The 230,686-nt window shown below is 71.5% G+C and carries 198 protein-coding genes, 3 pseudogenes and 1 riboswitch (1 of these 202 cut by a window edge); of the genes and pseudogenes, 96 read left to right on the top strand and 105 right to left on the bottom strand.

Translation table 11 applies throughout. The features are described 5' to 3' along the window. Positions 1-480: the 5' portion of an enoyl-CoA hydratase family protein gene (locus FH610_RS00995; protein WP_139572736.1), read on the bottom strand. Its footprint begins 270 nt before the window's first position; 480 of the gene's 750 nt are visible here — the first part of the coding sequence; the start codon lies at positions 478-480; the stop codon falls past the left edge of the window. Between the two features lie 89 nt (positions 481-569). On the opposite strand from FH610_RS00995, the gene FH610_RS00990 reads away from it, so the two are divergent. Beyond that, the gene (locus tag FH610_RS00990; RefSeq protein WP_139572229.1) at positions 570-1,526 is read left to right on the top strand and encodes an SDR family oxidoreductase; all 957 of its coding nucleotides are present in this window, start codon (positions 570-572) and stop codon (positions 1,524-1,526) included. Here FH610_RS00990 and FH610_RS00985 read toward each other — a convergent pair. Then, the gene (locus FH610_RS00985; protein WP_139572228.1) at positions 1,472-2,449 is read right to left on the bottom strand and encodes an ArsR/SmtB family transcription factor; all 978 of its coding nucleotides are present in this window, start codon (positions 2,447-2,449) and stop codon (positions 1,472-1,474) included. The two genes, FH610_RS00990 and FH610_RS00985, sit on opposite strands and share 55 nt — an antisense overlap. A gap of 63 nt (positions 2,450-2,512) precedes the next feature. On the opposite strand from FH610_RS00985, the gene FH610_RS00980 reads away from it, so the two are divergent. Both FH610_RS00980 and FH610_RS00975 read left to right on the top strand, forming a co-directional pair. Beyond that, positions 2,513-3,487, top strand: a complete 975-nt coding sequence (locus FH610_RS00980) for an aldo/keto reductase (protein WP_139572227.1) — start codon at positions 2,513-2,515, stop codon at positions 3,485-3,487. Between the two features lie 295 nt (positions 3,488-3,782). Further along, the gene (locus FH610_RS00975) at positions 3,783-6,191 is read left to right on the top strand and encodes an HNH endonuclease signature motif containing protein (RefSeq protein ID WP_139572226.1); all 2,409 of its coding nucleotides are present in this window, start codon (positions 3,783-3,785) and stop codon (positions 6,189-6,191) included. A 415-nt stretch (positions 6,192-6,606) separates the two neighbouring features. On the opposite strand, the gene FH610_RS00970 is transcribed toward FH610_RS00975, so the two are convergent. Together FH610_RS00970 and FH610_RS00965 are read right to left on the bottom strand one after the other, a co-directional pair. Beyond that, complete coding sequence (locus tag FH610_RS00970) at positions 6,607-7,908, bottom strand: condensation domain-containing protein (RefSeq protein WP_139572225.1); 1,302 nt, start codon at positions 7,906-7,908, stop codon at positions 6,607-6,609. Between the two features lie 234 nt (positions 7,909-8,142). Beyond that, complete coding sequence (locus tag FH610_RS00965) at positions 8,143-9,717, bottom strand: FadD3 family acyl-CoA ligase (RefSeq protein ID WP_205825442.1); 1,575 nt, start codon at positions 9,715-9,717, stop codon at positions 8,143-8,145. Positions 9,718-9,842: 125 nt separating this feature from the next. Here FH610_RS00965 and FH610_RS00960 point away from each other — a divergent pair, with 125 nt between their 5' ends. Next, positions 9,843-10,610 carry an SDR family oxidoreductase gene (locus FH610_RS00960; protein WP_139572223.1) on the top strand — a complete coding sequence of 256 codons (768 nt, stop codon included), beginning with the start codon at positions 9,843-9,845 and terminating at the stop codon, positions 10,608-10,610. Here the strand turns inward: FH610_RS00960 and FH610_RS00955 are convergent. The 12 genes from FH610_RS00955 to FH610_RS00905 all read right to left on the bottom strand — a co-directional run bounded on the left by FH610_RS00955 (position 10,589) and on the right by FH610_RS00905 (position 22,516). Then, positions 10,589-11,422: a MaoC/PaaZ C-terminal domain-containing protein gene (locus FH610_RS00955; protein ID WP_240808675.1), complete on the bottom strand. Its 834-nt coding sequence runs from the start codon at positions 11,420-11,422 to the stop codon at positions 10,589-10,591. The two genes, FH610_RS00960 and FH610_RS00955, sit on opposite strands and share 22 nt — an antisense overlap. After that, positions 11,419-12,606 (bottom strand): lipid-transfer protein, encoded by a 1,188-nt coding sequence (locus FH610_RS00950; protein WP_139572222.1) that lies wholly within the window; start codon positions 12,604-12,606, stop codon positions 11,419-11,421. The genes FH610_RS00955 and FH610_RS00950 overlap by 4 nt, the downstream gene beginning before the upstream one ends. Continuing rightward, complete coding sequence (locus FH610_RS00945; RefSeq protein WP_139572221.1) at positions 12,603-13,028, bottom strand: MaoC family dehydratase; 426 nt, start codon at positions 13,026-13,028, stop codon at positions 12,603-12,605. The genes FH610_RS00950 and FH610_RS00945 overlap by 4 nt, the downstream gene beginning before the upstream one ends. Continuing rightward, the gene (locus FH610_RS00940) at positions 13,025-14,134 is read right to left on the bottom strand and encodes an acyl-CoA dehydrogenase family protein (protein ID WP_139572220.1); all 1,110 of its coding nucleotides are present in this window, start codon (positions 14,132-14,134) and stop codon (positions 13,025-13,027) included. The genes FH610_RS00945 and FH610_RS00940 overlap by 4 nt, the downstream gene beginning before the upstream one ends. Further along, positions 14,134-15,066, bottom strand: coding sequence for a bifunctional MaoC family dehydratase N-terminal/OB-fold nucleic acid binding domain-containing protein (locus tag FH610_RS00935; protein WP_139572219.1), 933 nt, complete (start codon positions 15,064-15,066; stop codon positions 14,134-14,136). Before FH610_RS00935 ends, FH610_RS00940 begins: the two co-directional genes overlap by 1 nt. Continuing rightward, on the bottom strand, positions 15,066-16,226 hold the full coding sequence (locus FH610_RS00930) for an acyl-CoA dehydrogenase family protein (protein ID WP_139572218.1): 1,161 nt from the start codon (positions 16,224-16,226) through the stop codon (positions 15,066-15,068). Before FH610_RS00930 ends, FH610_RS00935 begins: the two co-directional genes overlap by 1 nt. A 12-nt stretch (positions 16,227-16,238) precedes the next feature. Continuing rightward, on the bottom strand, positions 16,239-17,915 hold the full coding sequence (gene casI / locus FH610_RS00925; protein WP_139572217.1) for a steroid-22-oyl-CoA synthetase: 1,677 nt from the start codon (positions 17,913-17,915) through the stop codon (positions 16,239-16,241). A 2-nt stretch (positions 17,916-17,917) separates the two neighbouring features. Continuing rightward, positions 17,918-19,129: an NADH:flavin oxidoreductase gene (locus FH610_RS00920; protein ID WP_139572216.1), complete on the bottom strand. Its 1,212-nt coding sequence runs from the start codon at positions 19,127-19,129 to the stop codon at positions 17,918-17,920. A gap of 99 nt (positions 19,130-19,228) precedes the next feature. Next, positions 19,229-19,360: a hypothetical protein gene (locus FH610_RS45030; protein ID WP_276607610.1), complete on the bottom strand. Its 132-nt coding sequence runs from the start codon at positions 19,358-19,360 to the stop codon at positions 19,229-19,231. Positions 19,361-19,494: 134 nt separating this feature from the next. After that, positions 19,495-20,256 (bottom strand): SDR family NAD(P)-dependent oxidoreductase, encoded by a 762-nt coding sequence (locus FH610_RS00915; protein WP_139572215.1) that lies wholly within the window; start codon positions 20,254-20,256, stop codon positions 19,495-19,497. Positions 20,257-20,448: 192 nt separating this feature from the next. Next, positions 20,449-21,279, bottom strand: a complete 831-nt coding sequence (locus FH610_RS00910) for a phosphoenolpyruvate hydrolase family protein (protein ID WP_139572214.1) — start codon at positions 21,277-21,279, stop codon at positions 20,449-20,451. A gap of 1 nt (position 21,280) precedes the next feature. Further along, entirely contained in the window at positions 21,281-22,516 is a 1,236-nt protein-coding gene (locus FH610_RS00905) for a Tm-1-like ATP-binding domain-containing protein (RefSeq protein WP_139572213.1), read from the bottom strand. Positions 22,517-22,607: 91 nt separating this feature from the next. Here FH610_RS00905 and FH610_RS00900 point away from each other — a divergent pair, with 91 nt between their 5' ends. Then, positions 22,608-23,999 (top strand): aminotransferase-like domain-containing protein, encoded by a 1,392-nt coding sequence (locus FH610_RS00900; RefSeq protein ID WP_139572212.1) that lies wholly within the window; start codon positions 22,608-22,610, stop codon positions 23,997-23,999. A gap of 24 nt (positions 24,000-24,023) precedes the next feature. On the opposite strand, the gene FH610_RS00895 is transcribed toward FH610_RS00900, so the two are convergent. Further along, on the bottom strand, positions 24,024-25,031 hold the full coding sequence (locus FH610_RS00895; protein WP_139572211.1) for a helix-turn-helix transcriptional regulator: 1,008 nt from the start codon (positions 25,029-25,031) through the stop codon (positions 24,024-24,026). Positions 25,032-25,124: 93 nt separating this feature from the next. On the opposite strand from FH610_RS00895, the gene FH610_RS00890 reads away from it, so the two are divergent. From FH610_RS00890 to FH610_RS00870, 5 genes are all read left to right on the top strand, one after another. Continuing rightward, on the top strand, positions 25,125-25,547 hold the full coding sequence (locus FH610_RS00890) for a VOC family protein (RefSeq protein ID WP_139572210.1): 423 nt from the start codon (positions 25,125-25,127) through the stop codon (positions 25,545-25,547). Positions 25,548-25,582: 35 nt separating this feature from the next. Next, positions 25,583-26,614, top strand: coding sequence for an aldo/keto reductase (locus FH610_RS00885; protein ID WP_139572209.1), 1,032 nt, complete (start codon positions 25,583-25,585; stop codon positions 26,612-26,614). Between the two features lie 4 nt (positions 26,615-26,618). After that, positions 26,619-27,713, top strand: coding sequence for a winged helix DNA-binding domain-containing protein (locus FH610_RS00880; protein ID WP_139572208.1), 1,095 nt, complete (start codon positions 26,619-26,621; stop codon positions 27,711-27,713). A gap of 101 nt (positions 27,714-27,814) precedes the next feature. Continuing rightward, on the top strand, positions 27,815-29,470 hold the full coding sequence (gene casG, locus FH610_RS00875) for a steroid-24-oyl-CoA synthetase (protein WP_205825439.1): 1,656 nt from the start codon (positions 27,815-27,817) through the stop codon (positions 29,468-29,470). Positions 29,471-29,558: 88 nt separating this feature from the next. Beyond that, complete coding sequence (locus FH610_RS00870; protein ID WP_205825438.1) at positions 29,559-30,488, top strand: DMT family transporter; 930 nt, start codon at positions 29,559-29,561, stop codon at positions 30,486-30,488. A gap of 52 nt (positions 30,489-30,540) precedes the next feature. Here the strand turns inward: FH610_RS00870 and FH610_RS00865 are convergent, their stop codons facing one another. The 5 genes from FH610_RS00865 to FH610_RS00845 all read right to left on the bottom strand — a co-directional run bounded on the left by FH610_RS00865 (position 30,541) and on the right by FH610_RS00845 (position 37,676). Next, positions 30,541-32,568: a beta-1,3-glucanase family protein gene (locus tag FH610_RS00865; protein WP_139572207.1), complete on the bottom strand. Its 2,028-nt coding sequence runs from the start codon at positions 32,566-32,568 to the stop codon at positions 30,541-30,543. Between the two features lie 160 nt (positions 32,569-32,728). Then, positions 32,729-33,358 carry a PaaI family thioesterase gene (locus FH610_RS00860; protein ID WP_139572206.1) on the bottom strand — a complete coding sequence of 210 codons (630 nt, stop codon included), beginning with the start codon at positions 33,356-33,358 and terminating at the stop codon, positions 32,729-32,731. After that, complete coding sequence (locus tag FH610_RS00855; RefSeq protein WP_139572205.1) at positions 33,355-34,224, bottom strand: MaoC/PaaZ C-terminal domain-containing protein; 870 nt, start codon at positions 34,222-34,224, stop codon at positions 33,355-33,357. The genes FH610_RS00860 and FH610_RS00855 overlap by 4 nt, the downstream gene beginning before the upstream one ends. 38 nt (positions 34,225-34,262) lie before the next feature. Next, positions 34,263-36,497: an acyl-CoA dehydrogenase family protein gene (locus FH610_RS00850; protein WP_139572204.1), complete on the bottom strand. Its 2,235-nt coding sequence runs from the start codon at positions 36,495-36,497 to the stop codon at positions 34,263-34,265. 6 nt (positions 36,498-36,503) lie between these two features. Beyond that, on the bottom strand, positions 36,504-37,676 hold the full coding sequence (locus tag FH610_RS00845; RefSeq protein ID WP_139572203.1) for a steroid 3-ketoacyl-CoA thiolase: 1,173 nt from the start codon (positions 37,674-37,676) through the stop codon (positions 36,504-36,506). Between the two features lie 71 nt (positions 37,677-37,747). Here FH610_RS00845 and FH610_RS42630 point away from each other — a divergent pair, with 71 nt between their 5' ends. Then, positions 37,748-38,128: a hypothetical protein gene (locus FH610_RS42630; protein WP_161627874.1), complete on the top strand. Its 381-nt coding sequence runs from the start codon at positions 37,748-37,750 to the stop codon at positions 38,126-38,128. A 49-nt stretch (positions 38,129-38,177) separates the two neighbouring features. Further along, positions 38,178-39,110 carry a 3-oxoacyl-ACP reductase gene (locus tag FH610_RS00835; protein WP_139572201.1) on the top strand — a complete coding sequence of 311 codons (933 nt, stop codon included), beginning with the start codon at positions 38,178-38,180 and terminating at the stop codon, positions 39,108-39,110. Positions 39,111-39,162: 52 nt separating this feature from the next. Here FH610_RS00835 and FH610_RS00830 read toward each other — a convergent pair whose 3' ends face one another. The 3 genes from FH610_RS00830 to FH610_RS00820 are packed head-to-tail and all read right to left on the bottom strand — an operon-like array spanning position 39,163 to position 41,127. Further along, positions 39,163-39,939, bottom strand: a complete 777-nt coding sequence (locus FH610_RS00830; protein WP_139572200.1) for an SDR family oxidoreductase — start codon at positions 39,937-39,939, stop codon at positions 39,163-39,165. Next, a complete protein-coding gene (locus tag FH610_RS00825) occupies positions 39,936-40,460 on the bottom strand; it encodes an SDR family oxidoreductase (RefSeq protein WP_139572199.1) in 525 nt (174 codons plus the stop codon). Before FH610_RS00825 ends, FH610_RS00830 begins: the two co-directional genes overlap by 4 nt. A 49-nt stretch (positions 40,461-40,509) precedes the next feature. Beyond that, positions 40,510-41,127: a TetR/AcrR family transcriptional regulator gene (locus FH610_RS00820; RefSeq protein WP_139572198.1), complete on the bottom strand. Its 618-nt coding sequence runs from the start codon at positions 41,125-41,127 to the stop codon at positions 40,510-40,512. 266 nt (positions 41,128-41,393) lie between these two features. Here FH610_RS00820 and FH610_RS00815 point away from each other — a divergent pair, with 266 nt between their 5' ends. Beyond that, the gene (locus tag FH610_RS00815; RefSeq protein WP_139572197.1) at positions 41,394-42,938 is read left to right on the top strand and encodes an FAD-binding protein; all 1,545 of its coding nucleotides are present in this window, start codon (positions 41,394-41,396) and stop codon (positions 42,936-42,938) included. 109 nt (positions 42,939-43,047) lie between these two features. Here FH610_RS00815 and hsaA read toward each other — a convergent pair whose 3' ends face one another. Then, entirely contained in the window at positions 43,048-44,214 is a 1,167-nt protein-coding gene (gene hsaA, locus FH610_RS00810; protein WP_139572196.1) for a 3-hydroxy-9,10-secoandrosta-1,3,5(10)-triene-9,17-dione monooxygenase oxygenase subunit, read from the bottom strand. A 172-nt stretch (positions 44,215-44,386) separates the two neighbouring features. Here hsaA and FH610_RS00805 point away from each other — a divergent pair, with 172 nt between their 5' ends. From FH610_RS00805 to FH610_RS00795, 3 genes are read left to right on the top strand one after another with little or no spacing between them, the layout of a single operon-like run. Beyond that, entirely contained in the window at positions 44,387-45,556 is a 1,170-nt protein-coding gene (locus FH610_RS00805; RefSeq protein WP_139572195.1) for a 3-ketosteroid-9-alpha-monooxygenase, oxygenase component, read from the top strand. Next, entirely contained in the window at positions 45,553-45,807 is a 255-nt protein-coding gene (locus FH610_RS00800) for a ferredoxin (RefSeq protein ID WP_139572194.1), read from the top strand. The genes FH610_RS00805 and FH610_RS00800 overlap by 4 nt, the downstream gene beginning before the upstream one ends. Beyond that, positions 45,804-46,601, top strand: a complete 798-nt coding sequence (locus tag FH610_RS00795) for an SDR family NAD(P)-dependent oxidoreductase (protein WP_139572193.1) — start codon at positions 45,804-45,806, stop codon at positions 46,599-46,601. Before FH610_RS00800 ends, FH610_RS00795 begins: the two co-directional genes overlap by 4 nt. A gap of 51 nt (positions 46,602-46,652) precedes the next feature. Here the strand turns inward: FH610_RS00795 and FH610_RS00790 are convergent, their stop codons facing one another. After that, a complete protein-coding gene (locus FH610_RS00790) occupies positions 46,653-47,393 on the bottom strand; it encodes a TetR/AcrR family transcriptional regulator (RefSeq protein WP_139572192.1) in 741 nt (246 codons plus the stop codon). A 112-nt stretch (positions 47,394-47,505) separates the two neighbouring features. Between FH610_RS00790 and FH610_RS00785 the strand changes: the two genes are divergently transcribed. From FH610_RS00785 to FH610_RS00775, 3 genes are read left to right on the top strand one after another with little or no spacing between them, the layout of a single operon-like run. Next, on the top strand, positions 47,506-48,096 hold the full coding sequence (locus FH610_RS00785) for an NADPH-dependent FMN reductase (RefSeq protein ID WP_139572191.1): 591 nt from the start codon (positions 47,506-47,508) through the stop codon (positions 48,094-48,096). 1 nt (position 48,097) lies between these two features. Further along, positions 48,098-49,840, top strand: a complete 1,743-nt coding sequence (locus tag FH610_RS00780) for an ABC transporter ATP-binding protein (protein WP_139572190.1) — start codon at positions 48,098-48,100, stop codon at positions 49,838-49,840. Continuing rightward, positions 49,837-51,630, top strand: coding sequence for an ABC transporter ATP-binding protein (locus tag FH610_RS00775; protein WP_139572189.1), 1,794 nt, complete (start codon positions 49,837-49,839; stop codon positions 51,628-51,630). Before FH610_RS00780 ends, FH610_RS00775 begins: the two co-directional genes overlap by 4 nt. A 26-nt stretch (positions 51,631-51,656) precedes the next feature. Here the strand turns inward: FH610_RS00775 and FH610_RS00770 are convergent, their stop codons facing one another. The 7 genes from FH610_RS00770 to FH610_RS00740 all read right to left on the bottom strand — a co-directional run bounded on the left by FH610_RS00770 (position 51,657) and on the right by FH610_RS00740 (position 57,359). After that, on the bottom strand, positions 51,657-52,418 hold the full coding sequence (locus FH610_RS00770; protein WP_139572188.1) for an SDR family NAD(P)-dependent oxidoreductase: 762 nt from the start codon (positions 52,416-52,418) through the stop codon (positions 51,657-51,659). Beyond that, entirely contained in the window at positions 52,418-53,899 is a 1,482-nt protein-coding gene (locus FH610_RS00765) for an FAD-dependent oxidoreductase (RefSeq protein ID WP_139572187.1), read from the bottom strand. The genes FH610_RS00770 and FH610_RS00765 overlap by 1 nt, the downstream gene beginning before the upstream one ends. 11 nt (positions 53,900-53,910) lie before the next feature. Beyond that, a complete protein-coding gene (locus FH610_RS00760; RefSeq protein ID WP_139572186.1) occupies positions 53,911-54,825 on the bottom strand; it encodes a VOC family protein in 915 nt (304 codons plus the stop codon). Positions 54,826-55,106: 281 nt separating this feature from the next. After that, positions 55,107-55,445 carry a TraR/DksA family transcriptional regulator gene (locus FH610_RS00755; RefSeq protein ID WP_139572185.1) on the bottom strand — a complete coding sequence of 113 codons (339 nt, stop codon included), beginning with the start codon at positions 55,443-55,445 and terminating at the stop codon, positions 55,107-55,109. Next, positions 55,432-56,262, bottom strand: coding sequence for a rod shape-determining protein (locus FH610_RS00750; protein WP_161627873.1), 831 nt, complete (start codon positions 56,260-56,262; stop codon positions 55,432-55,434). Before FH610_RS00750 ends, FH610_RS00755 begins: the two co-directional genes overlap by 14 nt. Beyond that, positions 56,259-56,636, bottom strand: a complete 378-nt coding sequence (locus tag FH610_RS00745; protein WP_139572183.1) for a TraR/DksA family transcriptional regulator — start codon at positions 56,634-56,636, stop codon at positions 56,259-56,261. The genes FH610_RS00750 and FH610_RS00745 overlap by 4 nt, the downstream gene beginning before the upstream one ends. A gap of 351 nt (positions 56,637-56,987) precedes the next feature. Next, a complete protein-coding gene (locus FH610_RS00740; RefSeq protein WP_139572182.1) occupies positions 56,988-57,359 on the bottom strand; it encodes a hypothetical protein in 372 nt (123 codons plus the stop codon). Between the two features lie 238 nt (positions 57,360-57,597). Here FH610_RS00740 and FH610_RS00735 point away from each other — a divergent pair, with 238 nt between their 5' ends. Continuing rightward, positions 57,598-58,071: a hypothetical protein gene (locus FH610_RS00735; protein WP_139572181.1), complete on the top strand. Its 474-nt coding sequence runs from the start codon at positions 57,598-57,600 to the stop codon at positions 58,069-58,071. Positions 58,072-58,104: 33 nt separating this feature from the next. Beyond that, positions 58,105-60,351 carry a protein translocase subunit SecD gene (gene secD, locus FH610_RS00730; RefSeq protein ID WP_139572180.1) on the top strand — a complete coding sequence of 749 codons (2,247 nt, stop codon included), beginning with the start codon at positions 58,105-58,107 and terminating at the stop codon, positions 60,349-60,351. Between the two features lie 60 nt (positions 60,352-60,411). On the opposite strand, the gene FH610_RS00725 is transcribed toward secD, so the two are convergent. Continuing rightward, positions 60,412-61,134, bottom strand: coding sequence for a glycoside hydrolase family 25 protein (locus tag FH610_RS00725; protein ID WP_139572179.1), 723 nt, complete (start codon positions 61,132-61,134; stop codon positions 60,412-60,414). Between the two features lie 12 nt (positions 61,135-61,146). After that, a riboswitch (cyclic di-AMP (ydaO/yuaA leader) is annotated at positions 61,147-61,294 on the bottom strand. A 356-nt stretch (positions 61,295-61,650) separates the two neighbouring features. On the opposite strand from FH610_RS00725, the gene uppS reads away from it, so the two are divergent. Together uppS and FH610_RS00715 are read left to right on the top strand one after the other, a co-directional pair. Beyond that, positions 61,651-62,376, top strand: coding sequence for a polyprenyl diphosphate synthase (gene uppS, locus FH610_RS00720; protein WP_276607609.1), 726 nt, complete (start codon positions 61,651-61,653; stop codon positions 62,374-62,376). After that, positions 62,373-63,833 (top strand): oxygenase MpaB family protein, encoded by a 1,461-nt coding sequence (locus FH610_RS00715; protein WP_139572177.1) that lies wholly within the window; start codon positions 62,373-62,375, stop codon positions 63,831-63,833. Before uppS ends, FH610_RS00715 begins: the two co-directional genes overlap by 4 nt. A gap of 45 nt (positions 63,834-63,878) precedes the next feature. Here FH610_RS00715 and FH610_RS00710 read toward each other — a convergent pair whose 3' ends face one another. From FH610_RS00710 to FH610_RS00680, 7 genes are all read right to left on the bottom strand, one after another. After that, a complete protein-coding gene (locus FH610_RS00710) occupies positions 63,879-65,063 on the bottom strand; it encodes an acyl-CoA dehydrogenase family protein (RefSeq protein ID WP_139572176.1) in 1,185 nt (394 codons plus the stop codon). Between the two features lie 8 nt (positions 65,064-65,071). Further along, on the bottom strand, positions 65,072-66,094 hold the full coding sequence (gene dmpG / locus FH610_RS00705) for a 4-hydroxy-2-oxovalerate aldolase (protein ID WP_139572175.1): 1,023 nt from the start codon (positions 66,092-66,094) through the stop codon (positions 65,072-65,074). A gap of 11 nt (positions 66,095-66,105) precedes the next feature. Further along, positions 66,106-66,999: an acetaldehyde dehydrogenase (acetylating) gene (locus FH610_RS00700; RefSeq protein ID WP_139572174.1), complete on the bottom strand. Its 894-nt coding sequence runs from the start codon at positions 66,997-66,999 to the stop codon at positions 66,106-66,108. Between the two features lie 30 nt (positions 67,000-67,029). Then, positions 67,030-67,833 carry a 2-keto-4-pentenoate hydratase gene (locus FH610_RS00695; protein WP_139572173.1) on the bottom strand — a complete coding sequence of 268 codons (804 nt, stop codon included), beginning with the start codon at positions 67,831-67,833 and terminating at the stop codon, positions 67,030-67,032. A gap of 105 nt (positions 67,834-67,938) precedes the next feature. Then, positions 67,939-69,006 carry a ferredoxin--NADP reductase gene (locus tag FH610_RS00690; protein ID WP_276607608.1) on the bottom strand — a complete coding sequence of 356 codons (1,068 nt, stop codon included), beginning with the start codon at positions 69,004-69,006 and terminating at the stop codon, positions 67,939-67,941. Beyond that, positions 69,003-70,676, bottom strand: a complete 1,674-nt coding sequence (locus tag FH610_RS00685; RefSeq protein ID WP_240808674.1) for an FAD-binding protein — start codon at positions 70,674-70,676, stop codon at positions 69,003-69,005. Before FH610_RS00685 ends, FH610_RS00690 begins: the two co-directional genes overlap by 4 nt. After that, positions 70,673-71,539, bottom strand: coding sequence for an alpha/beta fold hydrolase (locus tag FH610_RS00680; RefSeq protein WP_139572171.1), 867 nt, complete (start codon positions 71,537-71,539; stop codon positions 70,673-70,675). The genes FH610_RS00685 and FH610_RS00680 overlap by 4 nt, the downstream gene beginning before the upstream one ends. A 232-nt stretch (positions 71,540-71,771) precedes the next feature. Here FH610_RS00680 and FH610_RS00675 point away from each other — a divergent pair, with 232 nt between their 5' ends. The 3 genes from FH610_RS00675 to FH610_RS00665 all read left to right on the top strand — a co-directional run bounded on the left by FH610_RS00675 (position 71,772) and on the right by FH610_RS00665 (position 74,758). Next, a complete protein-coding gene (locus FH610_RS00675; RefSeq protein WP_139572170.1) occupies positions 71,772-72,344 on the top strand; it encodes a flavin reductase family protein in 573 nt (190 codons plus the stop codon). A gap of 86 nt (positions 72,345-72,430) precedes the next feature. Continuing rightward, on the top strand, positions 72,431-72,811 hold the full coding sequence (locus FH610_RS00670) for a VOC family protein (RefSeq protein ID WP_139572169.1): 381 nt from the start codon (positions 72,431-72,433) through the stop codon (positions 72,809-72,811). Positions 72,812-72,919: 108 nt separating this feature from the next. Continuing rightward, complete coding sequence (locus FH610_RS00665) at positions 72,920-74,758, top strand: HNH endonuclease signature motif containing protein (RefSeq protein ID WP_161627872.1); 1,839 nt, start codon at positions 72,920-72,922, stop codon at positions 74,756-74,758. 71 nt (positions 74,759-74,829) lie between these two features. On the opposite strand, the gene FH610_RS00660 is transcribed toward FH610_RS00665, so the two are convergent. Further along, complete coding sequence (locus tag FH610_RS00660; RefSeq protein ID WP_205825436.1) at positions 74,830-75,720, bottom strand: IclR family transcriptional regulator; 891 nt, start codon at positions 75,718-75,720, stop codon at positions 74,830-74,832. A gap of 192 nt (positions 75,721-75,912) precedes the next feature. On the opposite strand from FH610_RS00660, the gene FH610_RS00655 reads away from it, so the two are divergent. The 5 genes from FH610_RS00655 to FH610_RS00635 all read left to right on the top strand — a co-directional run bounded on the left by FH610_RS00655 (position 75,913) and on the right by FH610_RS00635 (position 80,507). Then, positions 75,913-76,794, top strand: a complete 882-nt coding sequence (locus FH610_RS00655) for an LLM class F420-dependent oxidoreductase (protein ID WP_139572167.1) — start codon at positions 75,913-75,915, stop codon at positions 76,792-76,794. Continuing rightward, a complete protein-coding gene (locus tag FH610_RS00650) occupies positions 76,787-77,311 on the top strand; it encodes a nuclear transport factor 2 family protein (RefSeq protein ID WP_139572166.1) in 525 nt (174 codons plus the stop codon). Before FH610_RS00655 ends, FH610_RS00650 begins: the two co-directional genes overlap by 8 nt. Beyond that, positions 77,308-77,481, top strand: a complete 174-nt coding sequence (locus tag FH610_RS00645; protein WP_139572165.1) for a nuclear transport factor 2 family protein — start codon at positions 77,308-77,310, stop codon at positions 77,479-77,481. Before FH610_RS00650 ends, FH610_RS00645 begins: the two co-directional genes overlap by 4 nt. Before the next feature lie 147 nt (positions 77,482-77,628). Then, positions 77,629-78,555 (top strand): aminoglycoside phosphotransferase family protein, encoded by a 927-nt coding sequence (locus FH610_RS00640; protein WP_139572164.1) that lies wholly within the window; start codon positions 77,629-77,631, stop codon positions 78,553-78,555. Between the two features lie 266 nt (positions 78,556-78,821). Next, positions 78,822-80,507: an alpha/beta hydrolase gene (locus FH610_RS00635; protein WP_139572163.1), complete on the top strand. Its 1,686-nt coding sequence runs from the start codon at positions 78,822-78,824 to the stop codon at positions 80,505-80,507. Here FH610_RS00635 and FH610_RS00630 read toward each other — a convergent pair. The 3 genes from FH610_RS00630 to FH610_RS00620 all read right to left on the bottom strand — a co-directional run bounded on the left by FH610_RS00630 (position 80,493) and on the right by FH610_RS00620 (position 83,646). After that, the gene (locus FH610_RS00630) at positions 80,493-81,083 is read right to left on the bottom strand and encodes a TetR/AcrR family transcriptional regulator (protein ID WP_139572162.1); all 591 of its coding nucleotides are present in this window, start codon (positions 81,081-81,083) and stop codon (positions 80,493-80,495) included. The two genes, FH610_RS00635 and FH610_RS00630, sit on opposite strands and share 15 nt — an antisense overlap. Before the next feature lie 59 nt (positions 81,084-81,142). Next, the gene (locus tag FH610_RS00625) at positions 81,143-82,402 is read right to left on the bottom strand and encodes a C39 family peptidase (protein WP_139572161.1); all 1,260 of its coding nucleotides are present in this window, start codon (positions 82,400-82,402) and stop codon (positions 81,143-81,145) included. An 80-nt stretch (positions 82,403-82,482) separates the two neighbouring features. Then, positions 82,483-83,646, bottom strand: a complete 1,164-nt coding sequence (locus FH610_RS00620) for an acyl-CoA dehydrogenase family protein (protein WP_139572160.1) — start codon at positions 83,644-83,646, stop codon at positions 82,483-82,485. A 38-nt stretch (positions 83,647-83,684) separates the two neighbouring features. Here FH610_RS00620 and FH610_RS00615 point away from each other — a divergent pair, with 38 nt between their 5' ends. Then, the gene (locus FH610_RS00615) at positions 83,685-84,758 is read left to right on the top strand and encodes an acyl-CoA dehydrogenase family protein (RefSeq protein ID WP_139572159.1); all 1,074 of its coding nucleotides are present in this window, start codon (positions 83,685-83,687) and stop codon (positions 84,756-84,758) included. A 119-nt stretch (positions 84,759-84,877) separates the two neighbouring features. Here FH610_RS00615 and FH610_RS00610 read toward each other — a convergent pair whose 3' ends face one another. Further along, on the bottom strand, positions 84,878-86,032 hold the full coding sequence (locus tag FH610_RS00610) for a steroid 3-ketoacyl-CoA thiolase (RefSeq protein WP_139572158.1): 1,155 nt from the start codon (positions 86,030-86,032) through the stop codon (positions 84,878-84,880). Between the two features lie 279 nt (positions 86,033-86,311). On the opposite strand from FH610_RS00610, the gene FH610_RS00605 reads away from it, so the two are divergent. Together FH610_RS00605 and FH610_RS45025 are read left to right on the top strand one after the other, a co-directional pair. Continuing rightward, positions 86,312-87,160, top strand: coding sequence for a D-alanyl-D-alanine carboxypeptidase family protein (locus FH610_RS00605; RefSeq protein ID WP_205825435.1), 849 nt, complete (start codon positions 86,312-86,314; stop codon positions 87,158-87,160). A gap of 182 nt (positions 87,161-87,342) precedes the next feature. Continuing rightward, a complete protein-coding gene (locus tag FH610_RS45025; RefSeq protein WP_139572156.1) occupies positions 87,343-88,917 on the top strand; it encodes a M28 family metallopeptidase in 1,575 nt (524 codons plus the stop codon). Positions 88,918-88,998: 81 nt separating this feature from the next. Here FH610_RS45025 and FH610_RS00595 read toward each other — a convergent pair whose 3' ends face one another. Next, on the bottom strand, positions 88,999-89,670 hold the full coding sequence (locus tag FH610_RS00595; protein ID WP_205825434.1) for a lytic polysaccharide monooxygenase auxiliary activity family 9 protein: 672 nt from the start codon (positions 89,668-89,670) through the stop codon (positions 88,999-89,001). A gap of 180 nt (positions 89,671-89,850) precedes the next feature. Then, a complete protein-coding gene (locus tag FH610_RS00590; protein WP_205825433.1) occupies positions 89,851-90,732 on the bottom strand; it encodes a DMT family transporter in 882 nt (293 codons plus the stop codon). Positions 90,733-90,929: 197 nt separating this feature from the next. Between FH610_RS00590 and FH610_RS00585 the strand changes: the two genes are divergently transcribed. Genes FH610_RS00585 through FH610_RS00570 form a run of 4 tightly spaced genes read left to right on the top strand, consistent with a single transcriptional unit; the run spans position 90,930 to position 94,082 of the window. Next, positions 90,930-91,535 (top strand): TetR/AcrR family transcriptional regulator, encoded by a 606-nt coding sequence (locus FH610_RS00585; RefSeq protein WP_139572155.1) that lies wholly within the window; start codon positions 90,930-90,932, stop codon positions 91,533-91,535. Further along, positions 91,532-92,683: an FAD-dependent oxidoreductase gene (locus FH610_RS00580; RefSeq protein ID WP_139572154.1), complete on the top strand. Its 1,152-nt coding sequence runs from the start codon at positions 91,532-91,534 to the stop codon at positions 92,681-92,683. The genes FH610_RS00585 and FH610_RS00580 overlap by 4 nt, the downstream gene beginning before the upstream one ends. A gap of 47 nt (positions 92,684-92,730) precedes the next feature. After that, a complete protein-coding gene (locus tag FH610_RS00575; protein ID WP_139572153.1) occupies positions 92,731-93,357 on the top strand; it encodes an HAD family hydrolase in 627 nt (208 codons plus the stop codon). Then, the gene (locus FH610_RS00570) at positions 93,357-94,082 is read left to right on the top strand and encodes a VOC family protein (RefSeq protein WP_139572152.1); all 726 of its coding nucleotides are present in this window, start codon (positions 93,357-93,359) and stop codon (positions 94,080-94,082) included. The genes FH610_RS00575 and FH610_RS00570 overlap by 1 nt, the downstream gene beginning before the upstream one ends. A gap of 18 nt (positions 94,083-94,100) precedes the next feature. Here the strand turns inward: FH610_RS00570 and FH610_RS00565 are convergent, their stop codons facing one another. The 4 genes from FH610_RS00565 to FH610_RS00550 form a co-directional block, all read right to left on the bottom strand. Next, positions 94,101-94,676, bottom strand: coding sequence for an NADPH-dependent FMN reductase (locus FH610_RS00565; RefSeq protein WP_240808673.1), 576 nt, complete (start codon positions 94,674-94,676; stop codon positions 94,101-94,103). Between the two features lie 120 nt (positions 94,677-94,796). Then, the gene (locus FH610_RS00560) at positions 94,797-96,080 is read right to left on the bottom strand and encodes an MFS transporter (RefSeq protein ID WP_139572150.1); all 1,284 of its coding nucleotides are present in this window, start codon (positions 96,078-96,080) and stop codon (positions 94,797-94,799) included. Positions 96,081-96,264: 184 nt separating this feature from the next. After that, positions 96,265-97,404 (bottom strand): acyl-CoA dehydrogenase family protein, encoded by a 1,140-nt coding sequence (locus FH610_RS00555; protein ID WP_139572149.1) that lies wholly within the window; start codon positions 97,402-97,404, stop codon positions 96,265-96,267. Next, on the bottom strand, positions 97,401-100,886 hold the full coding sequence (locus tag FH610_RS00550; protein ID WP_205825432.1) for an indolepyruvate ferredoxin oxidoreductase family protein: 3,486 nt from the start codon (positions 100,884-100,886) through the stop codon (positions 97,401-97,403). The genes FH610_RS00555 and FH610_RS00550 overlap by 4 nt, the downstream gene beginning before the upstream one ends. Positions 100,887-101,063: 177 nt before the next feature. Here FH610_RS00550 and FH610_RS00545 point away from each other — a divergent pair, with 177 nt between their 5' ends. Continuing rightward, a complete protein-coding gene (locus tag FH610_RS00545; RefSeq protein WP_139572147.1) occupies positions 101,064-101,543 on the top strand; it encodes an Lrp/AsnC family transcriptional regulator in 480 nt (159 codons plus the stop codon). Here the strand turns inward: FH610_RS00545 and FH610_RS00540 are convergent. The 6 genes from FH610_RS00540 to FH610_RS00515 all read right to left on the bottom strand — a co-directional run bounded on the left by FH610_RS00540 (position 101,518) and on the right by FH610_RS00515 (position 109,024). After that, on the bottom strand, positions 101,518-103,059 hold the full coding sequence (locus FH610_RS00540) for a serine/threonine-protein kinase (RefSeq protein WP_139572146.1): 1,542 nt from the start codon (positions 103,057-103,059) through the stop codon (positions 101,518-101,520). The genes FH610_RS00545 and FH610_RS00540 overlap by 26 nt on opposite strands. Before the next feature lie 102 nt (positions 103,060-103,161). Next, positions 103,162-104,169 carry a LacI family DNA-binding transcriptional regulator gene (locus FH610_RS00535; protein WP_139572145.1) on the bottom strand — a complete coding sequence of 336 codons (1,008 nt, stop codon included), beginning with the start codon at positions 104,167-104,169 and terminating at the stop codon, positions 103,162-103,164. Positions 104,170-104,223: 54 nt separating this feature from the next. Beyond that, a complete protein-coding gene (locus FH610_RS00530; RefSeq protein ID WP_139572144.1) occupies positions 104,224-105,945 on the bottom strand; it encodes an amylo-alpha-1,6-glucosidase in 1,722 nt (573 codons plus the stop codon). A 27-nt stretch (positions 105,946-105,972) separates the two neighbouring features. Next, a complete protein-coding gene (locus tag FH610_RS00525; protein ID WP_139572143.1) occupies positions 105,973-106,779 on the bottom strand; it encodes a carbohydrate ABC transporter permease in 807 nt (268 codons plus the stop codon). Next, positions 106,776-107,729 carry a carbohydrate ABC transporter permease gene (locus FH610_RS00520; protein ID WP_240808672.1) on the bottom strand — a complete coding sequence of 318 codons (954 nt, stop codon included), beginning with the start codon at positions 107,727-107,729 and terminating at the stop codon, positions 106,776-106,778. Before FH610_RS00520 ends, FH610_RS00525 begins: the two co-directional genes overlap by 4 nt. A 14-nt stretch (positions 107,730-107,743) precedes the next feature. Beyond that, positions 107,744-109,024, bottom strand: a complete 1,281-nt coding sequence (locus FH610_RS00515; protein ID WP_139572141.1) for a sugar ABC transporter substrate-binding protein — start codon at positions 109,022-109,024, stop codon at positions 107,744-107,746. A gap of 365 nt (positions 109,025-109,389) precedes the next feature. On the opposite strand from FH610_RS00515, the gene FH610_RS00510 reads away from it, so the two are divergent. Further along, positions 109,390-113,076, top strand: a complete 3,687-nt coding sequence (locus tag FH610_RS00510; protein WP_139572140.1) for a LamG-like jellyroll fold domain-containing protein — start codon at positions 109,390-109,392, stop codon at positions 113,074-113,076. 77 nt (positions 113,077-113,153) lie between these two features. On the opposite strand, the gene FH610_RS00505 is transcribed toward FH610_RS00510, so the two are convergent. After that, a complete protein-coding gene (locus FH610_RS00505) occupies positions 113,154-113,732 on the bottom strand; it encodes a TetR/AcrR family transcriptional regulator (RefSeq protein WP_139572139.1) in 579 nt (192 codons plus the stop codon). A gap of 201 nt (positions 113,733-113,933) precedes the next feature. Between FH610_RS00505 and FH610_RS00500 the strand changes: the two genes are divergently transcribed. Together FH610_RS00500 and FH610_RS00495 are read left to right on the top strand one after the other, a co-directional pair. Then, positions 113,934-115,367 carry an MFS transporter gene (locus FH610_RS00500; RefSeq protein WP_139572138.1) on the top strand — a complete coding sequence of 478 codons (1,434 nt, stop codon included), beginning with the start codon at positions 113,934-113,936 and terminating at the stop codon, positions 115,365-115,367. Between the two features lie 26 nt (positions 115,368-115,393). Continuing rightward, entirely contained in the window at positions 115,394-116,281 is an 888-nt protein-coding gene (locus tag FH610_RS00495) for an oxidoreductase (protein ID WP_139572137.1), read from the top strand. A 76-nt stretch (positions 116,282-116,357) separates the two neighbouring features. Here FH610_RS00495 and FH610_RS00490 read toward each other — a convergent pair whose 3' ends face one another. Both FH610_RS00490 and FH610_RS44140 read right to left on the bottom strand, forming a co-directional pair. Continuing rightward, positions 116,358-118,052 (bottom strand): AMP-binding protein, encoded by a 1,695-nt coding sequence (locus FH610_RS00490; RefSeq protein WP_240808718.1) that lies wholly within the window; start codon positions 118,050-118,052, stop codon positions 116,358-116,360. A gap of 231 nt (positions 118,053-118,283) precedes the next feature. Beyond that, positions 118,284-118,541 (bottom strand): annotated as a pseudogene (locus FH610_RS44140) (TIGR02679 domain-containing protein); the annotation flags it as partial. A 345-nt stretch (positions 118,542-118,886) separates the two neighbouring features. Here FH610_RS44140 and FH610_RS44135 point away from each other — a divergent pair. After that, on the top strand, positions 118,887-119,081 hold the full coding sequence (locus tag FH610_RS44135) for a hypothetical protein (RefSeq protein ID WP_240808671.1): 195 nt from the start codon (positions 118,887-118,889) through the stop codon (positions 119,079-119,081). Here FH610_RS44135 and FH610_RS00480 read toward each other — a convergent pair. After that, positions 119,076-124,727, bottom strand: coding sequence for a fibronectin type III domain-containing protein (locus tag FH610_RS00480; RefSeq protein ID WP_139572135.1), 5,652 nt, complete (start codon positions 124,725-124,727; stop codon positions 119,076-119,078). The two genes, FH610_RS44135 and FH610_RS00480, sit on opposite strands and share 6 nt — an antisense overlap. A gap of 283 nt (positions 124,728-125,010) precedes the next feature. On the opposite strand from FH610_RS00480, the gene FH610_RS00475 reads away from it, so the two are divergent. After that, positions 125,011-127,929, top strand: a complete 2,919-nt coding sequence (locus tag FH610_RS00475; protein ID WP_139572134.1) for an ATP-binding protein — start codon at positions 125,011-125,013, stop codon at positions 127,927-127,929. Positions 127,930-128,326: 397 nt separating this feature from the next. Here the strand turns inward: FH610_RS00475 and FH610_RS00470 are convergent, their stop codons facing one another. The 7 genes from FH610_RS00470 to FH610_RS00435 form a co-directional block, all read right to left on the bottom strand. Next, on the bottom strand, positions 128,327-132,679 hold the full coding sequence (locus tag FH610_RS00470; RefSeq protein ID WP_139572133.1) for an SbcC/MukB-like Walker B domain-containing protein: 4,353 nt from the start codon (positions 132,677-132,679) through the stop codon (positions 128,327-128,329). Then, a complete protein-coding gene (locus tag FH610_RS00465) occupies positions 132,676-134,115 on the bottom strand; it encodes a DUF2398 family protein (RefSeq protein WP_139572132.1) in 1,440 nt (479 codons plus the stop codon). Before FH610_RS00465 ends, FH610_RS00470 begins: the two co-directional genes overlap by 4 nt. Continuing rightward, the gene (locus FH610_RS00460; RefSeq protein ID WP_240808670.1) at positions 134,112-135,722 is read right to left on the bottom strand and encodes a TIGR02677 family protein; all 1,611 of its coding nucleotides are present in this window, start codon (positions 135,720-135,722) and stop codon (positions 134,112-134,114) included. Before FH610_RS00460 ends, FH610_RS00465 begins: the two co-directional genes overlap by 4 nt. Positions 135,723-135,922: 200 nt before the next feature. Next, on the bottom strand, positions 135,923-136,783 hold the full coding sequence (locus FH610_RS00455; RefSeq protein ID WP_139572131.1) for a haloalkane dehalogenase: 861 nt from the start codon (positions 136,781-136,783) through the stop codon (positions 135,923-135,925). A gap of 11 nt (positions 136,784-136,794) precedes the next feature. Further along, positions 136,795-137,172 (bottom strand): pyridoxamine 5'-phosphate oxidase family protein, encoded by a 378-nt coding sequence (locus FH610_RS00450; RefSeq protein WP_139572130.1) that lies wholly within the window; start codon positions 137,170-137,172, stop codon positions 136,795-136,797. Beyond that, a complete protein-coding gene (locus FH610_RS00445; RefSeq protein ID WP_139572129.1) occupies positions 137,169-137,984 on the bottom strand; it encodes an NAD(P)H-binding protein in 816 nt (271 codons plus the stop codon). The genes FH610_RS00450 and FH610_RS00445 overlap by 4 nt, the downstream gene beginning before the upstream one ends. A gap of 624 nt (positions 137,985-138,608) precedes the next feature. Then, positions 138,609-139,529 (bottom strand): LysR family transcriptional regulator, encoded by a 921-nt coding sequence (locus tag FH610_RS00435; protein ID WP_139572128.1) that lies wholly within the window; start codon positions 139,527-139,529, stop codon positions 138,609-138,611. A 70-nt stretch (positions 139,530-139,599) separates the two neighbouring features. On the opposite strand from FH610_RS00435, the gene FH610_RS00430 reads away from it, so the two are divergent. From FH610_RS00430 to FH610_RS00415, 3 genes are all read left to right on the top strand, one after another. Continuing rightward, positions 139,600-139,917 (top strand): hypothetical protein, encoded by a 318-nt coding sequence (locus FH610_RS00430; RefSeq protein WP_139572127.1) that lies wholly within the window; start codon positions 139,600-139,602, stop codon positions 139,915-139,917. A gap of 476 nt (positions 139,918-140,393) precedes the next feature. Next, positions 140,394-141,824 carry a family 43 glycosylhydrolase gene (locus FH610_RS44125; RefSeq protein ID WP_139572126.1) on the top strand — a complete coding sequence of 477 codons (1,431 nt, stop codon included), beginning with the start codon at positions 140,394-140,396 and terminating at the stop codon, positions 141,822-141,824. A 316-nt stretch (positions 141,825-142,140) separates the two neighbouring features. Continuing rightward, a complete protein-coding gene (locus FH610_RS00415) occupies positions 142,141-142,554 on the top strand; it encodes an SgcJ/EcaC family oxidoreductase (RefSeq protein ID WP_139572125.1) in 414 nt (137 codons plus the stop codon). Here the strand turns inward: FH610_RS00415 and FH610_RS00410 are convergent. The 3 genes from FH610_RS00410 to FH610_RS00400 form a co-directional block, all read right to left on the bottom strand. Further along, positions 142,521-142,745 (bottom strand): hypothetical protein, encoded by a 225-nt coding sequence (locus FH610_RS00410; RefSeq protein ID WP_139572124.1) that lies wholly within the window; start codon positions 142,743-142,745, stop codon positions 142,521-142,523. The two genes, FH610_RS00415 and FH610_RS00410, sit on opposite strands and share 34 nt — an antisense overlap. Beyond that, the gene (locus FH610_RS00405) at positions 142,742-143,113 is read right to left on the bottom strand and encodes a hypothetical protein (protein WP_139572123.1); all 372 of its coding nucleotides are present in this window, start codon (positions 143,111-143,113) and stop codon (positions 142,742-142,744) included. The genes FH610_RS00410 and FH610_RS00405 overlap by 4 nt, the downstream gene beginning before the upstream one ends. 123 nt (positions 143,114-143,236) lie before the next feature. After that, entirely contained in the window at positions 143,237-144,112 is an 876-nt protein-coding gene (locus FH610_RS00400) for an SDR family NAD(P)-dependent oxidoreductase (RefSeq protein ID WP_205825429.1), read from the bottom strand. Between the two features lie 159 nt (positions 144,113-144,271). Between FH610_RS00400 and FH610_RS00395 the strand changes: the two genes are divergently transcribed. From FH610_RS00395 to FH610_RS00385, 3 genes are all read left to right on the top strand, one after another. Next, positions 144,272-144,844 carry a TetR/AcrR family transcriptional regulator gene (locus tag FH610_RS00395; protein WP_139572121.1) on the top strand — a complete coding sequence of 191 codons (573 nt, stop codon included), beginning with the start codon at positions 144,272-144,274 and terminating at the stop codon, positions 144,842-144,844. 282 nt (positions 144,845-145,126) lie between these two features. Beyond that, the gene (locus FH610_RS45020; RefSeq protein WP_139572727.1) at positions 145,127-145,354 is read left to right on the top strand and encodes a lytic murein transglycosylase; all 228 of its coding nucleotides are present in this window, start codon (positions 145,127-145,129) and stop codon (positions 145,352-145,354) included. A gap of 130 nt (positions 145,355-145,484) precedes the next feature. Then, positions 145,485-147,938: an N-acetylmuramoyl-L-alanine amidase gene (locus FH610_RS00385; RefSeq protein WP_139572120.1), complete on the top strand. Its 2,454-nt coding sequence runs from the start codon at positions 145,485-145,487 to the stop codon at positions 147,936-147,938. A gap of 42 nt (positions 147,939-147,980) precedes the next feature. Here FH610_RS00385 and FH610_RS42625 read toward each other — a convergent pair whose 3' ends face one another. Next, a complete protein-coding gene (locus FH610_RS42625) occupies positions 147,981-148,130 on the bottom strand; it encodes a hypothetical protein (RefSeq protein WP_161627870.1) in 150 nt (49 codons plus the stop codon). Positions 148,131-148,163: 33 nt separating this feature from the next. Next, on the bottom strand, positions 148,164-148,922 hold the full coding sequence (locus FH610_RS00380; RefSeq protein ID WP_161627869.1) for a neutral zinc metallopeptidase: 759 nt from the start codon (positions 148,920-148,922) through the stop codon (positions 148,164-148,166). A 345-nt stretch (positions 148,923-149,267) separates the two neighbouring features. On the opposite strand from FH610_RS00380, the gene FH610_RS00375 reads away from it, so the two are divergent. Further along, positions 149,268-149,774 carry a hypothetical protein gene (locus tag FH610_RS00375; protein ID WP_139572118.1) on the top strand — a complete coding sequence of 169 codons (507 nt, stop codon included), beginning with the start codon at positions 149,268-149,270 and terminating at the stop codon, positions 149,772-149,774. A 290-nt stretch (positions 149,775-150,064) separates the two neighbouring features. Here the strand turns inward: FH610_RS00375 and FH610_RS00370 are convergent, their stop codons facing one another. Both FH610_RS00370 and FH610_RS00365 read right to left on the bottom strand, forming a co-directional pair. Beyond that, positions 150,065-150,604 (bottom strand): NUDIX hydrolase, encoded by a 540-nt coding sequence (locus tag FH610_RS00370; protein ID WP_240808716.1) that lies wholly within the window; start codon positions 150,602-150,604, stop codon positions 150,065-150,067. 37 nt (positions 150,605-150,641) lie between these two features. Continuing rightward, positions 150,642-151,457: a hypothetical protein gene (locus FH610_RS00365; protein WP_139572116.1), complete on the bottom strand. Its 816-nt coding sequence runs from the start codon at positions 151,455-151,457 to the stop codon at positions 150,642-150,644. 72 nt (positions 151,458-151,529) lie between these two features. On the opposite strand from FH610_RS00365, the gene FH610_RS00360 reads away from it, so the two are divergent. After that, a complete protein-coding gene (locus tag FH610_RS00360; RefSeq protein WP_139572115.1) occupies positions 151,530-152,606 on the top strand; it encodes a pyruvate kinase in 1,077 nt (358 codons plus the stop codon). Here FH610_RS00360 and FH610_RS00355 read toward each other — a convergent pair. The 3 genes from FH610_RS00355 to FH610_RS00345 all read right to left on the bottom strand — a co-directional run bounded on the left by FH610_RS00355 (position 152,553) and on the right by FH610_RS00345 (position 155,600). Next, entirely contained in the window at positions 152,553-153,599 is a 1,047-nt protein-coding gene (locus tag FH610_RS00355) for a hypothetical protein (RefSeq protein WP_139572114.1), read from the bottom strand. The two genes, FH610_RS00360 and FH610_RS00355, sit on opposite strands and share 54 nt — an antisense overlap. A 256-nt stretch (positions 153,600-153,855) precedes the next feature. Continuing rightward, the gene (locus FH610_RS00350; protein ID WP_139572113.1) at positions 153,856-154,863 is read right to left on the bottom strand and encodes a glycoside hydrolase family 11 protein; all 1,008 of its coding nucleotides are present in this window, start codon (positions 154,861-154,863) and stop codon (positions 153,856-153,858) included. A 335-nt stretch (positions 154,864-155,198) separates the two neighbouring features. Then, entirely contained in the window at positions 155,199-155,600 is a 402-nt protein-coding gene (locus FH610_RS00345) for an ACT domain-containing protein (RefSeq protein ID WP_139572112.1), read from the bottom strand. 53 nt (positions 155,601-155,653) lie between these two features. Between FH610_RS00345 and FH610_RS00340 the strand changes: the two genes are divergently transcribed. The 4 genes from FH610_RS00340 to FH610_RS00325 all read left to right on the top strand — a co-directional run bounded on the left by FH610_RS00340 (position 155,654) and on the right by FH610_RS00325 (position 158,909). Next, positions 155,654-156,064 carry a hypothetical protein gene (locus tag FH610_RS00340; RefSeq protein WP_139572111.1) on the top strand — a complete coding sequence of 137 codons (411 nt, stop codon included), beginning with the start codon at positions 155,654-155,656 and terminating at the stop codon, positions 156,062-156,064. 13 nt (positions 156,065-156,077) lie between these two features. Then, positions 156,078-156,230, top strand: coding sequence for a response regulator transcription factor (locus FH610_RS00335; protein WP_338104508.1), 153 nt, complete (start codon positions 156,078-156,080; stop codon positions 156,228-156,230). A 65-nt stretch (positions 156,231-156,295) separates the two neighbouring features. After that, the gene (locus FH610_RS00330) at positions 156,296-156,832 is read left to right on the top strand and encodes a P-loop NTPase family protein (RefSeq protein ID WP_139572109.1); all 537 of its coding nucleotides are present in this window, start codon (positions 156,296-156,298) and stop codon (positions 156,830-156,832) included. A 517-nt stretch (positions 156,833-157,349) separates the two neighbouring features. Next, the gene (locus tag FH610_RS00325) at positions 157,350-158,909 is read left to right on the top strand and encodes an alpha-L-arabinofuranosidase B (RefSeq protein ID WP_139572108.1); all 1,560 of its coding nucleotides are present in this window, start codon (positions 157,350-157,352) and stop codon (positions 158,907-158,909) included. A gap of 185 nt (positions 158,910-159,094) precedes the next feature. Here FH610_RS00325 and FH610_RS00320 read toward each other — a convergent pair whose 3' ends face one another. Beyond that, positions 159,095-160,210 carry a hypothetical protein gene (locus FH610_RS00320; protein WP_139572107.1) on the bottom strand — a complete coding sequence of 372 codons (1,116 nt, stop codon included), beginning with the start codon at positions 160,208-160,210 and terminating at the stop codon, positions 159,095-159,097. Then, positions 160,207-160,545, bottom strand: coding sequence for a PadR family transcriptional regulator (locus tag FH610_RS00315; RefSeq protein ID WP_240808669.1), 339 nt, complete (start codon positions 160,543-160,545; stop codon positions 160,207-160,209). Before FH610_RS00315 ends, FH610_RS00320 begins: the two co-directional genes overlap by 4 nt. A 126-nt stretch (positions 160,546-160,671) precedes the next feature. On the opposite strand from FH610_RS00315, the gene FH610_RS00310 reads away from it, so the two are divergent. The 6 genes from FH610_RS00310 to FH610_RS00285 all read left to right on the top strand — a co-directional run bounded on the left by FH610_RS00310 (position 160,672) and on the right by FH610_RS00285 (position 167,352). Then, positions 160,672-161,241 (top strand): TetR/AcrR family transcriptional regulator, encoded by a 570-nt coding sequence (locus FH610_RS00310; protein ID WP_139572106.1) that lies wholly within the window; start codon positions 160,672-160,674, stop codon positions 161,239-161,241. Positions 161,242-161,303: 62 nt separating this feature from the next. Continuing rightward, positions 161,304-162,479 carry a GDSL-type esterase/lipase family protein gene (locus FH610_RS00305; protein ID WP_139572105.1) on the top strand — a complete coding sequence of 392 codons (1,176 nt, stop codon included), beginning with the start codon at positions 161,304-161,306 and terminating at the stop codon, positions 162,477-162,479. A gap of 368 nt (positions 162,480-162,847) precedes the next feature. Then, a complete protein-coding gene (locus FH610_RS00300; RefSeq protein ID WP_139572104.1) occupies positions 162,848-164,080 on the top strand; it encodes a cation:proton antiporter in 1,233 nt (410 codons plus the stop codon). Continuing rightward, positions 164,077-165,426, top strand: coding sequence for a TrkH family potassium uptake protein (locus tag FH610_RS00295; RefSeq protein ID WP_139572103.1), 1,350 nt, complete (start codon positions 164,077-164,079; stop codon positions 165,424-165,426). The genes FH610_RS00300 and FH610_RS00295 overlap by 4 nt, the downstream gene beginning before the upstream one ends. 1 nt (position 165,427) lies before the next feature. Further along, positions 165,428-166,081 carry a potassium channel family protein gene (locus tag FH610_RS00290; protein ID WP_240808668.1) on the top strand — a complete coding sequence of 218 codons (654 nt, stop codon included), beginning with the start codon at positions 165,428-165,430 and terminating at the stop codon, positions 166,079-166,081. 230 nt (positions 166,082-166,311) lie between these two features. After that, complete coding sequence (locus FH610_RS00285) at positions 166,312-167,352, top strand: PP2C family protein-serine/threonine phosphatase (RefSeq protein WP_139572102.1); 1,041 nt, start codon at positions 166,312-166,314, stop codon at positions 167,350-167,352. 27 nt (positions 167,353-167,379) lie between these two features. Here FH610_RS00285 and FH610_RS00280 read toward each other — a convergent pair whose 3' ends face one another. Both FH610_RS00280 and FH610_RS00275 read right to left on the bottom strand, forming a co-directional pair. Next, the gene (locus FH610_RS00280) at positions 167,380-168,231 is read right to left on the bottom strand and encodes a thiamine pyrophosphate-binding protein (protein ID WP_139572101.1); all 852 of its coding nucleotides are present in this window, start codon (positions 168,229-168,231) and stop codon (positions 167,380-167,382) included. Further along, on the bottom strand, positions 168,221-171,382 hold the full coding sequence (locus tag FH610_RS00275) for an FAD-binding and (Fe-S)-binding domain-containing protein (protein WP_139572100.1): 3,162 nt from the start codon (positions 171,380-171,382) through the stop codon (positions 168,221-168,223). The genes FH610_RS00280 and FH610_RS00275 overlap by 11 nt, the downstream gene beginning before the upstream one ends. A gap of 277 nt (positions 171,383-171,659) precedes the next feature. On the opposite strand from FH610_RS00275, the gene FH610_RS00270 reads away from it, so the two are divergent. Together FH610_RS00270 and FH610_RS00265 are read left to right on the top strand one after the other, a co-directional pair. Then, on the top strand, positions 171,660-171,893 hold the full coding sequence (locus FH610_RS00270; RefSeq protein ID WP_139572099.1) for a hypothetical protein: 234 nt from the start codon (positions 171,660-171,662) through the stop codon (positions 171,891-171,893). Between the two features lie 54 nt (positions 171,894-171,947). Further along, positions 171,948-173,714: a thiamine pyrophosphate-dependent enzyme gene (locus tag FH610_RS00265; RefSeq protein ID WP_139572098.1), complete on the top strand. Its 1,767-nt coding sequence runs from the start codon at positions 171,948-171,950 to the stop codon at positions 173,712-173,714. Positions 173,715-173,841: 127 nt separating this feature from the next. Here the strand turns inward: FH610_RS00265 and FH610_RS00260 are convergent, their stop codons facing one another. Beyond that, a complete protein-coding gene (locus FH610_RS00260; RefSeq protein WP_139572097.1) occupies positions 173,842-175,395 on the bottom strand; it encodes an alkaline phosphatase D family protein in 1,554 nt (517 codons plus the stop codon). Between the two features lie 252 nt (positions 175,396-175,647). Here FH610_RS00260 and FH610_RS00255 point away from each other — a divergent pair, with 252 nt between their 5' ends. Then, positions 175,648-176,901 (top strand): MFS transporter, encoded by a 1,254-nt coding sequence (locus FH610_RS00255; RefSeq protein ID WP_139572096.1) that lies wholly within the window; start codon positions 175,648-175,650, stop codon positions 176,899-176,901. A 115-nt stretch (positions 176,902-177,016) separates the two neighbouring features. Here the strand turns inward: FH610_RS00255 and FH610_RS42620 are convergent, their stop codons facing one another. After that, positions 177,017-178,390: an Ig-like domain-containing protein gene (locus FH610_RS42620; protein WP_161627867.1), complete on the bottom strand. Its 1,374-nt coding sequence runs from the start codon at positions 178,388-178,390 to the stop codon at positions 177,017-177,019. 130 nt (positions 178,391-178,520) lie between these two features. On the opposite strand from FH610_RS42620, the gene FH610_RS00245 reads away from it, so the two are divergent. From FH610_RS00245 to FH610_RS00225, 5 genes are all read left to right on the top strand, one after another. Next, on the top strand, positions 178,521-178,703 hold the full coding sequence (locus FH610_RS00245; protein ID WP_152313690.1) for a hypothetical protein: 183 nt from the start codon (positions 178,521-178,523) through the stop codon (positions 178,701-178,703). 145 nt (positions 178,704-178,848) lie between these two features. After that, complete coding sequence (locus FH610_RS00240) at positions 178,849-179,736, top strand: NAD(P)-dependent oxidoreductase (protein ID WP_139572095.1); 888 nt, start codon at positions 178,849-178,851, stop codon at positions 179,734-179,736. Continuing rightward, positions 179,733-180,236 (top strand): SDR family NAD(P)-dependent oxidoreductase, encoded by a 504-nt coding sequence (locus FH610_RS00235; protein ID WP_139572094.1) that lies wholly within the window; start codon positions 179,733-179,735, stop codon positions 180,234-180,236. The genes FH610_RS00240 and FH610_RS00235 overlap by 4 nt, the downstream gene beginning before the upstream one ends. Before the next feature lie 75 nt (positions 180,237-180,311). Beyond that, entirely contained in the window at positions 180,312-181,259 is a 948-nt protein-coding gene (locus FH610_RS00230; RefSeq protein WP_139572093.1) for a WD40 repeat domain-containing protein, read from the top strand. 132 nt (positions 181,260-181,391) lie between these two features. After that, entirely contained in the window at positions 181,392-182,096 is a 705-nt protein-coding gene (locus FH610_RS00225; protein ID WP_240808667.1) for a Crp/Fnr family transcriptional regulator, read from the top strand. On the opposite strand, the gene FH610_RS00220 is transcribed toward FH610_RS00225, so the two are convergent. The 3 genes from FH610_RS00220 to FH610_RS00210 all read right to left on the bottom strand — a co-directional run bounded on the left by FH610_RS00220 (position 182,054) and on the right by FH610_RS00210 (position 186,887). Continuing rightward, positions 182,054-185,401, bottom strand: a complete 3,348-nt coding sequence (locus FH610_RS00220) for an ATP-binding protein (protein ID WP_161627866.1) — start codon at positions 185,399-185,401, stop codon at positions 182,054-182,056. The two genes, FH610_RS00225 and FH610_RS00220, sit on opposite strands and share 43 nt — an antisense overlap. A gap of 238 nt (positions 185,402-185,639) precedes the next feature. Then, positions 185,640-186,068 (bottom strand): hypothetical protein, encoded by a 429-nt coding sequence (locus tag FH610_RS00215; protein ID WP_139572090.1) that lies wholly within the window; start codon positions 186,066-186,068, stop codon positions 185,640-185,642. 399 nt (positions 186,069-186,467) lie between these two features. Beyond that, a complete protein-coding gene (locus tag FH610_RS00210; protein ID WP_139572089.1) occupies positions 186,468-186,887 on the bottom strand; it encodes an ArsR/SmtB family transcription factor in 420 nt (139 codons plus the stop codon). Positions 186,888-187,129: 242 nt separating this feature from the next. Between FH610_RS00210 and FH610_RS45560 the strand changes: the two are divergent. After that, a pseudogene (locus FH610_RS45560) lies at positions 187,130-187,534 on the top strand (SDR family NAD(P)-dependent oxidoreductase); the annotation flags it as partial. A gap of 196 nt (positions 187,535-187,730) precedes the next feature. Further along, a complete protein-coding gene (locus tag FH610_RS44115; protein WP_240808666.1) occupies positions 187,731-187,967 on the top strand; it encodes a hypothetical protein in 237 nt (78 codons plus the stop codon). Between the two features lie 458 nt (positions 187,968-188,425). On the opposite strand, the gene FH610_RS00200 is transcribed toward FH610_RS44115, so the two are convergent. The 3 genes from FH610_RS00200 to FH610_RS43445 form a co-directional block, all read right to left on the bottom strand. After that, positions 188,426-189,043 (bottom strand): shikimate kinase, encoded by a 618-nt coding sequence (locus FH610_RS00200; RefSeq protein WP_205825427.1) that lies wholly within the window; start codon positions 189,041-189,043, stop codon positions 188,426-188,428. A gap of 247 nt (positions 189,044-189,290) precedes the next feature. Next, the gene (locus tag FH610_RS00195; protein ID WP_240808665.1) at positions 189,291-190,175 is read right to left on the bottom strand and encodes an AraC family transcriptional regulator; all 885 of its coding nucleotides are present in this window, start codon (positions 190,173-190,175) and stop codon (positions 189,291-189,293) included. A 31-nt stretch (positions 190,176-190,206) separates the two neighbouring features. Next, positions 190,207-190,395 carry a hypothetical protein gene (locus FH610_RS43445; protein WP_205825426.1) on the bottom strand — a complete coding sequence of 63 codons (189 nt, stop codon included), beginning with the start codon at positions 190,393-190,395 and terminating at the stop codon, positions 190,207-190,209. An 83-nt stretch (positions 190,396-190,478) separates the two neighbouring features. Between FH610_RS43445 and FH610_RS00185 the strand changes: the two genes are divergently transcribed. The 9 genes from FH610_RS00185 to FH610_RS00145 all read left to right on the top strand — a co-directional run bounded on the left by FH610_RS00185 (position 190,479) and on the right by FH610_RS00145 (position 204,526). Beyond that, positions 190,479-191,144: a hypothetical protein gene (locus FH610_RS00185; RefSeq protein ID WP_139572086.1), complete on the top strand. Its 666-nt coding sequence runs from the start codon at positions 190,479-190,481 to the stop codon at positions 191,142-191,144. Next, entirely contained in the window at positions 191,125-192,171 is a 1,047-nt protein-coding gene (locus FH610_RS00180) for a LacI family DNA-binding transcriptional regulator (protein ID WP_205825425.1), read from the top strand. The genes FH610_RS00185 and FH610_RS00180 overlap by 20 nt, the downstream gene beginning before the upstream one ends. Positions 192,172-192,481: 310 nt before the next feature. Further along, complete coding sequence (locus FH610_RS00175) at positions 192,482-194,662, top strand: glycoside hydrolase family 36 protein (RefSeq protein ID WP_205825424.1); 2,181 nt, start codon at positions 192,482-192,484, stop codon at positions 194,660-194,662. Between the two features lie 78 nt (positions 194,663-194,740). Further along, positions 194,741-196,075 (top strand): ABC transporter substrate-binding protein, encoded by a 1,335-nt coding sequence (locus tag FH610_RS00170; RefSeq protein WP_139572084.1) that lies wholly within the window; start codon positions 194,741-194,743, stop codon positions 196,073-196,075. A gap of 91 nt (positions 196,076-196,166) precedes the next feature. Beyond that, the gene (locus FH610_RS00165) at positions 196,167-197,120 is read left to right on the top strand and encodes a carbohydrate ABC transporter permease (RefSeq protein WP_205825423.1); all 954 of its coding nucleotides are present in this window, start codon (positions 196,167-196,169) and stop codon (positions 197,118-197,120) included. Beyond that, positions 197,117-197,998, top strand: coding sequence for a carbohydrate ABC transporter permease (locus tag FH610_RS00160; protein ID WP_205825422.1), 882 nt, complete (start codon positions 197,117-197,119; stop codon positions 197,996-197,998). Before FH610_RS00165 ends, FH610_RS00160 begins: the two co-directional genes overlap by 4 nt. A 179-nt stretch (positions 197,999-198,177) precedes the next feature. Further along, positions 198,178-200,760 carry a CBM35 domain-containing protein gene (locus tag FH610_RS00155; protein ID WP_139572083.1) on the top strand — a complete coding sequence of 861 codons (2,583 nt, stop codon included), beginning with the start codon at positions 198,178-198,180 and terminating at the stop codon, positions 200,758-200,760. Positions 200,761-200,861: 101 nt separating this feature from the next. Then, on the top strand, positions 200,862-203,084 hold the full coding sequence (locus FH610_RS00150; RefSeq protein WP_139572082.1) for a P-loop NTPase fold protein: 2,223 nt from the start codon (positions 200,862-200,864) through the stop codon (positions 203,082-203,084). A gap of 140 nt (positions 203,085-203,224) precedes the next feature. Beyond that, positions 203,225-204,526, top strand: coding sequence for a glycosyltransferase family 4 protein (locus FH610_RS00145; protein WP_139572081.1), 1,302 nt, complete (start codon positions 203,225-203,227; stop codon positions 204,524-204,526). 37 nt (positions 204,527-204,563) lie between these two features. Here the strand turns inward: FH610_RS00145 and FH610_RS00140 are convergent, their stop codons facing one another. From FH610_RS00140 to FH610_RS00130, 3 genes are read right to left on the bottom strand one after another with little or no spacing between them, the layout of a single operon-like run. Continuing rightward, positions 204,564-205,832, bottom strand: coding sequence for a cytochrome P450 (locus FH610_RS00140; protein ID WP_139572080.1), 1,269 nt, complete (start codon positions 205,830-205,832; stop codon positions 204,564-204,566). 1 nt (position 205,833) lies between these two features. Beyond that, positions 205,834-206,034: a ferredoxin gene (locus FH610_RS00135; protein WP_139572079.1), complete on the bottom strand. Its 201-nt coding sequence runs from the start codon at positions 206,032-206,034 to the stop codon at positions 205,834-205,836. Beyond that, on the bottom strand, positions 206,031-206,660 hold the full coding sequence (locus FH610_RS00130) for a TetR/AcrR family transcriptional regulator (protein WP_139572078.1): 630 nt from the start codon (positions 206,658-206,660) through the stop codon (positions 206,031-206,033). The genes FH610_RS00135 and FH610_RS00130 overlap by 4 nt, the downstream gene beginning before the upstream one ends. 124 nt (positions 206,661-206,784) lie before the next feature. Here FH610_RS00130 and FH610_RS00125 point away from each other — a divergent pair, with 124 nt between their 5' ends. From FH610_RS00125 to FH610_RS00105, 5 genes are all read left to right on the top strand, one after another. Continuing rightward, entirely contained in the window at positions 206,785-207,915 is a 1,131-nt protein-coding gene (locus FH610_RS00125; RefSeq protein ID WP_161627865.1) for a sensor histidine kinase, read from the top strand. Positions 207,916-208,092: 177 nt separating this feature from the next. Next, positions 208,093-209,244, top strand: a complete 1,152-nt coding sequence (locus FH610_RS00120; RefSeq protein WP_139572076.1) for a glutathione-independent formaldehyde dehydrogenase — start codon at positions 208,093-208,095, stop codon at positions 209,242-209,244. A 124-nt stretch (positions 209,245-209,368) separates the two neighbouring features. Next, positions 209,369-210,274, top strand: a complete 906-nt coding sequence (locus tag FH610_RS00115; RefSeq protein WP_139572075.1) for a D-isomer specific 2-hydroxyacid dehydrogenase family protein — start codon at positions 209,369-209,371, stop codon at positions 210,272-210,274. Between the two features lie 54 nt (positions 210,275-210,328). Then, positions 210,329-211,702 (top strand): MFS transporter, encoded by a 1,374-nt coding sequence (locus FH610_RS00110; RefSeq protein ID WP_139572074.1) that lies wholly within the window; start codon positions 210,329-210,331, stop codon positions 211,700-211,702. Beyond that, complete coding sequence (locus FH610_RS00105) at positions 211,599-212,282, top strand: endonuclease V (RefSeq protein ID WP_139572073.1); 684 nt, start codon at positions 211,599-211,601, stop codon at positions 212,280-212,282. The genes FH610_RS00110 and FH610_RS00105 overlap by 104 nt, the downstream gene beginning before the upstream one ends. A 48-nt stretch (positions 212,283-212,330) precedes the next feature. On the opposite strand, the gene FH610_RS00100 is transcribed toward FH610_RS00105, so the two are convergent. From FH610_RS00100 to FH610_RS00085, 4 genes are all read right to left on the bottom strand, one after another. Then, positions 212,331-212,639, bottom strand: a complete 309-nt coding sequence (locus tag FH610_RS00100; RefSeq protein WP_139572072.1) for an MTH1187 family thiamine-binding protein — start codon at positions 212,637-212,639, stop codon at positions 212,331-212,333. Between the two features lie 72 nt (positions 212,640-212,711). Beyond that, positions 212,712-213,197, bottom strand: coding sequence for a DUF6194 family protein (locus FH610_RS00095; protein ID WP_139572071.1), 486 nt, complete (start codon positions 213,195-213,197; stop codon positions 212,712-212,714). A 131-nt stretch (positions 213,198-213,328) separates the two neighbouring features. Then, the gene (locus FH610_RS00090) at positions 213,329-214,186 is read right to left on the bottom strand and encodes a universal stress protein (RefSeq protein WP_139572070.1); all 858 of its coding nucleotides are present in this window, start codon (positions 214,184-214,186) and stop codon (positions 213,329-213,331) included. Between the two features lie 190 nt (positions 214,187-214,376). Beyond that, on the bottom strand, positions 214,377-215,771 hold the full coding sequence (locus FH610_RS00085; protein ID WP_139572069.1) for a cellulose binding domain-containing protein: 1,395 nt from the start codon (positions 215,769-215,771) through the stop codon (positions 214,377-214,379). A 215-nt stretch (positions 215,772-215,986) separates the two neighbouring features. On the opposite strand from FH610_RS00085, the gene FH610_RS00080 reads away from it, so the two are divergent. Genes FH610_RS00080 through FH610_RS00070 form a run of 3 tightly spaced genes read left to right on the top strand, consistent with a single transcriptional unit; the run spans position 215,987 to position 221,004 of the window. After that, a complete protein-coding gene (locus tag FH610_RS00080) occupies positions 215,987-217,126 on the top strand; it encodes a carboxylate-amine ligase (protein WP_139572068.1) in 1,140 nt (379 codons plus the stop codon). A 3-nt stretch (positions 217,127-217,129) separates the two neighbouring features. Continuing rightward, positions 217,130-218,911, top strand: a complete 1,782-nt coding sequence (locus FH610_RS00075; protein WP_139572067.1) for an N-acetylglutaminylglutamine amidotransferase — start codon at positions 217,130-217,132, stop codon at positions 218,909-218,911. Next, positions 218,911-221,004 carry a S9 family peptidase gene (locus FH610_RS00070; RefSeq protein ID WP_139572066.1) on the top strand — a complete coding sequence of 698 codons (2,094 nt, stop codon included), beginning with the start codon at positions 218,911-218,913 and terminating at the stop codon, positions 221,002-221,004. Before FH610_RS00075 ends, FH610_RS00070 begins: the two co-directional genes overlap by 1 nt. Positions 221,005-221,020: 16 nt before the next feature. Here the strand turns inward: FH610_RS00070 and FH610_RS00065 are convergent, their stop codons facing one another. Together FH610_RS00065 and FH610_RS00060 are read right to left on the bottom strand one after the other, a co-directional pair. Continuing rightward, positions 221,021-221,230: a hypothetical protein gene (locus FH610_RS00065; RefSeq protein WP_139572065.1), complete on the bottom strand. Its 210-nt coding sequence runs from the start codon at positions 221,228-221,230 to the stop codon at positions 221,021-221,023. 152 nt (positions 221,231-221,382) lie between these two features. Then, positions 221,383-222,078, bottom strand: a complete 696-nt coding sequence (locus FH610_RS00060; protein WP_139572064.1) for a hypothetical protein — start codon at positions 222,076-222,078, stop codon at positions 221,383-221,385. 17 nt (positions 222,079-222,095) lie between these two features. Between FH610_RS00060 and FH610_RS00055 the strand changes: the two genes are divergently transcribed. Next, a complete protein-coding gene (locus FH610_RS00055; RefSeq protein ID WP_139572063.1) occupies positions 222,096-222,287 on the top strand; it encodes a hypothetical protein in 192 nt (63 codons plus the stop codon). Here the strand turns inward: FH610_RS00055 and FH610_RS00050 are convergent. The 3 genes and pseudogenes from FH610_RS00050 to FH610_RS00040 form a co-directional block, all read right to left on the bottom strand. Then, positions 222,272-223,033 (bottom strand): sulfite exporter TauE/SafE family protein, encoded by a 762-nt coding sequence (locus FH610_RS00050; RefSeq protein ID WP_240808664.1) that lies wholly within the window; start codon positions 223,031-223,033, stop codon positions 222,272-222,274. The genes FH610_RS00055 and FH610_RS00050 overlap by 16 nt on opposite strands. Before the next feature lie 325 nt (positions 223,034-223,358). Beyond that, a pseudogene (locus FH610_RS45555) lies at positions 223,359-223,643 on the bottom strand (transposase); the annotation flags it as partial. A gap of 326 nt (positions 223,644-223,969) precedes the next feature. Continuing rightward, the gene (locus FH610_RS00040; RefSeq protein ID WP_139572060.1) at positions 223,970-224,350 is read right to left on the bottom strand and encodes a hypothetical protein; all 381 of its coding nucleotides are present in this window, start codon (positions 224,348-224,350) and stop codon (positions 223,970-223,972) included. A 212-nt stretch (positions 224,351-224,562) separates the two neighbouring features. Between FH610_RS00040 and FH610_RS00035 the strand changes: the two genes are divergently transcribed. The 5 genes from FH610_RS00035 (at position 224,563) to FH610_RS43435 (ending at position 228,787) form a co-directional block, all read left to right on the top strand. Next, positions 224,563-225,087 carry a hypothetical protein gene (locus FH610_RS00035; RefSeq protein ID WP_139572059.1) on the top strand — a complete coding sequence of 175 codons (525 nt, stop codon included), beginning with the start codon at positions 224,563-224,565 and terminating at the stop codon, positions 225,085-225,087. Between the two features lie 11 nt (positions 225,088-225,098). Continuing rightward, the gene (locus FH610_RS00030; protein ID WP_139572058.1) at positions 225,099-225,401 is read left to right on the top strand and encodes a hypothetical protein; all 303 of its coding nucleotides are present in this window, start codon (positions 225,099-225,101) and stop codon (positions 225,399-225,401) included. 489 nt (positions 225,402-225,890) lie between these two features. Then, positions 225,891-227,717, top strand: a complete 1,827-nt coding sequence (locus tag FH610_RS43440) for an RHS repeat-associated core domain-containing protein (protein WP_205825421.1) — start codon at positions 225,891-225,893, stop codon at positions 227,715-227,717. After that, on the top strand, positions 227,714-228,040 hold the full coding sequence (locus FH610_RS00015) for a hypothetical protein (RefSeq protein ID WP_139572055.1): 327 nt from the start codon (positions 227,714-227,716) through the stop codon (positions 228,038-228,040). Before FH610_RS43440 ends, FH610_RS00015 begins: the two co-directional genes overlap by 4 nt. A 294-nt stretch (positions 228,041-228,334) precedes the next feature. After that, positions 228,335-228,787, top strand: a complete 453-nt coding sequence (locus tag FH610_RS43435; protein ID WP_240808663.1) for a helix-turn-helix domain-containing protein — start codon at positions 228,335-228,337, stop codon at positions 228,785-228,787. A 412-nt stretch (positions 228,788-229,199) separates the two neighbouring features. Here FH610_RS43435 and FH610_RS43170 read toward each other — a convergent pair whose 3' ends face one another. Continuing rightward, complete coding sequence (locus FH610_RS43170; RefSeq protein ID WP_167538654.1) at positions 229,200-230,261, bottom strand: NsdA family TPR-like regulatory protein; 1,062 nt, start codon at positions 230,259-230,261, stop codon at positions 229,200-229,202. Between the two features lie 54 nt (positions 230,262-230,315). On the opposite strand from FH610_RS43170, the gene FH610_RS00005 reads away from it, so the two are divergent. After that, a partial coding sequence (locus tag FH610_RS00005; protein WP_139572054.1) for an RHS repeat-associated core domain-containing protein occupies positions 230,316-230,686 on the top strand: 371 nt, incomplete at its 3' end.

Here is a 230,686-nt window from a genome sequence, read left to right as displayed (position 1 = left end):
GCGGCACGTGTAGACCATCGCGCGCATCAGGTGCTGGGGCACCAGCCTGGCGAGGTGGGTGGCCGCGCCGAGCGCGCCCCGCTCCACTTCGGGCAGACCGAAGTAGGCGTCGTCGGAGGCCACCACGACGTCGGCGTTGCCGGCCAGCCCCACACCGCCGCCGAGGCAGAAGCCGTGCACGGCCGCGACCACGGGGACCTCGCACTCGTAGACCGCCGCGAACGCCTCATAACAGCCGCGGTTGGCGCCCACCAGCGCGTCGAACCCGCTGGTCGCCTGCATCTCCTTGATGTCCACGCCGGCGTTGAACCCGCGACCCTCGGCCCGCAGCACCACGACGCGGGTCTCCGGGTCACGCCCGGCCTCCCGTACGGCGTCGGCGAGCTCGAACCATCCGCGTACGGTCAGCGCGTTGACCGGCGGGGCGTCCACCACGACTTCGGCGACGCCCTCGCCATGACGGCTGGTCGAGATTCCCATACGCTGCCTTTCCATCTAACATTTGTTAGAAATTACGCTAACAGAGTGGAGCGGCCCAGGCGAGGGCCGGCCTATCGAGGAGTCCGGAGATGATCTGCAGGGATCGAGTCGTGATCGTGACCGGCGCGGGGCGCGGCATCGGCCGGGCGCACGCGCTGGAGTTCGCCCGCCAGGGCGCGAAGGTCGTGGTGAACGACCTCGGGGTCAGCCTGTCCGGCGAGAGCGGGTCGGACGCCGGATCAAGGGGTCCCGCTCAGGAGGTGGTCGAGGAGATCCGCGCGCTGGGCGGCGAGGCGGTGGCCGACCGGTCCGACATCGCCACCGACGAGGGCGCGCGGCGGCTGGTGGCGACCGCGATCGAGCGCTTCGGCCGCCTCGACGTGCTCGTCAACAACGCCGGGTTCCTCCGCGACCGGATGCTGGTCAACCTGTCGGAGGAGGAGTGGGACGCGGTGATCCGCGTGCACCTGAAGGGCCACTTCCTGCCGATCAAGCACGCCGGGCTGCACTGGCGCGCCGAGTCGAAGGCCGGCCGCCCGGTGGACGCGCGAGTGGTCAACACCTCGTCGGGCGCGGGCCTGCTCGGCAGCGTGGGACAGGGCAACTACTCGGCGGCCAAGGCGGGCATCGTGGGGCTGACCCTGGTCGCGGCGGCCGAGCTCGGCCGCTACGGCGTGACCGTCAACGCCATCGCCCCGGCCGCCCGTACGCGGATGACCGAGCAGGTCTTCGCCGAGACGATGGCCGCCCCCGGGGAGGGCGGGTTCGACGCGATGGCCCCGGAGAACGTCTCCCCGCTGGTGGTCTGGCTGGGCTCGGCCGAGTCGAAGGACGTCACCGGGCGGGTCTTCGAGGTCGAGGGCGGCCGGATCTGCGTCATGGAAGGCTTCCGGCACGGCCCGGCCGCCGACAGGGGCGCCCGCTGGGACCCCGCGGAGATCGGGCCGGAGGTGGCCAAGCTGCTCGCCGGCACCGCCGCGCCCGAGCCCGTCTACGGCGCCTGCTCCTCCCCCGCGAGCTGTTCGCCGAGGCCGGTGCGCCGGTAGCGCAACCGGCGGCCGTCCCGTTCGCCGGTCACCAGGCCGGCGTCCCTGAGCGTGGTCAGGTGGTGCGAGGCGGTCGCCGGGGCCAGCCGGAGGGCGGCGGCCACCTCCCCCGTGCTGGACGGTTCGGCCAGCAGGGCGAGCACGGCCGCGCGGGTCGGGCCGAGCAGGGCCGCCAGTGCCGCCGGCGGCTCGGCCGCCACGGGCCGGTCCCACAGCCGGCCGTGGCCGCGCGGCGCGTACCACAGCGCACGCCCGGACGGGGTGTCGGTCATCGTGTACACGTGCGTTCCGGTGAACCCGGTCGGCAGCAGGGTGAGCGGGTGCCCGTCCAGGCCGAACTCGCCGTCCTTGGCGTACGCCAGTCGCAGCGCCTCACCGTCCCAGTCGAGGCGCGGGTGGAGGTCCGTCAGCAGCGCCCGCGGCCCGCGCTCGGCGGCGAGCAGCCCACGGCGGGTCAGCTCGCCCTCCGCGAGCGCGCGCAGCCGAGGCCAGCTCGGCGCGATCGCCGTCGAGAAGTAGCGCCGGATCTCCCGCACCGTCACGGCCAGCGCACCCGCCGGATCGGTCGAGAACCGCTCGACCTCCGGCGGCGCGCTGTGCCCGGCCCAGGCCCGGCCCACCTCGGACGCGACCCGGTCGAGCGGCGTGGCGGCCACCACCCGCAGCTCCTGCTCCAGGGTCGGGCGGGTGGTGGGCGGCGCCGGGGTGAGGAAGTCCGGCACATATCCGGTGGGGCCCGGGACCAGCGGGCGGAGTGTGGTCAGGCCCCGCAGCAGCGGCTCGGCCCGGGCCCGCCAGGACGCGGGGACCAGGCGCGCCGAGCGGGAGCGCAGCGCGAGGCAACTGGCCACGACCTCCGCCATCGGGCTGTGCGCGAACCTGAGCCGCAGCAGGTCGGCGGGCGCGAACTCGATCCGGATCACCCGTCCATTCGAGCATGCTCGAACGGCTAACGGAGAGCACCCCCCGGTTCCTACGGTCGCCGCATGGAATACACCCGTTTGGGGCGGACCGGTCTCCTCGTCAGCCGGATCTGCCTGGGCACCATGAACTTCGGCTGGCAGATCGGCGAGGACGAGAGCCACGCGATCCTCGACCGGGCGCACGAGGAGGGCGTCAACTTCGTCGACACCGCGAACATGTACGGCGACGGCCACGGCCTGTGCGAGCGCTTCATCGGTGAGTGGTTCGACAAGACCGGGCACCGGGACCGGATCGTGCTGGCCACGAAGGTGTACGCCCCGATGAGCGACTGGCCCAACGACGGCGGGCTGTCGGCCCGGCACATCATCGCCGCCTGCGAGGCCTCGCTGCGCCGCCTGGGAACCGACTGGATCGACCTCTACCAGATGCACCACGTGCAGCGGGACACGCCGTGGGAGGAGATCTGGCAGGCCATGGAGACGCTGGTCGCCCAGGGCAAGGTGCGGTACGTCGGGTCGTCCAACTTCGCCGGCTGGCACCTGGCCCGGGCGCAGGCGGTGGCCGACCGGAGGAACTTCCTGGGCCTGGTCTCCGAACAGTGCAGGTACAACCTGCTCACCCGGCACGTCGAGCTGGAGGTGCTGCCCGCGGCGATCGAACTGGGGATCGGGATCCTGCCCTACTCGCCGCTGCACTTCGGCGCGCTGTCCGGGGCCCTGCGCAAGCAGCGCGAGGGCGCGGACGGCCGCAGCGTCCTGCACGCCCCCGAGCGGGTCGAGCCGCACCGGGCGGCCATCGAGGGCTACGAGAAGCTGTGCGCCGAGATCGGCGAGGAGCCCACCACTGTCGCGCTCGCCTGGCTGCTGTCACGGCCCGGGGTGACCGCCCCGGTCATCGGGCCGCGCTCCCCCGGGCAGCTCGATCTGCCGCTGACCGCGCTGCGCATCGAGCTGTCCGCCGAGACTGTGGCCCGTCTGGACGAGTTGTTCCCGCCCATCGGCAACGGCGGCCCCGGCCCCGAGGCCTGGGCGTGGTGATTTCGGCCCTGTGAGGCTTCGCCCGGCCGCCTCGCGGGGGCGGGCGGCCGGGCGACCGTCAACCGAGCCCGGCAGGGGCGGGCCGTCGGCAGTTCGGGCGGTGACCGACTGTTCATCCCCGGGCCGCCCCCGCGTTTCACGCGCGGATGTCGCCGCGTGGACTTTGCGGCGTTTTCTGCCGCACAGCTTCTCGAACACCGCCTGCAACTCCAACTAATCCGCTCGGCCAGTTGCTTTCCGCAGAGAGGAAGTGAAAAAATTCATACAAGCTTTCGAATTAATTGAGGAGGGCGGGATGGATCTGTTCGATCTGGATCCTGATCGCCCTCGTCGTGCGAATAGGAATGATGACGGCTGGTGGGATCGGTTGATCGCCGATTCGCCTCTGTGGTCGTCCGATGGTTCGCTCGCCCGCGACGAATACTTCATCGGCCGCTTTCCGATCGTTGAGCCCGAGATGCGGGGTTCCGAGCGCCCGGGCCGCTCGTGTGACGGCGATGTGGCCAATGCTCAGAACGACGAGGCCACCGATGGCTGTGCCGCGAGTGCCCGGTCTGGGGGTGCCGGCCGGGACAAGGGCCGGTCGTCGTGGGTGTTGGTGGGTTCTCTTCGTGAGTCGGCGCAGGCGTTGGCGTTGGCGGCGGTGCCGGAGGATGTGGATGTCTGTCTTGCTGAGGCTGAGGAGTTGCTGTTCGCGCGGGATCGGATCACGTGCGCGTTGGCTGATCGGGTGGGGCGGGTGCATGGTGCGGGGCGGGCCAAGGGGCATGGGCATGCCTCGACCCGTAGTTGGTTGCGTACCGCTGGGGGGATGAGTGTGGCGGGCGCTGGGCGTCTGCTGACGTTGGCGGTGGAGTTGGCGCGTCTGCCTCGGGTGCGGGAGCGGTTCGCCGCGGGTGGGTTGGCGGCGGGGGTGGTGGAGGCGATCTGCGCGGCTACCGCGCAGTTGAGTGATGAGCACGCCTGCCTGGCTGAGCCGATTTTGCTGGAGTTGGCGGGTCAGGCGGGTGCGGCGGAGGTGGCCAAAGCCGGGCGTTATCTGCGGGCGGTGCTGGACCCCGACGGGGAAGACCGCGATGAGCGGGCCGACTACGGGCGGCGGTTCCTGAGGGTCCGCCCCACCAAAGGCGGGGGCGTGGAGGGGGAGTTCTACCTGCCGCGTGAGGCCGCCGCCCGCCTGCGGGCCCTGCTGGACGCCTACGCCAAACCACGCGCGGAGGGCGATGACCGGCCGCTGCGGGTCCGCCAGGCGGATGCGTTCATCGCGTTGCTGGAGCAGAAGATCGCCGCCGAGCTCCTGGTCCTGGTCACCGCCGAATCCCTCCCCACCGACCCCCAACCCGCCGACCCAAGCAACGACCACCCCGAAGACATCGACGACGCCCAGGACGCGGAGGGCGCGGAGGGCGCCGAGGGCGCCGAGAACGGCCGGGACCGCGAGGGCACCGGCGCCACCGGCTACGCCGGAAGCCCTGACGACCCCGGCGACGTCGACAACACCAGTGCCCCCGGCGAGATGGGCGACCCCGGCGACATGGGCAGCACCGGCGCTGCCGCACCTGCCCAGGATGAGGGCCCCTGCCAGCCAACTGACCCCGGCACTGCCGAGGCCGAGGCAGCAGCCGGTGCAGGTGGCGATGCAGCCGCGGACGCTGTCGCCGCGAGCGCCGACCTTGACCTTGCCGGCACCGGCCCCCGCGATGAGGAGTCTCGCGATCCCGGAGCCAATGAGCACGGGACCTGTGAGCACGGGACCTTTGAGCGTGGGGTCGGTGGGCGCGGGGTTTGTGAGCAGCGGGCCAGCGAGCACGACACCGCGAGCGCCGCCCCTGTCGAGGGCGATGGTGACACGAGCATGGCCTCTGCCTCGGGTGGCGACACCGCACCCGCCAAGGGCGGAGACCGCGACCGCGCCGCGGCCCAAGCTGAAGCAGACCCCAGGCGCGCAGCAGCATGGCCTACCCGCGGCGGTAGCACGCGTCCGCACGCAGCGCCTCCGTACACAGCGCCTCCGCACACAGCGCAATTGCCTGACCCTCCTCCCGGGGATGCCGCTGCGCATCACGCCCACGCCGGGCACCGGCCTGCGGGGGACTGCCGGCATGCGCAGAGCACGTGTGAGGACCATGGCCACGAGCATCAGAAGCACGGCGGGAGCAAGTGCGGGTGCGGCGGCGAGGCGCGGTGCTCGTGTGCGCCGGGGACACCGGGAACAGCGCCGGGAACGCCGGGACCAGAGCTGGGGAGGCCAGTGGGAACAGCTCCGGGGACGCAGCCGGGGGCGGTGCTGGGGGCGGCGCCGGGGGTGTTGCTGGCGACCGGGCAGATGCTGCCGGTCTCCAGTGTGCACCGCCTTGCCCGCACCAGCAGCCTGGTCCGCCTGGTGATGGACGCCGAGGGGCAGGTGCTGGACATGGGCCGCAAGGTCCGCCTGGCCACCCCCGCCCAACGCAGGGCCGTGTTCGCCCGCTACGCCACCTGCTGGATCGACGGCTGCCCACTGCCCGCCACCATGTGCCAGATCGACCACGCCGACAACTGGAGCAACGGCGGCCTCACCGACCTGAAACTGCTCGGACCGGCCTGCCAGTTCCACAACCGCGACCGCTACCGCCACCCCGACCGCTACACCCGCCGCAAAGCCGGCACCGACCGCTGGGCCTTCACCTACCAGCCGACCCACACCAGGCGGCTGCGGGTGTAGCAGGCTGCGGGAGGCGTAGCGCGCCGAGGCGGGGATGGCCTGGCGGCCCGCCGACCCGCCGATCCTGGAGCGGGCGGGCATCCGGCTCGACTGGGCGCACCGGCAGGCCTCCGCGACGGGGCTGCGGCAGCCCCAGTGGATCCGCGTCGCCGGCTCCTACTACGCGCCCTGGCACCACGAGTGCTATGTGGCCCAGCAGCGGGTCGCGCAGGTCAGGCGCGTCTACCAGGCGGACGCGGTCACGAACGTGCTCGTCGCGGGCGGCCTCGCCCAGCCGGTGCTGGTGGAGCGGCTGGTGCAGAACCACGTGGAGAGCGCGATCCGGCACGACCCCCCCGGCGGCGGGCCGGCAGGGTGGAGCTCGTCGTGGCCGACACCGGCCTGCCCGCGGCCTCACGCTCGCCGTCGAGCTGCCTTACGAGGGCGACTGAGCCGCGCCGACCACGAAGGACTCCAGCCGGTGCAGCAGGGCGGCCATCTCGCCCTCGGGCAGGCGGGTGGTGTCGGCGCTCAACTCCACGCCGAGCGTGCCCTTCCAGCGCATCAGGGCCACGCAGAAGTCGCAGCTGCGCTTGTCCGTGCCGGGGAGCCACTCCAGCTCGGACTCCCCGTCCGCGCGGCCGGCGCCGCCCGGATCCTCGCCGGGACGCAGGTCGTTGAAGCAGCACGACGGGAACATGGGGACGCCCCGGTCGGCGCTCATCCGGTCGATCATCGCGTGCAGGGCCAGCGAGTCGAAGCGCGCGCGCCGGTAAGAGGCGAGAACCGCCGGATAGGCGCTCACCAGGGTTTCGGCGAGGCTTCCGCACGGGCCCAGGGTGAACAGCCCCAGCTGGTTCAGGCTGGTGACCAGGTCCCGGGTCCGGTCGCTGAAGCGGTTGTGCACGATCGGGGTGATCGCGCACACCTCGTGCCCGGTCAGCTCGCGCAGCAGCATGGTGACCGCCACCAGCAGGACGGTGGCGGTGCTGACGCCGGTACGACGGGCGAGCACCTGAGCGGCGTGGTTGAGCCGGGGCGACGACAGCACGACCCGCGCGTACCTCGGCGTCGCGCCCGCTCCTACCACGTGCGGGAACATGGCGGACGGCACGGTCCGGAGAAGCGCCTCCCACTGCGCGATCACCCGCTCGGAACGGGCCGACGCCGTCTCCTCATCCCGCACCAGGTCGAGCAACTGCGACGACGGCGGCCGTGTGATCGTCCCGCGGAGCAGCAGCATCCGCAGGTCGCGCACCACGACGTCGGCCGCGCGCCAGTCCGCGACGACGTGGTTGAGCACGAGCGCCACATGGGTGGCGGCGCCGTCGCAGACCACGAGACCGGCGCGCAGCGGCTGCTCGCCGTCGCCGAAGGAGCGACCGGCCAGGCGGTCGACGAGGTCCGCCGCGGCGTCGTCCGCGTCGCCGCGTGCCGCCTCGACCAGCTCGATCGACACGGTCCCGGCCGCCGCCACCTCCTGATAGGGCCCGGCCGCGCCGAGCCGTACCAGAGATCGCAGGGCGTCGTGGCGGCCCATCACCTCCGTCAGTGCGGCCGCCACGACCTGGGGATCGCGTGGGCCGCCCGCGCGCGGGACGGCGAGGATCCGGGGCACGTTGAAATAGTGCGCGCTGTCCGGCCCCACCTCGTCGATGGCCCCCCATATGTCCCGCTGTCCCCACGCGAGCTCCGCCGTTCCGGCACGATTGCAGGCGAAATCCACAGAAAGCCGCATGGCTCTCCTTCACGAAACGGTGTGCGGGCGGAGGTGGGAACGCTCCCATGAAGGCTAGGTATCACCTCCGGACGGGTCAAGATTTTCATTGGCCGTTTTGGAAGCGCTCCGCCATTGGCTCGCATATGGGCCCCACCAAAAAACAGGGCAAGAACTGCACCAGCGAATCGCAGGTTGTCGAAGCAAAAGGTGACAGAATGTGAATTTCAGGTGTGAAGGTTTCCGCCCGCGCCCTTACAACAGGTGTGCCCCCAGCGCGGCCTTGTCGATCTTTCCGGTGGCGTTGCGCGGCAGACCGGCCGTGAGGACGACCTCGCGGGGCACCTTGAAGTTGGCCAGGCGTTCCCTGCAGTAGGCCGTCAGCGCCTCCGGGGTGACCGCCGCGCCGGTGCGGGGCACGACGTAGGCCCGGCCGACCTCGCCCATCCGGGCGTCCGGCACGCCGATCACCACGGCCTCGGCGACGCCCTCATGGGCGGCGAGCACCTGCTCGATCTCGGCCGGGTACACGTTGAAGCCGCCGACCACGAACATGTCCTTCGACCGGCCGGTGATGGCGAGGTAGCCCCGCTCGTCGAGCCGGCCGCGGTCGCCGGTCACCAGCCAGCCGTCCACGATCGCCGCCGCCGTCGCCGCGTCGTCGTCCAGATAGCCGACCATCACGTTGTGCCCGCGCACCACGATCTCGCCGTCCTGGCCCACCGGCACCGGCGCGCCGTCCGGGCCGGTCACCCGCACCTCCACGCCCTCGATCGGGCGGCCGGAGGTGGTGGCGACGGTCACGTCGTCGTCCTCGACCGAGCACGCCGTGACCGTGCCGCACGATTCGGTCAGCCCGTACGCGGTGACCACCTGAGGGAACAGCTCGGCCCGCAGGCGGCGCACGAGCGCCACCGGGACGACCGAGGCGCCCGTGACCGCGAGCCGCAGCGACGACAGGTCGTAGCGGGAGCGGCCGGGCGCGTCGAGCATGGAGACGTAGACGGTCGGCGGGCCGGGCAGCACGGTGATCTTCTCGGCCTCGACCAGCCGCATCGTCTCGTCCGGCTCGAACACCGGCTGGAGCACCATCGTGGCGGCCCTGAGCAGGCAGGCGAACACCCCGGCCTTGTAGCCGAAGGTGTGGAACATGGGGTTGACGATCAGGTAGCGGTCGCCGTGGCGCAGACCGGTCCGCGCGCTCCACGCGAGGTAGGTGCGGACGTTCTGCCGGTGGGTGCACATCGCGCCCTTGGACCTGCCGGTCGTGCCGGAGGTGAACAGGATGTCGGCCACGTCGTCGGGGCGCACCGCCGCGGCGCGCTCCCGGGCCGCCTCCTCCGGCACGGTCACGCCCGCCGAGAGGAAGTCGTCCCAGCTCGTCGCGCCCGGCCGTGGGCCGTCGTACGCCACCGCCGTGGTGAGGGTGGGCAGGTCCGGCGTGCCGGAAGCGGTGACCCCGAGCATGGCGAGGTAGCCGTTGCCGAGGAAGCCGTCCTCGGTGAACAGCACACGGGCGCGGCTGCGCGCCAGCAGCCACCGGGCCTCCTCGCCCCTGTATCGGGTGTTGATCGGCACCACGACGGCGCCGGCGCAGAGCGCGCCGAGGGCGGTGACGATCCACCGCATGCTGTTGGGAGCCCAGATCGCCACCCGCTCCCCCGGCTCCACGCCGAGCGCGAGGAAGCCACGGGCCGCCTCGCGCACCCTGGCGTGCAGCTCCGCGTAGGTCAGGCGGACCGCGCCGTCCACCACCGCCTCCGTGCCCGGGAACTCCCGGGCCGCCTGCTCCAGCACTCCCGGGATCGTCAGCGCCTCGTTCTCGGTCATGACCGTCATGGTGGGCCGTCCCGGCCCGGCCCGTCAGGCGTGGTCCCGCTGGCCGGTACCTCTCCCCCACCGGCGGGCGGCCGGCCGTACCCTCCCTGGGTCGTATCGAGACGTGGGAGGAAACGGTGAACGTGACGGTGGATTTCGGCGGCCGGGCGGTGCTGGTCACCGGAGGGACCAAGGGCATCGGCTTCGTGATCGCCGAGGCGTTCCTCGCCGCGGGCGCCGGTGTCGTGGTGTGCGGGCGGAACGAGCCGGAGAAGCCGCCCTCGGCGGGCGGCCGGACGGCGCGCTTCGTCGCCGCCGACATCCGCGACCCCGCGGAGGCGGCCCGGCTGGTGGAGCAGACCGTCGACCACCTGGGCCGGCTCGACGTGCTGGTCAACAACGCCGGAGGCTCGCCGAACGCCGACGCTGCGACGGTCTCGCCGCGGTTCGTCGAGCGGATCGTGGACCTCAACCTGCTCGCGCCGTTCTACGTGGCCCAGCCGGCCAACCTCGTGATGCGCGAGCAGGAGACCGGCGGGTCGATCGTCAACATCGGCAGCGTCTCCGGCGTGGACCCGCAGCCGGGCACGGCGGCGTACTCGGCGGCCAAGGCCGGGCTGCTCATGCTCACCAGGGCGCTGGCGCTGGAATGGTCGCCGAAGGTGCGGGTCAACCACATCACCACCGGCCTCATCAGGACCGCGGCCGCCGCCTCCCTGTACGGCGAGGACGGCGGCGCGGCGCTGTCGGAGGTCATCCCGATGCGCAGGCTGGCGGTGCCGCAGGACGTGGCGAACGCCTGCCTCTTCCTGGCGAGCGACCTCGCCTCCTACCTCACCGGGGCGGACGTCCCGGTGCACGGCGGAGGCGAGGTCCCGGCCCGCTACCTGGTGACGGGCGGCTGAGCCTCACGGAAGACGGCGCGCCCGCCCGTGAGCACGGGCGTGCCGTTCACCGCCGCCTCGAAGGCCACGGCATCCTCCTCGTCCCACGTACGCAGGTCGAGTCGGTCGCCGGGGAAGACCGGGGCGGCGAACCTGCCCGCAAGCTCGGCCAGGCCGGCCGGGTGCGCGCCCACGGCGTCGGCCAGCGGCAGCGTCACCGCCGCCAGCGTGCACAGGCCGTGCATGAACGGCCTGGGCATCCCGGCCGCCTTCGCCGCCCCCGGGTCGATGTGCATGTGGTGCCGGTCGCCGAGCAGGCGGTAGAGCGCGGCCTGGTTGGGCGAGGTGTCCAGCCGCAGCTGACGCGCGGGCGGCGTTTCGGGCCGCTTCGGGGCCGAAGGACCGCGCTCGCCGCCGAACCCGCCGCGGCCCGGCGCGAACAGCGACCAGGCGGCGAGGAAGAACTCGCTGTCCACCTCGACCTCGAAGACCGCGGCGCCGCCCTTGTCCCAGACCCGGGCGACGCGGGCCTTCATCGTCAGCTCGCCCGCCGGCGGCAGCGGCGTGCGCATCTCCAGCCGCTGGGAGCCGTGCACGGCCGTCCGGGTGTCGAACGCGCCCAGCGAGCCGAGCGCGTCCGGCGCCCACTGGGCCTTGGTCAGCGCGAACGTCGGCAGCACCCGCAGCCGCTCCTCGAAGACGAGGTCGAGGTCGGTGGCCGGGGCGCCGACGGCGAGCGCGTAGAGGATCGCCTCCCGCTCGTCGTAGGCGACCGTGCGCTCGCCGAGGTCGCGGCCGGCCCACTCGGCAGCGTTCATCTCGCCCGCGTTCACCGGCCGGCTCCGAGCACCAGGCCGCTGGTGGGCACCCCGGTGCCCGCCGTCACGATCACGTTGCGCACTCCCTCCGGCTGGTTGACGCTGGTGCCCCGCACCAGGCGGACGGCCTCGGCGATGCCGTTCATGCCGTGCAGGTACGCCTCGCCGAGCTGGCCGCCGTGCGTGTTGAACGGCAGGCGCCCGCCGAGCTCCAGGTTGCCCTCGGCGACGAAGTCCTTGGCCTCGCCGGGGGCGCAGAAGCCCAGCTCCTCCAGTTGCGGCAGCACCAGCGGCGTGAAGTGGTCGTACAGGATCGCCGCGTCCATGTCGGCGGGGCCGAGACCGCTCTGCGCGTACAACTGCAGCCCGACCAGCCCCATCTCGGGGATGCCGGTGATTCGGGGACGGTAGTAGCTCGTCATCATGTGCTGGTCGTCGCCCGAGCCCTGGGCCGCGCCGAGGATGACGGCGGGCGGGTGCGGCAGGTCGCGCGCCCGCTCGGCCGAGACCACGACCAGCGCCTGGCCGCCGTCGGTCTCCTGGCAGCAGTCCAGCAGGTGCAGCGGCTCGGCGATCCAGCGCGACGCCTGGTGGTCCTCAAGGGTGATGGGCCGCTGGTAGAACCAGGCCGCCGGGTTGTTCGCCGCGTGCTTGCGGTCCACCACGGCCACCCGGCCGAAGTCCTCGCTGGTCGCGCCGTACTCGTGCATGTAGCGGCGGGCGAACATGGCCACCCACTGGGCGGGCGTCGACAGGCCGAACGGGTTGAGCCACGCGTACGCCGCGCCGTCCGCCCCGATGTCGGCCGCAGTCTCGACCGGCCGGTCCGCCTGGCCGAGGCCGTAGCGCACACCGGACCGCTCGTTGAACGCCCGGTAGCAGACGACGACGTCGGCGACGCCGGTCGCGACGGCGAGCGCCGCCTGCTGGACGGTGCCGCAGGCCGCGCCGCCGCCGTGCGGGATGCGCGAGAAGAACGTCAGGTCGCCCATGCCGGTGGTGCGGGCGACGTGGATCTCGGCGTTGGTGTCGGCGGTGAACGTCACCATCCCGTCCACGTCGGACGGCTTCAGGCCGGCGTCGGCGATGGCCGCGAGCACGGCCTCGCAGGCGAGCCGCAGCTCGCTGCGGCCGGAGTCCTTGGAGAACTCGGTGGCCCCGATGCCGGCGACGGCCGCCGCGCCGGAAAGCCGGCTCATGTCGCCACCTTCGAGGGAAGCCGTACGACGACGGTGCCGGTGACATGGGCGCCCAGGCCGTTCTCGCCGCGTACGGCGATCTCGACCCGGCGGTCCTCGTCGTGCTTGGCGGTGACCGTGCCGGTCAGCGTCATCGTGTCGCCGGGGTGGTTGGGCACGCCGAGCCTGATCCTGATCGCCTTGACGACGGCGGCCGGGCCCGCCCATTCCGTCACGTACCGGTCGACCAGGCCGTTGGTGGTGAGGATGTTCATGAAGATGTCCTTCGACCCGCGCTCAACCGCGAGGCCGGGGTCGTGGTGGACGTCCTGGTAGTCGCGGCTGGCGATCGCGGTCGCCACGATGAGCGTGCGGGTCAGCGGGATCGGCAGCGCGGGCAGCTCCTCCCCCACCGCCACCTCCTCGTACGTTCGCCGGTTCATTCGGGGATCCTTCCCGCCGCGATCACCGCGCCGAGCTTGGCGAGGTCGGCGCTCGGCCCGCCGAGCGTGCCGGAGATCTGCCTGGCCCACAGGAAGTGCCGGTGGACCGGGTAGTCGACGTCGACGCCGATGCCCCCGTGGACGTGCTGCACCCGGTGCGCCACGGTCAGCCCGGCGTCCCCGGCCCACCACTTGGCGACGAGCACGGCCGCCGCGGCGTCCCCGCCTTCCCGCAGGGAGGTGACCGCCTGCCACAGGCACACGCGGATGGCGTCGACGTCGATGTAGCAGTCGGCGAGCTGGTGCTGCACCGCCTGGAAGGTGCCGAGCGGCCGGCCGAACTGCTTGCGCTCGGACAGGTAGGTCACGGCGTGCCGGATCGCGCCCTGGGCGACGCCGAGCTGCACGGCCGCCAGCGCGAGCGCCGCCCGCTCGATCGTCCACGCCACCGCGCCGTCCCCCGGCGCGCCGACCGCCTGCGCCGGGGCGTCGTCCAGGGTGAGGGTGCCGGCGAGATCGTGCGTCGTGGTCTCCTCGGCCTCCCAGGAGACACCCTCGGCGTCGCAGGCGACCAGGAACAGGCCCGGCACTCCCTCGGCCGCGGCCGAGACCAGCACGTGGCCCGCACCGAACGGCGAGGGGACCACGGCCTTGACGCCGGTCAGCCGCCAGCCGTCGCTCTGTCGCCGGGCCGTGCAGCGCGGCGTGGCCGGGTCGGCCGGGCCGAACTCCTCCAGCGCCACGGTGAGCCGCGACGAGCCGTCCGCAGCCGCGGGGAGCAGGCTCTCACGCTGCTCGGGGGTGCCGTGCGCGGCGACCGCGAGCGCGCCGACGGCCGCGGGCCACAGCGGCACCGGGGCGACGTGGCGGCCCTGCTCCTCCAGCAGCACGCACAGGGCGCCCAGGCCCAGCCCGGCGCCGCCCGCCTCCTCCGGCAGCGCGATGCCGAGCAGGCCCGCCTTGCCCAGCTCCGCCCACAGCTCCTCATCCAGGCGGCCCGGCGAGCCCTCCACCTCGCGTACGCGCTCGGTCGTGGCGCGGTCGGCGAAGATCTGGTTGGCCAGGGCACGCACCGCCTCGAGCTCTTCGTCCAGAGTGAAGTCCATCAGTCGTTCTCCTGCGGGCGGAACACCGGAAGTGACAGGTCGGGATCGGCGTCCAGCCAGTCGAGGACGACGGGCATGCCGATCTCGACCTCTCCGGGTTCCACGCCGACCAGGTTGGTGATGAGCCGCGTGCCCTCGTCGAGCTCCACGACCGCGACGATCAGCGGATACTCGAACGCCGGGTGGCGGGGGTGGTGGGCGACCACGAAGCTGTAGACCTGCCCGCGGCCCGACGCCTCCGCGACGTCCCACTCGAACGAGCCGCAGTGCGGGCAGCACGGGCCGGGCGGGTGGCGCAGCGTCCCGCACCCGGAGCAGCGCTGGACAACCAGCCGGTGCTCACGCGCCGCCTCGAACCAGAACGCGTTGTCCCGGTTGACCGCGGGCCGCGGCCGCAACGCCTTCGGGGCCCGCTTTTCCGGAGAAGGGGCCTTCGGCCGGAACCGGAGCAGGCGCCAGCGCTGCACGGCGACGACCTCGCCGTCCTGGTCGGTGTAGGTGCGGACCGTGGTGACGAACCGCCCGACGCCGAGCGCGGTGCTCTTCTCCGGGGAGATCGACTCCACGACCTCGCGGACGTTCACGCGGTCGCCGACGACCAGCTCCCGGTGGAACTCGAACTCCGAGTCGGTCGCCACCACCGAGGTGTAGCCGTCCTTCTCCAGCAGCGCGTTCAGTTCCTCCGCTCCCGGCCCCGCACCCGAGCCCGTGATGCTCGCGGCGTACCCCCGCATCGTCCACGCCTGCGTCATCGACGCGGGCGCGACGATCCCGGGACGGCCGGCCGCGCGGGCGGCGTCGTCGTCCAGGTGGACGGGGTTGCGGTCGCCCATCGCCTCGGCCCAGTGCCGGATCATGGGCACGTTCACCGGGTCGGGCCCCTCCCGGAGCGGGACGATCTCCCGTCCGGCGAAGTCCTCATAGGCGGTCATCAGCGACCCGCCCGGGGAAGGCCGAGGCCCTGGGTGGCGACCATGTCCCGCAGGACCTCGTTCACGCCGCCGCCGAAGGTGTTGACGATGCCCTGCCGCGACAGCTGCTCGATCTGCCCGGCGAGCGCCGCGCCCGGCGACTCGGGGCGCACGCGCCCGCCCGCGCCGAGGATCCCCGACAGCGTGCGCTGCACGTCGATGTGGGTCTCGGTGCCGTACACCTTGGCCGCCCCGGCGTCCGCGCCCGACAGCGCGTCACGCGCGACCGCGTCGGTCATCTTCCAGTTCATCAGCCGCATCGCCTCCAGCCGGGCGTACGCGCGGGCGAGGTCCCGCCGCACCCACGGCAGCTCCATCGCGCCGTTGTCGCGCGCCCAGCCGGCGACCTGCTCCCAGAGCTGGATCATCCGGCCGCCGAGCGCGGCCAGGCCGATCCGCTCGTGGTTGAGCTGGTGGGTGATGAGCCGCCAGCCACCGTTCACCTCGCCGACGACCGCGTCGGCCGGCACCCGTACGCCGCTGTAGTAGGTGGCCGTCACGACCATCCCACCCACGGCCTGGATGGGGCTCCAGGAGAAGCCCGGCGCGTCCGTCGGCACGATCAGGATCGAGATGCCCTTGTGCTTGGGCGCGTCGGGGTCCGTACGGCAGGCCAGCCACACGTAGTCGGCCGTGTTGGCGCCGCTGGTGAAGATCTTGCTGCCGTCGACGACCCACTCGTCGCCGTCCCTGACCGCCCGGGTGGTGAGGGAGGCGAGGTCGGTGCCCGCGCCGGGCTCGGTGTAGCCGATCGCGAAGACCAGGTCGCCGGACAGGATTCCGGGCAGATACCGCTTCTTCTGCTCGGGCGACCCGTGGCTCATCAGCGTCGGGCCGACTGTGTTGACGGTGACGAACGGGAACGGCAGCCCGGCCCGCTGGACCTCGTCGAAGAACACGTACTGCTCCTCGACCGACCGGCCCTGCCCGCCGTACTCGACCGGCCAGCCGATGCCGAGCCAGCCGTCGGCGCCGAGGCGCCGCACGACCTCGCGGAACCGGCGGCCGCCGACGCCCTCCTCGCCGACGCGGCGCCGCTCGTCCTCGGGCAGCAGGCCCGCGAAGTACGCCCTCAGCTCCCGGCGCAGCTCGCGCTGCTCGGGACTCTCCCGCAGATCCATGTCCGCTCTCCTTCACGCCTGACCGAGGAAGCGCAGGCGCCCGTTGGCGGCGAACTCCTCGCGCAGCGCGGCCTTGTCCTGTCCGGTCATGAGGGTGTATTCGGGCGCGCCCCGGCCGGCCCATCGATAGACGGCGTCGCCGGTCCGCCAGCCCTCCATCTGCATCTCCTTCTTGCGCAGCTTGTTCGACCCGGTGGCCGGCAGCGCGTGGGAGACCCGCACGTGGCGCGGGGCCCCCTTGGTGCCGAGGTCCTCCTGCGCGGCCAGGAACTCCGGCAGGCCGAGGTCCTCGAACGACGTGCCCTCGGGGATCTCGAGCGCGGCCATGACCTGGTCGCCGGAGCGCGGGTCGGGCACGCCGAACACGGCGGCCGCGACGATCAGCGGGTGCCGCCGCAGCACACGCTCGGTCAGCAGCGCGGAGATGTTCTCGCCGTCCACCCGGATCCAGTCGCCCGACCGGCCCGCGAAGTAGATGTAGCCGTCCTCGTCGATGTAGCCGAGGTCGCCGGTCCAGTACCAGCCGTGCCGGACCCGCTCGGCGTCGGCCGCCTCGTTCTTGTAGTAGCCCTCGAACCTCGCCGCGCCGTCGACGTCCACGATCTCGCCGATGGCCTCCTCGGCGTTGGTCACCCGGCCGTGCGCGTCGAGCACGGCGCGCGGGCAGGTCTCGCGGGTCTCGGGGTCGACCACCCGTACGCCCGGGCGCGCCGGGCGGCCGAGCGCGGAGGCCGGGCCCTCGGGCGCGAGCTTGATCATGCCGGCGCCCTCGCTCGACCCGTAGCTCTCGATGAGCCGGCAGCCGAACCTGCGCAGGAACTCCGCCTGGTCCTCCGGCGACGCCTCGGTGCCGAAGGCGTGGTCGAGCGTGTTGTCGGCGTCGTCGGACCGCTCGGGCTGCGCCAGGATGTACGCGATGGCCTTGCCGACGTAGGTGAAGAACGTGACGCCGTGGAAGCGGACGTCGGGCAGGAACCCGGAGGCGGAGAACTTGGGCACGAGGACGACCGTCGCCCCGGCGGTCAGCGACGGCGCCCACAGCGCCATCAGCGCGTTGCCGTGGAAGAGCGGCATGCAGCAATAACTGACGTCGTGCCGCCGCACGTCGTACTTCTCGCAGTTGGCGTAGCCCAGCCCGGTCAGCCGGCCCTGGGAGCAGACGGCGGCCTTGGACGCGCCGGTGGTGCCCGAGGTGAACAGCAGCAGCATCCGCGTCTTGGGCGTGATCTCCGGGTCGCGAACCGGCTGGCAGGCGTGCGCGGCGACCGTCTCCGCGTAGTCGTCGGCGTCCACCAGCAGGAAGCGGTCGCGCGGCACGCCGATGTCGAGGCCGTCCAGCAGCTTGAGGCCGGCCTCGTCGGTGACGACGAGCCGCAGGTCGGTGTGCCTGACCTCCTGCTCCAGGTAGGCGCCCCGGCGGGTGCTGTTGATCCCGACGATCGTCGCGCCGCTCAGCGCGGCGGCGCCGAGCCAGAAGATGTACTCGGGGGTGTTGTCGAGCAACACCCCGATGTGGAAGGGACCCTCGGGGTAAGAATCGGACACTCGGAGCGCCCGGGCCAGCGCCGCCCGGGCGGCGCTCTCCCGCACCACCTCGTCCCAGGTCCAGGTGCGCTCGCGGGTCCGCAGGCCGGGGTGGTCGTCGCCCAGGCGGTCGAGCAGCAGGTCGGCGATGGTCTCCCGGCGCACCGCTACCCCTTCTGCCGTACGGCGATCGGGCCGGTCAGCACGCAGTGCGTGCCGCCGTAGATCGCGGTCATGCACTTGTTGCAGTGGATGCACAGCGACCTGACGGTGTCGTCGGCCTGGATGCGGTTGATCAGGTCCGGCTCGCGCAGCAGCGCCCGGGCCATCGCGACGAACTGGAAGCCCTCGGCCATCGCCTGGTCCATGACCTGCTTGTTGGTGATCCCGCCGAGCAGGATGAGCGGCATCGTCTTGAGCGCGGCGCGGAACTGCCGGGCGTCGTCGAGCAGATAGGCGTCCTTGTAGGGGTAGGCGCGCAGGAAGTGCTTGCCGACGAGCTGGACGCCGAGCTTCACCGGCTGCTTCATGACCGAGGCGAACTCGCGCAGCGGGGCGTCGCCCTTGAACAGATACATGGGGTTGAGCAGCGAGCTGCCGGCGGTGAGCTCCAGCGCGTCGAGCGAGCCGTCCTCCTCCAGCCACTGCGCGACCTTGATCGACTCATCCAGCCAGAAGCCGCCGGGCACGCCGTCGTCCATGTTGAGCTTGGCCGTGATCGCGATCCGGTCGCCGACCGCGTCGCGCACCGCGCGGGCGATGTCCCGCGACAGGCGGGCCCGGTTCTCCAGGCTGCCGCCGTACTCGTCCTTGCGGTGGTTGACCCGCGGGCTGAGGAACGAGCTGGCGAGGTAGTTGTGCCCGAGGTGGATCTCGACGGCGTCGAAGCCCGCCTCGATCGCCATCTTCCCGGCGTGGGCGTGGGCGGCGACGATCCGCCGCAGGTCGTCGCGGGTCGCGGCCTTGGTGAAGCTCGTCGTGGTGGCGTGGAAGTGCCGGGTGGGGCCGAGCGAGGGCAGCCTGTTCGACTTGGGGTTGGCCACCGGCCCGGCGTGGCCGATCTGCGCGGCGACGGCGGCGCCCTCGGCGTGCACGGCCTCGGTGAGTCCGCGCAGGCCCGGCAGCGCCTCTGGGGTCCACTGGATCTGCCGCGCGTCCGTGCGCCCCTCAGGGGCGACCGCGCAGTAGGCCACGGTGGTCATGCCGACGCCGCCCTGGGCGTGCCGCACGTGGAACTCGATGAGTTCGTCGGTGACGAGGCTCTTGCGGCTCAGCCCCTCGTACGTGGCCGCCTTGATGATGCGGTTGCGCAGGGTCACCGGCCCCAGCTTCGCCGGGGCGAGCACGTCCGGAGCTGTCCGGGGCGCTTCCTGAGTCAATTGGGGATCCTCCACTCCGGTCGTCAAGCTGTCCAGACGTTAGTCAGCGGGACCCGCCGGCGATCCGGCGAATCCCGCTGACCGGGAGAAATCCGACTGTCAGGCCCCTCGGCCCTCCAACGCGGCGGCGAGGTACAGCGCGGCGCCGAGCACGGTCACCGCGGCGCACGCCGTCGCGAGGATCTGAAAGGAGCCGATGTCCCTCAGGTCGTCCTGCGACGCCGGCGACAACGTCGCCCTCCGCCAAGTCGCCAACCGTCTGGTCGGTATCCTGCCCGGCTGCCTCAAGACCGGCACCCCGTACAACGAAGCAACCGCTTGGGCTCCTCAACCGGCGGCGGCAGGTGGTGCGGGGATGCGGCGGCTCAGCCGAAGAAGGCCTGGCCGCCGTCGAGGGGCACGGTCGCGCCGGTCAGGTAGCGCAGGTCCGGGCCCACGAGCGCGATCACGGCGCGGCCGATGTCCTGCTCGCAGTCGCCGATGTAGCCGAGGGGGATGGTCTTGCGGAACGCCTCCGCCTCCTCCGGGAAGGCCTCCGTCCACCGCTTCAGCCCCGGCGACAGAGCGTGCGGGGCGATGTTGTTGGCGCGGATGCCGTCGGGCCCCCACTCGGTGGCCGCCGTACGCGTGAGCGAGCGCAGCGCCTGCTTCGCCGCAGCGTACGCGCCGTAGGTGGCAGGGTCCCAGCGGACCATGGCCGAGGTGACGAGGTTGACGATGCTGCCGCCGCCGCGGGCCTTCATGTGGGGGTGACAGGCCTTCATGAACGCGAACGCGGCGAACGGGCCGCTGCGGAAGCCCTTCTGGAAGTCGGCGTCGCTCATCGACAGCAGCGGGCCGTACGCGCCGGTGTAGGCGTTGTTGACGAGGATGTCCACGCCGCCGAACCGGGTCACGACGGCCTCGACCACGGCGGGGATCGCGTCGGTCTCGGTCACCTCGCACTGGAACGGCTCCGCCGTCCCGCCGCGTTCGCGGATCAGCTCGCAGGTCGTCTCCAGCTTCGCCGTCGTGCGGCCGAGCACCGCCACGGACGCGCCTTCCGAGGCGAGGGCGAGCGCGATGCCCTGGCCGACGCCCTGACCGGCTCCCGTAACAATCGCGACTTTTCCGTCCAGACTTCCCATCCGTCTTCCGTTCCGCCGTGCGTTGGGCCGAAATAGTGGTGTGAGGCGGCACACGGAAAGCGACCAGTCCCGCTCACCGGGAACAGGCTGCCTGCCGCTGTGACGGCGCCGGGGGCCCGTCCCGGTCACCGGGAGGCCCGCCGCCGCACAGGAGGTCGAGTCGAGGATTTCCGCAGACTCAGGTGGTGAGCGTCAAGCAGGGCTGAGCCGCAGGCTCTTGAATTCGGTCGCCTGGGCGGCGATCGCCTTCTCCGTGGGGAGGCGTTCCATCGACGACGCCCCGAAGAAGCCCGCGATCCCGTTCGTGTGGTCGAGGACGAACTGGGCGTCCTCGGGTTCGGCGATGGGGCCGCCGTGGCAGAGCACGATGACGTCGGGGTTCACCGCGACGGCGGCATCGCGCATCTCCTGCACCGCGGCGGCCGCCTCTTCGAGGGTGAGGGCGGTTTCCGCGCCGATGCTGCCGCTCGTGGTCAATCCGACGTGGGGCACGAGAACGTCGGCTCCGGCCTCGGCCATCGCCGCGGCCTGCTCGGCGTCGAAGACGTAGGGGGCGGTGAGCAGGTCACGCCGTCGCGCTTCCCTGATCATGTCCACCTCGAGCCGGTAGCCCATCCCGGTCTCCTCGAGGTTCTGCCGGAACTTGCCGTCGTACAGGCCCACGGTGGGGAAGTTCTGCACACCGGAGAAGCCCATCGCCTTCAACTGGTCGAGGAACGGGCCCATCAGACGGAAGGGGTCCGTGCCGCAGACCCCGGCCAGCACGGGGGTGTCGCGCACGACCGGGAGGACTTCCCTGGCCATGTCGACGACGATCGCGTTGGCGTCGCCGTACGGAAGCAACCCGGCGAGCGACCCTCGCCCGGCCATGCGGTAACGGCCCGAGTTGTAGATGATCAGCAGGTCGACGCCGCCGGCCTCGGCGGCCTTGGCCGACAGGCCGGTGCCGGCGCCCGCGCCGATGATGGGCCGGCCGGACCCGGCGGTGGCGCGCAGGCGTTCGAGAGCTGTCTCGCGGTTCATCTCATTCTCCAGTTCGACGTGCGCGGATGAGGCGGTGCAGGGCTTCGGCCGCGGCCCGGCCGAAGCCCGGATCGTTGATGGCGGCGTCCACGTCGTGGACGGGGACGCCGGTGTCCTTCAGGCCGTCCCGGAGCGCGGCGAAGCAGGCGGCGTCGGCGTCGGGGTCGACGAAGGGCCCTCCTTCCACGTCGATCCCGGAGACGCCCTTCAGCGGCAGGTAGACCTCCACCGGCCCGGTGGCGCGGCTGAGCTTGTCGCCGATCCTCGCCCCCAGCTTGGCCATCTCGTCGCGGGTCGTCCGCATGAGGGTGACCGTGGGGTTGTGCACCAGGAACTTCCGGTCCGCGAACTTCTCCGGGACGGTGTCCCGGGGCCCGAAGTTGACCATGTCGAGCGCGCCGACGCTGACCACCTGGGGGATGCCGGCTCGCCCGGCCGCCTCCAGCCGGTGGGGGCCGGCGGTGAGGACCCCGCCGACGAGGTCGTCGGCCAGCTCGGTGGTGGTCAGGTCGAGGACGCCGTCGAGCATGCCGGAGGCGGCGAGGGCCTCCATTGCCCGTCCGCCGGAACCGGTGGCGTGGAAGACCAGCACTTCGTATCCGGCGCTCGTCAGGTAGTCACGGGCTTCGTCGACGGCGGGCGTGGTGAGCCCGAACATCGTGGCGCCGACGAGTTTCCGCTCGTCGCCGGTCTCATCCCGCACCCGGGCGTACCGCTGGGCCATCCCGGCCGCCGCCGCGGCGGCGTTGCCGAGAACCGCGCGCGAGAGCCGGTTGATGCCGGAGATGTCCACGACGGAGTACATGAGGGTGACGTCGACGTCTCCGACGTAGGGGCCGACGTCGCCCGAGGCCATGGTCGAGACCAGCAGCTTGGGCACTCCGACGGGCAGGGCCTGAAGCGCACGGGCGGCCACGGACGAGCCGCTGGAGCCGCCGATCGAGAGCAGGCCGTCGAGGCGCCCCTCGCCGAACAGCCGCCGGACGATCACGGCGGCGCCGGTCGCCATCGCGTCCATCGCGGCGCCGCGGTCGCGGGCGTCGCGGAGCCGGTCGAGCTCGGTGCCGGCCGCCCGCGCCACCTCGTTCGCGCCGATGTCGGCCAGTTCCGCCCCGTGGGCGAAGGTGCCCACATTGATCAGGAGCACGTCGCAGCCCGCCTCGCGCAGCCGGTCGCGGACCCAGCGATACTCCTCGGTCTTGGTGTCCAGCGTTCCCAGCAGCACCACCGTCGCCACCGCGACCTCCCTGTCGTCATCGACCTGCGCGTACGGTCGAGGATGTCCGGCCGCTGCCGTATCGGCCAGGCCAATCACGCAGAATTGGTCCATGGCACGTGCGGAACATGTCGACAGTGCCGCGCTGGCCCGCTTGCTCGGGGAGTGGCGGGCGGAGGACGTGCCGCTGCCACACGCGCTCGCCGGCGCGCTCGCCGAGCTGATCGCCGGCAACGTGCTGGTCGACGGGGCCGCGCTGCCGCCGCAACGCGCGCTGGCCGCCGCGCTGGGGGTGTCCCGCGGGACCGTCGCCGAGGCGTACGCCGAGCTGGCCGCGCGGGGACAGCTGACGCCCCGGCAGGGGTCGGGCTCGCGCATCCGGCGCGGCCGGAGCGCGGGAGGGGATCATGTCGTCGAGGGACGACTGGCGTCCTTCGGCCGCACCCGCCGCCCCGTCGAGCTGGACCTGTCCAGCGGCGCGCTGCCCGCCCTGTCGCTGGTGCGGGACGTCGTCTCGGCGGTCGACCTGCGCGAGCTCGACGTCTATCTCGCGGATGACGGCTACTACGCCGCGGGGCTGCCTCGTCTTCGCGCGATCGTGGCCGAGCAGTACACCGTGCAGGGGCTGCCGACAGGGCCCGACCAGATCCTTGTCACGTCCGGCTCCCAGCAGGCCGTCTGGTTGTGCGCGTCGTCCCTGGTCGCGCCGGGAGACGAAGTGCTGGTCGAGGAGCCGAGCTACCGGGGTGCGATCGAGGCGTTCCGTACGGCCGGGGCGCGGCTGACGGGCGTGCCCGTACGGCAGGACGGCCTCGACCTCGACCACCTCGAACGGGTCGCGCATCGGGCCGCCCTCCTCTACTGCCAGCCCGCGGCGCACAATCCAACCGGGATCAGCTGGCCGGCGGCGAGCAGGGAACGGCTCAGCGAGATCGTCGGCAGGCACGGCGTGCTGACGATCGAAGACCGATCCTGTGCCGATCTCGTCCTCGACGACCGCGGCGTCCGGCCCCCGCTGCCCGAGCCGGCGGATCCCGGCTCGGTGATCCGGATCGGCACCGCGTCCAAACTGCTCTGGGGCGGGCTGCGGGTCGGGTGGATCCGCGCGGAGCGGCCGGTGATCGTGCGGTTGACGCAGGCCAAGGCGGCACTGGACCTGGCGGCTCCGGTGATCGACCAGATGGTGACCGCCGAGCTCCTGGCGCAGGCCGATCGGGCCCGTCAGGAGCGCACCCGGCGCCTGCGGGCCCATCTCGCCGAGGCGGCGGCGGTCCTGGCGGAACGGCGCCCCGCGTGGCGGTGGACGCCGCCGCACGGCGGCACGGCGCTGTGGATCGACACCGGAACCGACGCCGTCGCCCTGGCCGAACGCGCACGGAGGAGGGGCGTGCTGGTCACCGCAGGCCCGGCCTTCTCCCCCTCGAACGCGCAGCGCTCCCGGCTGCGGCTGCCGTTCTGGAGACCCGTGGAGCAGTTCGCGCACGCGGTCGAACTTCTCGAGTGAGTCCCGCGCGTGTGTGGAGGTATGTCACGCCTCGGCGGCGTTGGCGTAGCGGCGTGCCAGGTGGGCGAAGGCGGCTTTGAGCTCGGCCGGGCCGACGACCTCGATGTCGGCGTCGAACCTGCCGACGTCGGCGGCCAGGCCGACCCATGACCACGAACCCAGGACGAGCCGGCAGCGGTCCGGGCCCAGTGCCTCGACGACCGCGTCGCGGGTGTAGGGGGACACGGCGGCGGCGGGCAGGCCGAGGATCACCTCGCCGCGGCAGGGCCAGTCGCCGGAGCCGCCTGAGCCGGAGACTGAGCCTGAGCCTCGGAACCGGCCGGCCACGAAGGCGGCCACATCACCTCCCGGCAGCTCGCGCGGGGTGAAACGCGGCCCCGTGGGGGTGCGCGGGGTGATCCGGTCGGCGCGGAAGGTACGCCAGTCCTCACGATCGAGGTCCCAGGCGACCAGATACCAGCGCCCGCCCCAGGTGACCAGGTGATGAGGCTCCGCCCGGCGCGGTGGCGCCGGCACGCCGTCGTCGTCCTCTTCCGGAGGAGACGCGGCCGCGTAGTCGAAGCGCAGCACCTCACGGGCATGGACGACGGCGCCGAGTGCCGTGAGCACGCCGATGTCGACTCGCGGACCGGCCGGGATCGCGGACCGCTCGACGGCGGTGACCTGAAGGGCGTCGATCCGGTGGCGCAGCCGCGCGGGCATGACCTGCCGCACGGTGGTCAGCGCGCGCGCCGCGGCTTCCCCGATGCCGGCGCCGCTCGCGGTGGCTGTCTGGAGGGCCACGGCGAGGGCGACGGCCTGGTCGTCGTCGAACAGCAGCGGGGGCATCTGCGAACCGGCATCGAGCCGGTATCCGCCGTCGGGCCCCTTGAAGGTGGCGATCGGGTAGCCGAGCTCGCGGAGACGGTCGACGTCACGGCGGACCGTGCGCGCGCTGACGTTCAGCCGCGCCGCCAGGTCCCCTCCCGACCAGTCACGGCGGGTCTGCAGCAGCGAGAGGATCGCGAGCAGTCGCGCGGATGTCTTCGGCACGAGATTCATTGTGCCTCCAGTAGAGGACACATCCTGTCCTCTACCCCTGGGAGTGTGAGGTCACCGACGCGTGATCGAGAACTAGGAGCCGTCATGTCCATCACCACCACGACTCACCTGAACTTCCGCGGCGACGCCCGGGCGGCGCTCGACTTCTATCACTCCGTCTTCGGCGGAGACGTCGTCTCCGTCACCTACAAGGACGCGGGCGCCGTGCAGAATCCCGACGAGGCGGACTGGGTGATGTGGGGCCAGGTCACCGCGGACAACGGCTTCCAGGTCATGGCCTACGACGTGCCGTCGCAGACGCCGTGGCACCCGGGGGAGAACGCCGTCTTCGTCTCCGTACGCGGCGACGACACCGACGAGATCAGCACCCTCTGGGACAAGCTGGTCGTCGGCGCAACCGTCGTGCGGCCGCTGGAGCCCGCGCAATGGGCGCCGCTCTACGGAATGCTCAAGGACCGCTTCGGCGTCGTCTGGGTCCTGGACGTCGCGGCCCCGTACAACGGCTGACCTCCCCGGCAGAGCGGAAGAGGAATCGGATCACTGTGAGAACGCGCGAGCTGGGGCAGACCGGCATCGAGGTCAGTGCCTACTGCCTGGGCACCATGATGTTCGGCCCGGTGGGCAATCCCGACCACGACGAGTGCGTCCGCATGACCCACCGGGCGCTGGACGCCGGCGTCAACTTCGTCGACACCGCCGACGTCTACGGCTACAGCGAGACCGAGGAGATCGTCGGCAAGGCTCTCAAAGGCCGGCGTGACGACGTCGTGCTGGCCACCAAGGTCAACGGCCGGATGGGCGAGGGTCCCAACCGCCACGGCAGCTCGCGGCGCTGGATCATCGCCGAGGTCGAGCAGTCGCTGCGGCGCCTGCAGACCGACTACATCGACCTCTACCAAATCCATCATCCCGACCCCCGCACCGACATCGAGGAGACCTTGTCCGCGCTGACCGATCTGGTGCGCAGCGGCAAGGTCCGCGCCATCGGCTCCTCCAACCTGCCGCCCTCGGAGATCGTTCAGGCGCAGTGGGTGTCCGAGCGGCGTGCTCTGCACCGCCTGCGCACCGAGCAGCCGACGTACTCCATTCTCAACCGCGGGATCGAACGGGAGGTCCTGCCCGTCTGCCGGCGCTACGGCCTGGGCGTGCTCGTGTGGGGCCCGCTCTCGTCGGGCCTGCTGACCGGCCGCTACCGCAAGGGCACTCCCCCGGCGGAGAGCGCCCGCATGCACTGGGTGCCCAGGCACCTGACCGACGAGCGCAAGCTCGACGCCGTCGAACGGCTCATCACCGTGGCCGAGGAAGCCGGCATGTCCCTGGCCCACCTGGCGATGGCCTTCGCCACCACCCACCCCGACGTCAGCGCCGCCGTCATCGGCCCCCGCACCATGGAACAGCTCGAGGATCTGCTGGCGGGGGCCACCATCACCCTCGGCGACGACATCCTCGACACGATCGACGAGATCGTCCCGCCCGGGACCGACATCGGCCCCCTGGACATCTCCTACGATCCGCCGGCCGTCACGCACCCGGCGCTGCGCAGGCGCCCGGCCGGCGACCGGGCCGCGGCCTGACAGCATGACGGTCCTCGACAGCCGGGCACTCAACCGCGCCACGCTGGCCCGGCAGTTCCTGCTCGACCGCACTGACGCACCGGTGCTCGACGTCGTCGCGCACCTGTGCGGCATGCAGGCACAGGAACCGCAGGAGCCGTTCTTCGGGCTGTGGTCGCGGGTGCGAGCCTTCCGGCCTGCGGCCCTGGACGGTCTGCTGACCGGGCGGGACGTGGTGCGCACCCACCTGATGCGCCGCACCGTCCACCTCGTCACCGCCGACGACGCACTGGCCTGGCGTGCCCGGCACGACACCATGCTGCGGCAGCGGGTGCTGACCACCTACCGCCGCGAACTCGCCGGACTCGATCCGGATGAGGTGGCGGTGGCCGGTAGGGAGGTCATGGCCGACGGCCGGCCCCGCACGATGGCCGAACTCGTCGACGCGCTTGCCGTCCGCTGGCCCGCACCCCCGCGCCGGGCTCTCGGTGAGCTTCTCGTCGCCGCGCTCATCCCGATGGCCCAGCTGCCCCCGCGCGGACTGTGGCGCGCCAAAGCGGGGGTACGCAACGTTCCCCTCGCCATATGGCTGGGACGCGACGTCACCCCGCTCAGTCCGGACGGCTCCGACGAGGTCGGCCGGGCCCTGGTCCGCCGTTATCTGGCCGCGTACGGGCCCGCCGCGTCCGCCGACCTGCGCGCCTGGTGCGGTCTGGCCGGGCTGCCCGCCGCGGTCGAAGCCGTACGCGGGGAACTCGTCGCCTTCCGCGACGAACGGGGCCGGCAACTGCTCGACCTGCCCGGCGCGCCGCGTCCCGACCCGGACACCCCCGCGCCTGTGCGGTTCCTGCCGGCGTTCGACAACGCGCTCCTCGGCTACCACGACCGCAGCCGCATCGTCGACGACACCCACCGCGGCCTGTCGGTCGCCGGCGCCCGCGCCGTCCTGGTGGACGGCCGGGTCGCCGCGACCTGGGACCTCTCGGCCGGCCGCGTGATCGTCACCCCGCTGCGCCGCCTTTCCCGATCCGACCGCGACGCCGTGGCCGAGGAGGGGCGGTCGTTGGAGTCCTTCCTGTCCGGCGACAACATAGAGGGATCCGCCCCGCCGTCCCGGTGACCGGGAGTTCCGGCATCCCGCGCCCGGCCTTTGCCGACAATTTCGGGCACGGACGGACTCCGGCTCGCGGCTCATCCCGGCTTGAAGGGGAACTGATAGGCATGTCGACAGATCCGAGGCTCGCGTCGGCGGCGGTGACGGCCGGGCTCACCGGTCCCGGCGGGGCGTTCGAGCTCGCCGAGGAGGAGGTCCTCGGCGCGCGCATGACGGTCTTCAAGAACCGGCCCCGCAACCTCGGCGAGGTGCTCGCCGCCTCGGCGGCGTACGGCGACCGCGACTACATCGTGACGGCGCACGAGCGGCTGACCTTCGCCGAGCACGCGCGCCAGGCGGCCGCGCTGGCCGCCGCACTGCGCGAGGAGCACGGTGTGCGCCCCGGCGACCGCGTCGCGATCAACGCGGCCAACCACCCGGGCTGGATCGTCTCGTTCTGGGCCGCGGTGGCCGCCGGCGCCATCGCGGTCGCGTACAACGCGTGGTGGTCACGCGGGGAGGTCGAGTACGCCCTCGGTCACACGGAGCCGAAGGTGCTGATCGCGGACGCCAAGCGGGCCGCGCTCACCCCCGCGGGGACCACGGTCGTGACCCTCGAGGAGGACCTCCCCCGGCTGATCGAGCGGCACGCGGGCGCTCCGCTGGCCCCGCACGCCGCCGCCGAGGACGACCCGGCAGTGATCATCTACACCAGCGGCACCTCGGGCCGTCCCAAGGGCGCGGTCCACACGCATCGCAACCTCACCTCCGTGGTCGAATACCACCGGATGAACGACGCGCTGGCCCAGGCGTTCGGCGACCCGACGAACCCCGCTGACCGGCGTTACCTGCTGGCGCTGCCGCTGTTCCACATCGCGAGCCTGCACAATCTCGCGGTGCCCCGCCTCGCGACCGGCAGCGCCGTCGTGATGCACCTGGGCGCCTTCGACGTGGACCGCGTGCTGCGGCTCGTCGAGCGGGAGCGGGTCACCAACTGGGGCGCGGTGCCGACGATGGCGAACCGCCTGATCGAGCACGGCGACCTGTCGGGCTACGACCTGTCGTCGCTGACCGCCTTCGCGCTGGCCTCGGCGCCGTCCTCCCCCGCGTTCAAGCAGCGGCTGCGCGAGGCGTTCCCGGTCGCCCGGCAGTCCCTGGTGGACAGCTACGGCCTGACCGAGTCGTCCACCGCGATCGCCGTCGCCACCCCGGCCGACCTGGAGGAGGCCCCGGGGACGCTGGGCCGTCCGATCGCCACCGTCCAGTTGGAGATCCGCGACCCCGAGGGCAAGCCGCTGCCGGAGGGCGAGGAGGGCGAGGTCTGCGTCCGCAGCCCGTTCAACATGCTCGGGTACTGGCGGGATCCGCAGGCGACCGCACAGGCCATACGGAAGGACCGGTGGCTGCACACCGGCGACATCGGGCTGATCGAGAACGGGCGGCTGCGCCTCAGCACCCGCCGTTCCGACCTGATCATCCGGGGCGGGGAGAACGTCTATCCCGCCGAGATCGAGAACGCGCTGGCCGAGCACCCGGCGGTGGTGGAGTGCGTCGTGCTCGGGGCCCCGCACCCCGACCTCGGCCAGGAGGTCGTCGCCGTGGTCGTCACGGCGGCCGGGCACGACCTGGCCGAGGACGACCTGCGGGCACACCTGCGCGACCGGCTCGCCTACTTCAAGGTGCCGTCGCGGTGGCGGATCACGACCGAGGCGCTGCCGCGCAACGCCACCGGCAAGGTGATCCGCCAGGAGGTCAAGCGCGAGCTCGGCATCGCCGACTCCTGAGACGCCCGCACGCCGTCTGATCGTCAGGCGTGAACCCGGCACCGCCGGGTAGCCGGAACGGATCACACCGGACCGCCGGGGGACGCCGATGACACGTGTGAGCGAGAGCCAGACCGCGAATGTGACCGGCCCGGTCGCGGGCCATCCGTACGTGTCGATGGCGCTGGGGGCGCTGTTCGTGTCGGCCTCGGCCGTGCTGATCCACCTGTCGGGCGCCTCACCGGGCACCGCCTCGTTCTACCGCTGCCTGCTGGCCCTTCCCGCGCTGGTTCCGCTCGCGCTGCTGGAGCGCGGGCGCGAGGGCAGGCGGGAGAGCACGGTGCCGGCGCGCCGCCGGGCCGTCACCCTCGCCGCGGGCGCCCTGTTCGCCGGCGACATGCTGCTGTGGACGGCGGCGATCGACGAGGTCGGCGCCGGGCTGTCCACCGTGCTCGTCAACGTCCAGGTGGTGATCGTGCCGCTGCTCGCCCTGCTGGTGGACCGCGAGCCGCCACCCCGCCGCTTCGTCGTGTCCCTGCCCTTCCTCCTGCTCGGCGTGGTCCTGGCGAGCGGTGTGGCCGAGGGCGGCGCCGGCGGGAGCCGGCCGCTCCTCGGGACCGTCCACGCCGTGCTCGCGGCCGTGTGCTACTCGGGCTTCCTGTTCCTGCTGCGGCGGGGAGGACAGCAGGGGCAGGTGGTGCAGTCCTATCTGTGGGTGACCGTCGCCGCCGCCGTCGCCTCACTGGCCGCGGGCGCCCTCTGGCAGGGCGTCGATCCGGCTCCGGGCTGGACGGCCGTCGGATGGCTGGCCCTGGTCGCGCTCTTCGGACAGGTGCTCGGCTGGCTCCTCGTCGCCGTGGCCGCGCCCCGTCTCGCCAGCCACGTCGGGGCCATCCTGCTGCTGCTCACGCCCGTCGGGGCCCTCGTCCTCGGCTGGGCCGTCCTCGGCGAGCACCCCTCCCCCCTCCAGCTGGCGGGCTGCGCCGTGATCCTCGCGAGCGGCACCTTCGCCACCACCCGTTCCGCCCGCGACTCCTGAGGCGGGTGATCCGGCCCGGCGGCGCGAGGGGGTGCACCGCCGGGCCGGTTCGTCACTGGACGGCGAAGCGCTGGGCGGCGCTGCCGTTGCAGTCGTAGATCTGCAGGCGGGTGCCGTTGCCGGTCGCGCCGCCGGGGGCGTCGACGCACCGGCCCGACTGGGGGTTCTGGATCGACCCGTCGGACAGCTGCACCCAGTTCTGCGCGCCCGTGTTGTTGCAGTCGTACAGCTGCAACGGCGTGCCGTTGGCGGTGCCGCCCGACTGCACGTCGAGGCAGCGGCCGAGGGTGCGCAGCGTCTGCCCGCTCCAGGTCCAGAACTGGTCCTTCGCGTAGGACTGGCAGTCCCACAGCTGCACCGCCGTGTTGTTGCCTCCGGTGTCGTCACCGGCGACGTCGACGCACTTGCCGCCGGGGCCGGCGATGTTGGCCCCGCCGGCGAACGACCAGCGCTGGGCGGCGCTGCCGTTGCAGTCGTAGATCTGCAGGCGGGTGCCGTTGCCGGTCGCGCCGCTGGGCGAGTCGAGGCATCGGCCCGACCCGCCGTTCTTGATGGAGCCGTCGGACTGCAGCACCCACTGCTGGTTGCCGCCGCCGAAGCAGTCCCAGATCTGCACCTTCGACCCGTTGGCGGTGCCGTTGTCGACGACGTCGAGGCACTTGCCGCCGTTGAACGTGCGCAGGGTGTTTCCGACCATCGTGTAGTGCTGGTCGACGGCGTAGGACTGACAGTCCCACAGCTGCACCGGCGCGCCGTTGCCGCCCGTGTCGTCGCCCGCCACGTCGACGCACTTGCCGCCGGGGCCGGTGATCGGCTGACCGGCCACGGTGCCGCCGGGGCCGCCCGTGCCGCCGCCGGTGCCGAAGCTTCCGATCGTCATCCCGGCCGACGACGGGTTGGGCTGGTCGATCGTCGGGGCGAACCCGCCGACGTCGTCGTAGGAGAAGCCATAGGCCAGGCCGTTCAGCGAGTTGGCGTGCATCGTCTTGCTGAACAGGTTCGACGCGGACTGCCCGTAGAACTTCGTCGCGTCCGTCGTCGGCTGGGTGTCGTACATGACCCGGCCGGCCGTCGACAGCGTCGCGCGGTTGAGGGCGGCGCACACCCGCGCGCCGACCGCGAGGATGGCCGCCTGGTCGGGCTGGTTCTGCGGTTGCATGCCGCCGGAGCACGCGAAGACGTCGCCCGTGGCCGGTTTGGCGAGCGCGCCGATGACGGCGCCGGACGCGTTCCTGAACGTCCAGTTCGTGCCACTGGTCGTACCGGTGAAGGTGCCCAGCGACGTCTGGACGGTCAACGGGTGCGTGGCGTAGTAGGACCACACCCCGTTCACGTAGGAGTCGAGGTACGTCGAGGGGAACAGTCCCTTGGCGATGGCGTGCACGGGCGCGAGCACGCGCAGCGGGAGGCCGTCGGAGGCCCGGGTCGTCGTCAGGCCCGACCACGGCGACCCCAGCCCCGCGAACGCGTCGAGGATGCCGGTGCGGTTGCCGGGGATGCCCTGTGTCTGGGTGTTTCCGGAGGAGTCGGTGACGCTGACCGTCATCGGGATGCTGAACATGTCGACCGTGGTCGAGTTGATGAAGATGCCCGTGCCGCCGTTGCTGTCCCGGGCGAACTCCGTCCAGTCGTAGAGGATGCCGGCGTTCGGATCGCTGTCGACCCAGGGCGCCGGCTCGACCAGGCCGTTCGTGGTCAGGAAGAACCGCAGCTTCTCGCCCATCGACACATAGACACGGCCGCCGGACAGGCTCGGCGGCAGCGTGATGGTCGTGGTGGCGCCGTTGCCCGGCCCGGGGATCGCGATGTCCGGTGCCGGGACGGGCCCGTTGGGGATCGACGAGGGGAAACTGTACGCGCGCCACGTCCCCGAGGCGTCGACGTACCCCTGCCGGCCGGCCGAGCGGGCGACGACGTAGACGTAGGTCGCGTCGCCCCGGCCGGAGTTGTTGGTGATCTTGAAGGGCAACTGCGTGACGGCGGCGTTCGCCGCCTGCTGCCCGGCGGCGAGGACGACCGCCTGGGCCAGCAGCACAGCGGCGAGCAGAGCCCGCCGCCATCGCCGGAACGACACGTGCATCTCTCGGCTCCTCTGGGGGGTGCGGAGACAAGCTTTGAGAGCGCTCTCAGTAAAGTAACTTTACTGTTAACTGACCGCTCGTCAATAGCCGTCCACGCCGCGTTTCTCCGCGAAGAGCCGAATCCGCCTGTCCCGTGAGAGCGCTTACTCCACGCGGAGGTCAGCGAGGCCGGTCGAGCTGCTTGTCGATGAACAGGCCCTCGGCGGTGACGCACACCTGTCCGCCCGCGGTGATCGTCCCGGTGGTGTAGATTTTGCGCCCGTCCACGGAGGTCTGCCGGCCGGTCACGGTCAGCCGCTCGAACAGCGGGGTGGGACGGTGGTAGCGCAGGGTCAGCGTGCCCGTCATCCCCGAGGTCCCCGCCCAGGCGTTCGCGACGCCCAGCGTGTGGTCGAGCAGCAGCGCCGACACACCGCCGTGCACGCATCCGGGAGGCCCCTGGTAGGGCATGCCCAGCACGACCTCGCCCTCGATGGACCCGTCGTCCCTGCCGTACAGGCGCAGCGGCGGGGCGATCGCGTTCTCCGGCCCGGTCACCGGGTCGTGCCGGGTCACTCCCTCCCCCCGCCACATGTCGACCATGCGCTCGCCCACCGTGGGGGCGTGCGCCTCCAGGTGATCGGCCACGGCGTTCAGCTGCTCGGCGACCTGGGTCATCTCGACCGCCGACATGTCGCCCGAGTGCAGCAGCGCGTCGATCACCCGGCGGGCCGCGGCGACCGCCGCGTCCACGCCCTCGTTGTTCGGGGTCGCCGTCAGCCCCGTACGGTCGATCCGCGTCTCCGTCATGAGATCTCCGCTGTCGCGTGGGTGAGCACTGCGGCGTCGCCGCGCTCCGGGCAGGTGGACCGGAACACCAGCCGGTCGCCCTCGCGCCACACGGTGGTCCGGATCGTCTCGCCGGGGAACAGCACCCCGGCGAAACGCACCGACAGCCCGTTCAGCCTGGTCACGTCACCGCCGAGGACGCCGTCCGCCAGCGCCTTCGCCACTATGCCGTACGACGCGAGGCCGTGCAGGATCGGGTGGTCGAAGCCGGCCGCCCGCGCGAAGGCGGGGTCGGCGTGCAGCGGGTTGAGGTCGCCGTTGAGCCGGTAGAGCAGGGCCTGCCCGGGGGTGGTCGGCGAGTCGAGCACGTGGTCGGGCTCCCGGTCCGGCTCCGTCCAGGGGGTCTCCGGGCCCGGCTCGCCGCCGAAGCCGCCCTCGCCGCGCGCCCAGATCCGCATGGTCGTGGTCCACAGCGGGTCGCCCTCGGGATCGGCCGCCGCCTGCTCCATCTCGATCACCGCGGCCTTGCCCTTGTCCCAGATGTTCGCGACCCGGGAGGACACGACGGCCTCACCGGCCGCGGGCAGCGGCCGGTGCACGGTGAGCGCCTGCCCGGCGTGCAGGATCCCGAGCAGGTCGATGTCGATGCCGGGCATGCTCATCGCGGCCGGCGGGCGCTCACCCGCCGAGATCCCCTGCCCGGCGACCATGGCGAAGGTGGGCAGCACGCGCAGGCCGCGCTCGTAGGTGTAGGACAGCTCGGGATCGGCGCCCGCGTCCCTCCCCGCGCCCAGACTGAGGTGATAGAGCAGCACGTCGCGGCTGGTCCAGGAGATCTCCCGGGCGGCCGGCGGCGCGCCCAGGGCCTTGTCGACGTCGATCGGCACGGGTCAGACCTCCTCGTCGTCTCGACGGCCCCTGCCGATCACGCCTTGACCTCCGGGTCGCGGGGCAGCCCGAGCAGGCGCTCGCCGATGATGTTGAGCTGTACGTCGGTGGTGCCCCCGGCGATGGACATGCAGCGGGAGCTGAGGAAGCGCAGCGCGGGGTCGGACCGCCGGCCCATCCACTCGCCGGTCAGGGAGTCCGGGCCGATCCAGTCCATGGCGGTCTCCCAGACCTCCTGCACGTGCTCGACGCCGATCAGCTTGGCCACACTGGACTCCGCGCCGGGCTGCTGCCCGGTCAGCGACCGCAGTGTGGTCCGCAGCGCGAACAGCGCCCCTGACTGGGCGTCGCAGAGGATGCCGCCGAGCCGGGTCAGCCGCTCGTCGTCCGTCTCGTCCGGCCGTTCGGCGGCGATGTGCAGCAGCGCCTCGCCACCGCTGCCCAAGGAGGAATCGTGCGACAGCGAGACCCGCTCGTTGGCCAGCGTCGTGCGGGCCAGCTTCCAGCCGTTGCCCGGTTGCGCGACGAGCATCTCGTCGGGGATGAACACGTCGTCGAGGAACACCTCGTTGAACAGCGCCTCGCCGGTCAGCTCGCGCAGCGGCCGGATGTCGATGCCGGGGCTGGACATGTCGAGCAGGAAGTACGACAGGCCCTTGTGCTTGGGCGCCTCCGGGTCGGTGCGGGCCAGCAGGATGCCCCACTGCGCCTGGCGGGCCATCGACGTCCAGACCTTCTGGCCGTTGATCTTCCAGCCGCCCTCGACCTTCTCGGCCCGGGTCGTCAGGGCCGCGAGGTCGGAGCCCGCGCCCGGCTCGCTGAACAGCTGGCACCACACCAGGTCGCCGCGCAGCGTCCGCGGCAGGAACCGCCCCTGCTGCTCGGGGCTGCCGTGCGCGATCAGGGTCGGCACCACCCAGGCGCCGATGACCATGTCGGCCGCGCGCAGCCCGGCGGCCCGCATCTCCTCGGCGATCACGAGCTGGGTGACCGCGTCGGCGCCCTTCCCCCACGGCTCGGGCAGGTGCGGCGCGGTGTAGCCGTGCTCGGCCAGGTATCCCAGCCGGTCGCGGCCGTCCAGGTCGAGCGCCGGCCGCAGCTCGGCGCGCACCTCCGCGCGGATACGCCCGGCCTCCGGCGGCAGCTCGACGCCGAGCTCGCGGCGCACGCCGTCCAGCGTGAGCCGGGCCACCCTGCGGCGCCACCATGAGACCGGGCCGAGCGTGATGCGCAGCGTCTGCGCCCGGCGCAGGTACAGGCCGGCGTCGTGCTCCCAGGTGAAGCCGATGCTGCCCAGCGTCTGGATGCAGTCCTTGGTGACGGAGAAGGCCGCCTCCACGCTGGTCGCCCCGGCGACCGCCGCGGCCAGCGCCGCCTCGCCGGGAGACGCCTCGGTCTCGGCGAGATGGACGCCGTCGAGAGCCCGCGCGGCGTCCCAGGCGCACACCCGCGCCTGCTCGGCCCGGGTCAGCATGCGGGCGCAGCGGTGCTTGACGCCCTGGAACTGGCCGATCGGACGGCCGAACTGGTGGCGCACCTTCGCGTACTCGGCGGCGGTGGCGGTGGCCCAGTCGGCCAGGCCGGACGCCTCGGCCGCGAACAGCGTGGCGGCCAGGTCGAGCACGGTGTTGTCGGCAAGCACGGCACCGTCGGCGAGGCCGTCCAGCACGTCGGCCGCCGGGACGGCGACGTCGTCGGCGCGCACCCGCGACGGCCGGCGGGTCAGGTCGTGGCCGGGCAGGTCCTCGGTCGCCACCGCCTCGCGCGGCAGCACGATCCAGGTCGTGCCGGTCCCGTCGGCCGCGGGCAGCACGAACAGGTCGGCGACGTGGCCGCCCAGGACCGGCTCGGAGACCCCGGAGACCACGGCCTCCCCGCCCTCGCCGCGGGTGAGGGCGAGCCCGCCGGGACGGAGGCCGACCGCGGCGGTCTTCTCCCCGCCGGCCAGCGCCGCCAGGTGGGCCGTGTGCCCGGCGCGGGCCAGCACGGCGCCCGCGAGCACCGTGGGCAGGAACGGCCCGGGGACCATGGCCCGGCCCAGCTCCTCCACCACGACGGCGAGTTCGAGGAGGCCGGAGCCCGCTCCACCGGCCTCCTCGGGCAGGTGCAGCCCGAGCAGGCCCTGCTCGGCCAGCAGCGGCCAGAACTTCGGCAGCTCCTCGTGCTCGGCGTCCACCGCCTGCCGCACCGCGGCCGGCGTCACGTGCCGGGCCGCGAAGGCGCGTACGGCGTCGCGCAGGTCGCGCTGCTCGTCGGTCAGTGCGATCGACATGCTTCCTCAGATCCGTTCGATGATGGTGGCCGTGGCGTGGGCGCCACCCGCGCACATGGTGACGAGGGCCGTCGAGCCGCCGGTGCGCTCCAGTTCGCACACCGCCTGGGTGATCAGGCGGGAGCCGGTGGAGCCGACGGCGTGGCCGAGCGCGATCGCGCCGCCGTTCACGTTGACCTTGTCCATGTCGGCGTCGAGCTCCCGCGCCCAGGAGAGCACGACCGAGGCGAACGCCTCGTTGATCTCGACGAGGTCGAGGTCGGACAGCTTCATGCCCGCCTTCTTCAGCACGTGCCGGGTCGCGTCGATCGGGCCGTCGAGGTGGTAGTAGGGGTCGGAGCCGACCATGCCGGAGGCGACGATGCGCGCCCGCGGGCGCAGGCCGAGATCGCGGGCCCGGCCGGCGCTCATCAGCAGCACGCCGGCCGCGCCGTCGCTGATCTGCGAGGAGTTGCCCGCGGTGTGGATGCCCTCCGGCATCACCGGCTGCAACCTCCCCAGGGCCTCCATGCCGGTGTCGCGCAGCCCCTGATCCCTGCTGACGACGGCGGTCTCCCCCGTCGGGCCCTCGGGGCCCATCACGGGCGCCTCGACCGCGAGGACCTGCCCGTCGAACCTGCCTTCCGCCCACGCCCGCGCCGCACGCTGCTGGGAGCGCAGGCCGAACGCGTCGGCGTCCTCGCGGGTGATGCCGCGCCGCCGCGCGATCCGCTCGGCCGCGGTGAACTGGTCGGGCATGTCCAGAGACCACGACGGCGGGAACGGGCTGCCGGCCTCCGGGGTGACCGCCGCGCCGAGGAAGACCCGGCTCATCGCCTCGACGCCGCAGCCGATGCCGACGTCGACGGCGCCGGCCGCGATCAGCCCGGCCACCAGGTGGACCGCCTGCTGGCCGGACCCGCACGCGCAGTCGATCGACGTGCAGGCCGTGCCGTAGGGCAGGCCGGCGTGCAGCCACGCCTGGCGGGTGACGTTGTTGGCCTGCTCCCCCGCCTGGGTGACGCAGCCGCCGATCACCTGCTCGATCGCCTCGGGGGCGAGGCCGCTGCGCTCGATCAGGCCCCGGTGCACCACGCCGAGCAGCTCGGCCGGGTGCAGCCCGGACAGGGCGCCGTTGCGCTTGCCGACCGGTGTGCGCACCGCGTCGACGATGACGGCCTCAGTGACGGTCTCAGCCATCGTTCCTCCTGGTATGCGTTGACAGGCCCGTGTTTGTGGAAAGCACAGACTTGGCCCAGCGGTAGTCGGCCTTGCCGCTGGGCGAGCGCTCGACGACGTCCACGGCGACGATCGACGCGGGCACCTTGTATCCGGCGATCTGCGTGCGGCCGGACACCGGCCGCACGCAGGTGGTTCGCCAGAGCGTTCGCCCTGGAGTCGAGCTCCGCGAAGCGGAGCCGCCGGGCGTCGCAGACCAGGGCGAGGCGTTCGGGGACCGCCGCGGCGACGGCCTCGAACAGGGATGCCACGTTCAGCGTCATGGGAGGAGGCTAGAAATCATTTCTGTTCCGGGCAACGACCCAGTCCCGCTCAGTGGTGCCGCCGATCGCTTACCGCACAGCATGGAGCCCATCCTTGTGCCGCTGGACGGGATGCACACGACCGCGGACATCCCGACGAGCGAAAACTAGAATACATACCAGTTTCTGGCACGATCACCGAGTGAGCAGGAGCGCGCAGATGAGCTCGAACACGAGCCTGGAGAACAGGACCGCCGTCGTCACCGGCGCGGGAGCGGGGCTGGGCCGCAGCGAGGCCCTCGCCCTCGCCGAAGGCGGCGCGAACGTCGTCGTCAACGACGTCGGCCCGGCCGCCGAGGACGTCGCGGCCGAGATCAGGGCGCTCGGCCGCGAGGCCGTCGCGGTGACGGGCGACATCGGCGACTGGTCCATGGGCGACCGGCTCGTCCAGACGGCCGTGGACACCTTCGGCGGTCTGGACATCGTGGTGAACAACGCCGGCGTGCTGCGCGACAAGATGCTGTTCAACCTGACCGAGTCCGACTGGGACGACGTCATCCGCGTCCACCTCAAGGGACACGCCGTGCTGTCGCGTGCCGCCGCGGTCCACTGGCGGGCGGCGAGCAAGGCGGCCGGCGGCCCGGTCTACGGCCGCGTGATCAACACTTCGTCCGAGGCGTTCCTGTTCGGATCGGCCGGTCAGCCGAACTACTCCGCCGCCAAGGCCGGCATCGTCGCGCTGACCCTGTCGACCGCCCAGGGCCTGTCGCGCTACGGCGTGCGGGCCAACGCGATCTGCCCCCGAGCCCGTACGGGCATGACGGCGCACGTGTTCGGCGACGGCGGCGAGGTGGGCGGGCTGGACACCCTCGCCCCCGAGCGGGTGGCCACGTTCGTCGCCTACCTCGCCTCCCCCGCGTCCGAGGAGATCACCGGCCAGGTGTTCGTGGTGTACGGCGACATGGTGGCCCTCATGGCGGCCCCGACCGTGGAGCGCAAGTTCACCGCCGCCGACGGCGTGTTCTCCGTCGAGGAGCTGGACGCGCAGGTCACCGCGCACTTCCACGGACGGGACCCATACCGGACCTACGCGGCCTACTCGGTGGCGCAGCTCGACACCACGGGCGTGCAGAACGTCGCCCGCGGAGACTGAGAAGGACGCGGGGCCGCCGCGGGACGTGCGCGGCGGCCCCGGGCAGACGCGATCAGTACCGTTCGGGGCCGCGCAGGGTGGCCTCGGCGCCGCCGTCCACGAAGATGATCTGCCCGGCCATGTGGGAGTTCTCCGGGCTCACCAGCCAGCGCAGCGCGTCGGCCACGACCTCGGGCTCGGCGTAGCCGTTCAGCGGCATCGGCACCGCCCGGTCCATGATCTTCCGCATCGTCTCGTCCTCGAACAGGGGCGCCGACATCGGGGTGAGCACGACGCCCGGCGCCACCGCGTTGAGCGGGATGCCGCATCCGGCCCACTCCGGCGACACGGCCCGTGCGCGCAGCCAGCGGACCAGGGCGGACTTCGAGGCGGGGTAGAGCAGCCGGCCCTCGCCGCGCTCGACCGCCTCCCCGGCCAGGGCGACCGCCCGCGGCTCGTCGCCGTCGAGGCAGGCGCGGACCACCTCGGGGTCGGCGGGCTGGGTGGCGGAGATCGAGGCCACCACGGCGGCGCGGGGCCGCTCCGCCCGGGCGAGCGCCGGGCGCAGCCCCTCCAGGATCGCGGTCACGCCGAAGAAGTTGACGGTGACCGTGCTCACGGTCACCCCTGAGACGCCGGCGCAGGCCACGACGCCGTCCAGCGCGCCGTCCGCCCTGTCCAGCACCGATCGCACCGCGAGTGCCCGCCCGTCCGGCGTGGACAGGTCGGCGCACACGTCGGCGTCCTTGAGATCGACGCCGATCACCTCGTCGCCGCCCGCTCGCAGCGAGGCCGCGAGGGCCCTGCCGATGCCCGAGGCCGACCCGGTCACCGCGATCTTCCGTGTCACGTCGTCGCTCCTTGTCGAAGGGGGGCGTCAGGTTCCGGAGCCGCCGTCGACCCGGACGTTCGCACCCGTGAGATATCCGCCGTCCGAGGAGGCCGCGATCTGCTCAGGGGCGGCGGTGCCGAGCAGCGAGCGGATCCGCCCGAAGTACCGCAGGTCCACCCCTCGGGAAACTCGATGTCGCGCGTCAGCGGGGTCGCCACCGTGCCCGGGGAGATCGGCACCACCCGGATGCCGCGCCCCACCACCTCGGCGGCCAGGCTCAGCGAGAAGGCCAGCACCGCCCCCTTCGACGCGGCGGCCGCCGCGTCCACGGCCGCGACCACCGCCCGCTCGTCCGTCACGTCGGCCACGTGCGGGACGTACGGGCCCTTCACCAGCTCGCCCGTTTCCGCCAGGCCCCGCTCGTCCCGGTCCACGCCGAAGACGTGGGCGCCCTCGGCCGCGAGCCGGACCGCGGTGGCCCGCCCGATCCCCGAAGCGGCACCCGTGAGCAGGACTCTCACGCCCTCGAAGCGGTTCATGGCGCCGCACGCTACCGATGCGGGACAGGACGGCCGGAGGGCGTCCCGGTCAGCGGGAGGCGGCGTTGGAGCGGGGCGCGAGCAGCAGCCGGCAGGCGATCCGGATGTCGCTTTCGGTGTCGGGGACCGACGCCCGGCCGTTCAGGCTCGACTGCAGCACGCCATACCAGCACTGCATGAGCAGCCGGATCAGCGTGACGTCCATGACGGTCGGCTCCTGGATGCCGAGCGTGCGCAGGACGATCTGCCGGAACGTCATGTCGATCCGACCGGCGTCGGCCACCGCGGCGGCGTTGGCGGAGTTCGCCGACTGCAGCATCGCGGTGGCGAGCGCGGGGCGGCGCAGCAACTGCCTGCTGGCCAGCACGAGCACGTCGGCGACGGCGTCCTCCGGCGCGGTGCCCGGCTTCGGCTGCGGGACGCTCTCGTCGAACCGGTCGATCTGCTCGGCCATCACGGCGGTGAACAGGTGGGTCTTCGAGGGGAAGTACCGGTACAGCGTGGCGATCGCCACACCGGCCTCCTTGGCCACCTCGTGCATCTGGACGCGCTCGAGGCCCTTCTCCGCGCCCATCCGGGCGGCGGCGCGCAGGATGCGCAGGTGCCGGGCCCGCTGCTCCGGCGAGTTGGGCTCCGCCGGCGCCCTGACCTCGGCGATCCTCGGCACGTCTCCCCCTGACCGTTCGTGTGTCGCAACGACGATACACAGCCGTGTGGGCCTGCCTGCCACTGGTCCATACCACTGAGTGGGATGAGCCGGCCTGGCGTGTCTCCTGCTGCGCTTGCCTGTACGCCACCACTGTCAGGGACGACGCGAGGCATGGCGGTCGCACCGAGCGAGCCGGAGAGGCGCGCCGGCCTCTGGACTGAGGAGCGCGCGGGAGCGGAGCGACCAGAGCGCGACGAGGGAAGAGGGCGGATATGAGCGCCTCGATGGCGAAGCGGGAAACACAGCAGCCGTGGGACGACGAGTACGACGTGGTGGTGGCCGGTTCCGGCGCGGGAGCCATGACCGGCGCGCTGACGGCGGCGGCGGGCGGGCTGCGCACGGTCGTGCTGGAGAAGACGGCGCTGCTCGGCGGCACGTCCGCCTACTCCGGCGCGGCCGTCTGGCTGCCCGGCACCCAGGTGCAGCGCCGCGCGGGGATCGGCGATTCGGCGGAGTCCGCCCGCGCCTACCTCGTCGCGCTGCTGGGCGAGGCGGAGGCCGACCGGCGGGAGGCGTTCCTCGCGACCGCGCCCGAGGTGGCCGAGTTCCTGGAACGCGACCCGGCGGTCGAGTTCGAGTGGCGGGCCTTTCCCGACTACTTCCCGGCGCCGGGGCGGCTCGACGGGGGTCGCTCGTTCGTCCCGCTTGATCTGCCGGCCGAGCGGCTCGGCGACCTCGCCGCCCTCGTCCGGCCTCCCGTGGACCGCGACCGCGCGGGCCTGGGCCACGCCGAGGGACCGCTGTCGGCCGGGCGGGCGCTGATCGGCCGCCTGCTGCTCGCTTTGACGAACACCGGCAACGGCACCGTGCGCACCGGCACCGCGCTCACCCGGCTCGTGGTCGAGGACGGCCGGGTGACCGGTGTGGAGGCCGCGACCGCCGGCGGAGCCGTACGGCTGCGCGCCGCGAGGGGCGTCCTGCTGGCCGCCGGCGGGTTCGAGGGCAACGCCGCGATGCGCGCCGAGCACGGCGTCCCGGGGACCGCCGAGTGGTCGATGGCCCCGGCGGGCGCGAACACCGGCGACCCGATCAGGGCCGCCGCCGCGATCGGCGCGGCCACCGGTCTCATGGACGAGGCGTGGTGGTGCCCGGGTGTGGCGCTGCCGGACGGCCGGGCCGCCTTCACGCTGGGCTTCCACGGCGGGCTCATGGTCGACGGGTCGGGCCGCAGGTTCGCCAACGAGTCGCTGCCCTACGACCGCATGGGCCGTGAGATGACGGCGGCGCCCGGCCGTGTGCCGGCTCATCTGATCTTCGACTCCCGCTTCCGCGGGCGGCTCCCGGCGATCTCGCTGCCGGGACGCCCCGCCGACGAGCATCTCGATGCCGGCACCTGGGTGCGCGCGGAGAGCCTGCCCGAGCTGGCGGAACTGATCGGCGTGCCGGCTGAGGCGCTCGCGGGCACCGTCGAGCGGTTCAACGGCTTCGCCGCGACCGGCGTGGACGAGGACTTCCACCGCGGCGAGGACCCCTACGACCTGTTCTTCGCGGGCAGGTCGGGGGACCGGCCGAACCCGTGCCTGGTCCCGGTGGACACGCCGCCCTACTACGCCGCCCGGGTGGTGCTCAGCGACCTCGGCACCAAGGGCGGCCTGCGCACCGACCCCGACGGACGGGTGCTCGACGGGGCCGGGCGACCGATCCCCGGCCTGTACGCCGCGGGCAACACCAGCGCCTCGTTCTCCGGGCGCCGCTACCCCGGCCCCGGTGTCCCGATCGGCTCGGCCATGGTCTTCGCCTACCGGGCGGCGCAGGACATGGCCCGTTGAGGTGGCCCGTTGAGGTGGCCCGTTGCGGTGGCCTGTCGTGCGCACCGACATGGTGCGCGCGGCGCGCCGCTGGCCCGGACGCGGCACGTCCGGGCCCCTCATCCGTCCGTCAGATCAGGTTGTCCTCGACGGCCAGGCCGAACTCGCCCTTGCCGTACATCGCGAGGGCCCGCTCGACGTCGTTGGCCACGTGGACGCTGCCCGCGTGGGCGTCGCGCCAGGCCCGCTCGATCGGGTTGCCCCGGCTGAGGGAGTTGCCCCCGGCGGTCTTGAACAGGATGTCGATCGCCTCCAGCGCCCGCTCGGTGGCGCGCACCTGGTCCCTGCGCACCCGCAGCCGCAGCTCGGCCGGGATCGTCTCGCCCCGCACCGCGTGCTCGTACACCTCCCGCACGTTGCGGTCGGTCTGCAGGATCGCCGCGTCGATCTCCGACGCCGCCCGGGCGACGGCGACCTGCGCGAACTGGTCCTCGGCGAACCGGCCGCCGCCCAGGCTGAGCCGTACGCGGTCGCGCATCGCGGTCACGTACGACCGGTAGCAGCCGGCGGCCATCCCGATGACCGGGGCGGTGATCGTGGTGGTGAACACGGTGCCGAACGGGATGCGGAAGAGCGGGCCGGTGTTCACCTTCTGGCCGGGGCCGCGCAGCTGCGCCATCTCGTAGTTGCGCATCACGCGGTGCGCGGGCACGAAGGCGTCCTCGACGATGATGTCGTTGCTGCCCGTGCCGCGCAGCCCGATGACGTCCCACACGTCCGCGATGAGGTAGTCGGAGCGGGGCACCAGCACGGTCATGAAGTCCACCGGCCTGCCCTGGTCGCCGAGGACCAGGCCGCCCACCATCGCCCACGACGCGTGCTCGCAGCCCGAGGAGAACCGCCACCGGCCGGACAGCCGATAGCCGCCCTCGACGGGTATGAGCCGTCCGACCGGCGCGTACGACGAGGAGATCAGCGCGTCCGGGTCGCTCCCCCACACCTCGTCCTGGGCGGCCTCCTCGAACAGGGCGAGCTGCCAGGGGTGCACGCCGAGCACGGCGACGGTCCAGCCGGTGGACCCGCACACCGCCGAGATCTCCCGGACCACCTCGTAGAAGCTCACCGGATCGCCTTCCACGCCGCCGTACCTCTTGGGCTGCAGCATCCGGAAGACTCCGGCCTGGACCAGCTCCCTGATCGACTCCGCAGGGACCCGCCGGTCCTCGTCGGTGGACCGGGCCCGTTCGGCGATCTTCGGCAGCAGCGCCCGAACCGCGTCCAGGACCTCGTTGCTCATCTGGGAGTCCTCCGTGTCACGCTCGTCGGTCAGATGCCGTCCATGATGGTGCGTGGAGCCGATGACCGCATGTCAGGACACTCCCGACCAATGGGACTCGCCATCCGGCGGGCCGCCACAGCTCCTACGTTGGCGGACTGAGAGAACGTGCGTCCTGAAGGGTCGGATCAAGGTGACTGCAGTAGAAGCCGGGAACGACGACATCCGCAGAATCGAGGCGGAGGCGCTGCCCACTCGGTTCGCCCGGGGCTGGCACTGCCTGGGGCTGTCGGAGAAGTTCAAGGACGGCGAGCCGCACACGGTCAACGCCTTCGGACAGAAGCTCGTGGTCTTCCAGAGCGGCGACGGCAGGATCAACGTGCTCGACGCCTACTGCCGGCACATGGGCGGGGATCTGTCGCAGGGCACGATCAAGGGTGACGAGATCGCCTGCCCGTTCCACGACTGGCGCTGGGGCGGCGACGGCCGCTGCAAGAAGATCCCCTACTCACGCCGGGTCCCGCTGCGCGCCCGCACCGCGGCCTGGACCACCATGGACCAGGACGGCCTGTTGTTCGTGTGGAACGACCCGGAGGGCAACCCGCCGCCGCCGGAGGTCACGATCCCCAGGATCGAGGGCGCGACGCGGGACGACTGGACCGACTGGGTCTGGACCGAGACCATCGTGAACACCAACTGCCGCGAGGTCGTGGACAACGTCGTCGACATGGCGCACTTCTTCTACGTCCACTACTCGTTCCCGACGTACTTCAAGAACATCTTCGAGGGACACGTCGCCACGCAGATCATGAAGGGCACCGGCCGCCAGGACACCCGCCCGCCCGCGAAGGACGGCGAGCCGAGGCTGCTCGGCAACGACTCGGCGGCGTCGTACCACGGGCCGTCCTTCATGATCGACGATCTGACGTACCACTACGACACCATGGACATCAACTCGGTCCTGATCAACGCCCACTACCCCATCGACGCGACCTCGTTCGTGCTGCACTCGGGGATCATCGTGCAGCGCACCGACAAGCTCTCCGGGCCCGCGGCCGACGAGATGGCCAGGAAGATGAGCTCCTTCATCCTCAAGGGCTTCGACCAGGACGTGCAGATCTGGAAGAACAAGGCCCGCATCGACAACCCGCTGCTGTGCGAGGAGGACGGGCCGGTCTACCAGCTGCGCCGCTGGTACGAGCAGTTCTACGTGGACGTCGCCGACGTCAGGCCTGAGATGGTGGAGCGCTTCGAGTTCGAGCTCGACACCACCCGCCCGGTCGAGGCGTGGAAGAAGGAGGTCGAGGAGAACCTCGCCCGCAAGGCCGCGGAGCTCTCGGCGAGCACGGGCCGGCCCGCATGACGATCCGCCCCGACAACCGGCTGCTCGACGCGCCCATGCAGCCGCTGACCTGCAGGCGGTGCGGCGCCGGCGTGGAGGTGCGCAAGGCGAGCTGGCACCAGACCAGCGTCCAGTGGAACGCCGACGCGGCCGGCACCTGCCTGGAGCGCCGCACCGCCGGACCAGGGATCTTCCCCGGCTGCGCGGCGCTGCGGGACTCCATCGTCCAGGCCGCGCTCGACGGCGAGATCGCCGTACCGGAGGAATCGTGATCGACAAGAACGTGTACGGCCCCTGGGCCGTCGTCGCGGGCGGATCCGAGGGAGTGGGCGCGTCGTTCGCCCATCGGCTCGCCGACGCCGGGCTCGACCTTGTGCTGATCGCCCGCAAGCCCGGGCCGCTGGCCGAGACGGCCGAGCAGGTCAGGGCCAAGGGCGTCGAGGTGCGCACGCTGGAGCTCGACCTGACCGACCCGGGCGCGGTCAAGGCGGTCCGCTCGGTGACCGACGACGTCGAGGTGGGCCTGCTGATCTTCAACGCGGGCGCCAACAGCTACGGCCACGAGTTCGTGACCGGCGACCTCGACCGGGTGCGGGGGGTCGTCGACCTCAACATCACCGGCCAGCTCGCGCTCACCCATCACTTCGGTGCGCTGATGCGGGAGCGGCGCCGCGGCGGCATCATCCTGGTCGGCTCGCTCGCCGGATACATGGGCCAGGCGCAGATCAGCGTCTACTCGGCGGCCAAGGCGTTCAGCCGTGTCTTCGCCGAAGGTCTCTGGCTGGAGCTGGGCGAGCACGGCGTGCACGTGCTCGAACTCGTCCTCGGCGTCACCCGCACCCCGGCGATGGAGCGGGCGGGGCTGCGGATGGACCTGCCCGGGCTCAACGTGGCCGAGCCCGGCGACGTGGCGCGCGAGGGCCTGGAGCACCTCGCCGACGGCCCGGTCTGGATCGCGGGCGGCAACGAGGAGACGGCCCGCAAGCGGAGCGGCTTCCCACGGGCCGAGATGGTGCGCAGGGCCCACGAGGCGACGAAGCGGATGATCCCCCCGCCCAGCTCCTGAGCGCTCCGCGACGACAGGCGGTCACCCTTACGGGCGACCGCCTTTCTCGTCTCAGATCTTCAGCCGGGCCGCGATGCCGTCGAGGACGCTGTCCAGCCCCAGCTCGAACTGCCAGTCGTCGTCGTCCTTCCTGACGCCCTGGCGGATGTAGCGCTCGAACGCGGGATAGCGGCCCGACTCAAGCAGCCATCTCATCCTCGATGAGTAGAGGCTGCGCAGGTCGTCCATCTTCTCCGCGCCCTCCTTGCGCATCAGCCTGTCCATCCTGATCCGGGCGGTGGTCGCCCCGGCGACGAACGCGGTGACCGTGCCGACGACGGTCATCGCCGTGTCGGCGTCGAGGCCGAGGCCGTCCAGCGACGCGAGGAGCCGGTCGGTGCGCGCGACGAAATTGGGGGTCAGCGGCCCGGACTGGGCCGTGGTCTCGACCAGCCAGGGATGGCGCAGCGTGAGGGCGCGCAGCCGCAGGGCGGACACGCGCAGGACCTCCCGCCAGTCGCTGCCCTCTCCGGCTCGCGCCTCCTCGGCGTAGACCGCGTCGACCATCAGCTCGATCACGTCGTCCTTGCCGCGCACGTAGCGGTAGAGGCCCATGGTGGCGACGCCGAGCCGCTCGGCCAGCCGGCGCATCGAGACCGCGTCGAGCCCCTCGGCGTCGGCGATCTCCACGGCCGCCGCGCCGATCTGCGCGTGGGTCAGCGCCGCGCGGGGAGGCCGGGCGGGGCGCTGCATCCGCTGCCAGATGGACTCCTGCGCGCCGTCGTCCGCGTCGTCCGCTTTCTTCCCGGCCATCGTGGTGCTCCTCCCGGTTCGGTGTGTACATCGTACTCAGACTTGTACATCGTACGCATCTGCGCGTACGGTGTACCCGTTGCGTACAGCGTACTCACCTCGTGGAGGAACCATGTCCGGAGAAAGCCGGCTCAATGTGGCGATGATCATCGGTAGCGTCCGGGACGGGAGGGTGGCGCCCCTCGTCGCGAACTGGTTCGCCGGTCAGGCGGAGCGGCGCGACGACGTCGCACTCGACGTGATCGACCTGGCCGAGACCCGGCTCCCCGACGGGCTGCGCGGGCACTTCGGCGGCGAGAAGCCTGAGGAGGTGACCGGGCTGCGGCCCCGGGTGGAGGCGGCGGACGCCTTCGTCGTCGTGACCCCGGAGTACAACCGCAGCTTCCCCGCCGCGCTCAAACTGATGATCGACAGCTACCACCGGGAGTGGGCGGCCAAGCCCGTCGGGTTCGTCTGCTACGGCGGCATGTCCAGCGGCCTGCGAGCCGTCGAGCAGCTCCGTCTGGTCTTCGCCGAGCTGCACGCGGTGACGATCCGCGACTCCGTCGCCTTCCAGAGCCCCTGGACGCTGTTCGACGCGGAGGGGAACTGGCCGAAGGACCCCGCGGGCCCGGAGGGCGCCGCCAAGGTCATGCTCGACGAGCTCGTCTGGTTCGGCCGGGCCCTGCGCGACGCGCGGGCGGCACGTCCGTACGGGGGCTGAGATGGGCTCCCTGCTCCGCTCCAGTCTGCGTTCCCGTCGCGGCACCGTCTCCCTGATCGCCGTGCTCCAGATCGCGCAGGCGCTCGCCGCCCTCCTGCTGCCCACGTTCAACGCCACGCTCATCGACGACGGCGTGCTGCGCGGCGACACCGGGCTGATCCTGCGTCTGGGCGGCGTCATGGTGGCCGGGACGCTGGCACAGGTCCTGTGCTCGGCCGTGGTGGGAGCCCTCGCCGCCAGGACCGCCGCCGCCGTCGGTCACGACCTGCGCGCGGCCGTCTACGCGAAGGTCCAGTCGTTCTCATCTCGCGAGGTGGGCCGCTTCGGGGTGCCGTCCCTGATCACCCGCACGGTCGGCGACGTGCAGCAGGTGCAGACGCTGGTCTTCATGGGGCTGACCGGCCTGGCCGCCACACCCATGATCTTCCTCGGCGGGGTGGTCATGGCGCTGCGGCAGGACCTGCGCCTGTCCACGCTGCTGCTGGTCGCGCTGCCCGCGCTGTCGGCCGTCCTGTGGGTGATCCTGCGCCGGCTCACCCCGCTGTCGCAGGCGACGCAGCGCGGCGTCGACCAGATCAACCGGCTGGTGCGCGAGCAGATCGCCGGGGTCCGGGTCGTCCGGGCGTTCGCCGCCGAGGATCGTGAACGCGCCAGGTTCGGCGAGGCCAACGGCGCGCTGATGGGCTTCGCCGTACGCGCCGCGCGGCTGACGACCGTGATGTATCCCGCCGGGATGCTGATCGGCAACCTGTGCGGCGTGGCGGTGGTCTGGTACGGCGGGCACCTCGTCGACGACGGCGTCACCCAGGTGGGCTCGCTGGTGGCGTTCCTCAACTACCTGGCCGTGATCCTGGGGTCCGCCCTGCTCGCGACCTTCACCGTCCTGGCGGCGCCGCGCGCCCGGGTCTCCGCCCTCCGGGTGCGCGAGGTGCTGGAGACCGGGACGGAACCGGACACGTCGCCGGCCGACACCGATCCGACCTGGCGGGGCCGGATGTGGAAGGGCGAGGTCGAGGTCCGCGACGCGCACATGCACTATCCGGGGGCCGAAGAGCCGGTACTGCGGGGGGTGAACCTCCTCGTCCGCCCGGGCGAGACCGTCGCGGTCGTCGGCTCCACCGGCTCGGGCAAGACGACCCTGCTCACCCTCGTGGCCCGGCTGCTCGATCCGACCGGCGGGCGGGTGCTCCTCGACGGGACGGACGTCGCGTCGCTGCCCCCGGAGGAGCCGGCCGGAGTCGTCGGGCTGGTGCCGCAACGGCCGTACCTGTTCTCCGGCACCATCGCCGGCAACCTCCGGTACGGCAGGCCCGAGGCGACGGACGCCGAGCTGTGGCACGCACTGGAGGTCGCACAGGCGCGCGACTTCGTGGAGGCGCTGCCGGAGGGCCTGGACACGCCGCTCGGGCAGGGGGGCGCGTCGCTGTCCGGCGGCCAGCGGCAGCGCCTGACGGTGGCGCGGGCCCTGGTCGCCCGTCCCCGGGTGCTGCTGCTGGACGATCCGTTCTCCGCGCTCGACCCGGTCACCGAGCGGGCGCTCGCCGACGCGCTGGCGCGGGAGACCCGCGACGTCGCCGTCGTCCTGGTCGCGCAGCGGATCTCCTCGACGCGGCACGCCGACCGGCTGGTGGTGCTCGACGAGGGCCGCGTCGCCGGTTCCGGAACCCACGAGGAGCTGATGGCCTCGTGCCCCGCCTACCGCGAGATCGTGTTCTCCCAGACAGGCCAGGAGGTGGCCGCATGACAGCCCGGAAACGAGGCGCCGTCCGGCGTCTGCTGGAGACGGCCCGCCCCGAACTCCCGCTCGCCGTGGCCGCCCTGGCCTGCGCGGCGGCGGCCGTGGCCCTGACCGTGGCGGTCCCCCGGCTGCTCGGCGTGGCCACCGACCTGGTGTTGTCGGCCGTGTCCGGGCACCGCCGGGTGGACTTCGCCGCGACCGGCCGGGTCCTGCTGGGCGCCCTCGCCTGCTACCTGGCCGCGTTCCTCCTCTCCTTCGCCCAGCAGCGGACGACCGCGACCATCGCGCAGCGGCTGGTCTTCCGGCTGCGGGAGCGGACCCAGGCCAAGCTCGCGCGGCTGCCGCTGGCCTACTTCGACGGGCGGCAGCGGGGCGACGTGCTCTCACGCGCCACCAACGACGTCGACAACGTCGGCCAGACGCTGCAGCAGGTGCTCAGCGTGGCGGTCACCGCGCTGCTCTCACTCGTCGGGGTGCTGGTGATGATGGTGTGGACCTCGCCGCTGCTCGCCCTGGTCTCGGTGGTCATGGTGCCGCTGTCCGTCGTGGCGGCCAGGGCGGTCGGCAGGCGGGCGCAGCCGAGATTCGCCGAGCAGTTCGCCGCCACGGGCCGGCTCAACGCCCACGTCGAGGAGACCTACACCGGGCACGCCCTGATCAGGGTCTTCGGCCGGCGGCGCCAGGCCGTACGGGAGTTCGGCGAGCGCAACGACGCCGTGTTCCGCGCGGGGTTCCGGGCGCAGCTGCTGTCCAGCATGATCGGCCCGGCGATGTCGCTCGTCATGAACCTCAACTACGTGCTCGTCGCGGTGATCGGCGGCCTGCGGGTGGCGGCCGGCGCGCTGTCGGTCGGCGACGTTCAGGCGTTCATCCAGTACTGCCTGCAGTTCGGGCAGCCGGTCAACCAGGTCACGTCGATGTCCACCCTCCTGCAGTCGGTGCTCGCCTCGGCCGGGCGGATCTTCGAGCTGCTCGACGAGGACGAGGAGGAGCCCGTCGCCGACCCCGTCCGCCTTCCGGCCACGGCCACGGGGCGGGTGACGTTCGAGAACGTCTCGTTCCGGTACGCGCCGGATCGTCCCCTCATCGAGGATCTGTCCCTGGTCGTGGAGCCGGGGCAGACCGTCGCGATCGTGGGCCCGACCGGCGCGGGCAAGACCACGCTGATCAACCTGCTCATGCGCTTCTACGACGTCACAGGTGGGCGGATCACGGTGGACGGGGTGGACATCGCCCGGGTGCCCAGGCAGGAGCTGCGCGCCAGGATCGGCATGGTGCTGCAGGACACCTGGCTGCGGCACGGCACGATCGCCGACAACATCGCGTACGGCGCCGGCGACGTGCCGCGCGAGCGGATCGTCGAGGTGTCCAGGGCCACCGGCGTCGACCACCTCGTGCGCACGCTGCCCGACGGGTACGACACGGTGGTCGACGACGACGGCGAGGGGCTGAGCACGGGCGAGCGCCAGCTCGTCACCATCGCCCGCGCGTTCCTGGCCGATCCCCCGATCCTGGTGCTCGACGAGGCCACCAGCGCGCTCGACACCCGTACGGAGGTGCTGGTGCAGCGGGCCATGACCTCGCTGCGGGACGGGCGCACCGGGTTCGTCATCGCCCACCGGCTGTCGACCGTCAGGAACGCCGACCTGATCCTCGTGATGGACGACGGGCGGATCGTCGAGCAGGGCACGCACGACCGGTTGCTGGCGGCGGGAGGCGCGTACGCCCGGCTGTACCGTTCCCAGCTCACCCCGGCTCAAGTCTCCGGGGCCCAACTCACCGGGGCCCAGCCCTGACCAGGCACGACCGGGCGGGACGGCGGTCAGCTGTGCGAGCCGCCGTCCACCCGGACCTCGACGCCGTTGAGGTAGGCGCCGTCCGCCGAGGCCACGTACGCGATCGTCCCGGCGATGTCCTCCGGGCGGCCCGGCCTGCCCCAGAGGGGATAGGTGCGCGCGTACCAGGACGTGTCCACGCCGGCGAACGTCTCCCGGTTGGCCGTCAGCGGCGTGGCGACCCCGCCGGGCGAGACCGGGACGACGCGGATCCGCCGCGACGCCAGCTCGGCGGCGAGGCTGATCGAGAACGACAGCAGCGCCCCCTTGGACGCGGCGTAGCCGGTCATCCCCGGGTGCGCCTTCGTCGCCGCCGTCGAGGTGACGTTCACGATGACCCCGGTGCGGTCAGGGATGTGCGGCAGCACCTCCCTGCAGAGCATGACCGGGGCGAACACGTTGACCGCGAAGATGTCCCGGTAGTCGTCGAGCCCCACCGACTCCATCGGGGTGACCCGCAGCACTCCGGCGACGTTGGCGAGCACGTCCACCCGGCCGAGGCGGGCGACGGCCGCGGCGGCGGCCGACACCACCGCCTCCTCCCTCGCCAGATCGGCGGCATGCGCGACAAACCGGCCCCCGAGCAGCTCGGTGCCGCCCGCGAGCCTGCCGGTCTCCGCGAGCCCGTCCTCGTGCCGGTCCACCGCGAACACCGTGGCGCCCTCGGCCAGCAGGCGTACGGCGGTCGCCCGCCCGATGCCCGACGCCGCCCCGGTGAGCAGCACGTTCTTGCCGTCGAACCGGTTCATCACGCCTCCTTGGCGACTGCGCGGCCGGCGCGGCGGCCGAAGAAGGTGCCGTCGCCGAGAGAGGTGCCGCTGACGTATCCCTCGCCGTGGATGCCGGAGGAGGCGCGTCCCGCGGCGTACAGGCCGGGGATCGGCCGGGCGGACTGGTTCAGCACCTCGCCGTCCACGGTCGTGCGCAGGCCTCCGAGGGTGAAGCCGGCGGCGCCGGTCCCCTTGCCCGCGCTGTCGCGGTCGCCCATGCCGAATCCCAGGCGCGGATCGGCGGCGGCGAACGGGCCCTTCAGCGGGCGCAGCCACTTCGGGTCCTTGTGGAAGTAGGGGTCCTCGCCGCGCTCGGCGTGCCGGTTGTACACCGCGACGGTGTCCTCCAGCGCGCCCGGCGGCACGCCGAGCGACTCCTCCAGCTCGGCGAGGGTCTCGGCCACGAAGACCGGGCGCACGCCCCACAGGTCCCGCGCGGGGATGTTCTCGTAGCCCTCCTCGTCGATGATCGCCCAGTACGGCCCGGGCTGGTGGCGTACGGCGGCGACGCTGAACAGGCCGGGATAGACGTCCTCGTTGATGAAGCGCCGGCCGAGCCCGTTGACGAGCATGCCGCGCACCAGCATCGCGGGCAGCGCGGTCATCGCGATCTCGACCTCGCCCATGCGGCGGGTGGCCGCGCCGAGCGCGGTGGCCATGCGGATGCCGCCGCCGTCGTCCAGGCCGTCACTGACCTTGCCGTGCCCGAGCAGCACGGGGGCGTGGTCGGCGAGCATCTCCTCGTTGTCGACGAACCCGCCGGTGGTCAGCACCACTCCCCTGCGGGCGCGGTAGGTCACCTGCTCTCCGTATCGGCGGGCCACGACCCCGGCGACCCGGCCGTCGCCGCCGACCACGAGGTTGGTGGCGCGGGTGTCGGCGTGACAGGCGGCTCCGGCCGCCCGCGCCGCCTCCACCAGTTTCTCCATCAGCAGCCGGCCGCCCCAGCTCTCGACGGCCGGGCGGTGGCCGCGCGGCACCGGCCGCGCGACGGTGGTGTACGGCCAGGCGTTCTCCCCCAGCCACATCAGGCCGTCGGTCGTCGGGGGCATCCAGCTCGGCGCGTCGAAGAACGACTCGTTGAACGGCACGCCCCTGGCCCGGAACCACTCGAAGTGCTCGACACCGCCCTCGCAGTAGAGCCGCAGCTTCTCCTCGTCGGCGTGCGGGCCGAGCGCCGCCGTGAGGTAGGCGAACATGTTGTCCGGGTCGTCCTCGAACCCGCAGGCCCGCTGGATCGCGGTGCCGCCGCCGAGGTACAGCTCGCCGCCGGACATCGCGGACGAGCCGCCCGGCCCGCCCGCGCGCTCCAGCACCAGCACGTCCGCGCCGGCCGTGGCGGCCTCGTACGCGGCGGCCGCGCCGGCGCAGCCGAAACCGACGACGAGCACGTCGCACTCGTGGTCGAACGCGGCGACGGAGGCCGCGGGCACGGGCTCGACCGACGGCCGGGGAGTCATCGGCTGCCCACTCACTTCTTCGGCACGAAGGTGGCCAGCGGCTCGGAGCCCGACCAGTCATGACCCCAGTAGCTGTCGGCGGTGATCTCCTCGGCCGTGTAGTACGTCTCGTCGACGAGCATGCCCTCGGTGCCGTACTCGATGTCCCAGCCGCCGGGAGCGCGGACGTAGAAGGAGACCATCTTGTCGTTGGTGTGCCGGCCGAGGGTGGAGGAGATCGAGAAGCCCGACGTGCGCACCCGGTCGAGCGCCATGCCCACCGCGTCAAGGCTGTCCACCTCGACCATCAGGTGCACGAGGCCGGGGTCGCCGGCGTACCCGGCGGGGCAGACCGCGAGGCTGTGGTGGCGCCCGTTGACGCCCATGAAGCGCACCCGGCGGTACGGCGGCTTCCCGCCGCCCATCTTGATGGCTCCCCGGGGCAGGAAACCGAGCACCTCGGTGTAGAAGGAGACGGTCTCGTCCATCGCGGTGGTCGGCACGACGACGTGGCCCATCCCCTGCGCGCCGGTCACGAAGCGCTGGCCCAGTCCGGTCACGACCGGGCTGTGGTCGAGCACGGGACCGAAGAAGACCTCGACGGGAACGCCCGCGGGGTCGGTGAAGGCGATGACCGCCTCGGCGTCGCGCTCGGCGGACTCCTCCTCCGACAGCACCTTCACCGGCGTGCCGGACGCCTCGACGGCACGGCCGACGGCGGCGAGCGCGAACTGGTCGCGCACCTCCCAGCCGACCGCGAGCACCCGGTCGGTGTCGCCGGGCAACACGACGAGGCGCGCACGGCGCTCGTCCATGCGCAGGTACAGACCGTCCGGGTCCGGACCGGACCCCTCGGCGAAGCCGAGCCCGTCGATGAGGAGTTCGCGCCAGCGCCCGATGTCACGCGTCTGGACCTTGAGGTAGCCGAGTCCTCGGATCTGCGTCACTTGTGCTCAATCCAATCTGCCGGTCGGGGGGCCGAGCGTCGATCCCACCGTGACAGACCCCACGCCCCGCCGCCCCGCCCCTCCCGCTGAGTGAGAGTCCCCGGCGGGCGCACGGTCGTGGCCCGGTTCGTGCGGACGGACGTCACGGACCGCGCCCAGGTCGAGGCGATGGTCGGGGCCGCCGCCGAGACGTGGGGCCGCCCGACGAGCAGCTCGCCCGAGGTCCCCTGCACCCGCTCCGCTCCGCGGCGCGGGCGGTGGCGGAGCGGGCGCACCGGGCGTCAGCGGGCCTCGTGGCGCCGCTGGCAGGCGATGCAGTAACGGGCCATGGGCCGGATCTTCAGCCGGCCGAACGGGATGACCGCGGTGCAGTCGGCGCACCGGCCGTAGCTTCCCTCCTCGATCCGCTCCAGCGCCTTGCGCAGCTCGGCGACCGCCCGCTCGGTGGCGGCGACGTCGGCGAGCAGGGCGAGCCTGGCGGTGTCGTCGTTGCCGCCGTCGACGGCGGCCCGCAGGTCGCGCAGCTGCACCTCACGCCACTGGAGCTGCTCTTCCAGGTCGGCGCGCATCGCCTGCGTCTGCGGCTCGCTGATGGCGGTGAACTCGTCACTGGTGGTCATCGTCGACGTCCTTTCGTCCGATGGCAGAGGTGCCGGAAGTGCGGTGCTCGACCGTGGACAGCAGGCAGGCCAGTCCTCTGACGGTCGCGTTGGCGGGATCGGCCGCGGGGCTGACGGTGATCCGCAGCTCCGCGCAGAGCTTGCGGGCCAGCTCCGGGTCGCGGGCGCCGCCGCCCGTGACCAGCAGGCCCTGCTGCCGGGCGGTCGCCCGCAGGGCGGCGGGAACGCGCGCGATCAGGTCGGCGACCATCGCCACGACGCGTTCCCGCGCGTACGGCGGGCAGCCGGTGCCCTCCGCCGGGTCCCCCGTCGCGACCTGTACGGCGCCCGCGTCGGCGATCTCGCCGGCGCGGATGACGACGGCCTCGGCGATCCCCGCCCCCGCGTCGAGCAGGAGCCGGGGCCTCGGGTCGGCGATGTCCACGCCGCAGCCGACCGCCGCGGCCAGCGGCTCCTCGACGATCGTGACCCGGCAGCGGGCGGCGCTGCTGACCGCCGCGTACGCGGCCCGCCGGTCCAGTCGCGAGGCCGCGACGGGCACGCCGACCAGGACGCGTTCCAGCGGCGGGTGCCGCTCGGACACGGCGTCGCCCAGCGCCGTGCGGACCAGCCGGGCGCATCCCGGCATGTCGGCGACCATGCCGTGCCGCACCGGCCACCGGCGCGCCCCCGGATCGCCGCACGCCGACGGCCGCTCCTTGATCGCCGTGCTGCCGGACAGCAGCAGCCGGGTCCGCGCGGTGCCGAGGTCGAGGGCCAGGGCCGTACCCCCGCCTCTCCTCCCGTTGGCACCGGTCATGCCGGTCATGACCGTCATGCCGTCAACCGGGTCTCGCCTGCGCAGGAGGCGCACTGCTGCACGTGCGGCGCGAGCCGGAGCCGGTCGAGCGGCAGGAACGCCTCGCATCGGGTGCAGGTGCCGTAGAGGCCCCGATCCATCCGCTCGAGCGCCGCCTCGATCGCGGCGACGTCGAGACCCGCCTGCCGTACGCGCGCCGCGGACGAACGGGTCCGGGCGGCGGACGGCGCCACGTCGTACGGGTCGTACGGGTCGTACGGATCGCGCAGCCGGGCCAGCTCGGCCCGGGCGGCGTGGAGCCGCTCCTCGAGCAGCATGCGCAGCTCGGACAGCTGCGCCGTGTACCGCCGGCACTCCTCCATGAGGAGGCGCGGCGACCTGATCTCTGCCATAAGCGGCATCACTCCAGGTGAGGGATGAGGTCGGCGCGCGAGCACGCGCGCCACCGACGCACCGATGCCGGTGCGCGAGACGAGTACGCGGGCGGGCCCGCGTGATGGTGGTCGAAGGCTCGGAAGGCGGCCCCGCGAAGCCGGGGCACGCGACGACCGCCCGGCCGGGCGGCTGGGGCGGGACGGCAGGGTGCGGGTGCGCGAAAGCGGGCACCGCGTCACCGGTCACGTCACCGGTCACGTCACCGGTCGCCTGACGCGCCGGGCCGGCGTGGCCGGGGACGGGTCAGGCGCGCGACGAAGAGGACCGGGACGGTGCCGCGGTTCCGGCGCGCTCCAAGCGAGCTCGGGTCACCGGGCCTGTGGTGGGCTGCGCGAGCCGGCGGTGCGATGCCCGGTCTGTTGCGGGCTGAGGACGATGTCCTCGTGGTGCCGGGCGTGCACCGGTGCGGAGACGGGGGCCGCCGGCGCGGCCGCCGCGTTGCGCGGCCGGGACGGGAACGGCAGATGCTCGGGACCGGCGGCGCCCATGGGAAGGGTCGCCGACTGCGGCGTCCACGCCCCCGGCGTCCACACCTCGGCGGCGGCCTGCGGCGTGCGCTGGGCGGGATCGCCGCCATACCAGGCGGGCGTGGAGGCGACCAGCGCGAGGGCGAGCATCAGCAGGCCCACCACCAACGTGAAGGCGGTGGACCCGCACGTGCCACGTCGTGAGGTCGCCATGAGACCGACCATAACCCACCTTCGCGAAACGGTCATCCGCGTTTCCCGTTGCCCGTTTCTCCCTATCGGCCCCTGCCCGATTTCCGCCATTCGTTGTGCGTACCCGCATCCCGGAGGCGTTCCCGTCCGCCCGGGTGCGTTTTCCGTTCCCCCTTTCGCCGGCTACGGCATGCGGCGCCCGCGCGCGGAACTCGCTACGGTGGCCGGAAGACCCGGGTTCGTGGGAGGGAGGGATGACGTGCGACGCAGCCTGACCGCCGCGGTGCTGCTCCTGCTGCACGCGATCTTCCTGACCTCCGGCGGCGCGCCGGCGTCCGCGTCCGCGCTGGGGACGCCGTATCGCGCCGCCGGCCTCCACAGCGCCCATGTCGACGCCGGCCCTCACCTCGCCGCGGGCCGCCCGGCGGCGGAGGCGGGCGGCGTACGGCAGGCGGCCCGCGCCTGGTCTCCCGCGCGTGACGGCGCCAGGCTCACGGACACGCGGATCTGCCCTCCCACGCACGCGACGCGGCCGGCCCCGGGCGACCCGCCCCGGGTCCAGGCGGGCGCGAGCGGCCCCGGCGTGTCCGGCGGGCCGGTCGTGCTGCCCAACCCGGCGGTGCCGCGCGGCGGCACCCGGGTCACCCGGGCCGGGCCGCACCACGACGGCCCGCCCGCCCAGTGCCCGCGCCGGGCCGCCACGGCCCGCGCTCCTCCCTCCACCGCGTACTGAGACCTTTCCCGCTCGTACGCCTGTGGAGGCTTCATGTCCCGTGCGCCCCTGTGGCGTGCGGTGGCGGCGCTCGCCGTCATCGCGACCTCACTTCTGCTCGCCCTCACCATGGCCCCGCGCCTCGGCCTCGACCTGCGCGGCGGCACCCAGCTCGTCTTCGAGACGAAGGACTCCCCCACGGTCAAGGCGGACGCCGACGCCACCGACCGTGCCCTCGACGTGCTCCGGCGCAGGGCGGACGCCCTCGGAGTCGTCGATCCCACCCTGGTCCGCTCCGGCCAGAGGCGGATCATCGTCGAACTGCCCGGCGTGCTCGACCCGCGCGAGGCCGCCGCGGTCATCGGCAAGACCGCGCAGCTCAACTTCCATCCGGTGCTCGGTCCCGCCGAGGACGGCGACAAGGACGCGGTCGCCGACGAGAGCGGCCAGAAGCTGAAGCTCGGCCCGGTCGCCCTCAGCGGGGCCGCAGTCACCGACGCCGCCGCGCGCAGCGACCCCCAGATGGGGCCCGGCTGGTTCGTCACGATCGACTTCAAGGAGCCCGGCCCCTGGCGGGAGCTGACCGGGCAGGCGGCCTGCGCGCCGGTCGGCGACCACAAGCGCCGCGTCGCCATCGTCCTCGACAACGAGATCATCTCCTCGCCGCAGGTGGCCGACTCGGTGGCCTGCGACGCGGGGATCCCCGGCGGCACCACGCAGATCACCGGGTCGTTCACCCCGCAGGAGGCGCAGAACCTCGCGGTGCTGATCAAGGGCGGCTCGCTTCCGGTGCCGCTGGATCTGGTCGAGCAGCGGACGGTCGGCCCGACCCTCGGCGCCGACGCCATCGCGGCGAGCGCCAAGGCCGGCCTCGTCGGGGTGATCCTGACCGCGGTGTTCATCGGCGTCGTCTACCGGCTGGTGGGCGTGCTGGCCGCGCTCGCGCTCGCCTGCTACGGCCTGATCTCGTACGCCGGGCTCGTGGCCATGGGAGCAACGCTCACGCTGCCCGGCCTGGCCGGGTTCGTCCTGGCGATCGGCATGGCGGTGGACGCCAACGTGCTGGTCTTCGAACGGGCCAGGGAGGAGTACGGCGAGGCGCCCCGCCGGGGCCTCAAGGCGGCCCTCGACCGGGGATTCAAGAACGCCTGGAGCGCGATCGCCGACTCCAACATCACCACCCTGCTCGCCGCGGGGCTGCTGTTCTGGCTCGCCTCCGGGCCGGTGAAGGGCTTCGGCGTGACACTGGCGATCGGCGTGCTCGCCTCGCTGGTCTCGGCGATGCTGATCACCCGGGTGCTCACCGCCGCCCTGATCGACAGGATCGGCCCCCGGGCTTCCGGCATCGGCTCGATCGGCCGGGTCAGGACCTGGCTGGCCCGGCGCGACCCGGACCTGATGCGCGGCAGGCGGCTGTGGCTCGCCGTCGCGGCCGGGCTGCTCGTGCTGGCGGGCGCCGGGCTGGTCATCCGCGGGCTCGACTACGGCGTCGAGTTCACCGGCGGCCGGATCGTGGAGTTCGGCACGAGCAGGCCGGTCGACGTCGCCACGGCGAGGCAGGCGGTGGCGGACGCAGGGTTCCCCTCGGCCGTCGTGCAGCGGTCGGACGACGCGATCTCGGTGCGCACCGGGCAGATCAGCGCCGACGACGTGGTCCGTATGGAGGAGGCGCTCGACCGGCACGTGGGCGAGGTGGCCAAGCAGCGTGACGAGCTCATCGGGCCGAGCCTCGGCGAGGAGCTGCGCCGCAACGCACTCATCGCGCTCGGCGTCGCGCTCGCCGCGCAGCTCGTCTACCTGGCGTTCCGGTTCCGGTGGACGTTCGGCACGGCGGCGGTGGCGGCGCTGTTCGTGGACGCGGCCGTCGTCGTCGGAGCGTTCGCCTGGATGGGCAAGCCGATCGACGGAGTGTTCCTGGCCGCGATGCTCACGATCATCGGCTATTCGGTCAACGACAAGGTCGTGCTCTTCGACCGGGTGCGCGAGCTGTGGCCGGTGCGGCGCGGGGAGCCGTTCGGCCGGGTGGTGAACACCGCGATCCTGCAGACCGTGCCGCGCACGGTCAACACCGGGCTCGGTGCGCTGTTCATCCTGGCGGCGCTGGCGGTGTTCGGCGGCGACTCGCTGCGCGACTTCGCCGTCGCCCTGCTGATCGGCATCATCGTGGGAACGCTGTCGTCGTCGTTCGTGGCCGGGCCGGCGGCGATCGCGCTGGAGAGGCGCAACTCCCAGCCGCCCCCGGTCCCCGCCGCCCCGCGTGCCAGGCCCGCGCGGCGCGACGGCTCCGGCGCGGTGGTCTGACCTGCTGGTCGGCCGGCATGGGCCCAGGGGCGGGACGTCCCACCCCTGGGCCCGTGCGTGTTACGGCCGTCCGAGCGCGCGCAACTGGGCGGGCGTCAGCGCGGAGACGTTCTGGTCGATGGGCGAGTCGGTGTACTGGTGGATCGCCCAGGACTTCCAGTCGGCGGGCGCCGTGATGTCGCCCGGGGCCTTGCTGTAGTGGGCCACCCACAGGGGGTACTGGCCGAGGCCGTGGCCGTACTTCTCGGCGAAGTTCCAGCCGCTGTAGAACATCGGCCTGGTGCCGGTCTTGGCCGTCACGTACTCCAGCCAGGTCTTGGCCCACTTGTTGACCTGCTCGACGGACTCGCCGTCGGTGGCCTCCAGGTCGAGGACCAGGATGTCGCCGGGCTTGCTCGGCTGCGAGTTCACCACCTCGAGGAAGTGGTCGGCCTCGGCGATGGGGTCGTTGGAGGGATGGCCGAAGTGGTAGACGCCGCGGACGATGCCCTTCTTGGCCAGTTCCCGCCAGTGGCGGGGGAAGGACGAATCGACCCAGGAGGTCCCCTCGGTGGCCTTGATGAAGCCGAACTGCGCGCGGCTGTTCATCCAGTCGTGGTCGGCCTCGTAGCCGGAGACGTCCTGGCCGTACGTGTGCGGGTTCGCGTAGGCCGGGGCGGGCAGGACGACGGCCGCCGTGACGGTGGCGGTGGCGGCCGAGACCGCGAGGGTCGCCGCCGCGAGGGCGGAACGCAGGCGCCGGCGGGAGGGCCGGCTCCCGAGGGAGAGCCGATGGGTGGACATGACGGGGTTGACTCCTTGCTTCCATGCCGCCTACCGGGTTAGCTGACGGGTTCGGGCAGGAAGTGCCCTACGGGCGCATCTGGGGGCCTGCGCGCCGATTCACCCCGAAGAGAGAGTGGGTCCCCGGCTCCACATGACGTGGATTCGGCGGCCGCGCGATCACCGCGCGGTCCGGGCAACGACACGGCAAGGGATATGGCGGTGGAAGTCTGGCCGTTACCCATGCCGTGTGCCCTAAAGGTACACACACCACCAGAATGGTGTAAACAGGACAAAACGTGTCTTTACCTGGGCCGATACCGCCTCGGGCCGCCCTGCCGCCGGAACGGCGGCGCGCGACCGGATCCCCCACGAAGTAAGGGCTGTGATTACCAACGGTAAGTAGTCACTCTCTTACGCATTGTGAAAGGGTCGTCGCCGAGGGGGTGCGGAGACCCCCGCGACGGTCTCGGAAAGGGTTTGCATGGGAGTCTTCCGCCGCGTCCTCGCCGCCCGCGCAGTAGCTCTCGCGGCGGGGTGAGAGGCATCCCTCGTCACGTGGCGTGCGTCATGGACGGGAACGGCCGGTGGGCCGCACAGCGGGCGCTGCCCCGCACCGAGGGGCATCGGGCGGCCGAGGCCGCGGTGATCGATGTCATCGAGGCGGCTCACACGGCCGGTGTCGAGTGGTTGAGCCTGTACGCCTTCTCCACTGAGAACTGGCGGCGCCCGGCCGCCGAGGTCGACGTCCTGCTGCGACTGGTGCGGCGCGCCATCCGCAAACACGCCCTGTCCCTGCACACACGCGGGATCCGCTGCCGGTTCCTCGGGGTCACCGACCCGCGGATCCCGCCCGCGCTGGCCCGGGACATCGCCGACCTGATGGCGCTGACCCGCGACAACCGCCGGATGACGTTGACGGTGGCCTTCGACCACGGCGGCCGCCGCGACATCGTCGAGGCCGCCCGGTCGCTGATCCGCGACGGGGTGCCGGCCGAGCAGGTCACCGAGGAGAGTTTCGCCCGCCGTCTGCCCCACCCCGACATGCCGGAGGTGGACCTCGTCATCCGCACCTCCGGAGAACAGCGGATCTCCAACTTCATGCTCTGGCAGGTGGCGTACGCCGAATGGGTCTTCCCCCGGGTGCTGTGGCCGGACTTCCGGGCCGGGCACTTCTGGGAATGCCTGGAGGTCTACCGACGGCGCGACCGCCGGTTCGGCGCCGTACAGGCACCGGCCCCGACAGGAAAGGGATGTCGATGAGCGACGCCACAACCGCCGGAACCGACGCCGATCCGCTCGGCCCGGGATCGATGCTCTACCGGTTGACCCGCCAGACGCGCTGGGGGCTGGTGGCGACCCGGGCCATCGTCCTGGAGGCCGCGCACCCGCAGATCGGCGCCGCGCTGATCACCAACTCGACCTTCGTCGCGCACCCGTGGCGTCGGCTGCGCAACACCGTGCTCAGCGCACAGCGGATGGTCGACCCCGACATACGCGTGCGACAGCGAGAGGCGGCCCGGCTCAACCGCCTGCACGCGCGCATCACCGGCACCGACGCCGAGGGCCGCCCGTTCAACGCCGCGGATTCCGAGGCGCGCGCCTGGGTGGTGGCGACGCTGTTCGAGTCCGCGGTCACGATGTGCCGGTTGAGCGGCGAGTCCCTCGACGGCCCCGCCATGGACCGGCTGTACGCCGAGTTCCAGTCGTTCCTCGCCCTGATGGACCCCTACGGCGGCAAGCTTCCGCCCACCCTCCGGGAGTTCTGGCGCTACTACGCGTCCGTCGTCGAGGAGCGGCTGGAGAACACCGAAGCGGTCCACGTCATCCTCGACCGCCTGTTCGCGCAGGTGCCCGCTCCCCCGCTGCTCCGCGACCAGCCGGCCGTGTGGGCGGCGGGCAGGGCGCTCGCCGGTCCCGCGGCCACCGCGATCGTCGTGGCGTCGCTGCCCGAGTCGCTCCGCGCGCGACTGGGGCTCGCCGAGTTGCCGGGCACGCGCACGCTGATGCACGCCGCCTATCTGTCCACCAGGCTCGCGACGCGCCTGCTGCCGGAGGCGTGGACGCGGCTCGACACGGTCATGACCATGCTCGACCCGGCGTACGCCCCGCAGCGGAACGGCGACGCGCCGGCCGGGCCGCCCGTGCTGGAAGGGCTGCGCCGTGGTGTGTCGAAAGCGGGGGCGCTCCTGCGCCTCCTCACGCCCGATCCGGAGACGGCGACCGCCGGCGACTCGACGGTGCGCTCCGCCTCGCGGTTCTTCTCCGAGGTCCTGGACCAGACCGGCGACGGCCACCTCGACTGGCCCGACCTCGCCGCGATGGCCCGGGAGATCGCCACCCGCCTCGACCTGGACACCCATGACGAGGATCGGCTGTTCGCCGCCTTCGCCGACTGGTGGCGCGAGCTGCAGAAAGAGCTGGACACCGACGGCGACGGACGCATCACCGGCCACGAGTACGCCGCGGCCACCGCCGCCATGGCCGGCTCCGCCCTCATCAGGATCGCCGAGGTCCTGTTCGACGTCACCGACACCGACGACGACCAGGTCATCGACGCGGCGGAGCACCGGGCGCTGTTCCGCACGGCGTTCGACCACGATCCGGGCGGCGACGCCGGCGAGCGACTGACCCGGGGCGAGTTCGTCCGCCGGTTCCTGGGCTTCATGGCGGGCCGCCGGCACTCCGGCGTCTACGACCAGATGTTCGCCCAGTCCTGACGGCATCGCCTCCGGCGCGCCCGCCGGCGCGAAGCGCGACCGACGTCAGATCATCGAGCGCATCGGCCCGTGCGGCGGCTCGATGCCGAGCTGCGTCAGCGCGGAGACGTGGAAGACCGAGCCGGGCACGTGGATCGCGTGGGCCAGCCCGACGTGGGCGTCCCGCCAGAAGCGCTGGATCGGGTTGTCCACCCGCATCGCGTTGCCGCCCGACCGCGCCACGATCTCGTCCATCGCGCGCACCGCGCGCCAGGCCGCCTGGACCTGGGTGCGGCGGCCCACGGCCCGCTCGTCGAAGGTCACCTCGCGGCCGGAGGCCACGATGTCGTACATCCGCGAGGCGTTGTCGAGCAGGGCCGCCCGCGCCGCCGCGATCTCGGCCGCCGCCTCGCTGATCGCGTACAGGACGTACGGGTCGTCCTTGATCCTGGTGCCGGTGATCTGCACGCGGCCCTTCTGGTAAGCCATGTGGTGCGCGAGCGCGCCCTCGGCGATCCCGATGACCGAGGCGGTGATGCCGAGCGGGAACGCCGCGGAGAACGGCAGGTGGTAGAGCGGGTTGGTCAGCCCGGCCTCCTTGGCCTGGCTGCCGTCCACGACCTTGTTGTACGGGATGACCCGGTAGTCGGGGACGAACGCGTCCTTGACGATGATGTCCTTGCTGCCGGTGCCGCGCAGGCCCACGACGTTCCAGGAGTCCTCGACGATCTCGTAGTCGGACCTGGGCAGGATGAGGTGCAGCGAGGCCGGCGGCTGGGCCATCTTGCCCTCGGCGTCGCCGAGCATGCCGCCGAGGAAGATCCAGTCGCAGTGGTCGGTGCCCGAGGAGAACTGCCAGCGGCCGTTGAAGACGTAGCCTCCGTCGACCGGCCGGGCGATGCCCATCGGCGCGTACGGCGAGGCGATCCAGGTGTCCTGGTTCTCGCCCCAGATCTCCTGCTGGACGCGGGGGTCGGCGAACGCCATCTCCCAGGGGTGCACGCCCACGACGCCCGCCACCCAGCCGGTCGATCCGTCGAGACCGGCGATCTTCATGATCGTCTCGGCGTAGTCACGCGGGTGGAACTCGAAGCCGCCGTGGATCTTCGGCTGGAGCATCCGGATGACGCCCGCCTCCCGCAGCACCTTGGCCGCCTGGTCGTCCAGCCGGCCCAGCGCCTCGTTGGAGGGGCCGAGCGCGCTGATCTCGTCGGCCCGCTGTGTGATCGCTTCGAGTACCGGGTTGGCCATGGCTTTTCTCACTTCTTCGCCGCGAGGGCGACTGCGATTTCGATGAGCTGGTCTTCCTGTCCGCCGATGAGCTTGCGGCGTCCTGCCTCCATGAGGATCTCGGCGCCGGACACGCCGTACTTCCGCGCCTGACGGTCGGCGTGCTTGAGGAAGCTGGAGTAGACGCCCGCGTAGCCCATCGTCAGGGTCAGCCGGTCGAGCAGGCACTCGCCGTCCATGATCGGACGGACCACGTCCTCCGCGGCGTCGATGATCTTGAGGGTGTCGATGCCGGTGCGGATGCCGAGCTTGTCGGTGACGGCGGCGAAGGCCTCCAGCGGCGTGTTGCCGGCTCCGGCGCCGAACCGCCGCACCGAGCCGTCGATCTGCTTCGCCCCGGCCCGCACGGCGAGGATCGAGTTGGCCACCCCGAGCCCGAGGTTCTCGTGGCCGTGGAAGCCGACCTGGGCGTCGTCCCCCAGCTCGGCGACGAGCGCCGCGATCCTGTCGCTCGTCTGCTCCATGATCAGCGCCCCGGCCGAGTCGACGACGTACACGCACTGGCAGCCGGCGTCGGCCATGATCCGGGCCTGTTCGGCCAGGACCTCCGGCGGCCGGCTGTGCGACATCATCAGGAACCCGACCGTCTCCAGGCCGAGCTCCCTGGCCAGCCCGAAGTGCTGGATCGAGACGTCGGCCTCGGTGCAGTGGGTGGCGATCCTGCAGATGCTCGCGCCGTTGTCGGCGGCCTCGCGGATGTCGTCCTTGACGCCGACACCGGGCAGCATCAGGAACGCGATCTTCGCGCGCCTGGCCGTGGCCACCGCCGCCTTGATCAGCTCCTGCTCGGGGGTGTGGCTGAATCCGTAGTTGAACGACGAGCCGCCGAGCCCGTCGCCGTGCGTCACCTCGATGACCGGCACGCCCGCGTCGTCCAGCGCGGCCACGATCGACCGTACGTGCTCGACGGTGAACTGGTGCTGCTTGGCGTGCGAGCCGTCCCGCAGACACGAGTCGGTGACCCTGATGTCGAGGTCGGCGCTGTAGGGCATGGTCGATCTCCTTATGCGTGGATGCGCTGCGCGAAGCCCTCGCCGACCTTGGTGGCGGCGGCCGTCATGATGTCGAGGTTGCCGGAGTAGGGCGGCAGGAAGTCGCCCGCGCCCTCGACCTCGACGAACACCGCGACGCGGGCGAGCCCGCCGCTGACCGCCGTCGGGTCGTCGAATTGGGGCTCGGTCCGCAGCCGGTATCCGGGCACGTACGTCGCGACCTCGGCGGCGACCTCCTTGATCGAGGCCGCGACGGCGTCCCGGTCGGCGTCGACGGGGATCGAGCAGAAGATCGTGTCCTGCATGAGCATCGGCGGCTCGGCCGGGTTGAGGATGATGATGGCCTTGCCCTTCGCGGCGCCGCCGATCGTCTCGATGCCGCGCGCGGTCGTCTTGGTGAACTCGTCGATGTTGGCGCGGGTGCCGGGACCGGCCGACGGAGAGGCCACGCTGGCCACGATCTCCGCGTACGCGACCTCGGCGACCCGCGAGACGGCGTGCACGATCGGGATCGTCGCCTGGCCGCCGCAGGTGATCAGGCTGACGTTCGGGGCGTCGAGGTGGGCGCCGAGGTTGACCGCGGGCACCACGGCGGGCCCGACCGCGGCCGGGGTCAGGTCGACCGCCTGAATGCCCAGCTCGCGATATTTCGGCGCGTTCTCCCTGTGCACGTACGCCGAGGTCGCCTCGAAGACGATGTCGGGCCGCTCGTCCTGCGCCAGGAGCCAGTCCACGCCCTCGGCCGAGGTGATCAGCCCCTGGTCGGCGGCCCTCTTCAGCCCGGGGCTGTCGGGGTCCACGCCGATCATCCAGCGCGGCTCGATGTGCGCCGAGCGCAGCAGCTTGTACATCAGGTCGGTCCCGATGTTGCCCGAGCCGACGATCGCGGCGGTCGCCTTACCCATGGAAGTCCTCTTATTCGGGAGCGAGCGGTCTTATTCGAAGCGAGCGGACACGGAGCCGAGCCCGGCGAACTCGGCGCGGAAGACGTCGCCGGGGCGCACGTCCACGGCCCTGGTGCAGGACCCGGGGAGGACGACGTGCCCGGCCTCGAGCTTGACCCCGAACGAGGCGACCTTCCTGGCCAGCCAGGCCACGGCGGTGGTGGGGTTCCCGAGCACCGCGCTCGTGTTGCCCCGGGTGATCTCGGTGCTGTCGTCGAAGGGGCCGTCACCGCAGTAGAGCACGGCCTCGATGTCGGCGAGATCGAGGCCTCCCGGGCTCACCCGGGCGGCGCCGAGGATCACCCCGGCCGAGGACGCGTTGTCGGCGATCGTGTCGGCCAGCCGGATCCGCCAGTCCGTGATGCGGCTGTCGATCAGCTCGATGCTCGGCACGACGTACTCGGTCGCGGCGAGCACGTCCTCCTCGGTGCAGCCCGCGCCGGGCAGGCCCGCCCCGAGGACGTAGCCGATCTCGACCTCGACCCGGGGGTAGCAGTATCGCCCCGCCTCGATCGGCTCGTCCTGCGACAGCACCATGTCGTCGAGCAGGTGGCCGTAGTCGGGCTCGTCCACGCCCATCATCCGCTGCATCACCGGGGAGGACAGGCCCACCTTGTGCCCGTACACGCGGGCCCCGGCCGCCAGACGCCTGCGGATGTTCGCGAGCTGGATCTCGTAGGCGTCCACCGCGTCGATGTCCGGGTAGGTGTCGGTCAGCGGCTCGATCGGCGCCCGGTCCCGCTCGGCCGCCCGCAGCCGCCCGGCCGCGTCCGCTCGCAGCGCCTCGTCCAGCATCGGGGTCCTCCCTCGCGTCCTACTGATGGTCAAAGGGTCGCGTCACGGCCGCCGCGCCGCCCGCCCGTCTCCCGCTGAGTGGGAGCGGGGCGGCAGGGCGCGAGGTCAGCCGTCGTAGGTGACCTTGAGCCGGTCGCTCAGCGGGATCGCCTGGCAGGCCAGGATCAGGCCGTCGGCGAGGTCCTGCCTGTCGAGCACCGTGTTGTGCTCCAGCTCGACCTCGCCCTCCAGCAGCACGCAGGCGCACGCGCTGCACGAGCCCTCGCGGCAGGAGTACGGCGCGTCCAGGCCGGCCTGCAGCAGCACGTCGAGCAGCCTGTTGCCTCGCGGCCAGGCCAGGGTCCGTGTCTCACCGTCGAGTTCGACCTCGACCGTGCTGGCAGGGCCCGCCGAGTCGAGCACCACCTCGGTCTCCGCGAACGGGTCGATGGTCAGCGACTCGAACTTCTCGACGTGGACGCGCTCCGGCGGCGTCCCGTGCCGGGTCAGGACGTCGACGGCCAGGTCCATGAACGGCCCGGGGCCGCAGACGAACGCCTCCCAGCCGGCGTACGGCCGGGTCAGGCCCGCCAGGCCCGCCGCGGTCGGCAGGCCCTGCACCGACTCCAGCCAGTGGATCACCGTCAGCCGGTCGCCGTGCTCGGCGGCCAGCGCGACCAGCTCGTCCCGGAAGATCACCGAGCTCTCGTCCCGGTTGGCGTAGACGAGCACGACCGCGCCGGTCCCGCCGCGCATGCACGACTTGAGTATCGACATCACCGGCGTGACGCCGCTGCCGCCCGCGAGCAGCAGCAGGTCCTCGTCGAGCGAGGCGGGAGTGAACAGCCCCGAGGGCCGCAGCACCTCCAGCACGTCGCCCTCCGCGACGTTGTCGCAGATCCAGTTGGACCCGTAGCCGCCCCGGGTGCGCTTCACCGTCACCTTGAGCTTGTCGTCGCACACCGGTGAACTGCTGAGCGAGTAGCAGCGCGCCGCGCCCTCGGGCCGCGTGGTGGGCACCCGGATCGTCAGGAACTGGCCGGGTTTGTAGGCGAGCCTGGCCGCGTCTCCCCCGGCGGGTTCCAGCACGAGCGAGTGGGCGTCGGCGGTCTCGCGGATCACCTCCACCACCCGCACCCTGAGCGGTCCCGGCTGCGTCGTCTCGGCCGCGGTCGCCTCTGCCACCGCGGTCACGTCCTGGCCGTGCTCGTCGTACGCGCCCGCAGGGCCGCCTGCCGCGCGGCGATGTAGCCGAAGACGATGGACGGGCCGATCGTGGCCCCCGGGCCGGCGTACTCGTTGCCCATCACCGACGCCGAGGTGTTGCCCGTGGCGTACAGACCCTCGATGGGCGCGCCGTCGGGCCGCAGCACCCGGCTGTGCTCGTCGCACACCAGGCCACCCTTGGTGCCGAGGTCGCCGACCTCGAGGCGGAACGCGTAGTAGGGCGCCTTGTCGATCACGTCGATGTTGGGGTTCTTCAGCGTGGGGTCGCCGTAGTAGCGGTCGTAGGCGCTGTCGCCGCGGCCGAAGTCCAGGTCCTTGCCCGTGCGGGCGAAGCCGTTGAACCGCTCGACGGTCTCGGCCAGCGCGTCCGCCGGGACGCCGATCTGCTCCGCCAGTTCGGCGATCGTGCCGGCCCGGAACGCGATGCCCTGGTCGTAGAACTCCTGGGGAATCGGCATGCCCGGAAGGATCTGCGCGAACGGATAACGCGCCCGCGCCTTGGCGTCCATCACGAACCAGGCCGGGACGTGTCCTCCGGCCAGTTGCTCGTGCACGAAGTTCACGTACGGCGCCGACTCGTTGGTGAACCGCCGCCCGTCCCCCGCCACGACGACCGAAGGCGGGATGCACCGCTCGGACACCAGCGGGATCGTCGCCCCCGCCGGATGCCGCACGGCCGGCATCCACCAGGCGTCGTCCATCAGGTCGAGGGCGGCGCCGACGCGCTCACCGGCCAGGATGCCGTCGCCGGTGTTCTCCCTGGCGCCCATGCCGAAGTCGGGCTTGGCGCCCTCCGGCAGATACCTCTCACGCAACTGCGCGTTGTGGTCGAAGCCGCCGGTCGCCAGCAGCACGCCGTACCGGCCGCGGACGCGGATCGTCCTGCCCTCGCGCTGGGCCACGATGCCGGTGACCACACCGTTGTCGCCGGTGACGAGATCGGTCATCGGCGTCTTCAGCCAGAGTGGGACGCCCGCGTCCTTGAGCGCCATCCGCAGCCGCGCGACCAGGGCGCGCCCGCCGGTGGCCATGTGACGGCGGCGGATCACGTTCGACGACACCCGCCAGGCCGCGACGACCGAGGCCCGGCGGCCGCGCCAGGTGCGCTTGACCATGGCCAGGTCGTGATAGTCCTTCGCGGTGATCCACAGGCCGAGCGGGCCCTTCATGTTGTTCGGCCGCTGATACTTCTCGTCCTCGCCGAGCTTGCGGGTGTCGAACGGCAGGGCCTCGATCGACCGGCCGAGTGGCCGGCCGCCCTCGTACTCCGGGTGGTAGTCGGCGTAGCCCTTCACCCAGAAGAACCGCATCCACCTGCTCTTCTCGAGCAGTTCCATCGCCGCCGGGCCGTTGTCGACGTACGCGTCGAGCCGGGCGGCCGGGACGCGGCCACCGGTCAGCAGGTCGAGGTAGCGGCGGATCGACTCGCGGCTGTCGTCGTGCCCCCTGGCCCGCAGGGTCGGGTTGTTGGGGATCCAGATCCCGCCGCCGGAGATGCCGGTGCTGCCGCCGAACTTGGCACCCTTCTCGACCACGACGCACGACAGCCCGCTGTCGTGCGCGGTCAGCGCGGCGGCCATGCCTCCGCCGCCGCTGCCGACGATGACGAGGTCGAACTCCTCATCCCAGGTGGTCACCGCTCGTCCTTCCTGGTGAGGAAGGCCAGCACGACGCTCTCCCATGCGGCTTTCTGCTCGATCATCACCCAGTGGCCGCAGTTGGGGAACACGTGGACCTCGACGTCCGGGATCGTCCGCATCGGCAGGAGCGCCATGTCGACGGGGCTGACCCGGTCGTCGCGGCCCCAGGTGATCAGCGTCCTGGCCTTCAGCTTGTGGAGCATGGCCCAGTAGGGCGGGGCGTCCGACTTCGCGGCGGCCTTCTGACCGGCGGCGAAGGCGGCCTTGCCGTACATCCGCCGTGCGGCGGCGAGCGTCTCCGGCTCGGTGGCCGGCGCCCAGCGCTCCTCGATCAGCTCCTCGGTGACGAGGGCCGGGTCGTACACCATGGAGTGCAGCCACTGGATGAGCCGCTCGCGGGTGGGCTCCTCGGTGAACTCCATCAGGAGCTTGATGCCCTCGCCCGGCGAGGGGCTGAAGATGTTGCGGCCCATGCCGCCGATGGTCACGAGGCGGCGGATCCGGTCGGGGTGGGCGAGCGCCACCTGCGTGCCCACGATCCCGCCCATCGAGTTCCCGATCACGTCGACCTGCTGGAGCCCGAGCCCGTCGAGGAAGCGGATCACCGCGCCGTTCGCGGCCGCCATCGGATGCTGGCCGGTCGGGTCGCTGACCCCGAATCCGGGGAATTCCAGCACCAGGCAGCGGAAGTGCTCGGCGAACGTCGCCAGGTTGCCGCGATAGTTGCGCCAGCCGGTGACCCCGGGGCCCGAGCCGTGCAGAAGCAGCAGCGGCGGGCCCTGTCCGGCCTCGTGGTAGCGCAGCACGCCCTGATCGGTCGCGAGTTCCCGCAGGGTCGACTCGTAGGTCAGCTCCGTCATCGTCCGTCCCGAATCGCAGGAGTGTCGGATTCCGCGACGCTAACTGGACAGACGCCGCGAACAGGGCGATCATCCCGATGAGCGAGACCGGGGCGGGCGGCCCCGGTGACCTGCTCGGACCGTGACCCCGCCCGTACGCGGCTTCCATTGACCGGGATCCCCGTGCGATCCGCCCACGAGGGGGTTTGTAAGTTCGTTACCTGAGGCACCGACACGCACGCGAGGTGAGTCCATGACCGCTGCACCCGCCGACCCCGAGTTCACCGAGGTGGCGCCGCCGACGCCGGCCGAGTTCCGGCGCGCGCTGGGCATGTTCGCGACCGGCGTGACCGTGGTCACGGGCCTCGACGACGGCGAGCCGGTGGGCTTCGCCTGCCAGTCGTTCGCGTCGGTGTCCCTCGAACCGCCGCTGATCCTCTTCTGCGCCGACCACAAGGGCCGGGCCTGGCCGCGGATCAGGAGGTCGGGCCGCTTCTGCGTGAACGTCCTCGGCGAGGACCAGATCGACCTTTGCGGCCGGTTCGGCTCCAGTAAGGGCGCCAAGTTCGCGGGACTCGACTGGGACCTGTCGCGATGGGGCACTCCGGCGTTGCGGCAGGTGCTGCTGCGCGTCCACGGCGACGTGCGCGACGTGCATGTCGCCGGCGACCACGACGTGATCATCGGCCACGTGCGCGAGCTCGAAACCGTCGACATCGAACAGCGCCCGATGCTGTTCTTCCGCGGCCGGTTCGGCGTGGAGCAGGACGACCAGGCCGCCGCCCTCGGCCCCAATCTGTGGGGCTGGGGCGACCACTGGGGCTGAGCATCGGCCTCCCCCTCACCGCGGCCCCTTCGCGGTGAATCATCACGCCCCGCCGCGGGCCGATCTTGCCGTCCTAGTCTGTGGGCATGCATCGGAGCCGCGTCTACGCCATCCTGATCGACTCCCCTGAGGGCGAGGCCGGCGAGGCCGCGGCCTTCTGGTCCGCCGCCCTCGGCGTCCCCACTCGGGTCGATCCCGAGGAGCCGCAGTTCGTCTCGCTGCACGAGGCGATTGCGGGGCTCACCGTCGCCGTACAGGCGATCGACGGCGCACCCCGATACCACCTGGACATCGAGACCGACGACGTCGAGGCCGAGACCGCACGGCTGACCGCTCTCGGCGCCACGCAGGTGGCGCGTTGGCTGGATTGCCATGTGCTGCGTGTCCCCGGCGGCCAACTGGTCTGCGTCCTTCCCGTGGCGAGCGACCCGGATGTCTTCGCCGCAACCGCCAGGACCTGGCCCTGACTTCGCCCTCGCCTCCCCGCCTGTAACTCCAGCTAATCGCTCCGTCCGGTTGCTCGACGACCTGCGGCGATGAGAAAATTCACACAAGTTTTCGAATTAATGGAGGGAGTGGTGGTGGACCTGTCTGCAGCCCATGACGAATCCCTCCCTGATTCGAAAACCTCCTCAGAGAATTGGCGTGACCGGCTGACCGCCGACTCCCCTCTGTGGGCCTTAGACGACCCCTCCGAAGCAAACGACGGCCCTGCCAGTGGCCGCGCCTCGGGCTCGGATACCGATAGCGCCTCGGACGAAGCCGCAGGTGATCGCCGGGCGGATGGTGAGCGGCGTCGCTCGTCCTGGCTGTTGGTGGCGTCGTTGCGTGAGTCGGCGCAGGCGTTGGCGCTGACGCCGCTTCCGGACGATGCGGATATCTGTCTTGCCGAGGCGGAGGAGTTGCTGTTCGCGCGGGATCGGATCACGTGCGCGTTGGCAGAGCGGGTGGGGCGGGTGCATGGTGCGGGGCGGGCCAAGGGGCATGGGCATGCCTCCACCCGCAGCTGGCTACGCACCGCCGGAGGCATGAGCGTGCCCGGTGCCGGCCGCCTGCTCACGCTGGCGGTGGAGTTGGCGCGTCTGCCGCGGGTGCGGGAGAAGTTCGCCACGGGTGGGTTGGCGGCGGGGGTGGTGGAGGCGATCTGCATGGCCACCGCCCAGTTGAGCGATGAGCATGCGGGGTTGGCCGAGCCGATTTTGCTGGAGCTGGCGGGCAAGGCGGGCGCGGCGGAGGTGGCCAAAGCGGGCCGCTACCTGCGGGCGGTGCTGGACCCCGACGGGGAAGACCGCGATGAGCAGGCCGACTACGGGCGGCGGTTCCTGAGGGTCCGCCCCACGAAGGGGGGCGGCCTGGAAGGGGAGTTCCACCTGCCCCGTGAGGCGGCCGCCCGGCTGCGGGCGTTCCTGGACGCCTACGCCAAACCGCGCGCGGAGGGCGATGACCGGCCGCTGAGGGTCCGCCAGGCGGATGCGTTCATCGCGTTGCTGGAGCAGAAGATCGCCGCCGAGCTCCTGGTCCTGGTCACCGCCGAATCCCTCCCCACCGACCCCGAATCCGCCACCCCCGGCCCCGACCACCCCGCCGACGTGAACGACAGCGGAAGCGCCGACGACCCCGGCCACTTCGAAGACACCGACCCTGGTATTACCGAGGCCGAAGCAGACGCGGAGGCAGAGGCCGATGCCGGTTCCGATGAAGCCGCGGAGCCTCCCCACACGGTGCCTCCGCACGCAGCGCGGCCGGATCCTCCTCCCGAGGATGCCGCTGCGCATCACGCCCACGCCGGGCATCGGCCTGCGGGGGACTGCCGGCATGCGCAGGCCACGCCCGAGGGCGCGGCGGATGATCAGGGCGCATGCGGCTGTAGCGGCGAGCCAGGGGGGTCCTCGGGCGAAATGCCGGGGACGCCACCGGGAACAGCGCCGGAGACGCTGCTCGGGACAGCGCAGGGAACGTCACCGGGAGCGTCGCTGGGGTCGTTGCTGGGAGCGGTCTTGGGGACGGCGCCGGGGGTGTTGCTGGCGACCGGACAGATGCTGCCCGTCTCCAGTGTGCACCGCCTTGCCCGCACCAGCAGCCTGGTCCGCCTGGTCATGGACGCCGAAGGGCAGGTGCTGGACATGGGCCGCAAGTCCCGCCTGGCCACCCCCGCCCAACGCAGGGCGGTGTTCGCCCGTTACGCCACCTGCTGGATCGACGGCTGCCCACTGCCCGCCACCATGTGCCAGATCGACCACGCCGACAACTGGAGCAACGGCGGCCTCACCGACCTGAAACTGCTCGGACCGGCCTGCCAGTTCCACAACCGCGACCGCTACCGCCACCCCGACCGCTACACCCGCCGCAAAGCCGGCACCGACCGCTGGGCCTTCACCTACCACCCGGCCCACACCAGACGGCTGCGGATCTAGATGCGGTCAAGCCGAATCCGGTCGGTCACTCCGATCATTCCGGCCACGACGGGAGGATGCCGTGGGCCGGTTCAGAGCCAGTCGCCGTTCTGGCCGACGGCGAGCAGGCGGTTCATGGTCTCCGGGGACCAGGTGCGGTCCGGCACGCGGTGGACGGCCCGGGACCTGCGCTGGGAGTCAAGGTCGGGGAAGAGGGCGAGCGAGACCTGCCGCGCGGCGTCGACCACAAGCGGGGCCACCTTCTCCAGCGGCGTGCGGGCGTCGCCCACCAGGGAGATGCTGGCCACCGGCCCCTCGTGACCGCGCACGGCCGCGGCGACGCAGGAGATGTCGGGGAAGCACTCCCCCCGCTCGAAGGCGAGCCCGCGGCGCTGCCGGATGCGGTTGAGCTCCTGGTGCAGCGTGCCGATGTCGCCGATCGTCCGGTTGGTCAGCCGGCTGATGTGCCCGTCGATGAGCGCCTCGACCTGCTCGGGCTCCAGCCAGGCGAGGATCGCCTTGCCGAGCGCGGTGCAGTGGGCCGGGGCCCGGCCGCCGACGCGCGACGGAACCGACAGGGCGAACCGGCCGCCGACCTTGTCGAGGTAGAACACCTCGGCGCCGTCGAGCACGGCGAGGTGGACGACCATACCGGTTCTGATCTGCAGGTTGTGCAGCAGCGGCGCGGCGGCCTCCCGGATCTCGCCGTGGCTGCCGTCCCGGCCGCCGAGCCCGAGCGCCCGCTTGCCCAGGCTGTAGCCGAACGACGTGTGGTCCAGCCAGTCCAGCCGTACGAGCTGGTCGAGGATGCGATGAGCCGTCGAGCGCGGAAGGTGTGTGCAGCGGGCCACGTCCTCGAGCGTGAGACGGGTGGAGCGACCGGTGAACGCGTCCATGATCAACGTCATCCGTTCGACCATCGACGGCGGCAGCTCTCGTCGAGCGGGCGCCGTCGCCTCGTGTTCGGCACGGAGAGCGGTCATCACACCTCCCAAAACTGAAATTAATTCTTGCCTCGGAATGTAGCAACGCATCACGTCCCTGGATAGGGGGAAGAGGCCTCCCGGTCTGCTGCCTCGTGCCCGGTTCCGGTCAGCGGGACGAGCGGCGGCTCGGGCAACGGCCTCCACTAGAAAGATTTCTGCGAAGCATGTCGCTGATGTGGAGGTGCGCCGGTGCGGATCGGCATCGTCAGTCCTGTCGTGGTCCGGCTGCCCGGGGTCCACTCCGAGTGGGAACGCGAGGCCGGCATGGACGACCTGGCCCGGATCGCGGAGACCGCCGACCGGCTGGGCTACCACCACCTCACCTGCAGCGAGCACGTGGCCGTCCCGGCCGCCGTCGCCGCCGAGCGCGGCGCCGTCTACTGGGATCCGCTGGCGACCTTCGGCTACCTCGCGGCGCGCACCCGGCGGATCCGGCTGATCACGCAGGTGCTGGTGCTGGGCTACCACCACCCCCTCGCGATCGCCAAGCGGTACGGCACGCTCGACCGCGTCAGCGGCGGGCGGCTCACACTGGGCCTCGGCGTGGGCAGCCTCAAGGAGGAGTTCGACCTGCTCGGCGTGCCGTTCGAGGGCCGGGGGGCGCGGGCCGACGAGGCGATCGCGGCGCTGCGCGCCGCGCTGTCGCAGCGGGAGCCGGAGTTCCACGGCGAGTTCTACGACTTCTCCGGGTTCGTGGTGGAGCCGCACGCCGTGCAGCCCCGGGTGCCGCTGTGGATCGGCGGGCGCACCCCGCGCTCGCTGCGCCGCGCCGCGATGTACGGCGACGGGTGGGTGCCGTTCGGACTGCCCCTGGAGACACTCGCGTCGATGGTCCGCGAGGCGGACCTGCCGGACGCCTTCGACGTCGTGCTGGCGGCGGGCCGGCCGGTGGATCCCCAGGCAGCCCCGGACGCCGCGCGGCGCGCGCTGGAACGGGTGCGCGACGCGGGCGCGACCGTCGCCGGCGTCACCGTCGCCGCGACCTCTGCGGACCACTACCGGGAGCAGTTGGAGGCGCTGCACGACCTCGCCACCGCGATGGGCGCCGGCTTCGGGAGGACCGATGGCTGACACGACGACCGGGACCGACATCGGACGGCGGCTGGCCCGCCTGGAGGAGCGCACCCGCGCCCTGGAGGACGAGCGGGAGGTGACCCGGCTCATCCTCTCCTACGGACCGCTGGTGGACAGCGGCGGCGCGGACGCCGTCGCCGGCCTGTGGGACACCGACGGCGTGTACGACGTGGACGAACTGCTCATGCGCGGGCAGGATCAGATCGCGGCGATGGTGCGCTCCGACGCCCACCAGGGCTGGATCGCGGGCGGCTGCGCGCACTTCGCCGGTCCGCCGCGTGTGACCGTCGCGGGTGACGACGCGATCGCGGTCTCCTACTCCCTGATGGTCACGCACGAGGACGGCGGGTTCGTGCTCCGCCGCGCGACGGCCAACCACTGGACGCTGCGCCGCACGGACACCGGATGGCGGATCGTCAACCGCACCGCCCGGGTGCTGGACGGCCGCCCCGAGTCCCCCGCCCTGCTCGCGAGCGGCGTCTCCACTGCTGTACCGAACGGAGAGCGGGCATGACGGACGACGACCGGCGGCAGATCGTCGAACGGCTCGCCGCGTTCGCCACGCCGCTCGACCGGCGCGACTGGGAGTCGGTCGCGGCCGCCTTCACCCCGGACGCCACCGGCTACCGCCGCACGGGCCGGGCGGAGATCGTCGCCACGATCCGGGCGCACCTCGGCGGCTGATGGCGGTCGGCGACTTCGGGGTTCTCCAGCCCGGCTGAGCCCCCTGTCGCTCGATAGGGTGGAGGCATGCTTTGACGTCTGCCCGATGATCGGGCTCCTCCTCGGTTCTCCTTCGTTCTTCCCACGGTTGACTTCGAAGGAGAATCGATGACCACCTCACGGCACATCGACGTTCCCGACGCGTTCGCCGCCTCCTACGGCGCGCACGGCGCCGAGGAGCGCGCCTGGATCGCCGGGCTGCCGCGTCTGGGCGGCGAGTTCCTGGAACGCTGGGGACTGCGGCCCGACGGCCCGGCGGCCCACGGCATGGCGTCGCTCGTCCTGCCCGTGCTCCGGGCCGACGGGACACCCGCCGTGCTCAAGCTTCAGCGGCTCCGGGAGGAGACCGCCGGCGCGGCCGCCGGACTGCGGGCGTGGAACGGCGACGGTGTCGTGCGCCTGCTCGACCATGACGGGCCAAGCGGCACGCAGTTGCTGGAACGGCTCGACGCGGCCCGGCCCCTGTCCTCGGTGGCCGACGACGTCGCGGCCCTGCGAATCCTGGCCGAGTTGCTGGCCCGCCTGACCGCGGTGCCCGCGCCCGAGGGCGTGCGGGGGCTCGCCGGGGTCGCCGCCGCCATGCTCGACAAGGTCCCGCGGGCCGTACACGCACTGCGTGACCCGGGCGAGCGGCGGCTGGTGCGCGTCTGCGCGTCCGCCGTGGCCGAGCTGGCCGGCGAACCGGGCGACCGCCTGTTGCATTGGGACCTGCACTACGACAACGTCCTCGCCGGGGAGCGGGAACCCTGGCTCGTCATCGACCCGGAACCGCTGGCCGGCGACCCCGGATTCGAGCTGCTGCCCGCCTTGGACAACCGGTGGGACGAGGTGGCGGCCACCGGCGACGTCGCCCGCGCGGTGCTCCGCCGCTTCGACCTGCTGACCGAGGTCGTCGGCCTCGACCGGAAGCGGGCGGCCGGCTGGACCCTCGGCCGCGTGTTGCAGAACGCGCTCTGGGACGTCGAAGACGGCAAGACGGGGCTGGACCCCGTGCAGGTCGCGATCGCCGCGGCCGTACTCACCCGGTGGGGATGAGCCGGACGCGCGTTTCAGGGGTGGTCGGGCATGTTGGTCCAGCCCGGCGATCCACTCGGGGTCGGCGGTCGTGTTCGCCGCCACGGGGGCCGGCACGGCGTGTTTCATCGCTCCGCTCACGCGGGACGCTATCGGCGCGGCGCGGGGCCGGATCGGACCGCTCCCGATGACCGGGACGCGCCCCACACCCGCGCCGTGACCTGTTCGTGACCTTGATAGCCTGCCTGCTCCATAGGCCAGCGGACGGTGCGGGGATCGGGGACCTGATGGGGGAAAGACGGCGGCTGCGTCTCAACGCGCCGCTGGACACGGCCGGGATCGTCCTCGCCGCCACCTTCTTCTCCCTGTCCCTCACGCCGTCGTTGCTGCCCCGGCCCTGGACGCTGCAGGGGATCATCGCGGGCGTGCTCACCGCCACCGGATACCTCGCCGGGGTGTTCGCCGGCACACTCGTACGCCCGGCCGCGGCACGGCTCCCGGCGAAGTGGCGCGCGGCGTGGAACCGCAAGGGACGGCGGCGGGTCCGGCGTCTGGTCGCGACGTTCGGCTGCGGTCTCGGCGCGGCCTCTCTGGTCCTGGGTGTGCGCGCGCAGCGGGACATCTACGTGCTCATGGGGCTGGACCCGCCGGAGCGGCTCAACTATCTCGGCGTTCCGCTGATCGCGGCGGCCCTGTTCCTCGCCCTGCTGGCCGCCGCCCGGGCGCTGCGGATCGCGGCGCGGGCGCTGGGCCGTCTCCTGGGGCGATGGTTCCCCGCGACGGCCGCGCAGTTCGCCGCGGGGCTCGGGGTGGGCGTGCTGGCCGTCTTCCTGACCGACGGGATCCTCACCGAGACCCTGCTCAAGGGGGCCGACCGCAGCTTCGCCGCGATCAACACCGAGACCGCCCCCGGCGTCACCCCGCCGGGGGCCACCACGCTGTCGGGCAGCCCCTCCTCGCTCGTCTCCTGGACGTCCCTCGGCCTGGAGGGCCGCGCCTTCGCCGCGGACGCGCCGACGGTGGGCGAGTTGAGCCGCTTCAGCGGGCGGCCCGCCGTCTCCCCGATCCGGGTCTACGCGGGGCTCGACTCCGCCGAGACCACACACGAAAGGGCCGCCCTGGCCGTACGGGAACTGGAGCGGACCGGCGCGTTCGGCCGCAAGGTGCTCTGCGTGATCACGACCACCGGCACCGGCTGGGTGGACCCCCAGGCGGGCGCCGCCCTGGAGTTCATGTACGGCGGCGACACCGCCCTGGTCTCCATGCAGTACTCCTACCTGCCGAGCTGGCTGTCGTTCCTGGTGGACCGGGAGCGGGCCAGGGCGGCCGGGCGCGAGCTGTTCGACCAGGTGTACGCCCGCTGGTCGGTGCTGCCCGCCGGTCACCGGCCCAAGCTGCTGGTCTTCGGGGAGAGCCTGGGGGCGTTCGGCGCGGAGTCGGCGTTCGGCGGCGACCGGGACCTGCGTGAGCGCACAGACGGCGCGCTGTTCGTCGGGCCTCCGGACAGCAGCGCGCTGTGGCGGCGGCTCGTCGACGGCCGCGACCCGGGCAGCAGGGAGGCGCTTCCCGTCTACCGGGACGGCGAGACCGTGCGCTTCGCCAACCGCCCCTCGGACCTGGATTTCCCCGCGTCACCGTGGAACGCGCCGCGGGTCGTCTACCTCCAGCATCCTTCCGACCCGATCGTGTGGTGGACGCCCAGGCTCGTCCTCGCCCGTCCCGACTGGCTGGAGGAGCGGCGCGGCGACGACGTTCTGCCCTGGATCCGGTGGTATCCGTTCGTGACGTTCTGGCAGATCACCGCCGATCTGGTGTTCTCCCTCGACGCGCCGCCGGGGCACGGGCACGACTACGATGGCGACGTGATCGCCGCCTGGGCGCGGATCGCGCCGCCGGACGGGTGGGACGACGCGCGGACCGCGGCGCTGACCATCCTGCTCGCGAAACACGCGGCAGGGTCAGGCGGGCAGTGAGTCGAGCCAGCCGATCAGCCGGGCCCCCTCGCGCGTCATGATCTCGGGGTCGCGCAGGGCGTTGGCCAGCAGCGACATGCCCTGGTAGGCGCCCACCAGGGTCAGGGCGAGGCCGTCGGGCTCGGGCAGGCCGAGCTCGCGGAACTGTCCCTCGACCCAGTCGAGCAGCAGCCGGATGACCCTGCCCGCCTCCGTGTCCAGGCCGCCCTCGTCTCGTTTGTCCAGCTCGGCGGCGAGCGTGCCGGTCGGGCAGCCGTACCGGGCCGCGAGGTCGCGCTGACCGACCCACATCTCCACGAGTCCCTTGAGCCGCTCCCGGGGGTCCGGCAGGCGCTCCAGCCGTTCGGTGAGATCCCGCAGGTAGCGGGCGTGCTCGGCCAGCGCGGCGGCCACGAGCTCGTCCTTGGTCTTGAAGTAGTAGTACACGTTGCCGACCGGGACGTCGGCGGCGCGGGCGATGTCGGCGATGGTGGTGCGTTCTGCGCCCTGCCGGTGCACCACCTGCGCGGCGGCGGCCATGAGCCGCTGCCGCTTGGCGCTCGCGGCCCTCACCCGGGCACTCGTCGAGTCAGTCACCTGACTAACTATAGGAGGGCCGGGCCCGCGGCCGGACACCGCCGGGCCCGGCGTGACCTTTACCAGTTGGCCGGCAGCCCCGGCGTGGTTGGCGGCAGGGGGTGGTTCTTCGGGTGGATGACGTACACGATCCCGCCGCTGCCGGTGCTGCGCAGCCAGACGTTCTCGAAGTCGGCCCGCGGGTAGACGTGGCGCACCGCGTCGTTGTCCGGCGAGGCGGGGTCGTTGGCGATCACGTCACCGTCGGCGGTGAAGCCGATGATGACCATGAGGTGGCCGTTGGTGCTGTATCCCGCGCCCGGCAGTTCCTCGGCCTTGAACGACTGCGAGGTGACGACCGGGATCCCGGCCCGGATCAGCCGCTCGAGCTCGGTCAGCGAGCGGAGCCGGGTGACGAATCCCTCCAGCCCGTACCGTCCCGCGTAGGCCGCGTTGAACGGCCAGTTGCCCGCCCCCTCGTACGCGTAGTCGTAGGTGTACCGGGCGGCGTAGTCGACCTCGGGGTTGGGGTCGGAGGGGTCCACCCAGGAGGTGTCCTGCTTGCTGGGCCACTTGCCCCAGTAGCCGAGGACCATGGTGGTCGAGGTCGGGCTGCACCACGCCTCTCCCCCGCCGTCCCACTCGGGGTAGTGGCCCTCGTGGACGTTCTGCGAGCGGCGGGGCACGGGCAGCTCGACGCCCCAGGCGATGCCGCCGGGGCTGACCGGGACGGTCGCCCGGTCGGGCACGGCGGAGGCCATCGCGCCGAGCGCGCGCACGACCGGCTTCACGGCCGAGCCCGGCGCGCGGTACAGCGTCACGCGCAGCTGGTAGGAGGTGATCGCCTTGCCCGCCGCGGCCACGAACGTGTCGACCGAGACGGTGCCGTCGGCGTCCCGCTGCCCGGACAGCGACGTGCGGCGGATGTCCTCGTCGCCGTACGCCCAGCGGCCGAGCACGTACCACTTCGTCTGCCCGGCGGCGTGGCGGCCGCGCATCTCGACCTGCAGCCAGCTACCGGCGGGCACGTCGGCGTTCCAGGAGGCCACCAGCTCGGTGGCGGCGAACCCGATGGGCCGCTCGGGGGCGGTCCACCGGGCGTACTCCCAGGTCTTGGTGCCGAGTGCGTCGCTGTAGGAGATCGTGCCCACGGGGGCGGCGAAGGACAGCGTGTCGCCCGCCTTCACGCCCTCCCGCAGGCCGGGGCCGAAGTGGGCCCGCTGGTAGACGACGTCGACGGCGGACGGCGGGGGTTTGGTCACGGCCTCGGCGGCCGTGGAGGTGACGGTGAGGGAGGAGGTCATCAGAAGGGCGGACAGGAACGCGGTCAGCACGCGCATGGCTCACCTCGGGGTCTCGTCGGCGCCCTCGACGGTAGAGACCGCGGCCCGTCCGGCACATCGGCAGGAATACGTATCCGCTACCGGGGTTCGCGGGGCAGGCCCAGCACGCGCTCGCCGATGATGGTGCGCTGGATCTCGTTCGAGCCCGCGTAGATGGTGTCCGACCGGGAGAACAGGTAGAGCCGCTGCTCGTCGCTCAGGTCGTACGGCGGGCCGTCGGCGACCATGCCGGCCGCGCCGAGCACGTCCATGGCCAGCTCGCCGAGCTCGCGGTGCCACACGCCCCACACCAGCTTGGAGATGGACGACTCCGGGCCCGGCGCGCCCGCCGCGATGCCGGCCATCGTGCGGACGGCGTTGAGCCGCATGACCTCCAGCCCGATCCAGGAGCGGACGAGCCGGTCGCGCAGCAGGGGGTCGTCGACCGCGCCGGTCCTGCGGGCCAGCGCGACGATCGCCTCCAGCTCGCGGCGGAAGCCCACCTGCTGGCCGAGCGTGGCCACGCCGCGCTCGAAGCCGAGCGTCGCCATGGCGATCTTCCAGCCGTCGCCGGGCGCGCCCACGATGTTCGCGGCGTCCGTCACCGCGCCGTCGAAGAACACCTCGTTGAACTCGCTCGTCCCGGTCATCTGGACGATGGGCCGGATCTCCACCCCGTCCTGCCGCATGGGCACGAGCAGGTAGGACAGGCCGCGGTGACGCGCCGAGCCCGGCTCGGTGCGGCAGACCACGAAGCACCAGTCGGCCTCCATGGCCAGGGAGGTCCACACCTTCTGGCCGGTGACCCGCCAGCGGTCGCCGTCCAGCTCGGCGCGGGTCTGCACGTTGGCCAGGTCGGAACCGGCGTTCGGCTCGGAGTAGCCCTGGCACCACAGCTCCCGCGCGGCCACGATCGGGGGCAGGAAGCGGGCGCGCTGCTCGTCGGTGCCGAACGCGATGATCGTCGGGCCGAGCAGGTTCTCGCCGATGTGGCCGACCCGGGCGGGCGCGCCGGCCAGCGCGTACTCTTCGTGGAAGGCGACCTGCTCCTCGACGCTCGCGCCCCGCCCGCCGTACTGCTCGGGCCAGCCCAGACAGGTCCAGCCGGCCTCGGCCATGTGCCGCTCCCAGGCCAGCCGCACGTCGAACGCCTCGTGCTCGCGGCCGGGCCCGCCCAGCCCCCGGGCGCCGGCGAACTCGCCCGACAGGTTGCCCTCCAGCCAGGCCCGCACCTCTGCCCTGAACGTCTCGCTCCGGTTCACACCTGACACTCTACCAAACAGTTGTTAGAATACCCGCTATGTTCACCACCGAGGAGCAGGAGGAGCTGCGGCGCACCGTCCGCGCCCTGCTCGAGCGCAATCCCCCGGCCCGCCCGGCGCCCGACGCGACGCCGGAGTACGACGAGACCGTCTGGCGGCTGCTCGCCGACCAGGTGGGGGCCTTCGGCCTGGCCGTCCCCGAGGAGCACGGCGGGGCGGGCTTCTCGTACGCCGAGACCCACGTGGTGTGCGAGGAGCTGGGCCGCGCGCTCGCCGTGGTGCCCTACCTCGGCTCGGCCGTCCTCGCCGCCGACGCGCTGCTGGCGTGCGGCGCGACCGCCGACCTGCCCGGCATCGCCGACGGCGGCCGCGTCGCCGCGCTGGCCTGGGCCGAGAGCGGGACGTGGGACCCGGGGGCGATCCACGCCCGCGTGGCGGACGGCCGGCTCACGGGCGTCAAGGAACATGTGCTCGACGGCGCACGCGCCGACCTGTTCCTCGTGCCCGCCGCCACCCCCGAGGGCGGTCTCGGCGTGTACGCCGTCGAGGGCGGCGCCCCGGGCATGCGGGTCGAGCCGTTGGTGACGCTGGACCGGACCCGGCCGCAGGCGCGCGTGGTCTTCGACGGCGCCCCGGCGCGGCTCCTCACCGCCGACGGGCCCCGCGTGCTGGAGCGCCTGCTCGCCGTGGCCGCGACCGCGCTGAGCGCCGAACAGCTCGGCGGGGCGTCGCGCTGCCTGGAGATCACGCTGGAGTACGTGAAGACCAGGGAGCAGTTCGGCCGCCCGATCGGCTCGTTCCAGGCGGTCAAGCACCGCCTGGCCGACCTGTACGTGCTGGTCGAGTCGGCCAGGTCGGTCAGCTACGACGCGGCCCGCGCGCTCGCCGAGGACGCCGCCGACCTGCCGGTGCGGGCCGCGGCGGCGCAGGCGTACTGCGCCGAGGCGTTCTCCACGGTTGCGGCCGAGACCATCCAGCTGCACGGCGGCATCGGCTTCACCTGGGAGCACGAGGCGCATCTGTACTTCAAGCGGGCCCACTCGGCGGCGAAGCTGTTCGGCGACGCCGCCTGGCACCGCGCCCGCCTCGCCCCCGCCGTACTCGGCGGCTGACCGGGCCGGCCGTCGTCAGAGGCGCTTGAGGCAGCCCGGCACGCGTGGAGGCTTCGGCCCGCGCACGGGGTCAACGGCAGCGTGGGGCGCGTCCTCGCGTCGCGGCCGGAGGCGCTCGGTCAGACCCGCTGGATGATCGCGCCGGTGGCCAGCGCGCCGCCCGCGCAGATGGCGACCATCGCCGTCTCCTGGTCGCGCCGCTCCAGTTCGCCGATCGCGGCGGCGATGAGGCGGATGCCGGTCGCCCCGACGGGGTGACCGATCGCGATCGCGCCGCCGTTGACGTTGAGCCGGTCCTGATCGACGCCGTGGACGTGCGCGAACGACATGGGGATCGAGGCGAACGCCTCGTTGACCTCGAAGAGGTCGATGTCGGCGATCTTCATGCCGGTGCGGGCGAGCAGCTTCTCCGCCGCCCTGACCGGGCCGTCGAGCAGGAACTCGGGCTCCGCGCCCACCAGGCACTGGGCCACGATGCGGGCACGCGGGCGCATTCCGAGCTCACGGGCCCGCTCCTCGTCCATCAGCACGGCCGCGCTCGCGCCGTCGGAGATCTGCGAGGCGGTGCCCGCGGTGTGCAGGCCGCCCTCCAGGATCGGTTTGAGACCGGCCAGCGCCTCCGTGCTGGTCTCGCGCAACCCCTGGTCCCTCGTGACGGTCGCGGGCCCGTCGCCGCCGGGCAGGTCGGCAGGCACGGTCACCGGGATGATCTGCCCGTCGAACCTGCCCTCCGCCCACGCCCGCGCGGCCCGCTCCTGGGAGCGGAGTCCGAAGGCGTCGAGTCCCTCGCGCGTGAAGCCCCGGCGGCGGGCGATCCGGTCGGCGGCCACATACTGGGCGGGCATGTCGCGGTCCCAGGAGTCGGGCCGGGGCCGGCCGGCGCCCTCGCCGACGTTGGCCATCAGCGGCACCCGGGACATGACCTCGATGCCGCAGGCCATGCCGACGTCGATCACGCCCGCCGCGATCTGCGCGGCGATCAGGTGCACCGCCTGCTGCGCCGACCCGCACTGGCTGTCGATGGTGGTGGCCCCGGTCTCCTCCGGCAGGCCCGCGTGCAGCCAGGCCGTACGGGTGACGCTGCCGGACTGCTCCCCCGCCTGGGTGACGCAGCCGCCGATGACCTGCTCGACCAGGTGCGGGTCGAGGCCGAGGCGCTCCAGCGCCCCGCGCTGCGCCACCCCGAGCAACTCGGCGGCGTGCAGCCCGGAGAGCCATCCGCCCCGGCGCCCGAACGGCGTCCGCGCGGCGTCGACGATGACCGGAGTTCCCATGCGCTCTCCCGTTCGCGTGCCGGAATCTGGGTTGATCGGCGTCTGGGGCTCATGGTGTCCCTCCCCCCGCCGTCTCGGCCAAGTGTGATCCCGGTCAGCGGAACCGGCCGCGCACCCTGGGCAGGTCACGGCCGATTACCCGACAAGCCACACAAAACCTCATATGTCACATAAGTCCAGGCGCTTTGCCGATATTTTGCGAAGTTTCGTCCGAAAAGCCCGAATAGTCATGGCACGCTGATTCGCATGTTCGCTCGGAAGCTTTCTCTTGGTGTCTCCATGGCCGCCTTTGCCCTGGTCACGGGGGTGGCGTCGCCGGTTCTCGCGTCTCCCGCCCTGGCCGCTCCCGGCCTGGCGCAGCACCTTTCCGCGCACGCGTACGCGGCGCCGCACGTGCACGGGCGGGCCGTCTATCTGTGGGACGCCACGACCGGGCAGGACCTGCTGGACAAGCAGGCCGGTGAGCGCATGCCGGTCGCCAGCCTGACCAAGATGATGACCGCCTACATCGTCCTGCGGGATGCGAACCTCGACGACCAGGTCACGATCAAGCGGCAGGACCTCGAGTACGCCTGGGACAACGACGGCTCGACGGCCGACCTGGAGGCCGGCGACACCCTGCCGGTCCGCGAACTGCTGTACGCCCTGCTGCTCCCCTCGGGCGCGGACGCGGCGCACGCCCTGGCCCGCGTGTACGGCCCCGGCGTGCCCGGTTTCGTGGACAAGATGAACGCCGCCGCACGCGAACTCGGCCTGAACGACACCCTGTACGTCAACGCCGACGGGCTCCCGACGTCCCACGGCGACGGTTACTCCACGGCACGCGACCAGGCCAGGCTCGCGGAGATCGCGCTGCGCAACCCGGTCTTCAAGAAGGTCACCTCGACCAGCCAGCACTCGACCGAGGACGGCCGGTACGACTGGTACAACACCAACCACATGCTCGGCCTGCCGGGCGCGATCGGCGTGAAGACCGGCTCCACGAACGCCGCCGGGTTCTGCCTGGCGTTCGCGGCCGACCGGGACGGCCACCGGCTGATCGGGATCATCCTCGGCGAGGACGTCGCCAGCCGCCGCTGGGACACCGCCGAGACACTGCTCGACTGGGCGACCGACTCCGGCCGCTGAGCCGGCGTACAACCCGGCATACGGCACGGCATACGGCGAGGCGGGCCCGCGCAATACTCCCGCGGGCCAGAAAACAGAGCCTTCCCGGATCGGTCAAACCCGGTTAGGTTCCCGATCAGTGTCCATCGGGGGGCCTGACTGCTGGACCGTTCGGACCGTCATTGGACCCGAAGGAGAGCCCAATGCGCGCCTCGCTCGGCATGCGGGCCGCCGTCGCCACCGCGGCGTCCGCCCTCGTACTTCCCCTCCTGCCGGCCGCGCCGGCGAACGCCGACCCCGACCCCGCCCTCATCGCGCGGACGGTGGTCGCGTCGGCGGTGAAGAAGCACCTGCGCGAGCTGCAGGACATCGCGAACGCCAACGGCGGCACCCGCGCCGCCGGCACTCCCGGTTTCGCGGCCTCCCGCGACTACGTCGCCGGGGTGCTGAAGAAGGCCGGCTACACGGTGACCCTGCAGGAGTTCGACTTCCCGTTCTTCAAGGAGAACTCCATCGCGGCCCTGCAGCGGACCGCGCCCTCCCCCAAGACGTACGCGCCCACCCCGCCGGACGGCAGCAGCGTCGGCGACTTCGCCACGATGACCTACTCCGGGTCGGGAGACGTCACCGCGGCCGTCCGGAACGTCGACCTCGTGCTGCCTCCCGGCCCCACGCCCAACACGTCGACCTCCGGCTGCGAGGCCGCCGACTTCGCCGGCTTCCCGGCGGGCGCCGTCGCGCTGGTGCAGCGCGGCACCTGCACCTTCCAGGTGAAGGCCGAGAACGCGCAGGCCGCGGGCGCGTCCGCGGTGATCATCATGAACGAGGGCCAGCCGGGGCGCACCGATACCCTGCAGGGCACGCTGGGCGAGCCCACCGTGCACATCCCCGCCGTGGGCGTGGGCTTCGCGGTCGGCCAGGAACTGTCGGCCGCCGGAACCACGGTGCACGTGAAGACCGACACCACCAGCGAGATCCGTAAGACCCACAACGTCATCGCCGACTCGCGGTGGGGCGACCCGAACAAGGTGGTGCAGCTCGGCGCGCATCTGGACAGCGTGCTGGCGGGGCCCGGCATCAACGACAACGGCTCCGGCAGCGCTGCGATCCTGGAGGTCGCCACCGCGTTCGGCAAGATCCCGACCAGGAACAAGCTGCGCTTCTCCTTCTGGAGCGCGGAGGAGCTGGGCCTGCTCGGCTCCGAGCACTACGTCGCGAGCCTGTCCCCCGCCGACCTGGCGAAGATCAAGCTGTACCTGAACTTCGACATGGTCGCCTCCCCGAACTACGCCCTGAAGATCTACGACGGTGACGACTCCGACGCCACCGGCGCCGGTCCCGGTCCCGATGGCTCCGGCGAGATCGAGAAGCTCTTCGAGAAGTACTTCGACACGCTCCGTCAGGGCCACAACGGCACCGACTTCGACGGACGCTCGGACTACGGGCCGTTCATCGACGCCGGGATTCCGTCCGGCGGGACGTTCAGCGGCGCCGAGGGCGTCAAGACAGCCGAGGAGCAGTCGATGTTCGGCGGCACCGCCGGCCAGGCGTACGACTCCTGCTACCACCAGGCCTGCGACACCATCGCCAACATCGACGACAAGGCCCTCGCGCTGAACACCGGCGCGATCGCCACCGCCGCGGCCGTCTACGCCTTCAGCCGGGACCTGCCCGGTCCGGACAACCGCACCACCGCCGCCGCCGCGCGCACCACTGCGGTTGCCGCCGGGTCTGCCACGGCCCACGTGGGCGAGGCGCACGGCGTGCCCGCCCAGTGATCCCCACGCCGATCCGCACGCGATAGCCGTACGCGCGGGCCCCGCCGGACGACGTCCGGCGGGGCCCGTTTCACGGGGTCGTCAGCCCGTGAAGTTCACGTCGCTGCAGAAGAAGAACGTCTGGTCCATGTGCGAGGCCTGCCAGATCGTGTAGACCACGGCCCGGCCGCTGCGGCCCGACGTGCTGAGGTTGACCGAGTAGTACTGCCCGGGGGCGTACTTGCCGGTCTTGGTGAGCAACTGCAGGTCGTTCCAGCCGACCGCCTGCCGGGTCGGGTCGAAGCCCGGCTTGGTGACGTAGACGAGCAGGTAGTCGGCGCCGTGGCCGGCCTGGTCCCACAGCTTGATCGTGAAGTTGTTGCGGACGTCGGTCGCCTTCCACGCGCCGGGGACGTCCATGGCGCTGTAGCGGCCGTTCTCCGCGTGGCCGCCGCTGCACAGCTGGCCGTCGGGGATCGCGGCCTGGAAGTTGCCGCCGAGGTTCATGCGGTAGAGGCCGTTCCAGTTCCACATGGCGGTGGTGTCGGCCTGCCACGCCTGCCAGCACATCGGGTCCTGCTGGGCCATCGCCGGGTTCTGGAAGTCACTCCCCCAGCGCTGCCAGCAGCCGTAGTTGCGGGAGGCCGGGTCCACGATCGAGCCGTGGGCGGAGGCGGCGCCCGCCCAGGTGACCAGGCAGGCGACCGACGCGGTCAGCAGGGCCGTGATGCGCAGGGCCCAGCGGCGGATCCGGGGATGTGAATGCGCGTGCACTGTTGGGTCTCCATCTTCCGGTGGGGGATTCCGGGCCAGATGGGGAGCGCTCCCAGACTTCGTCAGCGACGATAGTTGACCGCGTTTTGTTCGGCCAGCCGACCAACGATGGTCATGAGGCGGAGCTTCCTCACCTGCGGGTTCCCCCTCCGGCGGACTGGCTCACCGTGCACGTTTCATTCACTCGCGGTCGCGAGGGGCCTGCTGCCCCTGCTCCGACTTGGCCAGGAACGGCGAGCGGCCGAGGATGACGATGCCCACCACGAGCGCCACCAGGCCGCCGACCTCCCCCGCGAGAGCCGGGGGATCGACACGCAGGCGCTCATTGAAGATCACGACTCCCAGGACGATGCCGACGATCGGCTCGGTCGCGGTGGTGGCGGGCAGCGAGATCCGCAGCGGCGCGGCGTCGAAGGCGCTCTGGTTGAGCAGGATGCCGATCGCCGCGATCACGGGCAGCAGGTAGGGCTCCCACGAGGTGAACAGCGCCGCCGGTCCATGCGCCAGCGTCAGCAGGGACCCGCGAGTCAGCGCGTCCTGCAGGCCGTACAACGCCCCCGCGGCCGCGGCGAGCAGCATCGCCTTGGTCTGCAGGGGCGCCCGCAGCGCCACGGCGACCATGCCCGCGGCCACTCCCGCCACGACCAGCACGGCGATCCACACCACGGAGCCCGACGCCGGCATCCCGCCGCCCTGGGGACGGCCGGCCACGAGGAAGGCGGCCACACCGCCGCTGACCAGCACCGCGCCCAGCCACTCCCCCGCGCCCAGGCGCTCCTGATAGAACAGGGCCGCCGCGGCGAGGGCGAAGATCAGGTTGGTCGCCAGAAGCGGCTCCACGGAGGCCACGTCGGCACGTCGCAGGGCCAGCGCCCCGAGGACCTGCCCGCCGACCATTGTGGCGATCCCGGCCAGCCACACCGGCTTGCGTGCCAGGTCGAACAGCAGGCGCACGTGCAGCATCTCGCCCAGCGGTTCGGTGTACGCGACGTGCTGCTGCGCGACCCAGCCCAGGCCGAGGAGGGCCGCGGCCGCGAGACCGAGAACCACCGTGACGATCACGGCGGCACCCCGCCCCCCGGAGCCCTCGGCATCATGATCGGTCACTCCCCTCGGCGGCCGGGTCTCCCATGTATCCGCCCATCCCCCCCGACGGCGGCCTCATGTCCGGTGGTATAGTTTTGGGCAATCGTCCAAGTCGGCCGACCAAGGCAAACGCCCAAGTCGGTCGTACGAGAACTGAACGGAGCACGTGAGAGATGGCGGAGGCGTCCGCGGACCGGGGCAGGACCACCCGGCAACGGCTGCTCGGCGCGGCGGCGGCCCTGATCGCCGAGGTCGGCTGGGGCGGCGTCAGCACGCGGATGGTGGCCGAGCGGGCCGGGGTCGCCCCCGGAGTCGTCCACTATCACTTCGCGTCGCTGCCCGATCTGCTGATCGCGGCCTCGACCGGGGTCGCGCGCGCGATGCTGGAGGAGCTGACCGGGCGGCTGGCGGAGCAGCCCGACCCCGAGACCGGCGTCGAGTGGCTGCTGGGCGAGCTGTCCCGCTACACGGGAACCGACCCCGCCTCCCTGCTGATCGTCGAGATGTACCTGGCGGCCGCCCGGCTGCCCGATCTGCGCGACCGGCTGCATGAAATCGTCGCCGACTCCCGCGCCCGCGTCGCCGCCTGGCTGCGCGAACGCGGCCACTACGCCGGCCGCCCCGGTGACGCCGAGGCGGCCGCCGCGGTCCTCGTCGCGGCGGTGGACGGCCTGGTGCTGCACCGCGGGCTCGACCCCGACCTCGACCTCACCGCTCTGGCCGGGCCGCTGCGGGCGATGGTGCGTACGGACGGACACGAGGAAGGTGGAGGAACATGAGAGCGATCGTCTGCGGTGCCGGGATAGCCGGAACGGCCCTGGCATGGCACCTGGAACGCGCCGGCTGGGACGTCGAACTGGTCGAGCGCGCCCCGGCGTTCCGCGACGGTGGATACATGATCGACTTCTACGGCCCCGGGCTGGAGGCGGCCGGGCGGATGGGGCTGCGCCCCCTGCTCGAGGAGGTCCGTCACCCCGTCAACGAGATCGGCTACGTCGACGGCTCCGGCCGGCAGACCAGCCGTCTCGCCGTCAAGGCGGGATTCGCCGAGGTGGTCAGCCTGCTGCGGGGCGACCTCGCCCGCGTGCTCGCCGAGCAGGTCCGCGCGCCGGTCCGGTACGGCACGACGGTCGCGGCCGTCAGGCAGGACGCCGGGGGCGTCGAGGTGGAACTGACCGACGGCACCCGGCACGAGGCCGACCTGCTGGTCGGCGCCGACGGCGTGCACTCACGGGTCAGGGAGCTGGTCTTCGGTCCCGAGGAGCGCTTCGTCCGCTATCTCGGCCACCATGTGGCCGCGTACGTGGTCGAGGACGAGGACCTCAGCCGGCGGGTCGGCCCGCGTTACCGGATGCTGACCGTGCCGCATCTGATGGCCGGGGCCTACGCGGTGGGCGGGAACCAGCTCGCCCTGCTGTTCCTGCGCCACGAGCCCGACCCCGCCGTCCCCGCCGACCCGGCCGCCTCGCTGCGCCGGCACTTCGGGCACCTCGGCTGGATCCTGCCCGAGGTGCTCCACAGGTGCCCGCAGCCGCCGGAGCTGTACTACGACCAGGTGACACAGGTCGAGGCCCCCCAGTGGAGCAGCGGCCGCGTGGTCCTGCTCGGCGACGCCTGCCAGGCGGTCTCCCTGTTCGCCGGGCACGGCGCGTCCCTCGCGGTGGCCGCGGCGTGGGTGCTCGCCGGCGAGCTTCGCGCGGCCTCCTCAGGGGACCTGTCCCCCGCGCTCGACCGGTACGCCGCACGCATGCGGCCGGTCGTCGGCGACGTCCAGGCGTTCGGCCGCCGTTTCCTCCCCTGGATGGCGCCGTCCAGCCGCCTGCGCATCACGGCCCGCGACTGGCTGCTGCGGCTGGCCTCCCTCCCCGGAGCCGACCGGCTCTTCATGAACAGCCTCAGCCCCGGCGGTCACCGCCTCATCACCTGACCCGGAGGTCCTCCCGGCCCGGCGGGTGACGGTCGTAGGCTCGGACCGTGGCGACCAGAGCATTCGACGCGGTGCTGTGCGACTTCGACGGCGTCCTGAAATTTCAGGATCTTGAGCAGCAGGCGGAGATCGAGCGGACGTACGGGGTGGAACCGGGGACCGTGGCCCGGGTGACCGGCGAATCGGCGCTGGTGGCGCCGGCCCTGACCGGGCTGGTGACCCGCGAGGAGTGGCTGGCCTCGGCCGTTCCCGTCCTCGCCGGGCTGGTGGGCTCGGCCGCGCGGGCGAGCGCGCTGACCGCCGACTGGCTGGCCGCCCGCACCTGGGCGGACGAGGAGGTGCTCGCGCTGCTCACGCGGGCGCGGGCCCGCGTCCCCGTCGTGCTCGTCAGCAACGCCACCTCGGAACTGGCCTCCCACCTGCGCGAGCTGGAGCTGCACGACGCCTTCGACCACGTCGTGAGCAGTTACGACGTAGGGGTGGCCAAGCCCGACCCGCGGATCTTCGAGATCGCCGCCCGGCACGCGGGCGTGCCACCGGGGCGGTGCCTGTTCGTCGACGACCGCGCCGAGAACGTCGGCGCGGCGAGGGTGCTCGGCATGACCGGGGTCGTCTTCCGCGCCCCGGCGGACCTGGAGACGGCGCTGTTCCCACTGTTCGAGGAGGCTTCCTGATGGCGGTGCGGCGAGTGCTTGCCTTCGTGGACCGGCCGCGCGAGCGGTTCGAGGATGCCGCGGCGTTCTGGACCGCCGTCACCGGCACACGCCTGTCTCCCCGTCGGGGCGACGACGGGGAGTTCGCCACGCTGCTGCCCGAGTCCGGCGACGCCTGCGTGAAGCTCCAGGCGGTGGACGGCGAAGGCGGCGCCCATCTCGATCTCGAGGTGGACGACGTCCGGGCCGCCGTCGCCGGGGCCGAGGCGCTCGGCGCCGCCGTCGCCGCCGACCACGGTGACTGGGCCGTGCTGCGCTCCCCCGAGGGCAGGGCGTTCTGCCTCGTCGCGTGGGAAGGTGCGGCGCGGCGGCCGCCCGTGTTCGCCGGCACCCGCCTCGACCAGGTCAGCCTCGACATCGCGCCCGACGCGTACGAGGAGGAGACGGCGTTCTGGGCGGCGCTGACCGGGTGGCCCCCGCGCCGGGGATCGGTGCCCGAGTTCACGGCGCTGACGATGCCGGGGATGCCGGTGCGGATTCTCCTGCAGCGGCTCGGCGAGGGGCCCGGCCGGTCGGCCCACGTCGACCTGGCCTGCGCCGATCCCGAAGCCGCTCGCGCACTGCACGAGCGGCACGGCGCGAAGGTCGTGACGCGGGGGCGGCACTGGATCGTCATGCGCGACCCGGCCGGCGGGATCTACTGCCTCACGGAGCGGGATCCGGAGACCGGCGCCCTGCTCTCCTGAGTGATCAGGCGGCAGTTATCAGGCTGCGGGGCGCAGGTGCCGCAGCGCGGTGGCGAGCCGGGCCAGTTCGGCCACCATCGTGTCCGCCGCCGTGTTCATCACGTCGTTGGGCTGCAGCCGGCCCTCCTCGTCGAGGAGCTGGGCGACGAAGGGGATGGAGACCGCCTCGAACACCGGCACCATCTTCAGCGTGGTGACGACCTGCTTGAGCATCTGCACCGCCCGCGTGCCCGCCGAGACGCCGCCGTAGCTGACGAACCCGACCGGCTTGTACTGCCACTCGTGGTGCAGGTAGTCGATCGCGTTCTTCAGCACGGCGTTGAAGCCGTAGTTGTACTCCGGCGTGACGAACACGAACGCGTCGCCGCGCTCGATGGTGGCGCTCCACTCCTTGGTGTGCCGGTGGACGTACTGCCGGAGCCGGGGGTGGTTGGGCTCGTCCATGAACGGCAGGTTCACCTCGGCCAGGTCGACGAGCTCGACCTCGAAGGCGTCCTGGGCCACCGCGCGCTCGTGGAACCACTCCGCGACCGGTAGCCCCGTGCGGCCCGGGCGGGTGCTCGCGATGACGATCTGCAGAACGGGCTTCGCCACAATTCCCCCAAAACAGTCATAAGTGGAAATAACCCGGTCAACAGTACGCCGTGATCGAGAAGGCGACCGACTCGGCATGCCCCTCACAACCCGCCGCGTATCGGGTGCCGGCGATGCCGGTCACGCGGTGCCGGCCTCGGACAACGCCTCGGATGTCATGGTCCGCAGGAACGGAATGATGATCAGCAGGGCGGCCACGGCGAAGACCGTGAAGGCCGTCCGCATGCCGAACCACTCGGCGAGGAGGCCCACCAGCCCGGCCCCCAGCGGCATGGCGCCCCAGCTGAAGAGCCTGGCCGCGGCGTGGTACCGGCCGAGCATGGAGCCGTCGACCAGGCGTTGGCTGATGGTGCGTGCGTTCACCGTCCACAGGATGCCGCCCATGCCGCCGAGGAAGGCGCCGCCGGCCACCACCCACAGGTTGGTGGAGAAGACCGGGGCGGCCACCATGGCCACGGTGCCGACGAGGTCGGCGAACATCGACCAGCGGCGGCCGAGCAGCCGGTTGACGCCGGTGACCGTGAGCGCTCCCACCAGGCCGCCCACGCCGAGCGCGCTGACCAGGATGCCGTACTCCCGGGCGTCGAGGTGCATGAGCGAGGTGGCGACCAGGGGCATGAGGGCGAGCCATGCCCCCCAGCACGCACACAGAACGGTCAGCGCGAGCGCCATCAGCCGCAGCACGCGCTGCCGCCACAGGAAACGGATGCCTTCCGCGATGCGCTGGTTGACCGAGCCGGTCGGCCGCGCGTCGTCCTGGCGCGGCCGGAAACGGCCGACGAGGAGGACAAGGATCAGCGTGCCGATCAGATAGCCGGCGCCGGTCCAGCCCAGCGCCACACTGGTGCCGGCGGTGACCAGGAGCCCGCCCACGAAGGGCCCGCAGAACTCGTTGCACACGGTTTCCGCACCTGCCAGCCAGGCGTTCGCCCGCTCCTGCGCGGCCGGGACGACCGCGGAGGGGACGAGCGTCGCGGCGGAGGTGAGGGCGACGACCTCGGCGACGCCCAGCACGAGACCCGCGATGTAGAGGGCGGGGAGGGTCACCGCGTCGCGCAGGGCGAGGGTCAGGAGGACGGCGACGACGAGGATCCGGGCGCCGTCGGCCAGCCACAGCAGCCGGCGGCGGTCGAAGCGGTCCACCAGCACGCCCACGTGCAGTGCGATCAGCAGCCACGGGAGGGTGAGGGTGAGGCCGACCCCCGCCACCTGTGCGGGCGAATCGGTGAGCGGGATCGCCGCCAGGGGCAGGACGACCTTGGTGACGCCGTCGGCCAGGTTCGTGACGGCGGTGAACGCCACCAGGACCGCGGTGTTGCGGGTGCTGCGGTCAGGTGTGGCGGCCCGTGTCGTCCGCCGTACCGGCTCCTTGTGCGGCACCCGCGCGTCGAGCACGTCATCCATGTCAGTAACCCCCTAAACGCATTTGCTGGTTACTATGCCATGGCGTCTCCCCGTCGTACAATTACGATCACTTCGTCCGACGTCCTCACGGAACAGGGACGGAACAGTGATCCTCTAAGGCCCGGCCCCAAGACAGAGAACCCCGCTTCCCAGCGCGGGGAGCGGGGTTCGAGCATGTCAGGGGCTATTTGGCCAAGTGCCTGCTGATGACCAGACGCTGGATCTGGTTGGTGCCCTCGAAGATCTGCATGATCTTGGCCTCGCGCATGTAGCGCTCGACGCGGAACTCGCGCGTGTAGCCGTATCCGCCGAAGACCTGGACCGCGTCGGTGGTGACCCGCATCGCGGTGTCGGTCGCGACGAGCTTGGCGACGCTGGCCTGCCTGCTGTACGGCAGGCCGGCGTCGCGGCGGCGGGCCGCGTCGAGGTACGTCGCCCTGGCGCAGTCCACGCCCGCGGCCATGTCGGCGAGCAGGAAGCCGAGCCCCTGATGGTCGATGATCTTCTTGCCGAACGCCTCGCGCTCCTTGGCGTACGCGACGGCCTCGTCGAGCGCGGCCTGGGCGAGGCCGACGGCGCAGGCGGCGATGCCCAGCCTGCCGGAGTCGAGTGCGCCGAAGGCGATGGGCAGGCCCTGGCCCTCCGCGCCGATGAGACGCTCGGCGTCGATCAGCACGCCGTCCCAGTGGGCGGTCGTGGTGGGGACGGCGTGCAGGCCCATCTTCTCCTCGGGGCGGCCGAAGGTCAGGCCCTCGGCGGCGCCAGGGGCGAGGAAGCAGGAGATGCCGCGCGGGCCGGAGTCCGTGCGGGCGAACAGCGCGTAGAAGTCCGCCCGGCCGCCGTGGGTGATCCACGCCTTGGTGCCGGTGATCCGGTAGCCGCCCTCGGTCTTCTCGGCCTTGCAGGCCAGAGCCGCGGCGTCCGACCCGGCCTGGGGCTCCGACAGGCTGTAGCCGCCGATCAGCCGCCCGGCGAGCATGTCCGGCAGCCAGCGCTCCCGCTGCTCCGGCGTGCCGTACACCGCCAGGGGCAGACAGGACAGCGTGTGCACGCTGACCGCGACCGCGACCGCGGCCCACCGCGCGGCCAGCTCCTCGACCACCTGGAGATACACCTCGTACGGCTGCCCGCCGCCGCCGTACTCCTCCGAGTAGGGCAGGCCGAGGAGCCCGGCGGCGCCGAGCGTGGCGAACAACCCCTCGGGGTAGGTCTCGGCGCGCTCGTGCTCGTCGACGCGGCGGGCGAGTTCCTTGTCGGCGATCTCACGGGTCAGCTCGATGAGGTCCCGGGCGTCCGGGCCGGGCAGCAGACGGTCGACGGTCACGATGACTCCTGGAGGACGGGCTCGTTCAGCTCGGCGAGCAGGGTGGCGGCGCGGTCGCGGAACTCCGCGACACGGGCGAGCTTGATGTCCTCGTACCCCCGGATCAGGTCCGGCAGGGCGGCGATCTCGGCGACGACCGCGGCTGTCGCCGGGGTGAGCCGGTCGAGCGCGCGCCTCACCAGCTCGCGATACTCCACGACCAGCGTACGCTCCACCCTGCGGACGGCGGCCTGCCCGAACACGTCGAACGCGGTGCCGCGCAGCACGCGGGCGGCCCGCAGCCCGCGGAACACGACGCCGGCGGACCGGCGCAGCCTGATCTTGCGCTTGAGGCCCATCGCCCGCAGCAGCGGCGGGTGCAGCAGCACCGACACGGCGGCGCCGGGGCCGAACTCCCGCTCGCGCCGGGCCCGCTCCACCGGGTCGAGGTGCAGCCGGGCGACCTCGTACTCGTCCTTGTACGCCATGAGCTTGTGCAGCCCCCGGGCGTACGCGAGCCCGATGCGCGCCCCGGCCTCCTCCCCCGCCCGCTCGGCGGCCAGCTCGGCCGCCACGCGTACCTCCCGTGCGTACGAGCGGGCGTAGGCCGCGTTCTGATAGCCGGTGAGATCGGCGACGCGTACAGCGAGCGTCTCCTCGAGCGCCCCGGTTCCCGCCGCCTCGTGCAGGGCGGCGGCGTCGATCGGAACGGCGGGCACGGCCGGAGGGATCGCGGCCCGGAACACGGCCTCGCGGTCCAGCGCGGCGGCGCGCCCCCAGCGGAAGGCCGCCAGGTTCTGCTCCACGGCAGCCCTGTTGAGGCGGATGGCCCGCTCGATCGCCTCGGCCGAGATCGGGATGCAGCCGTGCTGGTAGGCCGCGCCGACGAGCACGAGGTTGGCGGGCATGTGGTCGCCGAACAACGCCTCGGACAGTGCGCCGGCGTCCAGGTGGAGGCCCGCGTCGGGCACGGTGGCCGACGCGATGCGGGCGATCGCGCCCTCAGCCCCGGAGAGGGCGGCGCGGCCGGTGACCATGGCGGCCGTCGGCACGAGCGCGGTGTTCACGACGGCGACCGTACGCTCCGGCGAGGCGACACCGAGAGTGTCGTCGGCGGCGGCGCCGAGCACGTCGAAGCCGACGAGGACGTCGGCGGTGCCGCGGGCGGCGCGGACCGAGCCGGTGATCGGGTCTGGAGAGATCCGCACGTCGCTGACGACGGGACCGCCCTTCTGCGCCAGCCCGGTCTGGTCGAGGCCGGCGGCGTGCAGGCCGTCGAGGTGTGCGGCCATCTGCAGGATCTGCGAGACGGTCACCACCCCCGTGCCGCCGATGCCGGGCATCCGCAGCAGCACCGAGCGCTCCGGGAAGCGCGGCACCGGCTCGGTCAGCGCCACCGGCGGCTCGGGCACCGGACGCGCGGTCTCAGCTTGCGTCTCGGCGCGAGGCTCGACGAGCAGGAACGACGGGCAGTCGCCCTTGAGGCAGCTCAGGTCGGAGTTGCACGACGCCTGGTGGATGCGGGTCTTGCGGCCGAACTCGGTCTCCACCGGCTGCACGGACAGGCAGGTGGAGGCGTCCCCGCAGTCGCCGCAGCCCTCGCACACGCGCTCGTTGACCACCACTCTGGCCTGCGCCGCGGGCAGCTTGCCGCGCTTGCGCAGCCGTCGCTCCTCGGCCGCGCAGCGGTCGTCGTGGATCAGCACGGTCACCCCGTCGACCGCGGCGAGTTCCTTCTCCACGGCCGGGAGGTCGTCGCGGTGCCGTACGGACGCGATCGGCGCCAGCCGGACGCCTCGGTAGGTCTGCGGCTCCGGCGTGGTGATCACCACCCGGCGCACCCCCTCGGCCGCCAGCCACCGCGTCAGCGCCGGGACGTCGAGGCGGCCCTCGGCGCGCTGCCCGCCGGTCATCGCGACCGCGTCGTTGTAGAGCAGCTTGTACGTCATCGAGACGCCGGCCGCGACGGCGGCGCGTACGGCCAGAGAGCCGGAGTGGTGGAAGGTGCCGTCGCCGAGGTTCTGGGTGAAGTGCCGGTCGGAGGTGAAGGGGGCCAGGCCGAACCACTGGGCGCCCTCGCCCCCCATCTGCGTCATGCCGACCTGCCTGCCGCGTCCGTTGCCGTCCAAGGCGATCATGGCATGGCAGCCGATGCCCGCGCCCACCAACGTGTCGTCGGAGGCGCGCGTGGAGGCGTTGTGCGGGCAGCCCGAGCAGAAGTACGGCGTGCGGGCGGCGACCAGCGGGAGCGTACGGCGCGTGGCCCGAGTGGCGGACGGGGCGGGCGACAGGATGGCCGCCTGCCGGGGAAGGCGGTCCGCGCCGAGACAGGTGGCGAGCGCCGAGGCCACGTCCTCCGCGCCGAGCGTGCCGCGCGACGTCAGCAGTTCCCGGCCGATGACGTCCGGGCGCTGCCCGGTGTCGTACAGCGCCTGCTTGAGGTGCCCCTCCAGGAACGGCACCTTGTCCTCGACCACGAGCACCCGGCCGAGCCCGGCGGTCATGGCGGCGAGGTCGTCGTACGCGAGCGGGAACGGCATGGCGAGCCGGATGAGCCGCAGGCCGAGGTGGTCCATGGCGGCCTCGTCCAGGCCGAGGTCGGCCAGGGCGCGCAGGACCACGGCGTAGGAGGTGCCGGACGCGAGCACGCCCGTCGTGGCCCGCGGCGCGTCGTGGGTCACCCGGTTGAGGCCGTGCGCGCGGGCGTACTCGCGGGCCAGGCCGAGCCTGCGGGTGAGCATGTCGTGCTCGGCCGTGAGTGAGGCCGGGCCGACCAGGGTTGGCGGCGCCCCACGGTCGGCGCGGTCCGGCACCGGGACGCCAGACCGGATGTTCTCGCGCAGTGGTCCGAGGTCGACGGTGGCGGTGGCGTCGGCGACGTCGGCGACGATCTTCAGACCCGCCCACAGGCCGGTGGCCCGCGACAGCGCCACCGCGTGCAGCCCGAGCTCGACGACCTCCGCCACGGAGCCGGGGGCGAGCAGCGGCATCGACAGGCTCTGGCACATCGGCTCGCAGGAGCTGGGCACGGTCGACGACTTGCTGCCGGGGTCGTCGCCGATCCAGGCCACCGCCCCGCCGAGCGGCGCGGTGCCGGCGAGGTTGCCGTGCCGGATCGCGTCGGCGGCCCGGTCGAGGCCCGGGTTCTTCCCATACCAGAACCCGGTCACCCCCTCGTGCCTGCGGCCCGGCACCTGGGCGAGAAGCTGGGTGCCCGCGACCGCCGTGGCCGCGAGCTCCTCGTTGAGGCCGGGCCGGGCCACCACGCCCGCCTCCTCGAGGAACCGCGCTGCCCTCGCCATCTCCAGGTCGACGCCGCCCAGCGGCGAGCCGGGATATCCGGAGACGAAGACCCGCGTGTCCAGGCCGCGCGCGGCGTCGAGGCGGCGCTGCTCCAGGGTCAGCCGCACGAGGGCCTGGACGCCCGAGATCAGCACGGTGCCGTGCTCGGCCGCGTACTTGTCGTCGAGCGAGACGGGAGACGTGGGCACGGGCGGAGACACGGTGCGAACCTCCTGAGGTCTGGAAGTGACCCACAGCACACCAACGCCCCGGGGGTACGCGCAAGCATCGCGCGAGAAACGGCCGGCAAGACGCAAAAAGATGGAGAAGTCCGCCTTGGGCGCTACTGTTCTTTGCGCCGTGCCGTCTGGAGAGGCCGGTCGAAGAGGGAGCACGCCATGGCGGAGATCGACGACATCGACCACGGGCTGCTGCGCCTGCTGCGGGAGGACGGGCGCAGGACCTTCTCCGAGATGGCCGCCGAGATCGGCCTGTCGGTGGCCGCCGTCAAGCGGCGGGTCGACCGCCTGCGCGAGATCGGCGTCATCACGGGCTTCACCGTGCGGATCGACTACGCCAAGCTCGGCTGGGGCATCGAGGCGTTCACCGAACTGCGCTATCCCGGCACGACCCCGGTCGCCAAAATCGTCCGTACCGCCACGGACGTGCCGGAAGTGCAGGAGGTGTTCACCATCGCCGGCGACCCGGACGCGCTCATCCACGTCCGCGTCCGCGACCTCGGGCACCTCCAGCAGGTCATCGACCGGCTGCGCCGCGCCGGCGACGTGACCGGCACCAAGACCCTGCTCGTGCTCGGCTCATGGACCCGTGACGTCGGGCCGGTCGACGACCTCAGTCGTCGTCCTCCCGCCCGTTGAGGCCGGTGGCGTTCACGAAGTCGACCAGCGGGCCGTCGGCGAGCCTGCCGGTCTGGTGCGCCCGTTGCAGCTTGATGAGCAGATCGCGAATGCGCCGTGCGGCCTTGTCGCCCTCGCCCCGGCCCCTGGACAGGTCCCTGGCCGTCTTCCTGATCGCTTCGTGGGCGTCGCGGGCCAGCTTCGGCTCGATGCCGCCCCGGCTCTCCTGCTCCTGGACGGCGTGGTCGAAGGCGGCCAGCCACTCCTGGTAGCTCCGGTAGACGCGGCGCGCGGACGGCGTGGGAGACGGCCTCGGGGACGGCCCGAGGGACGGTGTCCTGGTCGGCCGGGGCGTCGGACTGGTCGAGACCTTCCTCGCCGGGGTGGGTGACGCATCGGCGCGGGTGGCCGCCGGCGACTGGGCCGCGACCGCGGGCTCCGCCTGCCCGCCGCCGTCGGACAGCGCCGCCACCCCGATCGTGACCGCGGCGAGCCCCGCCACCGCGGCGCCGAGCCGGATGAGCGTGCGCCGCTCGGGCGACGCCCCCGCGGCGCGGCCGGCCGGGACGCCGGGCGGCGGGGCGTCGAGCAGCGCCGTGTCGCCCGCACGCGCGCCGCCCGCGTGGGGCGCCTGCGACGGGGGCGGAGTGGGCATTCCCGCCTCCCACGCGGGCCTTCCGGCTTCCCCCGGCGGCATCCCGGCCTCACGTGCCGGATTCCCCGCGGAGAGGGCGACGGCCGCCAGGATCCGGCGCGCGACCTCCGCGTCGGCGGGCCGGTCGGCGGGATCCTTGGCGAGCAGCGCCATGACGAGGCGCTCCAGCTCGGCGGGAATGTCCGGACGGTGCCAGCTGAGCGGCACGGGAGCCTGGTGGATGTGCTGGTACACCAGCTCCGGGGCCGACCCGGTGAACGGCGGATGCCCGCACAGCAGCTCGTAGCAGACGCACCCCAGCGCGTAGAGATCGCAGGCGGATCCGCCGCCCCTGCCGTCGATCTGCTCCGGAGCCAGGTAGGCGGCGGTGCCGACGACGGTGCCCACCATGGTGAGCCGCGCCGCCTCGGTCGCCACCTGGGCGACGCCGAAGTCGACCACCTTGAGCACGCCGCTCGCAGTGAGGTGCAGGTTGGCGGGTTTGACGTCCCGGTGCACGACCCCGGCGCGGTGCGCGGCGTCCAGGCCCGCGGCGGCCTGGCTCATGAGGTGGCACGCCTCCGCCACGCCGTACCGGCCCCGGTCGAGCAGCTCCGCGGCCAGGCTGCGGCCGGTGAGCAGCTCCATCACCAGGTAGGGCCGCGCGTCCTGCTCGCCCACGTCGAGCACCGTGACCACATTCGGGTGGACGACGCGGGCGGCGGCGCGGGCCTCGCGGGCGAAGCGCTCCCGCGAGGCGACCCCGGCGACCTGCGGCGCGAGGATCTTCACCGCCACGGGGCGGTGGGCCCGCAGGTCCCGGCCCCGCCAGACCTCGCCCATCCCGCCCCGGCCGATCAGCTCCTCGAGCTCGTAACGACCGCCGAGCGTGGACGGCACCACGTCCCGCACCTCCCCATGGCCACTCGCGCCCCGATGATCGGGAGCCAACCTATCCTCTCGGGCAGGCCGGGCGAGAACGGCCGCCGGACCGGCGGAACCCGTTCACGGCGGCGGCGCCGTGCTCGAACGCAGGGAGATCGGCTGGGAGAGCAGAACGTGGCGGGGCGGCGTGCCGGGCTCGGCCATTCGCTCGGCCAGCAGGTCGACGGCCCTTTCGGCCATGTCGGTGATAGGGACGTCGGCCGCGGTGAGGGGCGGATGGAACTCCTCGGCCCAGTGCCGCCCCACGACCCCGGTGACGGAGATCTGCCGGGGTATCGCGCGGCCGAGGCGTCGCAGCGCGCGCTCGATGCCGGGCAGGGCCGCCTCGTTCACCGTGACGAGGCCGGTGAGCCCCGGCCGGGCCGCCAGCAGGTCCTCCATACAGGTCTCGCCCGCCGTCGCCTCGTCGGGGCAGCACGACGCGGTCGCGGACAGGGACCGTGCCGCCGCGGCGGCGTTGAACCCGTCCAGGGCACGGCGGGCCGGGCCGTAGCCGGAGTCCAGGAGCTCTCGCGGCCGGTTGATCAAGGCGATCTCGCGATGCCCGAGGTCGGCCAGATGACGCACACAGCTCGCGACGAGCCCGTGGTAGTCCAGATCCACCCAGTATCCGGTCGCGGCGTCCGCGGTGTGGCCGATCGCCACGAAGGGCACACCGGACTCCCGCAGGCGGGCGGCCCTCGCGTCCCGCAGCCGGACCTCCATCAGGATCACGCCGTCGACGCGGCGACCGCGGACCATCCGCTCGAACGAGCGGTCGTGCTCGCCGCCGCTGGGCGACAGCAGCACGTCCAGTTCGCGCCGGCCGGCCGCGGCCACGACATCGGCGACGAAGCCGAGCTGGATCGGGGTCAGCCGCCGCCCGGCGGGCGGGATGACCAGGCCGACGGCACGGGTGCGGCCCTCCGCCAGGGCTCTGGCGGAGGCGTTGGGGCGGTAGCCGACGTCGTCGATGACCTGGAGGATGCGCCGGCGGGTCGCGGCGGAAACGGCGCGCTTGCCGCTCAGGGCGTAGGAGACCGTGCTCCGCGACACGCCCGCCCGCCTGGCGATCTCCCCGATGTTCACCCGTCCCCCGCGGCCGCTCGTCGACGCGATGCCTCGAATCGATTCGACAGCAGGCTATGCAGGCGTCCGCGGTCGTGTCAAAGCCGCCGTATCCGCCGCCGGGTCCGCCGTCTGTGTCCGCCGTTCGTGAGCGGCGGCGAGGATGAGGTAGGCACTGGCCGTCCAGGTGTAGGCGCGGTCGCGCAGCCCCTCGCCGGTGCGCGCGTCGAAGTTCTCCGCGAAGCCGGACCGCTCACAGAGTCCGCGGAAGCGGGCGCTGATCTCGTCGGCCAGCCCGACGTGGCCGGCGCGGCGCAGGCCGTCCTCGATGAGCACGGTCGAAGGGGCCCAGATCGGTCCCCGCCAGTAGCCGTCGTCCTGGTAGTGCTCGGACTCGGGGTGCTCGGTGGCGGGCCCGAACGCGGTCAGATGCGAGGCGATGCCTGCGGCGAGCGCCGTGTGCACCGGCTCGGGGAGCTCGTCGCCGAGCACGATGGGCATGAGGTCGAGCAGGCTGGAGCTGGGCCAGGTGCGCCCCGAGTGCGCGCCGCGGGCGACGAAGCGGTCCCCCGTCCACAGCTCGGCGAGCAGCGCGTCACGCATCCGGTCGGCGGCGCCGGACCAGTGGGCCGCCGCGGCCGGGTCCGGGGCCCGGCGGGCCAGCTCACGCAGCTGCAGGACGAGGAAGGCGGCCAGGTCGGCGGTCTCGACGACGCGTTCGGGGTCGAAGGTCGTGGCGTTGTCCCAGCCGCTGTCGTTGCCGTGCTGGTAGTGCGGCAGTTCACGGCCCGGGACGCGCCGCGCCGTGAGCCAGAAGGTCGTCCAGCGTTCCAGCAGCCGGTAGACCTCCTCAGGCTCGGCCGCCGGCGGGAGGCTGCGCAGGGCCCAGCCGTGGATGGGCGGCTTCACGAAGTTGTAGAGGATCTCCGAGTGGGTGACGGAGTCGGGCAGCGCCCCCGCGTCGTCCTGGTGGTCGAAGGGCAGCCGGAACTGGTCCCAGGCCAGGCCGGGCAGGCCGTCGGCGAGGGCGATGGCGTTGAAGCAGTGGTCCCAGCTCCACACCTTGTCCATCCAGTGCTTGGACATCAGCACGGCGGGCCGGGTGACGAACCCGGCCGGGCGTACGGTCGCCGACCACAGGACGTAGGCGGCCAGCTCGGCCGCGGGCGTCCGGTCGCTGCGCCAGGGCGCGACCGCCGCGGTGAACGCGTCGAACTCCCCCCGCGCCGCCTCGGCCACCTGCTCGAAGGCGTCCGTGCGCGCATAGGGGGCGCGAGCGGTCTCGTACTCCTCGACGGCGATCTCCCACTCGCCGCTCAGGACGACGCCCCGTTCTGCGGTGCCGAGCGCCTGGGCGCCCCGCGCCTCGGCCTGACCGGCGAGCACCGTGACCCGATAGCGGCGGCCGGTCTGGTAGACGGTGAAGACGAACGATCCGTCCGCCGGGTCCTGGTAGAAGTACGGACCGCTGAACGGGGTCAGGACGGGGTCGGCGGCCAGGACGCTCAGCCCGAGGCCCCGGCCGCGCAGCCGCACCGTGTCGGCGTTTTCGTAGGCGAGTTCGATCCGGCCGTCGGCGCGGCTCCAGGTGAGCTGGTGGGGCGTGGCGGTGACGTCGCTCTCGGCGGACGGCGCCAGCCGCAGGATCGGATGCATGCCGGTCTGGTGGGAGACCAGGTGCACGTCCCGGGCGTACGTCTTCTGGGCGACCACCGGCGAGAAGCCGAACCAGGAGCCGCGGTAGCTGAACGGGATTTCCCGCAGGGAGAACACCGGGCCTGAAGCGGCGACGGTCATGAAGAGGGGGTCCCTTCTCGAAAAGGCTCAGTCCTTGACGGCGCCGGCGGTGACGCCTGCGGCGACATAACGCTGGGCGACGATGAGCAGAACGGTGGCCGGGATGGAGGCGACCACGGCGGTGGCCATGATGGCGTTCCACTCCTGGTTGTTGTTGCCGATGTAGTGGTAGATCCCCAGCGTGATCGGCTGATGGGCGCCGCCCTGGTCGAGGGTGGAGGCGAAGACGAAGTCCGACCAGGCCCACAGGAACGCGAACAGGGAGACCGTGATGATCGAATTACGGGAGACCGGCAGCACGATCGAGACGAACGTGCGCATCACCCCGGCGCCGTCCACCCGGGCCGCCTGCAGCAGCTCCTCGGGAATGCCGGACATGAACGCGGTGAGGATCAGCACGGCGAACGGCACCGCGAGGGTGGAGTCGGCCACGATCAGTCCGGGAACGGTGTTGAGCACGCCGGTGGTGAGGAAGATGGCGTAGAAGCCCATCGCCATGATGATCCCCGGGATCATCTGCGCGATCAGCAGCACGAAGCTCAGCACGCCGCCGCCGCGCGGGCGCAGCTTGGCCAGCGAGTACGCGGCCGGCGCGGCGATCAGGAGGGTCAGCGCGACGGTGCCCAGCCCGACGACCAGGCTCACCCCCAGGTAGGGCAACTGCCGCTCCAGCACCGCCCGGTACCCCTCCAGCGTGCCGTGGACGGGGAACCAGTACGGCGGCGACTTGCGCATGTCCTGGTCCCGCGTGAACGACACGTTGACCATCCAGTAGACCGGGAACAGCATCACGGCCGTCAGCGCCAGCCCGACGGCGGTCTTGAGCCGCCTCATGCCGCGGCCTGCCGTCGCTGCACGCGGATGTAGACGAGCCCGAAGGCCAGCGCCATGAGGATCAGCAGATTGCCCACCGCCGCGCCGGGGCCGAAGGAGGGCACGAGGTTGCCGAAGCCCAGCCGGTAGGACCACGTGGCGAACGTGCTGGAGGACCCGCTCGGCCCGCCCTTGGTCATGATCCAGATGATGTCGAACACCTTGAGCGTGTAGACCAGCCCCAGCAGGACGGTGATCGCCGACACGGGACGCAGCAGCGGGAAGGTCACCCGCCAGAACCGCTGCCAGGCACCGGCCCCGTCCAGCGCCGCCGCCTCGTACACCGCCGAGGGGATCGCCTGCAGACCGCTGTAGAGCACGACCAGGTTGAACGGGATACCGATCCAGATGTTCGCGATGATCACCGACCACAGCGACCAGTCGGGTGAGGTCAGCCAGTTGACCGGGCCGGCGCCGGCCCAGCTCAGGGCGGCGTTGACCACGCCGGAGTCGCTGTTGAGCATCCACGACCAGGTCGAGGCGGACACGATCAGCGGCAGCAGCCACGGCACCAGGAACAGCGCGCGCAGTGTGGCGGACAGCCGGAAGTTCCGGCTGAAGAACACGGCCAGGGCGAGCCCGATGGTGAACTGGAAGGCCAGCGACACCACCGTGAACACGATCGTGTGCCACAGCGCCGGGGCGAAGGTGGCGTCGGCGAACACCTTGGCGTAGTTGGCGAATCCGGCGAACGGCGCGTCCCCCTGCACGAACGAGCGCACCGTGTAGTTGCGCAGGCTCAGCTCGACGTTGCGATACAGCGGATAGGCGTAGAAGATCAGCAGGTAGACGACGACGGGGGCGAGGAACGCCCACGCCGCCCACTGCCCCGATCGAGTGCGTGCCGCCCGGCGCTCCCGCCCCTGAGCGGGGACGGGGGCGCGGGCGGTACGCACCGGCGTTCGTGTCACTCGGCTCATGCTCATTACTGGGTCGCGCTCGCCGCCGCCGACTGCGCCGCCGCCATCGCCTCCTGCGGAGCCGTGGAACCGCTCAGCGCCGCCTGCACGGCGCCCCACATCGGCTCGGAGATCTTCGGATACTTCGTGCCGAGGTTGTCGCTGGTGCGGCCCTTGGCCGCCTTGACCGCCGCCACCCACACCTCGAGCTCGGCGTTCTGCTCGACCTGCTTGGCCTGCACCGCTTCCGTCGGCGCGATGTACGACAGCGTGGTCGTGGTCGCCAGTGAGTTTTCGGTGCTGGTCAGGCAGCTCACGAGCTTCTGGGAGGTGGCGTAGCGTGCGGTGTCCGACTGCACCGGGATGCTGACGAACTCGCCGCCGGTCGGGGCGGGGGCGGTGCCGCCGTCCTTGGCGGGGATCGGGATGATGCCGTAGTCGAAGCCGGTCTTCTTGGCGTTGGCCAGCTGCCAGGTGCCGTTCTCGGCGAAGGCGAAGTCCCCGGTCGCGAACTCCTGCCAGCTCGTGGTCTGGGTGTTGTTGATGACCGAGTTGGGCGCGTAGCCCTTCTTGAGCCAGTCGGCCCACAGGGCCACCGCGGAGACACCCTCGGGTGAGTCGAGTTTGGTGAGGTTCGCGCCGGAGCCCCAGAACCAGGGCAGGAACTGGAAGCTGCCCTCCTCGGTGCCGATCGCCGAGAACGTGATGCCCTTCTTGCCCGCCGCCTTCACCTTCTCCAGCGCCGCGGTCAGCGACGCCCAGTCCTTCACCGCGGCCGCGTCCACGCCGGCCTTCTTCAACACCCCCTTGTTGTAATAGAGGGCGAGGGTGTTGGCCCCGATCGGGACCCCGTACGTCTTGCCGCCGAGCTGGCCCGCCGCGAGCAGGTTCGGCGCGATCGACGTGACGTCGAGCTTGTTCTCCTCGGTCGTCGTCAGCACGCCGGCCTCGGCCAGCGTCGAGACCACCGGGTTGTCCACGATCAGCACGTCCGGCGAGTTGCCCTGCTGGGCCGCCAGCAGCGCCTTGTTGGTCAGGTCGCTGGTGTCGTAGCCGGTCCGCTCGACCTTCACCCCCGCCTGGGTGCCGCACGACTCCAGCAGCTTCACCCAGTCGGAGCTCTTGTCGTACTGCGGATACGGATCCCAGATCGTGTAGGTCCCGCCCCCGGCGGCGGCCTGGCTCGCGCCCGCCGAGGGAGCGCCGGTGCCGTCGGACGGCGACGAGCAGGCGGCCAGCCCGGCGGCGGCCGCGAGGACCGCCGCACCCATCCCGGCCGCACGCCGGCCGCTTGACCCTGGTCTCATTGACGTGACCTCCACTGACAGCGTTACGCGCCTGTTTCCGATCGAAGTCGAACCGATTCGGCGAATCGGTTCGCTGACGATAGGCCCGGTCCGTCGCATGCGTCAATGGGATGCGCGGCACGATTTGCGGAGACGTCGGCGTCGGCGTGCTCGGTGCGGCTTCCCGGGCTCGCGGTGCCGTCGTCCGGTGCGGGCCGTGACATGCGCCGGCGCGTGACGACGAGGTGACGATGACGTGCCGGGAGGGTTTCGGGCCCTTGACCGTTTCGCGGCACCCTGCTTATCGTCCAGTCGAATCGATTCGCCGAATCGATTCGACATGTCTTTGATTCAGTCCAGTACTCCCCCCGCGAATGGGACAGCGCATGGCCGTACCCTTGTCCGGGCGAGCACGCAGGCTCGCGCCTCACACCGTTCTCGCCTCCGCCCTCGCGATGACCGCGATCCCCCTCGCCGCCCTACCGGCACTCGCCTCATCGACCCAGAGCGCCGACGCACCGGCGCTCGTCCTCCACTACGACTTCGAAGGCGACCTGTCGAGCGGCGTCATCGAGGACCTCTCCCCCTCCGGCCTCGACGGGGCCCTGGCCAACCCCGGCTCGGCCAAAACCGCCGCGGGTCCCGACGGCACGCAGGCCCTGTCGCTGCCCGGCGGGCCGACCGGCTCGGCGACCGCCCCCTACGTGACGATCCCGAACGGCCTGTTCCGCGACCGCCACGCCATGACCATCTCCACGTGGCTGAAGTGGGCGGGCGGCGCCGACTTCCAGTGGGTCTACAACCTCGGCAAGGACGCCGCGACCGCCACCTTCGTCACCCCGTCCTACGCCGGTGACGCCACCACGAGATCGTCCATCAAGCCGGTCAACGGCAGCGCCGAGGTGGGGGTGCCGGGCGCGCAGAAGCTGCCCACCGGTCAGTGGGTCAACCTCGTCACCACGATCGACGGCAGGACCCTCACCTACTACGTGAACGGCGTGGCCATCGGCAGCACCACCGCCCAGATCGACCTGGCCGCGGTCATGCACTCCGACCGCAACAGCACCTCCGGCTTCCTGGGCAAGGCGTTCTGGGGCGGGCACCCGTTCCTGGCCGGCGACCTGGACGACTTCCGCGTCTACGACGCCGCCATGAACGCCGAGCAGGTCGCGGAGCTCGCCGGAGACCGCAAGGCGGCTCTCACCAAGGTCGAGCAGACCTCCTTCGAGATCACCACCTATCCGGGCACCGCACCGGCGCTGCCCGCGACCGTCAACGCGCAGTTCTCCGACGGCATCCGCCGGGGCGTGCCGGTCACCTGGGAGGCGGTCGACCCGGCCGGGTACGCCAAGCCGGGCCAGTTCACGGTCAAGGGCACCGCGTACGGGACCACCGTCGAGGCCACGGTCAAGGTCGTCGCCAACGACCTGACCATCGACCTCGGCACCGAGACCGGCGCCTTCCACGGCGGCGCGTCCGGCACCCTGTACGGCGTGAACGGCGAGGGCGTGCCGACCTCCAACCTCCTCGAGGGCATGCGGCTGCGCACGGTCGCGACGAAGGCCCAGGACGGCCCGCAGCACCCCGGCGCCGACGCGCTGGAGGTGGTCAAGCCGCTCGCCGACAGCACCGGCGGCGACGTGTACATCTACATGACCGACATCTACCGCGGCTTCCCCTACCAGTGGCCCGGCGACACGCCCGAGGCCAGGCTGGACGACTTCAAGGCCAAGATCGCCAAGCAGGTCGACCAGGTCCTCAAGCTTGACCCGAAATATCAGGACCACATCGTCTTCGTGCCGTTCAACGAGCCTGAGGGCAACATGTTCGGCACCGGCACGTGGAGCTACAACAAGATCAACTGGCTGAGCGACCCCCAGTATTACTTCAAGGCCTGGGACGAGGTCAACGCCCTGATCAAGGGCAAGATGCCGAAGGCCAGGATCGCCGGCCCCAACACCAGTGTCCTGTACGACCAGGTGCAGGGCTTCCTGCGGCACGCCGTGCAGGCGGGGACGGTCCCCGAGGTCATGACCTGGCACGAGCTGGGCGACCCGGCCCGCATCCGCACCAACGTGGCGAAATACCGCCAGTGGGAGCAGGCCATCTTCACGGGCACCCCGTATGAGGGCAGGCAGCTCCCGATCAACCTCGACGAGTACGCCTTCAACTACCACACGTCGGTGCCCGGCCAGATGGTCCAGTGGGCCTCGGCCATCGAGGAGTCGAAGGTCGACGCCGACATCGCGTACTGGAACATCGACGGCAACCTGTCCGACTCGGCCGTGCAGGCCAATCGCGGCAACGGCCAGTGGTGGCTGCTCCACGCCTACGGCCAGATGACCGGCGACACGGTCAAGGTCACTCCGCCGCGGCCGAACGTCAGCTACACCCTGCAGGGCGTCGCGACGCTCGACAAGGCGAAGGCGCAGGCCCGCGCGCTGTTCGGCGGAGCGTCCGGTCTCGTCGGCATCCATTTCGACAACGTGGACACGGCGCTGTTCGGCCGCACGGGGTTCGGGGGCACGGGGTTCGGGGGCACGGGGTTCGGCGGCACGGTGCACGCCCTGATCCAGGAGATCCCGTGGACCGGCCAGATCGGCGACTCCCCGCAGCCGCGCGTCGTCGCCGAGCTCAACCAGAAGGTGACGGACGGCTCGGTGACCTTCGAGTTCGGGTCCGCGCTGCCCGCCTTGAAGGAGTCGTCGGCCTACCAGATCATCCTCACCCCCGGCGAGGGCGGCGCCTCCGGCACTCCGGCGACCACGCTCTGGCAGGCGACGTACGAGGCGGAGGACGCCGGCCACACCGGCGCGGGGTACAGCCGCAACGGTCCCGAGGGGACTCCGTCCGACGTCGGCAAGTTCTACACCTCCGGCGGCTACGACGTCGGCGGGCTGCGCACCGGCTCCGACGTCACGTTGAACTTCCCGGTGTCGGTCCCGCAGGACGGCACGTACGACCTGTCGGTCTTCGCGAACTCGCTGAACACCTACGGCGCGGTTCAGGAGCAGGGCCCGACCAACGTCTTCCTCCGGGTCGACGGCAAGGACGAGCGGGAGCTCCACCTTCCGCTCGGGTACAAGTGGGTGGTCTGGGACCACACCGACACGAAGGTCACGCTGTCCAAGGGCGACCACACGATCACGCTGGCCGCCAGGAGCCTCGACGGCACCCGCGCCACCAAGGGGGACGCGCTCGTCGACAAGATCGACCTGACCCTCGCCAATCCGGCCGCGAGCCAGGCCGTCTACGAGGCGGAGTACGCCACGCTCGACGGAGCGAGCACCGACTACAGCGAGAAGAAGGTGTCCGGCTCCGGCGTGGCCGACCTGCGCAAGGGACAGTCGGCGACGTTCTGGGTCTACTCGCCCGGCGACGGCGAGTCCACGCTCCGCGTCGACCTGCGCGGCGGCGGCAAGGGCACGCTGACCGTCAACGGGCAGGACATCGCCGAGCCGTCCGGGTCCTCCAAGGTCAAGGCATTCCTGTCCGGCGGCGTCAACAAGATCACCTACGTGGCGCGGACGGGCAGGGTGCGGCTGGACCGGCTGCGGGTCGAGAAGACCGAGGGCGCGCTCACGCCGGCCTGGTATGAGGCCGAGTCCGCCCACGTCGCCGGCGCCGCCAAGGTTGCCGCCTATCCGCTGGCGAGCGACGGGAAGGCCGTCACCGACATCGGCGGCGCCCCCGGCAACGCCAACACCCTGACCTTCGACGTCGCCGCCCCCAGGAACGGGACGTACGCACTGACGGTTCGCTACTCCAACCCCGAGCAGTCCCCCGCGTCCCACTACAACCCCGACCCGCTGGCCCGCCACGCCGAGATCTCCGTCAACGGCGCCACACCGCGACGGGCCTGGTTCCCCCACTCGTTCCACGCCGACAACTTCTGGGAGCTGACCATCCCCGTCCAGCTCAAGAAGGGAGCCAACACCGTCGCCTTCGCCTCACGAGAACTGCCGAACTTCGACGGCGACACCTACATCTCCGAGACCTTCCCGGACATCCTGCTCCGATCGAAGTACGCCCCGATCATCGACAAGATCGCGGTAACGCCGATCGCCAAGTAGGCACCGAGTAACACGCCGGGTACACCAGCCGGGCGGGGCCATCGGCCCCGCCCGGCGTTCCCGTCTTCCGCCGGGATTCAGGCCGGGCGGGAGCGGACGCCGTCGAGGGCCATGGCCAGCACCCGCTCACGCTGGTCGTCGTCGACGAACCCGCCTCCGGTGATGCCGGAGATCATCCGCAGGACGTCGTCGAAGGTCACGTCGCCGCGGACCTCCCCGGCCTCCCTCGCCCGGTCGAACAGCGGCTCCCCCGCCTCGTACATGGCGGTCCGGCTTGACCGCATCATCTCCGAGTCGCGGTTGAGCGCCTCGTAGATGGCCCGCTTGGTGGCCGCGTAGTCCACGAACCGGCGCAGCCAGGCGGCCAGCGCCTCCCACGGCGGCAGGTCGGCGACCTGCCCCGCGGCGCGGCACAGCTCGTCGATCTCGTCCAGGTAGACGCTGTCGAACAGGTCCTGCCGCGTGGGGAAGTTGCGGTAGAGCGTGCCGATGCCGACGCCGGCGCGCCGGGCGATGTCCTCCAGCGAGGCCGCCGTGCCGTGTTCGGCGAACGCCTCCCGCGCGGCGGCGAGCAGCGCGTCGAAGTTGCGCCGCGCGTCGGCGCGCTGGGGGCGTCGCACCCTCGTCCGGGGGCCTTCGGCCGCCTTCTCCTTCACCGGTCTTCCTCCCGAAGTTGAACCGGAGGCATACCTCCGCTAATGTGGAGGCACACCTCCACTTTAGCAGGCGGGCATTCGCGTTCGCGTCTTCCCTGCCAACGCCGCCCTGATCGTCGTCTTTGTTTCGCGCCGTCCCGTGGCCGGGCGGCGTCACCGGCGCGCCTCGTCGCGCGGGTTCCTCCTGTCGAAGGATGTTCGATGTCACGCACCACCTCGCCGCAACGGCTGACCTTCCTCGCGCTGGCAGCCGCCACGGCCTCGTTCTCCATGCTGCAGTCCCTGGTCAGCCCCGTGCTGTCCACGATCCAGCACGACCTGCACACCGGCCAGAGCACGGTGACCTGGGTGCTCACCGCCTGGCTGCTGTCCGCGTCCGTCGCCACGCCGCTGATGGGCCGCATCGCCGACATGATCGGCAAGGACCGCACGCTGCTCATCGCGCTGGCCGCCATCGCGCTCGGCTGCGTCGTCGCCGCCGTCGCCCCCAATGTCGGGGTGCTCATCGCCGGACGGATCGTGCAGGGGCTCGGCGGCGCCGTGTTCCCCGTGTCGTTCGGAATCGTGCGCGACGAGTTCCCCGCCACCCGGGTGCCCTCGATGGTCGGCGTCCTTTCCGCCGTCATCGCGGCAGGTGGCGGCGTCGGAATCGTGCTCGCCGGCCCGATCGTCGACGCTCTGGGCTGGCGCTGGCTGTTCTGGATCCCGACGATCATCGTCGTCGCCACCGCGTTCCTGGCATACCGCAACGTTCCCCGGTCCCCGGTGCGCACGCCCGGCCGGGTCAACTGGGCGGCCGCGGCGCTGCTGTCCGGATGGCTGGTGGCACTGCTGGTCCCGCTCACCGAGGCGTCCGCCTGGGGCTGGGGTTCGGCCGCCGTCATCGCGCCGCTCGCCGCCGCCGCGTTGCTGTTCGCCGCATGGATCGCGGTCGAGCTGCGCTCGCGCGACCCACTGATCGACATGCGCATGATGCGGCTGCCGGCCGTCTGGACGACCAACCTGGTGGCGCTGCTGTTCGGCGCCGGCATGTTCGCCTCGTACGCGTTCCTCCCGCAGTTCATGCAGATGCCGGCGGCCGTGACGGGCTACGGGTTCGGGTCGAGCGTGACCGAGGCCGGGCTGCTGATGCTGCCCATGCTCGTCACCATGGCCGTCGCCGGCATGGTGAGCGGCCCGATCTCCCGCGTCGCCGGGGTCAAGGCTCAGCTCGTGTGGGGATGCGCGCTCGGCGCGCTGTCGAGCGCCGGCGTCGCCCTCTGGCACGACCGGCCCTGGCAGCTCGCCGTCGCGACCGCCGTGTTCGGGCTCGGTCTCGGCCTGGCCTACGCCTCGATGACCAACCTGATCGTGCAGAGCGTGCCGGCCGGCCAGACCGCCGTCGCCGGCGGAATGAACACCAACATCCGCACCATCGGCGGCTCCATCGGCACCGCCGTGGTCAGCTCCGTCGTCACCGGTCACCTGCGTCCGGACGGGCTGCCGTACGAGTCGGGCTTCACCACCGCCTTCCTGGTGCTGGCCGTGACCCTGGCGGCCACCGTCGCCGTGGCGCTGCTGGTCCCGGGGGCGCGCCGCCGTACGGCGCCCGCCGTCGAGGCGGCCGAGCCGGTCCCGGCGGGCGCGGCGCGCTGAACATCGTGGAAAGGAGACAACACATCATGCGGAGGACATGGCTCATCACCGGTGCGTCCCGGGGCCTGGGACACGCTCTGGCCCGGGAGGTGCTCGAACGCGGCGACCGCCTCGTGGCCACCGCCCGCCGGCCGGAACCGCTGGACGACCTCGTCCGGGCCCACGGCGACCGGGCACGCGCCGTCGCACTGGACGTCACCCACGCCGCGGCGGCGCAGCGGGCCGTAGGGCTGGCCGTCGAGGAGTTCGGCTCGCTGGACGTGCTGGTGAACAACGCGGGGTACGCGAACTCCGCACCCATCGAGGAGACCTCCGACGAGGACTTCCGGGCACAGTTCGAGACCAACCTGTTCGGCGTCGTCACCATGACCAAAGCCGCGCTGCCGGTGCTGCGCGCGCAGCGGTCCGGTCACATCCTGCAGATCGGCTCCGTGGGCGGCCGGGTCGGGGGCAGGCCTGGGCTCGGCGCCTACCAGGCGGCCAAGTTCGCCGTCGAGGGGTTCTCCGAGGTGCTGAACAGCGAGGTCCGGCCGCTGGGGATCACCGTCGTCATCGTCGAGCCCGGCGGGTTCCGTACGGACTGGGGCGGCTCGTCGATGCGCATCCCGCCGGTGGGACCCGACTACGAGCAGACCGTCGGCCGGGTCAACGCCTATCGGCGAGCGGTGGACGGCACCCAGCCGGGCGACCCCCGGCGGGCGGCCAGGGTGATCGCCGGGCTGGTCGACGTGGACGATCCGCCGCTGCGGCTCCTGCTCGGCTCCGACGCGCTGCGCATGGCCGAGCAGGCGTCCCGCTCCCGCGCGGCCGAGGCGGAGCGCTGGGCCGCCGTCAGCCGTTCGACGGACTTCGACGGGGTTGTGGGGCTGACCGAGGAGCCGGTCGCCCGCCTCCTCGCGCACGGCGCGCGGTGACGGCCCCCGGCCCCGCTGCCCAGCCCCCCCTTTCTGTGCCCGCTTCTGGGCGCCGGGCCTGCCGGGGCCGGCCGGGTCAGCCCCGCAGCTCGGGGAACTGGTCGTCCCGCCACTCCCCGGACGGCGGGGCGCCGGCCTCCGCGGCGTCGCTCTCCCTGGCCCGCAACTCGACCCGGCGGATCTTCCCCGAGATGGTCTTGGGCAGCTCGGCGAACTCGAGCCGGCGCACCCGCTGGTAGGGCGCGAGCCTCTCACGGGCGTGCCGCAGGATGGCTGCGGCGGTCTCCCTGTTCGGCTCCCAGCCCTCGGCCGGCACCACGTACGCCTTGGGCACGGCGAGGCGGATCGGGTCGGGGGCGGGCACGACCGCCGCCTCCGCGACGGCGGGATGCTCGATGAGCACGCTCTCCAGCTCGAACGGCGAGATCTTGTAGTCGGACGCCTTGAACACGTCGTCGGTGCGTCCCACGAAGGTGATCGAGCCGTCGGCGTCCCGGGCCGCGACGTCGCCGGTGTGATAGAGGCCCTCGGACATGGCCCCCTCCTCACCGTCCAGGTATCCGGTCATCAGGTTGACCGGGCGGGCGGCGAGGTCGAGGCAGATCTCGCCCTCGTCCGCCGGCCGGCCGGTCACCGGATCGACGACGACGACCGGGACGCCGGGAAGGGGGCGGCCCATCGAGCCGGCCTTCACGGGCACGCCGGGCGTGTTGGCGATCAACGCAGTCGTCTCGGTCTGCCCGTACCCGTCGCGGACCGTCAGCCCCCACGCCCGCTCCACCTGGGCGATGACCTCGGGATTCAGCGGCTCCCCTGCGGCGACCGCCTCACGCAGGCTGCCCGGCCCGTCGCCGAGGTCGGCCTGGATGAGCATCCGCCAGACCGTGGGCGGCGCGCAGAACGTGGTGACCCCGGCGCGGCGGATCTGCCCGAGCAGGGCGGCGGCGTCGAAACGGGAGTAGTTGTGCACGAACACCGTCGCCTCGGCGTTCCACGGCGCGAAGAAGCAACTCCAGGCGTGCTTGGCCCAGCCGGGCGAGCTGATGTTGAGGTGGACGTCGCCCGGCCGCACCCCGATGAAGTACATCGTCGTTAGGTGCCCCACCGGATAGGACACCTGGGTGTGCCGCACGAGCTTGGGCCTGCTCGTCGTCCCCGAGGTGAAGTACAGCAGAAGCGGGTCGCCGGGAGAGGTCCTGGCCTCGAACGGGTCCGGCGCCGGCGTCGCGTAGGCGTCGCCGTACCGGAGCCACCCGGTCGCCTCGCCCACGCAGACGCGGCCGTACTCTCCCGGCACGCCGTCGAACTTGTGCGTGTCGGCCGCGTTGGCGATGACGTGCCGGACGCGTCCCCGCCCTACGCGGTCGGAGAGATCCGCCGCGCCCAGGGCGGTGGTCGCCGGCATGATCACCGCGCCGAGCTTCATCACCGCCAGCATCGACTCCCACAGCTCGACCTGGTTGCCGAGCATCAGCAGCACGTGGTCGCCCTTGCCGACCCCCTGGGCGGCCAGCCAGGCCGCCACCTGATCGGAGCGCCGGGCCATCTCGTCGAAGGAGTGGCGCCGCTCGGAGCCGTCCTCCTCCACGATCCACAACGCCGTACGGGGGTTGCCCCGGGCGATCGCGTCGAACCAGTCCGTGGCCCAGTTGAACCTGTCGCCGAAGACCGGCCAGGCGAACTCGCGTGCCGCCCGCTCGGGCTCCTCCCTCAGGCTGAGCAGCAGGTCGCGGGCTTCCCTGAAGACATGGGTGCTGGTCGTCTCGCTCACGGTGACTCCTTTGTCGCGCAGGCCACGGACGTCAACGTACGACCGTCGCTCGCGCCGTGTCACCCCCGAAGATCCGCCACCAGCGAGCCGGCGACGGCCTCCTCGTAGACCGCGGTCCGCAAGACCGGCGAGGTAGTCGGCGGCGGTCATGCGCCAGGGCTCCGCGCTGCGGCGCCGGGCGACGGCGCCGGTCAGCCACTCCCCCAGCCCCTCGCCCTCCGCCGGCAGGTTCAGGAGGAGGATCCGGCTGGCGAGGTCGTCGACGACCACCTCAAGGCGGTCCCACAGATCGCGGCGCTCCTCCGCCGCGCCCGGAGCGGGAACGCCCGCGCGGATCGCCAGGGCCCGCAGGACCAGACTGGACAGGGTGGCCGAGGGAAGAAGCGGGTGGTGGCCAGAAAGCCCGTGGCGATCGTCCTGACGGTTCTGGTGCCGGGGGCCCTGGCCCTCATGGGCATGTACGCGATCCTCGAAGCCGCAATCATCCACAGCCTCGCGGACGCGCTCGTCTTCTCCCTGATCTTGAGTGCGAGCTCGTTCGTGATCTGGTTGCTTGCCTGGAGCTCGAAGATCCGGGCCACCCTCCGCGGCTTGTTCAGTTCGGCGGATCCGTACTCGGAGGCATCACTGGCTACCCCACCTTTCGTCGCCCGCTGCGCCGCCTCCAGCAGGCCCTCGCCAACTACAGTTGCGAGCCCGAACACGGTGACCGCGCAGGGCCCAGCGCCGACGCCAGGCCCTCCAACGTGCGGGACACCTCGTCCGCCGCCTGGTCGAGCGTCGGCGGCGACGACGGCCAGGCCGCCTGGCCTTGAGTGGGAGGACGACGCGGGCATGGACCGGCTGCACGGCGCGCCGGAATCCCTCGCCTACATCCGCTCGCTCAACGCCATCACCCCACCGGCCGCAGCCTTCGACGCCGCCTTCTCCTCCGAGAGGGGACCTCTCTCTCCCCAGCTCTCGCGAGGCCAGGAGCCGGATGACGTGGTCGCCACCCGGCTCCCGGCTGCGCTCATCGAGTGGTCATGACGCCGTCGGACCATGGGCGACGCCCGGTGGGACGGCTCGGTCTCCATTGGTGGGTGGGGGCGCGTGGACCTTGATCGGCTTGGGTGTGAGGGGTTCGGGTCTGGCCGGGGCGGCCGAGGTGGCGGACGCCGCCGTCTCGCCGATCTCGGCGCCCGTGCCCTGGGCGAAGAAGGCGGCGTCGCTTGCGAAATCCAGCCAGAGTCCCGGCACCGTCGTGTCGGTGGACGAGGTGCTGGTCTGGAAGTTCTGCTGCCAGAGCGCGTAGACCACAACGTCGGGCGTGTCGGGCAGCAGGGGGTTGTGGTCGCCAATGGACACGTAGGCCGGCCAGGTGCTCGACGAGCCGCCCGCGATGTGGGTCGCGCCGTTGACGTAGGTCCGAAGGCTCGTCATGTTGTGGGCGCCGGGGTCACGGCCGTAGACGGTGTAGCGGTAGGCGAGCGCGTGGCCGTCCTTGCTCAGGAAGACCGGATCGCCGTGTCCGTCGGTGCCGTTCTTGACGAGGCAGTTGGAGGTGGCGGGGGCGGCACCGCCCAGCGGCATGACCACGAGGCACGATCCGAGGTCGGGCGCCGGAGTGGGCGGGGTGTAGACCAGGGCGACCTTCTGCCCATCGCCGGAGATGATCGGCTCGGTCACATCAGAGCCGGGGAAGATCTCCTTGGTGGTGCCGGCGGCGGCGTCGTAGAGCCAGCTGTGATTGTGCTTGTCGGCGCCGTACGTGGACCACACGACGCGGTTGCCGTCACCGGACAGCATTCCCCTGCCGGGGGAGAGAATCGGGCACTGCAGGTCACCGCTTCCCGTGCAGGTCGTCAGCTGCTGCGTCGCGGCGCCCTTGGCCTGACGGTAGAGGTTTCCGCCCTTCGTATAGATGACCGCCTGCCCGTTGTCGCTGACGCCCCAGATGTCGCTGCCGTCTTCGGTCGCCCACGATGCCCCCGCGGCGATGTCGCGAATGACGCCCCTGTGGACGCTCGGGGCGTTGTAGCTGAAGCCGGTGTAGGCGACCACGTTGCCGTCTCTGCTGATCAGCGGATCGGTGTACATGGTGTAGCTGGGCAGTCCGTCCGGCTCGATGGACGCCACGACGAAGGGATTTTGGAGGGTAGCGAGGTCCTTCCTGACGATGTACGGGTACCTGCTGGCCGGGTGGTAGTACGGGGAGTCGTGCGGCATGAGGTTGCTGCGCCCCTGGGTGATGAACACGATGTACCGTCCGTCGCCGGAGATGGTCCCGCCGTTCATTCCGCCCGCCGCGCCGGTGGAGTCGGGCCTGCTCGGTTGCTCCATGCTGCTGGCCAGGTCGAGACCGCGGGGCGACGGCGGCCCGGGGAAGGTCACGTCCAGCGGGGTGAAGGTCTGCTGCTCGGAGGGCAGACCGACCCCGTTGCTGTTCCTGGCCAGCACCGAGATGACGTACTCCACCCCCGGGGTGAGCCCCTGGAGCAGCTGATGGGTGGCGTCCGCGGAGGCGTACGCCACCGTGATATTGCGCGTCGCGAACTCCTGCGCGGTGATCACATAGTCGGTGATCGGGCTCGCGCCGACGTCGGTGGGAGGCTGCCAGCTCACCGCGACGCCGCCGACCGTGGGCACAGACCAGTTCTTTTCTATGGTGGGGGCGCGCGGCGCGCCGAAGACGCCGTCGACGGTGATCCTCGCCTCGGCTTCCAGTTCCTCGTGCGCACCGGTCTCGGGCGCCGTGGCCCGAACGAGGAACGTGCCGGGGTGGTCGGACACGAACGTCCCGCCGTTGTTGATAGTGGCGAAGAAGGGGTCGCCCTGGACGGACCATTGAACAGGTCCGTCGTCGGGCACACGGGAGACGGAGTAATGGAACGTGTACGGCTCCCGGACCGAGGTCGTCGCGGCCTGGGGAACGATCAGCAGCCCCGAATAGGGGCCGCCCGCCGCCAGCGTGACGAAATAGTCCATCAAATCGTCTTTGCGGAAGAGCGAGAAGTCCTTCTCCACAGCGACCAGGTCGAGCGTGACACCGAGCTTCGCCCCCAGCCGCAGCTCCCACCAGGGGTTCTGCGTAGTGTCGGCCTTGAGCTGCAGGTACGGCGTGACCGCGGCCGCGGGACCGACGACGTGGTCGACCAGGAGCTGCAGGTCGAGCGGGGTGGAGACGGTGATGTTGGCGTCGCCGTAGGCCTGCACCGTCTTGTTGAACGCGCCTCCGTCGCCGCTGCTCACGCCGTCGCACGAGCTGCTCGCCGCCGTCGCATGGCATTGCACTCCGAACGTGTGCTTCCAGCTGGCGGCGTAGGTGACGCCCACGCTGCCGTCCGCCTCGAACTTGAGCTTGACGTTGGCCCGCATGCAGATCACCGTGTAGCCGCCCACGTAGAAGCAGGGACCTTCGACGTAGCCCAGTTCCAGCGCGGGTGGTGAGACCTCGGCGGCGAAGCCGATCTTGCCGCGGGCCTCGAAGGAGAAGTCTCCGGTGAGGCCGAAGTCGGCATAGGGGTTGGATCCGCCGAACCTGGCGTGCCACTTGACGTGCGGCGTCAACTCGCCCTGCGCCTCGATGGCGGCGCTTATGGGCAGCTTTCCTCTTGCCTCGATCTTCTTGCTGACCTCCAGGATGAGGCTGCCGCGGCGCCAGCCCACGCTCGCCGGGGAGACCTCGCCGTCGGCGAGCGGGCGGACGGCCCTGCCGTTCACCGTGGGCGCGACGACGCGGACACCGGGCGCGGTCGGCACGAAGGTCAGGTCGCCGCTGTCGAGCGGCACGTCCAGCCACATGTCACCCGCGGCGTAGACGTCGGCGAGCGCCGCCGGCGTGGTGGTGACGATGAACAGGCCGTTCTGCTTGGTGATCTGAGACACCCGGCCCAGGAAACCCTGAGGAAGCATCTGGGTCGCCGGACCGTAGAGGATCGTGCCGACGGCCAGGGCGGCGATCTCGGCGGGCGGCTGCTCGAAGACGAGCGTGCCGTCGGAGTGGACCGTCCGCAGGGTGGCGAGGTCGGCGTTGGACAGCACGAGCGGCGCCTGCTTGAGACTCTTGGCGGGCAGCAGCGGGTCGGTCGGGTCGCTCGGGGGGCTCACCCCCGCGGCGTTGGTCGCGGTCACCGTGAAGGTGTAGGCGGTGGTGGTGGTCAGGCCGGTGACGGTCGCACTGGTGGAGGTGCCGGTCACGGTCTTCCCGCCGGGGCTCGCGGTCACGGTGTAGCCGGTGATCGCACTGGTGCCCGGATCGACGGGCGGCTGCCAGGAGACCGAGACCGAGCCGTTGTCGCTCGCCGTGGCGGTGATGTGGGTGGGCGCGCCCGGCGGCCTGGCGGCGGCGGGGGCGACGGGGTCGGCGGTGGCCGCGTCGCTGGTGCCCGCCGCGTTGGCCGCGACCACGGAGACCGTGTACCCGGTGCCGTTGGTCAGGCCGGTCACCCGGGTCACGGTCGTGCCCGCGGGGACGTTCACCGTGACGTCGCCCGGACTGACGGTCACCGTGTAACCGGTGATGGACGAGCCGCCGTCCAGCGGGGCCGCCCACTGCACGTCCAGGGCCCTGTCGGCGGAGAAGACCTGCAGGGCGACGGGCTTCAGCGGGGCGACCGCCGCGACGGGTGTCGCCGGGTCCGACTCCCAGGAGGGGTCGCCGGCGCCCGCGGCGTTCACCGCGGTCACGGTGAAGGTGTAGGCCGTGCCGTTGCTCAGTCCCCCGAGGACCGCGCTGGTCTGCCCGGCGGAGACGCGTACGGTGGCGCCGCCGGGCGATGCCGTGACGATGTATTCGGTGACGCCGGTGGTGCCGGTGTCCGGCGGGGTCCAGGTGACCTCGACGGCCGAGTCACGCGATTGCACATCGGTGACGAACGGTTTGCCCGGCGGCGTGGCCGGGCCCGGCGTCACCGGATCGGAGGGAGCGGAGGCGGCCGAGGTGCCGACGGCGTTGGTCGCGGTCACGGTGAAGGTGTAGGCGGTGCCGTTGGTCAGGCCGGTGACGGTGGCGGTGGTCGCGCCGGTCGTGGTCGCCTTCGCACCGCCCGGGCTCGCGGTCACCGTGTACCCCGTGATGGGAGAGCCGCCGTCCGACGGGGCGCGCCAGCTCACGACGGCCGAGCCGTCCCCCGGGCTCGCCGTGACGCCGAGCGGGGGACCCGGCGGGGACACCGCGGACCGCGGTGTGACGGGCGCCGAGGAGGCGGAGGCGGCCGAGGTGCCGACGGCGTTGGTCGCGGTCACGGTGAAGGTGTAGGCGGTGCCGTTGGTCAGGCCGGTGACGGTGGCGGTGGTCGCGCCGGTCGTGGTCGCCTTCGCACCGCCCGGGCTCGCCGTCACCGTGTACCCCGTGATCGAAGCGCCGCCGTCGGCGGGGGCGGTCCAGGAGACGGTCGCGGAGGAGTCGCCCGCCGTCGCGGTCACCCCGGTGGGAGCCGACGGTACGGCCGGCTTCTTGAAGTACGCGAAGGTGTCCACCGCCAGGGTGACGGAGGCGGAGCCGGCGTTGCGGACGACGAACGTGCCGTCGGCGCCCAGCTTGACCGGGACCTGGTTGGACCACCAGTCGCCCGCCTGGTAGACGATCGAGCCGCCGGACGGCGGACTCGCCTGATCGGAGGGGTAGACCCGCAGCGTGCTGGCGGCGGTTCCCTTGGCCGTCAGGTTGACGGCGACCGCGCTCACGCCGGTGGCCGGCACGCCGCCGACGCCGAGCGGAGAGACGGTGTAGGTGCCGTTCGCGGCGACCGTGACGCTGTTGGTGATACGCGCCGGCGTGACGGGCACCGCGGCGGACCCGGCTGTGGTGGCGGAGGGCGCGGCGAAATAGCCGGCGACGTCGGCATAGACGGTCAGCGCGGCGGTGCCGTCGTTGTTGATGGCGATCTTCCCGTCGCTGCCCGGCGCCGCGATGACGAGGTTGGACATTTCACTGGACGGGCGGTAGTCGATGTCGGAACCGCTGGGGATCGACGTGCCCGACGGGTAGGCGATGACCTTGCTCGACGCCGTGCCCTTCACGATGAGGTGGAACACCACGTATGCGACGCCGGTGGCAGGAACCCCGCCGGTGCCGGTCATGGTGAAGGCGGAGGTGCCGCCTGCGGCCACCGTCTGCTTGCTGACGACCCGGGCCGTGTCGAGGGGTACGTACGTCGCGCCCGCCGTCGTCCCGGCTGCGGAGGTGAAGTAACCGTGGATGTCGGCGTAGACGCCGGCGGCCGAGCTACCGGTGTTCTGCACCTTGATCTGGCCGTCGCTCCCGACCTTGACGATCAGGAGGCCGTCGTCGTACACCCCCGAGCGATAGCGGGTACCCGTCACGCCCGGGGCGGCCGTCAGATCCGACGGGTAGACGATCAGGCCTCCGGAGGCACTGGCGCCCTTTGCCGCGAGGTTGATCGCGATGGCCGAGACCCCGGTGGCGGGAACGGTACCGACCCCCGTCACCTTGACCGTCGTCGTGGCGCCGGCCGCGATCGAGACGTTGGAGAGCACGCGGACCCGTGCGCCGAAGTACTGGCCGGCGGCCGGGCTCAGCGCGGCCGCGGACTGGGACGCGACCTGTCGGGCGGCCGGCCGGGGAGGCGGGGAGGGCGCGGACTTCGCCGCGAGGGCGGGCACCGGGAGCGTGACCAGCGCGCTCGCCACGAGGGCGAGCGCCGCCAGGAACCTCAGCCAGCGATTGATCATGGGGACTCCTCATCCGAGGGTCGCGGGGGTGACGACCGTCGTCAGGGCCGCGCATGCGGCGTTCGGCCCAGTGGGACACCGCCGGGCGGACGTCCCGGCGTCGTGCGATTCCCTTCCGGACAGGGGGCTCTGTTCCGGCGCGGGCGAGATTTACTACTTGATCATTTTCGAGTCAGGCTTATGATAAAAAATCGTTCTGACCGATCTATGACCGGGAAATTGCTGATTTCGGTACTCCGCAAACCGGCGCGCGGACACGCGCCGCCGGGGGACGGTGGGATGCATGGACGGCTATGGGGGCTCGGCCGCGACCGCGTATTTCGGCATCCTCGGACCGCTGCGCGTATGGGCCGGAGGCGGGGAGCACGCGATCTCCCGGCGGAACGTCGCGCGACTGCTCGGCGCACTGCTGCTCACGCCCGGACGCCTGGTCAACAGAGGGCTTCTGGTGGATCAGGTGTGGGGTCCGAGCGGCTGCGACCAGCGGACCCTGCACACCACGATCTTCAGGCTCCGTGGCTGGCTGGAGGAACAGGTCGGTCTCGCCGGCGTCGTCACCCGGGTCGGGCACGACTACCGGCTCGAGGTGCCGCCCGAGAACATCGACGTCGGCAGGTTTCGCGACCTGGCCCGCCAGTCCCGGGAAGAGCGGGATCCGGATCTCCGCGTGGAGCTGCTGCGATCCGCGCTCGCGGTGTGGCGGGGCCCCACACTCGACGGGCTCTTGGAACCCGGGGCTTCGGCCGTCGCCGGAGAGTTGGAGAAGGCCCGCGTCGACTGCGCGTGCCGGTTGGCGGAGGCGGCAGTGGAGCGTGGCCGCCCGGATGCCGCGCTCGATCCTCTGGAGCGGCTGGCCGATGAGCTGCCCTTCGACGAGATCGTGCATGCTCATGTGATCACGCTGCTCGCGCGCTGCGGCCGCCGCGCCGAGGCGCGGCGGCGGTTCGCGACGCTGCGCCGTCGCCTGGCCGACGAGCTCGGCGTGGAGCCGTCGCCGCCACTCGTCGAGGCCTACCTCGGACTCCTGGACGCTCCTGCGCCCACGGCCGCCCCCAAAGAGCCCCGGCCCTGCCTGCTTCCGCCCGACCTGCCGGACTTCACCGGCCGCGAGCGTGACCTCGCCCTCGTCGTCGACGCGTTGGCCGGCGAGGCCGTCGGCTCCGCCGGCATGGTCGCGATATCCGGGATGCCGGGTGTCGGCAAGACCGCGCTCGCCGTCCACGCCGCCCACCGTCTGACGGAGCGCTTCCCGGATGGGCAACTCTTCGTGGACCTGCACGCCCATGGGCCGCATCCCGCACACCCCGCGCAGATTCTCGCCCGCTTCCTCCGCGCGCTGGGAATCCATGCCACCGCCATACCGGAAGGCGTGGACGAGCGGACAGAGGTGTTCCGCGCCCTGCTGTCGGAAAGGCGTGTCCTGGTGGTTTTGGACAACGCGGCCGGTCTCGACCAGATCCGTCCCCTACTGCCGGGTCAGGCCACCTCGGCGGTCCTGGTGACCACCCGCGCACGTCTGGCCGAGCCGTACGGGATGCGACATGTCGCCCTGGACGTCCTGGAGCGGTCCGAGGCAATCGAACTGCTTGCGCGCATCATCGGGGACGGCCGAGCCGCCGGCGAGCCGCGAGCCGTCGCCGGTCTGGCCGACCTGTGCGGGCGTCTGCCCCTCGCTCTGCGCATCGCCGGAGCGCGTACGGCGATGCGGCCTCACCAGCCGGTGGCCTCGCTGGTCCGCCGCCTCGCCGACGCCGCGAATCCGCTCGACCACCTGGCCGTCGGAGCGCTGGACGTGCGTGCCGGTCTGGAACTCAGCTATGCCGGCCTGGCTCCCGCGATGCGGCGGCTGTTCCGGCTGCTGGGGCTACTCGACATGGGCGACTTCGCCGGCTGGGCGGTCACGGCCCTGCTCGACCGGTCGCCGGCCGAGACGGAGGAACTGGCCGAGTGCCTTGTGGACGCGCATCTGCTGACCGCGGTCAGGGCGGCGGAGACTGGCGAGATCCGTTACCGCTTTCACGATCTCGTGCGCGCCTTCGCGTCTGAATGCGCCTACAGGGACGAGCCTGAGCCAGAGCGTCGCCAGGCCCTTCGCAGGGTCTTCGACCGCCTCGGGGAGCTGATCGAGCGCGTTCACGAAGCGGACTGGGGCAGCGACTTCTTCCTGGCGCGCGGGCACCGGCGGTCCCCTGTTGCCGGCCCGGCCGCCGACGGCGGGTCCTCGGTCCCGCTTCGTTGGTTCCACGCCGAAAGGGCGAACATCGTCACGGCCGTGCGTCAGGCCGCGAATCTGGGGATGCACCGGACGTGCTGGACGCTCGCGATCGGCGCCACCTTCCTCTACGAATCCACCCATGCGTACGACGAGTGGCGGCAGACTCACCAGGTGGCGCTGTCGGCTGCCGTCGCGGGGGGTGACGACCTCGGCGTAGCCGCGGTGAACGGCAGTCTCGCCCTGATGTACGCGGACATGCATCAGTGGGGACAGGCCGAGATGGCCCTGGAGGCCAGCGTTCCTCTGCTGGAGTCCCGGGACGAGGAGACGCTCGGCCGCGTTCTCGTCCTCGCCGGCTGGATCGACTACAAGCGCGGGCGGTTCCGCGAAGCGTTGTTCCACTACCAGCGGGCCGTCGCGATTCTCCAGAGGTCGGGAAGCCGGGGCGCCCTCGCGATGGCCTTGCGGTGTGCTGCTCAGCTTCACCTCGATCTCGGCGAGCTCGACCTCGCCGAGCAGGCTGTGGAGCGGGCTCTCGCGCTCGGGGAGGCCGGCGGCCACTACTCACGGCTGAGAGCCCTGGCAATCTTCGGTGAGCTGCGGGTGGCCGGCGACCGCCTGGCCGACGCGCGGTCGGTCTTCGGCGAGGTGCTCGACGCCGCCCACCAAACCGGCTCCCCCCGTCTCCAGGTCCACGCCCTGTATGGGCTCGGCATCGTCTGCTCGCGGACAGGCGCGTACGACAACGCCGAGTCCTACCTGGGGGCGGCCCTGACCCAGGCGCGTCAGGACCTGCAGCAGGACTACCAGGTGCGTATCCTGCTGGCCCTGGCGGACAGCCGGCAGGGCCAGCGCCGTTACGACGAGGCGGCCGACTGTCTCCACCGGGCCGTCGCCGTCAGCAGGCGAATGCGGGCACCCCACTGGGAGGCACGGGTGATCCGGGCGCTGCGTGACCTTCGCGCCGGCTCCCGAGGCGGGCGTTGACGACGCCGGAGGGAGAGCCTGACCTCGACGCGCACGCCCGGGACGTCCCTACCGCGGGACCCAGCGGATCAATCCCCAGTCGCGCGATCGCGCGCATCCACAGGGAGGGCTGCGAGCCGCAGCGATCCGGCTCGCGCCTCCCTGGCCGGACGGAGGCCGGACGACCTGCAGCCGGGGGAGACCGGGCTGGAGCTCGGCGAGCAGCTGCTGCCGCGCGGGTGGCCCGCGACCAGCTCGCCGCGCTACTCCCCGTCTACGATCGCGTCCCCGGCCCCGAGCACCCCGACACCTCGACGTGCGCGGCCGGCTCGTGCACATGACACCGCGCGCGCTCGGCACCATCCTCGACGCGCGAAACGAGGTGTCCCCGGTGAAGACCGCCCCGTCGAATCGGGCCTCACTGAGGCACGTCTTCGGGTTCCTCGTCGCCGTCGGCGGCGAGGAGCGTGCCCTCGGTGAGGGCGGGGGCGCGGCGGCTCGGCCGGAGGCCGAGCAGCGTTTCGGCCAGCTCCTCGTTGCCGGAGAAACCGGCGTCGGCGTCGATGGTCTGGGCGCCGTCCCAGAGCATCAGCATCGCCGACACCGCGTGCGCGCTCTTGTCGTGGTGCATGTCGTAGTGCGCGGCCATCGGCACGGTGTCGAAGTGGACCCACAGGTCGTGGCCGGTCATGAACAGGTCGAGGCCGAATTTCACGGTCAGGCCCAGCAGCTCGGGCTTGTACCGGTCGTCGATGCCGGCGAACGCCTCGTCCAGCGCGATCATCCGCGGGCACGTGGGCTTGGCGGACGAGTAGAGGGCGTTGGCCGCGGCGAACAGCGGGAGGTGGATGGCCGCCGACTTCTCCCCGCCGGACATCTCCTCGTGCTTGGCCCGGGTGAGCTTCACCTCCTTCTCCCCCGGCACGGCGAGCACCAGCTCGAAGCCGTACCAGGTGCGGTAGTCGAGCACGTCGGCCAGGGCCTGCTTGTACGTGGCACGCGGATGCGCGGCCCGGTAGTCGCGGATCATCTCCCGCAGCAGGCCGCGCAGCTCGGCCAGCCCGGCCGCGCCGAGCCCCTGCGCGTCCCTGTCGAGGAGCCGCGACACCGCGACCTGCCGGTCGTTCAGCCGGTCAGAGCGGCCCCAGCGGATGCCGATCCTGGTGCCGGACGACATGGGCCGTGACCGGGTGTCGTCGTTCATGCCGCGCACCAGGTCGCGTGCGGTGCGGACCCGGTCGTGCACCTGCTGGGCGAGCGCGGTGAGCAACTCGTCCTCCAGCACGGTCCGCTCCCGCTTCTCAAGCAGCATTCCCTGCTCCTGGACGCGGTCGGCGACCCGCCGGGCGAAGGCGGCGACCGGATTGCGGCCGCCCTCGTCGCTGACGTAGACCATGACGACGCCGGTGGGGTCGTGCTCCAGGCGGTAGTCCTCGGCGCAGCCGTCGAGCGCGTCCTGGAAGGTCCGCAGCGAGGCCGACAGCCTGGTCGCGGCGTTCTTGAGCGTGCTCTCCCCGGGCACGCGGATGTCGGCCATCTCCGCGGCGAAGGCGTCCAGCAGCGCGGCCACGTCTCCCGGCAGCACCCGGCCGACCAGGGCGGCGGGATCGGGCGACGGTCCGCCCCCCTCTCCGGCGCCAGGGTGCGCGGACAGCTCCGCCGCCGCCGACGCGGCCGCCTCCGCCGGTTCGGGCCAGCCGACATGGGCGGGCCACGGGGCCGTGGCGGTGACGCCGAGGAGCGGGCGCAGCTCCAGATGCGCGTACGGCCCGAACGCCGCGACGTGCTCGAAGAGGTGCCCGAGCGCCTGGCCGAGGGAAGCCTGGCCGTGCCTGAGGTCGGCCTGGGCGACGATCAGCGCCTCGTTCTCCCGCGCCGCAGCGGCGGAATGCTCCTCGCACCGCTCACGGACCTCGGCGAGGCGTTGCTCGGCCTCGCCGATATGGGCGAGCACCTCGCGCAACGGCGCGTCCAGGGCCTCCTCGCCCGCCCTGAACTCCTCGACCTCGGCTCGGTGCTCCCGCTCCTTGTCCCCCAGAGCGCGGGAGTCCGCGTCGTGCCGCTCGCGCTGCCGGGCGATCGCGGCCTGCCGCGACGCGAGGTCCCGCTCCTCGGACGCGGCCCGCTCGCGGCCGTCGTGCAGCCGCTGCGCCGTGGCGAGGAAGTCGTCGACGGCCCGCGCGACCGCGTCGACCTCCTGTTCCGCGACAGGCATGCTCCTTTCCGCCGCGACCTGCCGCAGCCGCCGGCGCGCCGCGTCGACCTGGGCCACCGAGGCGTCGAGGTCGCGGCGGCGGTCCGCGAGCGCCGAGCGCGCCTGGGCCAGCAGTGCGGACTCCTGAGTCACTCGGGTGACGGCCTCGACGACCGCCGTGGCGGGCGGGAGCTCCCGCCGGGCTCGGGCGAAGTCCTCCAGCCGGCGATTGGCGCGTGCCAGATCGTGCTCGGCGTCCTCGTGCGCCCGGCTCGTCTCGCCGATCATCTCGTCATACTCGGCGAGCCTGGCCACGCGGCGATCGGCCCGGTTCGTGGCGCCGATGTACTCGGGCGACGGCTTGGGCCGGGCGCCGAAGAGGAGGCCGAGGCCGAACTGGGCCCGGCCGGTCACCGTCGGCGCCGGTCCGCCCTGCTGGTCCCGGCAGGGCGTGACCGTGTCGGATACCGCGACCGACCGCAGCACGTCCGCGACGACCGCCGCCGGCACCAGGTCCTGATCCTCCGGCACGAGGACGTCGGCGAGCGTACGGCCGGACGGGCGGCTCTCCTCGGGGAGCGGGATCAGGTAACCGTCGGATTCCAGGACCTCGACGGCGTCGAGAGTCTGCCGCGCCTCCGGGTGAACCCAGGCGGTCAGCAGTCCCGCGCCGTACAGAGCGCCTTCGAGGCCGGCCGCCTCCTTCTCGTCGAGGCCGTCGGCGAACCGGACGAGCCGCCACAGGGGCGCCCCCGGGCGTCCGTCGCGGTCCGCCGTCCGGCGATCGTCGTGCGGCGGCGCCTCGTCGCGTTCCGCCGCGATCTCCTCCCGCTCGCGGCGCAGGCGGACGAGGTCGGCGGCGAGGTCGCGCACCCGTGCGGACAGGCGTTCCGCGGACCTGGCCGCCTCCGTCCGCCGTTCCTCGGCCCGCACGCTGTAGACCTCGGCCAGGGACGGCGCCCCGGCGTCTCCGGCGTGGGCGAGGGCCTCCGCCAGCGCCGCCACATCGGCGGGCCCGGCCACCGCCTCGTCGTCCTCCGGGCGCCCGTCCTCCAGGTCGTCTCCCGGGAGCCTCGACGAGCGGGCCCAGCGGGCGGCCCAGACGTCGAGCGCCTCCCCCGCGAGGCGGCGTGCCGTCGTCAGCGCGGCGTCGGCGGTCTCGCACCGCGATTCGCGTTCCGCGACGTCCTTGTCCGCCTTGTCCCTGTCGGTCTCCGCCCGCAGGCGGTCCCGCTCCGCCCCCGACACCCTTGCGATCTCGTCGCGGACCTTCGCGACGTCGTCCCGCCGTGCGGTCGCACGTGCCCGCGCCGTCGTGAGCAGGTCCTCCCCCGTGTCGGCCGGGCCGTCCCCGTCGTGGGAGACGCCGGCCCGCTCCGCCGCGTCGGCGAGGTCGGTGGCATAACGGACGATCGCCGCCCGTGCGCTCTCCAGTCGCTCCGCGAGTTCGCCCGCCTCGCCTTCCAGGACGGCCAGGTGTTCGGCGCCGTCCGCCAGCCGGGCACGCTCCCGTTCGACCTCCTCGCCGGTCTTGGCGATCTGACGGCGGCGCAGTTCCAGCTCTCCCCGCGCGCGGTAGGCGTCGTCCGCGCGCAGCGCGGCGAGGCGGCGCTCCAGCCCTTCCCGTTCGGCCTCGGCCGTGGTGGCCGCCGCCGAGGCGGCCTCGCGTGCGGCCACGGCCCTCTTGCGCGCGTCCTCGGCCCGGACGAGCGTGCGGGCGTGCTCCACTGCACCGTCCATCTCGGTCTGGATGCGGGCGAGCCGGGCCTTGGCATGGGTGCGCAGGTATGCCACGTAGTCGGTCAGGAACGCCCGCACGGCCGAGTCCGCGACGGCGAAGTCGTCGAACTGCTTCTGGACCGCCGCCAGGTTCTCGAAGTCGCGGGCCGCCTGGTCGACCAGTTCCTCGTCGATGGGGCTGAGACCCGAGGTGAGCGTGGCCGAGACCTTGTCGGGGTCGAGGTCCTTGGCCAGCAGCGGGCGGCGCAGCGCCAGCAGCAGGTCGAGGAGCTGGGTGTAGCGCTCCCTGCCCAGCCCGAACAGCCGGGCGTCCACCGCGTCCCGATACTGGGTGGCGGTCTCACTGTGGGCGTCCGGTCCGAGGACGGCCTTGAGCTGCCGCTCGGTGAGCGGCCGGGAGTCGGGCGCCAGCAGCCCGAAGTCGACGCCGAGGCGCTTGTCGGTGACGAAGAACGAGGTCCGCACCCCGTCCCTGTGCCGGTGCGCGCGGATGCCGATGATGAGGGTGACGGTCTCGTCGGTCGCGGCCGGCTCCGCCCCGATCTCCCGCCGGGCGAACTCCATCCACACGTAGCCGTACTCGGCCTCCTGCCCCCGGTAGAGCAGGTTGGACTTCATCGTGCGGTTCTCGCCGCTGAACGGGTCGAGCCGCCGGGCGTCAGCCACGCCGTCGAGGATGAACGGGAAGAGCACCTCCAGCGCCTTGGTCTTGCCCGAGCCGTTGTGCCCGCGCAGAACCAGGCGTCCGTCGGCGAAGGCGAACTCCTCGTCCACGTAGTCCCAGACGTTGATCACACCGGCCCTGCTGGGCTGGAACCGGTCGGGCGGCGGCGTCATCGCTCTTCCTCCTGTGTGTACGAAACCTCCTGCGTGCGCGGATCTTGTAGTGGCGGGTCCTTCCGCGTGGCCGGCTCCGGCAGCGCCACCAGCGCCAACTGGCCGCCCGAGCTCCGGGTGGGCAGGGCGGCCCGGATGTTGCGATACCGCAGGGCGGCGGGCAGGACGAGCACGCCGCCGGGCACCGGCCTGAGCAGCATCAGGTCCGAGAGGAAGCCGATGACGGCGTCGAGCAGCCCCCGGGGGTCCTGCTGCCAGGTGGTGGTGAACGAGGCCGCCCCGAACTCGTCGTAGAGCTCGGTCGTCATCGTCTCGAGTCGGCTGCGCTCCACGAACGGCGCCTCGGCGGGCGCGGGCCGGTCGTCGGGGGACGGCGGCTCGGCCTCGGACGGGGACCAGGCGAGCTCGGCGACGATTCCGTCGCGGGGCAGGCCCGCGTCCATCCGGGACACGAGGTCGGCCTGGTCGTCGGCGAGCGCGGGCACGGGCAGCGGCTCCGGCACGTGCTCGGGGTCCTCCAGCAGGTCGGCGATCTTCGCCAGCAGCAGCCCGGCCGCCCGGCTCACCGCGTTGCCCCGGCCGGGGAACGGCCGGTCGGTGAAGACGCCGCCCGGGTCGGCGAGCATGACGCCCTCCGCGCGCCGTTCCAGGACCAGGCCGGTGAACCGGACGAGGTCCTCGGCGAGACCCGGGGCACGCAGCGCGTCGGCCACCTCCGGCTCGACGTCCGCGTAGTACGCCACGGGGAACTCGACGAGCAGCCGCCGCGCCCTGCGGGCCGGGTTCGAATGCGGCGGCTCGTGCACCAGGCCGGCCGCGCTGGTGAGGTGCTGGACGGGCCGGGCCGGCTTGAACAGCACCGCGCAGATGTCATGGTCGATGTCGTACAGCGCGTCGCCGCGTTCGGTGTCGCGCGCCCACCACTCCAGGCTGCCGTCGGACAGCCGGAGCGCGCCGCGGTCCACCAGCCAGCCCAGCACGTCGACGATGGCCGCCTTGTGCGATCCGATCGCGGGGTCGAAGCCGAGGCCGTCGATGGTGTTGGCCAGCGGAGTGAAGATCCGCACCAGGTCCGCCAGACTGATCTCGATGCGGGAGCGCTGGAACGACCCGAGGACCAGGCACAGGTAGGCCAGCCTGCGGCGGTCGAACGGCTTGCCCCTGCGGGAGAAGATCGATTGCTGTGTGTCGTCCAGGACGTCGAGGCGGCGGACCAGCCGTACGTGGTGGGTCGTGGCGATCAGTGTGTAGCCGAGCAGCTCGCGGAAGTCGCGCGCCATCTCGTCGGCCCAGCGCAGCACCTGGTCGAGCACGCCGGGCCGCGGCCGCTCCTTGGTGATCAGATCGCAGGTCAGCACGCGGCGGACCGCCTGCTGGTAGGAGCCGAGGTCGGCGACGGAGACGCCGGCGGCGGCCCGGGCGCGAGGACTGGTCACCTGGCACCCCCTGTCATCGAACCTGCCTTCGAACCCGTCATCGAACCCGTCTTCGAACCTGCCCCGGGACCTGTCACCGGCGTCCGCCCGGCGAGTTCGACCCGGAATCCGGGCAGGTGGAGCAGTCCCTGCGCGGTGCGCACGGCGCTTCCGGTGTCGCTCGGCACGAGCCGGATCATCACGGCGTCGTCGGCACCGGATCCTCTCTTCAGACGGCCGGCGACGACCGTTCGTCCCTCCAGCGCCCGCGTCATCAGTTTCAGCAGGATCCGGGTCTCGGACTCGTCGAGCACCCGCCCGTGCGCGCCCAGATCCGTCAGGTGGCCGGCGGCCTCGCGCTCGGCCGCGCGCTCCGCGGCCTGCTCGCGGCGCAGCGCCGCCCGCGCGCCGGGGTTGCCGCGCACCGGCGCGGGCACGCCCGGGGTGGGCGCCTTGCCGCTGCGGAAGAGCGTGACCGACACCTCCACCCCCGGCGCGTCCCACCAGGTCGCCCTGGGCGAGATCTGTTCGGTGTCCTCGTGGGCGGCGCCCAGGTGCCGTGCGCTCCGCAGGTTGAAAGCCGCGCCCATCAGCGCGTGGGCGGCGCCCTCGTCCGGCGCGTTCCAGACCCACTCGGCCAGATGCCGCAGCTGGGTGGCCCGGTTGACGCCGCCGCGCTGCGCCTCCGAGATCTGCCGCAGCAGCGCGATCACCCCCGAGACCGCGATGCGCGTGGCGTTGCGCAGCTCCCCGGCACGGGACTCCTGCGATCCCTCAGGGGCGAACCACGCCCGCAGGGCGGACCAGCGGCGGCGCCAGTCCTCCAGCCGCTCGTGCCGATCCATGAAGGGCCGCTCGTCCGCCGCCGCCGCGCGGTCGAGCAGGAAGGCCAGACCACTCGCCTCGACATCCCGCACGGCCGTGGCCAGGCGGGGCAGGTAGCGGTCGAGCTCCGCCATGAACTCCGACATGTGCGTCAGCAGGGCGTTCTTGTAGCGCAGGAACGTCTCCGGAGAGGCGTCGGTGGACCGGATGATCTCGCCGAGCGTCACATGGAAGTGCGCGGAGCGGCGTCCCATGTCCTCCATCACCGAGTCCAGCCGGGACAACCGGCGGTAGACCTGCTCGCCCTCCCCCGCGCGGTTGGCCGCCGCGAGCGCCTTGAGGTCCTCCAGGATGTCGGAGAAGACCAGCCGCGACAGGTTGGCGTCCTGGATGCGGGCCGCGAGCAGTCCCTCGACCGACGTGTACGCCCAGTAGCCCAGCTCGCTGAACTGGTAGACCGACTGTCTGTTGCGGTAGCGGACGAGGTTGCCGGCCCGGGACGCGTCGTCGAACCGGTGCACCACCCCGTCCTCGTACAGGGCGTCCAGCCGGTCGCGCAGGTTGCCGTCGAACGTGGGGACCTCGTCGTGGAGCCGGGCCAGCTCGTTCAGGGCCGCCTGCACCTCACCGGCGTCCACCTGGACCTGGTGCACCTCTCGCAGCCGGTCCATCGCCCGCAGGACCCAGAGATAGGCCACGTGGTCGTCGCGCCTGGTGAAGTTGAACAGCCTGAACCGATCGCTGATCGCCAGCGAGTCGAGGTCCAGCGCCCTGCGGTCCGCCATCCGGTCCCCCCGATCCATGTCGCGGGTCCGTCTCACCGATCCGCGCCGCATCCCGCCCGATCGCGGAGTCCCGCCCGCCACGAGAGGCGGGCGGGGCTCCGCGTGCCGAGAAGACCGTATTGGAGGGCACCGACAGTTGCGACCTGCGCGAGGCAGGGGACCCGGCTGTCGTAGCGCTTCGACGCTCTTTCCGACGAGCGGGAGCGGGCGTCCGGGTGTCACCGCAGCCCGTGCGCCTCCGCCCAGGCCGCGACGGCCGCGGCGATCAGCTCCGGGTGGTCTTCCGGGGTGTGGTGCCCCGCGACCTCGTCGTACTGCCGGATCTCGAGGCCGGCCATGGTGGCCGCACACCAGTCGATCATGTCCTGGTGCACCATGGTGCCGGTCCCGGGCGCGAAGGCGAGCAGGAGCTTCGGCACCTCCGGGCTGGCGGCCAGCCACCTGTCGTACGCCTCCACGCGTGCCACCACGTCGGCGGGCTCACCTCCGAGCGGCATCGAGCGCGCCCACCGCAGCAGCGGCAGGCGGCTCTCGCGCGTCGGGTACGGCTTGCGGTAGACGGCCAGGTCGCTCTGGTCCATGGGGGCCACGACGGTGGCCGGCAACCCCTGTTCGATGAAGGCGTTGTCATCCAGGATCATCTTCTCTCCGACGCCCTCGGTCTTGATCGCCGCGAACAGCTCCCGGCCGCCCTCGGGGAACTCCTCCCAGGTCATCGGCTTGACGATGGTTTCGGTGAAGGCGATTCCCCGCACCCGGTCCGGGTGACGGGCGGCCCAGTCGAAGGCAAGTGCGCCGCCCCAGTCGTGGCCGACGAGGACCACGTCGTGAAGGCCGAGGGCGTCGAACCAGGCGTCCAGATAGCGGGCGTGATCGGCGAAGGTGTACGCGATGTCGGGCTTGCCGGAATCACCCATGCCGATCAGGTCGGGGGCCAGCCGGCGGCCCTCGCCGATCGCGGGGATGACGTGCCTCCACAGGTGGGATGAGGTGGGGTTGCCGTGCAGGAAGACCATCGGCGCCCCGGAGCCGGTGTCGCGGTAGTGGATGGTGGAGCCGAGAACGTGCTGAACGGGCACGACAGGTCCTTTCAGAGGTTGAGCTTCATGATTCGATCGACCGCGATCTCGATGACGACACGGCCGGGCGGGTTGGGCGGGGCGGCGCCGTAGCGGCCGGCGTAGCGACGGACCGCCTCGCCGACGCGGCCGGAGTCGTCGTGGACGGCGGCGGGACCTTCGAGCGTGATCCAGCGGAACCCGTCCACCTGGCAGAGCGCGGCCCGGCCACCGGAGCCGGCGGCCAGATTTCGGGCCTTGCGAGAGGAGGCCACGGTCAGCACGCGGGCCAGGGCCGCTCGGTGGTCCCAGGTGAAGCGCACGGCCGCCACGTGCGGGGAGCCGTCTGGGCGGAGGGTGGTCAGGGTCGCCACCGACGGCTCGGCCAGGAACGCCTCGGTCAGGCTCATCGGAAGGCGGCGACGTTGCGGCCCGCCCAGTCGGCGAAGGATCGGGGAGCACGGCCGAGGACGCGCTCGACGTCCGGGCTGACCTGCCGCTCGGCGTCCGTCGGCTCCCCCAGGATGGCGAGCGTCCCTTCCACCACCTGTTCGGGCATGAACTGCAGCATCTGCGCCCGGGCCTCCTCCCGGGTCTGTTCGGCGAACCGCACCGGCGTGCCCACCGCGGCGCCGATCGCCGCCGCCCGTTCCCGCGGCGTGGTCAGCGCGGGACCGGTCAGTTCGTAGACGCGGCCGGCATGCCCGTCCTCGCGCAGGACGGTCGCGGCGACCTCGGCGATGTCGGCCGGGTCGATGGTCGGCAGGCCGGTGTCACCGAACGGGGCGGCGGCCGTACGGCCGCCGCGGATGGACTCCGCCCAGGCGTAGGCGTTGGAGTGGAAGCCGCCGGGCCGCAGGATCGTCCACTCCAGGCCGGACCGGCGCACCGCGTCCTCGAAGGCGGCGGGGTGGCGGTAGAACTCCGGCCTGGTCCCCGCCCCCTGCGAGGACAGCAGGACGACACGCCGGACCCCGCCGGCGCGGGCGGCGTCGAGGATCGCCCGCGGGTCCTGACCGGCCACCAGCAGGAACAGCGCGTCCGCACCGTCGAAGGCGTCCTTCAGCCCGGCGGGGTCGTCCAGGTCGGCTCGCACATGCCGTACGCCCTCGGGCAGCTCGGCGGTCCGCCGGGAGACGGCGGTCACCCGCTCGCCCGCGGCGGTGAGCAGCGCGACCACCTGGCCGCCGACGTTTCCGGTGGCACCCGTTACCACGATCATGATTGGCTCCTGAGTGAGTTAGCTGACTGACTGAGAAGAACCGTAGCGGCCTTCGAGACCACTTGTCCACTCCTAGTCAGTTGACGGACTCAGAAGCGAGGGAGAGGTGCCGGCACGTGACGGTCCGCTCCAGCCCGCGGCCGCCATATAGGTGGGGGTGCCGAGGAGTCCTTCGGTGGTGCCGGCCGTCACCCACGCCGAGGCGGGCGATGCCCGGCTTGAGGTCGCGGTGCACCACCGGCGTCGTGGATGGCGGCACGATCGGTCGAATCACCTCGCACCGACGCGTTCGCGCCCTCCAGCACGCGCATGAACTCACGCGACCGTTCGGGCAGGTCCGGCCGGCCACGACAGGAGACCATCGGGCCGTCCACCACGGCCGGGCCGTCTACGAAGGTCGCACCGGCCATCTCCATGCTGGCCCGCAAGGTGGGAACGCCGCCGTGGTACGGCCGCGCAGCAGGCCCAGCGCGGCCGGCGCCTGCGGGCCGTGGCAGATCGCGCCAGTTCCCGCTGATACCAGGCGGCACAAAGGACAGCCACGGGCAGATCCGGGTGGGGGCCGGCGCCCTCGTCGCGAGCCCCGCGGCACACGCCGCGACGATACGGATCGACCCGGCACCCTCATCGAACGGCGCCACGGGACTGGTCCGCCGACAGAACGGGGCGCGGCGCGTCAGGTTCGTCGATGTCTGATCGAGTCTTGTCCCGGCGCGACCTGAGTGCGGCGGCCACGAACGAGGCGACCAACGGTCGGCGGTCCTGTTCGATCCAGGCGAGCACCAGGCGGCTGGGCGGCGCGTCGGCCACCGGGACGCAGACCAGGCCGGCCGGGACCGGTTCGACCAGCGAGCGGGGCAGCACCCCGATCATCCGGCCCACCGTGATCATCTGGAGCATCTGGACCACGTCGGCGACCTCGGGACCGGTGCCGTCGCCCCCGGGTATTCCTTTCCAGCGGGGTAGCGTCTCACCCTCCAGATCGGACATGCGCACCGAAGTGTGCCCGGCCAGCCGGTGTCCGGCCGGAACGATGACCACGCGATCCTCGGTGTGCAGCGTCTCGTGGGCCAGGCCGTCGAGGTCATCGAACGGCGCGTAGAGCAGGCCGACGTCGGCCCGGCCGTCACGCAGGAAGTCGGCGCGATCGGCCGGGCCGCTGAACAGGATGTCCACCTGGCGGGCGTCGGGCTGGTGCGCGTATTCGGCCAGGAGCCCGGAGAGCAGGCCCGCGTCGCCGCCGGGTTTGAGCACGAGCCGCAGGTGGGCCTGGACGTCGCCGGCACGCTGGGCGTGCCGGATGGCGGCGCTGACCGCGTTGAGCGCGTGCCGGCCATGTTCCTGCAACGCCTTCCCTGCCGGGGTGAGCTCGACGTGCCGGCTGGAGCGGATGAAGAGCGGGACACCGAGCCGGCTCTCGATCCGTCGGATGGCCTTCGACAGCGCCGGCTGGGCGATCGAGAGCCGGACTGCGGCCCGGCCGAAGTGCAGCTCGTCGGCCAGTGCGACGAAGTACTCGAGCTCGCGAGTCTCCAGTTCGACCATGCCTCCAGGTTATCGCCGAATGGCGAACCGGTCTTGGACGCGGGTGCCGTACGGAGCCCAGAATGGCTGCGTGATCAACCACACGATGATTGTCTCCTTCCACCAGCCGCTGCCCGACGCCGAGCTCGACCAGTACCTCACGGATATCGAACAGGTCATGCTCGACTCCGGTTTCGTGCAGTCGGTCGCGACCCGGCGCCACATTCCCATCCCTGGCGAGGAGGCCATTCCGGCCCTGATCGCGACCGCGATCGTGCAGGTGGCCGTCGCCGACACCGACGCCCTCGCGAAGGCGTTCACCGCGCCGGGCATGCACGAGGTCATCGACCGCTGGCAGTCCCGGCACCCGTACAAGGTCGCCTGGGCGAACCACGAGGCGCTGGCATAAGCGGCACTTCGCGAAAGGCGGGCCTGGTCACCGGGATCGTCAGCGGGATCTGCCGCGCGGCGGCGCTCCGGTTCGCCCGGAGCGCCGCCGCGGTGGCCGTGCTCGACATCGACGCGAGGCGCGGCGCGCGGAGAGAAACTTTCACCGCCGTCGCCGCATTCTCGGCGCCGGAAGGACGCCTCGCCTGACCGGGAGACCTCGACGACCGGTCCCGAGCGCCGGAAGCAGGTCAAGCGGACGATTCCCGCCCGGCGACCCGAGTTCTCGCAAGCGTTTTCATCGCGCGCGTACGCGGCCGGGCGAGCGCGGGGCGCACCGGCGCCGTTTGACGGGGGCCCTTGACGACGCGGGAGCCGACGCTGACACTGAGCGGCGATCTCCGGTGAACGACAGCATGATCGAGGGCAACTCCGGACCGCGTTTGTTAACGCTCACATCGATACCTTTACCGTCCGTCCCGACGAGAGGCACCCCCCATGGAGACCTCCGTACGTTCTCCCGCATGGCCGCGCCGCATCCTCGCCCTGGCGATCCTGGCGCTGCTCGCGATCTGTCCATCCGTCGTGGCCGCCGGTGCCGCCCATGCGGCGAGCGTCGACACGAGCGCGTCGTACGTGCTGGTCAACCGCAACAGCGGCAAGGCGCTGGACGTCTACAACATGGCGACGAACGACGGCGCGCCCCTGGTGCAGTGGTCCCGCAACGACGGCGCCTGGCAGCAGTGGCAGTTCGTCGACTCCGGCGGCGGCTACTACCGCCTCAGATCGCGCCACAGCGGCAAGGTCGTCGACATCTCCGGCCGCTCCACGGCCGACGGCGCCGACGTCATCCAGTACACCGACAAGAACGCCACCAACCAGCAGTTCCGGGTCGTCGACACCGACAGCGGATACGTCAAGCTGATCAACCGCAACAGCGGCAAGGCCCTCGAAGTCTGGGAGTGGTCCACCGCCGACGGCGGCCGCGTCTCCCAGTACGCCGACCTCAACGGCGCCAACCAGCAGTGGCAGCTCGTCAAGGTCACCTCCTACCCCGACCCGGGCTACGTCACCGGTGACATCACCGTGCACGACCCCGAGGTGACCAAGAAGCCGGACGGCACCTACCTGCTCGCGCACACGGGCGACAACATCGTGCTCAAGACCTCGACCGACCGGACCACCTGGCGTAACGCGGGCGTGGCGTTCCCCGGCGGGGCCTCCTGGACGCATGCCTACACCAACGGCAGCAACACCCTGTGGGCGCCGGACATCACCTACGTCAACGGCAAGTACTACATGTACTACGCGGCCTCGACCTTCGGCTCCAACCACTCGGGCATCTTCCTGGCCACCAGCACGACCGGCGCGTCGGGATCGTGGAGCAACCAGGGCCTGGTCGTCGAGTCGACCACCTCCGACAACTGGAACGCCATCGACCCCAACCTCGTCATCGACGACCAGGGCCGCTGGTGGCTCGACTTCGGCTCGTTCTGGTCGGGGATCAAGATGGTCCAGCTCGACCCGGCCACCGGCAAGCGGCTGGACGGCACGATCCGCAGCATCGCCGGCCGCAACGGCGGCGCGATCGAGGCGCCGTTCATCTACCGGCACGGCGGCTACTACTACCAGTTCGTCTCCTTCGACCTGTGCTGCAAGGGCGCGTCCAGCACCTACCGCATCATGGTGGGCCGCTCCACTTCGGTCACCGGCCCGTACGTCGACCGCAACGGGACGGCGATGACGTCAGGGGGCGGCACGCAGGTGCTGGCCGGGCACGGGAGCATCCACGGTCCCGGCCACCAGGCCGTTCTCGCCGACAACGACGGAGACATCCTCTTCTACCACTGGTACGCCGACGACGGCTCCTCCCGCCTCGGCATCAACAAGCTCGGCTGGGACAGCGCCGACTGGCCCTACGTCTACTGAAGACGAGGAGACGACGAAGCATGTGTCCTCCAGGGCTGCGGATTGTCTGCCCTGTAAGGACGGGCCTGGCGGCGCGCCGGTTCACTGCCCCTGTGACCCCAGGAAGGGTCAGCGTCTCAACAGCCAAGCGGTGACCGGGATCTCGCGCCACTTCGGGTTGCGCGTACAACGCCCGGCGGAACGGCAGCCACCAGGCCGCCCTCGAAGACGGAGAGACGGATTTTCATCTGCCGCGATGAGTTCCGACCCCACCGCCGGTATGTACTCACGAACTCGCCGGAGTACCTCGGGCGAATCGATCACAAGGGAGAATCCAATGTCGAACAGTCGTGCGGCAGACGAGGCCGCCATCAAGGCCGTACTGGCTGACTCCTATAAGGCGTGGGAGGCCGGCGACGCCGACGGCATGGTCGCCAACTACACCGCGGATGCGACCGCCATCATGACCGGCTCGCTCCGCGACAGCCGTGACGTGATCCGTCAGAGCATGGCCCTGGCCTTCGAGGGGCCGCTCAAGGGCAGCTCGACCTACAACAAGCAGCTCGGCATCCGCTTCGTCGGCAGGGACGGCGCGATCGTCATCAGCGAATCCGCCATCCTGTTCCCCGGCGAGACCGAGGTCCCAGATGACGTGCGTAAGGTGAACGCGACCTGGGTCTTCGAGAAGCGGGACGGCCAGTGGCTGATCGCCGCCTATCACAACAGCCCGGTGCTGGCGCCTGCGCAGTGAACCCTTGCCTGTAACCAGCAGTGACGGTCGACGACGTTGAGAAGGACGACGACACCGCGATGCCGGGACCGGCGAGTCGCCGGGCCCGGCATCGGGCGTTGGTTCAGGCGTTCACGGATGTCCGGACACCACAGCTCTGGATTCGGCTTCACCTCGACGAACCTGCCGTTCGGGTTCATGTAGAACTTCATGTCCCCCCATTCCTTGTTGCGAGCCTGTACGACGTCCGGAGCCGGTACAGCTCCCACGCGGTCCCGAGCTTGTTCTTCCGGTCGGCTATGACTCTCCAGTCCACCCCGCTGCCGGACGACAGGGCTTCGATGCGTCCCCACTGGATCGCCAGGGCTCGGTCGGGGTTGGTGACGAGCTCGCTCGGCGCATGACGTCGTCCGACCGAGACCGCCGGCACGCCCACGGCCCCGCCGGACGGGTTCCGCAGGGCGTCTCCCGGGTGGAGGGCCTCAGCGGGCGTCCATCCCCGACCCTGCACCCAGAACCTGTGGCCTCCGGTCGCGGCCAGCGTTCCCTCACCCGTGGTGATGTCGACCAGCGCGTCCACCGAACTTACGCGTCTACTCGGGCCTGCCCGCCGTAGCGATCGCCAGCCCGGAGCGCACGGCGGGCGACGCGCCGGCAGCCGGGAACTGCTTCCCCGCCGGCTTCGACCAGCTCGCGTTAGAGGTCAGACGCGGAGCAGGTCGGTCGAGACCGTCCAGAGGCGCTTGGCGGCGGCGGGATCGAGCGCCCATTCCTTGACACCGTGCGGGTGCTGCGCGAGGTCGGCGTCGTCCGGCACGGTGTAAGCCTCTTGTGAATCGTCGAGGTAGTGGCCTCCGGAGTGAGCGAACTCCGGGGCGACGGCCGCGACGATGCTGGTGGCGGCTCCCTGCTCGACCGTTTTGTAGGTGAAGACTCCGGCGGCCTCGGCCGCGTCGAGCGACGCCTTCTGCTGCGCTGTGAAGTTGCGCTGCAGTCCCGTCGCGACACCGCCGGGGTTCACCGTGTTGGCAACGATGCCGTCGGAAGCCCAGAGGCGGGTCGCCTCGACGGCGAACAGAGAGTTCGCCGTCTTCGATTGAGCGTAGGCAATCTGCGGGTCGTAGCTGCGACGCTCGAAGTGGAGGTCGTCGAAGTCGATGCCCGAACGCATGTGCGCGGTCGAACTGACCGAGACGATCCGTGCTCCGTCGCGGTCGATCGCTCCCCGGGCCAGGGCGTCGTGAAGGCCGATGGCCAGGGCGAAGTGGCCGAGATGGTTCGTCGCGAATTGCAGCTCCCAGCCCTCACACGTCCGTTCGAGGCCACCGGTGACCACGCCCGCGTTGTTGATCAGCAGGTGAAGCGGACCGTTCCACGCGTCGACGAATCGCGCGACGGTGGTCCTGTCGGCGAGGTCGAGCCGGACGACTCGGGGCCGGATCCCTCCGGTCGACTTCGCGATCGTGTCGGAGACAGCGTCACCCGCGGCCGTGTTCCGGACAGCGAGTGTTACCTCCGCTCCGGCAGAGGTCAGCGCACGAGCCGTCTCAGTCCCGATTCCGGAGGAACCTCCGGTCACGATCGCGCGGACGCCGGTGAGGTCGACCCCTCGCAGCACCTCGTCCGCGGTGCTGGAGGAGGTGAAGCGCGTGGAGATGAGTTTGCGAGTAGTCACGGCGGTGACTATACACACTAGACTCTATTTGTATAGTGCGCATATCGCTCGTATGCTCGTCTCATGAGCAGTCCCGAGGTCGGTCACCCGCCGTCGACAGCCGCCGATACCGACCGTCGGACCATGGTTCTGGACTCCGCGATGGTCACGTTCGCGCGATTCGGTTACCGGAAGACCTCGATGGAGGAGGTGGCGCGGGCGGCGCGTATCTCCCGGCCCGGGCTCTATTTCCTCTTCTCCTCGAAGGAGACTCTGTTCCGTGCTGCGGTTAGTCAGGCCTTGGATCGCGACATCACAGCGGTCGAACGCGTCCTGGCCGACACTGACCGACCCCTTCTGGAGCGTCTCGTCGAAGCGTTCGATCAGTGGGCGGGCCGCTACATCGGCCCGCTGACGAGCGATGTCGCGGTGGTCATCGAGGACAATCCCGACCTCCTCGGGGAGATCATCGAGACCCCGCGGAGACGATTTGAGGAACTGATCACAGACGCGATCGCCATCAAGTCGGGACGAGAGGCGGCTCCCTCCGTTGCACAGACGATGATCAGCGCATCGATCGGCCTCAAGCATCAGGTCGCATCACGGGAGGTCTACCTCGAACGACTGGAGGTAGCCATCGATCTCCTGCTGCGCTGAAGACGGCTTGCCCAAGCCGCCGGAGAGAGCCCGGCCGCCTCGTAGGGCCGGCCGCGGTCTCGGAAGCTGACGCACCGGTCGGGCAGGCGGGACTTGCGATTCAGGTGCTCGCGCCAGTGCCGGCCCGCGGCCAGCAGCCAGGCACGGTCGCCCTGCACGTGGCCGGGTATAGGTGTGGCGCAACGCCTCGGCGTGGGGGACGATACGGGGGTTCGCCGGGGCGACGTTGTACACGAGGACCTCGTGCTGGAGACCGTCCGATGAGACGCCGGCGCCGCCCGGCTGCCGGGGCTCGCGGGCCCATACAGTTCCCTTCCTGCCACCTTCGCCGCTTACGCGGTCGATGGAAACGGCGACGGCCGTACCGACGTCTACGACCCCGCGGACGCGATCCCCGCCGCGGCCGCCTACCTGCGCGCCTCCGGCGCGGCCACCAACGTGCGCAAGGCGCTGTTCGCCTACAACCACGTGAAGGACGGCCCTGCGCTCCGGGCGAGGATTTTCATCTGACTCGGCCTGTCTGGTGAAAAGTTACGATCTCGACGAGATTTGCGTGGCGCTCTGGCGTACGGCGGCGCGCAGGGGTGTGATTGCCCCGGCCTGATCCCCCCACAGGCATTCGAGAAGGGGTCGCACAACGTTGAGAACTCCACATCGCGGCATCGCCGTCGCGGTCGCCGCGGCGGCGGCGCTGTTCCCCGCCGCGCCGTCCGTACTGGCCTCCACCTCCTCGGCCGGGCCGGGGGTCTCCTGCACGGCAACGCTGTCGGCGCCCACTCGCGAAGCCGCCTTCGGCGAGGCGGCCAAGGCGGCGGGCGTGCCGGAACCGCTGCTGAAGGCCGTGGCGTACATGCTGTCCCGCTGGGACGACCACCAGGGCAAGCCGAGCTCCGACGGCGGCTACGGCGTGTTCGACCTGAGCGACCGAGCACCCGTGGCCTGGGACGGCGCGGACAAGGGCCGCGCGGCCGAGTCGAAAAGCCAGATCGCGGCGGCGGCCGAGCTGACCGGTCTGACGGCCGACGCGCTGCGCCGGGAGCCGAACGCCGGCATCTGCGGCGGCGCGGCGCTGCTGGCGTCCTACCACGACGACGGCGACGACCTGGCCTCCTGGCGGGACGCGGTGGCGCGGTTCGGGGCGAAGAACGACTTCGTCCGGCAGGTCTACCAGACCCTCCGCACCGGCGAGAGCCGCGTCACCGCGGACGGCCAGCGGGTCACCCTCGCCGCCGACGACTCGGTCGCCCTGCCTGCCGCGCGGCTCGCCGCCGATGCCGGCGTCGACTGCCCGTCCGGCCTCGACTGTGAGTGGCTGGAGGCACCGTACGCCAAGGGCTCCGCCAGCGAGCCGGACAACACGACCGACTACGGCAACCACGACATCGCCGACAGGACCGGGCCGGGCGGGCCCAAGCTCGACTACATCGTCATCCACGACACCGAGGGCTACTACGGCCCCTCGGTGCGGTTGGCCCAGGACCCGACATACCTCGCTTGGAACTACACCATCCGGTCCTCCGACGGCCACATCGCCCAGCACCTCGACGCCAAGGACGTCGGCTGGCACGCCGGCAACTGGTACGTCAACATGCACGCCATCGGCATCGAACACGAAGGCTTCGCCGGCACCGCCAACTGGTTCACCGAGTCGATGTACCAGACGTCGGCCACGCTGGTGAAACACCTCGCACAGAAGTACGGCATCCCCCTCGACCGGGCGCACGTCATCGGCCACGACCAGGTGCCCGGAACCGTCCTCGGCGCCACCAAGAGCATGCACTGGGACCCGGGCCCCTACTGGGACTGGGACCACTACTTCGACCTGCTCGGCGCCCCCGTCGGCGGCGGCCGGGACGCGACGGCCGACGTCGCCCCCGGCGACGTCGTGGAGGTCCGTACCGGCTACCAGGACAACCCGCAGCCACTGACCGGCTGCGCCGCCGCCTCCCCGCCCTCCCCCGACTGCGTCCCCGGAGCGGGCACCAACTTCCTGCCCCTCTACCAGTCACCCTCCGAGACCGCGCCGCTCGCCGCCGACCCCGGCTGGAAACCCGGTGCCACCGCGGGCACGACATACGTCAGCGACATCAGCGCCCGCGTCGTGTCCGGCCACAAGCTCGTCGTCGCCCAGGTGCAGGGCGACTGGCTCGGCGTGTGGTGGGCCGGCTCCCTCGCCTGGCTGCACAACCCCGCCGACCATCCCGTCGTGGTCCGCACACAGGCGAAGACGGTCACCGTGAAGGCCGGGGCGACCACCCCCGCCGCCGTCTACGGCCGCGCCTACCCCGAGGCGACCGCCTACACCGGCACCGGCATTCCGGTCCAGGCCCTGTCGCCGCTGGAATACAAGATCCCGGTCGGCCAGGCCTACGCCGTGAGCGACGACGACATCGTCACCGACTACTACCGGGCGGTGTCGTTCGACGGATCGGCGCCGGGCGACCGCACCGACCTCAAGGGACAGGACCGCTACTACCAACTCTGGTACGCCCACCGCCAGGTCTTCGTCCGCGCCGCCGAAGCAGACCTCCACGACGCGCAGCGGTCGCCGGTGGTCAACACCACGCTGCCGGTGATCGGCGGGTCCGCCAAGGTCGGCGATGAGCTCACCGCCTCCCCCGGCACCTGGTCGCGGCAGGTGGCGGGCTTCACCTACCAGTGGTACGTGGACGGCACGGCGGTCTCCGGGGCCACCAAGGCCACATATCGGCCGGGCGTCGCGGACCTCGGCAAGAGCGTGCTCGTCGAGGTGACCGTCGACGACCCGTACTTCACGGCCACCTCGGCACGTTCGGCGGCGACCGCGCCGGTCGCGCCGGGAACGTTCACCTCGGCCGAGCCGCCCATCGTGAGCGGAACGCCGAAGGTCGGCCGCACGCTGAAGGCGTCCCCCGGCACGTGGACGCCGTCGCCCGAGAAGGTCACCTACCGGTGGCTGCGCGACGGCGTTCCGGTCAGGGGCGCCACGGGGCGGACCTATCACCTCACGGGCCACGACCGCGGCGCCCACGTCGCCGTACGGGTGACCGTGTCGGCGAAGGCCTATGCGAAGGCCACCGCCACCTCGGCGGCGACCCGGCCGGTGACCCCCTGACGGTGCGGCCTGCCGGGGAGGCCCTCCCTCCCCGGCAGGCCGTCAGGCCTGCCGCGGGTAGTCCGAGACGAGTCTCGCGGCGGCCTTCCTGGCCGGCTTCAGCGTGTCCTTCCAGCGGCTCGCGCGGCCGCCGATCCCCTGGACGACGGCGACGGCCGATCGGTGCCGGATCACCACGTGGTCGAAGTGCAAGAGCTCGGCATCCTGGTCGGGGGATACAAGGTGTCAGGCCACCTTGGCGGAGGGCGCGGTCCACGTGTTGCAGGCGGCGGGGTCGCCGGTCGCGAAGCCCTGCCCGGCCCAGTAGGTGACCGACTTCCTGCTTCCGGTGCTCTTGCCCGCCCAGTCACGCATGTAGAAGAGCAGGTCGTCCCAGTCCTCGCGACCACGGTGCAGGGACTTCCAGACGCTCGCGACGAAGGCGCTGGCGAGACAGATGTTCTGCAGGTAATACCGCCGGTTCTGCTCGTCGAACTCCGCCTTGCTGCCGTAGGGAAGCTTGTTCACGGCGCGGGCGATGCCGCCAAGGTTCTGCACGTGCTCGCCGTGGAGCGAGGCCATCAGGAAGAACAGGAAAAGGTCGTCGGTCTCCTCCAGGAGGTCCTTGGCCAGGACGATCTCAATCGTGCGGGAGGCTTTGCAGTAGTAGGAGCCCCAGTCCTTCCACTTCGCTCCGCAGAATCTCGCCGGCGCCTTGGTGGCGTACACGACCTTGGGCGTCGACCACTTCAGGCCCGCCGCCTTCAATTCCCCGGCCCAGGTCCGGTTGAGGCAGGCGAGGACGCCATTGAGGTAGCTTCTCGCCGATTTCGGGTCGAGCTTCTTGATGGGCTTTTCCCGGCACGCTGTGGTGGGCAGCGCTCCGGCCTTGTACAGGGCGTTCTCGGTGAGGGTCTTGTCCTTGACGGGGCGGGCCGCGGCGGAGCCGGCCGGGACAACCGCCACCGCCGTTGCGGCCGCAAGCGCGATCATGCTCTGTTTCACGGGCGACGAGGCTATAGGCACCGCGCAGCCAGGCGTAGACCAGTTCACCGCAATTTGTCCGAGTCGAGACATAAGCGGCGAATATTGCGAGGACCGTTCACTCTCGCACAATTCGCCGCTCCCCCAAGAATGCGTGGCCCGGGCGCCTACCGCCGCACCGTCGTTGCCGGCGCCGAGTGCAGCGGTGTTCACCCTCACGCTGCCCCCGAACCTGGCCCGGGACTCGGAGCACGTCGTCAAGAACCACCGGGTTGAAGAGAGCTTCCACCGGAGGGAAGGAAACCACCACAGCCCACGTCAGCCACCCTTGGCGCGTACGCGATTACTCCATGTAACCTCCTGGCCATGACAAGGATCGATCGCGGAACGCTCCTGGAGCTGGTCCGCAACCGTCCCCTGCTCGCAGCAGAGCTCCTCGGGGACGCCCTGGCCGCTGACGGTGAAGAGCCGGGCGACGGGGAAACGCATCGACGGCGCTTCCCCCGGCTGGAACTGACGAGCACGGACGAGCCCGCCCTCGCCGCCCGCTACCGCGAGATCATGACCGACGCGCGCAGGGCCCGTGCGCATCAGGGGAAAACCGTGTTCGCGGGGTTGATCGCTTTCCTGCGGGCCCGTATCGCCGAGGATTTGAACCGGGCGTACAAGGCCGCGGACGCCGGGGAGCGCAACTCGCACAAAGCGGAGCGAGACCTGGGCGCGAAGCGGGACCGCGTGGATTTCCTGGAGTCCGTGCTCGTCAACGAGCTCTACCTGGCGCTCGAGGAGCATGCGCAGGCGGAGCACCTGCTGAAGCTGGAGGCTTCCGCGTACAACTGGCACACCGACTACCAGGACGACTGGCAGCCCTGAGCGACCAGCCCACCACGCGGAAGCGACCGCAGTAGGCCGAAAGAATCATGCGGAGCAGGCACCGGGCAGTCCGGGGAGTCATGGGGACGTAGGGCGTCGGGGCGTGCGCCAACCAACGGAGACGAAGGCCAGGATGTCGCCTGCCGCATCCCGGAACCAGCAGGTAAGGGCCGGAGACGGCTTGCCCTGCTCGACCACCCCCGCGGGCTTGCCGCTACCCGAGGTGATCGTGGGCAGCTCGCACCCCGGGAGCGGTCGACTCGGCGACGACCGCGGACGCTGTCGACGCCTTATCGGCGGAGGCAGCGAAGCAGTCTGAGCAGACCGAACGCGATGATGTCCTCCCGGATCGAGCCGTCCCAGACAAGGTGCTCGACCTGGTCGATGGGGAAGATCGCGGGCTCGATGTATTCGGCGGGATCGCTGTACCGCGAGGCGTCGGCCGACGTTCTCGGGCCCCGAGCCACGACGTGATAGACGGTGTGCAACGCCTTGAGCATCGGTGTCGACTCGTGGAAGACCTCGAAAGAGTCGGCCACGATGCCCAGTTCCTCAAGCAGCTCGCGCTGAGCGGCGACCAGAGGATCCTCGCCCTCCTCGATCCCACCGGCCACGGTTCGCAGGACGAGCTCACTGCCCATGCCGAGGCGCTTCTCCCTGATGAGCCATATGTTCTCGTCGTCGACCGGATAGACCCTGACCACGTCGTCACAGGCCGCGAATTCGGCGAGCACCTGCTGTCCGCCGGGATCCCGCGTCGCTTGGGTCGCTATGTCGAAGACCTTCCCGTGGTAAGCGACCTGGAAAGAATCACGTTTCGCTGCGGGCATCCGGTCCACTCGCATGGCCACCATCCATCACGTCATGTCAGTAGTTCGCGGCTCGTTGCCACATCTTTTCGAACTGATTGGTGAAGTACCCATACCATACTGGGGAGGTGGCCGGCCTGAGCTCCAGGTGGGGTCGAGCATTCGAAGAGTTTTCATACGTGTAGAACTCCACGAAAGTGCGCGCGTCGGGAAGGCCCTGATCGACCACGGCAAGGCTCACGGCCGGAACATGATCGAGCAACCGGATTTGCATCTGAGTCGCGTAACGATCGCGCAGGGAGGCGAATCTGTCGAGGCTCTGACGAACATCGCGATCGTACTCGGCCGGGTCGGAGTGGTTCAAAATATTCAACGCCGCGACGGCGCTGGACTTGGATCCCGGCTCGATCAACAAGACTCTGCAGCTGCCGCCCGCTTCGAGGATGCGTTCGAGGTCCCCCAGGTTCTCCAGGGAGAAGGCGCGCAGCGACATACCGCTGAGCGACAGCCGCCGGCCGCCGCGCAAGGTCAGCGGCCATCCCGGCATCGCCTCGCGGCGTTTCAGCACGCCGTCGACCTCCGGAAAGATCATCGACTGAAGCGCCTGTACGGATTTTTCGACCTCTGCCGTTCTTTTCCCATTCGCCATACTCTGTCGCCGCAAGGTGAACAGCGCTATTCCCGCCGCCAGCATGAACCCGGAGACCGCTCCGCTGACCAACTCCAGAACATGCCGGATGTCCTGCAGAGGGTCCTTCGAGTCCCACAGGCCCGCGGATACGCCGGCTAATATCGCGACGGGCAGAAGCAAGCCGGTGACGGTGAGAAGCGCGGCGACCGCCTCAAGCCAATCGCGCCAGTGGATCGTTCTCATGGCGATCTCCAGTATGGACTGCACGGCCCCGCGCTTACCATAGGTGATGCACCCCGACGCGACGCGGCAATCGTGCCGATACCCATCTTCCGGACGGTCCTCATCGCCGTCCGGGAATGCCCGACCGGCGTCGACCGTACTCCCGCCGAAGGTGTCAGCATGAGAACCGACATATTCACGACTCTGTCGAATCGAAATGAGACTTGGCCGGCTCCCGCCGATCTTCTTGCGGCAGGATGCACAGGCGTCCGGATCATCGCGAAGGGGAACATCCTCCCGCTCCTTGACCGCGGCGAACTCACCCCCTGGATTCATGCCGCGAGAGACGGGGGCCTCCGGGTGCTGCTCGACCTTCCGGGCGACAAGCCTCTGGTCAGGCGGCTGACGGGAGCCCTCCACCTGGTCGCCGGTGACGAGGTCGTCCTCGCCGACAGCACCGAGAACGCGCCGCGAAGGAAGCCGGGATCGCGGGTCATGGAGATCGACCACGGTCGGCGGCTGCTCGACGCCGTGGCCGTCGGGGACGAGATCGTCGTCGCCGACGGGGCCTACGTGTTCGTCGTCAACGCTGTGAACTCAGCGGAAGTGACGACGCGATGCGTGGCGTCCTCGCCCATGACGCTCTCGGCCAGAAGCGTCGGACGGCGGAGCACGGCCTTGAGCATCTCCTGCCCGACCGCACCGGAACTCGAGCTCGCCGCTCGCCTCGGCCCAGTGCTCGCGGACGCTGTCGTCGTGTCCTTCTGCGAGCAGGCGTCCCAGATAACCCGCATACGCGAGAGCGCGGCCGGCGTCACGGTGTTCGCCAAGATCGAGTCGGCCCGCGGCTACGCCGAGGCGGAGCGCATAGCCGAAGCCGCTGACGGCGTGCTCGTCGGCAGACACGATCTCGGTGTGGAGCTTGACCCCTCCGCCGTATGTGAGGTCGTCAGGAACACGGTGGAGCTGTGCCGGCGTGTCGGGCGGCCCGTCGTCGTCGGGTCGAGGATCCTCGAGAGCCTGTGCGACCGGTCCACGCCGTCCGCGACGGATCTCGCCGACGTACGACGGCTTCTGCGCCTGGGAGTGGACGGGCTCCTGGTGGCCGGCTCGATCTCAGTGCTCGACCCCCTGCGCGCCGTCCGCGTCCTGCGAGACCTGTGCGGGTGACCCGCGCGAATGGTACGGATCGGGCTCTGGCCCGGCGGAAAGCAGCGCGCGAAGGACCGCGTGACCGTCCAGGGCCCGGCTTCCGGCGAACACGAAGGCCGATGTCCGCCCGGCCAGACGCACCAGATTCGCCAGCCGCCGCTCTGTTTGCGCCAGGGTGAAGATTTCGCTGCTCCCGTCGAGCAGTTGTTCGTTCGCCTGGTAATACGCCGAGTATTCACCGGTGCGGATCCACTGAGCATCCTCTGACCTCAACCGCCGGAAGTGGGGAGCCGCCGGGCTCTCCGCTCGCAGGACCACAAGTGTGTCGATCACGGCTTCTCCTCCGTCATCGGAGGCGTAGGCGGAAGCGAACAGGCGGTCGGCGTCGTAGAGAGCCCGGGCACCGTCGGCCGGGTCGGGATACGACGGCTCCGGCGCCGACCCGGACCGGGAGTACATGGCGGCGGTCTCGTGCTTGAGCAGTACGCGTCGCTCCGGAAAGAAGTACGCCCTGCCGGTGTCGGCGCAGGCCACGAACCAGTCCTCGGCGAGGACGGTCACCTCGTACTCCGGGTCCGCGAGGAAGCGGGCGATGATGTGGGATTTCCCGGCACCCGACGCGCCGAGGAGCGCCACGGTTCCGGTCCGGCTCGGGGCCTCGGCCGCGTTCCTGCGCCTGAGCCGGAGCAACGCTCCGTGCATGCCCTCGAACCGGTCCGGCAGGGAGATCGCCATCGCGGACCGCATGGCGAGATCAGCTTCGATCATGGTCGTGCAGTCGAAGGCGACGACCTCGCGGGCACGGGTGTTGAGAGCACGCCGCACCCCGTCCTCGACAGCCAGGTTGTATCTCTCCGGAGAGCCGCTCAGCAACACGACCGAGACCGTGGCGGCAAGGGGCAGGCTCGCGACGGCGGCGTGTGCGAGCATTCGAGCCCCCATGCAGCCGGCGAGCGCGGGATCCTCGATCCAGATCCTCACTTCGAGGTTCTTGTCTCCGAGGGGAAGCATCGCCGTCAGCACGTGCGGTGCCAGTTCCGAACGACGACCGGCGCCAAGGGTCACTCGGACAGCGGGTTTCATCGTGACCGTCCCTCGGGATCCCGTAGATCAGCCGACCGTAACATTCGCCCGGTCAAGCGTGCCCGGTTCGGGCGACGAAGGCGCCTCGCCGGCAGCAGGATGGCGCGGCGGCCATCGGCCGCCGCGCCATGGGTGCGGTGTTTCCTGGTGGGGTGTTTCGGGTGCGGCGTTTCTGCCGCCGGGGTCAGCTCGCGCTACAGGAGACCGTGGGCCAGGTCCAGTTGCCGTTGTGCTGGATTGTCACCCCGAAGTTGTTGCCGCTGCCGTTGGGCTTGGCGGTCAGCACCTGGGAGCTCGGGTAGCTGGCGCTGATGTTCCACGTGGCGATGACCTTCGCCGGGGACGGCACGTTCATCGTCACGGTCCAGTTGTTCGAGCCGCTGACCGACACGTTGAGGTTGTACCGGTCGCTCCACGACTGACCGGCGGACAGCGTCGCGGTGCAGCCACCGCCGCCGGACGGCGGGTTGCTCGGAGAGGTGGTGGGGTCGCCGGTGGAGGTGGAGCCGCCGATGGTGATGTTGGAGTTGCCGCTGCTCTGGTAGCCCTCGGTGGCGAGGATCTGGTAGTCGTGGCTGCCGAGGTTCATCCCGTAGCGGGCCCAGGCGTCGAAGTGGTTGCCGACGGTGATGGTGCCGCCGGTCCGCTTCTGCTGCCGGACGCTCCAGTACTGGTTGAAGGTCTGGTTGCCGTCGATGGAGGGGGCGTTGTAGCGGGTGGTCTCATAGATGTCGTAGGTGCCGCCGTCGGTGGTGACGGTGCCCTTGTAGGTCCCGGTCGGCCGGTAGGTGCCCCAGTTGTCGACGATGTAGTACTCCACCAGCGGGCTCCGCGTCCAGCCGTACAGCGACAGGTAGGCGTTGCCGGAGGGGTTGAAGCTACCGGAGTAGGTCACGGTCCTGCGCCCGCCGGGCTTCCAGCCCTTGCCGGCGACGAAGTTGCCGGTGTTGCGCCAGGAGGTGCTGTAGTTGCCGCCGGACCCCAGATCCATGGAGACCGTGCCCTGGCTGTCGGTCCAGAACGAGAAGAAGTATCCGTTGTTGGTGCCGGTCTGGTTCGTCGTGACGGCCGCGTGGGCGACGCCGGGCAGCAGCGCCACGGCCGCGGCCAGCGCCACGGCGCAGGCCCGGACGACGAGCAGCCTGAGGCCGCCGCGTCTGCGGCCTGACCAGTGAACGGGAGCGTCGATCATGCGCGCTTCCTCCTCGTGAAGGCTGACGGGGGCACGACGACCAGGCGGAGCCGTAAAGTGGGCGGGTCGCGGCCACCGCACGTCGGTGCCGTACGCTCCGAAAACTATCGGAGCTTTGGCGAAAGTATCGGACCATGCTCGCGCCATTGTCAACGATTCCCGTGATGCCGCCGAGATCCAAGGATGGGATAGATCGGCATTATCCCTGGCCAGAGGCCACTGTCCGACCGTTGCGGATTTCTGTGGACAGAGTCAGAACGCAGGTCAGAGCCTTGAAACTTTCAGATCTCCCGGCTGTGCCCCCGGCCAGCCGTGCCGCACCGTAGCGTCCACAGTCAGGCGGAGCGTCGCGTGAGGCCCTCCAGCACGGCCACCGCCTCGGCGGCACGTGCGTACGGCACGAAGAGATGGTCGTGGTGGAAACCGGCGACGACGTTGCAACTCAGGCCGGCGTCCGCGAGCTCCCGCGCGACGGCGGCGGTCAGGCCGACCGCCTCCAGCGCCGAGTGGACGCGCAGCGTGATCCAGCCCGCGACGTACTCGTACGCCAGCCCCGCGGCGTCGGCCTCCTGCTGCGGCAGGACCAGTGCCAGGCCCTCCTCCTCCTCGGCGACCGTGACGACGGGACCGACGCCGGGAGGGATTGCGCCGTCGACGGTGGTGAACACATAACGGCCCGGGTTGAGCCGCGGGCGCATGGCGCTCAGCAGAACGCGCAGGTCGGTCTCGCCAGTCACACCCAGCACCGTACAAGTGACCCGCACACCGGCCGTTGAAGACCGCGGCGACCATGGCCGAGCTCGACGGCGGCCGGTGGCCGGGATCAGGGCGGAAACGCATCGCGATCACCGGCGGGATCGCCGCCCACCCGGCGAGTACGGTGAACGCCGTCCAGGTCGGCATGATGTCCGGGACCTGCTCGATCAGCTGGAGCGCCGGGTACGCCGGAAGGAACCGGTTGATCCGCTCGCCCCATGGCAGCGTGCGGGCGACGAACGGAAGCACGAGGACGATCGCCACCAGTGCCGCGGTCGCCACGGCCCCGTTGCGCAGCACCGTGCCGAGCGCCGGCCCGAGCAGCGGGCTCACCACGATCATGAGCGTGCCCCCGGCCATCACCGTCCAGGCTCCGGAAGGCAGCAGCGACGGGTGGAACTCCGTCGCGGGCGGGTGGCCTGGACATCACCGAACGCGAGCGTGAGGTTCTCGTCCTGGTGGCGCGGGGGCTGTCGAACGCGGAGATCGCCCAGAGCCTGTACGTCAGCCTCAGCACGGTGAAAACGCACGTCAGCAACCTGCTGACCAAACTCGGTGCGCGCACCCGCGTCCACCTGGTCATCGCCGCCTACGAGGCTCACCTCGTCTGAGGACGTCCCTTCGCTCGCCGGGGAGCGCGGGCTGAACACTCGGAGATCACTGGTGGAATGTCACCATGAACAGAGTGCTGATCGCCGGCATCTCCGGGGCGGGTAAGACGACGATGGCCAGGGCCCTGGAGCGGCGGCTCGGGCTCCCCCGTCACGAGCTCGACGCGTTGCACCACGGGCCGGGCTGGACGAAGCGGCCGGAGTTCGAGTCCGACGTCGACGGCTTCTCGTCCGCGCCTCGCTGGGTGACGGAGGACCAGTACCACTCCTTCCTGGACGACCTGCTGTGGGAACGCGCCGACACCGTCGTCTGGCTCGACCTCCCGCGTCGCACCGTGATGCACCGGGTCGTACGCCGCTCGCTCGCCCACGCCGTGTCGAGGAAGGAGTTGTGGAACGGCAACAGGGAGAGCGTGCGGGACTGGGTCGATCCCGGGCACCCCATCCGCTGGGCATGGTCACAGCACGAGCGGAAGCGGACGACCACGCTGGAGCTCATCGGCAGGCATCCGCATCTCACCGTCGTACGGCTGCGCACGGCAGGACAGGCCCGCCGCTGGCTCGCCACGGTGGGCGCCCCCGGCGCGGCCGGGCGACCGTGATCCCAAATGTTATCTATAACTATTTGGCCTGCCATTCAGGTCGGGGACGACAGGATGAGACGCCCGCAGGTGGCGGGTACGGCGGGCGTCTGCCGTCACTGTGGGGGATTCCGGCACGCCCGTCAAGACCGCAAAAGGTCGAACTGCGGCGCGTGGGGCATCGGTCGTGAAACTTTCACGACTTTCCGTTCAAACCCCGCGCGACCGGCCGGATCCGGGCGTCGCGACAGCGGGGCGAGTATCGCGAGATATCCGGTGACCTGGAGTAATACGGCGCCGATCAGCCCGAACAGGTCGCAGCGTCCCGTCCGGGAAGTCAACCCCGGACGAGGGCCGGACGGCGCACGCGAACGCCCTCTCCGCAAATTCGGGCCTTGACGGAGACGGGTCAGACGCCAAAACTGAGCGCACCGATCCCCGTGCACGACTGTGAAACGGCGGGCTCACAGCTGCAATTGTTAGCGCTAACACTTCACTGATCCCAGACACCCCCCACCAGGAAGGCACGAAAGCCATCATGATTTTCCGATTAGGGCATTTGAAGAGGGCGGCGCTGTCCGCGGGCGCGGCGATCACACTCGCCGCCGGCCTGCTGGCCGGCCTCTCCGCACCGTCGGAGGCCGCCGCGCAGGGGCCGTGTGACATCTATGCCGCCGGTGGCACGCCGTGCGTGGCGGCGCACAGCACGACCCGCGCCCTGTACGGCAACTACAACGGCTCGCTCTACCAGGTGCGCCGCTCCTCGGACAACGCCACCCGCGACATCGGCGTGCTGAGCGCGGGCGGGGTCGCCAACGCCGCCGCGCAGGACTCCTTCTGCGCCGGCACCACCTGCCTCATCACGATCATCTACGACCAGTCCGGCCGGAACAACCGCCTCACCCAGGCGCCTCCCGGCGGGTTCTCCGGCCCGGCCGCGGGCGGCTACGACAACCTCGCGGTCGCGACCGCGGCGCCGATCACGGTCGGCGGGCAGAAGGCCTACGGCGTCTACGTGGCCCCCGGCACCGGCTACCGCAACAACAACACCAACGGCGTCGCCACGGGCGACCAGCCGGAGGGCATGTACGCCATCTTCGACGGCACCCACTACAACGGCGGCTGCTGCTTCGACTACGGCAACGCCGAGACCAACAGCCGCGACAACGGCAACGGCACGATGGAGGCCATCTACTTCGGCAACATCAAGGTCTGGGGCTACGGCGCAGGCAACGGCCCCTGGATCATGGCCGACCTGGAGAACGGCCTGTTCTCCGGCGTGAACCAGCACTACAACGCGGGCGACCCGAGCATCAGCCACCGGTTCCTGACCGCCATCATCAAGGGTGAGCCCAACCACTGGGCCATCCGCGGCGGCAACGCCCAGTCGGGCAGCCTGTCGACCTTCTACAACGGGGTGCGTCCCAACGTCGCCGGCTACAACCCCATGAAGAAGGAAGGCGCCATCATCCTCGGCATCGGCGGCGACAACAGCGTCGGCGCCAGGGGCACCTTCTATGAAGGCGTCATGACCTCCGGCTACCCGTCGGACGCCACCGAGAACGCCGTGCAGGCCAACATCGTCGCCGCGGGATACTCGACGTCGGGCGGCAGCAACCCCGGCGGATCGCTCACCCCCGGTTCGTCGATCTCGCTGCGCGCGACCACGCCCGGCTACACCGACCGCTACATCCGGCACCAGAACGACAACGCCATCACGTCGGTGATCACCTCCTCCAGCTCCTCGCTGGACAAGAGCGACGCCACCTGGATCGTGCGCAGCGGCCTGGCCAGCGGCTCGTGCGTGTCGTTCGAGTCGAGGAACTACCCCGGCGACTTCCTGCGGCACCGCAACTACCAGCTCTACCGGCAGTCGAACGACGGCAGCTCGCTGTTCGCCTCCGACGCCACCTTCTGCCCCCAGACGGGGAAGAACGGTCAGGGCACGTCGTTCGCCTCCTACAACTTCCCGACCCGGTTCATCCGCCACTACAACAACACCGTCTACATCGCCAGCAACGGCGGCTCGAACTCCTTCGACAACGCCACCGCATGGAACGACGACGTGAGCTGGGTCGTCTCCCAGCCCTGGGCGTAAGCCCTCCGGCATGAGCGGAGCCGCCCCCGGCCGACGGGGGCGGCTTCCGTCTTTTGCCGTCATCCACGGCACCGAGGGCTACTACGACCCCTCGTGCGGCTCGGTCCAGGCCCCACCTATGGCGACCCCGGCCGGTTACCCGCCGGAGAGGCCGGCACCACGTACGTGAGCGGCGCGGCCGGACGTCATCCGGGCTGCCCGCGCACCTCGGTAAGGCCTCCGTCCGCCGTCCGCAGCGCCCGTACGCCGACGACGACGAGCGTGATCCCGCTCGCCACGAGCACGGCCAGTTGCAGGGTCGCGGCGAGGCGGGTCGCGTCGGCCACGCCCAGGGGCCATGTGGTCGCCCGTGCGAGCGCGACAGGCACGGTGAGGATCGCCGCCGCCAGTGCCACGGGCGCGACGGGCCGCCCCGGCGTGCGGCGCCGGATCGCGCACCACACCGCGACCGCCAGCAGCGCCACGCACGCGAGGCCCGTCGTGTCGACCCACATCCAGACCGGTATGAGGAGCCGCTCCGAGATCGTCCCCGCCCGCGTCGCCGCCCCGAGCACACCGACGACCAGGGAGAGCAGGAGGCCCACGGCGATCGGGAGCACGAGCAGGAGCAGGGCCCGCCGCGCGGGCAGGCGGGGCGGCGGGGCGTCGCGGTGGAACCCGATCGCCAGCGCCAGCACCGTGACCACGGCCGGAAGGGCCGAGCAGGCCCAGCGCACCGCGCTCTCCCACCCGAGGGTGAACGGCGGCACCAGCGCGTACGGAACGACCAGGGCAGCGATCGCCGCCGCCTTGGCCGTGCGGGCGCGGCCTCGGACGAGCGCGCCCAGGGCGGCCACCCACAGCAGGGGCGTCAGGTCCGCCAGCACGAGCCGCATCCGATCGGGCGACCCGGGATCGCCGATGCCCATGACGCCGTCAGGCAGAGCATCCACGGGGATGCCGTACGTCAGCACCGCCTGCCCGGCGTACAGGCCGGCGATCACCGTCCAGAAGACGAGGCCGAGCAGGGCGGCCCGGCGAACCGCCTCACCCCACAGGTAGGACCCGGGCGGCGATCCCGGACCGCCCAGCCGCAGCCGCAGCGCGAGCGCGGCCACACTGGCGATCTCCAGGAAACGCGGACGCTGGTCGTCGTTTCCAATCCGCCCGGGCTGGGCGCCTTCCATGAAGGCCGAGACCATCTCCTCCTCGCGCTCGGCCCGGTAGGACGCAGGCAGCAGCCGCAGCCACCGCCGGTAGCGCTCCTCGAGCACGCTACGTCCACCGCTTCGCTCGCTGCGTCCACCGCTTCGCTCGCTCATGCCAGCCCTCCCGCCTGCCTGAGCCGCAGCCGATCGACGGCGCGGCGCGCGTTGTCGGCCAGCCGTACGGCCTCCTCTTCCAGCGCCCGCGCCCCCTCGTCGGTCAGCCGGTAATAGCGGCGCAGCCGTCCCTGCCGCACCTCCTCGCGGTCCGCCTCCACGAACCCGTCGGCCGCGAGCCGGTCGAGCACGCCGTACAGGGTGCCGATCTTGAGTTGAACGCGCCCTTCGGAGAGCCGCTCGACCTCCTGCGCGATGCCGTAGCCGTGCCGCGGCTCGTCGACGAGTGCGGTGAGAACGAGGAACGCCGGTTCCGTCATCGCCCGTGCTGTCACGCTCCCAGCATATATCGGCAGACATGATATTCAAGCGTGCCGCACATCATCGCGAGATCCATCAACGATTTGCCTAAATGTGTTAGGCAAATCCATAATCGGTTCAGGTGAAGCAGGGAGAGGGTTATGGCGCGGGCGGGGCTGACCACGGAACGCCTGATCAGGGCGGGGGCGGAGCTGGCCGACGAGGTCGGCTTCGACCAGGTGACGATCTCGGCGCTGGCCCGGCGGTTCGGCGTCAAGGTCGCGAGTCTCTACTCCCACTTGAAGAGCTCCCAGGACCTGAAGACCGGGATCGCCCTGTTCGCGCTGGAGGAACTCGCCGACCGGGTCGCGGACGCGCTGGCCGGGCGCGCGGGCAAGGACGCCCTGGCCGCCTTCGCGGACGCCTACCGCGGCTACGCCCGGGAGCATCCCGGCCGCTACGACGCCGCCCGGCTCAGGCTCGACCCCGAGACGGCGGCCGCCAGCGCCGGCGTCAGGCATTCGCAGATGACGCGGGCCATCCTGCGCGGCTACGACATCACGGAGCCGGACCAGACACACGCGGTCCGGATGCTGGGCAGCGTCTTCCACGGTTACGTCAGCCTGGAGATGAGCGGAGGCTTCAGCCACACCGCCGTCGACCCGGAGGAATCCTGGTCCTGGATCGTGGACTCCCTCGACACCCTGCTGCGCGACCGGACCACGCCCTGACCACCAGGGGCTGCACCGGCGCGGTGGAACACTCCGGCAATCCCGATCAACAGGTTGAGACGATGAGCATCGAGCACGACTGGATCACCACCCCCGTCACCCCGGACATCCTGCGCGGCGTCCTCGACGTGGAACGCACCGCGCACGGGCTGCTGCCGCATCGGCTGCCCGCCTGGGCTCGCCGGCAGATCCCCGACGGGCAACTGGCCATGGCCGAGGCCCAGCCGTCCGGCGTACGCCTGGCGTTCCGGACCCGGGCCACCACCATCGAACTGGACACGCTGCCCACCAAGAGGGCCTACCGGGGTCTTCCTGCCCCGGCGGACGGCGTATACGACCTGCTCGTCGACGGCCGCCTCACGGCCCAGGCCACTGTGACCGGCGGCAACGTCCGCGTGATCGACATGGCCACGCAGTCCGCCGAGCTGCGCGAAGGAGCTCCCGGCACCGCCCGGTTCGCCGATCTTCCCGGGTATGACAAGAACGTCGAGATCTGGCTTCCTCATACGGAGGTCACCGAGCTGATCGCCCTGCGCACCGACGCCCCGATCGAGCCGGCGCCGGACAGCGGACTCAGGGTGTGGCTGCACCACGGCAGTTCCATCAGCCACGGCTCGAACGCCGCCCACCCGACCGCCATCTGGCCGGCCCTGGCCGCCGCCCTGGGCGGAGTGGAGCTGATCAATCTGGGGTTCGGCGGCAGTGCGCTGCTCGACCCGTTCACCGCCCGCGCGATGCGGGACACCCCCGCCGACCTGATCAGCGTCAAGATCGGCATCAACATCGTCAACGGCGACGTGATGCGCCTGCGCGCCTTCACCCCCGCGGTCCACGGCTTCCTCGACACCATCCGCGAGGGGCATCCGGCCACGCCGCTGCTGGTCGTGTCCGCCATCCTGTGCCCGGTCCAGGAGGACACCCCCGGCCCGCTCGCGCCCGACTTCGACGGCGGGACCGTGCGATTCAAGGCCACGGGCGACCCCGCCGAACGCGCCGCCGGGCGTCTGACGCTCAACGTCATCCGCGACGAACTCGCCCGGATCGTGCGACAGCGGGCGGTCGACGACCCGAACCTGCACTACCTCGACGGCCGCGACCTTTACGGCGAGGCGGACTACGCGGAACTGCCGCTGCCCGACGAGGTGCACCCCGACCCCGCGGGACATGGCCGCATCGGCGAGAACTTCGCCCGCCTCGTGTTCGGCGCCGGCGGCCCATTCGCCATCACGTCCGGCTGACCGAAATCCCGGCGGGAAATCGCGCCGCCCACAGCTCATCGTGTCAGTGGCTTCAACTGCTCGATATCCGGGCATCGGCGGTTTACCGAATCCCCACCGATTGGCGGCCGGCTCGCCGGCAACGTGATCGGCAGCGTCGCGCAGCTGACGAACCCGCCGTTCGCCGTCGGCTTCATCGGGTTCGCGGACCGACACCGCCCGATCGTGCCACCGGTTGAGAGCCTTGATGTGCCTGGTGGGAAATGTGCTGTTACGGTAGGCCGCGGTGTGCCGGGAAGTCTGGTCGGCGACGTCATCTCGTTGCCCGCACGGAGGTTCTCGGTGGTATTCAAGACGGCCTGCCGGCGCCGCGTCGAGGCGGGCCGCCGATGAGCGCTCTGCTGCCGGCGTTCGCGGGCGTCCTGCTGCTGGCGGTGCTGCTGTCCAGCCTGGCCAACCGTACGATCCTGTCCACCGCCGCGTTGTTCCTTGTCGCCGGGTTCCTCCTCGGTGACGGCGTGCTGGGCGTGATGCCCATCGCGCCGGACGACGAGATCGTCGGCACGCTGGCGGAGCTCGCGCTGTTCGCGGTGCTGTTCACCGATGGCATGCGGGTCGGCTGGGCCGAGTTGCGCGAGGCGTGGAAGCTGCCCGGCCGGGCGCTGGGCTGGGGGCTGCCGCTCACGCTGCTGGTGACCGCGGTCGGCGCGCACTACCTGGTCGGGCTGGGCTGGATCGAGTCGCTGCTGATCGGCGCGATCCTCTCACCCACCGACCCGGTGTTCGCCGCCGCGCTGGTCGGCAACGAGAAGGTGCCGCCCCGGCTGCGCCGGCTGCTGAACGTCGAGTCGGGCGTCAACGACGGGCTGGCGCTGCCGTTCGTGATGGTCTTCCTCGCCGTCGCGGCCGGATCGGACAACCTGCACCTGGGTGAGCTCGGCCTGGAGCTGGGCGTGGGCGTGCTCATCGGCGTGGCCGTTCCGTGGCTGGCGATCAGGCTGGAGCGCACCCGCTGGTTCTCCGCCTCCACCGCCTACGAGCCGTTGAACGCGCTGGCCATCGGCCTGCTGGTGCTGGCGCTGGGCAAGGCCACGCACGGCAACCTGTTCCTGGCCGCCTTCTGCGCCGGCATCACGGTGGCGACCTTCGGCGAGCGGCAGCGCGAGTCGTTCGAGCACTTCGGCGAGCTCATCGCCGAGCTGTTCAAGCTGGCCGCGCTGCTGGTGTTCGGCGCGCTGATCAGCCCGGCCCTGCTCGGTTCGGTCGGCTGGGCGGGCTGGGTCTTCGCGATCCTGGCGCTCATCGTGGCCCGGCCGGTCGCCATCTGGGTGTCCTTCCTCGGCTCGCGCCTGGGCGTGCGCGAGCAGGCCGCGGCGGCGTGGTTCGGGCCCAAGGGCTTCGCCTCGGTCGTCTACGGACTCATCGTGCTCGCCTCCGGCATCGCCGCCGCCCAGCAGGTCTTCCAGCTCGTCGCGGTCACCATCGTCGCCTCGATCCTGCTGCACTCCTCGACCGACATCCTGGTGGCCCGCTGGTTCGACGACGAACGCGAGGTCCCCGCCTGGTACGGCCGCCTGCGCGGACGCGTACGGGGCCGCGACGACGGAGAGAAGCCCACATGAGGCTGTTCTGGGCCATGGTGGCGCGTTTCCACCAGCCGGCGCAGGTCATCACGACAGTGTTCGGGGTGACGGTCCTCCTGGGGACCGCCCTGCTGTCCAGTCCGCTCGCCACGACCTCGGGGAAGCCCGCGGACTGGATCACCGCCCTGTTCACCGCGACGTCGGCGGTGTGCGTGAACGGGCTGACCGTCGTCGACACGGCCACGCACTGGTCGGCGTTCGGCGAGGTGGTCATCGCCGTCCTCATCCAGGTGGGCGGCCTCGGCATCATGACCCTGGCGACCGTCTTCACCCTGCTCGTCTCCCGCAGGCTGGGCCTGCGCGCCCGGTTGTCCGCGCAGGCCGAGACCAGGGTGCTCAACGGCAGCGACCTGCGGCGCGTGGTGGGCAAGGTCGTGCTCTTCAACCTGCTCTGCGAGGCCGTCGTGGGAACCGTTCTCACGCTCAGGTTCGTGCTCGGGTATGGCGAGCCCGTCGGGCGCGGCCTGTATCTGGGCCTGTTCCACGCGGTCTCGTCGTTCAACAACGCCGGTTTCGCGCTGTGGCCCGACAGCCTCGTCAGGTTCGCCGCCGATCCGTGGGTCTGCCTGACCGTCGCGACGGCGGTGATCGTGGGCGGGCTCGGCTACCCCGTGGTGTTCGAGCTGCGCCGTTCCTGGCGCCGCCCCGGCCGCTGGTCGCTGCTCACCCGTATCACGCTCACGGTCACCACCGTCCTGCTGGCGGGCGGCACTCTGGTCTTCCTCCTCACGGAGTGGACCAATCCCCGCACGCTCGGGCCGATGGACGGGGAAAGCAAGCTGCTCTCCGCGTTCTTCACCGCGGTCATGCCGCGCAGCGCCGGGTTCAACAGCCTCGACATCACGCAGATGCATCCCTCCAGCTGGCTCGTCACCGAGCTGCTGATGTTCGTCGGCGGCGGCAGCGCGGGCACCGCCGGCGGCATCAAGGTCACCACGCTGGGCCTGCTCACGTTCATCGTCTGGGCGGAGCTGCGCGGCGAGAGCCGGGTGAACATCGGCCACCGCCGCCTCACCGAGGCGGCGCAGCGACAGGCGGTCTCGCTGACCGCGCTGAGCGTGGCCCTGGTCGCGCTGTTCACCTACGTCCTGCTGGTGCTGACGCCGCACTCCCTGGACCGGGTGCTCTTCGAGGTCGTCTCCGCCTTCGGCACGACCGGACTGTCCGTCGGCGTCGTTTCCGCCGTCTCCCCCGCCGCGCAGGTGCTGCTCACGCTGCTGATGTTCGTCGGCCGGATCGGCCCGCTCACGCTGGGCTCCGCACTGGCGCTCAAGGAGCGCACCCGCCGCTATGAATTACCCGAGGAGGACGTCATCGTTGGCTGACATGAGAAACGACCCCGTGGCCGTGATCGGTCTGGGCCGCTTCGGCACCGCGCTCGCCCTGGAGCTGGTGCGGCGCGGCACCGAGGTGCTCGCCATCGACCACCGCCCCAAGGTCGTGCAGAGCCTCGCGGGCCAGATCACGCACATCGCCACCGCCGACGCCACCGACCCCGAGGCGTTGCGCCAGCTCGGCCTGCCGGACTTCTACCGCGCGGTGTGCGCCATCGGCAGCGACCTGGAGGCGAGCATCCTCACCTCGTCGCTGCTGGTGGAGATGGAGATCAACGACATCTGGGCCAAGGCCGTCAGCCAACAGCACGGCCGCATCCTCAGCCGGATCGGCGTCCAGCACGTGGTCTTTCCCGAGTACGACATGGGTGAGCGCGTGGCCCACCTGGTGAGCGGGCGGATGCTCGACTACATGGAGGTCGACGAGAACTTCGCCCTGGTCAAGACCCTTCCGCCCAAGGAGTACGTCGGAGTCCCCCTCGGCGAGTCGAGCCTGCGCCGCAAGTACGGGGTGACGGTGGTGGCGGTCAAGCGGCCGGGCGAGGAGTTCACCTACGCCACCGCCGAGACCGAACTCGGCTATGGCGACGTGATCATCGTGTCCGGCCGCACGGACCAGGTCGAGCGCTTCGCTGAGCTGCCGTGACGGCATGGAGGGAAGTCCGGATGTCCTGCTTTACCGGCCGCCGCGTCACGAATTCGAGTAACGTCACTACTCGTAGTGATCAAGTGGGGCCCGCCGCGACTTGACCGACCGGCCCGAAATGGTGCCATCCGTCGCGGACATCGGGGAGTGCCTTGTTCACTACGCGGGAAGGAGTAAAGCCATCAGGAAAGGAATCATGTGCTGACGTGGGGGCCGGCTATGGAGTCGCGATGAGTTCCCAGAGCATCCTGCGTGCGTTGCCGTTCATCGCGATTCTCCTGGTCATTGTCGTCGACCTGGTCAGTGGGCCCGGAGTCGGCTTCCTGCCGCTCCTCACCCTGGGCCCGACCTTCGCCTCGGTGGCGGGCGGCGTGCGCCGCACGGCCCTGGTGGGCCTGCTCGCCCTCGTCATCTGCATCCCCCTCGCCGTCTACGACGGTCTCCTCGGCAGGCCGCAGAACAACCTCACGATCGCGGCGATCATCGGCGTCACCGCCGCGAGCATGCTGGCCAGCAGGCTGCGGAACCGGCGGGAGCGCGAGCTGGCCAACGTCCGCCTGGTCGCCGAGGCGGCCCAGCGGGTGCTCCTGCGCCCGGTCCCCCGCCGCGCCGGCGACCTGCGGGTCGCGCTCTCCTACACCTCCGCCGCCGCGGAGGCCCAGATCGGCGGCGACCTCTACGAGGTGGTGACGACCCCGGAGGGCGTACGGATCCTCATCGGCGACGTGCAGGGCAAGGGTCTGGAGGCGGTCGAGACCGCGGCGTGGGTGCTCGGCGCCTTCCGCGAGGCCGCCTACGACCAGTCCGAACTTTCCGCAGTGGTCGAGCGCGTGGAGACCAGCCTGGCCCGGCACCTGAGCGGCGAGAAGTTCGTCACCGCCATACTCGCGGAGGTCCACGACGGGGAGATCTCCCTGCTCAACTGCGGCCACCCCGCCCCTCTCGTGCTGCTGCGCGACGGCGGCGTCCACTTCGCCGAGCCGCAGGAGGAGGCCCTCCCGCTCGGGCTCGGCGCGCTCGGCTCGCCGCGCCCGAAGCCGCACCGGGTGCCGTTCGGGGACGGCGACCAGATCCTCTTCTACACCGACGGCGTGGTCGAGGCGCGCGACCGGCAGGGCCGCTTCTACCCGCTCGCGGAGCGGGCGCATCTGCTGCGGGGCGCCGATCCGCAGATGGCCCTCGACGAACTGCGCGCCGACCTGCTGCGCCACGTCGGCGGCCCCTTCCCCGACGACGCCGCCATGCTCCTGCTGCGCCGTCATCCCGGATAAGCCCGGCACCCTGGCCGAGCGCGGCCCCTACTCGGGGTGCTCGCCCCTGGCGCGGTCGCGGAGCCTGCCCACCAGCGTGGCCGCGGCCTGGCCGACCTTGCGGGGCACGGCGTGCGCCGGGCTGGCCGCGAAGCTCGACTCGCCGAGCTGGGCCTTGACGATCGGCGCGCCGAGCTTCTCCGCGACCGCCTCGATCTCGTCCGCCGCGCCGCGGGCGCCCGCCCCGGCGAGGATGACCGGCCTGCTCCGCCCCGACAGCACCCGCGCGGCCGCGTCGAGGTCCTGCCGGCGCGGCACCCGGATCGGCGGCCGGTACGCGGTGGAGGTGTGGCCCTCGACATTGCGCCGGAAGCGGCTGCCCGAGTTCGCCGGGGCCGCCTGGTAGTCGATCGGGAACGTGAGGTGCGCCGGGCCGCGCTGGGTCAGCGCCGTGCGCACGGCGTAGTCGGTGACGTTGACGACGTGCGCCGGCCCCATGATGCGCTGGTTGTACAGCGCCACGTCGTCGAACATGTAGTCGGTGTTGACGTCCTGCAGGTAGCTGGTGCCGACGAGATCGTGGTAGGTCATGCCGCTGATCGCCAGGAGCGGCGCCTGGTCGGTCCGCGCGTCGAGCAGCCCGTTGAGCAGGTGGGCGGCGCCAGGCCCCGAGGTCGCGAAGCACACGCCGAGCCGCCCGGTGAACTTGGCGTAGCCGACGGCCGCCATCGCGGCCACCTCCTCGTGGCGGCAGTGGATGTAGCGCAGGTCCCCCCTGCGGTTGTGCAGGGCGTCCATGAAGCCGTTGATGCCGTCGCCCGGCAGCCCGAAGACGACGTCCACCCCCCACCGGATCAGCCGGTCGACGAGGACGTCCGCGGCGGTGAGCTCATCGCCCATGATGGGTCTCCCTCGATGAAAGGCGTACGCGCCGCCTGGCGGCGAGTGCCACCGCGACGGCGACGGCGGCTCCCGCGCCGCCCGCGACGAGCCCGCGCAGGCCCTCACGCCCGCCGGCTCCGCCACCGGCGGCGCTGTCGACGGCGCTGTCGACGGCGCTGTCGACGGTGTGGCCGGCGGGCCCGAGTTCGCCCTCGCGGATCGCGAGCGCGAGCACCTGGGCCAGGTGCAGGGGTCTGCGGCCGGTGCCGGCGGCGATCTGGCCCCGGCAGCTGAACCCGTCGGCGACGATCAGGGTGCCGGGGTCGGCGGCGCGCACCTTCGGGAGCAGCACCCGCTCCCCCGCCGCCATCGACACCGCGTAGTGCTCGCCGGCCTCGTAGCCGAAGCTGCCGGCCATGCCGCAGCATCCGGAGTCCGGGATCTCCACGTCCAGCCCCATGTCGCGCAGCAGCGCGCGCTCGGCCTCGAAACCCATCACCGCGTGGTGGTGACAGTGCACCTGGACGAGCGCCTCGCGCCGCAGCCGGGGCGGCGGCCAGCCCGGCGCGTGCCGCGTGAGGAACTCCGACAGCAGGTAGCTGCCGGCGTGCAGCCGCCGCGCGTCGAGGTCGTCGGGCAGCAGGTTGGTCAGCTCGTCGCGGAAGACGGCCAGGCAGCTCGGCTCCAGGCCGACCACCGGGATCCCGGCCTCGACGAGCGGGCCGACCGCGTCGAGCACCCGGCGCAGGTAGCGCCGTGCGAGCGTGAGCATCCCGTAGTCGTACAGCGGGCGGCCGCAGCACAGCGGGCCCTCGGGCACGATGACGTGGAACCCGGCGGCCTCCAGGACGTCAACGGCCGCGACCCCCACCTCCGGCTGGAAGTGCTCGGTGAAGGTGTCCGGCCACAGCAGGACGGGCGGCCCGCCCGGGTTGCGCGGCACGTGGCCGGCCATCACGCGGCGGAACGTGCGGGGCGCGAAGCGCGGCGTGTCACGCTCGGGCGCGATCCCGGCGGCCAGCTTCACCAGCCGGCCGAGCGCCGGCGCATGGGTGACGGCGTTGGCCAGGCGCGGGACGCGCGCGGCCAGCCGGGCCCACACGTCGATGAGCCCCAGCGCGTACGCCTGCCGGGGCCGCGGCCGGCCGGCGTAGTAGTGGTGGAGGAACTCGGCCTTGTAGGTGGCCATGTCCACCTGCACCGGGCAGTCGCTCCTGCATCCCTTGCAGGCCAGGCAGAGGTCGAGTGCCTCGCGTACGGCCTCGCTGCGCCAGCGGCCCTCGACGGGGCCCGCGCTCTCGGCCATCTCCTGCAGCAGCCGGGCCCGGCCCCGGGTGGAGTGCTTCTCCTCGCGGGTCACCATGAAGCTCGGGCACATCACCCCGCCGGACAGGTGGCGGCACTTGCCCACCCCGAAGCAGCGGTCGGCCGCCTCGGTGAAGCTGCCGCCGTCGAGCGGGTAGCCGAAGACGTGCTCCAGGTCCCGCGGGCGGTACGCCGGGCCCTCACGCAGGTGCGCGTCCAGCGGGTAGGGGTCGATGAGCTTGTGCGGGTTCATCCGGCCGTCGGGGTCCCAGACGCGCTTGAACTCCTCGAAGGCCCGCATCAGCTCGGGCGGGAACATGCGCGGCCACAGCTCGGCCCGCCCGTGCCCGTCCCCGTGCTCCCCCGACAGCGACCCGCCGTACGCGACGACGAGGTCGGCGGCCTCCTCCATGAACCGCCGGAAGGCCCGGACGCCGTCGAGGGTGCGCAGGTCGAAGTCGATGCGGCTGTGGACGCATCCCTGGCCCCAGTGGCCGTAGAAGACGGCGTCGTAGCCGTGCCGGTCGAGCAGGCGGAGGAAGTCGCGCAGGTAGGGCCCGAGGACGTCCGGGTGGACGGCGGCGTCCTCCCAGTTGGGCCAGCCGCCGTGGCCGCCGAGCCCGAGGGGCATGCGGGCCGTGCCGGCGGAGTGGCGCCGGATCTCCCACACCGCGGTCTCGTCGGCCGGGTCGTCGTAGAACGTGCAGCTCGGGCCGTGCGGGCGCGATCGTACGGCCCGGACCAGCCGCGCGGCCCGCGCGTCGGCCTCGCGCTGGGTCTCGCCGCCGAACTCCATGAGCAGCCACGCCCGGCCGGGCGGCAGCAGGTCCTCGCCGCCGAAGCGGAAGCCCTTGGCCTGGAGGTTGGTCACGACGTGGCGGCTGGTGAACTCCAGCCCGATGGCCCCGAACCGCAGCAGCCAGGGCACGTCGTCGCCGGAGGAGGGGATGTCGGGGTAGCCGAGCACGACGAGCGCGCGGCGGGGCGGCAGCCGCACCAGCCGGCAGGTCGCGTCGAGGGTCAGCGCCAGCGTGCCCTCCGAGCCCACCAGCGCCCGCGCGACGTGGAAGCCGTTCTCGGGAAGCAGCGCGTCGAGGTTGTAGCCGGACACCCGGCGGGGGATGTCGGGCAGGCCCCGGCGGATCGCGTCGGCGTAGGTGTCGCGGATGTGGCGCAGCCCGGCGTAGATCGCGCCGCGCCGTCCACCGGCCGCGATGACACACTCCAGCTCGTCCTCGCCGGTGGCGCCCACCCGCATGCGGGTGCCGTCGTAGGTGACGATCTCCAGTTCCTCGATGTTGTCGACGGTCTTGCCCGCCGTCAGCGAGTGGGTGCCGCAGGAGTTGTTGCCGACCATGCCGCCGATCGTCGCGTGGTCGTGGGTCGCGGGGTCCGGGCCGAAGGTCAGGCCGTACGGTGCGGCGGCGTCCCTGAGCCGGTCGCAGACGACGCCGGGCTGCACCCGCGCGGTATGCCGCATGGGGGTGAGCTCGGCGATGCGGTCCATATGGCGGGTGAAGTCGAACACCACGGCCCCGTTGACGGTCTGTCCGGTCAGCGAGGTGCCGCAGCCGCGGGCGAGCACGGGAGCGCCGAAGCGGCGGCACACCTCCAGCGCGGCCTCGACGTCGGCGGCGTCCCTCGGCGTCACCACGCCGACCGGCACCTGCCGGTAGACGGACGCGTCGTAGGCGTACATGGCCCGGTCGCCGCCGCCGAACCTGACCTCGCCCGCGATGGCCTCGCCCAGCCGGTCGCGCAGCTCCTCGGCGTACGGAGGCGGCGGCGGGTTCCTGTCCTCCGCCGCGCCCGGCCACGCGCGGGGCGGCGCCGACGGCTCCGGTCTCGGGAAGACACGGGTCATGTCCGCCTCCTCGCGGATCTCGCCGGCCGGACGCGTGTGGCCTGACGGCGGTCTGCCGCGGCGGCCTCTCGCGCGACCCTTCCCGCCGAGCGCGGGCAGGACCGCGGGAGCGGGTAAAAGCGCGGCGGGGATTCGCCCATGCGGGCCGTGCGATACGCGGGTCTGCTGCGCACAAAGCCGCCGTGACCTGCGGCGTCGTTTACGCGTTCGGGGGCCGGGAAGGGCTCGTCGGGCGAGCCGTTCGGATGCCGTGAGTCGTTCGATGCCGGAGTCGATCATGAACGTGCAGAGCAACGCGGTGAAGAGCGCGGGCGACAAACTGGCGTCGGCGATCGGCAGCGTCGCGGGCGCCGTGGCCGACCCGAAGGGCGGCGTGAAACAGCTGAAGTCCGCGGTGTCGTCCCCGAAGCCGCTCGCCGTCGCCGCCGGCCTCGTCGCCGCGTACGCCCTCGGCTGGCGGAGCGGTCACCGGACCGCGCCGGCCGAGGGACGCAGAGCGCGGGGCCGCTGAAGGCACACGCGGACGCCGGGGCTCCCGTACGGCTGATGTCGATCGGAGGCGGACATGACCGAGATCGTGGGTGAGAGCCTGGCCCGGCGGCTGGTGGAGTGGGGGGTCGACACGATCTTCGGGCTCCCCGGTGACGGGATCAACGGCCTGATGGAGGGCTTCCGCCGGCACCGGGAGAAGCTGCGGTTCATCCTGGTGCACCACGAGGAGGCCGCTGCCTTCATGGCGACCGGTTACGCGAAGGCGACCGGCCGTCTGGGCGTGTGCGCCGCGACCTCCGGGCCGGGCGCCATCCACCTGCTGAACGGCCTGTACGACGCCAAGCTCGACCACGTGCCCGTGCTGGCCCTGACCGGCATGCAGGAGACCTCGGTGCTGGGGACCCACTACCAGCAGGAGGTCCACCTCGACCGCCTCTACCAGGACCTGGCCGCCTACAACCTGATGGTCACCAATCCGCAGCAGATGCCCGGCGTGGTCGACCTCGCGGTGCGCAACGCGCTGACCAAGCGGACGGTGTCGCACCTGACCTTCCCCAACGACATCCAGGTGGCGCCCGCCAGCGAGGACCCGTACCGTCATGTCGGCCCCGGCACCCCGCCCGCGAGCCTGACGACCTGTTCTCTCCCGCCGCTGCGGCCGGTCGAGGAGGACCTGACCAGGGCGGCCGAGGTGCTGCGGCAGGGCCAGAAGATCGCCATGCTCGTCGGCGTCGGCGCACGGCATGCCCGCGAGGAGGTGCTGGCGGTCGCCGACAGGCTGGCCAGCCCCATCGTCAAGAGCCTGCCCGGCAAGTTCGTGGTGCCCGACGACCACCCGCTCACCACCGGCGGGCTCGGCCTGCTCGGCACCGCGCCGAGCGAGGAGCTCATGGAGGAGTGCGACACGCTGTTCATGGTCGGCACGTCCTTCCCCTACGGGAAGTTCCTGCCGCCCGAGGGGCAGGCCCGGGTGGTGCAGATCGACGCCGACCCCACCCTGCTCGGCATCCGCCGGCCGACGCAGGCCCCGGTCGCCGCCGACGCCAAACTGGCGTTGCAGGCGCTGCTGCCCATGCTCGAACCGGCGAAGGACCGGTCGTTCCTGGAGAAGTACCAGCGCAAGATGGACGCCTGGCGGGAGGACATGAAGGCGCTGCAGGACCCCTCGCGCGACCCCATCGCACCGCAGTACCTCATGGGCTGCGTCGACGAGGCGGCCTCCGGCGACGCCATCCTGACCTGCGACTCCGGGACCATCGCGACGTGGGCCGCGCGGCACTGGACGATCCGCGGCGGGCGTGAGTTCTACCTGTCGGGCAACCTCGCCACGATGGCCCCGGGCCTGCCGTACGCCATCGGGATGCAGCACGCCTTCCCCGGCCGCCAGGTGATCGCCTTCGTGGGCGACGGGGGCTTCGCCATGCTCATGGCCGACTTCCTCACCGCCGTGCGGCACGATCTGCCCATCAAGGTCGTGGTCAACAACAACAACAGCTACGGGCAGATCCTGTGGGAGCAGATCATCCTCGGCTACCCCGAGTACGCCGTGCGGCACCGGCAGCCCGAGGCCGACTTCTCCGCCTGGGCCCGCGCCTGCGGGGCGTACGGCGCGAAGATCAAGGACCCGAAGGACCTGCCGGGCGCGATCCGCGAGGCCCTGGCGCACGACGGGCCGGCCCTGGTGGACTGCGACGTCAATCCCAACGAGCCGCCGATGCCGGGCAAGGTCAAGTACGAGCAGGCCAAGCACTTCACCGAGGCGTTCCTGCACGGCCAGCCGCACAAGGTCGGCACCCTCGCCACCGTCGCCCGCGACAAGATCAACCAGCTGCTGTCGTGAGGGTCGTGCCCTCAGCTGGAGCCGCGATACCCGTACGTGGACGTCACTGACCGGACCCGACAGGCCCCGGAGGGCCTGTGCGGGTCCGGTCAGCGGTGAGGCGAGTCGCCGCGCGGCTCTGCTCCGGTCAGCGCTCGGGGCGCAGCGTCGTGCTCCACAGCACCGCGGATCGGGCGTCGCGCAGGCGTACCGTCAGGTCGCCGCTCGGGCCGTCGATCTGGATCTCGCCGAAGTGCTGGAAGCCCTCCATCGGGGATGCGTTCGCCTGCGGCGGAGCGTGTACGAACTCGGCGCGGGGTCCAAACGTGCCGTCGAGCGCGTTGGGCCCGAACGCACCGGCGTTGAGCGGACCGGAGACGAACTCCCAGAACGGGTCGAAGTCCGTGAAAGCCGCGCGTGCGGGGTCGTAGTAGTGCGCGGCGGTGTAGTGCACATCGGCGGTGACGAACACGATCCCGCGCACGCCGCGCCGCTGAGCCGTGCGCAGCACCTCGGCGAACTCCAGCTCGCGCCCGAGCGGCGTGCCCGGGTCGCCCTGGGCCACTCCCTCCTGCGCCGTGGCCCCGTCGGGGACCACGAGGCCGAGTGGCAGGTCGGCCGCGATGACCTTCCAGGTCGCACGGCTCCTGCTCAAGCCGTCGATCAGCCAGCGTCGCTGCTGGTCGCCGAGCAGGCCGCGGCGCGGGTCGGCGTAGCGGTTGTCGTCGTTGGGGTCCTTGTAGGTCCGCATGTCCAGGACGAAGACGTCCAGGTGGCGGCCGTAGGACAGTGTGCGGTAGACCCGGTCGTCGCCGATGGGCACCCACTCGTGGAAGGCCTGCCGGGCGCGGGCGGCGAGCACGTCGACGTTCTTCTCGGTGTAACGGGCGTCGTCGAGGATCTGGCCGGGGTACCAGTTGTTGCGAACCTCGTGGTCGTCCCACTGGTTGATCTGCGCCACCTCGGCGGCCAGCGCACGGTAGTTGGCGTCCAGCAGGTTGTACGCGAACTGCCCGCGGTACTCGGCGAGCGTCTCCGCGACCTTGGACTTCTCCGGGGTCGTGACATTGCGCCAAACCCGGCCGTCCGGCAGCGCCACGCTCTCGGCGAGCGGGCCGTCGGAGTAGACGGTGTCGCCGCTGCACAGGAAGAAGTCCGGGCGCACGCGGCGCATCTCCTCGAAGATGGTCATGCCGCCGATGTCCGGGTTGATCCCCCAGCCCTGGCCGACGATGTCCCCGGACCACACGAATCGCACGTCAGCGCGCTGGTTCTCCCGCGGCGCGGTGACCAGCGACCCGCCGACCGCCTTGCCGGCCGCGCCACGCTCGTTCTCGACTCGCACGCGGTAGTGGATCCGCCGGCCCGCCGGCAGTCCACGCAGGCGCACCCGTCCGGTCAGATCGGTGTCCGGAGTGAGCCAGGGTCCCCGGACGGTCTCCGCGTTCCGCAGGTCCGGACGGGTGCCGTACTCGACGACGAGCCGCCCCGGCCGATCCGCGCGGCCCCAGACGACCGCCGAGTCCACCGTCGCGTCGCCGCTCTGCACGCCGTGGCTGAGCTCGGGCCGGCCGGAGACGACGTACGCGGGCGCGGACGCCGTGGCGCGCGCCGGCACGGCGCCCAGCACGGGCGACACGGCGAGGCCGCCACCGAGCGCGATGCCCGCTCGAAGGAGCGTTCTTCTCTCAAGGGAGGTCATGCCGCGTATGTGTAACGCGTTCGGACAGCCGCCTGACGAACGGCACGTTACGGACGGCAAAATGCTCACCCCGCGGGCACGCGGACGCCTCGAAGCTCCACGTCCGGCCCTGTCGCGTCCTTCCCCCTTGCCGTCGAAGCGGCTCGCGCGACGCTCGCCGACGGAACATTTCGAGATTTTTGGAACTAAATGCGGGGCGGTGCGGTTACAACCGTTCGATAGATCTCGAACGGTAGGCCGGTTGGAGCCACGATGACAAGTCGCCTGCACGAACCACAGCATGCCCTCGACACCCCGGCGGTGAGACGCCGCGGCCTCGCGGCGCTGCCGCGCGCAGCGGCCTTCTGGCTGGTGGCGGGCACCACCGCCGTCCTGCTGTCCGCCTCGAGCGCCCCGAGCCCCCTCTATCCGGTGTACCAGGCCGAGTTCGGCTTCAGCGCCCTCACGCTGACGGCGATCTTCGCCGTCTACGTGCTCGCACTGCTGGTCAGTCTGCTCACGGTGGGACGGCTCTCCGACTTCCTCGGCCGCCGCCCGGTCCTCGCCGCGGCGCTGGTCACCGAAGCGGCCGCGATGGCCGTCTTCCTCGGCGCGCACGGCGTCACCGCCCTGTTCGCCGCCCGCGTCATCCAGGGCCTCGCGACCGGTGCCGCTGTCGGTGTGGTCGGTGCGTACCTGCTCGACCTGCAACCCACCGACGGCTCGCGGCTGGGGTCGCTCGTCAACAGCGCAGCCACCACCGGAGGCTTGAGCATCGGCACGATCGGGAGCGGTGTGTTGATCCAATACGCGCCGCACCCGACCCGGCTGATCTTCGTGGTTCTCACCGCGGCGTTCATCGGCCTCGCCGTCGCGACGGCGGTGCTTCCCGAAACCGTCTCGCGGACCCCCGGCGCCGCCGCTACGCTGCGCCCGAGGGTTCTCGTCCCCGCGCCGGCCAGGCGTGCGTTCCTGCGCGCGGCCCCCGTCATGATCTCCACCTGGATGCTCGGCGGGCTGATCTTCTCCGTCGGGGCCTCACTGCTCGCCGCAGTGTTCGACGAGCACAACCACGCGGTGATCGGCCTCACGCTCGGAGCGCTCGCCGCAGTCTCGGCGTTGGCGTCCGTGCTGCTCAGGAAGCGCGCGCCGGAGCGCCTACAGCGGGAGGGCACGCTACTGCTCCTCCTCGGAACGATCCTGCTGATCGTCGCCGTGGCGTGGTCTTCGCTGACCGTCTTCGTCGCGGCGGCGCTCATCGCCGGCGCCGGGTGGGGGCCGGCCTACCTCGGCGCCTTCCGGACGGTCAGCCAGCTCGCGGCACCGCATGAGCGAGCCGCGCTGATCTCGGCGATCTACGTGGTCAGCTACCTGGCCTTCAGTATCCCGGCGTTGATCGCCGGGGTGGCCATCACCACGCAGGGTCTGCGGGAAACCTCACTGGTCTACGGTGCCGTGGTCGCCCTCGTGGCCGCCGGCACCCTCGCCTATGAGGCGCTGAGCCGGCGCAAGCCGGCAGGTTCGTGACGGCGGCCGTGGTGCGGCGACAGCGCCTGCGGCCGGCCCCCACCTCGGCCGCAGGACCGACTGACAACTGTGGTCCAGCTGACGGCTGATCAGCGCTGGAGTGTGCTCCGGCGCGTCAGTTCCCGTTCTTGGACGTCGCCTCGCCGGACATGGGCAGGCAGGACGGCGTCTTGAAGACGACGCCGTCGAGGAAGTTGCCGATCGCCGGGTTCCCACCGGCAGCCGATACCGATTCGAAGGCGAAACGGGTAACGGTCTGTCCCGCAGGCACGACATAGGTGCCGGTGTAGTGACCCCATGCGGTGTTGCCGTCGGAGATGTCCGGGGAGGTGGCCCCGTCGGGAGTCTGCGCGGTGGTGGCACCCGGCGCGCCGACGAGGACCCGCATCACGTCGGTTCCCGCCCGGCCACGGTGATACAGCGACCAGGTCATCACGGTCCCGGGAACGGTGGGGACGTCCTGGTAGAGCGTGGAGCGCTCATTGGCGTTGAGTTCGGCGAACTGCTGGCCGTCGGCGGCCGGGACGCCACTGGAGCTGTTCCAGAACTCCAGCTTGCGGTCGGAGGCGGTGGTGCGCCAGCCGACGCCGGGGTTGGTGGAGGCGTCGGGGATGTTCCAGTCGTAGCGACTCACGGCAGGTGTCTCGAAGCTGCCGTTGACCAGGTTGACGGGCTCGCGGGTGCAGGCCACGGCGACGGCGACGGTGGCGGTGCTGGTGCCGCAGGCGGTGTCGATGGTGTAGGTGAAGGTGTCGGTGCCGGCGCGATCCTTGTCCGGGGTGTAGATCAGCTTGTCGCCCGAGATGGTCACATTGCCGTAGGCGGGCTGGGTGACACCGCTGATCGTCGGTGACGCTCCGGTGTCGTTGGCCAGCACGGGTACGGTGACAGCCGTGTTCTCCGTGGTGGAGGCGGTGTCGTCGGCGGCCTTGGTGGGCGAGATGGTCTGTCCGCTGACGATCTGGATGGGCGGGGCGGCGGTGTTGTTGCCGAGCTGGCCGGGGAAGGCGATGACGCTGCTGATGCCACTCGGCCGGATGGTCATGCTGCGCCCGACGGTGCCGGGGTTGACGCGGAAGGTGATGACCGTCGGTCCCGGGTCGGTCTTGGTGCCCGGCGACCGGATGCTCAGAGTGTTGCCGCTGAGGGTGCCGTTGCTGACCGGTCCGACGACGGTGGCGCTGGCCAGCAGGGACGACAGGTCCCACATGGTGGTGTAGGTGCTGACCAGGGCCGGCCACTGCGCCGTGTGGTGCCTCAGCGTGAGGGTGAAGGTGCCGCCTGGTGCGATCTGCCCGCCCCACAGGCTGGGTGAAGTGGTGACCGAGATGGACCCGTTGCCCAGCCGCCAGCCGACCACGTTCTTCCAGTAGTACTCGACCGGATAGTTGGCCTGCCCGTGCCGGACGCAGGGCGCGACGGCGGCCTGATGCCCGTGCGTGCGCAGGGTGGCGTCGGCGGCCGCCTGCGCCTGGGTTGCCGTGAGCATGGGGATCATGAGGGCCCCGGCCAGGATTGCCGTCGGTACGCCCTTGGCCCGGCCGGCGAGGCGGAGTCGGGGACATGATGTGCGGTTCAACTTGCCATCCTCACTATGAGTAGTCGGCAAACAACTATCCGTGATCATGGTGGGACTGCAAGTCGACTTGCTTTCATCACTACGAGTGTTCGGCAAAAACCAAAGCTTTCACAGCGACCGGCGCGACCTCACCGTCACAGCCAATGCCATGCACTCTCGCGACGACGCCGCAACCGACCAGGCCGTCAACCGACTCCTGGACGCCGAGTTCTGTGCCACCTGACCTCCGGCAGACCCTGTTGTGCCCGGCCGGGCGACGGGCGGCCCGGACGGGCACAATCGTTCAAGACCGCCGCCGCGCCATGGGCTAGAACGGTCCCCGGCGTGCCGCCAGGGCGGCACGTGGACGTGTGCGCGGGGAGGCGAACATGGATGTGGGTTTCGTCGGTCTCGGGATCATGGGGCAGCCCATGGCGCTCAACCTGGTCCGCGCCGGAACCCCCCTCGTGGTGTGGAACCGCACGGCCGCCAGGAGCGCGCCGCTGCGCGCCGCGGGCGCGGAGGTGGCGGGCAGCGCGGCCGAGGTGTTCCGGCGGGCGCGGGTGGTGATCCTCATGCTGGCCGACGAGGCCGCGATCGACGCGGTGCTGGAGCGGGGCACGCCCGCCTTCGCCCGCAACGTCGAGGACCGGATCGTGGTCCACATGGGCACGACCTCCCCCGTCTACTCGGCAGGGCTGGAGGCCGACGTGCTCGCGGCCGGGGGCGGCTACGTCGAGGCGCCGATCTCCGGCTCCCGCGTGCCCGCCGAGCAGGGGCGGCTGGTGGCGATGCTCGCCGGCCGGCCGGACGCCGTGGAGGAGGTCCGCCCGCTGCTGAAGCCGATGTGCGCCAAGACGGTGGTGTGCGGGCCCGCGCCCAAGGCGCTGCTGATGAAGCTCGCGGTCAACATCTTCCTGATCACCACGGTCACCGGCCTCGCGGAGTCGCTGCACTTCGGCGCGCGCCAGGGCCTCGACATCGGGCTGCTCGTGGACGTGCTCAACTCGGGCCAGATGGCGAGCGACGTCTCGCGGGTGAAGGCGGTGAAGCTGGCCGGGCGCGACTTCGCCGCCCAGGCCGCCATCGCCGACGTGCTGAAGAACAACCGGCTCATCGCCGAGGCGGCGCGGCGGGCCGGCATCGCCTCCCCACTGCTGGACGTCTGCCACGCTCTGTTCGGCGAGACCCTCGCGCTGGGCCACGCCGGCCTGGACATGGCCGCCGTCGTGCACGCGATCGAAGCAAGGACAGGCGGGGAAGGAGCACGCGGATGACCTCTCGCCCGGTCGTCATCGTCACCGGAGGGACGCGCGGGATCGGCCGGAGCACGGTGCGGCGCCTGTGCGCGGACGGGTTCGGCGTCGTCTTCACGCACTCGAACTCCGACACCGACGCCGAGACGCTGGAGGCCGACCTCGGCCGCTCCGGTGCCCTCGTCCGCGGCGTACGGCTCGACGTGACCGAGGAGGACGCGCCGGAGAGGCTGTTCGAGCTGGCCGGGTCCGTCGGCGAGGTCGCGGGCCTGGTGAACAACGCGGGAGTGACCGGCAGGATCGGGCCGTTCACCGACCTGACCGACGCCGATCTGCGGCGGGTCGTCGAGGTGAACCTGCTGGCGTCCGTGCGGCTGTGCCGGGAGGCGGCGCGGCGCTGGACCGGACGCGCACCGGTGACCCGGCCCGTCATCGTCAACGTCTCCTCGGCCGCGACGCGCACCGGCTCGCCGCACGAGTACGTCGCCTACGCCGTGCTCAACGTCGACGGCGGGCTCTAGGGCGGTGACCGGCCCCGAAGGCCGGACCGGACGCGACCGCGATCCTTGATGTCGGCATCATGCAAAGATGTCGGGATGCTGTCCCGAGTAGCGCCGGCCGCGGTGGTGGCCGCCGCAGCGTTCATGACCACCCCCCAGGCCGAGGCCGCGCCGGCCACACCTGTGATCCGTTACGCGGGTCTCGGATCCTGCCCGCAGGCCGACGGCGGCCGGCATCCCTGCGGCCCGTTGAAGCTCTGGCTGAGCGACGGCCGTGTCGTCGCGCTCTCCGGCGCCCGCAGGACCGTGGCCGACGACGAGTACACCGTCGCCGCCGTCATCGCCGTCTCTCAGGACGGCGCGCAGGCCGCGTACTTCGCGGGGAAGGACGGCGTGCTCACGATCTGGGAGGCCGCCACCGGCCGGGCGCGCGAGGTTCCCTCGGTGACATGGCCGGACGACCTCCGGATGAACGCACTCACCCTCTCTCCGGGTGGCCGGTTTCTCAGCATGCGCGGCGTGAACGCCTCCGAATGGGAGATCGACCGGGTCGTGGACACGACCACAGGAAAGGTGTTCACCCTGCCGAGGGGATACCAGACCTGGGACTTCAGCCCGGACGGAAAGCGCATGATGGCGGGCGACAACCGGACGGCGGTGCTCTATTCGACCGGCACGTGGTCGGTGAGATTGCGGCGATCCGTCTACATGCGGGGCGACCTCGGCCCCGACGGCGTCACCGTGGCCGCGCCGAAGTGGACGAAGACCGGCAATTCCGTCAAGAACGTGGTCCTCACTCGCAACCTGGCCACCGCGAAGAAGGGCAGCATCCCCATCCGGCTCCACGCGGGCGAGACCGCCTTGACGGCACGCTGGGACAAGGCGGGCCACCTCGACGTCCTGACCCGCTCCGATCGTCAGGTGGGCGGTGACCTGCGCAGGACGCATACCTGGTATCGGGTGAACCGCGCCACGCACCAGTTGCGCCGGCTCGACTCCTTCGTCATCCCGTCCTCCGTGGGGGGCTACGTACTCGCCGACTGACGGCTCGGGCGGCCGCGCCTGCCGGACCGGGGAGGCCGCCGCGATCCGCCTGCGGTCGAATTCGGCTAACACCGGGCAAACGATGCGCTGACGACACCGCTGTCATGCTCTCCGCGGAGGAAGGAGAGGCCAGTGGAGCGGTGGGACGAGGAACTGGCGGAGCTGAGCGGGCGCGTACGGCACTGGCCCGCCGGCGCGGCTCTGTTCCGCGAGGGCGACGGCGCGGACTGGGTGGTGGTGCTGCGGTCGGGCAGGGTGAAGGTCACCTGCTCGACCGCGGCCGGCGCCGAGGTCGTGCTGTGGATCCTCGGGCCGGGAGAGGTGCTGGGGGAGTCGGCGGCGCTGGGCGAACGGGAGCGGCCCGTGTCGGCCGCCGCGCTCGAACCGGTGACCGGGCTGTGCCTGCCCGCGTCGTCGTTCGCCGCGCACCTGCGGGCGAGACCCCTTGTCATGAGCTCCCTGGTACGGCTGCTCGGCCGGCGGCTGCGCGAGGCCGAGGAGAAGCTGGTCGAGTTGTATTCGGTCGACACGCTCGGCCGGGTGACCAGACGCCTGGTGGAACTCGCCGACCGGTACGGCGCGCGGTGCCCCGCCGGGCTGAGGATCACCCTCCCCCTCTCGCAGGAGGAACTGGCGGGGTGGACCGGCTCGTCGAGGATCGCGACGGCCAAGGCACTGCGCGTACTGCGCGATCACGGCTGGATCGAGACCGGCCGACGGGAGATCGTCATCCGGAACGTCGACGCCCTCCGGCGCCGCGCGGGGAGATCGTCTGCCGGCTCGACCGGCGGTCTTCAGCGGGGCCGGGTGAGCGGCGCGGTGCCCAGGCAGGCGTGAATCCGGGCGGCCTCCTCCGTCTCGCCCAGGACTTCGAGCGACCTGGCCTCGTCGAAGGCGATGCCCAGACGCCGAGCGGTGGCCAGCGCCCGTACGGCGACCCGCCGGGCCCTCAGCCGCTGACCGGTCACCTGGTGCGACAGCGCCGCCGCCCAGCCCATGCGGGCCGCCGCCGACGGGGTGCGGCGAGCCAGCCGGGACATGTGGCGCAGTGCTCTCCGGACCGCCGGGTCGTCCGCCTCCAGGGCCCAGAACACCTCGGCCAGCCCCGCCCACGCCTCGAGGGTGCCCCTGAGCGGCATGTCCGGCCGGTCCGCCGTGCGCAGCGCGTCGTCCAGCGCCAGGCGGGCGGTGGGCGCGTCATCGCCCAGCAGGTGGAACCGGGCCTGTGCGACGCCGAGCCGCAGCCGCTGAATCGCCGGGATCTTCGCGCCGGCCCGGGCGAAATGGTCCTCGCCCAGCGCGGGCAACGCCATCGTCGCCTCCTCGGCGGCCTTCAGGACCACGCCCACGTCGGCGGGCTCACGATCGGCGAGCCGCAGCAGCGCCTCCGCCTGCCCGGTCAGGCCCCAATAACCGGACAGCGTCTCGCCCATCCGCGCGACCGACGCTTCGGCCACCGCCGCCATCATCGGCGCGGCGGCCGCATAGCGCCCTCGATGGATTTCCAGGTCGGCGAGGAGCCCGAGACAGTGCTCCGCGAGACGGGGATCGGCGGGATGCCGGCGGGCCAGGGTGAGGACCCGCTGCGCGGTGGCGAACCGCCCTTCCGCGATGAGCCGCAGTCCGCGCGCGAGACGGGCGCGGGAGACCGCCACCGGGTCCGGCACCTTGGCGATCTCCTCGTCGGCGAGGCGGCCGTAGTGCCGGGCCATCGCCTCGGAACCGGCGAGGGCGGCCACGACGGCGAAGTTCGCGTACGCCTCGGCGCGTTCGACCGAGCCGCCCGCCCGCTCCGCCGCGTCGAGGTGACGCACCACGCTGAGCAGCAATGTGTCCTGCTCCTGCCGGTGATAGGCGAGTTCGCCGAGGACGGACAGGGTGTGCGCGGCCTCGGCGGCGAGTTCGCGGGCCGGTCCCTTCCTGGCACGTCCGCTGAGTGGAGTGGTGTGGCGGATCGCCTGGCGTGCCAGCCCTCCGGCCACCGCGCTCGCCTTTCCTGCCCAGGACGACGGCAGCGGCCGGTCGGCGACCGCCAGCGCTCTCCTGAAGGCCGTCAGGCTCTCCGCGCCGCGCTCGAACTGGAAGTGCGCCGTCCCCGCCAGCCGGTGCCACCGCGCCGACGCCGCCCGATGTCCCGGCCGTACGGTCGCGATCATGTCGGAGGCCACGGACAGGGCCTCGGCGTAGCAGTGCCTGCGCAGGCACAGCGTCCAGTAACTCTCGGCGAAGGCCGCCCGATCGTCATCGGCGAGCCGGTGGAGCGCATGCCGCCAGGCCTGCCGGATGTCGTCGATCTCCGGCTCGATCTCGTGGAGCACGGACGTGTCCGCGTGATCGCGAAGCCTGGCCGCCCGGTCTCGGAGAAAGCGGGCGTACCAGGCGGCATGGCGAGCCCGGGGCGACTCGTCGGCGAGGCGCGCGACGGCGTACTGCCGTACGAGCTCGTGGACGCGATACCGGCCGTCATGGTCGCGGCGCACCAGGGAGTGGTCCGTCAGCCTCGCGACGACCACGGCGGTGGTGTCCGCGACCTCGATCCCGGCGGCGAGCGTGAAGCCGCCGGCGAACACCGAGACGGCGGCCAGCACCCGCTGCTCGACGGCGGTGAGGAGCCGCCAGGAGGTGTCGAAGACCTGCTTCATGCTCGCGTGCCTGGTGGCCGCCGCCGGTTGCGGATGCACCAGGAGGTCCGCCGGAGCATGCGCGGCGCGGGAGGCGCGACCGGCCGGGTTCAGATGCTCCGCGATCTCCTCGCAGGTCATCGCCCGGGTCAGCGTCGCAGCCAGCTCGACGGCGAGGGGCAGCCCGCCGACCGCCCGGCACACGCGGTCAAGGGCGTGCGTGTCCGGGGAGATGTCCGGCACCAGGGCCTTGGCGCGTTCCAGCAACAGCGCTCGCGCCGATGCGCCGCACAGCGCGGGCACCTCGTGGACGTGCTCGGCGCAGATCCCCATCCTGCGCCGCGAGGTCGCCAGGATCCGTACGGCGGGCGCGGCCGAGAGGATCGCCCCGGCCAGCGGCGCCACGGTGGGCAGGTGCTCCAGGTTGTCCAGGACCAGGACCAGGTTCCGCCGACGAACGGCGGCCAGCAGCAGGTCGCGGGCGGGCCTCGGGGGCGTCAGGTCGACACCGGCGGCCTCCGCCAGCGTCGTCGCGACCAGGTCCACCTCGCTGTCCACTGTGCTGCCCGCTGGCCTGCCCGCCTCGCTGCCGGTTGTCTCCGCCGCGGTGTCGTGCGACCGCACTCCGGCGAACGAGACGAACAGCACCTCGCCGTCGAGTCGTTCGGCGACGGCGATGGCCAGTCTCGTCTTGCCCACGCCGCCCGGGCCGGTCAGCGTGAGCAACCGCACCTCCCGGTCCCGCAGCTTCGCGCAGACCTTCTCGACCTCGGCATCACGGCCGATCAACCGGGTCAGCGGACGGGGCAGGCGCCGCGTAGCCGTGCCGCCCGCCGGAACCTCGCGGGGCGGCACGGCGACGCCCGCACCGCGAACCGGGTGAGCCCCCGGCCCGCCGAGTGTGATCCGTTGCCGGAGCGCCTGGGTGCGGGGATCGGGTGAGACGCCGAGTTCGCGGTCCAGATTCCGGCGGCATGCCTCGTACTGCGCCAGGGCGCCCGCGCGGTTGCCCGTGGCCCACATCACCTCGATGATCAGCCGGTGGGCGTTCTCGTCCAGCCCGTCGATGGCGAGGACCTGGCGCGCCAGCCGTACGGCGCCGTCGCGGTCGCCCCGATCGCGCGCCGCCCGTGCCCGCTCGCCGAGCGTCTGCGCCGCGACGTGCCCGGCCTGCCGCCGGCGTCCGGCGACCCAGTCGTCGAAGGCGGGGGCGTCCGCGACCACGAGGTCGTCCAGGAAACCGCCACGGTAGTCCGCGGGCACCGAACCGTTCCCGACCAGGTCCTCCCAGTCCAGCGAGTACGGCCGGTCGCGGTCGAAGGCGACGTGGGTCCGGTCGATGACCAGGTGGCCGCCCGCGGCCCGGCGCAGTTCCATCAGGGCGAGCCGGAGGCTTCCGCGTGCGTTCGCCTCCGCGCGATCACCCCACAGCAGCCCGGCGAGGGCCGGCCTCGTCTGCGGTGTGCCCTCCACGGCCAGATAGAACAGCACGGCCCTCGCCTTGGCCGATCGCACGGGCACGGCGGAACCGTCCCCGGCTGTCAGAGACGAGGTTTTCAGCACACGCACATGCAACTCGTCCATCCGCGACCCCCGTCGCCATGACCCCGTGCGAGTGGCCCGATGGTACATGCGTTTCAAGGTCACTTATAGGCATCAATACCGAGAAAGGCGTCTAATTCGGGTCGCGGGCAAACGGCAGGCGCCGAAGAGGAGTTCTCCGGCGCCTGCCGTGGTGTGATGCCGTGCTACCGAGGCGTCAGGACGCGACGACCTCGTACGTGATCGTGTACTCCGCGTGCTTCAGGAAATCGAACTTGCCGACCTGGACGCCGGCGCCTGCCTGGCTCGAGGTGACCTGGATGCTACCGAGGAAGTCGTCGTTGCCGGGGTCCACCTCGAACAGCTCCATCGTGGCCGTGCCCGTGAAGTCGAACGTCCTCCCCGTCAGGATCTCCGTCTCGCCCTTGCTCATCTTGCCGGGTCCGAACTTGCTCACCCCGTCGATGAACAACTGCGGCTCATCCTTGTCGACGTCCTGCTTCTTGTTGCAGGTCAGTGAGATCAGCTCGATCGTGTACGTCGTCGTGCCCGTCGCGGCCGACGCCGGCCCCGCCGGCAGCAGCGTCGTCCCCGCCAGCGCCGCCACGGCGAGCGGTGCCGCCGCCCATCGAAGAATTCTGTTCATCGCCATTCCTTCCCCCTTCGGGCTCACGCCCGGGTGCCTTTTTCGGAACAGCACCAGTGCAACCGGAAAAGACGGCGAAGTCTGTTTCGTCCTATACAGAGAGACGGTGTATTCCGCTACAGTCCGCGGTACGCCCAGAGGGAGCAGACCCGGCAACTGGAAACGTGGGAGGGATCAAGACGTGTCCGTCCGGCGAGCAGGGCCGGACGATGGTCAACCCGATCTCCTCGATCCGGTGGGGCGAGTGAAAGACGCCCTGGACGTCCCGAGCTGATCAGTGTCTGGCGCAGCGGCGACAGGTCCTGGAGCTTGATCAGTGTTACCGAGTAGCACGGCTTCTGGTCGGCAAAGCGGTCGATCGGGATGAGCATCCAGCGGTAAGAACAGCAACGACTTACGTCATCCTTGGCTGTCGTGGACCGGACCGGTTCTTTCGGCCGGGTGTGGCTGGCACGCCCACCCGGCGATCACGTCGCGTCCATGGACGATGGCGAGGTCAAGCAGGCCGGGGAAGCGAGCGTCGAGGTCGTCTCGGCGTAGCCGGTTCAGGCGCCGGGTTCCCTGGTCTCGCTGATGTATCACCCCGGCCTCTCGGAGGATCTTGAAATGAGCGCTCTGGGTGGACTTGCTCACCGGCGTGGTGATGGTCCCGCACGCCAGCTCGCCATCGGGTCCGGCCTCTGCCAGGCGAGCGACCACAGCGAGGCGCACCGGATCACTCAGCGCCCCCATGACGCGAGCAAAGACCAGTTCCTCTCGATCAGGATGCACAAGATCAGTTGCTGTTCGGCTTGCCACACTGTCATGGTAGCCCAACATGTTCGCATAATCCGAACATGTGCTATGTTCTCGTTATCCGAACATGTGACGGCCAGGGGGCTGCTGTTGCTCAGCCGCCTGCACGCCGTCAGCGACGGTCGCCTATCAGGTGGCTGACGGGGCGGGTTACCTGATCCCGATTTGCGGCGTGCCAGGCAGCGGCCGTGGCCGGCGACCAGCTGCCGTCTTTCCCGGGCTCCGACCAGAAGTGAAACGGGCCCGCACAATGCCAAGGAGCGCACATGACCCAGACCGAGACACCGCTGCCTGTTGACATGACCAACCGGTCTGGCGTGATTACCGGGGCGGGGAGTGGGATCGGCCGCGCGCTGGCCGAACAGTTCGGCCGGCGCGGCGCCCGGTTGCTGCTGGTGGGGCGCCGCGAGCAGGCGTTGCGGGAGACCGCCTCGGCGGTGGTGCGGGCCGGCGGCGCAGCCGAAGTGCTGGCCGCCGACATCACCGCCGAGGGGGCCGAGGAAAAGGTCGCCGACACTGCGCGCACGCTGCTGGGCAGGGTCGATTTGTTGATCAACAATTCCGGGAACGTGCGCGCGGGCCGGCTAGAAGACTGCGATGTAGCGGATGTGCGGGCGATGGTGGGTCTCAACTTGACCGCGCCGATCCTGCTCACGCGCGCCTTGGTGCCCGATCTGCGCGCGGCCGCCCAGTCCGAGCGCTCCGCCGACCTGGGCGGCCTCGGCCGGCGGCGCGACAGCATCGTGCTGGGTATCGCCAGCGGCATGGCATGCGGGCCTGGCCGCGTTTGGCCACGCGCTGCGCCGGGAGCTTCACGGCACCGGCGTTCACGTCGCCACCTGGTATCCCGGGGCCACGGCCACGGCGATGATGGACAGCTCGACCGCGGGGGAGGACCTGGGTTTCGGCCGCCGCCCGGTCGAAGAGGTGGTGACCGACCTGCTCGACGCGCTCGGCCGCGGCGAGCACGAGATCAACACCAGCCTGTCCACCCGGCGAGCCATGCAGCGGCTGCACGCCAGTGATCCGCTCGCCGTCGACGCCGCGCTCGCGCCCCAGCTGTCTCAGCTCGAAACCGCTGTGCGCAGCCACCGCAGCATCTGACCCGCGAACAGAAGCACAGCGAAAATGGCTCAGTGAAGCAACCGCGGAACGCAGCTCGGCGGCGGCACCGCCCATACCGAGGGTGGCACCGATGATCAGGATGACTTCTCTGCGAAACGTGCGGACACGACTACTCCCTTGATGTGTGGGTGGGCGATGTCTGAAGGTGAGCACGAGCCGGCCGCGAAGACTGCCGGCCTGGAGCCGCCGGGTGCGCCTCGGCCGCAGGCGGCGGTCAGGGTCATTTGCTGCGTGGCCTGTGATGCCGCCGTTCGGGCTCTTGCGGCAGGTGGCCGACCTTCGCGGTGGGCGAGCCCGCCGCGGGCACGTTCGCGCGCCGACTCTTCGCGGACGCGCCCGGGCGCCGCAGGCCTTGTCTACGCCCCCGGACGTGGTCGCCTACGCTGCCCCTCGCGGATGCGCGAGGCGTGACCACCTACTTACTAAGGACCGAACTATCACTCAAGACCGAACACCGCGGAGACCCGCCGTGCGAGATCTTCCTCGTTGCTCCCGGAAGCCACCCTGAGCCCGTAGAGGCCGAGATGCCGGGTCTGCTCGGTGAGCCGGTCGGTGAACAGTGCGTCGCGCTGGAGCAGGTTCCGCAGCGCCCGCTGCGGGTCACCGGTCTTGGCGAGGAATCCCCATGCCGGTCCGCCGCGGCTGTCGAACACCGCCCGGCGGAACCGGGGAGTCGGCAGCAGCCACACGGCATGGCGCACTTCGGCGAGCAGGGGTTGGACGAGGCCGGGCAGCAGCCGGAATCCCTCGGCGACCACCGGCAGGTCGGTGGGGAGGGCGAGAAGGTCTTCGACGATCAGCGTGAATCCTTCGCCGTGGAACCAGTGGAAGGTTTCGAGCATTTCGCGCGGACTTCTGGCCACCCAGCGTTCGTCCATGTCCATGGCAGCGAACCTGCCCAGGTAAGGAGCTTGTTCCACGGGCATGCGGCGGGCGTGGTCGGGCATGACCGCGTCGGTATCGTAGAGGCGCATCCCGTACCGGTCGGCGATGCGTCGGGCGATGGTGGATTTTCCGGACCCGCTGCCGCCGCCGATCCAGTAGACGTGGCGCAACCGTTCCCTCCAAACGCTGGGAGAAGCGCCTTCGTGCGGTGCAGAGTGCATTCGTCAGCTCCTGTCGAGTGCCTGCCCGGTGGACGTCGAGGACGAACGCCCGGTGCACAACCGAGGTCTGACCCGCCGTCCACCGGTGGCGGTCGCCGGCCCAGCAGGCCGGTGACCTCGGCGAGCCTTACCCGAATGGCGGTACGTGGCGGCGCATCAGGCGTCTCGAGCCCAGGCGCACGCGGCCGGACGGTCGTCATGCGAGCGCGGCGGTCCAGCGGGCGGGCGTGAGGCCGTAGGCCCGTTTGAACATGCGCGACATGTGGGCCTGGTCGGCGAAACCGGCGAGCTGCGCCGCCTCCGCCAGGGGCACGCCCTCGCGCAGCAGCCGCCGGGCCAGGTCGAGTTGCCGCATCGTGCGGAAGCGGGTCGGGCTGGTGCCGAACGCGACGCGGAACCGGCGCGCGACCGTCCACCGGTCCAGGCCCGAGACCTGCTCGAACTCCGCGAGCGTGTGCCGCACCGTCGGGTCGTCGGCGATCAGGTCGCGCACGGCGGCCAGCGCCTCCAGCGCCAGCGGAGCCCGCGCGCCCGGCCGTGCGGAACTCCCCGCGGAGGAGTTGCGCACGGAGGAGTGCCGCACGAGCGTGTGGACCACCCGAAGCGTGAGCGTCAGCCGTTCGACCTCGTCCAGCGGCTCGTCGATGTCCCGCAGGCACGCCACGAGTGCGGGGTCGGCGTCGCGCCGCCCGATCACGGGGTCGGCGACGAACGGCAGCGGCGCCCCGCCCAGCGCCTCCTGGACGAGGGAGGGGTCGAGGTAGATGATCCGGTAGCCGAACCCCTCGTCGGTGCCCGCCACACCGTCGTGCGGCTCGTCGGGATGCAGGACGTGCCACTCCCCCGGCAGGCAGTGCCGCAGCTCACCGCGGTAGCGGAACGTCTGCACGCCCCGCAGCGTCATCCCGATCGCGTACGTGTCGTGGCGGTGCGTGGCGAACCCCTCGCCGACGAGCGACGCCTCCAGCCGCTCGATGCCCGCCGCGCCGGAGCCGAACCGCAGCCGATGGCCGGGCCGGGTCCCGCCGTCCGGCAGATGCCGGCGCAGGCCCGCACCCCCGTCCGGTGACTCGTGCCGCACGCGCCGAGACTACAGGCGTTCGCGGCCGTCGTCAGGGCCGGCTGCCGCCCTGTCCACGGCCGAGCCCCGCGTCCCGGGCCCGGATGATGGCCTCCCCGTGGGCGACCGCGGTGACGGCCCGCAGGATCTCGGCCTGGTTCGCCCCCTTCAGCAGGTAGCCCCCGCCTCGGCGGCGGTGGTGGTGGTGAGCCTGGTCGTGCCGTTCGCGGTGACGGTGCACCGCTACCGCGCCGCGGCGTCCGGCGGTCCCGGCGACGCCGACCGCAGAGCGCAGATCCGGCGACCGGGTCGAGCGCCAGCCGGGTGATCTCGGGCGGAAGCGGCACTCCTCCGTGCCGGCTGAGCACGGACACGGGCGCCACCAGCCGCAGCGCGGGCAGCGCCGCGGTCAGCGCGGGCGGGACGCTCGGACGGATCGCCGACCTGGGCGGGCTGGCCTTCCAGATCGGCCTGTTCGGCCTGCTCACCGTGCAGTCGCGGACCGGCGCCACGGGCACCTCGCGGACCAGTGTGATCATGCTGAGGATCGAGGCCGTGCTGCTCGCCCTGGCGAGCGTGTGGTCGCTGCTGCACGCGATCCTGCCCGAGGCGGCGGGCGACGGCGTGTTGCTCGGCGTGCTCGACCTGTTCTGGCCGCTGTCGATGTTCGGCATGTTCGTGATCAGCGTCAAGCTCCTGCCGGCCCGCCGCTGGAGGGGCGTGCTGCGCTGGTGGCCTCTGGTCGCCGAGAGCTGGGCCGTCGTCACCGTCCCCGCGTACGTGCTGCTCGGGGGCGGGGCGCCCCGGTGGGTCGGCGGCGGTCACCTGTTCGTGGGATACACGATGCTCGGCCTGCTACTCGCCCTGCGGCCGGAGGACGTCCTGCCGGAGGGGGAGGCCGGGGGCTCGGGACCGCTCGATCCGGACGGCGGTTTTGACCCCGGCTCGGCAGACCGATCACGATGGGGGCGTGAACGAAACCCCTGTTGAGGTGCCCTCGCCGCGTCCCGGCCGGGAGACGGTGCCGAGCATCCGCGACGTCGCGGCGGCGGCGGGCGTGTCCAGGCAGACGGTGTCCCGGGTGCTCAACGCCTCACCCAAGGTGAGCGCCGATACGCGGCGGACCGTCATGGAGGTCATCGAACGGCTGCAGTACCGGCCCAACCGGGTGGCCCGGGCGCTGGGGACGGGGCGGGCGCGGGGCGTGACGGTGGTCACCTCCGACACCATGCTGTACGGCTACGCCTCGACCCTGCAGGGAATCGAGGAGGCGGCCCGGGTCGAGGGCCTGGCCGTCGGGGTGCGGGTGGTCGAGTCGGACCGCGAGGGCGACGTGCGCAACGCCGCCGACTACGTCAGCGATCCGAGCGCCGGGGGTGTGATCGTGATCGCGTTCGACGCGGCCGGCATCGCGGTGCTGCACGCGCTCCCCGAGTCCCTGCCCGCGGCGGCCGCCATCGAGCCGGGCGTGCGCGGTGTGGCGCGGCCCGCGATCTGCCTGGACGAGCAGCAGGCGTCGGCCGAGGCGACACGGCACCTGCTGGCCCTGGGACACCGGACCGTCCATCACGTGGCGATCCCCTCGGAGTCGGAGCACAGCGGACGTCAGGCGGGCTGGCGCCGTGCGCTGGCCGAAGCCGGAGCGGCGGTCCCTCCGGTGGTGCCGGCGGGCTGGGACGTGCGATCGGCGTACGAGGCGGGACGGGTCCTGGCCGCCGACCCCGGCGTGACCGCGATTCTGTGCGGCAACGACGACATCGCCTTGGCGGTGCGCCGCGCGCTGTTCGAGGCGGGCAAGGACGTGCCGGGCGACGTGAGCATCGTGGGCTTCGACGGGGTGCCCGGCTCGGAGTATTGGACGCCGGCGCTCACGACAGTGGAGATGGACTTCGCCGGGCTGGGCCGCGCCACGGTGGCGGCGGTGCTGGCCGAGCTCGCCGGGGCGCCTCAGCCCGCGGTGTCGCTGACGCCGCCGCGGCTGGTGGTGCGCGAGTCCACGGCGCCTCCGCGCGCGTGAGCCGCATCCGCGGCGCGCGGTAACCCACGGTCACGGCCCCCAGAGCTCACGGGGCCGTGGGGGTGCTGGGGCGGCCAACGGCCGATCCTGGTGCGCCGCCGGATGTTATTAACAACAACGTAACGGAGCCTTCCCCTCGATCGTGTGACCGGTCACACTCACATTCGTGCGGATGTGACCGGTCACATGCATGCAAGGAACAACGCCCGGGCTCCCGCCGCCCAGGCCGTTCTCCTCGCGAGGGTCACCGTCACGGCCCGCACGCCGCCATGACCGCCGGAGAACCCGGCTCGACCGTCAGGAGACGCAGGTGAACTCACGGCACACCGAGACCAGCCTGGTGTGGGGGCACTCGGCACTTCGGGTGGTGATCGCCATATCACCCGACGGTGTGGTGAGCATCCGCGAACTGGGCGCGGGCGATCCGGGGCCGAGGCCGCCCGCGCAGCCTCTCGTGGAGGTGCTGACGGCCGGTCAGGGACGGGCGCGGGCCTCCCACCGCTTCTCCGACACCGCCGTCGGCCGCCGTTTCACCTACGTAGGGGCCGAGCAGGTCCGCGACGGGCAGTGGCACGAGCTGCGGGTCACCCTGCGGGACGAGCAGACCGGCCTGGAGGCGCACGCGCACCTGCGCTCGGCCGAGGGCGTGCCGGCCGTACAGTCCTGGACGACGATCGCCAACCGCGGCACCGCAGAGGCGGTCGTGCTGGGCGTGACCTCGTTCGCCGCCGGGTTCCCGGCCGGCTCGGCCGGCGGGCTGCAGGTCGTGCGCGCCGACAGCGAGTGGCTGGGCGAGAGCCGCTGGCGCGTACGGCCGCTGCGCGAGGAGATGGCGGACCTCAACCTGCCGCTGCACGGCCAGGACGGCCGGGGCCGCCTGGCGGTCACCAGCACGGGCACCTGGTCGACGGGGCAGCACCTGCCCACGGCGGGCCTGCTCGACCCGGACTCGGGCCGGGCGTGGCTGTGGCAGGTCGAGCACAACGGCCCGTGGCGATGGGAGGTCGGCGAGCGCAGGGACGGCGCCTACGTCGCACTGCTCGGCCCCACCGACATCGACCACCAGTGGCACACCGTCCTCGCCCCCGGCGAGTCGTTCACCACGGTCCCGGCGTCGGTGGCCGTCTCCTCCGGCGGGCCGCACGGAGCCTCCGGCCGGCTGCACGACGTCTTCGGCGGGCTACACGCCTCCGGTGCGTCGCGCGGCGCCTCCGATGCCTTGCCCGGCGCGGCGGCCGCCCTGACCGCCCACCGCCGCGCCCTGGTGCGCCCCCATCAGGACCTGGCCCGCCTGCCCGTCGTGTTCAACGACTACATGAACACCCTCATGGGCGACCCGACGACCGCGAAGCTGATCCCGCTGATCGACGCCGCAGCCGAGGCGGGCGCCGAGGTGTTCTGCGTCGACGCCGGCTGGTACGACGACGACGGCGACTGGTGGGACAGCGTGGGCGAGTGGCAGCCGTCCCAGACGCGCTTCCCGGGGGGCATCGAGGAGGTCCTCTCCCACATCAGGGGGCGCGGCATGGTCCCGGGCCTGTGGCTGGAGCCCGAGGTGATCGGCGTGCGCAGCCCGATGGCCGACAAGCTGCCCGCCGAGGCGTTCCTGCAGCGGGGCGGCACGAGGATCGTGGAGCACGGCCGCTATCACCTCGACCTGCGCCACCCGGCCGCCGTCGCCCATCTCGACGAGGTCGTCGACCGGCTCGTGGAGCAGCTCGGCGTGGGCTACTTCAAGCTCGACTACAACATCGACCCCGGCGCGGGCACCGACGTGGACGCCGCGAGCCCTGGCGCGGGGCTGCTCGCCTGCAACCGGGCCCACCTGGCGTGGCTGGAGGCGGTCCTCGACCGCCATCCGGACCTGATCCTGGAGAACTGCGCCTCCGGCGCGATGCGCATGGACTACGCCCTGCTGTCGCGCATGCAGCTCCAGTCCACCAGCGACCAGCAGGACCCCCTGCTCTATCCCCCGATCGCGGTGGCCGCTCCCCTGTCCGTCCTGCCGGAGCAGTCGGCGAGCTGGGCCTACCCCCAGCCGTACATGGACGACGAGCGGGTCGCCTACAGCCTGTGCACCGGCATGCTGGGCCGCCTCTACCTGTCCGGCCACCTGCCCACCATGACCGGTGCGCAGCGCCAGGCGGTCAGGGCGGCCGTCGCCGCCTACCGGGACATCCGCACCGACCTGGCCGCGGCCGTCCCCGTCTGGCCGTTGGGGCTTCCGGGCTGGGCCGATCCCTGGCTCAGCCTCGGCCTGACCACGCCGGACCACACGTACGTGGGGGTCTGGTGCCGCGCGGACGAGCGGGCGACGGCCTCGCTGTCCCTCCCCCACCTCGCCGGACGCCGGATCGACGTCGAGGTCGTCTACCCCCGCCACCTGCCCGCCTGGGACGGGGAGTGGGACCAGGAGACGGGCCGGCTCGTCCTCACCAAGCCGGTTTCCGGCCCTTCTGCCCGCATCTTTCGCATTTCACCCGTCTCATAACTTTCGCCCGATTAATTCCTTCTGCTCTAAAATCCCGGGCCTGCGGTCCGGGCGCCCCCCAGGAGAAAGATCGAAACCATGAAGAAATGGCAGACCCTGGCGGTCGTCGCCGTACTCGCCGCGGGCGCCGCGGCCTGCAGCGACCCCTCTGTGGACCCCTCCACGGACGCCACCGGCGGCACCGCGGGCGACGCGACCGCCGCCGGCTGGGCGGAGCCGACGGCCAAGCTCGACGGCGTCACCCTGACGATCTGGGCCGCACAGAACAGCAACACCGTCCCCAAGCAGGTCGTCGACGCGTTCGGCAAGGCCACGGGCGCGAAGGTCGAGATCGTCACCATTCCCGACCCGTACGAGCAGGGCGTGCAGACCAAGGTCGCGACCGGGGACAAGCCCGACCTGGCGTTCTGGCAGCCGACCGCCTCCATGCTCACGGCCCTCAACGCCAAGACGAACCTGCAGCCGCTTGACCAGGCCCCCTGGCTGTCCAAGCTCGCGCCTCAGCTCAAGGACATCACCGGGATTCTGAACGGCACGCGGTACGCCGCACTGGTCACCAGCCCGGCCGTCGAGGGCGTCTACTACAACAAGGAGGTCTTCGAGGCCAACGGGATCACCGAGACCCCGAAGACCTTCGACGAGATGGTCGAGCTGGCCCGCACGCTCAAGGCCAAGGGCGTCACCCCCTTCTACGAGATGGCCGGCGACCGGTGGGCCACCCAGTGGTGGGTCCAGGTCCAGCTCGCCGACGCGGCCGAGGACGGGCTCTGGGACAAGATCAACAAGGGCCAGGAGACCTTCTCCAGCCCGGTCGTGCTCGACGCGATCAAGAAGTACAAGTCGCTGATCGACGAGGGACTGTTCAACAAGGACATCAAGACCGCCAGGTTCGAGGACCAGGGCAAGGCCCTGCTCGACGGCAAGGCCGCCATGGTGGTGCAGGTCAACTCCTTCTTCGGCCAGCTCCAGGCCACCGCCGACACCGCCACCCTCGACAAGAGGATCGGCTTCTTCCCGATCTCCCCCAGCGGCAACGTCGGCACCTTCATCCCCGACCAGTCCAACGCCCTGGTGGCGTTCAAGACCGGTGACGCCAAGCGCGAGGCCGCCGCGCGCCAGCTCCTGTCGTTCTGGATGGGCCCGGGCTACAAGGACTTCATCGCCGACCGCAACACCGTCTCCCTGGAGACCGACGTGCCGAGCCCGGCCTCGGTGCCCAAGGCGCTGCAACAGGTGCACGACTCCCTCGGCGAGGCCGTCGGCTCCATGCAGGCCCTGGCCGTGGCCAACCCCGACCTGTACATCAACCTCGCCGACATGATCACCGGCACCCTGACGCCCGAGCAGGTGGCCTCCACCACTCAGGAGCAGTTCGCCCAGCTCGCCAAGGCCGCCGGTGCGGCCGGTTTCTGACGCCCGACGACTCGCCATCGACAGGCCCATCGACAGGGCGCGGAGGCCGCGGCTCGCCCCCGTCTCCGCGCCCGGCACCTGAGGACATGCCATGCTGACTGCCACGGACACCCCCGTCCCGGACCGGCCGCTCGCGCCGCCGCCCGCCTCACGCGGTCCCGCCGGTCGCACCCGCCGCAGGCCGGACCGGACCCACCCGATGTGGTTCATGGCCCCGGCGTTCGCGATCCTGCTGGTGTTCTTCTTCCTGCCGACCGCGTTCAACTTCGTGTACGCGTTCACCGACTGGTCGGGCTTCAAGAGCGCCATCAGGCCGGTCGGGTTCGACAACTTCGCCGACCTCGCCTCCAGCGGCACGCTGTTCTCGGCGCTGCGCGTCACCGTGGTCTACGCCGTGCTCGTGGCGGTCTTCCAGAACCTCTTCGGGCTCGGCCTGGCCCTCCTGCTGGAGCGCGACACCTGGCTCAACCGCACGCTGCGGGTCTTCTTCCTCATCCCGGTGCTGATGTCCGCCCTCGCCGTCGGCTACATCTTCCAGGCCCTGCTCAAGCCCGAGGGCAGCCTCAACCAACTGCTCTCCGAGATCTTCCGCCACGACGTGGACCACGCCTGGCTGGGCGACACCCACTGGACCATCGTCGTGGTCGCCCTGGTCCACGCGTGGAAGTGGATGGGCCTGTCCATGCTCATCTACCTGGCCGGGCTCAAGACGATCCCCGAGGAGATCATGGAGGCGTCCCGCATCGACGGCGCGTCGCGGTGGCACGCGTTCCGGCGCCTGCGCTTCCCGCTGCTCGCCCCCGCGATCACGTTCAACGTCGCCACCGCCCTGCTCGGCTCGATGAACGGCTTCGACATCGTGCAGGCCACCACCGGCGGCGGTCCGGCCCGGACGACCGAGATCCTCAACATCTTCATCTACCGCACCTTCGGACAGGGCCTGTTCGCCCAGGCCACGACCATGAGCCTGGTGCTGTTCCTGCTCGTGTCGCTCATGGCCTTCCCCGTCATCCGCATCCTGCGCAAGCGCGAGGAGATCCTTTGACGCCGCGCTCCCCCGCCCGCCGGCACGCCTCCTCCGTGACCGGCTCCGTGGCCAGGGACACCTCGTTCCCGACCCGCCTGCAGCCGTTCGCCGCCACGGCGCTGGCACTCGTCACCATCGGCATCCCGCTGTGGCTCGTCGTGGCGACCGCCGGCAAGTCGCGGGGCGAGGCCCTCATCCCGAACCTCACCCCGCCCACCCACTGGCACCTGCTGGAGAACCTGGGCGAGGTGTGGAGCCAGGGCGAGGTGCCCGCCGCGTTCTTCGGCAGCCTCCTCGTCGTGGTGCCCGCCGTGGTCGGCGTCCTGATCCTCGGGTCGATGGCGTCCTGGATCCTCGCCCGGCGCGCCACCCGGCTCAACGCCGTGCTGTACGCGCTCGCCATCAGCGGCATCATCCTGCCCCCTGCGGTGATCACGGTCGTGCTGCTGCTACGCCAGCTCGGCCTGGCCGGCAGCGCCGTCGGGATGATCGGCGTCTACATGGGCATCTACATGTCCACCGTGATCTTCTTCGTCACCGGCTTCGTCCGCACCATCCCCACCTCGCTGGAGGAGGCCGCCCAGATCGACGGCGCCGGGCCCGTGCGCGTCTTCTTCCACGTCGTCCTGCCCCTGCTGCGGCCGGTCCTGGCCACCGCCACGATCCTCGTCTGCCTCTACGTCTGGAACGACGTCTTCTACGCCTTCTTCGTGGTCGGCGGCCGCCTCGACACCCTGCCGCTCAACCTCTTCCGCGTCGCCGGCGCGGGGCTCTACCTCAACAACTGGCACCTCATCTTCGCCTACGTCATCCTCATGAGCCTGCCTCTCGTCGTGGTCTTCGCCGTCGCCCAGCGCAAGATCATCTCCGGCATCACGAGCGGCGCCGTGAAGTGAGCGCCGTGAAGTGAGCGCCGTGAAGTGAGCGCCGTCGAACAACGACGGCGCCCACCCTTTCGCCTCCGATCCCGGCGGTGCCCGCCGAGCCCGCCGTACCACCCCCTCCGGGCGCTCGCGCGCCCCGGTAACAGGAGAGGACACCCATGCACCGACAAAGGTCATCCCGGCGTGCCCGCGTGACGGCCGCGACCGCGGCCCTGGCCGCGGCGACCCTGACCGCCGGGCCCGTCGCCGGACCGGCGGGCGCGGACACCGCCGCCGCCGACGTCGTCGCGGTGGACTTCGGGCAGCGCACCGGGCCGGTCCACGGCGGCGCGACAGGCATGCTGTACGGCCTGTCCGACCCGGGCGTCCCCGGAGACCCCCTCGTCGCCGGCGCCCGGCCGCGTACGGTCGCCCAGAAGGCCCCGGACGGCGACCAGCACCCCAACGGCGACGCACTCAAGATCGCGGACGGCTTCCTGTCGGCGGGCGGCGAGGAGATCGTCGTCTACATGCAGGACGTCTACAGCAAGTGGCCCTACGAGAACCTCGGCATCGACGACTACCTGGCCAAGGTCGACGCGATGGTGCGCAAGGTCGTCACGGAGCGTCCGCAGGACAAGGACAGGTTCGTCTGGGTGCCGTTCAACGAGCCCGACTGGATCTGGTACCAGAACTGGGCCCAGCTCAAGCAGAAGTTCTTCAGCGACTGGAAGGCGGTGGTCGAGCGCATCCGGTCGATCGACCCCGGCGCCCGCGTCGTCGGCCCGAACGAGGCGAGCTACAACCCCGGCCGCCTGCGCGACTTCCTCACCTGGGCCAAGGACAACACCTGCGGCGCGAAGAGTTGCCTGCCGGACATCATGGCCTGGCACGAACTGTCTCGCGGCAGCCTCGCCGACTACCGGGGCCACTACGAGAACTACCGGCAGATGGAGCGCGACCTCGGCGTCGGCCCACTGCCGATCAACATCGACGAGTACGGCAACCGGCGTGACATGTCCGTCCCCGGCCAGATGGTCCAGTGGATCACCATGTTCGAGGACACCAAGGTGGACGCCGACATGGCGTTCTGGACCTACGCCGGCAACCTCTCCGACCACGCGGTGCGCACCCGCCAGGCCAACGGCGCGTGGTGGCTGCTCAAGTGGTACGCCGACCTGACCGGGCAGACGGTGAAGGTGACCCCGCCGCAGCCGAACGTCCCCGACACGGTCCAGGCCCTCGCGGCCGTCGACCCCTCCGTACGGCGGGGCACCGTGCTGGTCGGCGGCGGCGCCGCGCCGGTCCGGCTTGACGTCTCCGGGCTCGACTCCGCGGTCTTCGGCACGCAGGTCGACGTCGTCGTGTCCAAGACGACGTGGACCGGCTACGAGGGCGACGCCGTGCAGCCGCCGGTCGTCGCGGCCACCCGGACCACCCTGCGTGGCGGCACGCTCCAGGTGAACCTGCCGGGCGGCGACGTGATGGCCGCCTACCGGGTCACGATCGTCCCGTCGAGCGGCGGCGCACCCGCGGCCGACGCGCCGTGGAGCGTCTCGGTGGAGGCCGAGTCGGCCACGCTCACCTCGGCGCAGGCGTACAGCAAGGACACCACCGCGGACCCGCAGATCTACGCGACCTCCGGCAAGTGGGACGTCGGCTCCATGAACAAGGCCGGCTCCGCCGTCACGTTCCCGGTGACCGTGCCGCGCGACGGCCGCTACCGCCTGGGCATCTTCCAGGGCGCGAACAAGGCTCCCGGCAGGCACGCGCTGTTCGTGGACGGCACGCTCGACCAGATCGTGCAGTATTCGGCCGACCTCGGCTGGACCTACCGCGGCCGCACCGACGTGGAGGTCGAGCTGACGGCCGGCACCCACGAGCTGTCCCTGCGCACCAGCGCCGACGGCACGACCCTGCTGCCGGGCGGCGACGTCACGCTGGACAAGTTCGACCTCACCGAGATCACCGGCCCCGAGCGGGCGGCGTACCCGGCCGACGAGGCCCGGCTGTCCGGCGGCGCGGGCATGACCCGCGAGGGCAAGGGCGCCGCCGTCACCCTCGGTGGCGGCGCCCGCGCCACGTTCTTCGCCGCCGTGAGCGAGGACGGCTACTACGACCTCACCTTCTCCTACAAGGCGGCCGGAGCCGGCGACCTCGACGTCCGCGTCGACGGACGACGGATCCCGGGTGTGCGGGCGACGCGCCCGGGTGAGGCGGCCTCCCGTGCCCGCGTGTACCTCCCCACCGGCGTCTCGGTGGTCGAGGTGGGCGGCCCGGCCGGCCTGCGGCTGCGCGGCCTGACCACGGTCAGGGCCGAGGAGGCGGACGCGGCGGCCTACCGCGTCGAGGCCGAGCAGGCACAGCGCGCCGGAACGGCCCGCGTGGTCACCGTCCCCGCCACGAGCGGCTCGAACGCCTCCGCGGGCGCCTACGTGGGCGACGTCGGCAACGGCGCGGGCAACACGCTCACCCTCACCCGGCCCAGCGGTTTCGGCCCGGGCGAGTACGTCCTCGTGGCGCACTACGCCAACGCCGACAGGAACACCGGGCACCCCTACAACACCGACGTCATCAGCCGGTTCCTCGACATCACCGAGACGGGCGGGGCGACGACGCGCGGCGTGTTCCGCCACAGCTACGCGTGGGACAACTTCTGGTCCCAGGCGACGCCGCTCACCCTGACGACCGCCTCCGGGGCGCTCGTCCTCGGCAACGCCACGGCGTACGCGCCCAACCTGGACCGGTTCGAGCTCGCGCCGCTCGTGCTGGAGGTCGACAACACGGCCAAGTGACCGGAAGAGGGGGCACCACCCGTCATGCGGGTGGTGCCTCCGTCGACGTCTGGGGGGTGAGACGTGCCGCATGTCCCGTCGGGGCGTAGGACGATGTGACCATGAGCACTCCCCCGGCTTCCGGAGTCGAGCAGGCCGTCGCCCGTATCGCCGACGAAACGGGGGCGGTCGCGGGCGCGGGCGTGCTCGTCGCCGCGGATCTCGTGCTGACGTGCGCGCACGTGATCACCCGCGGGAGGGGGGAACAGCCGGAGACCGTGCTCGTGGACTTCCCGTTCCTCCGCACGGGGCCTTCGCGGGCAGGTGTCCACTTCCTGGCGCCGGCGCAGCCCGATTCGGATCTCGGGCCCGGGGACCTCGCCGTCCTCCGGCTGGAAACGGCGCTGCCGGACGTCCGGCCGGTCGAGTTCGCCGCCGCCGCGCCGCCGGGCCTTCAGGTCAGCGCCTACGGTTTTCCGCACGGCTACTCTGACGGGCGCTGGGCGTCCGGGCGCACGGTGGGAAGCCTGCCGCACGGCGCCGTCCAACTGGAGGCCACCGACAGCGCGGGGTTCACGGCCGGCTACTCCGGAGCGCCCGTCTGGAGCCCCGAACTCGGCGCGGTGCTCGGCATCCTCTTCGCGACGGACAGGCCGAACGGCAGAGCCGGATACATGAGCCCGGCTCCCGCTCTCGCCGCGATGTGGCCGGAGTTCGACGCCGTCATCCGCTCTGCCCGGGAGCGAGCCACCGAGGTTCCCGAGGACCGGCGCCGAAGGCCCGGCGAGTTCGCGCCCGGCGGCCGGGAGCGCACGCAGTGGGTCAGCGACGCGCCGGCCGACCACGATGTGCTCAAGCGGGCCGCGCTGGCGAACGTGCTCGCCAGGCAACTGCGCCACGCGCGGACGGAGTCCCCGGACGCGTCGTTTCTGGTGCACATCGACGGTTCGTGGGGGACGGGCAAGAGCACCCTGCTCAAACTGCTCGCCCGCGACCTGCGGAGCGACTCGATCGTGGCCTTCTTCGACACCTGGCGGCATGTGCGGATCGAACCACCCTGGTGGGCGCTGCTCACCACGGTCCGCAAGGCGGTCGTCCAGCACAGGCCCCGTTGGCGACGTCCCTTCTTCCTCGTGCGAGAGCTTCTCGCGCGGGTCCGTCGCGACGGCGCCCCTCAGGTGCTTTCTGGCCTGCTCCTGGTCGGCACGGCGCTCCTCGCCGCGTTCCTGTTCAGGGCCGGCGTCATCACAGTCCGCAGCGTCGAGCCGACGTTCAAGACCGTGACCACCCTCGTCGGCGCGGCCGGCGCGTTGTGGACGGCCGGGATCCTCGTCAGCAGGTACGCGATGTGGGGGTCGGCGCGCAGGGCCCGCACCTTCGAGCAGTCCCACACCGACCCCATGAACGACGTCGCCGAGCACATCGCCTGGCTCGTGCGGCACGCCGGCCGGCCCATCGTCGTCTTCGTGGAGGACCTCGACCGCTGCAACGCCGACTACGTGGTGAACTTCCTCGATTCCGTCCAGACGCTCGTCCGCGACGTGCCCGAGCACTGGCGTCGGCCCTTACGCCGCACTCCGGACTTCCACGCCCCGAGCTTCGTCGTCGCGATGGACGGCGCCTGGCTGCGCTGCGCCTACGAGAACGCCTACGAGACGTTCACATCGGCGGTCGCCGAGCCGGGGCGTCCGATCGGCTACCTGTTCCTGGACAAGCTCTTCCAGCTCAGCGTCCCCATGCCCAAACTCGGCGGGGCCAGCCGGGACCTGTACTTCGGCCAGCTGCTCGGTGTGAGCGTCGCGAAGCCCCCGCCGGCCACCGCCGACCAGGTCCGTGCGGCGCTCACCACGAGCAACGACGAAATCGAGGTGCTGGAGACGTTGGCGAAAGCCGACCCCCGGGTCCGCGAGATCGTGGCCTCGCAGGCGGTCGAACGGATCCTCGACGCCGGCGTACAGGACGTCTCCCACCACGCCCTCGCGAAGTTCTCCCGGTTGCTGCACAGCAATCCGCGCGCGATGAAACGGTTCGTCAACACCTACACCGTCCTGCGTGCCGTGCGCGTTCTGGAGGGCAGCCTGGTGCCGACCGACGCCCTCGCGCTGTGGACGCTTCTTCGCATCCGATGGCCGGAGCTGGCGGACTACCTGGAGTCGCATCCCGAGGCCGTCGATCGGATCACAGAAGGTTCCGGCGTGCGGGACCTGCCGGAGTCGCTCCAGGAGCTGGCGGCCTCGCGGGACCTTCATGAGGTGCTGTGCGGCGTACCGGGGGTGACGCTCACGGCGGACGTGGTCCGTGCCTGTTCCGGAGCGGGCGACGACCTGGCACCGCTCCGTACGTAGTCGCCGACGGGTGGCTGCACCGCTCCCAGAACCACCACACTCCGGCCGCTCGGAACCGTCTTGTGTCCCGCTGCCGCCGCTGGCCGGGGATCACCGCGACGGTCTTTGCCGGGCGCGGTGGGAGGGACTAGGTTCGCGCCGTGCCCACCGCTGATCATGTCTCCCCCGGCGTCCGCGTCTACGCCGTCTGCTCGGAGGTCCCGCCCGACGTCGTCGGCGGGCTGGGCCGGTACGCCGAGCGGATCATGGACGCCCTGCGTGACTCCGGGGTGCCGGTCGTGGTCTTCGGCGCCACGGCCCGCCGGGGCCGGGCGCCCCGGACGGAACGCCGGGGCGCCGTCACGCTGCACCGCCTGCGCACCCCCGGTTACGGCCTGCGCGGAGGCCCGGCCCTCCCCCCGGCTGTACGGCGGCTCGCCAGGGTCGCCGGACTGCTCGCGTTCAACGTGCGGGCGGCCGCCCGGATCCTGCGGGCGGAGGCGGGACGGACGGGGGCGGTCGTCGCCGTGCACGACTGGATGGGCTGTGTGGCCGGGATCCTGTGCCGCGTCCTGGGGCGGCTGCCGGTGGTGTTCCACGTGCACACCCGCGAACTGAACGCCCAGGTGGGTGATCCGCGTGCGGGGCGCCGGTCGATGTACGCCGTCCTCCTCGACCTTCTGGAAACGGCCCAGGCGAGGACGGCGCGCCTGATCGTCGTGCCGAGCGCCCGCATGCGCGACGACCTCGCCGCCCGAGGCTGGCCGGCGGACCGGATGCTCGTCGTGCCGCACGGCTTCGAGGAGCCCGGCCTGTTGCGGCTGGCCGGACTGCCCGGCGGCGAGCGCGACCGGGTCCGCGCGGAGGTGCGGCGGCGCTACCTGCCCGGCGGGCAGGGCCGGCTCGTCGTGTTCGCCGGGCGGCCGTCGCCGCACAAGGGGGTGCACACGCTGATCCGGGCGGTGCCGCGGGTCGCCGCCGAGCACGATGACGCGCGGTTCGTGCTCATCGGCGCCCAGGCGCCGCAGACCGACGACGCCGCGACGGTGGCCCGGCTGATCGAGCGGACGCAGACCTCCGGGCACGTGGTCGCCGGCAACCGCTTCCTCGCCTCGGCCGAGGTGTTCGCGCACTTCCTGGCCGCCGACGTCTGCGTCTTCCCGTCGGTCTACGAGCCGTTCGGCCTGGTCGCCGTCGAGGCGATGGCGCTCGCCCGCCCCGTGGTCGTCGGGCCGGGCTACTCGCCGGAGGTCGTCGGCGACGGCGCCGTCCGCTGCGGACGCGACGATCCCGGCGAGCTGGCCGAGGCCCTGCTGCGCCTCCTCGCCGACCCTGAGAAGGCGGACCGGCTCGCCCTGCGGGGAGCCGCGTACGTGCGGGAGCGCTACAGCTGGGCGCGCACCGCCCGGCACACCCTGGCGGCGTACGCCGGCGCCGCGCGCCCCCGCCCCGGGACTCGATGACGCTCATCCGAGCCCCGGCGGGCGGCCCCGCGGGCGGTCAGCCGATGCGGAGCGAAAGCGTGCGCGGCCCCCGCACCTGGCCGGGGGCCCAGGTCACCGTCGAGGGGTCGGCGAGGCCGAACACGGGGACCCGCTCCAGCCAGACCTCCAGGGCGACCCGCAGCTCCATGCGGGCCAGATGGGAACCGACGCAGCGGTGGATGCCGAGCCCGAACGCCGCGTGCCGGTTGATCTCGCGGTCGATGATCACTTCGTCGGCCCGGTCGAACTGGGCGGGATCGCGGTTGGCGGCAGGGAACGACAGCAGGACCCAGTCGTCGGCCTTCATGTCGACGCCGCGCCAGTGCATGTCGTCCTTGACCAGCCGCGCCATCGTGACCGGCGCGTACGCCCGGAGGAACTCCTCCATCGCTGTCGGCAGCAGGCCCGGCTCGGCGACCAGGCGCTCGCGGTCGGCCGGGGTCTTCGCCAGGTGCCACAGTGAGGCGCCGATCGCGCTCCACGTCGTGTCGATCCCGGCGATGAGCAGCAGGGCCATCGTGCCGGCCACGTGCGAGGGCTCCAGCTTGCGGCCGTACAGCTCCGCGTCGATGAGATAGGTGGTGAGGTCGTCGCGCGGGTCGGCGACGTGGTCGCGGATCTGCTCCAGCAGGTAGTCGAACAGCTCCCCCATGTTCGCGACCCGCTGCTCCGGCGGCAGGTTGACGCCTTCGAGCGCGTGCTCGACGAACTCCCGGAACCTCGGCCCGTCCTCCGGCGGGAAGCCCAGCATGTCGGCCATGACCCGCATCGGGATGTGCTGCGCGTAGTCACGGGCGGCGTCGACGATCTCCGCGCCTTCGAACCCGTCGATCAGCGAGTGGCAGAACGCTCGCGCCGCCTCCTCCCGCTTCGCCACCTCCTTCTTGGTGAACGCCGGGAGCAGCAGCTTGCGCGCGTCGTGGTGGAACGGCGGGTCGGAGGAGATCGGCGGCACGGCTCCCACCGGCGCGATATCCCGGGGCGGCCGGTAGTTGCTCATGATGATCGCCCGGGAGGAGAAGTGCTCGGTGTCGTAGGCGATCGCCGCGACGTCCTCGTACCGCGTCGGCAGCCACCCGCCGCCGAACCTCTCGGTGTGCGCGATCGGGCAGCGCCCCCGCAAGTCGTCCTGGATCGGGTACGGATCGGCGGCCCATTCGGGCTCTACGTGGGAGAAGTCGGTGGCCCAGTCGGAGACCGGGCCGGTGATGATCTCGTTGCGGGTGCCGAGGGGCTCCTCCTGACCCTCGCGGAAGTCGCGGACGAAGCGATCGTCGACGGTCATGTCAGGCCTCCTCGACAAGGACGATCGCCTTCTCCGGGCAGTTGGAGGCCGCGACCCGCGCCGCGCGCTCGCCGCCCGCCGGCACGACGCCGTCGCCGGCGACCTGGCCATAGCCCTCGTCGTCCTCGGTGAACAGGTCGGGCGACAGGTCGTAGCAGCGGCCGTGTCCCTGGCAGCGCTCGGGATCGATCTGCACTTTCACTGGTGCTCCCCTTTTCTCAGTGGCGTCCGCGGAGTGGGGTCGGTCGGGGCGATGGCGGTGACGAGGCGGGTGAGCAGGGCGGTCCACTCCTCGTCGCCGACCGCGTGCAGGTCCGGCGTGAGGAGTGCGCTGCCCATCGCGAGCAGGAGACAGAAATGGGCGACGGCGCCGGGGGAGAGCACCGGATCGATCTCGCCGTCGTCCTGGGCGGCGCGGACGAGCCCGGCGAGCCAGCCGGCCCGCTCGCCGACGTAGTCGTGCATCGGACGGGCCACGTCCTCGTCGCGGCGGGCCGCGACGAGCGCCTCGACGATCAGGGAGCCGCGGGCGTCGGGACGGCGAGGGAGTCGGCGGCCCACGGCGACGAGCAGGTCGGCGACCGGCCGGTCGGGGTCGGCGGCCAGCAGGTCGGCCAGGAGCCGGGGCCCGTGGGCGCGCAGCGCGGCCACGATCAGCTCGGCCTTCGAGCCGAAGTGCGCGTAGAGGGCGCCGTTGCTCACCCCGGCCTCTGCGGCGATGTCGGCCACGCGCGTGCCGTCGTACCCGCGCCGGGCGAACACGTCGGCGGCCGCACGGAGCAGCCGCTCTCGCGTCTCGGCGGCGGTGACACCCGCGATCCGGCCCACGACGGAATTAAATGGTCGTTCATTTGATTGCGTCAAGACCGCGCCCGCCCCCCTGCGGCGTCCGGCATCCGCAAAAGGGAAGGCCGATGTGACGAGCACCGGGCAAAAGCCGCAAACTAGCAGAATGTGGAACATACGGGGCGTGCACCGCGACTGGTTCGTGGACGCGGCGCTGGCCGCGGCCGTCATCGCGTTCACCGTCCCCACCACGCTCATCGGTTACAGCTTCTCCATCTGGGGCGGCGCGCCGGACGGGCTCGAGATCGCGACAGGGGTGATCACCGCGGCGGCCATGCTGGTGCGGCGCCGCACCCCCTGGCCCGCGATCGTCGCCTCGGCCGCGTGCGCCTGCGTCACCGGGCAGGTCGTGCCGATGATCCTCGCCGTCTTCTCGATGACCGCCGAGCATCGGGTGCGCCGGTGGCAGTACGTCGCCCTGGCCCTGACGGTGGTCTACTTCGCCGTCGACTACCGCAACCCTCACACCGACCACTCGATCTACTTGAACCTCGTCCGCGCGCTGACCCTCATCTACCTGCCCGCGGTGGTCGGCACCTGGGTGTACGCCTACCGGCGACTCATCCGGGATCTGCGTGTCGGCGTACGCGAACGCGAGGAGATCGCCGCCTCCGAGGAGCGCCGCAAGATCGCCAGGGAGATGCACGACACCGTCACCCACGCGGTCACCGCCATGGTGCTCAACGCGGGCATGGCCCGTGACGCCACCGAGCCGGGCGAGATCCGGGAGCTGACGGCGGCCATCGAGGACAAGGGCGTGCAGGCGCTCGGCGAACTGCGTCAGTTGCTCACCGTGCTCCGGCGCGAGGACGGGGACCTCGCCGAGGGCACCGAGGCGATCGCCCGGCTGGTCGGCGAGGCCCAGGCGAGCGGGCTCAAGGTCGATCTCCACCTCGACGCTCCCCCGGGGGCGCTGCCGCGACAGGTCTCGCACGCGTGCTACCGCCTGGTGCAGGAGGGGCTCAACAACGTGCGCAAGCACGCACCGGACTCCCTCGTACATGTCACCTGCGAGGTCAGCGGCGACCAGGTGGCCGTCTCCGTGGTCGACACGCCGGACCGCGCCGACCCCGGCGGGAAGACGGTCAGGGCGGCGCCCTCCCTCGGCGGCGGGTACGGCCTGGCCGGAATCCGGGAGCGCGTCTCCCTCGCGCAGGGCCGCTTCTTCTCCGGACCGACTCCCGAGGGCGGCTTCGTGCTCGGCGCCCGGCTCCCCCTCCGGTTCCCGCACGGTTAGACCCGTTTTCTCCCCACCCGGCGGGGTACGCCTCTCACATCGATACAGCGTGGGCACGGAGGCCCGGAACGCATCGGCCCGGTACGTATCGGCACTGGGCCGCCGTCGCGGAAAGCGGGCCGCGCAGCGCGCCGCATCGACACGCGTCCGCCGTCACGATCGCGTTTGAGAGTAGCCATGAAAGCCGTGGTCTACGAAGGCCCTCGACAGGTCAAAGTCACCACCGTTCCGGATGCCCGGATCGAACGGCATACCGACGTGCTCGTCCGCGTCACCACCTCCAACATCTGCGGGTCCGACCTGCACATGTACGAGGGCCGGACCAATTTCGCGCGGGGCCGGGTCCTCGGTCACGAGAACCTCGGCGAGGTCGTGGAGATCGGGGACGCCGTCGACCGGGTCAAGGTCGGCGACATGGTGTGCCTGCCGTTCAACATCTCCTGCGGCTTCTGCGCCAACTGCGAGAAGGGCCTGACAGCCTTCTGCCTGACCACCAACCCCGTACCGGGCCTGGCCGGCGCCGCGTACGGCTACGCCGACATGGGCCCGTACAACGGCGGCCAGGCCGAGCTGCTGCGGGTGCCGTACGGGGACTTCAACTGCCTCATCCTGCCGGAGGACGCGCGGGAGAAGCAGACCGACTACGTCATGCTGGCCGACGTCTGGCCCACCGGCTGGCACGCGACCATGCTCGCCTGCGTGCAGCCGGGCGACACCGTCGTGATCTACGGCGCGGGCCCGGTCGGCCTGATGGCCGCCTACTCCGCCCTGCTCAGGAACGCGAGCGGCGTGATGGTCATCGACCACCATCAGGACCGGCTGGCCAAGGCGGAGGAGATCGGCGCGATCCCGATCGACGACTCCCGCTCCTCCCCCGTCGAGCAGGTCCTGGAGCTCACCCAGGGGATCGGCGCCGACCGGGGCTGCGAGTGCGTGGGCTTCCAGGCGCACGACCCGGAAGGCTCGGAGCGTCCCAACATGACGCTCAACGACCTGGTCAAGTCGGTGAAGTTCACCGGGAACATCGCCGTCGTCGGCCTCTTCCTCCCTCGCGACCCCGGCGGCGGGAACGACCTCTACAAGCGGGGAGAGATGGCCATCGACTACGGGACCTTCTGGTACAAGGGCCAGACGATGAGCACCGGCCAGTGCAACGTCAAGAACTACAACCGCCAGCTGTGCGCCCTCATCCACGAGGCCGGCGCCCGGCCGTCCTGGATCGTCTCGCACGAGCTGGACCTCGACGACGCGCCCGAGGCGTACGCGCACTTCGACGCTCGGGAGAAGGGCTGGACCAAGGTGGTCCTGCACCCGAACAACGGCCGCTGACCGCGCAGGGTCCCCGTCCTGATCGCGATGAGCCGGGCCGGTGATCGGCCGAAGCGGGCGGATCATACTCTTGGGGAGGAAAGCCGCGCCGCGAGGCGCCCGGCGCGACCAGGAAGGGACAGGCGTGCTCACCGTCTGTGTGGCCCCGGCGGACCCGCCTCTGATCGTCGAATCCGTCCGCGCCGCCGGTGGTGAGGTGGTCGGCGATCCCCGCCGGGCGGAGGCGCTGGTCTGGACCGACTCGCGGCCGGAGGGCGTGCGGGACTACCTGACGCCGAGCGTGCGCTGGGTCCAGCTGCCCTCCGCGGGCGTCGAACGGTGGACGCGGGAGGGGCTCGTCGACTCCACGCGCGTGTGGTGCTCGGCTGCGGGTGCCTACGCCCCGCAGGTCGCCGAGCACGCCCTCGCCCTGCTGCTGGCCGGGGTGCACCGGCTGCCCGCCGCCGCCCGGAGCCGTACGTGGCAGCGCGACCAGCCCGGCACGCTGCGCGGAAGCACGGTGGCCGTCGTCGGCGCGGGCGGGATCGGCAGGGCGGTCATCCCCGCGCTGCGCGCCCTCGGGGCGAACGTCCTCGCGGTCAACCGCTCGGGCGAGCCCGTGGAGGGCGCGGCCGCGACCGTGCCGTTCGACGGCCTGGCCGCCGTCTGGCCACGGGCGGATCACGTCATCCTGGCCGCGCCCGCCACCCCGGAGACCTACCGGATGGTCGGGCGGGACGAGCTGCGCGCCCTGGGCCCGCACGCGTGGCTGGTCAACGTGGCCCGGGGCGAGCTCGTCGACACCGACGCCCTGCTCGCCGCGCTGCGCGCCGGCGAGATCGGCGGCGCCGCCCTCGACGTCACCGACCCCGAGCCGCTGCCGGACGGGCACGGCCTGTGGACCGAGCCGAACGCGCTCATCACGTCGCACAGCGCCAACCCGCAGGTCCGCCTCACCGAGAGCCTCGCCGAGCGCGTGCGCGAGAACGTCGCCCGCTACCTGCGGGGGGAGCCGCTGCTGGGCCGGATCGATCCGGCTCGGGGCTACTGACGCGGCTGCCGGCGCGGTTTGCGCGGACCGGACGGTCGCGGCGAAGATCGCCGGATGGCCTCCCCCAGCCCCGCACGACGGCGGTTCGCGCTCTTCGCGCTCGCCGCAGTCATCGTCTGCGTCTCCTACTCGCTGGCCGAACCGGCTCTGTGGACCGCTGACCGGAGAATCTCGTTGAAGGTCCTCGTCATGTCCGACAGGACCGTGGAGCCGGTCGCGATCCTCGTGCTGGCGCTGCCGCTGGGAGTGCTGATCGACCGGACGCGCCGCCTGTCCGTCCTGGTGGTGTCGGCGCTGCTGGGAGCGGCGGCCCTCACGTCCGTCTCGGCGGCCGGAGCTCTCGGAGCACCCACCTGGCCGCTTCTCCTCGCGGTGATGCCGGCGAGCGGCGTCCTGGCGATGGTGACAGGACTCGGCCGGGACGCGTACCTGCCGTCCGTCGTACGGCGCGAGCGCCTGCTTCCGGCGAACGTTCTGCTGCTGGCCCTGCTGCCGCAGATCGTCGTCATGCCGAAAAGGCTGACCGGGACCTTCTGGCAGGGTTCCGCGTTCCTGTTCGCCGTCGGCCTGGCGTTGGCCGCGGCGGCGGCGCTGTTCCGGGGTGTCTCCGCCGTCGAGAGGCCGCCGCCGCCCAGGGCTGGACTGTGGCGGGAGACGGCGGAGGGGATCCGCTTCACGGTCCGGCATCCGGCGCTGCGGGCGATCGCCCTCTGTCTGGTGCTGTCGGCCCTGCTCGGCGAGATCGCCGACGCGGTGGCGGGCGGGGCGTGGGAAACGGCGTTCCGCGACCTGAGCGGGGCGAACAGCGAGTTCGCCCGGTGGCTGATGAGCGCGCCGGCGTACATCCCGCCCGTCCTCGGGGCGCTGCTCGCCGTGCTGCTGCACCGGAGGCTCGGGACCTTCCGCCTGGCCTGGTGGGCCCTGCTCGTGAGCGCGCCGTTCACCCTGCTGCTCGCCATGTCCGGGACCGGGCCGGGGTGGATCTGGTATGTCCTCGGGACGGCCGTCCCGGCGACCGGGACGCTGATCGCCTCCGTCGCCCTGCTCAGCCACCGGCAGGCCGTCACGCCTCACCGGCTGCTCGGGCGCACGGGCGCCCTGCTGATCGTCCTCACGACTCTGGCCGACGGCGTGGCGGGCCTCCTGGAGGGCCCCGCGGAGCGGCTGGCCGAGCTGGGCGGCGTCGCGCCCGCGGCACTCGCCACCGTCGCCGCGCTCGCCGCCGCCGTCCCGCTGCTGCGGGCCCGGCGGTCCGCGGCCGACCACGATGCAGGATCGACGGGGTCGCTCCGCCGCGCTCGCCGGTGGCGTCTATCGTTCCCGCATGAAGGTCTGTTCCATCGCCGCTCCGGCCACGGCCGAGGAGGCGCAGGCGATCCAGGACGCCCTGCGGCCCCGGTTGGACCTGACCGGCCCGGGTCCCCGTGACCCCGCCCTGGTCGCGGGGGTGGACGTGGCCTACGCCGACGACCTGCTGGCCGCCGCGGTCGTGGTGCTCGACGGGACGAGCCTGGACGTGGTCGAGCAGGTGACGGTGCCGGGACGGCCCGCCTTCGGCTACGTGCCCGGCCTGCTCGCCTTCCGCGAACTGCCCAGCCTCGTCGAGGCGCTGGAGCGGCTCACCGTCACGCCCGACCTGATCGTCTGCGACGGGTACGGCCTGGCGCATCCACGGCGGTTCGGCCTCGCCTGCCACCTCGGGGTGCTCACCGGCCTGCCCACGATCGGGGTCGGCAAGACGGCCTTCGTCGGCTCCTTCGAGCCGCCCGGCCGGGAGCGCGGCTCGTGGAGCGAACTGCTCCTGGACGGCCAGGTGGTCGGCCGGGTGCTGCGCACCCGGGACGGCGTCAAACCGGTCTTCGTCTCCGTAGGCCACCGCGTCGACCTGGAGACCGCCTGCCACGACGTGCTGGCCCTGACCCCGCGTCACCGGCTTCCCGAGACGACGCGCGCCGCCGACCGCCTGTCCCGCTCGGCGCTGAAGGCCGCCCTGGCCGCCTCCGCCTGACGGCTCCCCCGGGGTGCGCGGCGGCGCGGCACGCGCCCCCGGCCGTGATCAAGAGGCGCCTTCGGCAAGGTGGCGTTCCACGGTGGCGACCTTGGCGTCGAGCCTGCCCTGCCCGGCGCGGGCGTCGGCCTTGAGCACCAGGCTGACGCGGGAGCAGCGGGCCTCCACGGCGGCGACCGCGTCCTTGACGACGCCGAGCACCTCGTCCCACGTCTCCCCCTCGACGGTGGTGAACATGGCGTCGGTGCGGTTGGGCAGTCCGGACGCGCGGACCACGCGCACCGCCTCCGCCACCATCTCGCCGACATCCTCACCGGCGCCGATCGGCGTGACGCTGAACGCGACGAGAACCGACATGAGACCTCCTCGAAGATCGCATCCCCGCGCCACGCTAACACCCGCCGCCGGGCGGCGGCGGATGCGGGTGGTTCACGCGCGGGTGGTGCGCTCACCCGTCCTGTGGCGGGCGGCCGCACGGGCGTGCGCGTCGGTGAGGAGAGCACGCACCCGCGTGGCGGTGGCGTCGCCGGGGTTGAGCACGCAGATCCACGACTGGGCGGCGTACACGGGGTGCGGCAGGATGCGGTCCGGCACGCGGTAGTCCAGCGCCTCGTGGTGGCCGGCGTGCGCGGCCGGCGGATAGCCGAGCAGTTCCTCGAACACGGCGCGGCCGACCCCGATGTTGACCCGGAAGACGCCGGGGCGGTTCAGGTCGGAGGCGGTGTCGAATCCCTCGTAATCCTTCACGACGATCGTGGCGAAGGGCATCTTCCGGTTGGCCGGCTCGTCGTCGGGGTCGTAGTAGAAGAAGGTGTCTCCCCATGCCGCCCGCGGGGCGCCGTTGTCCTCCGCGGCGGTGAAGGCGACGACAGCCGGCAGGCCGGTCACGAATTCGATGACGTCGTTCTCGGTCACACGAGGTCCTTTTCTCGCTGGATTTCCTCCTTCAAGTTTCTCATTCAAGTCGTGTATGAGGCTTTTCTCGAAAATCCGCAGTAGATACTTCGGCAACCCTCAACTCGCCTGTGAACCGTGCGCGCTCGGTCTCAGCTCCGGGGAGGCCGCACCACCGCGACGGGGCAGTGCGCGTGGTGCAGGACCGCCCGGCTCACCGAGCCGAGCACCGTCGCGCCGACGGCGCCGCGCCCTCGCGACCCCACGACGAGCAGGTCGGCCTTCTCCCCGGCCTCGACCAGCGCGTCGACCGGGTGGCCGCAGACGGCCCGCATCTCGGCGGCGACGTCGGGATACCGGTCCCGGTGGGTCCGCAGCGCACCCGCCACGTAGTCCTCCTGGGCCTTGCGCACCTCGTCGACGTCATAGGTGATCTCGGGCGCGAAGGGGTGCACCGGAAGCCGCCAGGCGTACAGGGCGAGCAGGCGGCAGTCGCGCAGCCGCGCTTCCTCGAACGCGTAGGTCAGGGCGGCGCCGGCCTCGTCGGAGCCGTCGATCCCGACGACGACCAGCCCGTGGGGCGCCGACACCCCGGCGCGCACCACGACGACGGGGACGTCGACCTGACCGGCGACGTGCATGCCGACCGACCCGAGCAGCATGCCGGCGAACCCGCCGTGTCCCCTGCCGCCGATCACCATCTCCGCCGCGTTCCCGGCCTCCTGACGCAGCACCCGGGAGGGGTCGCCCTCGATCATGGCGGTGGTCACGCGGACGGCCTGATGGATCTCCCGCACGGCCTGCTCGGCCTCCTCCAGGATCCGCCGGCCGGCCCGGTCGAGCTGGTCCTCGATCGGGATCGGATAGCGCGCGATCTCGTACGGCAGGCGGTCGACCGCGTGGACGATCCGCAGAGGCAGGCCCTTGCGCGCCGCGTCGCCCGCGGCCCACTCCACCGCGGCGGCCGCGGCGCGCGATCCGTCGGTGCCCACGACGACGGGTTCGGTCATGGCTCCTCCTTCTGCTCCTGCCCCTATCCGACCGCCTGCGCCTCGTCCTGGGCAGGGCCGCTGGTCCCTGCCTCGCGGGACCTTTCTCCTCCTGCGGCAGACATGGAGCGGCCGGCCCGCGTGGCGCCGAGGCACGCGAGCCGGCCGGAGGTCGGGAACGGTCGGACGGGTCAGAGGCAGGTCGCGAGGGTCAGGAGCAGGCGAACCCGCTCGCCCCCGGCGAGGAGGGGCCGGACGCCTGGAAGCCGAAGCTCGCCGACGCGCCGGGCGCGAGGCTCCTCGCCCACGAGGGCGCCTTGGCCGTCCAGCGGGTGCCGCTGGAGGTCACGGTCGCGCTCCAGCCGCTGACGAGGCTCACTCCGGACGGCATGTCCCAGGTGACCGTCCAGTCCGGCAAGACCGCGGCGCCGGTGTTCTTGACCGTGACGTTCGCCGTGAACCCGCCCTGCCACGAGCTGGCCACCTGGTAGGTCACCTGGCAGGTCCCGGGGTTCGCCGACGGGGACGGGCTGGGGCTGGGCGACGCGGAGGGGGACACAGAAGGGGACGCGGAAGGGGACGCCGACGGCGAGGCGGAGGGCGAGACGGACGGTGATGCCGAGGGCGACGCGGACGGTGACGGCGACGGCGAGCCGCTGGGCGTCGTCGTGGTGTAGCTCGCCTCGGTGTAGTCCGCGCCGCACTGCGATCCGCAGGACGCGGGCAGGGCGAAGCTGTAGACCCGGCCGCCGTTCACCAGCGCGTCGGACACGTCGCGCACCCGGATCTGGAACCGCGTCGCGCCCTGCGTGACCCCGCCGATGATGTACGACTGGCCCATGTCGGAGTTCATCTGGGCCTGCTTCCAGGCGCCGTCGGCGTAGTACTCCACCCCGTGGATGCCGTTGGGCAGGTGGGAGACCGCGATCGCGGGCCACCACGCCTGCGCGCCCTTCATGAACCCGATCCTGATGTCACCGCTGTAGCCGGGTGCAGGGACGAACGACCAGGTCACGTGGCGGTTGTTCCAGTGGTTCGGGTACATGTCCCCGACCGGCGCCCCGTTCTTGGCGAACCTGTTGAGCGACGGCTTCGACAGGTCCAGGTGATACCGGTCGTCGCGGCACCAGCCGTTGGAGTCGCCGCAGCTGTCGGCGACGAGCATCGTGAGCGTGGCGCCGTTGTAGGCGTCGGAGACCCACGAGCCGTTGCGGCAGAACGGCTGGCCGGGCGCGCCGTCGTTGACTCCGGTGCAGTAGTCGGAGACGGTCACCTGCACGTACCGGCCGCAGTTGAGGCCGTTGTTCCACAGCCCGGCCTTGGACGCGTTCGCGCCGGTCAGCGGCCGGGGGTAGAAGGAGTAGTCGCCGGGGGTGTCGTACACGTTGAGCGCGACGAAGTCCTGCGAGTCCAGCTCGGACTGCGGCAGGCCGCAGCCGCCGTACGGCGAGCCGAGGCCGTCGAAGTAGGTCGCGCTGCCGGTCACCGGCGCGGGCGGGTCGTCGACCGCGCCGGCCGGCGTCGCGGCGGGCCAGGCGGTGAGCAGCACCGCGGCGACGGCGGCCGCCCAGATGCGGCGTCGGACGGAGGTTGCGCGGCCGGTCATCGAGCTCCCCTGCGGTCACGGTCGTGCTCCAAACGCCGAGATCGTGGCGGCGGGGCGGCGACCCGGTCAAGGCGCCGTCACGGACGATCCCGGTGAGCTGGGGATCCTTCGGTGAGGGCCTGTAACTTTCATCACCATGCAAAACCAGAGACGTGCATAAGCCGCCTTTCGGGGCAGAGGACACGAAAGCACTCATCAGCCTGGGGAGCGGCTACATGACGGACCTCGCACGGGACATCACGGTCGGCGTCGAAGAGGAGTTCCACGTCGTGGACCTGGGAACCCGGCAGCTCGTCCCACGCGCTGGTCTGCTCCTCGAGCAGCTGCCACCCGACCGGTTCACGCAGGAGTTGCACCGCTCGGTCGTGGAGGCCAACACCCGCCCGTGCACGCGTCTGGAGGACCTCTCCCGGGCGCTGACCGGGCTGCGCGCCGACGCGGTCGCCGCGGCGGACGGCCTCGGCCTGGGCGTCGTCGCGGCGGGGACGGTCCCGCTGGTCGATCCCGAGACGGTGAAGATCTCCCCCGATCCGCGCTACGAGCAGATGCTGGCCGACTACCAGGCGCTCGCCCGCGAGCAGCTCATCTGCGGCACGCAGGTGCACGCCGAGGTGCGCGACCGCGACCTCGCGGTGGCCGTCGCACACCGGCTGGCTCCCTGGCTGCCGCCGCTGCTGGCACTGAGCTGCAGCTCGCCGTACTGGATGGGGGCCGACACCGGCTACGCGAGCTTCCGGTCCATGGTGTGGCAGCGCTGGCCGACAGCGGGACCCGCGACGCGGTTCGAGTCGGCCGAGGAGTACGACGCGATGGTGGACGAGCTGATCCGGTCGGGGGTCATCAGCGATCCCGGCATGCTCTACTTCGACGTCAGGCCGTCGGAGCACGTGCCGACCGTCGAGCTGCGGGTGTGCGACGCCTGCCCGCGCGTGGACGACATCGTGCTGATCGCCGGGCTGTTCCGCGCGCTCGTCAGCCGGGAGCTCGACTCCCTCGCCGCCGACGCGCCGCCCTCCGCCGCTGAGGATTCCGTGCGTACGGAGCTGGTGCGGGCCGCCTCCTGGCGGGCGGCGCGCTCGGGGCTGGAGGGCGAGCTGGTCGATCCCGTCGAGGGCGTGCCGAGGCCGGCCCGCACGGTCGTCGTCCGGATGATGGAGGGGCTCCGGCCGCAGCTGGAGGAGGCCGGCGACTGGGCGCTCGTCTCGTCGCTGGCGGCCCGCGCGCTGTCGGACGGCGGTTCGGCCGGCCGGCAGCGCGAGGCGTTCCGGCGCGGCGGCCGCCTGACCGACGTGGTGGACCTCCTGCTGGCCGAGACGAGATCCGGGGACCGGCGACTCGCGGCGGCCGGGAGGTAGGACATGTGCGGACTGACCGGCGAGATCCGTTTCGACGGGCGGCGCGCCGACATCGGCGCGGTGGGCAGGATGACCGACGCGATGCACGATCGCGGCCCGGACGGGTCGGGCCTGTGGTCGCAGGGCCCGGTCGCCCTCGGCCACCGGCGCCTGAAAATCATCGACCTGTCGGACAAGGCGGCCCAGCCGATGGCGGATTCCTCCCTCGGCCTGGCCGCGGTCTTCAACGGCTGCCTCTACAACTACCGCGAGCTGCGCGAGGAGCTGCGGGCCGAGGGATATCGCTTCTTCTCCGACTCCGACACCGAGGTCCTGGTCAAGGCGTTCCACCGCTGGGGCCCCGACTGCGTGCACCGCCTCGCGGGGATGTTCGCCTTCGCCGTCTTCGAACCGGCGACGGGACGGCTGACGCTCGCCCGCGACCGGCTCGGCATCAAACCGATGTACGTGTCAGGGGACGGGCGGCGGCTGCGCTTCGCCTCCACCCTGCCCGCGCTGCTGGCCGGGGGCGAGGTGAGCACCGACATCGATCCGGTCGCGCTGCACCACTACATGACCTTCCACTCGCTGGTGCCCGGCGAGCGCACCATCCTCGACGGCGTGCGCAAGCTGCCTCCGGCGACCGTACGCACGGTCGAGGCCGACGGGACCTCCCATGACACGGTCTACTGGAACCCGCCCTTCGCCCGCCTGCCGCGATACGAGGGGATGGACGCGCACGACTGGCGCGAGGCCGTGCTCGACCGGCTGCGCGCCGCCGTCCGCAGGCGCATGGTCGCGGACGTGCCCGTGGGCGTGCTGCTGTCGGGCGGGCTCGACTCCAGCGTCATCGTGGCCCTGCTGGCCGAGGAGGGCCAGCGGGACCTGTCGACGTTCAGCATCGGATTCCCCGCGGCCGGCGGCGACGCCGGAGACGAGTTCCGCTACTCCGACCTGGTCGCCGAACGCTTCGGCACCGACCACCACCGCATCCTCATCGAGGACTCCCGCCTGCTTTCCGGCCTGCCGGAGGCGGTGCGGGCCATGAGCGAGCCCATGGTCAGCCACGACTGCGTCGCCTTCCACCTGCTGTCGGGAGAGGTGGCCGGACACGTCAAGGTCGTGCAGTCCGGGCAGGGCGCCGACGAGGTGTTCGCCGGATACCGCTGGTTCCCGCCGCTGGCCGCCGTGCCACGCGAGGAGGCCTTCGCGACGTACGCCCGGGAGTTCTTCGACCGGCCGCACGAGGACCTCACCGGCATCGTCGCACCGGGCCATCTGGCCGAGGAGGACGTGAGCGCCGATGTCGTCCGCCGCCACCTCGACCGGCCGGGCGCCGAGACCGCGCTCGACGCGGTGTTGCGCCTGGAGACCCGGCTGATGCTCGCCGACGACCCGGTCAAGCGCGTGGACAACATGACGATGGCCCACGGTCTGGAGGCCCGCACGCCGTTCCTCGACCACGAGCTGGTCGAGCTGGCGGCGGCGTGCCCGCCGGAGCTCAAACTCGCCGGCGGCGGCAAGGGCATCCTGAAGGAGGCCTCCCGGGCGCTGCTGCCGCGCGAGGTCGTCGACCGGCCGAAGGGCTACTTCCCGGTGCCCGCGATCCGGCACATCGACGGGCCGTTCCTCGACCTGGTGCGCGACGCGCTCACCGCGCCCGCCGCGCGCTCCCGCGGCCTGTTCGACAAGGCGTACGTCGAGGAGCTGCTGGAGAACCGGGAGGCCCACCGCACCACGACGGGGGTCAACATGCTGTGGCAGCTCGGGCTGCTGGAGATGTGGCTGCAGGCTCAAGGAATCTGATGGCGGAGCACCTCCTCGGCGCCGCGTTCCCCGGCACCGGGTTTCTCGACGCCGGGTCTCTCGACGCCGGCTTTCTCGACGCCGGCTTTCTCGACGCCTGGGGCTGCTGGACGCCGGCGCCGGCGCCGGACCGGCGCGCCGTCGCGTACGTCAGCGACAGGGACGGCGCGCCGCGGGTCTGGGTCCAGCCGCTGGGGCCGGGCGGGCGGGCACGGGTCGTCGACACGGGCCCCGAGCCGGTCGCCGACGTGAGCTGGTCGCCGGCCGGAGACCGGCTGGCCGTGCTCGTGGCGCCGGGCGGCGGCGAGCACACACAGGTCTGGACGGTCCGAACCGACGGCGGCGATCTGCGCCCGCTGGCCGCGCCCGAGGGCGGATCGGCGTGGTTCGCCGGGTGGACCGGCCGGGGCGACCTGCTCCTGGTGGCCGAGGTCTCCGCGGCCGGGCTGACCGAGGCCCTGCTGATCGACGCGGCCAACGGGGGCCGGGAGACGGTCGCCGCAGGGCCGCTGCTGCAGCCGGAGGCGGTCAGCCGCGACCACGCGAGGGTGCTGCTGCGGCACGGCCCGCGCGGAGTCCGGCGCATGTACGTCAAGAACCTCTCCCCGGGTGGCGCGCACCTCCCGGAGAGTGGCACGGGCCCGTCCGGGGGCGTCGCCGAGCGGTCGCTGCTTGCCGACCTGCCCGGCTCGACCGAGCACGGCGTGCTCTCCCCCGACGGCGGAACCGCCTACCTGCTGACCGACGCGGGCCGGGACCGCGCCGCGCTGGCCGCCGTGCCCGTCGGCGGGCAGGTCGGCGGGCAGGTCGGCGGGCAGGTCGGCGGGGGCCGAGAGGGCCTGCCGATCGTGGTGGCCGAGCGCCCGGACGCCGAACTGGACCGCTTCGCACTCAGCGTGGACGGCCGCCGCCTCGTGCTGGTGTGGAACGCGGCCGGGCGCTCGGAACTGGAGGTGCTGGAGGCGGGCAACGGCCCCGGCGGCGGTTCCGAGGACGCCGGGGGCGCGGATGCCGAGGCCGCCACGAGCGCCGGGGGCAGGGTCGGTGGCGGAAGTGGCGGCGCGGCGGCATGGTTCGGTGCGGGGTTCGGTGCGGGGTTCGATGTGGGGTTCGGCGGCGGCCCCGGGTGGGTGCGACGCCCGCTCCCCGCTCCGCCAGGGGAGGTGGTCTCCTCGATCAGGCTCTCGCTGGACGGCCGGGTGGCCGTGCTCGCCGTCGAGGGTCCGGCCCAGCCGTCGTACGTCGTGCTGTGCGACCTGGACGCGGGCCGTTATCTGCCGGTCGCCGGGGCCGGCCGGCTCGGCGGGGCCGTGGACGCCGAACTCGTGCGCGTCCCGGCCCGCGACGGGCTGGAGCTCAGCGGATGGCTCTACCGGCCACCCGGCGTCCTGGGCCCGGCGCCGTACGCGGTCTTCCTGCACGGCGGGCCCGAGGACCAGGAGCGACCGGTGTTCACCCCGCTGTACCAGTGCCTGGTGGCCGCAGGCATCGGCGTGTTCGCGCCGAACGTGCGCGGCTCGGCCGGGTTCGGGCGGGCCTTCCGCGACGCCGACAACCACGCGTCGCGCTTCCGCGCCATCGACGACGTGGCCGACTGCGCCGCCTATCTGGTGCGGGCCGGGCTCGCCGACCCCGCCCGGCTCGCGTGCCTGGGCTGGTCGTACGGCGGCTACCTCACGCTGGCCGCGCTCGTCACATATCCACGGCTCTTCCGCGCCGGGGTGGACGTGTGCGGGATGGCGGACTTCGCCACCTTCTACGAGCGTACGGAGCCCTGGATCGCGGCGGCGGCCGTGAGCGAGTACGGCCATCCGGAGGCCGACCGCGACCTGCTGCACGCCCTGTCGCCCCTGCACGCCTTCGACCGCCTGGCCGCTCCCCTGCTCGTGGTGCACGGCGCGCGGGACACCAACGTCCCGGTGTACGAGGCCGAGCAGGTCGTCCGCGCGGCCCGGGGCCGGGGCGTGCCCTGCGAGCTGCTGCTGTTCGAGGACGAGGGGCACGAGATCCGGCGGCGGGCCAACCGGATCGTATTCGTGAGGCGGGTGACCGAGTGGCTCGGACAGCGCCTGACCGGCGTCTCCTCCGGATGAGTCCCGGCGGCGCCCCTCAGCGTGACTCGTGCAGCCGCGCCAGGTCGCTCTCCATCTTGGCGATGACCCGCTGGTACCCCTCCCAGCCGTACAACCGGAACAACTCGGACTTCATGCGGAGCGTCTCCTCTTGCACCGCCTCTGGGCCCTGGCGGCGTATGGCGTCGAGCGCGAGACGTGCCAACCGCTCTCGGTCGGTGGTTCCGGCGAGATCCTCGCGTCTCATCTCAGGAGTAGGCATGGGGCTCTGCCCTCCGGGTCTGGACGAACGGTGCCTACACCTGACGCGCCTTGGTTGCCCTAGGTTGACGGCCGCGAGAAAAACTTCGGAACGAGTGCGTACCGGCGAGTAGATGTGACCGGTCCCCCCGATGCCCGTCAGGGCGCCTCGCCGCCGGGGACGTCGACCGCGATCTCTCCGCCCAGCCGGTGCCCCCCGCCGAGAACGAGGTTGTCGCCGCTCCAGAACCTTCCGGGGTCATACCAGTTCGGGCGGCGGCCGGCGGGCAGCAGACCCATCTCCTCGTACGTCACGGCGACGACCTCGGCGCAGTAGGCCGTCTCCAGCGCACGGTCCAGCGCGCCGTCCCGAGCGCCGTCCCGAGCGCCATCCCGAGCGCCGTCCCGTGCTCCGCGCCGGAGCGAGGGCAGCCGCCCGCGCAGCCAGCGCCCGGCCAGGCGGGCCGTGGACGGGAACGGCGTGCCGTCCAGCCGCGCGATCGTCCGCAGGACGGCGTCCTCCATCTCCCCGGTGGCGGACGGCTCCAACTGCCGCAGCCAGGCGCGCTGGCCATACCTGGCCGCCCAGACGCAGACCGCGTCACGCATGTCGTGCAACTGGACGCCGCGCTGATGCGTGCCCGACCACATGTCGGGCAGCGACCGGCCGAGTTCGGCGTGCCACATGAGCGGCGGCAGGTCCTCGATGACGACGGCCATGCCGACGTGGTTCACCGGGCTGTTGGTGGTGACCTGGATGGCGCGGTCCGGCACACTGCGTCCGCGGAACACCCAGACGTCGCCGGTACGGGCTAGTTCGAGCGCCTTGTCGAGACTTATCCGCGTATGAGCCACGGCAGTAGCCTAGGCACATGCGCTGGTGGAAGATACTCGGTATGGCGGCCTTCGCGGGTGTCGCGGCGACCGGTGTGGTGATCGCCCGGGCCGAGCGCCGGCGGCGCGCGTACGCGCCTGAAGAGATCCGGGAGCGCCTGCGGGCCCGGCACGCCGAGGCCGTCGCCGCGGCGGAGCCGCCCGGGATCGCCGCTCAGCCGCCACGGTAGGCGTCGACGCCGAGCTTGACCGCCACCGCGAGACCGCAGAGGGCCGCGGCGAGGCGCAGCGTCTGGCCGGGCAGGCGGCGCGCGACCGCCGGGCCGAGCCAGCCGCCCACGAGGAACCCCGCGGCCAGCGGGCCCACCGCCGCCCAGTCGACCGGCCCGAAGACGGCGAACCAGACGGCCGCGACGGCGTTGGCGAGCGCCGAGATGACGTTCTTGACCGCGTTGACGCCGACCGCCGGCCGGTCGAGCGCCGCCGCGAGCACGGCGAACATGATGATCCCGCCGGCGGCCCCGAAGTAGCCCGTGTAGACGGCGACGCAGAGGACGCCCACGCGCAGCCCCAGACCGCCCTCCCCGCCGAGGCTCACCTGGCCGGGGCGTGGCGGGCGCAGCAACAGCAGCAGCGAGGCGCCCGCGACCAGCCACGGGGCGACCATCTCGAACGTCCGCGGCGGCGTGACCAGCAGCAGCCCGGCGCCGGCCGCGCCGCCCAGCGCGGCGGCGAAGCCGAGGCGACCGACGAGACGTCCCTGGCCTGCCAGTTCGGGCCGCGACCCGGCCGCCGCTCCCACACCGGTGAACAGCAGCGCGACCGTGTTGGTGACGTTCGCGGCCAGCGGCGGCAGGCCGAAGGCCAGCAGCGCGGGGTACGACACGATCGAGGCCAGGCTCACAACCGTGCTGACCACTCCGGCGACCAGGCCGACCCCGGCCAGCCCCAGCACGTCCACAAGCACAAAGGGCACCAAACCATACGGGTTTCGGACGCCCGGCACCGGCCCTCCCCGTGAGGCCGCGAGGCCCGACGCCGCCGCACACGCTAGTCCCCTGCCCAGCACCACGACGCGGCCCATCCACCAGGTTCTACAGGCCGCTGACGACTCACGGGGCGTCGACCACCGGTTCAGCTTCCTTGCATCCTTTCCATCTTCGCTTGCGGGCACGAACCGTCTGGTGGTTCCGATCCGTCCCTACATTGTCGAGGCTGCTCCCGGCCTCGCCCCCGACTCGGGGTTCGGCCTGCCTCCAACTGCAACCGGTCACTGCGATGACCGGCGGCGGGCTTCTCCTTCCGCACGATCCCTCAGCGCCTCGTGGCGCACACCCGGTCTCGTCGGCGATCAGGACACCATCGCCACCGAGATGCTCGCTCACGTAGCCGCGGACGTCGTCGCGCACGGTCGGCCAGCGTGCACTGCGCAGCAGGCACTGCATGGCCTGCGGGCCGCTCAGCCCAGCGTGCTCGGCCAGGTTCCAGCAGTTCTTCCGCTCGACGTCGGACAGCAGGCCCCGGAGGTACGCGTTCGCCGCGCGACGTGACTCCATGTGGCTGAACCGGTGCGCGATTCGCGTCATCAGCTCATTGAGGGTGACGATCCAGTGGTCAGGGTCCACGCTGTCGGCCACGGCCACCACGCGATCTTCAGATGTTTTCACAAACTCCGAGTGATCACGTGGTGGCCGTTCTCATGCCACATCAACCGCGAAAACTGCCGGTGGAGTTGTCCCAGCGCTTGGCATCGAAGCGGTAGGGGTTGTACTCGTCCTTGGCAGTGGGGTTCGACCAGACCGGGCTTGTGGACGCACCTGTTGAAATGAAGCGCGGCCCGCCGCGAAACGGCGGGCCGCGGACCGGAGCTCATGCCAGGGGAGCTACTCGGCATGCTTGTATGCCTTTCCGGCTACTGTGACGCCCAGTCCCAAGAAGGGTCTCGACGCAAGCGCTCCAGGACCCGATCGTACCTGATCAGGTCTCCGTAGTTTGTATCGAGGAGCCCATCGAATCCCTGTAGCACTTCCAGTAGAAGTTGGCGAAGGCATGGCATGCCGGGATATTCGATGAGGATGACCCCAAATTCTCCAGGCTCTCGAGAGACCTGAGTTATTTCGTCCTCCTCGAACTCGGCAACGACGTCTCCTGAGAGATCTATGCCGAAAGAGCAGGTTCCCCGTTCGAGGCGATCGAAAAACTCTCCGTTGCTGTAGGTGCCGGCATGGCGCAATCTGTCTACAAGCTCTTTGTGGGTGCCCACAGCGCTTATCAACACTATGGTGGGTCGCATTTCGACACCTCCTTCTTAACTGCTGGCGATCAGGAGGCCGCGAAGGCTATGGCGCCAAAACGCTCAGCAGCATTTCGTGAAGGGAGGCGAGATCTTGAAGATAGTTTTTGTCAGCTTCCGTATCCCAGCCATGTTCCGCCGCCTCCGGACCAGAAAGAGCTTCCACGGTCTCGAGTAGCCACTGAGCGATCTCTGACCGGTCTTCCGGGTCGATGAGCGTGAAGTTAATTCCCGACCGTATTCGCGCGCCACTCGCATTCCGCGCGCTTTGTTTGATCGACGGCCCTCATAGCCCGCGCTACACGTATTATGCGTTCGCGGGCAACGCCCCCATCCTGGTGCACAACGCCGGCGGCGAATACTGCAATATCTCCGAACTGAAGGGGGACGAGCCCAGTACCGCTGCTCGGCTGATGGCTTCCAAGGAATATTCTGGAGGCCAGCTGCGAGGATTCCGGGACACCAACAACCCAGACTTCATCGATGCGCGCGGTCGTACGTACGACGCCGTCGGCGGACCCTCTGCGTGGACGAACCCCAACTACAACGAGGGTAAGATGATCCGCTCGATCTGGAAGCACATCTACGCCAAGAGCGGTTTCAACTATACTGTCCTCGATATGACTGGAGCTTCGAGCGCGCAGATCGATGCCGTCTTCTCAAGTCTCGATTCTTGGGCGGCGAACCCCGCCATGAAACCACTTAACAAGCTCATAATTCTTGGAGGTGGTTACTAGTGTCCGCGATCGTGACTTCCGACGACGGCGTGGATTGGTTCACCAATTCGCGAACCTGGTCGATAATACTAGAGCGAGCTATGAGAGTCGTCGACCAAGCGAAGCGAACGGAATACGCGCGACACGCAGATAAGATCGGAATCGATTTCACTCTCATCGACGCGGAAAATCGGCCAGAGATCGCTCAGTGGCTACTCGAGACCATAGAAGCACTTTCTGGTCCGGAGGCGGCGGAACACGGTTGGGATACAGAGGCTGACAAAAGTCATCTTCAAGATCTGGCCGCCATGCTCCGTCGCATGGCCCAGAAGTAGGTCGTCTCGAAACCTCTCCACCTAAACCCCTTCAAGAGAAGTGATTCCGATCTACGGTTGGACTGTTAGCAACCCAGCCGTAGATCGGATTCTTTTCGGTAGGCGGACGCGGTGACGCCCTCTTGCCCCTCTGGGGCTCCCACCCGGCCGAGTTTTGGAGTTTTCGGGCATATGAGGCTTGACCGCGGAAAAGTGTGGGCACGCGACTGTTGCCGAGGGTGCGGCGCTGAGCCTGGGTAATACAGCATCCTCCGCGGCTCGAATCGGGCCGGCTCAGCATCATGCAATCCGAGCAGCCGCGTCCAAGCGGCGAGGTCGGCCGCCAGAACCGAGACCGAGACCAAGGCCAACGGCAACACCGTCGACTACGACTACTTCCTCGACAGCCTGCTGCGCCACTCGATCGAGAAGAAGCCCAACGGGACGATCGTCGCCGAGCACACCATCGGCTACCAGGCCAACCTCAACCGCGCCAGCGACCTAGCAAAGGTGCAGAACGCCGACAACCCCGGCGCGTACCTGGACAACCAGTTCACCTACACCTACGACCCCCGGGACCGGATCGCGAAGACGGTCAAGACCCCGGTCGGCGGGGGCGCGGCGGAGACCGAGACCTACCTGCACGACCCGAATTCCAGCGTCTACGACCAGACCGTCCACGGTGAGCGCACCGAGTTCACCTTCGACCGCAACCGGCTGATGACCTCGACCACCAACGGGGCCACCGCCACCTACAACTACGACCCCTACGGCCGCCTGCGCACCATCACCGGCGGCGGCAAGACCTGGGAGAAGTACACCTACGACGGCTTCGACCACCTGACCAAGCACGAAAAGCTCGGCACCGACGGCACCACCTCGACCGTCACCACCTACACCTACGACCCGCTCGACCGCACCACGTCCAAGACCGAGAAGACCGGCACCGCGGGCGCGAAGACCACCGACTACTCCTACCTCGGCATGTCCGGCGAAGTGCTGGACGAGGAGGTCGCCGGCAAGCTGACCCGCTCCTTCCAGTACTCCCCCTGGGGCGAGCGCCTGTCGCAGGTGAAATTCACCGCCACCGGCGGTGAGGAGTCGTCCTACTACGGCTACAACGCCCACACCGATGTCGAGCAGGTCACATCCGAGACCGGTGACACCCGGGCCACCTACGGCTACACGTCCTACGGCAAGAACGACGACAAGCTGTTCACCGGCGTTGACAAGCCCGACCCGGTCGACCCCACCACCAAGGAGGAGTACAACCCCTACCGCTTCAACGGCAAGCGCTGGGACAACTCCACCGGCATGTACGACATGGGGTTCCGGGACTACAACCCCAACCTCAACCGCTTCCTCACCCTCGACTACTACAACGGCGCCCTGAACGACCTGACCCTCGGCACCGACCCCTGGACCTCTAACCGCTACGCCTTCGCCGGCGGCAACCCCATCACCGGCATCGAACTCGACGGCCATCAGCCGCTGCAGTACTCAAACAGCGCAGCGGGGGCGGCCGAATGCCAGAACAGAGACTGTACCTCCACGAATAGCGGCGGATCGTCTGGCTCTCCAAATGACGCTGAGGCCATGCGGAGCAAGATTCCCGTCCTCGGATTCTTCGACCAGCTCAACAAGGGCATCGCTGACGGTGGCGCTAACGCCTTGTGGTTCTTCGCTAAAGGGCCGGCGGAGGGCATCGCGCCGGCCCTCTGCCTGGGGGAGTCTCAGCAGACCGCAGGCGCATGTGTCAACAATGTCCAAAGCGGTGTTCGGAATCTCAATGAGATAACAAGCCCTGGCGCCGATAAGAGTTCACTGGGGTACAATCTCGGCCTCCTAGCCCCCTTTGTCGCCTTCCCTGAGGGCGGGGAAGGGGTCCTAGCTCCGGAAATTCTTGCAGCGAGGACGGCTGCAGTTCGTTCGCCTGTCCTTGGATTCAATACCGCAAGAGAATTTGAGGCATTCGGAAATGCGCTACAGAAAGGTCTGGGTAAAGCTGGATACAATGACGCCGTGCCACTATTCCAGGGTAGTAGTGTGACGGGAAAGAGCTATCGTACTGGGGTTCCCTTCGATGAAGGTAGAGTAAGCGACTTCGACGTAGCTCTGGCCAGCCCTGGTCTGTTGGCCAAGGCAAGGGCAGCCGGCATACCCCTACGATCTGGGAAGACAAGGACGATCAACCTAAGCTACGGTAACCTCAGGAGGCTCGGGTTGTATGATCTCAGTCAGAGCCTCTCTCGGCTGGCAGGCCGACCAGTTAATTTTATGATCTACGAATCCGTCGAAGCCGCAGCTTCTCGATCGCCGAGTGTGATAGTCAGATGACAAATCGCAACCTTCTGTACGGGTGGAAGAACGTCGATGCAGACGTCGCGATCCGACTACTTGCTGATGCGCTCCAGCAAGAGTTCGTTCTGGGTGGCGGCGATTATGTCGGCGGGGATATCTGGCGTACTCCCATAGGCTCGGAGGAGGTTATTCAAGTACAATACAACTTCGTGGACGAAGAGGGCCTACACTACGAGGAGGAGTTTCCTGAATACTCCCTCCTTGTAGAAATCGCCGAGTCTCGTCGCTGGGATTTCATAGAAGATCAACTGCGAAAGATCGAAGGTCTAGATCTACTTCGCCTAGAGGTTTTCGAATAACACGCACTGGCGAGCGGTGCGGCGCCGGGTGGCCCGGGGGGATCTCACCCCGGGCTCCCACAGAACGGAGCGTGAAAGCCTCCGTCGCTCCGCTCGTCTTATCCAATAACGTTTTCTTAGTCTAAGAGCCGACCCATGGCTGGGTGCGGGAAAGCCGTCGGCAAAGCCGTGCCGGAGAGTTCCGGTGGGGAGGGGTGCTTCCTAGTGCCGCATCAGCTTGGGTTTGCCCCGTTTCGTGGCGACACGCCGATCAAGGTCCCACCGCGATCGGCGTGATCGCCTCACACTCTGCTCGTGGCCGAGCGGGTTCGCGTACGCGAGATCGATGACGATGAAGGGAACCGGCTGCTGCGCATCGTACGGCGCGGCACGGGATCGGTGGTGACCTGGCGACGAGCGCAGATGGTGCTCCTGTCGGCCCAGGGCATGAGCACCGGTCAGATCGCCAAGGTGGCGTTCACCAGCGAAGACCGGGTCCGGGATGTGATCCACAACTTCAACGCCGACGGGTTCGACTCCCTGTACCCCAAGTACAAGGGCGGCCGCGCTCCGACGTTCACGCTGCCGCAACGCCGCGAGATCAAGAAGATCGCCAAGTCCAAGCCTGCCGAGCACGGGCTTCCGTTCTCCCGGTGGAGCCTGACCAAGCTGGCCGACTTCCTGGTCGCCGAGGGGTGGTCGAGGACATCAGCCATGAGGGCCTGCGCGAACTTCTACGTGCAGAAGGGGTGTCCTTTCAAGCCATAAAGACCTGGAAGGCCTCCCGCGATCCGGACTACGCGGCCAAGAAGGCCCGCGTCGAGCACCTGTATGCGATCGCCGACCGCGAGGTCGTCCCCGACCCCGGCGAACCAACGGTGATCTTCTGCTTGGACGAGTTCGGGCCGCTCAACCTGCAACCCCGGCCGGGCAGGCAATGGACCGACGTCGGCGGCAAGGGCAAGGACCCCAACCGGGAACCCCGGCCGCGGATGCGCGCCACCTACACCCGCACCCAAGGCGTACGGCACCTGTTCGCCGCCCTGGACCTGGGCAAAGACCGGATGTACGGGCATGTGAAGAAGCGCAAGCGATGCGGCTGCTGGTGCTACAGAAGCTCATGCTTCTATGGTTCCCCCGGATCGTACGTCCGTGGGAATCGCCCCTTCCTCGACCACCGTCAGAAGGATGCGGGGAGCCCTCGCGTTGCAGTCTCTGTCGAGAAGTCGTCGATCCTCTCCGCCAAGGCGCTTGTTTCACGGCATGGGGCGGAGGCGAGAGAGGTACGGACCTGGACCATGCGCTTCAGCAGGCCCTCCACGCGCTTGTCGGGCTTCAGGGCAAAGACCGGGGACAGCGCGTCGGCGGCTCTGTCGATGGCGCCGCTCAGGAGACGGGCGGCGGCCAGGTCGACGCAGGCGCTCGCTTCGGCGGCGTACCAACGCTGCTCGACGGGCACCGCTCTGTAGAGGCTGAGCGCTCGTTCGCACTCTGTCTCGGCTTCTTGCGCCATGCGCGCGCTCAAGTATGCGGAGCCGGCGCAGAAGGCTTCGCGGGCCTCGTCGAATCCGAACTCGCCGCCCACGCCTTCGTGCAACTCCCCCTGCGGTCCCCGAGAGTCCCGGGCAGCCAGGATCGCGTTGCGAGTGCCGTCGCTGTCGCCGAGTAGGGCGGATGCTCGGGCGGCGATGCTGAGCAGCCTCACGCGAGTAGTACCGGCGGGAGCGATTGCCAGCCCGCGCTCCACCAGCCGGAGCGCCTGGGCTGGGCGACCAGCCCAGAACTCCACGCATGCCAGCAGCCCGTCGGCCCACGCCGACAGTTCGTTGTGGCCGATGACCTCCCCGTAGACGCGGGCGGCCCTGGCCTGCTCCGCCGCCGCGTACGGGTAGCCGAGGTCGAAGCTGGCGCTGCCGAGCAGTCCGCAGAGCTGCCCGGCCGCGAGGTACAGCTCGTGCTGCTGCCCTGGGTTCCGCGTTCGCTCCAGCAGTCGGTACGTACGGTTGCGCACCCGGGTCAGCTCGCCGAAGAGTGGCAGTGGTGGCGCGTGCACGTATGCACGGGCCAGGCGGATGATGTCGTCGCCGAGCTGCTCCAGTGCGTTGGGTCCGACGGCTGCGGCCTCGATCTCTGCGGCGTGGTCGCTGGATTCGCTGGCGGCACTCATGATCAGTTCTCGTTCCGTCGCGGGGACCGACGTCTTCACACCCGGCGTGTAGTCGGTGGCGAAGCCGAGCTCCACCGGGCTCGTCCGAAAGAGCCGGCACAGCAGGTCGAGGTAGTCCGCGCCCGGCCGGTGCTCGCTCTCCCCGCCACCGGCGGTGAGGAGTCCTCCTACTACGGCTACAACCCGCACACCGACGTCGAACAGGTCACCTCCGAGACCGGCGACACCCGCGCCACCTACGGCTACACCGCCTACGGCAAGAACGACGACAAGCTGTTCACCGGCGTCGACAAGCCCGACCCGGTCGACCCCACCACCAAGGAGGAGTACAACCCCTACCGCTTCAACGGCAAGCGCTGGGACAACTCCACCGGCATGTACGACATGGGGTTCCGGGACTACAACCCCAACCTCAACCGCTTCCTCACCCTCGACTACTACAACGGCGCCCTGAACGACCTGACCCTCGGCACCGACCCCTGGACCTCCAACCGCTACGC

The organism is Microbispora catharanthi, assembly GCF_006334915.2.
Classification (GTDB): Bacteria; Actinomycetota; Actinomycetes; order Streptosporangiales; family Streptosporangiaceae; genus Microbispora; species Microbispora catharanthi.
Note: the sequence above shows the minus strand (reverse complement) of the source record. Positions and strands in the feature narration are given on the sequence as shown.

Bases quoted from the DNA above. Each gene is read 5' to 3' on its own strand.
- FH610_RS00410 (WP_139572124.1), bottom strand. From the start codon at position 142,745: ATGAAGTTCTACATGAACCCGAACGGCAGGTTCGTCGAGGTGAAGCCG.
- FH610_RS00275 (WP_139572100.1), bottom strand. From the start codon at position 171,382: ATGACCCGTGTCTTCCCGAGACCGGAGCCGTCGGCGCCGCCCCGCGCG.
- FH610_RS00475 (WP_139572134.1), top strand. From the start codon at position 125,011: ATGGACGGCTATGGGGGCTCGGCCGCGACCGCGTATTTCGGCATCCTC.
- FH610_RS00215 (WP_139572090.1), bottom strand. From the start codon at position 186,068: ATGAACAGAATTCTTCGATGGGCGGCGGCACCGCTCGCCGTGGCGGCG.
- FH610_RS00230 (WP_139572093.1), top strand. From the start codon at position 180,312: ATGCTGTCCCGAGTAGCGCCGGCCGCGGTGGTGGCCGCCGCAGCGTTC.
- FH610_RS00375 (WP_139572118.1), top strand. From the start codon at position 149,268: ATGACAAGGATCGATCGCGGAACGCTCCTGGAGCTGGTCCGCAACCGT.
- FH610_RS00640 (WP_139572164.1), top strand. From the start codon at position 77,629: ATGACCACCTCACGGCACATCGACGTTCCCGACGCGTTCGCCGCCTCC.
- FH610_RS00290 (WP_240808668.1), top strand. From the start codon at position 165,428: ATGAGAAACGACCCCGTGGCCGTGATCGGTCTGGGCCGCTTCGGCACC.
- FH610_RS00765 (WP_139572187.1), bottom strand. From the start codon at position 53,899: ATGACTCCCCGGCCGTCGGTCGAGCCCGTGCCCGCGGCCTCCGTCGCC.
- FH610_RS00285 (WP_139572102.1), top strand. From the start codon at position 166,312: ATGAGTTCCCAGAGCATCCTGCGTGCGTTGCCGTTCATCGCGATTCTC.
- FH610_RS00940 (WP_139572220.1), bottom strand. From the start codon at position 14,134: ATGGACTTCACTCTGGACGAAGAGCTCGAGGCGGTGCGTGCCCTGGCC.
- FH610_RS00295 (WP_139572103.1), top strand. From the start codon at position 164,077: ATGAGGCTGTTCTGGGCCATGGTGGCGCGTTTCCACCAGCCGGCGCAG.
- FH610_RS00265 (WP_139572098.1), top strand. From the start codon at position 171,948: ATGACCGAGATCGTGGGTGAGAGCCTGGCCCGGCGGCTGGTGGAGTGG.
- FH610_RS00125 (WP_161627865.1), top strand. From the start codon at position 206,785: ATGTGGAACATACGGGGCGTGCACCGCGACTGGTTCGTGGACGCGGCG.
- FH610_RS00260 (WP_139572097.1), bottom strand. From the start codon at position 175,395: ATGACCTCCCTTGAGAGAAGAACGCTCCTTCGAGCGGGCATCGCGCTC.
- FH610_RS00815 (WP_139572197.1), top strand. From the start codon at position 41,394: ATGGCGAAGCGGGAAACACAGCAGCCGTGGGACGACGAGTACGACGTG.
- FH610_RS00105 (WP_139572073.1), top strand. From the start codon at position 211,599: ATGAAGGTCTGTTCCATCGCCGCTCCGGCCACGGCCGAGGAGGCGCAG.
- FH610_RS00700 (WP_139572174.1), bottom strand. From the start codon at position 66,999: ATGGGTAAGGCGACCGCCGCGATCGTCGGCTCGGGCAACATCGGGACC.
- FH610_RS00560 (WP_139572150.1), bottom strand. From the start codon at position 96,080: ATGGATGACGTGCTCGACGCGCGGGTGCCGCACAAGGAGCCGGTACGG.
- FH610_RS00710 (WP_139572176.1), bottom strand. From the start codon at position 65,063: ATGGCCAACCCGGTACTCGAAGCGATCACACAGCGGGCCGACGAGATC.
- FH610_RS00610 (WP_139572158.1), bottom strand. From the start codon at position 86,032: ATGGGAACTCCGGTCATCGTCGACGCCGCGCGGACGCCGTTCGGGCGC.
- FH610_RS00890 (WP_139572210.1), top strand. From the start codon at position 25,125: ATGTCCATCACCACCACGACTCACCTGAACTTCCGCGGCGACGCCCGG.
- FH610_RS44115 (WP_240808666.1), top strand. From the start codon at position 187,731: ATGATGGACAGCTCGACCGCGGGGGAGGACCTGGGTTTCGGCCGCCGC.
- FH610_RS00280 (WP_139572101.1), bottom strand. From the start codon at position 168,231: ATGGGCGATGAGCTCACCGCCGCGGACGTCCTCGTCGACCGGCTGATC.
- FH610_RS00065 (WP_139572065.1), bottom strand. From the start codon at position 221,230: ATGAGACGCGAGGATCTCGCCGGAACCACCGACCGAGAGCGGTTGGCA.
- FH610_RS00945 (WP_139572221.1), bottom strand. From the start codon at position 13,028: ATGAACCGGCGAACGTACGAGGAGGTGGCGGTGGGGGAGGAGCTGCCC.
- FH610_RS00800 (WP_139572194.1), top strand. From the start codon at position 45,553: ATGACGATCCGCCCCGACAACCGGCTGCTCGACGCGCCCATGCAGCCG.
- FH610_RS00120 (WP_139572076.1), top strand. From the start codon at position 208,093: ATGAAAGCCGTGGTCTACGAAGGCCCTCGACAGGTCAAAGTCACCACC.
- FH610_RS42620 (WP_161627867.1), bottom strand. From the start codon at position 178,390: ATGCTCACGGCAACCCAGGCGCAGGCGGCCGCCGACGCCACCCTGCGC.
- FH610_RS00510 (WP_139572140.1), top strand. From the start codon at position 109,390: ATGGCCGTACCCTTGTCCGGGCGAGCACGCAGGCTCGCGCCTCACACC.
- FH610_RS00745 (WP_139572183.1), bottom strand. From the start codon at position 56,636: ATGGCAGAGATCAGGTCGCCGCGCCTCCTCATGGAGGAGTGCCGGCGG.
- FH610_RS00305 (WP_139572105.1), top strand. From the start codon at position 161,304: ATGAGCATCGAGCACGACTGGATCACCACCCCCGTCACCCCGGACATC.
- FH610_RS00525 (WP_139572143.1), bottom strand. From the start codon at position 106,779: ATGAGGCGGCTCAAGACCGCCGTCGGGCTGGCGCTGACGGCCGTGATG.
- FH610_RS00715 (WP_139572177.1), top strand. From the start codon at position 62,373: ATGAGCGACGCCACAACCGCCGGAACCGACGCCGATCCGCTCGGCCCG.
- FH610_RS00320 (WP_139572107.1), bottom strand. From the start codon at position 160,210: ATGAGCGAGCGAAGCGGTGGACGCAGCGAGCGAAGCGGTGGACGTAGC.
- dmpG (WP_139572175.1), bottom strand. From the start codon at position 66,094: ATGCCCTACAGCGCCGACCTCGACATCAGGGTCACCGACTCGTGTCTG.
- FH610_RS00460 (WP_240808670.1), bottom strand. From the start codon at position 135,722: ATGGATCGGGGGGACCGGATGGCGGACCGCAGGGCGCTGGACCTCGAC.
- FH610_RS00165 (WP_205825423.1), top strand. From the start codon at position 196,167: ATGCTGACTGCCACGGACACCCCCGTCCCGGACCGGCCGCTCGCGCCG.
- FH610_RS44135 (WP_240808671.1), top strand. From the start codon at position 118,887: ATGGACCGGCTGCACGGCGCGCCGGAATCCCTCGCCTACATCCGCTCG.
- FH610_RS00650 (WP_139572166.1), top strand. From the start codon at position 76,787: ATGGCTGACACGACGACCGGGACCGACATCGGACGGCGGCTGGCCCGC.
- FH610_RS00785 (WP_139572191.1), top strand. From the start codon at position 47,506: ATGTCCGGAGAAAGCCGGCTCAATGTGGCGATGATCATCGGTAGCGTC.
- FH610_RS00325 (WP_139572108.1), top strand. From the start codon at position 157,350: ATGATTTTCCGATTAGGGCATTTGAAGAGGGCGGCGCTGTCCGCGGGC.
- FH610_RS00365 (WP_139572116.1), bottom strand. From the start codon at position 151,457: ATGAGAACGATCCACTGGCGCGATTGGCTTGAGGCGGTCGCCGCGCTT.
- FH610_RS00645 (WP_139572165.1), top strand. From the start codon at position 77,308: ATGACGGACGACGACCGGCGGCAGATCGTCGAACGGCTCGCCGCGTTC.
- FH610_RS00680 (WP_139572171.1), bottom strand. From the start codon at position 71,539: ATGACGGAGCTGACCTACGAGTCGACCCTGCGGGAACTCGCGACCGAT.
- FH610_RS00740 (WP_139572182.1), bottom strand. From the start codon at position 57,359: ATGGCGACCTCACGACGTGGCACGTGCGGGTCCACCGCCTTCACGTTG.
- FH610_RS00545 (WP_139572147.1), top strand. From the start codon at position 101,064: ATGGCGGAGATCGACGACATCGACCACGGGCTGCTGCGCCTGCTGCGG.
- FH610_RS00470 (WP_139572133.1), bottom strand. From the start codon at position 132,679: ATGACGCCGCCGCCCGACCGGTTCCAGCCCAGCAGGGCCGGTGTGATC.
- FH610_RS00790 (WP_139572192.1), bottom strand. From the start codon at position 47,393: ATGGCCGGGAAGAAAGCGGACGACGCGGACGACGGCGCGCAGGAGTCC.
- FH610_RS00415 (WP_139572125.1), top strand. From the start codon at position 142,141: ATGTCGAACAGTCGTGCGGCAGACGAGGCCGCCATCAAGGCCGTACTG.
- FH610_RS00570 (WP_139572152.1), top strand. From the start codon at position 93,357: ATGGCGGTGCGGCGAGTGCTTGCCTTCGTGGACCGGCCGCGCGAGCGG.
- FH610_RS00240 (WP_139572095.1), top strand. From the start codon at position 178,849: ATGGATGTGGGTTTCGTCGGTCTCGGGATCATGGGGCAGCCCATGGCG.
- FH610_RS00970 (WP_139572225.1), bottom strand. From the start codon at position 7,908: ATGCGGCTTTCTGTGGATTTCGCCTGCAATCGTGCCGGAACGGCGGAG.
- FH610_RS00750 (WP_161627873.1), bottom strand. From the start codon at position 56,262: ATGACGGTCATGACCGGCATGACCGGTGCCAACGGGAGGAGAGGCGGG.
- FH610_RS00435 (WP_139572128.1), bottom strand. From the start codon at position 139,529: ATGGTCGAACTGGAGACTCGCGAGCTCGAGTACTTCGTCGCACTGGCC.
- FH610_RS00990 (WP_139572229.1), top strand. From the start codon at position 570: ATGATCTGCAGGGATCGAGTCGTGATCGTGACCGGCGCGGGGCGCGGC.
- FH610_RS00370 (WP_240808716.1), bottom strand. From the start codon at position 150,604: ATGCCCGCAGCGAAACGTGATTCTTTCCAGGTCGCTTACCACGGGAAG.
- FH610_RS00090 (WP_139572070.1), bottom strand. From the start codon at position 214,186: ATGACCGAACCCGTCGTCGTGGGCACCGACGGATCGCGCGCCGCGGCC.
- FH610_RS00075 (WP_139572067.1), top strand. From the start codon at position 217,130: ATGTGCGGACTGACCGGCGAGATCCGTTTCGACGGGCGGCGCGCCGAC.
- FH610_RS00585 (WP_139572155.1), top strand. From the start codon at position 90,930: ATGGCGGAGGCGTCCGCGGACCGGGGCAGGACCACCCGGCAACGGCTG.
- FH610_RS00860 (WP_139572206.1), bottom strand. From the start codon at position 33,358: ATGACGGAGACGCGGATCGACCGTACGGGGCTGACGGCGACCCCGAAC.
- FH610_RS00150 (WP_139572082.1), top strand. From the start codon at position 200,862: ATGAGCACTCCCCCGGCTTCCGGAGTCGAGCAGGCCGTCGCCCGTATC.
- FH610_RS00080 (WP_139572068.1), top strand. From the start codon at position 215,987: ATGACGGACCTCGCACGGGACATCACGGTCGGCGTCGAAGAGGAGTTC.
- FH610_RS00170 (WP_139572084.1), top strand. From the start codon at position 194,741: ATGAAGAAATGGCAGACCCTGGCGGTCGTCGCCGTACTCGCCGCGGGC.
- FH610_RS00495 (WP_139572137.1), top strand. From the start codon at position 115,394: ATGCGGAGGACATGGCTCATCACCGGTGCGTCCCGGGGCCTGGGACAC.
- FH610_RS00605 (WP_205825435.1), top strand. From the start codon at position 86,312: ATGGCCGCCTTTGCCCTGGTCACGGGGGTGGCGTCGCCGGTTCTCGCG.
- FH610_RS00755 (WP_139572185.1), bottom strand. From the start codon at position 55,445: ATGACCACCAGTGACGAGTTCACCGCCATCAGCGAGCCGCAGACGCAG.
- FH610_RS00070 (WP_139572066.1), top strand. From the start codon at position 218,911: ATGGCGGAGCACCTCCTCGGCGCCGCGTTCCCCGGCACCGGGTTTCTC.
- FH610_RS00635 (WP_139572163.1), top strand. From the start codon at position 78,822: ATGGGGGAAAGACGGCGGCTGCGTCTCAACGCGCCGCTGGACACGGCC.
- FH610_RS00270 (WP_139572099.1), top strand. From the start codon at position 171,660: ATGAACGTGCAGAGCAACGCGGTGAAGAGCGCGGGCGACAAACTGGCG.
- FH610_RS00930 (WP_139572218.1), bottom strand. From the start codon at position 16,226: ATGGATCTGCGGGAGAGTCCCGAGCAGCGCGAGCTGCGCCGGGAGCTG.
- FH610_RS00450 (WP_139572130.1), bottom strand. From the start codon at position 137,172: ATGAGCCTGACCGAGGCGTTCCTGGCCGAGCCGTCGGTGGCGACCCTG.
- FH610_RS00870 (WP_205825438.1), top strand. From the start codon at position 29,559: ATGACACGTGTGAGCGAGAGCCAGACCGCGAATGTGACCGGCCCGGTC.
- FH610_RS00910 (WP_139572214.1), bottom strand. From the start codon at position 21,279: ATGAACCGCGAGACAGCTCTCGAACGCCTGCGCGCCACCGCCGGGTCC.
- FH610_RS00040 (WP_139572060.1), bottom strand. From the start codon at position 224,350: ATGCGACCCACCATAGTGTTGATAAGCGCTGTGGGCACCCACAAAGAG.
- FH610_RS00015 (WP_139572055.1), top strand. From the start codon at position 227,714: ATGACAAATCGCAACCTTCTGTACGGGTGGAAGAACGTCGATGCAGAC.
- FH610_RS00255 (WP_139572096.1), top strand. From the start codon at position 175,648: ATGACAAGTCGCCTGCACGAACCACAGCATGCCCTCGACACCCCGGCG.
- FH610_RS00980 (WP_139572227.1), top strand. From the start codon at position 2,513: ATGGAATACACCCGTTTGGGGCGGACCGGTCTCCTCGTCAGCCGGATC.
- FH610_RS44125 (WP_139572126.1), top strand. From the start codon at position 140,394: ATGGAGACCTCCGTACGTTCTCCCGCATGGCCGCGCCGCATCCTCGCC.
- FH610_RS00340 (WP_139572111.1), top strand. From the start codon at position 155,654: ATGGCCGAGCTCGACGGCGGCCGGTGGCCGGGATCAGGGCGGAAACGC.
- FH610_RS00965 (WP_205825442.1), bottom strand. From the start codon at position 9,717: ATGACCGAGAACGAGGCGCTGACGATCCCGGGAGTGCTGGAGCAGGCG.
- FH610_RS00310 (WP_139572106.1), top strand. From the start codon at position 160,672: ATGGCGCGGGCGGGGCTGACCACGGAACGCCTGATCAGGGCGGGGGCG.
- FH610_RS00355 (WP_139572114.1), bottom strand. From the start codon at position 153,599: ATGCTTCCCCTCGGAGACAAGAACCTCGAAGTGAGGATCTGGATCGAG.
- FH610_RS00825 (WP_139572199.1), bottom strand. From the start codon at position 40,460: ATGAACCGCTTCGAGGGCGTGAGAGTCCTGCTCACGGGTGCCGCTTCG.
- FH610_RS45025 (WP_139572156.1), top strand. From the start codon at position 87,343: ATGCGCGCCTCGCTCGGCATGCGGGCCGCCGTCGCCACCGCGGCGTCC.
- FH610_RS00615 (WP_139572159.1), top strand. From the start codon at position 83,685: ATGTTCACCACCGAGGAGCAGGAGGAGCTGCGGCGCACCGTCCGCGCC.
- FH610_RS00330 (WP_139572109.1), top strand. From the start codon at position 156,296: ATGAACAGAGTGCTGATCGCCGGCATCTCCGGGGCGGGTAAGACGACG.
- FH610_RS00670 (WP_139572169.1), top strand. From the start codon at position 72,431: ATGCATCGGAGCCGCGTCTACGCCATCCTGATCGACTCCCCTGAGGGC.
- FH610_RS00770 (WP_139572188.1), bottom strand. From the start codon at position 52,418: ATGAACCGGTTCGACGGCAAGAACGTGCTGCTCACCGGGGCGGCGTCG.
- FH610_RS00035 (WP_139572059.1), top strand. From the start codon at position 224,563: ATGAGCGTGAAGTTAATTCCCGACCGTATTCGCGCGCCACTCGCATTC.
- FH610_RS00140 (WP_139572080.1), bottom strand. From the start codon at position 205,832: ATGACCGTCGACGATCGCTTCGTCCGCGACTTCCGCGAGGGTCAGGAG.
- FH610_RS00865 (WP_139572207.1), bottom strand. From the start codon at position 32,568: ATGCACGTGTCGTTCCGGCGATGGCGGCGGGCTCTGCTCGCCGCTGTG.
- FH610_RS00900 (WP_139572212.1), top strand. From the start codon at position 22,608: ATGGCACGTGCGGAACATGTCGACAGTGCCGCGCTGGCCCGCTTGCTC.
- hsaA (WP_139572196.1), bottom strand. From the start codon at position 44,214: ATGAGCAACGAGGTCCTGGACGCGGTTCGGGCGCTGCTGCCGAAGATC.
- FH610_RS00055 (WP_139572063.1), top strand. From the start codon at position 222,096: ATGCGCTGGTGGAAGATACTCGGTATGGCGGCCTTCGCGGGTGTCGCG.
- FH610_RS00660 (WP_205825436.1), bottom strand. From the start codon at position 75,720: ATGACCGCTCTCCGTGCCGAACACGAGGCGACGGCGCCCGCTCGACGA.
- FH610_RS00480 (WP_139572135.1), bottom strand. From the start codon at position 124,727: ATGATCAATCGCTGGCTGAGGTTCCTGGCGGCGCTCGCCCTCGTGGCG.
- FH610_RS00445 (WP_139572129.1), bottom strand. From the start codon at position 137,984: ATGATCGTGGTAACGGGTGCCACCGGAAACGTCGGCGGCCAGGTGGTC.
- casG (WP_205825439.1), top strand. From the start codon at position 27,815: ATGTCGACAGATCCGAGGCTCGCGTCGGCGGCGGTGACGGCCGGGCTC.
- FH610_RS00880 (WP_139572208.1), top strand. From the start codon at position 26,619: ATGACGGTCCTCGACAGCCGGGCACTCAACCGCGCCACGCTGGCCCGG.
- secD (WP_139572180.1), top strand. From the start codon at position 58,105: ATGTCCCGTGCGCCCCTGTGGCGTGCGGTGGCGGCGCTCGCCGTCATC.
- FH610_RS00300 (WP_139572104.1), top strand. From the start codon at position 162,848: ATGAGCGCTCTGCTGCCGGCGTTCGCGGGCGTCCTGCTGCTGGCGGTG.
- FH610_RS00725 (WP_139572179.1), bottom strand. From the start codon at position 61,134: ATGTCCACCCATCGGCTCTCCCTCGGGAGCCGGCCCTCCCGCCGGCGC.
- FH610_RS00780 (WP_139572190.1), top strand. From the start codon at position 48,098: ATGGGCTCCCTGCTCCGCTCCAGTCTGCGTTCCCGTCGCGGCACCGTC.
- FH610_RS00395 (WP_139572121.1), top strand. From the start codon at position 144,272: ATGAGCAGTCCCGAGGTCGGTCACCCGCCGTCGACAGCCGCCGATACC.
- FH610_RS00500 (WP_139572138.1), top strand. From the start codon at position 113,934: ATGTCACGCACCACCTCGCCGCAACGGCTGACCTTCCTCGCGCTGGCA.
- FH610_RS00530 (WP_139572144.1), bottom strand. From the start codon at position 105,945: ATGACCGTCGCCGCTTCAGGCCCGGTGTTCTCCCTGCGGGAAATCCCG.
- FH610_RS00210 (WP_139572089.1), bottom strand. From the start codon at position 186,887: ATGTTGGGCTACCATGACAGTGTGGCAAGCCGAACAGCAACTGATCTT.
- FH610_RS00975 (WP_139572226.1), top strand. From the start codon at position 3,783: ATGGATCTGTTCGATCTGGATCCTGATCGCCCTCGTCGTGCGAATAGG.
- FH610_RS00100 (WP_139572072.1), bottom strand. From the start codon at position 212,639: ATGTCGGTTCTCGTCGCGTTCAGCGTCACGCCGATCGGCGCCGGTGAG.
- FH610_RS00845 (WP_139572203.1), bottom strand. From the start codon at position 37,676: ATGGCTGAGACCGTCACTGAGGCCGTCATCGTCGACGCGGTGCGCACA.
- FH610_RS00935 (WP_139572219.1), bottom strand. From the start codon at position 15,066: ATGACCGCCTATGAGGACTTCGCCGGACGGGAGATCGTCCCGCTCCGG.
- FH610_RS00625 (WP_139572161.1), bottom strand. From the start codon at position 82,402: ATGCGCGTGCTGACCGCGTTCCTGTCCGCCCTTCTGATGACCTCCTCC.
- FH610_RS00775 (WP_139572189.1), top strand. From the start codon at position 49,837: ATGACAGCCCGGAAACGAGGCGCCGTCCGGCGTCTGCTGGAGACGGCC.
- FH610_RS00675 (WP_139572170.1), top strand. From the start codon at position 71,772: ATGACCGCTGCACCCGCCGACCCCGAGTTCACCGAGGTGGCGCCGCCG.
- FH610_RS00915 (WP_139572215.1), bottom strand. From the start codon at position 20,256: ATGGGAAGTCTGGACGGAAAAGTCGCGATTGTTACGGGAGCCGGTCAG.
- FH610_RS00695 (WP_139572173.1), bottom strand. From the start codon at position 67,833: ATGCTGGACGAGGCGCTGCGAGCGGACGCGGCCGGGCGGCTGCGGGCG.
- FH610_RS00085 (WP_139572069.1), bottom strand. From the start codon at position 215,771: ATGACCGGCCGCGCAACCTCCGTCCGACGCCGCATCTGGGCGGCCGCC.
- FH610_RS00580 (WP_139572154.1), top strand. From the start codon at position 91,532: ATGAGAGCGATCGTCTGCGGTGCCGGGATAGCCGGAACGGCCCTGGCA.
- FH610_RS00515 (WP_139572141.1), bottom strand. From the start codon at position 109,024: ATGAGACCAGGGTCAAGCGGCCGGCGTGCGGCCGGGATGGGTGCGGCG.
- FH610_RS00850 (WP_139572204.1), bottom strand. From the start codon at position 36,497: ATGTCGATCGCACTGACCGACGAGCAGCGCGACCTGCGCGACGCCGTA.
- FH610_RS00110 (WP_139572074.1), top strand. From the start codon at position 210,329: ATGGCCTCCCCCAGCCCCGCACGACGGCGGTTCGCGCTCTTCGCGCTC.
- FH610_RS00235 (WP_139572094.1), top strand. From the start codon at position 179,733: ATGACCTCTCGCCCGGTCGTCATCGTCACCGGAGGGACGCGCGGGATC.
- FH610_RS00950 (WP_139572222.1), bottom strand. From the start codon at position 12,606: ATGAGCCGGCTTTCCGGCGCGGCGGCCGTCGCCGGCATCGGGGCCACC.
- FH610_RS00835 (WP_139572201.1), top strand. From the start codon at position 38,178: ATGAGCTCGAACACGAGCCTGGAGAACAGGACCGCCGTCGTCACCGGC.
- FH610_RS00350 (WP_139572113.1), bottom strand. From the start codon at position 154,863: ATGATCGACGCTCCCGTTCACTGGTCAGGCCGCAGACGCGGCGGCCTC.